The organism is Serratia sp. CY74737, from assembly GCF_052166775.1.
Taxonomy (GTDB): Bacteria; Pseudomonadota; Gammaproteobacteria; order Enterobacterales; family Enterobacteriaceae; genus Serratia; species Serratia ureilytica.
In genome coordinates this window covers 1-228,329 of sequence record NZ_JBJNOF010000006.1, presented here as the reverse complement: position 1 = coordinate 228,329, position 228,329 = coordinate 1, and the positions used below count along the sequence as shown (strand labels likewise).

The following is a 228,329-nucleotide window of genomic DNA, read 5'->3' as shown; positions in this document are numbered from 1 at the left end:
CGGAAAGCCTGCGTTCCGCCACCCACGACGTGCTGGCCGGCCTGACCGCGCGCGAAGCGAAAGTGCTGCGCATGCGTTTCGGCATCGACATGAACACCGACCACACGCTGGAAGAGGTTGGCAAGCAGTTTGACGTTACCCGTGAGCGTATTCGTCAGATCGAAGCCAAGGCGCTGCGCAAGCTGCGTCACCCAAGCCGCTCCGAAGTGCTGCGCAGCTTCCTGGACGACTAAGTCCGGCGGTTGCACTCAAAACAAAAACCCCGGCCTGCCGGGGTTTTTTTATGCCTCAGAACATGCTGTTGCCGCTGGCGGTCTTCTCCGGCACCGGCTGCGTCACGTCCCAGTGCTCGACGATTTTTCCGGCGCTGTCGAGACGGAAGATATCGACGATCGCCGCCGTCTTGCCGGCTTCGCGCCCGCTGACTTCCACATGCAGAATCACGTAGTCGCCGTCGACGAACGCCTGTTTTACCTCACTGTGCGAGTTGGGGTAACGCGTTTTCAGCAGCTCGACAAATCGACGAAAACCCGCCACGCCGTCTTTGGCGTTGGGGTTATGCTGCTTGTACTGTTCCCCCAAAAACGGCCGCGCCGCCGCAAAATCCTTGTTGTTCAGCCCCTGCTGATAAAACTCCAGCACGTTCTGCTTGTTGCGCGCTTCCTGTGGCGAATGCCCCGCCTGTGCAGCGCCGGTCACCAATAACAGCGCCATCACACAGCCTTTCATTATCGATGTCATCGCATACTCCCTTGTGTCATTGCAGCGCCAGGAACAGCTCGCGATAGCTGGCGGTAAGCTGCTCCAACGTGGCGCGGTTCAATCCGCTGGGGTTGGGCAATACCCACACCTCGGTTTGCCCCAGCATCATCGCCTGCTTGCCCCAGGGCGCGTTTTTCACCCCGAAGGCGGTGGCGAACGCCTGCTTGCCTAAAATCGCCAGCGCGCGCGGCTGGTAGCGCAGGATCTTCTCTTGCAGCGCCTCACCGCCGCTGCGCAACTCGTCACGCGACAGCTCGCTGGCCGCCACCGTCGGGCGCGCCACCAGCGCGGTAATGCCGCAGCCGTTATCCTTCAGCTGCTGCCACTGCTCCGGTGCCAACTGGCTCTCGGTAAAGCCGGCCTGATGGATCACCTTCCAGAAGCGGTTGCTGCCGTTGGCGAAAGGGTAGCCCTGATGGGCGGAAGAAAGGCCGGGGTTGATGCCGCAAAACACCACCCGCAGGCCAGGCGCCAGAAGTTCCATGAGTATCGTGAGTCCATTGCAGGGATTTACTGCGGTTATCGCAAAATCCGCCAGCAATTACAACAGGCTAGAACTGTGCAGAAAAGCAACATACGGGCGGGTAACAGTAGACCGCCGCTTAAGGATTCCCTATAATCTCGCGGCTTGGCCCCTTAGCTCAGTGGTTAGAGCAGGCGACTCATAATCGCTTGGTCGTTGGTTCAAACCCAACAGGGGCCACCAAATTTTTGCTTTAAAATCATATAAAAAAGCCACTTTTCTCGAAGTGGCTTTTTTATTTCTTGCTCACAGTGGCGGTAAAATGGCGGCAGTATGCCAACACTCTCAGCTATCTTTACCCTCTTAACCAGCCTATAGCCAGACTTACCAGGAAGCCGGCAAAGAAGATCGCGACAGCCGCAGCGATAGATTTCCACCACTCATCAAACCAGAACAAGGCAACAAATGCCGCTATAGAGAACAGGCCAATGACTATGGACTCAGCCAAGTCAGCAGTTTGTCGGCCAACAAATTTAACGAACTTCACAAGAAAGGATTTTAGCCAGTTCATTGATTTTATTACTTAACGATAGGAAGTCATCATCACTTAACCATTAGTTAAAATCCAACCGCTGGCTTTTGATTGATCCATCCGCTATCGGTCACCTCTTACAAGGCTACACAAAGCAATAGTGACAAACACCAGTAACAGGAATATTGCCGCGCTCAGAATTCGTTGCCACCATTCGTCGAACCAGAACAGTGAGCCAAACGCAGCGACAGAAAATATCCCGCCCAAAATCGCTTCCACAAGGTGCGACAATCCTTTACCGAGCTTACTGCCCCAAGACTTTAGATAGCTCATGATTCACACCTTCACAGAACATTTTCGATTTGCTGGTATAGGCAACAAAGGGTTCAAGATACTCCTCCGCCAGAAAGTAGATCATGTCCAAATTTCGTGGCGTGAGCTTATGGTACGTTGAGGGATATTGTTCCCGCAAACGACGCGAAGAAACGGCGGCCTGTTCAATAATTCCTTGTAAAAGAATGATGTTTAGCCCAGCAATGGTGACACCTTTGAATACCCATTTGAAAAGTGTGCTGCCGATAACCTTTTTCAAAATATGGTGTGTGATTTGCTGAACCAGAATGAACTGCGTCCCCATACGTCCTGTAAGATAACCCTCTACATGGTTTAATTTTTGGCTTAGCACGGTTTGTGTTTGCAGATCCATCCGCTGATAGCAGTCACGGATAATCACCGCTATCAGCTCACGTAGCGGGGCTTCGATACCATAGCCGGCACGAACGACCTTGATGAACCGTTCCGTTTCGATTTCATTGCGGCGCTTAAGCTCTCGACCGCCGAGCCCTGCTCCCTGCCATGTCCTACGAGCACTATAGGCAATGCCCCTTGGTAAAGACTCTATTCCCTCAAGAATTCCTTGAGCTACGGCTTTCGCATCCATAACAATCCCTTATCAGCGCCCTGGCCGTACCCTATACTAACTTCGCTTAAAATATCAACACCCCTTTCATCCTAATGAAGGGCGCCCCTCGGCATAATGGCTTTTTTGTTTCCCGCTGCCGTGCCACACTTCCCTCTCGGCATTCCTGATTTATTCCGACTCATAAGGCCCCTGCATGATCGTCAACTGCGACCACGACAACCTTGATGCCTGGCTGGCGCTGCGCTCGGCGCTGTGGCCCACCTGCCCGCGGGAAGAACACCGCGCAGAAATGCGCGAAATATTGGCTTCGCCGCACCACACCGCGTTTATGGCGCGGGGGCTGGACGGCGCTTTCGTTGGCTTTGCCGAGGTCGCGCTGCGCTACGATTATGTCAACGGCTGCGAATCGTCGCCGGTGGCGTTTTTGGAAGGGATCTATACCATCGAACGCGCCCGCCGCCAGGGCTGGGCGGCGCGTTTGATCGCGCAGGTGCAGGAGTGGGCCAAGCAGCAGGGGTGCAGCGAGCTGGCGTCGGATACCGATATCGCCAATCTGGACTCCCAGCGCCTGCATGCGGCGCTGGGCTTTGCAGAAACGGAACGGGTGGTGTTTTACCGAAAAACGCTTGGCTGATCAGGCGGCCTTGCTTTGCCGCTGATGCGCCAGCTGCTCGGCGCGCAGCAGGATCTCCTGCAGATCGTCCTCGTCGATATCGAACAGATCTCCCTCCATCAGCGCCTCGTGCAGATCGGCGCGGGTGATGGCAACGGCATCGATCGGCAGATTGGCCGGCTTGGCCTCCGCCGGCGCCAGCGCGTGCGGGTAGCGTCGCCCGGCCAGGTTATTGAACAGAATGGCCAGCACCGCCAGCAGCACCGAGTTCAGCAGCACCGGGTACAGCACAAAGTGATAGCCCATCTGGTGAATACCGGGGCCGCCGAGGATGGCGGTCAGCGCCACCGCCGCCGCCACGCCGCAGGCCAGGCCCGGATCGGATCGGGGATCAGCAGACCGACGCTGACGCCCACCGTCGCCGCCAGCGCATTGCCGCCGACGATCGACCAGGGCTGCGCCAGCGGGCTGTTGGGCACGCCGAACAGCAGCACCGCCGAAGCGCCCATCGGCGCGATAAACCACAGGTTCACCTCACCCAAAATAAAGTGGCTGATCCAGCCGGCGAGCATCAGCCCCAAACCGGCACCGACGCTGGAAATCAGCATCTCTCGCTTGCCCACCGCCAGCGGGTGCGGCCACAGGCGCGCAACTCCCACTCTTACCCGTTCTATCCACTGCGTCTTCATGTTACCCGATACGGCTCAATTCACGTGTTGGCAACAAATATATCACGTCGCGCCAGCGCCGCCGTCCGCCGCGTCATAAAAGAACTTTTAGGCTAACAGATTGATTTTTAGCCTCCCCTCAACAATGATGAATGTTCCCCCCTTAACCCCGAGGAACCGCCGATGTCTCAACCGATCATCGAACTTTACACCGACAGTGAATTTTTCAGCCCGTACGCCATGTCCGCCTTTGTCGTGCTGACGGAAAAAGGCATTCCGTTCACCGTGAAGCCGGTGGACCTGGCGAAAGAAGAGAACAAAGAGGCGGCCTACGCGGCGCTGTCGCTCACCCGCCGGGTGCCGACGCTGGCGATCGGCGAGTTCCAGCTCTCGGAGTCTTCGGCGATCGCCGAATACCTGGAAGACATCCACCCGGCCCACGCCGTATACCCGCGCGACGTGAAGCTGCGCGCCAAGGCGCGCGAGATCCAGGCCTGGCTGCGCAGCGATCTGCTGCCGATCCGCGCCGAGCGCTCGACCGAGGTGGTGTTCAACAACGGCAAGTTCCCGTCGCTGTCCGAAGCCGCGCAGGAGGCCGCGCGCAAGCTGATCGCCGCCGTAGAAAAACTGCTGAGCCACGGGCAGGACAATCTGTTCAGGGAGTGGTGCATCGCCGACACCGATCTGGCGCTGATGCTCAACCGGCTGGTGATGCACGGCGACCCGGTGCCGGAGCGCGTGCGCCACTATGCGCACAAGCAGTGGCAGCGCCCGTCGGTGCAGGCCTGGCTGGCGTTGTCGGAAAAACGGCGCGCCTGAGAAAAAAATCGGCGGCCACGACGCCGCCGTTCTCAATGCCGAGAAACAACATCACTGCTTGAGGGAAGGCAAATCACCATCCAGAGGGCAGATAGCCTAACAATGAAGCGATGGCGTACACCGCGCTGGCCAGATACAGCAACACAATGCTGATCTGCAGCAGCGGATGTGTGATCCAGTTACACTGCCAGCGTGGGGTTTGGTCGCCGTGTTTGCGCGCGCCGCGCAGGATCAGCATCGGCATGATCGACAGGATCACCCCGCTGAACACCCCGGCGAAGTAGAGCGCGTTGACGAACGACACCAGCCCGCTGTAGGCCAGCGCGAACGGCGGCACCACCACCAGCAGCAGCACGCCGAAGCGGCGCAGCGGCAGCTCGTCGTTGCCCAGCCGGAACTTGTCGAAAATATTGGTCAGGAAGCTGCCGCCCAATCCCCAGTACGAGGTCAGCATCGCGCACAGCGCAAAGATGTTGGCGGAGAAGAACGCCCACTGCCCCAGCGCCTGGCCCCAGGAAATAGTGGCCACGTCGGAGATGTCATTCAGCCCGCTGAGCGCAATCACCGACATCGGTACCGCCGCCAGCAAAATGAACGTCACCACCATGCCGACAATGATCGCCTTCGGCAGTTGCTCCGGTTTGTCGGCAAAGCCGCGCGCCATTTCCGGCACGATGTATTGCGCCGAGAAGCAGAACACCACCACGTTGAACACCGGCACCATATAGCGCCAGTCGCCGTCCAACAGGTTGCGCATCTGGGTGGTGTCTTTCAGCAGCGTCGCCGCCACCAGTGCGGTCAACATCACCACCATGCCGATGCTGATGAACTTCTCGCCGCGGCCAATCGCTTTCAAACCGAGGTACAGCACGCCGGCGGCGGGCACGAAGAACAGCAGGCTGCCCAGCGCCGGCGAGATGCCGAACAGCGATTGCAGCAGCTTGCCGCTGCCGGTCATATAGGCGGTGAGCGCCCCAACGCTGTTGACGCACACCGAAGCGAACATCAGCCAGGCGCCCAGGCCGCCGACGTAGCGCTTCGCCAGCCCGCTCAGCTGCAGATGCGCGCGGGTGCGCAGCGTGGATTCGGCAACGTACAGCATGGTGATGGTGGTCAGGCTTCCCACCAGCACCAGCCAGAACAGCAGCGGCAGAAAGCCGGCCTTGCTGGAGGCGTAGGCGATGGAGAGCACCCCGGCGCCGATGTTAGTGCCGACGATCATCGCCACCCCTTCGAGGAAACTTAACGATTTGGCGGGTGCAGGTGCTCGCACCCCGGCGGCAAGCGCCGGAGAAACAGAGATATTATCAGACATGCATCATCCTTTATCGCCCGGCGACGCTGGCCGCCGGGATGGGTTAACGTCCTGACGCTCAACAGCTCACATCGATACACAGGTATTTCAGCTCCAGATATTCTTCTATCCCGTAGCGCGATCCTTCACGCCCGAGCCCTGACTGTTTCACGCCGCCGAACGGCGCCACTTCGTTGGAAATCAGCCCGGTGTTGATGCCGACCATGCCGTACTCCAGCGCCTCCGGCACGCGCCACTGGCGCGCGGCGTTCTGCGTGAACAGGTAGGCGGCCAGGCCGAATTCGGTGTCGTTGGCCATGGCGATGGCTTCTGCCTCGTCATGGAAGCGGAACAGCGGCGCCACCGGCCCGAAGGTCTCTTCTTTGGCGAAGCGCATCTTCTGCGTTACGCCGGTCACCACCGTTGGCTGGAAGAAGGTGCCGCCCAGCGCGTGCGGCTGGCCACCGGTGGCGATCTGCGCCCCTTTGATCAGCGCGTCGTCGATATGGCTCTGCACCTTCGCCACCGCATCGCTGTCGATCAGCGGCCCCTGGGTGGTGCCTTCCTGGCTGCCGTCTCCCACTTTCAACTGCTCGACCGCCGCCACCAGTTTCTCCGCCAGCCGCTCGTAGATGCCGTCCTGCACGTAGATACGGTTGGCGCACACGCAGGTCTGGCCGCTGTTGCGGAATTTGGAGGCCATGATGCCCGCTACCGCCGCGTCCAGATTGGCGTCGTCAAACACGATGACCGGCGCGTTACCGCCCAGCTCCAGCGACAGTTTCTTGATGCTCGGCGCGCACTGCGCCATCAGGATGCGGCCGACCTCGGTCGAACCGGTAAAGCTCAGCTTGCGCACCACCGGGCTGTCGCACAGCACCTTGCCCACCTGCGCCGCTTCGCCGGTCACCACCTGCAACACGCCGGCGGGAATGCCGGCGTCCTGCGCCAGCTTCGCCAACGCCAGCGCGGTCAGCGGCGTTTGCTCGGCCGGTTTGACGATGATGGCGCAACCGGCCGCCAGCGCCGGCGCCACCTTGCGGGTGATCATCGCCGCCGGGAAATTCCACGGGGTGATGGCCGCGCACACGCCGATCGGCTGCTTCACCACCACCAGACGCTGCGAAGCCTGCGGCGCCTGCAATACCGCGCCGTCCACCCGCTTGGCCTCTTCGGCGAACCAGGTGATGAACGACGCGGCGTACGCCACTTCGCCGCGCGCTTCCGCCAGCGATTTGCCCTGCTCGGCAGTCATCAGCTGCGCCAGATCTTCCTGTGCGGCCAGCACCTTGTCGGCCCAGGCCAACAGCAGCGCGGAACGCTGCTTGGCGGTCAGCTGTTTCCACTCGTTTTGCGCCCGCTGCGCCGCCGCGATCGCCTGCTGGGTTTCCTCTTCGCTGACCAGCGGAATGCTGGCCAGTTCGACGCCGGTGGCCGGGTTGATCACCGCTTCACGTTTGCCGCTCAGGGCATCGCACCACTCGCCGTTAATCAGACACTGGCTGCGCAACAGCTCGGGATTATTCAATTTCATGCCGATCGCTCCTTAGTGGGCCAGCGCGCGGGACAGAATGCCCATCGCCTTGGTGAACTGATCGTCCGGGATGGTCAGCGGATAGAGGAAGCGGATCACGTTGCCGTTCACGCCGCAGCTCAGCAGCAGCAGCCCTTCCTCCATCGCCTTCTGCTGCACCTGACGGGTGATCTCCGCCGAAGGCTTGCCGGTAGCCGGATCGTTGAACTCCACCGCCACCATCGATCCCTGCGCGCGCACATCGGCGATCGCCGGGCTGGTTTTGCGCGCCTGCTGGAGCACTTCCACCAGGTGCTGCCCCAAGCGCTGAGCGCGCTGGCACAGCTGCTCTTCTTCGATCACGTCCAGCACCGCGTGCGCGGCGGCCACCGCCAGCGGGTTACCGGCATAGGTGCCGCCCAGCCCGCCCGGCGCCGGCGCGTCCATCACCTCGGCGCGGCCCGCCACCGCCGACAGCGGCATGCCGCCCGCCAGGCTTTTCGCCATAGTGATCAAATCGGGCTTAACGCTGTAGTGCTCCATGGCGAACAGCTTGCCGGTACGGGCGAAGCCGGTCTGCACTTCGTCGGCGATCAGCAGGATGCCGTGCTGGTCGCACAGCGCGCGCAGCGCCTGCATGAAATCGGCCGGCGCTACGTTGAAACCGCCCTCGCCCTGCACCGGCTCCAGCACAATAGCCGCCACCTGCTTGGGATCGATATCCGCTTTAAACAGGCGATCCAGGCTGTTCATCGCGTCTTCGGTGGTCACGCCGTAGAGCGCGTTCGGGTACTGGCCGTGGAACACCGAGCCGGGGAATGGGCCAAAGCCCAGTTTGTAAGGCGCCACTTTGCCGGTCAGCGCCATGGTCATATAGGTGCGGCCGTGGAAGCCGCCGCCGAAGGTGATCAAGCCCGGACGGCCGGTGTAAGCGCGGGCGATCTTCACCGCGTTTTCCACCGCTTCCGCGCCGGTGGTGAAGAAAGCGGTTTTACACGGGCCGGCGATCGGCGCGCGCTGGTTGATGCGCTCCGCCAAAGAAACATAGCTTTCGTAAGGAACGATCTGATAGGCGGTGTGGGTGAAGGCCTGCAGCTGCTTTTCAATTGCGGCGATCACCTTCGGGTGACGGTGCCCGGTGTTCAGCACGGCGATCCCCGAAGCAAAGTCGATCACTTCTTTGCCTTCCACATCCCACAGCGTGGCGTTCTCTGCGCGCTCGGCGTAAAAACCACACATCACGCCCACTCCGCGCGGGGTGGCGTCCTGACGGCGTTGGTTCAATTCTGCGTTTTTCATGCTGTTCTCTCCGGTCGGTGCCAGTTACACGTTTCGTTCACATTCGTGAAACAATGCCGTTTATTTACACAGGATGTGGCCCTATAATCGAGTGCCAGTTACGAATAATTGAGGGATCCAATTGCGTTCATTGAGTGGTGATCTGTTGCTGCAGCGCCTCGGCGAACAGCCCGAAGACAAGCTGCACAAGCGGCTTTACAACGCGATCCGCACCAGCATTCTCGACGGCAGCCTGCCGCCCTCCAGCCGCCTGCCCGCCTCACGCGATCTGGCGCAGGAGCTCAGCCTGTCCCGCAACACCGTGTTAACCGTTTATGAACAACTGCTGGCGGAAGGCTACGTGTCGGCGCGCGCCGGCAGCGGCACCTTCGTCGCCGACACGGTGCCGGACAGCTGCCTCTCCACCGGCGGCGCCCCGGCGGACGGCAGCGGGCAACCGCGACGCGTCGAACTGTCGGCGCGCGGCGCCACGCTGCTGCACCACGCCAGCGCCAGCCCCAAACAGTGGGGGGCATTCATTCCCGGCGTGCCTGACGTCAACGCCTTTCCCCATCAGCTGTTCAGCAAGATCCAGGCGCGCCTCAGCCGCCGCCCAACGCCGCAGCGGCTGACCTACAGCAATCAGGGCGGCAGCCCGGAGCTGCAGCATGCGTTGGTGGAGTATTTACGGGTAGCGCGCTCGGTGCGCTGTTCGCCGGAACAGATCCTGATCACCGAGGGCATCCATCAGGCGATCGATCTGGTGACGCGCATGTTGTGCAATCCGGGGGATGACGCCTGGATCGAAGAGCCGGGCTATTGGGGGATCCGCAATATTCTGCGCATCAATGCGCTGAACATCTGCCCGCTGGCGGTGGACGAAGCCGGGCTGGTGCCGCCGGAGCAGCCGACCAACCCGCCGCGGCTGATCTTCGTCACCCCGTCGCACCAGTATCCGCTCGGCTCGGTGATGAGCCTGGCGCGCCGCCAACGGCTGCTGGCGCTGGCGCGCAACGCCGGCGGTTGGATCGTCGAGGACGACTACGACAGCGAATTCCGCTTTTCCGGCCAACCGATCCCGGCGCTGCAAGGGCTGGAAGCCGACGCGCCGGTGATTTACATCGGCACCTTCAGCAAAACACTCTACCCGGCGCTGCGCCTCGGCTATGTGGTGTTGCCGCCGCCACTGGTGCAGGCGCTGAAAACCGCCCACGCCGAGCTGTACCGCGGCGGGCACCTGCTGATCCAGAGCGCGCTGGCGGAGTTCATCCAGGCGGGGCACTACACCGCGCACATCCGCCGCATGCGGCTGCTGTACGCCCGGCGGCGCGCCTTCCTGACCGGCTTGATCGAACGGCACCTCGGCAAACAGGCGCTCAGCGAGTTCAACAGCAACGCCGGATTGCACCTGATCCTCAACCTGCCGGACGAGGCCGACGACATGGCGATCGCCGCCGCCGCCGGCGCGCAAGGGGTGCTGGTGCGGCCGCTGTCGCGCTACTACATGCTGCCCAATCGGCGGCGCGGCCTGCTGATGGGTTTTGCCTGCGTGCCGGAAGAGCAGATGGCCGCCGCCTTCACCCAACTGCTGGCGTGCATCAACGCCCCGCACTAAGTCAGAGCGCCGCCCACCTGCCTCACCAGGCCTGAAGCCACCAGCCGTCTGCCTGTCGGTGCAGGCGGTGCGTCGGCCGCAGCGCCTGCAGGAAGTCTTCGTCGTGCGACACCACCATCATCGCGCCGGGGAAATCCGCCAGCGCGGTTTCAATCGCCAACGACGACGCCAGATCCAGGTGGTTGGTCGGCTCGTCGAGCAACAGCAGCTGCGCCGGTTGTCGCCGCCACAGCGCGCAGGCCAACGCCGCCTTGAGCCTTTCACCGCCGCTCAGCGAGCCCAGCGGCAACGCGATGCGATCCGCGCCAAGCTGCAACTGCGCCAGCCGGGTGCGCAACGCGCCTTCCGCCAACGGCGAATCCTGTAGCCCCAGATGCTCCATCACCGACAGGCCCGGGTCGAGCTGCGACAGGGTTTGATCGAGGTAGGCGGTCGACAGCGGACAATGACAATGGCCGGAAAGCGCCGCCAGCCGGCCGAGAATGGTCTTCAGCAAAGTGGATTTGCCGCAGCCGTTGGGGCCGGTCAACGCCACGCGCATCGGGCCGTCGATACGCAGATCGAGCGGCGGCGCGCTGACGAACGGCAGCTGCAGCCGCTCGAGCACCAGCACCTGCTTGTTCGCGTTCACTTCACTGCCCGGCAGCGCCAGCAACACCGGCTGTTCCTCTTCCACCCGCTGGTAGGCTTCGCGCACCGCCGCATCGAGGCTGTCGCGCCGATCCTGATGCTGTTTGCGCAGCGTGCCGAGGCTCTCTTTCGCCGCCGACTTGTAGGCCACCCGCTCGAAAGAGGCGATATTCAGCGTATCGACGACGCGCAGCGTTTGCGCCGAGCGCCGCTGGCTCATGTCGTGCTCTTTCTGTTGGCGGGCGCGGGTGCGGCGGCGCTCCTCGCGCGCATGCTCCAGATCGGCGCGCGCCGCCTGCTGCTCCGTATCGCGCTGGCGCCGGTAGTCATCATAGTTGCCGCCGTAGCTGCGCAGCGCGCCGGGCGTCAGTTCGACGATGCGCTCCATGCGCGCCAGCAACTGCCGGTCATGGCTGGCGATCAGCAACCCGCCCCGCCACTGATCCAGCTGCTGATACAGCCAGGCGCGCCCGACGCTGTCGAGGTGGTTGGTCGGTTCGTCCAGCAGCAGAAAATCCGCCTCGCCGAGCAAGGCGCCGCACAGCGCCGCGCGCATCCGCTCGCCGCCGCTCAGCGAACCGGCGGATCGCAACGGATCGAAGGCCGGCAGCCCGGCAGCGGCGAAGGCGTTTTGCAGGCGATCGTGGAGATCCCATCGCCCTTCCAGACGATCGATATCGTCCGCCAGCGGCCGTCCCTGCTCGAGACGCGCCAGCGCGGCGAACGCCTCGCCATAGCCCAACAGCTGGGCCAGCGTGGTGTCCGCGGCGATCTCCGGTTGCTGTGCAACGTAAGCTACTGCGGCATGAGATTCGACGTGCCCGTTGCCCGGTTGATCCAGCCCGGCGATCAGGCGCAGCAGCTGGGTTTTGCCGACGCCGTTGCGCCCTACCAGGCCGCAGCGCTGCCGGTCGAAAGCGAGATCCAGCGGGCCGAACAGCGTTTCGCCGTCAGCAAATTGGCAGATCAGTTGATGTAAAACGAAATAAGGGGACTGCGCTGAATGAGCCATAAGCACTCCTGAATGAGATCAAAACATCCCCACAGGGCGCGAGAGCGCACAGCGTGGGACACGATATCAACAGGTGTGGGTGTTCATTTTCGGTAATGACTCCGCAGAGAGAAGGAATTTACAACGCGTAAAGGCTAACCGATCTTTTGTTCGTTATGCAAACAGAGTCTGAGATTCATGACATCTATCACATTCGGCGCAACGCAGATTCCCAAGCGGCGCGACAACGGCTAGATTTATCTCATCCGACCACTTGTGTTCACATAATAATAACAGATGCTCATCCCCAATCGCTTTCAACCTGCAGCTAGGCGGCAAGTTCGGGCGTTCCCAGGAGCTTACTCAAGTAAGTGACTGGGGCGAGCGAACGCAGGCAACAACGCTGCAGGTTGAAAGAGGCGGGGGATGAACGATGGAGAGTGCAATGAGCAATTACCCTCACCTGCTGGCGCCGCTGGATCTCGGCTTCACCACCCTGAAAAACCGGGTGCTGATGGGATCGATGCATACCGGCCTGGAAGAGCTGCCCGACGGCCCGCAGCGCCTGGCCGCGTTCTATGCCGAGCGCGCCGCCGCCGGCGTGGCGCTGATCGTCACCGGCGGCATTGCCCCGAACGAACAGGGCGTGGTGTTTCGCGGCGGTTCGATCCTCAACAGCGAGGAGCAATTGCCTCACCACCGCCCGGTGACTGAAGCCGTCCACCGGGCGGGCGGCAAAATTGCGCTGCAGATCCTGCACACCGGCCGCTACAGCTATCAACCCAAGCTGGTGGCCCCTTCCGCGCTGCAGGCGCCGATCAACCCGTTTACGCCGAGCGCGCTCAGCGCAGCGGAGATCGAGCAGACTATCGCCGACTTCGCCCGCTGCGCGGCGCTGGCGCAGCAGGCCGGCTATGACGGCGTTGAGGTGATGGGATCCGAGGGCTATCTGATCAACCAATTCTTGACGACACGCACCAATCAGCGCGACGACCAATGGGGCGGCAGCTTCACCAACCGCATGCGCTTCGCCGTCGAAACCGTCAGGGCGGTACGCCAGGCCGTGGGCCCGGAATTCATTCTGATCTACCGGCTGTCGATGCTCGATCTGGTGGAAGACGGCTCCAGCTGGCAGGAGATCGAGCAGCTGGCGCTGGCGATCGAACAGGCGGGCGCCACGATCATCAATACCGGCATCGGCTGGCACGAAGCGCGCATCCCGACCATCGCCACCATGGTGCCGCGCGCCGGATTCAGCTGGGTGACCCGCAAGCTGATGGGCAAGGTCAGCATCCCGCTGATCACCACCAACCGTATCAACGATCCGGCGGTGGCCGAGCAGGTGCTGGCGGACGGCTGCGCCGACATGGTGTCGATGGCGCGTCCGTTCCTCGCCGACGCCGCCTTTGTGCAAAAAGCCGCCGAGGGGCGCGCCGACGAGATCAATACCTGCATCGGTTGCAACCAGGCCTGCCTCGACCAGATCTTTGAAGGCAAGCTGACTTCCTGTCTGGTCAACCCGCGCGCCTGCCGTGAAACCGAAATGCCGCTGACGATGGCGGAAAAGCCGAAAAAACTGGCGGTGGTCGGCGCCGGCCCCGCCGGGCTGGCGTTTGCCACCACCGCCGCCAGCCGTGGTCATCAGGTAACGCTGTTCGACGCCGCCGAGCAGATCGGCGGCCAGTTCAACATCGCCAAGCAAATCCCCGGCAAGGAAGAATTCCATGAAACCCTGCGTTACTTCCGCCGTCAGCTGGCGCTGCGTGAAGTGACGGTCAAACTGGGCGCCAAAGTCGAGGCAGCGGATTTAAGCGAATTCGATGAGGTGATCCTCGCCTGCGGCATCGTGCCGCGCACCCCGGATATTCCCGGCATCGGGCACGCCAAGGTGCTGAGCTATCTGGATGTGCTGCGCGATAAAAAACCGGTCGGCCAGCGGGTGGCGATCATCGGCGCCGGCGGCATCGGCTTCGACACCGCCGAGTACCTTAGCCAGCACGGCGTCTCCAGCAGCCTGGATCAGGCGGAATTCAACCGCGAATGGGGCATCGACGGCCGCCTTGAACAGCGCGGCGGGCTGGCGGCGCAAGGCCCGCAGGCACCACGCGCCGCCCGGCAGATCTACCTGTTGCAGCGCAAAACCAGCAAGGTGGGCGAAGGCCTGGGGAAAACCACCGGTTGGATCCACCGCGCCAGCCTGGCGATGCGCGGCGTGAAGATGCTCAATAGCGTCAGCTATCGGCTGATCGACGACGAAGGGCTGCACATCACCCGCGCCGAGCAGGACAGCTGCCTGCCGGTAGACACGGTGGTCATTTGCGCCGGGCAGGAACCGCGCCGCGAACTGCAGCAGCCGCTGCTGGCGATGGGGAAAACCGTGCATCTGATCGGCGGCGCCGACGTGGCCGCCGAGCTGGACGCCCGCCGCGCGATCGATCAGGGCACGCGGCTGGCGATGACGCTGTAAAAAAGGGGCGCATCGCGCCCCTGATATTGATGACAAACCTCATCCCCATGCCGGGTTGGCAGAGAGCAGCGAATAGAAAACAAGGAAAATCAATTTATTGATTTTCGGCTGATAACCACAAAGGGGGAAAAACCACGCTTTTTCCCCCTTTGTCTACAGCCTGAGGGGCGTATCGCGCCCCTTGTTATTGATTCTCAGCGACGCGCGCCGGATTTCACCGCTCTCAAGATCACGAACTTCTTGTTCGAGGCCACCAGCGTGCAGTTGCCGAACAGACGTTTGAGCTTCTGATGGTAGTCGAGGTGACGGTTGCCGACGATGCGCAGTTCACCGCCCACTTGCAGGCAGCGCTTGGCGTCGCAGAACATCTGCCAGGCGGTGTGATCGGTAATGGCGTGTTGCTGGTGGAACGGCGGGTTGCACAGCACCGCCTGCACGCTTTCGCGCTCGATGCCCGCCAGCGCGTTGTTCACCTCAAACTGGCAGCGGTCCAGCTCTTGCGGCAGGTTGTGCTCCACGTTCAGCTCGCTGGAGGCCACCGCCATGTAGGATTCATCGACGAAAGTCACCTGCGCGTCCGGATTCTGCGCCAGCGCCGTCAGGCCAATCACGCCGTTGCCGCAGCCCAGATCGACGATATGGCCGTTCAGGCCGCGCGGCAGATGCTCCAGGAACAGGCGCGCGCCAATATCCAGGCTGCCGCGCGAGAAGACGTTGGCGTGGTTGTGGATCAGCCAATCGGTGCCGTCCAGCGTCCAGTTGGTGGTTTCCGCCGCCGCCGGCGGGACGATGTCCGCCGCCTGGCAGAAGATCAGGCGCGCCTTCTTCCACGCCAGGCTGGTGCGCGTTGGGCCCAGCACCTTTTCAAACAGCTGCATCGTCGAGGTGTGCACGTCGCGCGCTTTGGCGCCGGCGACGATCAGCGTGTCTTCGGTCACGACGTGGCGCAGCGCGCGCAGCTGCTGTTCCAGCAGCGCCAGCGCTTTCGGCACGCGAATCAGCACCACCGCCGGCGCCGCCGGCAGCTCGGCCAGACTGTCCAACAGCGTTACCTGCTCAGGATCCAGACCGTTGAGCTTGAGGTTGTGACGCGTCGCCAGCTGGCTCATGTACGAGTCGCTGACGCTGTAAGGACGATGCGCGTGCAGCGCACAGGCCAGGGTGCCGAAGTTATCGTTGAAAATCAGCACCGGGCGGCCGCCGATATCTACGTTTTCAAGCTGTTGCAGCAGATATTCGTCCGCCGCTTCCCACGCCTGCAGCTGGGTGGATTCTTCCTGTTGGGGATAACGCTCCAGCTCAAGTTGCTGTGTTCCCAGATCGAGTTGGCTCATTGCCCCTCCTGACTGATAAAATTTGGGCTGTTTATCCCCTAAAAACGCCCGTCAGTAAAATGTTTTTTCGGATAAATTGCGTATGTCAGGATTTGAGCGAAAAAACAGCATAGAATGACCGGCTGAATGGCCGTTGATACGGAACAAGAATGTCTGAATTGACCTACCTGCAAGGCTACCCGGCGCATCTGCAAAGCCAGGTGCAGCAATTGATCCACCAGAACCGGCTGGGAGACGTGCTGCTGCAGCGCTATCCGCAGGTGCACGACTGCACCACCGACAAGTCGCTGTATCAGTTTACCGTCGATCTGAAAAACCAGTATCTGCGCAACGCCCAGCCGCTGAGCAAGGTAGCCTACGACAGCAAGATCCACGTCATGAAGCACGCGCTGGGCCTGCACACCGCCATCTCTCGCGTGCAGGGCGGCAAGCTGAAGGCCAAGGCGGAAATTCGCGTGGCGACGGTGTTCAAGGTCGCGCCCGAACCGTTCCTGCGCATGATCGTGGTGCATGAGCTGGCTCACCTGAAAGAGAAAGATCACAACAAGGCGTTCTACAGCCTGTGTTGCCATATGGAACCGGATTACCACCAGTTGGAGTTCGATACCCGGCTGTATCTGACGCACCTTTCGCTGTTCGGCGAGCTGTATGCATAGCGAATGAGGGCGTGATAATCTGCGGTTTTAAGCCTGGACCGGAGCTCGCCATGATTCGCTTTGCCGTCGTCGGCACCAACTGGATTACGGAACGTTTTATTGATGCCGCCCATGAAAGCGGCAAACTCAAGCTGAGCGCCGTGTATTCACGCTCGCTGGAACAGGCGCAGGCGTTTGGCGCCAACTATCAGGTCACGCAGTTTTTCGACTCTCTCGAGGCGATGGCCCAGTCCGACGCCATAGACGCGGTGTATATCGCCAGCCCCAATTCCCTGCACTGCCCGCAATCGCTGCTGTTCCTGCGCCATAAAAAGCACGTGATCTGCGAAAAACCGCTGGCCTCCAACCAGCGCGAAGCGGAACAGCTGGCGGCCTGCGCGCGGGAAAATCAGGTGGTGCTGTTCGAAGCGTTCAAAAGCGCCTATCTGCCGAATTTTCTGGCGCTGCAGCAGGCATTGCCGAAAGTCGGCCGGCTGCGCAAAGCCTGCATCAACTATTGCCAATACTCTTCGCGCTACCCGCGCTACCTGGCCGGCGAGAACCCCAACACGTTTAACCCGCAGTTCTCCAACGGCTCCATCATGGATATCGGCTACTACTGCCTGGCCAGCGCGGTGGCGCTGTTCGGCGCGCCGCAGTCGGTGCTCGCCAGCGCCACGCTGCTGGAGACCGGCGTGGACGCCCACGGCACCGTCTGCCTGAACTACGGCGATTTCGACGTCACGCTTTCCCATTCCAAGGTCAGCGACTCGGCGATCCCGAGCGAGCTCCAGGGAGAGGAAGGCACGCTGATTATCGACAAGATTTCCGAGTGCCAGGGCGTGGCCCTGACGCCGCGCGGCGGCAACCGCCAAGATCTGAGCCAGCCGCAGCACATCAACACCATGCTGTATGAAGCGCTGGCCTTCGCCGAGTTGGTTGAGAAACGTCAGGTGGAACATCCGGGACTGGAGAATTCGCTGATCGTCGCCCGCCTGCTGACCGATATCCGCCGCCAGACCGGCGTCGTCTTCCCCGCCGACGGAGAATGAGATGAAACCGCTGCTCGTGATGCAAACCGGCGACGCGCCGCAGGCCATTCGTCAGGAATTGGCCAACTTTGATGGCATGTTCCTGCAACAGGGCAACATCGACGCCGAACGCGCGCACATCGTGCATCTGCCCGCCGGCGAGCGGCCGTTGCCGCCGGCCGCCTATTGCGGCGTGGTCATCACCGGCTCGCCGGCGATGGTGACCGAACGGCTGCCGTGGAGCGAGGCGGCGGCCGAGTGGCTGCGCCAGGCGATGGCGATCAAACTGCCGCTGTTCGGCGTCTGCTACGGCCACCAGCTGTTGGCCTACGCGCTCGGCGGCGAAGTGGGCTACCACCCGCAGGGCATGGAGGTGGGCACGCTGGAGATCGAACTGCTGCCCGCCGCGGCCGAAGACCGGCGGCTCACCCTGCTGCCGCCGCGCTTTAAAGCCAACCTGATCCACTCGCAGAGCGTGCTGACGCCGCCCGCCGGCGCGCAGACGCTGGCGCGTTCGCAGCAGGACGCGCACCAGATCCTGCGCTATGGCGATCATGCCCTGACCACCCAGTTCCACCCGGAATTCAACGGCGCGGTGATGAGCCAGTATCTGCAGTGGCTCGGCGAGCTGCATCCCGAGCAGCAGGCCCGCTATCAGCAGCAACAACAACAGGTTAGCAACACGCCGTTCAGCCGCCTGCTGCTGCAGGGATTCGTCGTCAGCCTGGGCGCGCAAAAAGCGTTGGCCGGCTAACGCGATTCACGTTGACCGCCGACACATTTTGCATTACTTTCTGCTCTGCAAAGGGGAGTAACTTCATTGCCGGTCAATCGTCATTACGATGCGCAAGCATCCGGTTACCGGGCAACCTGATGTCAAAGGTGTAACCACCTTCATCAACGTTGTAAGTGAGACCTTGCCGGAAGGCGAGGTTTGCTTGCAGCGTTCACAGAGCGGCTGGCGTCTTCCGACGTTGGCCGTTTTTGTTTTTGAAGGATACCTCTGATGATGAATTCCGTTGGCACACCGTGGTTGTGGGGCAGCTTCGCCGCCGTCATAGTCGTGATGCTCGCAATCGATCTCCTGTTGCAGGGCCGTAAAGGCGCGCACACCATGTCTATGAAGCAGGCCGCCAGCTGGTCGCTGGTGTGGGTCAGCCTCTCCCTGCTGTTCAATTTCGGTTTCTGGTACTACCTGAATGAAACCGCCGGGCGCGCCGTCGCCGATACCCAGGCGCTGGCCTTCCTCACCGGCTACCTGATCGAAAAAGCGCTGGCGTTGGATAACGTGTTCGTCTGGCTGATGCTGTTCAGCTACTTCGCCGTGCCGGCCAACCTGCAGCGGCGGGTGCTGATCTACGGCGTGCTGGGGGCGATCGTGCTGCGTACCATCATGATCTTCGCCGGCAGTTGGCTGGTCAGCCAGTTCCAGTGGCTGCTGTACCTGTTCGGCGCTTTCCTGCTGTTCACCGGTATCAAGATGGCGCTGGCGAAGGAAGATGACTCGGCGATCGGCGACAAGCCGCTGGTGAAATGGCTGCGCAGCCGCCTGCGCATGACCGACAGCCTGGAAGGCGAGCGTTTCTTCGTGCGCCGCAACGGCATCCTGTTCGCCACCCCGCTGGTGCTGGTGCTGATCCTGGTGGAACTGAGCGACGTGATTTTCGCGGTGGACAGCATTCCGGCGATCTTCGCCGTGACCACCGATCCGTTCATCGTGCTGACCTCTAACCTGTTCGCCATCATGGGCCTGCGCGCCATGTACTTCCTGCTGGCCAACGTGGCGGAACGGTTCTCGATGCTGAAATACGGCCTGTCGGTGATCCTGGTGTTTATCGGTATCAAGATGCTGATAATCGACTTCTTCCACATCCCGATCGGTATCTCGCTCGGCGTGGTGGCGGGCATCCTGACGCTCACCTTGCTGATCAACGCCTGGGTCAATCGCCGCAACGATCGCCTGGCGAAGAAATAACCATAATCTGTTATCCGGGGCGCTAGCCGCCCCGCGATTGTTTGGCAATTCCCCCAAAACGCCAAACGTTATTGCGATCACACAAATGTAACCAGTATGTTATCAAGTGTTGATCCGCGCTCAGAATTTCACCCTCGCCTCTTTCCAACATCATTCGATTGCTGAATACTGATTCGGCAAACACACTTAGTTACAGAATCATATAAAGCTGCCCGGCGTCGTTCCCGCCGCGGCGGCCAGATAACATCAGGAAGAGAAGCACTATGCAAAAACTACTACAAAGGATGACTCAGGGCAGCCTGGTTAAACAAATCATGGTCGGCCTGGTGGCCGGCATTCTGGTGGCGCTGGTTTCGCCGGCGGCCGCGGCGGCCGTCGGCCTGCTCGGCACCCTGTTCGTCGGCGCGCTGAAGGCGGTAGCGCCACTGCTGGTGCTGATACTGGTGATGGCCTCGATCGCCAACCATAAACAGGGGCAGAAAACCAACATTCGCCCCATCCTGTTCCTCTATCTGCTGGGCACCTTCGCTGCGGCGCTGGTGGCGGTCGTCGTCAGCTTTATCTTCCCTTCCACGCTGGCGCTGACCACCGGCGCAACCGACATCACCCCGCCAGGCGGCATCGTGGACGTGATGAAGGGCCTGTTGATGAGCGTGGTGGCCAACCCGTTCCATGCGCTGATTAACGCCAACTACATCGGCATTCTGGCGTGGGCCGTCGGGCTGGGGCTGGCGCTGCGCCACGCTTCCGAAACCACCAAGGGGCTGATCAACGACATGTCCCATGCGGTCACGCTGGTGGTGCGCGCGGTGATCCGCTGTGCGCCGCTCGGCATCTTCGGCCTGGTGGCCTCCACGCTGGCGGAAACCGGCTTCGGCGCGCTGTGGGGCTATGCGCAACTGCTGATGGTGTTAATCGGCTGTATGCTGCTGGTAGCGCTGGTGCTCAACCCGCTGATCGTGTACTGGAAGATCCGCCGCAACCCGTATCCGCTGGTGTTCGCCTGCCTGCGCGAGAGCGGCGTGACCGCCTTCTTCACCCGCAGCTCCGCCGCCAACATCCCGGTGAACATGGAGCTGTGCAAAAAGCTGAATCTGAATGAGGACACCTACTCGGTTTCCATCCCGCTGGGCGCCACCATCAACATGGCCGGCGCGGCGATCACCATCACCGTGCTGACGCTGGCGGCGGTAAACACGCTGGGCATCGCGGTGGACGTCCCGACCGCCCTGCTGCTGAGCGTGGTGGCCGCCCTGTGCGCCTGCGGCGCCTCCGGCGTGGCCGGCGGCTCGCTGCTGCTGATCCCGCTGGCGTGCAACATGTTCGGCATTCCGAACGACGTGGCGATGCAGGTGGTAGCGGTCGGCTTTATCATCGGCGTGCTGCAGGATTCGGCGGAAACCGCCCTCAACTCCTCCACCGACGTGCTGTTCACCGCCGCCGCCTGCCAGGCGGAAGACCAGCGGCTGGCGAACGAAGACCCGCTGAAGGTGCGTTAATCGCGCGTTGCTTCATAAAAAGGCGCTCCCTCGAGCGCCTTTTTTGTCAGCTTTACAGCGTCACCCCGCTTTTAAAGATCGCCAGCTCGCGAAAGTCGTTGGTTTCATTACGCGCCGGACGCCCGTTGGCAATCTCGACAATCAGATCGATGAAACGGCTGAGCAACGTCTCCATCGCCACGCCGTGAACCAGGCTGCCGGCGTCAAAATCGATCCAGTGCGGTTTCTTCGCCGCCAGCTCGCTGTTGGTCGCCAGCTTCACCGTCGGCACAAAGCCGCCGTACGGCGTACCGCGCCCGGTGCTGAACAGCACCATATGACAGCCGGCGCCGGCCAGCGCGCTGGTCGCCACCGCGTCGTTGCCCGGCGCGCTGAGCAGATTCAGCCCCGGCACGCGCAGCCGCTCGCCGTATTTCAGCACGTCCACCACCTGGCTTAGCCCCGCCTTTTGGGTGCAGCCAAGCGACTTCTCCTCCAGCGTGGTGATGCCGCCGGCCTTGTTGCCCGGCGACGGATTCTCATAAATCGGCTGCTGATGGGCGATGAAATAGCGTTTGAAATCGTTGATCATGTCGACGGTTTTATCGAAGGTTTCTCCATCGCGGCAGCGGCTCATCAGAATGCGCTCGGCGCCGAACATCTCCGGCACTTCGGTCAGCACCGTGGTGCCGCCGTTGGCGATCGCATAGTCGGAAAAGCGCCCCAGCAGCGGGTTGGCGGTAATGCCCGACAGCCCGTCCGAACCGCCGCATTCCAGGCCGAACTTCAGCTCGCTCAGGCGGCCCGGCTCGCGGCGATCGTGGCGCATCTCCCGATACAGCTCGTGCAACAGCGCCAGCCCGGCCTCCACTTCGTCGTCCTGCTGTTGGCACACCATAAAGCGCAGCCGCCGCTCGTCCCCTATCCCCAGCGTGGCGCGAAAGGCATCCACCTGATTGTTCTCGCAACCCAGCCCGATCACCAGCACCGCGCCGGCGTTGGGATGGCGCGCCAGGTTTTGCAGCATGATGCGGGTGTTGGCATGATCCTGCCCCAGCTGCGAGCAGCCGAACGGGTGGCTGAACAGATGCACGCCGTCGATCCCGTCCGCCTGTGTTTGCTGCAAAAAGCGCTGCTGGATCTGGCGAGCGATACCGTTGACGCAGCCGACGGTCGGCACGATCCACAGCTCGTTGCGGATCCCCACTTCGCCGTTGGCCCGGCGGTACAGCTGCACCTCGCGATCCGCCGCCTGCGGCGGCAGCGTCGGGAACTGCGGCTGGTAACGGTAGCTGTCCAGATCGCTCAGGTTGGTTTTGACGTTTTGCGAATGAATATGCTCCCCAGGCGCAATGGCCGCGAGCGCATGGCCGATCGGCTGGCCATATTTGATGATGTCTTCACCCTCGGCGATCGTGCCGAGCGCAAATTTATGCCCACGCGCCACCGGCTGCGCCAGTTTGACGACCGCGCCTTCCAGCTCAACGCGCTCTCCGGCAGCCAGATCGCGCAGCGCCACCGCCACGTTATCCTGCTCGTGAATCTTTATCGTACTTTGCATAAACCGGTCCCGGATAACGGCTACGCCAGTTCAATGGCGAAATAGTTTTTGGCGTTGTCGAAGCAGATGTTTTTCACCATCTCGCCCAGCAGCGCGATATCCGCCGGCGCTTCGCCGTCCGCCACCCAGCGGCCGATCATCTGGCAAAGGATGCGGCGGAAGTATTCATGGCGCGTATAAGACAAGAAGCTGCGGCTGTCGGTCAGCATGCCGACGAAGCGGCTCAGCAGCCCGAGCTGGGCCAACTGCGTCATTTGGCGCTGCATGCCGTCCTTCTGATCGTTGAACCACCAACCGGAGCCGAACTGCATCTTGCCCGGCGTGCCTTCCCCCTGAAAATTGCCGATCATGGTGCCGATCACTTCGTTATCGCGCGGATTGAGGCAATAGAGAATGGTTTTCGGCAGACCGCCCTGCCGCGCCTGAGCATCCAGCAGCCGCGACAGCGGTTCCGCCAGCGGCCGGTCGTTGATCGAGTCGAAGCCGATATCCGGCCCGACGGCGGCCAACATGCGGCTGTTGTTATTGCGCAGCGCGCCGATGTGATACTGCTGTACCCAGCCGCGACGCCGGTATTCGCCGGCCAAAAACAGCAGCACCGCGCTTTTGAACTGGGCGCTCTGTTCCGGCGTCGGCAGCTCGCCGTTCAGGCGGCGCAGCAGGATCGCATCCAGCGCCGCTTCATCGGCCTCGCCGAACACCACCACGTCCAGCGCATGATCGGCCACCTTGCAGCCGTGGGCGGCAAAGTGATCCATGCGCTTGTACAGGGCGTCGCACAGCGCGCTAAAGCGGCCGATGGCGGTGTCCGCCGCCGCCTCCAGCTGCTGCAGATAGTCGTTGAAGCCGGGCGCATCGATGGTGAAAGCCTTGTCCGGCCGCCAGCTCGGCAGCACTTTGATAGCGAAACTGCGATCGTCGGCGATCGCCCGATGATGACGCAGATCGTCGATCGGATCGTCGGTGGTGCCGACCATTTTCACGTTCATTTGCTGCATGATGCCGCGCGCGCGAAACGCATCCTGCGCCAGCAGCGCATTGCCGCGCTGCCAGATTTCATCCGCCGTGGCCGGCGACAACAGCATATCCGTGATGCCGAACGGGCGGCGCAGCTCCAGATGCGTCCAGTGATAGAGCGGGTTGCCGATGGTGTGCGGCACCGTGGCGGCCCAGGCGTCGAATTTCTCGCGATCGCCCGCATCGCCGGTGCATAACCGCTCCGCCACGCCGTTGGTGCGCATCGCCCGCCATTTGTAGTGATCGCCCCGCAGCCAGATATCGTACAGGTTGCTGAAGCGGGTATTCTCCGCGATCTGCTGCGGCGGCAAATGGCAGTGGTAATCGAAAATCGGCTGCTGCGCCGCGTAGTCGTGATACAAGCGCCGGGCAAATTCACTGTCCAGCAGGAAATCTTCGCTTAAAAACGTCGCCATCTCGGGCTCCTTACTTGCCGTGCGGCACGGGGTTCGAATCACAAAAGTTATCACACCAATTTTCACTAGCGTCCAGCAAATTTTTCCCGAGGCCTGCCGTTCATCCTCTCTCCACGCCCTTTTTCGCTCAATTTACCAGCAAAAATGCCCTGTTTCACCGGCCACAGTATCACTCAGGCGAATAATTCCTTTTGTGATATCACTCAACTTTTAAACCTGTATGACAGGTTATTGTCTCGCCAGCCGCATCGACGGCCACACCTTCAAACGGGGAGACACTTCGGATGCGTAAAATTAAAGGGTTACGCTGGTACATGATCGGACTGGTGACCATCGGCACCGTGCTGGGTTATCTGACCCGCAACGCCATCGCCGTGGCGGCGCCGACGCTGGAAGATACGCTGCACATCACCACCCAACAGTATTCCTATATCGTCGCCGCCTACTCCGCGTGCTACACCGTGATGCAACCGGTGGCGGGCTACGTGCTGGACGTGCTGGGCACCAAGGTCGGCTACGCCATGTTCGCCATTCTGTGGGCGCTGTTCTGCATGGGCACCGCGTTGGCCAACAGTTGGGGCGGGCTGGCGTTGGCGCGCGGCGCGGTCGGCATGGCGGAAGCGGCGATGATCCCCGCCGGGTTGAAGGCCAGCAGCGAATGGTTTCCGGCCAAAGAACGTTCGATCGCCGTCGGCTATTTCAACGTGGGCTCGTCGATCGGCGGCATGATCGCCCCGCCGCTGGTGGTATGGGCCATCGTCGCGCACAGCTGGGAGATGGCATTCATCATCACCGGCGTGCTGAGCCTGATCTGGGCCATCTGCTGGCTGCTGTTCTACAAACACCCGAAAGATCAGAAGAAACTGAGCCAGGAAGAACGCCGTTACATCCTCGAAGGCCAGGAAGCGCAGCACCAGACCTCTAACGCCAAAAAGATGTCCGCCTGGCAGATCGTGCGCAACCGCCAGTTCTGGGGCATCGCGCTGCCGCGCTTTCTGGCGGAGCCGGCGTGGGGCACCTTCAACGCCTGGATCCCGCTGTTCATGTTCAAGGCCTACGGTTTTAACCTGAAAGAGATCGCCATGTTCGCCTGGATGCCGATGCTGTTCGCCGATCTCGGCTGCATCGTCGGCGGTTATCTGCCGCCGCTGTTCCAGAAGTATTTCAAGGTCAACCTGATCGTCTCGCGCAAGCTGGTGGTGACGATGGGAGCGGTGTTGATGATCGGCCCCGGCATGATCGGCCTGTTCACCAGCCCTTACGCGGCTATCGCGCTGCTGTGCGTCGGCGGCTTCGCCCATCAGGCGCTGTCCGGCGCGTTGATCACCCTCTCTTCCGACGTGTTCGGCCGCAATGAGGTGGCGACCGCCAACGGGCTGACCGGCATGGCGGCCTGGACCGCCAGCACGCTGTTCGCCCTGGTGGTCGGCGCCCTGGCAGACACCCTCGGCTTCAGCCCGCTGTTCGCCGCGCTGTCGGTCTTCGACATTCTCGGCGCCATCGTCATCTGGACGGTGCTGCAAAACCGCCCGGCCGCCGACCCGCAGCCGGCCGCGCTGCAGCCCACCCCGGCGCGCAGCTGATCCCCCGCCCGGCCGCTGCGCCGGGCCCCTTGCTCCTCTGGCAGCGGTGCCGAATAAGTGGTATAACAAATCCGATGGCCACGCGCCCCTTCCCACCGCACCGTATAGAGCATTCACTATGGAATTCACTGAAACCAGACGCCTGTATCAGCAACTGGCCGCCGAGCTGAAGCAACGCATCGAAAGCGGCCGTTACCCGGTAGGCGACAAGCTGCCGGCCGAGCGATACATCGCCGAAGAGATGAATGTCAGCCGCACCGTGGTGCGCGAGGCGATCATCATGCTGGAAGTGGAAGGCTATGTGGACGTGCGCAAGGGATCCGGGATCCACGTGGTGTCCAACCAGCAAAAGCACCTGGTGGTGCCGGGCGACAGCATCGAGTTCGCCACCGCCGGCCCGTTTGAGCTGCTGCAGGCGCGCCAGCTGATAGAAAGCAACATCGCCGAATTCGCCGCCACCCAGGTGACCAAGCAGGATATCGTGCAACTGATGGAGATCCAGGAGCACGCCCGCAAAGAAGACCGTTTCCGCGACTCGCAGTGGGATCTGAAGTTCCACGTGCAGGTGGCGCTGGCCACCCAGAACACCGCCATGGCCACCATCGTGGAAAAAATGTGGGTGCAGCGGGTCAACAACCCTTACTGGAAGAAACTGCACGAGCATATCGACGAACGCTCGATCGCCAGCTGGTGCGACGATCACGATCAGATCCTCAAGGCGCTGATGCGCAAAGATCCTTACGCCGCCAAACTGGCCATGTGGCAGCACCTGGAGAACACCAAGCAGATGCTGTTCAACGCCACCAGCGACGACTTCGAATACAACGCCGACCGCTATCTGTTCGCCGAGAACCCGGTGGTGCACCTGGACGGCTTGAGTCACGAGCCGAAATAGCCACGGCGGTCAAAAACCGTCGGCTTATGTCAGGTAATGTAAAATCCGCTGAATCGATGCCGGAACCGCCGTTTGCCGTGTACTATTTCACCGTCGGCAACGTAGATTTCCCTGTTGCCAATCGTGCTATTTTGGTAGAGTTAGCCCACTTTTTTACCCATTGCTGCGGGGGCGGGACGCGAATAAATGCGCTGGTTGTTTGCCATGCTGATTGCTCTTTTCTGCTGGACCGGTTCGGTCTCCGGCCAACAGCTATGCGTGGCGTCATCCAAGCCCACCCCCAGCGCGCTGAGCAGCCTGCCGCTGCTGGCGGAGCCGGCGCTTTCCCCCTATGATCATGTGTATCGGGCACCGGCCGAAGCGCGCCGCAAAGCGCCCGGCAAGTTGCCGCTGCTCCTGCCCAGAGCGTACTCTTTCCCCGGTTCGCTGCTCGCGTCCTCCCTGCCGGCGCCGGTCTATACCCTGGCCGCAGAGCCGGGCTACCGAATTCGTTTCCCCCGCCAGGACACCCCGGCCCCCAACCGGCTTGCCCAGGTCGACTGGATGCTGGACGCCTCCAGGCAACAAAGTCGGCAGGCCGGCTGGAAAGAAAGCAACATGCAGTACCGTGGCACGCTGACTTACCACCTATGACCGGTGTCGCACCGCTTAGAAACCTTAAAGCAACGCCGTTTCATCGTTATCAGCATTCAGGATCGCCGCGCGCTTTCAGCCCACGCCCGCTCCGCCGCTGAGATAAAAATAAACAATGACGTTTTAGGAACACCGGATGGACATCATTAAAGAACTGATACATGCCTTATGGCAGCAGGATTTTGAGACGCTGGCGAACCCTTCGTTGGTGTGGACCCTCTACATCCTGCTGTTCATGATCCTGTTTTTGGAAAACGGCCTGCTGCCGGCCGCTTTTCTGCCGGGCGACAGCCTGCTGATCCTGGTCGGCGTGCTGATCGCCAAAGGCACCATGGGCTTCCCATTGACCATCGTTATCCTGACCGTCGCCGCCAGCCTGGGGTGCTGGGTCAGTTACATACAGGGCCGATGGCTCGGCAATACGCGAACGGTGCAAGGCTGGCTTTCGCATCTGCCGGCCCACTACCATCAGCGTGCGCATAACCTGTTCCACCGCCACGGCCTTTCCGCCCTGTTGGTCGGCCGCTTCCTGGCCTTCGTGCGCACCCTGCTGCCAACCATCGCCGGCCTGTCCGGCCTGAGCAACGCACGCTTCCAGTTCTTCAACTGGATGAGCGGCCTGCTGTGGGTCTTGATCCTGACGACGCTGGGCTTCGCCCTCGGAAAAACCCCGGTGTTCCGCAAGTATGAAGATCAGCTGATGTTCTGCCTGATGATGTTGCCGCTGGTGTTACTGGTGGTCGGCTTGGTCGGCTCGCTGATCGTGCTGTGGCGCAAGAAACGCGCCAGCGGCCAGAACCCGGGGAAAGGGGCGTGACAGCAAAGCGCCCGCGCTGGCAATACGTCCTGATGATCGCGCTCGCCCTGCTGGCGCTGGCGACGCTGTTGGTGCCCTGCATGGTGCGCACCGAGAGCGAGCTGCGCATTCGCGCCAGCCAGCAAGGGCTGTCGCTGCCCGACGGTTTTTATGTCTACCAGCGCCTGGATGAGCGCGGTATCCGCATCAAAAGCATCACGCCGGAAGGCGATGGCTTGGTTATCCGTCTGGATTCGCCGGAGCAGCAGTTGCTGGCGCGCGAAGCGCTGCAAACCATCCTGCCTCCCGGTTACCACATCGCGCTGAGCGAATCTCCCGTGCCAACGCACTGGGTGCGCGAATTTGCGCGCTCCCCACTCAATCTGGGATAATCCCCTTCAAATGAAGGGGATTCCTTTCATTGCCGTTATCTTCATTTTCACTCGCATCATTTAGCTCAAAAAACAATCAGTCGCACCGAATTTCGGCTGATTCTTTGGGGGCGCGCCGGTTTCATGGCTATGCTGAAGGATAACTTCAGCCGGCGATGAACGCCCTCCTCTCGCGCTGCCGCCTCCGGCAGTCAGGAAAGCGGATGCCTGTTCAGGCATCCCATGAAAAGGAACTGAGAAATGAAATTTCGCCACTCACTGTTACTGCTGCTGCCACTCTGCGCGCTGCCGACGCTGTCCTCGGCCGCTGAGGGCGGCTGCGCCGCCAAAGCGCAAAATATCCAGCAGCAAATCGACTACGCGACTCAGCACGGCAACACCCACCGCGTGGATGGGCTGAAAAAAGCGCTGAGCGAAGTGCAGACCCACTGCACCGAAGCCGGCCTGCAGGCCGAACGCCAGAAAAATATCGCAGAGAAACAGCGCAAGGTGGACGAGCGCCGGGAAGAGCTGAAAGAAGCGCAACAAACCGGCAAGCTGGACAAGGTCGCCAAGAAGCAGCAAAAGCTGGCCGAAGCGCAGGCTGAATTGAAACGCGCTCAGGCGGAATAATTTTTTTACACCAGCGGATTTATCGATGAGAGCCCCATCACACGGGATTTCTTAAGCATATGGAATTGATGTCTGGTGTTATCTGCTGGTCATCACCCCTTTGCTCCGGCGAAAAAATCCGCTATGTTAAAAGTCTGTCGAAATAAACGTTAAGGAATAATCACATGGCACATGATTCAAATGCAGAAAACTTACGCGCTGAACTGAAGTCCTTAGCCGATACGCTGGAGGAAGTGCTGAACTCCTCCACCGACAAGCCGAAAGCCGAGCTGGAGAAGCTGCGCTCGAAGGCGGAGGGCGCGCTGAAAGAGACTCGCGCTCGCCTGAGCGACGCCGGTGACAAGCTGGCTTCGCAAACCAAACAGATCGCCGGCCAGGCCGACGACTATGTGCGCGACAACCCGTGGACCGGCATCGGTATCGGCGCGGCGGTCGGCGTGGTGTTGGGCGTGCTGCTCGCGCGTCGTTAATCATGGCTGAACAACCGCAAGTGCGCGCGCAGGGCCCCGCTAAAGGGGTCCTGGATATCGGTCAGCGCATCATCACGATCCTGGTCGGCATGGTGGAAACCCGTGTCCGGCTGGCGGTAGTCGAGCTGGAAGAGGAGAAAGCCAACCTCATTCAGCTGCTGATCATGGCCGGCATGACGCTGCTGTTCACCGCCTTCGGTTTGATGAGCCTGCTGATCCTGATCTTCTGGGCCATCGATCCGGTCTACCGGCTGGTGGCGCTGGGCGCAACAACCGGCGTGCTGCTGTTCCTGGCCGTGGTCGGCACCATCTGGACGCTGGTCAAGGCCCGTCGCACCACGCTGCTGGGCGCCACGCGCAAGCAACTGGAGCTCGATCGCGCCGAACTGGAGCGAGAGCCATGAGCCGCCGCCGCTATCTGGAATGGAAAAAAGAGAGGCTGATTCGGCAGATCCAGCAACAGCGTCTGGATCTGGCCGAAAACAAGTCCCTGTGGCTGGAAAAGACCGAACGCATCGACCGCGGCTGGCAAACGGTGTTTGGCCTGCGCCGCTATCTGGTGCTCGGTTCCAGCGTCATGGCGCTGTACGGCATCCGCCATCCCAGCAAGATGATCCGCTGGTCGCGTCGCGCTTTCGGCGCCTGGAGCGCTATCCGTCTGTTTAAAAAGACGTTTTCCGCCAAGTAAGCCGCTTGGTCTTTCCTTCAAACCTCCTGTTGCTCTGCCCGCATTTTCTCCCTTGATACAACGCGTCCAACCCCGGGGCCGGGCAACCTGCTGATCGGCGGCATTTTATTAGCACGCTAAAGATTCAGATTTTTTGAAAAATTACGACAGTTTTACTTGCTAACAACCTGAGCACTTCCCGCTTAACATTCACTCCATCAATACGATACGAGCCGGACAGGGCGAACGTCCTGATATACCGCTCGTTGACATGGCTTCCGCCGAACAGGCATACAAAAACACTTTGGAGTAGATGATGAAAAAATTAGAAGATACAGGTTTGTTGGTTGCTCGTATTCTGATGCCAATCCTGTTTATCGTGGCAGGCTACGGCAAAATGGGTGACGCCTACGCCGGTACCCAACAGTACATGCAATCGATGGGCGTGCCTGGCTTCTTGCTGCCGCTGACCATCCTGCTGGAATTTGGCGGCGGTCTGGCGATCCTGTTCGGTTTCCTGACCCGCACCGTGGCGCTGTTCACCGCCGGTTTCACCATCCTGACCGCGCTGCTGTTCCACACTGATTTTGCGAACGAAGTAAACCAGCTGATGTTCATGAAAAACCTGACCATCGCCGGCGGCTTCATCGTGTTGGCGGTCGCAGGCCCGGGCGGCTTCAGCATCGACCGCCTTCTGAACAAGAAATGGTAATCTAAACTGTCATTCAGGGCCCGGCATGCCGGGCCCTGTCGTTTTTCACTCGGACACCAAGGAGATTCCCATGGGACAACTCGTCGATGGCGTTTGGCAAGACATCTGGTATGACACGAAATCTACCGGCGGCCGTTTCAAACGTTCAACCGCTCAGTTTCGCAATTGGGTGACCGCCGACGGTCAGCCGGGCGAACACGGCGCGGGCGGCTTCCAGGCCGAAGCGGGCCGTTATCACCTGTACGTTTCTCTCGCCTGCCCCTGGGCGCATCGCACGCTGCTGATGCGCAAACTGAAAGGGCTGGAGCAGATCATTCCGGTCTCGGTGGTGCACCCGCTGATGCTGGAAAACGGCTGGACCTTCGGCCAGGATTTTCCTGAAACCACCGGCGATCCGCTGTATCACGCCGACTTCCTGTACCAGATCTACCTGCGGGCCGATCCGCACTACAGCGGGCGCGTGACCGTACCGGTGCTGTGGGATAAACAGCGGCAAACCATCGTCAGCAACGAGTCCGCCGACATCATCCGCATGTTCAACAGCGCGTTTGACGGCGTCGGCGCTCGGGCAGGCGACTACTACCCGACCGCGCTGCGCGGCAAGATCGATGAGCTTAACGGTTGGATTTACGATCAAGTGAACAACGGCGTGTACAAGGCCGGTTTTGCCACCAGCCAGGAAGCCTATGACGAAGCGGTCAACGGGGTATTCAACGCGCTGGAACGCCTGGAGCAGATCCTGGGGCAGCATCGTTACCTGACCGGCGATCGGCTGACCGAAGCCGATCTGCGTCTGTGGACCACGCTGGTGCGTTTCGATCCGGTGTACGTCACCCACTTCAAGTGCGACAAACACCGCATCAGCGACTACCTCAATCTGTACGGCTTCCTGCGCGACATCTACCAGATGCCGGGCATCGCCGAGACGGTCAGCCTGCCGCACATTCGCAACCACTACTACCGCAGCCACGCCACCATCAACCCGCACGGCATCATTTCCATCGGGCCGGCGCAGGATCTGGACGAGCCACACGGCCGCGACCAGCGCTTCGGTTAAGGCGAAAAAAATCCCCTTGCCGCCCGGCAAGGGGATCTCATCCAACCGACGTTAACGCTGCGCGAACAGGCGCGGAATTTCGCGCAGGAACCAGGCTTTCGCCTCCCCCATGCTGTCGCGCCGCCAGGCCATGATGATATCGGCTTCGCGGCTGTATTCCGGCCCGACCACGCGCAGCCGCCCGGCTTCGATATCTTTCTCCACCATCGGATACGGCATGGTCGCCACTCCTAACCCGGCCAGCAGCGCCAGACGCTTGTCTTCGATGGTGCTCACCGTCAGACGCTGCTGCTTATCCAGCAGCTGCACGGTCAACACCGGGCGCTCGCGGGCGGTATCCGCCACCGCGATGCCGCGGTATTTCACGCGGGTCACCTCGGACAGCGGCTCCGGCTCCTGGTGGATAGGATGATCCGGCGCGGCGACGTAAACGCTCATCACCTTATACAGTTTGCGGGTGTTGATCTCCGACGACGCGCGAAAATGCATGTCCGGCGCGATCACGATGTCGGCGCGCCCCTGCTCCAGCCGCTCCCAGGCGCCCGCCAGCACCTCGGTGAAAATCGACACCTGGGTGTTGGCCTTCAGCGCCAGCTTGTCCACCAGCGGGAACAGCAGGCTCGGCGGCGACAGCGCTTCGCTGACGATGGTCAGGTGAGTTTCCCAACCGCGCGCCAGCGCCTCGGCGTCGGTGGTCAGCTTGTCGGCCGCTTCCAGCAGCACCCGCCCGCGTTCCAGCAACATGCGCCCCACATTGGTGAACTTGGTGCGGTGGCCCGAACGGTCGAACAGCACCACGTCCAATTCTTCTTCCAATTTTTGCATGGTGTAGCTGAGTGCCGACGGCACCCGGCCCAATTCGTCGGCGGCCGCGGCGAAGCTGCCGCGCCGGTCGATTGCATCCATCACCCTTAGTGCCTCAAGCGTGAGCGCCCGATCTCTGGCCATCGCATCCCTCTGTCAGGAAATTTGAATATGCCGACCAGATTAACTGGCTAACAATCCGACGTCCAGATGCTTACCATTTGGATAATGAATTTAGAGAGCCGATTGCCATGATTACATGCAGAACAGCACAACAATGCGGGCAAGCTGACTTTGGTTGGCTGCAGGCTCGCTACACCTTTTCCTTTGGTCACTACTTCGATCCCAAACTGATGGGCTACGCGTCGCTGCGGGTGTTGAATCAGGAGGTGCTGGCGCCGGGCGCGTCGTTCCAGCCGCGCACCTATCCCAACGTGGATATCCTGAACCTGATCCTGCAGGGCGAGGCGGAATACCGCGACAGCGACGGCAACACCACGCGCGTTAAAGCCGGCGAAGCGTTGCTGTTGGCCACCCACCCGGGCCTGAGCTACAGCGAGCAGAACGTCAGCAGCGATACGCCGCTCACCCGCCTGCAGCTGTGGCTGGACGCCTGCCCGGAACGTAACAACGAGCGGGTGCAGCGCCTGACGCTGCCGGCGGCAGGCAATCTGCTGCTGGCCTCGCCGGACGGCGCGCAGGGCAGCCTGCAGCTGCGCCAGCAGGTTTGGATCCACCATCTCGATCTGCAGCCGGGCGAAGAACAAACGCTGACGATTAACGGGCCACGCGCCTATTTGCAGTCGATTCACGGCACCATCGCCGCCACCGGCGAGCGCCACGAGGAACAACGCCTGACCTGCGGCGACGGCGCCTTCGTGCGCGAGGAGAATCGCCTGACGATCCGCGCCGAGACGCCGCTGCGCGCACTGCTGATTGACCTGCCGGTGTAAACCGGCCGGTAAACGAAAAACCCCGCGCAACTGACGTTGCGCGGGGTTTTCTTTTGTCGAGGGAGTTGACCGGTAAGCCGGGTTCTGTCGTGGACAGTCATTCCTCTAGGCCAGCAATCGCTCACTGGCTCAAGCAGCCTACCCGGGTTCAGTACGGGCCGTACCATGTGAACCCCTATTTGGCCTTGCTCCGGGTGGAGTTTACCGTGCCACGAACTGTTGCCAGCCGCGCGGTGCGCTCTTACCGCACCCTTTCACCCTTACCTGATCCCGCTTGCGCGGGCCATCGGCGGTTTGCTCTCTGTTGCACTAGTCGTAGGCTTGCGCCTCCCAGGCGTTACCTGGCACCCTGCCCTATGGAGCCCGGACTTTCCTCCCCTCCATCTGTCTCCCCGAAGAGGACGGCAATGAAGCGGCGACTGTCTGGTCAACTCCGGCGCGGATAGTAGCGTCGCGGCGGCGGCAGGTCAACCGCTTTACGGCTGTTGTTGCTCCAGCGCGTGCTTATACAGCGCATTTTTCTTCACGCCGTGGATTTCCGCCGCCAGCGCCGCCGCCTTTTTCAACGGCAACTCTTTTTGCAGCAGCGCCAGCGTGCGCAGCGCCTCAAGCGGCAGCGCATCCTCCTGCGCCTTGTGGCCTTCGACGATCAGCACCATTTCGCCGCGGCGGCGCACTTCATCTTCCTGCACCCACGCCAGCAGCTCACCCACCGGCGCGCCGTGGATGGATTCCCAGGTTTTGGTCAGCTCGCGCGCCAGCACGACATAACGCTGCGGGCCCCAAACGGTGACCATGTCCTGCAGACTTTCCAACAGGCGGTGAGTGGATTCGTAGAAAATCAGCGTGCGCGGTTCCTCCGCCAGCGCCATCAGCGTATCCTTGCGCCCCTTGGTTTTCGCCGGCAGAAAACCTTCGTAGCAGAAACGGTCGGAAGCGACGCCCGCGGCGCACAGCGCGGTAGTGGCGGCGCAGGCGCCCGGCAGCGGCACCACGCGAATGCCGGCCTCGCGGCAGCGGCGCACCAGGTGATAACCGGGATCGTTGATCAGCGGCGTGCCGGCGTCGGAAACCAGCGCGATGCTCTGGCCTTCCTGCAGTTTCGCCAGCAGCTGATCGGCCTTTTGCTGTTCGTTGTGGTCGTGCAGCGCGAACAGACGCGCGTTGATCGCGAAGTGTTGCAGCAGCAATCCGGTATGGCGCGTGTCTTCCGCCGCGATCAGATCAACGCTTTTCAGTACCTCTAACGCGCGGTGGGTAATATCGCCCAGATTGCCGATTGGGGTGGGCACCACATACAGCGTTGATGCAGAAATGACTGATTGTTGGTGTTGATTCATTGTTTCATCCGGGTTGCCGATTTAATATTGAGCATCTTGAAAAAAACATCACTGGATACAGTATGCTTTCCTCAACATTCGTTCGTACCAAAGCAGGGCGTTCCAAGCCTGTCCGACTTACCGCAGTCATCGCGGCCGCCCTTTTCCTGGCAGGCTGTCCGAGTCGGGCCCCGCAAACGCCGCCCGCCAATATACAGGACGAAGCGAGCGCCAGCTCCGATTACTACCTGCAGCAGTTGCAGCAAAGCAGCGATGATAACAAGGCTGACTGGCAATTACTTGCTATTCGCGCCTTGCTGCGTGAAGGAAAACTGCCGCAGGCCGGCGACCAGTTGAATCAGCTGCCGAAAAACCTCAGCGGCGCACAGCAGACCGAACGCCAGTTGCTGACCGCCGAACTGCAGATCGCCAACAAGAGCTACGTCAGCGCCCGCAGCACGCTGGGCCACCTGGACAGCGGTGCGCTGTCGCCGAATCAAAAGGTGCGCTACTACCAGGCGCAGATCGCCGCCAATCAGGGCAAAGCATCGCTGCCGCTGATCCGCGCCTATATCGCTCAGGAGCCGTTGCTGACCGGCAAGGCGCACCAGGACAATCTGGATCAAACCTGGCAGGCCCTGCTGCAGCTGACGCCGCAGGAGATGAACAGCCTGGTGATCAACGCCGACGAGAACGTGCTGCAAGGCTGGCTGGATCTGCTGCGCGTCTATCAGGACAACAAGCAGGATCCCGATCTGCTGAAGGCCGGCATCAAAGACTGGCAGAACCGTTATCCGAAGAACCCGGCGGCCAAAACGCTGCCGGCTCGCCTGAACCAGGTGCTGAACTTCACCCAGGCCTCCACCTCGAAAATCGCCCTGTTGCTGCCGTTGAACGGCCAGGCGAAAGTGTTCGCCGACGCCATCCAGCAAGGGTTCGAAGCGGCGAAAAACGGCGGTTCCCTGCCGGCGCCGCAGCCTCAAGCCGCGCAACCGGCCGGCACGCCGGCCCAAACGGCGCCGGCCGATCAGGCCGCTGCCGGTGACATCAACGCCAACGGCGCGGTCAGCCCTTCGGCGCAAGAGAGCCAGCCGGCCGTGACCGCCGCGCAACCCGCTGCGCCGTCCAGCGCGCCGATAACGCCGCTGCAGGCCGCTAATGCGCAGGTCAAAGTGTACGACACCACCAGCCAGCCGCTGGCCGCCTTGCTGAGCCAGGCGCAGCAGGATGGCGCCACTCTGGTGGTCGGGCCGCTGCTGAAAGAGAACGTCGATCAGCTGTCCGCCAGCACCACCACGCTGAACGTGCTGGCGCTCAACCAGCCCGAAACGCCGAAGGACAATCTGAACATCTGTTACTTCGCCCTGTCGCCGGAAGATGAAGCGCGCGACGCCGCCCGCCACATCTGGGAACAACAGAAACGTCAACCGCTGCTGCTGGTGCCGCGCGGCGCCTTCGGCGATCGCGTCGCCAAGGCCTTTAACCAGGAATGGCAGAAGCAAGGCGGGCAAACCGTGCTGCGTCAGGACATCGGCTCCGCCGGTGAACTGCGCCAGATGGTGAACAGCGGCGGCATCCGCATGACCGGCACGCCGATGTCGAGCGCCCCGGCGCCGCAGAGCGTAACCATCGCCGGGCTGACCATTCCGGCGCCGCCGAGCGACGTGCCCGCCGCTACCGGCGGCAGCGTCGACGCGGTGTATATCGTCGCTACCCAGTCCCAACTGACGCTGATCAAACCGATGATCGACATGGCCACCAGCTCGCGCGGCAAACCGGCGATGTACGCCAGCTCGCGCAGCTACCAGGCCGGCGCCGGCCCGGACTTCCGTCTGGAAATGGAAGGTCTGCAGTTCAGCGATATCCCTCTGCTGGCGGGCTCAAACCCTCAGTTGTTGCAGCAGGCCAGCGCGCGTTTCCGCAACGATTACTCGCTGGTGCGCCTGTATGCGATGGGGATGGATGCCTGGACATTGGCCAACCACTTTGCTGAAATGCGCCAGCTGCCGGGCTTCCAGGTTTCCGGCACCACCGGCACGCTGAGCGCGTCGCCGAACTGCGTGATCAACCGCAAGCTGCCTTGGCTGCAATATCGTCAGGGTACGGTCGTGCCGGTCTCTTGAACCCACGCGCCGCCGGGGCGGGCTATGAGTTACTGGCCCGCCGTCATCTGGAACGCGCCGGGCTCACCTTCTGCGCCGCCAACGTTGCGGTGCGCGGCGGCGAGCTCGACCTCATCATGCGCGACGGCGCCACCTGGGTGTTCGTCGAAGTGCGCTACCGCCGCAACGACGCCTTCGGCGGCGCGGCCGCCAGCGTTACCTCTCGCAAACAACAGCGGTTGCTGCACGCCGCCGCCGTCTGGCTGGCGGGGCGCGGCGCCAGTTTTGACACATCATCTTGCCGTTTTGATGTTTTGGCCATTACCGGTAGCCAGTTAGAATGGATACCCAACGCCTTCAATGCGGATTAATTGGGGTTTTGCGGCGCAGACCGGCCCTTTGACTTAGTGGATTAATACAACGTGCTGGATAGAATTAAAGTCTGTTTTACCGAAAGCATCCAAACCCAGATCGCGGCGGCGGAAGCACTGCCGGATGCCATTTCCCGCGCTGCGATGACGCTGGTTCAATCCTTACTCAACGGCAACAAAATCCTGTGCTGCGGCAACGGCACTTCGGCCGCCAACGCACAGCACTTCGCCGCCAGCATGATCAACCGTTTTGAAACCGAGCGCCCCAGCCTGCCGGCCATCGCCCTCAACGCCGACAACGTGGTGCTGACCGCGATCAGCAACGATCGCCTGCACGACGAAGTGTACGCCAAGCAGGTGCGCGCGCTCGGGCACACCGGCGACGTGCTGCTGGCGATTTCCACCCGCGGCAACAGCCGTGATATTGTGAAAGCGGTCGAAGCGGCCGTGACCCGCGATATGACCATCGTCGCGCTCACCGGCTACGACGGCGGTGAGCTGGCCGGGTTGCTCGGCCAACAGGATGTCGAGATCCGCATCCCGTCGCACCGCAGTTCGCGCATTCAGGAAATGCATATGCTGACCGTAAACTGCCTGTGCGACCTGATAGACAATACGTTATTCCCCCACCAGGACGATTAAGGAACTGAGATGAAGCTAAAAGCCACATTTGCAGTGCTGTCCAGCGCCCTGCTGTTGCAAGGCTGTATCGCCGGCGTCGTCGTCGGCAGTGCAGCCGTCGCCACCAAAACCGCCACCGACCCGCGTAGCGTAGGGACCCAGGTGGATGACGGCACGCTGGAAGCCAGGGTAGAAAGCGCCCTGAGCAAAGACCAGCAGTTGAAGAAAGAGGCCCGGGTGGTCGCCACCGCCTATCAGGGCAAGGTGCTGTTGACCGGCCAGTCGCCTAACGCCGATCTCACCGCGCGCGCCAAGCAGATCGCCATGGGCGTGGAAGGCACGACCGAAGTGTATAACGAAATTCGCCAGGGCACGCCGGTCAGCCTGAGCACCGCGTCCTCCGACACCTGGATCACCACCAAAGTGCGTTCGCAGCTGTTGACCAGCGATACGGTGAAATCGTCCAACGTGAAAGTCACCACCGAAAACGGCGAAGTGTTCTTGCTGGGCCTGGTCACTCAGCAGGAAGGGCAGTCGGCGGCGCAGATCGCCAGCCAGGTCAGCGGCGTGAAGCACGTCACCACCGCCTTTACCTATGTGAAATAATCCGCCTGGCGGGAGCGGCGCCGTGCCGTTCCCGCCCGTTTAATCCAGCTTGTTCTCTTTCAGGAAACCTTCCCCACCCAACTGGCGCATCTGGCGCATAATCCACTGTTGACGCTGCACCACATAACCGGACGGCGCATCGGCCCTGAAGCGGTGCGGATTCGGCAATACCGCCGCCAGCAGCGCCGCTTCGGCCGCGGTCAGGCGCTTGGCCGGCTTATGGAAAAAGCGCTGTGAAGCCTCTTCCACGCCGAACACCCCATCGCCGAACTCCACGATGTTCAGATACACCGTCAGAATGCGTCGCTTGGTCCACACCAGCTCGATGCCCGACGTCAGCCCGGCCTCCAGCCCTTTGCGCAGCCAGCTGCGGCCATCCCACAGAAACAGATTCTTGGCGGTTTGCTGCGACAGCGTGGACGCGCCGCGGATGCGCGTCGGGCGCTTCTCGTTGTGGCTGAGCGCCTTTTCAATGGCCGCCACATCGAAGCCCCAATGGTCTGGAAACTTCTGATCTTCCGCCGCCATCACCGCCAGCGCCATCTGCGGCGAAATGTCGTCCATCGACACCCAGTCCGAATGAGCGACGTAGCCGAAGTCGCCGCTCAGCCAGGCGCCGATCTGCCGCTCCACCATCACGGCGGAAAACGGCACCGGCAGGAAGGCGAAGGCCACAATGCCCAACACCCACAGGCCGATAATCGCGATGACGCCGCGTTTCAGCCAATACCACGGACGCAGCCGCCGCCATCCGCCGACCGATTTGCTCATTCAGCCAGTTCCAGCACCCGCGCCACCAGTTTATCGATGCCGACGGCCGCCTGCGCGATCGACGGCGCCAGCATATAGGCTGGCGTGGTCACGATTTTGTGCTCGCTGTCCACCACGATGTCGTCCACCGGGCAAATCACCGGCTCGCCGCCCATGGCGTCAATCACTTCTCCCAGGTCGGGATCGTTGCCAATGGTCAGCCGCGCTTGTTGATCGAGCAGCTTCGGCAACAGCGCCGGTGCGATGCACATCAGGCCAATTGGTTTGTTGGCCTTATGCATCTCGCGCGTCAGACGCGCCAACGCTTCATCGACCCAACATTCCGCGCCGGCCTCGGCGAAATTGCTGAGATTCTTGGCGGCGCCAAAGCCGCCGGGCACAATCAGCGCATCCAGCTGCGCGGCCTCAGCCAGCGCCAACGGCTGCACTGCGCCGCGGGCAATGCGCGCCGATTCAATCAGGACGTTGCGCGATTCCGCCATCTCCTCACCAGATAAGTGATTAATAACATGGCGTTGCGGTTTATCAGGCGCAAAACACACCGCCTGCGCGCCTGCACGGTCCAGCGCCAGCAGCGTCAGCACCGCTTCGTGGATCTCCGTACCGTCATAAACGCCGCTGCCGCTGAGGACTACACCCACCTTTTTCATCACTCTTCCTCCTGTCGCTGCTGTCAACTGGTTCGTGCTCGGAGTTGACAAACACTAATCTACATCACACATTTTAATGAATCTTCTAACAAGAGCGCTTACATTTGCTATGTTGTTGGCTGTATGATGTTTAGGAATTCGCTACAACCTGCTCGACCAGAACACTGAAACCAATACGCAGGTTCACAATTTCCCTGGTGTTGGCGCAATATTCGCGCACCCCGGCTCACGTCGGGGTCATTTTTTTTCAGCGTTCTCTACCCAAGCCCGCAGTACCTGCACGTCGTTGCGCCACTCTTGCTTCAGCTCATCTACCCAGTCCTGCACGTTATCCCACCAGGCCGGCAGCGTCGGCGTTTGAATCTGTTGCGCCAACTGCTGCAGGTGACGCAGGCCGACCGAACCGGCGGCGCCCTTGATCTTGTGCCCTTCCTCGGTGATGCCTTTCTGATCGCGCGCCGTCATGTTGGAATCCAGCACCGCCAGATAACCCGGCATCATCTGTTCGAACATCTCCAGACTTTGATGGATCAACTGCGGGCCAACCAGGTCCATGTACTGCTCCAGCATCGCGGTATCGAGTAACGACTCATTAATCTGCATCGCCTTGTGCTCCGTTTTCTTAGAAGTGTGAGAAGGTTGATGATCCCAATAGTGTTTGATGACCTTGGTCAGCGCCGGCACCGACAGCGGCTTGCTCAGCACATCGTCCATGCCCGCCTCGAGATACTCTTTTTTGTCTTTCAGCACGTTGGCGGTCAGGGCCACCAACGGCGGCAGCGCCTGTCCGGCGTAACGCTCACGCAGCGCCCGGGCGATATCCAGCCCGGTCATGTCCGGCAGTTGGATGTCCAGCAGCACCAGATCGAACTCGTCCGGATCGAACATCGCCAGCGCGTCGTGGCCGTTCATCGCCACCTCGACGCTGTTGCCCAACTTCTCCAGCACCGAGCGCGCCACGATCACGTTCAGTTCGATATCTTCCACCAGCAGAATGTGCAGCGCCGGCAACGGCAGCTCCTCTTCCTCCGGCGCCGCGCTGACGGCTTCCTGCACCGCCGGCGCCTTGATGGTCAAAGTGAAGCAAGAACCGTGCCCTTGTTCGCTGCGCACGGTAATGTCGCCACCCATGCTTTGCGCCAGCCGTTTGGAGACCGCCAGCCCGATGCCGGTGCCGGTGGCCGGACGGCCGCCGCGCTGATCTTTCACCTGATAATACATGGCGAAAATCTTGTCCTGCTCGTCCTGCGGGATGCCCATGCCCGAGTCTTCCACTTCGAACACCAGCTTCTCCTGCGCCTCGCGCCGCACGCGTACCACAATTTGCCCCTGCTGGGTAAATTTCACCGCGTTGCCGATCAGGTTCCACAAGATCTGCCGCAGGCGCGTGCCGTCGGTCACGATCTGCTGCGGCAGCGGCGTCTGCGGCTCCATGATGAACTGCAGCCCTTTAGGCTGCGCCAGCAGGCCCGAGAGATTCTCCAGATCCGCCAGGAAGCCGGTGAAGTCCACCGGCTGGTTGTCGAGCTGCACCTTGCGCCGCTCGAGCTTGTCCATTTCGATAATGTCGTTGAAGATATTGCCGAGGGTGATGGCGCTGACGTGAATGGTCTTCAGGTATTTCAGCTGCTCGTCGTTCAGCTCGGTATCGAGCAAAATGCGGCTCAGGCCGACGATGCCGTTAAGCGGCGTACGCAGCTCGTGGCTGATCGTGGAGATAAAGGTGGTCTTCTCCCTGCTGGCGTTCTCCAGCGCATCCTGGTAGCGCTTACGCTCGGTAATATCGCGGCCGAAGCCCATCAGCCCGTGGCGTTTGCCCACCCGGTCGTAAAACGGGACCTTGCGCAGCTCGAAACAGGCCTTGCGGCCGTCGGGATACACCAGCCATTGTTCGTAGGTCAGCGAAACGTTGTGGCGGAACACCTTCTCATCGGTCTCAATGACCTTTTCGGCGATCTCCTGGCCGTAGACGTCGAACGGCGTCAGGCCGATCAGCTGTTTCTCGCTCTTGCCGGTCAGCAGTTCCATCGCGCGGTTACAGCCGGAAAACTCTTTGTCTTCGTTGCGGTAGTAGACCAAATCCGGCGAGGCATCGAGGAAGGAACGCAGCAGCGCCGATTGCTGGCCCAGCTCAATCTGCGCCTGCTCGCGCTGCTCCATCTCTTCCGTCAGCTTTTCCATCACCTGCAGGCGCTCTTCTTCCGCTTTGATACGGTCGGCGATCTCCTGATTCAGCTGGCTGATATTGTCCTTAAGCTGCTGATTGAGCTCCAGATCGCGGTGGCGCATTTCCTCCAGCTTGTCCACCAGCCGCGCCAGCCGTTGGCGCGACTCTTCCAACTGTTCCACCACCACCGAGAGAAAGTAGACCGCCCACGGGGTGATCAACAGACCGAAGAAGATTGAACGCACCACGTCGATGCTTTCCACTTCGCCGCGCAGCAGCATGGTCACCGCCATCTGCACCACCATCGCCAGCACCACCAGCGCCGAGGCCAGCAGCAGCGAGAAGCGCACCAACCCCAGTTTCACCATTAAATCAACGTAGTACTGGGCCAACACCCGGATTTGCTTCATAGCGGCTCCCATCAGACACAATCTTTTGAATCATACCGTAAAACCGCGATGAGATAAGGCGGCAAACGCCGAAGTGTGGCAAAGATTGCACTTCAGAGCGGCATTCCGGGGCGGTAGCGCCGCTTTTCATCCAGCGCGCTGCCCTGCCCGCCGTATTGCTGCAGATAAGCGCCGACCGCCTGCATGCCGCTCCAGCGGTTTTCGCACCACAGCGGCGCCAGCAGCGTCGGCCGACGGGCGCTGGCGGAAAGACGGTGGTACACCACCCCGCCCGGCGTATGGCGGACCATCTCCCCGGCGCTGGCGGCGTAGTCCTCCAACGCCAGTTCGGGCAACCGCCCGGCATGCCACGCCCGCGCCAGGGTACTGCCGGTGATGACGTGCAGCGGATGCAGTTTGATGCCATCCACGCCGGTCTCCGTCACCCGCTGCAGCGTGAGCAGATGATCGCGCTGAGTTTCTCCCGGCAGCCCGACGATCAGATGGCAGCACACCTTCAGCCCGCGCTGCCGGGCCAGTCGCGCAGTCTGCTGATAACAGCGAAAATCATGGCCGCGGTTGATGCGCTTCAGCGTTTTATCGTGCGCCGTCTGCAGCCCCAGCTCCAGCCACACTTCATAGCCTTGCTCGCGGTATCCCGTCAGCAGATCCAGCGCGGCGGGTGGCACGCAGTCCGGCCGGGTGCCGACGCACAGACCGACCATGGCGCTCTGCGCCAACGCCTGCCGATACATCGTCTCCAGCCGTTCAACCTCCGCATAGGTGCTGGTATAGGCCTGGAAATAGGCCAGATAGCGCCGCGCCCGATCGGCCCGCGCGGCCTGCTGCGCCAGCTGTTCGGCAATGCTTTGGCGTTGCATCGCTTCATCGGCGAACGAGGCGACATTGCAGAACGTACAGCCGCCGCGCCCCAACGTGCCGTCGCGGTTAGGGCAGCTGAATCCGCCGTGCAGCGTGAGTTTATGGATCTTTTCGCCATAGCGGCGCTGGAGATCCGCGCCAAACATATTGACTAATTGCGGCAACTGCATAATCTTGGTGCTTCTCTGTGTTCAAAGCCGCGATGCTAATAAGAAACGGTTTTTCCCGCGATGACAGAGATCAACGCTTTCCCCGCAAGGCGCCATCAGGCATAACTATTCATCATAAACGCAAATCAATTCACTCTAATTCTGATGAATTATTCTAATCGTCACGCAACCGTTAACGGCAATATGACAACACGGTGAAAAATAGTCATAAACATCAGCCAAGCAATATCTTATAGAATAAAATTCTGGCATTACCCTCCGCACTAGCATGGTGCAGAGATTAAGGGGTTGCACTATAGTGAGACAGCTCACACTTCTGCGGGGATCGGTGCTGCCCCACGATAGTGCAAAAATGCATTAAAATACTTATTTTTCAAATAAATAAACATCATCAATTCGATAAGAATCTATCTTAAGCCCACATTTGACCTGCGAATTCTTTCTCGCTAAGTTGGAAGTCCGCTGGAAGCTTTCTGGACGGGCAAACGTCTCGTCATATTTATGCAGTAATTGAAGACTCCCTCTTAAAACAAGTCCTATACCACTTGTGAGACCGTCACGAGAGGCCATTGATGGAGGGCGGAAAAGCAGATTGGCGGGGTTAACTTGCTGATTGGACTTCTGCCTGAAATTGGGAAGCCCCCTCGCAGTAGGTTGTGAGAGTCACGCAGAGCCTGGGGAGGTTCACGATATGTTGTACGATAAATCCCAAGAGAGGGACAACTGTGGTTTCGGCCTGATCGCCCATATAGAAGGCGAACCTAGCCACAAGGTGGTGCGCACCGCCATTCACGCGCTGGCCCGCATGCAGCACCGCGGCGCGATCCTCGCCGACGGCAAGACCGGCGACGGCTGCGGCCTGTTGCTGCAAAAACCCGATCGCTTCTTCCGCATGGTGGCGGAAGAGCGCGGCTGGCGTTTGGCCAAGAACTACGCCGTCGGCATGATGTTCCTCAGCCAGAATGAAGAGGAAGCGCGCCTCAGCCGCCGCATCGTGGAAGAAGAGCTGCAAAACGAAACGCTGTCGATCGTCGGCTGGCGCGAAGTGCCGACCAACCCGGACGTGCTGGGTGAAATCGCCCTCTCCTCCCTGCCGCGCATCGAGCAAATCTTCGTTAACGCCCCGGCCGGCTGGCGCCCGCGTGATATGGAGCGCCGCCTGTTCGTGGCGCGCCGCCGCATCGAGAAACGCGTGCAGGACGACAGTTTCTACGTCTGCAGCTTCTCTAACCTGGTGACGATCTATAAAGGCCTGTGCATGCCTGCGGATCTGCCGCGCTTCTATCTCGATCTGGCGGACCTGCGCCTGGAGTCGGCCATTTGCCTGTTCCACCAGCGCTTCTCCACCAACACCGTGCCGCGCTGGCCGCTGGCGCAGCCGTTCCGCTACCTGGCGCACAACGGCGAAATCAACACCATCACCGGCAACCGCCAGTGGGCGCGCGCCCGTACCTATAAATTCCAAACGCCGCTGATCCCGGATCTGCAGGCCGCCGCGCCGTTCGTCAACGAAACCGGCTCCGACTCCAGTTCGCTGGACAACATGCTGGAGCTGCTGCTGGCGGGCGGGATGGATCTCATCCGCGCCATGCGCCTGCTGGTGCCGCCGGCCTGGCAGAACAACCCGGACATGGACGGCGATCTGCGCGCCTTCTTCGACTTCAACTCGATGCACATGGAGCCGTGGGACGGCCCGGCCGGCATCGTGATGTCCGACGGCCGCTACGCCGCCTGTAACCTCGATCGCAACGGCCTGCGCCCGGCGCGCTACGTGATCACCAAAGACAAGCTGATCACCTGCGCCTCCGAAGTCGGCATCTGGGATTACCAGCCGGATGAAGTGGTGGAAAAAGGCCGCGTCGGCCCCGGCGAGCTGATGGTGATCGACACCCGCAGCGGCCGCATCCTGCACTCGGCGGAAACCGACAACGATCTGAAAAGCCGCCACCCGTATAAAGAGTGGATGGAGAAAAACGTCAAACGCCTGGTGCCGTTCGAAGATCTGCCGGACGATCAGGTCGGCAGCCGCGAGCTCGACGACGCGCAGCTCGAAACCTATCAGAAACAGTTCGGCTACAGCAGTGAAGAGCTGGATCAGGTGATCCGCGTGCTGGGCGAAATTGGCCAGGAAGCCACCGGTTCGATGGGCGACGATACCCCATTCGCCGTGCTCTCCAGCCGGCCGCGCATCGTTTACGACTATTTCCGCCAGCAGTTCGCGCAGGTCACCAATCCGCCGATCGATCCGCTGCGTGAAGCGCACGTCATGTCGCTGGCCACCAGCATCGGCCGCGAAATGAACGTGTTCTGCGAAGCCGAAGGCCAGGCGCACCGCCTGAGCTTCAAATCGCCGATCCTGCTGTACTCCGATTTCAAACAGCTCACCACGCTGGAAGGCGAATACTATCGCGCCGAGACCCTCGATCTGACCTTCGATCCGCAGCAGCAGGATCTGGAGCAGACCATTCGCGCCCTGTGCGACGAAGCGGAACGTAAGGTGCGCGAAGGCGCGGTGCTGTTGGTGCTGTCCGACCGCGCCATCGCGCCCGGCCGCCTGCCGGTGCCTGCTCCGATGGCAGTCGGCGCCGTGCAAACCCGCCTGGTGGAAAAAAGCCTGCGCTGCGACGCCAACCTGATCGTTGAAACCGCCAGCGCCCGCGATCCGCACCACTTCGCCGTACTGCTCGGCTTCGGCGCGACCGCCATCTATCCGTATCTGGCCTATGAAACCCTGGCCAAGCTGGTGGACAGCCAGGCGATCGACAAGAAATACCGCGACGTGATGCTGAACTACCGCAACGGCATCAACAAAGGCCTGTACAAGATCATGTCCAAGATGGGCATTTCGACCATCGCCTCTTACCGCTGCTCCAAGCTGTTCGAAGCGGTCGGCCTGCACCGCGATCTGGCGGATCTGTGCTTCCAGGGCGTGGTCAGCCGCATTGGCGGCGCCAGCTTCAGCGATTTCCAGCAGGATCTGCAGAACCTTTCCAAGCGCGCCTGGCTGAAACGCAAACCGCTGGAGCAAGGCGGCCTGCTGAAATTCGTGCACGGCGGCGAATACCACGCCTACAACCCGGACGTGGTGAACTCGCTGCAAAAAGCGGTACACAGCGGCGAGTACAGCGACTATCAGGCTTACGCCAAGCTGGTGAACGAGCGGCCGGTCGCCATGCTACGCGATCTGCTGGCCATCACGCCGAAAGGCGAACCGATCCCGGTCGATCAGGTCGAACCGGCGGAATCGCTGTTCAAACGCTTCGACACGGCGGCGATGTCGATCGGCGCGCTGAGCCCGGAAGCGCACGAGTCACTGGCGATCGCCATGAACGGCCTCGGCGGCTTCTCCAACTCCGGCGAAGGCGGCGAAGATCCGGCGCGCTACCGCACCAACAAGGTGTCGCGCATCAAACAGGTGGCCTCCGGCCGCTTCGGCGTAACGCCGGCCTACCTGGTGAACGCCGACGTGATCCAGATTAAGGTGGCGCAAGGCGCCAAGCCGGGCGAAGGCGGCCAGCTGCCGGGCGACAAAGTCACCCCGTACATCGCCAGACTGCGTTACTCGGTGCCGGGCGTGACGCTGATCTCCCCACCGCCACACCACGACATCTACTCGATCGAAGATCTGGCGCAGCTGATCTTCGATCTGAAGCAGGTCAACCCGAAGGCGGTGATCTCGGTGAAACTGGTGTCCGAGCCGGGCGTCGGCACCATCGCCACCGGCGTGGCGAAAGCCTATGCCGATCTGATCACCATCGCCGGTTACGACGGCGGCACCGGCGCCAGCCCGCTGTCCTCGGTGAAATATGCCGGCTGCCCATGGGAACTGGGCCTGGTGGAAACCCAGCAGGCGCTGGTGGCCAACGGTCTGCGCCACAAGATCCGCCTGCAGGTGGACGGCGGCCTGAAAACCGGCGTGGACATCGTCAAAGCGGCGATCCTGGGCGCGGAAAGCTTCGGCTTCGGCACCGGGCCGATGGTGGCGCTGGGCTGCAAATACCTGCGCATCTGCCACCTCAACAACTGCGCGACCGGCGTCGCGACTCAGGACGACAAGCTGCGCCGCGATCACTACCACGGCCTGCCGGAACGCGTGACGAATTACTTCCAGTTTATCGCACGTGAAACCCGCGAGATCATGGCGCAACTGGGCGTGAGCCAATTGGTGGATCTGATCGGCCGCACCGAGTTCCTGACCGAGCTGGACGGCATTTCCGCCAAGCAGAACAAGCTGGATCTGTCGCCGCTGCTGAAAACCGCCACGCCGCATCCGGGTAAAGCGGTGTACTGCACCGAAAGCAGCAACCCGGCGTTCGACAAGGGCCTGCTGAACAAAGAGCTGCTGGCGCAGGCGCAGCCGCATATCGAAGCGAAACAGGGTAAAACCTTCTACTTCGACATTCGCAACACTGACCGCTCCGTGGGCGCCATGCTGTCCGGCGCTATCGCCAACGTGCACGGCGATCAGGGCATGGCGGCCGATCCGATCAAGGCGCACTTCTCCGGCACCGCCGGGCAGAGCTTCGGCGTCTGGAACGCCGGCGGCGTCGAGCTGACCTTGACCGGCGACGCCAACGACTATGTCGGCAAGGGCATGGCCGGCGGCAGCATCGCGGTGCGTCCGCCGATCGGCTCCGCCTTCCGCAGCCATGAAGCCAGCATCGTCGGCAACACCTGCCTGTACGGCGCCACCGGCGGCAAACTGTTCGCCGCCGGCCGCGCGGGCGAGCGTTTCGCGGTGCGCAACTCCGGCGCCATCACCGTGGTGGAAGGCATCGGCGACAACGGCTGCGAATACATGACCGGCGGCATCGTCTGCGTGCTGGGTAAAACCGGCATCAACTTCGGCGCCGGCATGACCGGCGGCTTCGCCTACGTGCTGGACGAAGACGGCGAGTTCCGCAAGCGCGTGAACCCGGAGCTGGTGGAAGTGCTGGATGTCGATCAGTTGGCGATCCATGAGGAGCATCTGCGCGGCCTGATCACCGAACACGTGCAGGCGACCGGCTCTTCCCGCGCGGAAGAGATCCTGGCCAACTGGCCGGAGTGGGCGCCGAAGTTCGCCCTGGTCAAACCGAAGTCCAGCGATGTCAAAGCGCTGTTGGGTCACCGTAGCCGTTCCGCAGCCGAGCTGCGGGTGCAGGCGCAGTAAGAGGTAGGTCATTAATGAGCCAGAACGTTTATCAATTTATCGACCTGCAGCGTGTTGATCCGCCTAAGAAACCGCTGAAGATCCGCAAAATCGAGTTCGTCGAGATCTACGAACCGTTTTCGGAAACCCAGGCCAAAGCCCAGGCGGACCGCTGTCTGTCCTGCGGCAACCCGTATTGCGAGTGGAAGTGCCCGGTGCACAACTACATCCCGAACTGGCTGAAGCTGGCCAACGAAGGCCGCATCATGGAAGCGGCGGACCTGGCGCATCAGACCAACAGCCTGCCGGAGGTGTGCGGCCGCGTATGCCCGCAGGATCGCCTGTGCGAAGGGTCTTGCACCCTGAACGACGAGTTCGGCGCGGTCACCATCGGCAATATCGAGCGTTACATCAGCGATAAGGCCATCGAAATGGGCTGGAAGCCGGACATGTCGCACGTGCAGCCGACCGGCAAGCGCGTGGCGATCGTCGGTGCCGGCCCTGCCGGGCTGGCCTGCGCTGACGTGCTGACCCGCAACGGCGTCAAGGCGGTGGTGTATGATCGTCATCCTGAGATCGGCGGCCTGCTGACCTTCGGCATCCCGGCCTTCAAGCTGGAAAAGGAAGTGATGGTCAAACGCCGCGGCATCTTCAGCGAGATGGGCATCGAGTTCCAGCTGAATACCGAAGTGGGCAAAGACGTCAGCATGGAGACTTTGCTGAGCGAGTACGATGCGGTGTTCCTCGGCGTCGGCACCTATCAATCGATGCGTGGCGGGCTGGAGAATGAGGATGCGCAGGGCGTGTACGACGCGCTGCCGTTCCTGATCGCCAACACCAAGCAGCTGATGGGGTATGAAACCGAGCAGCACGAGCCTTATGTCAGCATGGAAGGCAAACGGGTGGTGGTGCTGGGCGGCGGCGATACCGCCATGGACTGCGTGCGCACCTCGGTGCGTCAGGGCGCGACGCAGGTCACCTGTGCCTACCGCCGCGACGAGGCCAACATGCCGGGCTCCAAGCGCGAAGTGAAGAACGCCCGGGAAGAAGGGGTGGACTTCCAGTTCAACCTGCAGCCGCTGAGCATCGAACTGAACAGCGCCGGCCGCGTGGCCGGGGTGAAAATGGTGCGCACTCAGTTGGGTGCGCCGGATGCCAACGGCCGCCAGACGGCGGAGCAGGTGCCGGGTTCCGAGCACGTGATCGACGCCGACGCGGTGGTGATGGCGTTCGGCTTCCGCCCACACCGCATGGACTGGCTGGCGGCGCACGACGTGCAGCTCGATAAACAGGGCCGCATCGTGGCGCCGGAAGGCAGCGACAACGCATTCCAGACCAGCAACCCGAAAATCTTCGCCGGTGGTGACGCGGTCCGCGGCTCCGACCTGGTGGTGACGGCGATCGCCGAAGGCCGCAAAGCGGCAGACGGCATCATGAACTACCTGGAAGTGTAAACCTTCCGTACCGCCAAAGGCCCGGCACATTGCCGGGCCTTTGTTTTAACCGGCCACGCTTTGTAACAACCTCCCCCCTCCTCACAGCCTCAACGCGCTATAGTATTGAGTTAGCACCATTGCAGGGCGCGGCTGCGCCTGACACCGAGATAAGGATAGCGAACATGAAATGCTCCATTTCCCTGTTGGCCGGCGCACTGCTGGCCGTCAGTTTCAGCGCCTCAGCCCTGGCGCTGGATTCGCAGGAGGTCGGTTACAATATCGAAGCGCGTGGCGCACGGCCGGTCGTGGCGCAGTTGGGCAAGGCCGGGCAGTTCAGCGCCGTGGAAAACAGTATCCGGTTGGGGGACGACAACTGGATTGCCCTGGCGCCCAAGCTGGCCGGCGGCGGCAATGCCGGATTTACCGCCGGCATTAAATCTGCCCTCTCCGCCGCCCTGATCTACAACCCGGCGGCGGTATTGCAGGCGCTCAACAAAGGCAACGATCTGCCGCTCAATGACATCTGCACCGCGCCGCCGGAAGTGCAAGGCGACACCGCCATCACCAGCTTCCGTGAGCGCGCGGCCCGCGCGCTGTCCACCGTGCGCGTAGGCGATCTCAGCGCGCCGCGCGATGCCTGCATTGCCGCCTTGAAAGGCTGATCCGCTTCGTCCGGGCAAAAAAAAAGCACCCCACGGGGTGCTTTTTCGTTTGTTCACGCGGGCTTATTTCACCACGCGCAGCGCCGGGCGGCCACCGCGCGGCGGCTGCGGCGGTTCGTCGTCCGGGCCGTCATCTTCCGCGGTATCCGGGCGATCGCCGTCGATCACCGACATCAACGTTTCCGAAGGGATCGTCTCATTGTCCAAACCTTCGAACACGCCTTCGCTTTCGTCGTAGGCGGCTTCCGGTTCAAACATCGTGCCGGCGCCGTTCTCACGCGCATAAATCGCCAGCACGGCGGCCATCGGCACCGAGACCTGGCGCGGCACGCCGCCGAAGCGCGCGTTGAACTGCACGTCTTCGTTGCCCAACGCCAGGTTGCCTACCGCGCGCGGCGCGATATTCAACACGATCTGGCCATCGCGCGCGAACTCCATCGGCACCTGAACATCAGGGCGAGTCACGTCGACCACCAGGTGCGGCGTCAGCTGGTTATCCAGCAGCCAGTCATAGAACGCCCGCAGCAGATACGGGCGACGCGGCGTCATCTGAGACATGTCCATCGCGCTTAGCCCCGGGTTTGCAGGCGCATTTCACGCTCGGCTTCGGTCAGGGAAGCCAGGAAAGCGTCGCGTTCGAAGACGCGGGTCATGTAGCCTTTCAGCTCTTTGGAGCCGGCGCCGCTCAACTCGATGCCCAGCTGCGGCAGACGCCACAACAGCGGTGCCAGGTAGCAATCCACCAGGCTGAACTCTTCGCTCATGAAATACGGCGCCTGGCCGAAAATAGGTGCGATCGCCAGCAGCTCTTCACGCAGTTGGCGGCGGGCGGATTCTGCTTCCTGACCGCTGCTCTTCTCGATCTTGTCCATCAGCGAGTACCAGTTCTTCTCGATGCGCAGCATCATCAGACGGCTCTCACCACGGGCAACCGGGTAAACCGGCATCAGCGGCGGGTGCGGGAAGCGCTCATCCAGATATTCCATGATGATGCGGGATTCATACAGGGTCAGTTCGCGATCGACCAGCGTAGGCACCGTCTGGTAAGGGTTGAGGTCAATCAGATCTTGCGGCAGGTTATCCATTTCGACCTGCTCGATCTCGACGCTGACACCTTTCTCCGCCAGTACGATGCGTACTTGATGGCTAAAAATGTCGGTCGGGCCAGAGAACAGCGTCATTACCGAACGTTTGTTGGCAGCGACAGCCATGAAAACCTCCAAGTTATCTAGAAAATACTGCGAATAGCCAACTGACAGGCTGCTATCCTGAATAATCTTGCCGCAGGCCGGCAGCACGCAGCGCGACCCGAACCCATAAAAAACCGGCCCAGGAGGTCAACTGCACGGCGAACAGGCGCAAAAGTGGGTGATAGTTTACCAGATTTTGCTTGTTTTGTGGGGGCGCTGCGGCGAATTCATGTTGAATTGTCTGATATGCCACAGATTTTAGTCGGGGACAGCGGATTTCAGGCATAAAAAAACCCGGTGAAGCACCGGGTTTTTTGCGTAAATCGCACTGCCGAAGCAGCGGAAATTAACGCTTGGAGAACTGCGGACGACGACGTGCTTTACGCAGACCGACTTTCTTACGTTCAACCTGACGAGCGTCACGGGTGACGAAGCCAGCTTTACGCAGTTCAGAACGCAGAGTCTCATCGTACTCCATCAGTGCACGGGTGATACCGTGACGGATGGCGCCAGCTTGACCGGAGATACCACCACCTTTAACGGTGATGTACAGATCCAGTTTGCCAACCATGTCGACCAGTTCCAGCGGCTGACGAACTACCATGCGGGCAGTTTCGCGACCGAAGTACTGTTCCAGGCTGCGCTGGTTGATAACGATGTTACCGTTGCCCGGCTTGATGAAGACGCGAGCGGCGGAGCTTTTGCGGCGACCAGTGCCGTAGTATTGATTTTCAGCCATTGCCATTAATCCCGATTAAATGTCCAGAACTTGCGGTTGCTGTGCCGCGTGATTGTGCTCGGTGCCCGCGTAAACTTTCAGTTTACGGAACATAGCACGACCCAGCGGGCCCTTTGGCAGCATGCCTTTAACCGCGATTTCAATCACGCGCTCAGGACGGCGGGCAATCATCTCTTCAAAGGTCGCTTGCTTGATACCACCGATGTGGCCGGTGTGGTGGTAGTACACTTTGTCTGTACGCTTGTTGCCGGTTACAGCAACTTTGTCAGCGTTCAGAACGATGATGTAATCACCGGTATCCACGTGCGGGGTGTATTCCGCTTTATGCTTGCCGCGCAGGCGACGAGCCAGTTCAGTAGCGAGACGGCCTAAAGTTTTACCATCTGCATCAACAACGTACCAGTCGCGTTTTACGGTTTCTGGTTTAGCTGTAAAAGTTTTCATTAGAAAGCTTACCCAATAATTAGTTACACGTTGGTGAACACCCAAACGCTCGAAAACAGTTGAGGCTCACACGACCATACAAGTCCAGCAAACCTACCCCTTCGAATAGCCATTGCCGGCACTATAAAGTTTTTGGGAAAAAAACTTTGTTGTAACGTGGGGTCGCAAGATTATAGAGAAGTCGCTCACAAAGATCGAACGGTTTTTGAATGGAAAATAAATTTATCGCCGGCGGCGGACAACCGGCGATAGGCCCGGCGGGCTCAGGGCAGATGCGGCAGCTTGAGGTACTCTTCGCTCTGCATTTCCTGCAGGCGCGACAGGCAGCGCTGGAATTCAAATTTCAGCTGCACCCCCTGATAGATCTCGAACATCGACGCTTCGGCGCCGATCACCAGCTTGATATGACGCTCGTAAAATTCATCCACCAGCGCCAGGAAACGGCGCGCGGTATTCTCTTTCAGCGGCCCCATCACCCGCACATTATACAGGATCACGCTGTGATACAGCCGCGACAGCGCGATGTAGTCCAGTTGGCTGCGCGCCTCTTCGCACAGCGTGTGGAAATCCACCGCCAGCACGCCGTCCACCGAACGGATAGCCTGCAGCGGCCGATGGTTGATCTGCAGCACCGGCGTGTCCTCCCCCGCCTTGCCCGCCAGCTTGACGAACATCCGATCCAGCGTCTCGCGCGTCTGGTCGCTCAGCGGCGTCAGGTAGAGGTGCGCCTGGGTCAGGGTACGCAGACGATAGTCGATGCCGGCGTCGACGTTCATCACGTCGCAGTACTCGTTGATCAGATCGATGGCCGGCAGGAAACGCGCCCGCTGCAGACCGTTGCGGTACAGATCGTCCGGCGGGATGTTCGACGTGGCCACCAGCGTGATGCCGCGCGCGAACAGCGCCTGCAGCAGCGTGGCCAGCAGCATGGCGTCGGTGATGTCGGACACGAAGAATTCGTCGAAACACAGCACGTCGGTCTCGGCCTTAAAGCCGTCGGCGACGATTTCCAGCGGGTTTTCCCGCCCCTGCAACTCGGTCAGCTCTTCATGCACCCGCAGCATGAAGCGGTGAAAGTGCAGACGCATTTTGCGATCGCCCGGCAAACTGTGGAAGAACATATCCATCAACCAGGTTTTGCCGCGCCCGACGCCGCCCCACATATACAGCCCCTGCACCGGGCGCTGCGGCGCCGTGTCGCCGCCCTTGCCCAGCAAGCGGCTGAGCTTGCCACGCAGCCCGCCGGCAGGCGCGCTCGCCGCCGGCTTTTGCAACAGAGCCTGATAAATGCGATCCAGTTGAGTGACGGCCCGGCGTTGAACCTCATCGGCCTGATATTCCCCCGCATCCAGCGCCTGCTGGTAGCGAGATAACGGTGATAGTGCCTGCATCTGTTCGATGTTCCCTAAGAACGCTTAGAAATTATTTAGCCAACGTTGGCGGCAAGTTGATGCCGATTCGCACCGTTATCGCCACAAATGCCCGCTGCGGGCGCCGCTGAAAACCCTGTAAAAATTAGGTGGAAGCGCATCAGGATTCCACTCGGACAAGGTTAACGGTTATAGTGGATATTATTAAGTGAAAAATCCCTGCGGAACAACGAAGTCAAAATAGGAGTCATCATGACCTGGGAGTATGCGCTGATTGGTTTGGTCGTCGGTATCGTGATTGGTGCGGTGGCGATGCGTTTTGGCAACCGTAAATTACGTCAACAACAAGTCCTGCAGAACGAGCTGGACAAGAGCAAAACCGAGCTGGAAGAGTACCGTCAGGAGCTGGTCGGCCACTTTGCCCGCAGCGCCGAGCTGCTGGACAACATGGCGCGCGATTATCGTCAACTGTATCAGCACATGGCGAAAAGCTCGAACAACCTGCTGCCGGATCTGCCGATGCAGGAAAATCCGTTCCGCTATCGCCTGACCGAAGCGGAAGCAGACAACGATCAAGCGCCGGTGGAAATGCCGCGCGACTATTCGGAAGGCGCCTCCGGCCTGCTGCGCGGACAAAGCGCGCGCCGCGACTGACCCCCTTCGCCCGCGGGGCCACCCGCGGGCTTCCTCCGTTTACCGTCTTGACCTTCCCTCGCATTACCTTTACTGAACTTTGCACGCAAATTCACGGTCTTACCCTTCACTATGACAAGGTGATTGCCTTATCATCAAATTTTCATCGGCAGGTATTGAGAGAGTTATAATCAATGAAGAAAAAGTCGTTAATTCTTAGTGCATTGGCAATGAGCCTCGGCCTGACGCTCAGCTCCGTACCGGTGGCCAACGCGGCCCTGCCCGTCGCCGTTCAGGGGCAGCCGCTGCCGAGCCTGGCGCCGATGCTGGAAAAAGTCTTGCCCGCCGTAGTGAGCGTGCATGTCGCCGGCACTCAGGTGCAGCGTCAACAACTGCCGGAAGAGTTCAGACGCTTCTTCGGCCCTAACTTCCCCGGCCAGCAGCAAAGCTCCCGTCCGTTTGAAGGGCTGGGCTCCGGCGTGATCATCGACGCCGCCAAAGGCTATGTGCTGACCAATAACCACGTCATCAACAACGCCGATAAAATCCGCGTGCAGTTGAACGACGGTCGCGAGCTGGACGCCAAGCTGGTCGGCCGCGATGAGCAATCCGACATCGCCCTGCTGCAGCTCAGCGACACCAAAAACCTGACCGCCATCAAGATGGCCGACTCCGATCAGCTGCGCGTCGGCGACTTTGCCGTCGCCGTCGGCAACCCGTTTGGCCTGGGCCAAACCGCCACTTCCGGCATTATCTCGGCGCTGGGCCGCTCCGGCCTGAATCTGGAAGGGCTGGAAAACTTCATTCAGACCGACGCCTCCATCAACCGCGGCAACTCCGGCGGCGCGCTGGTTAACCTGAACGGCGAGCTGATCGGCATCAATACCGCCATTCTGGCGCCGAGCGGCGGCAACGTCGGCATCGGTTTCGCCATTCCAAGTAATATGGCGCAGAACCTGAGCCAGCAACTGATTGAATTCGGCGAAGTGAAACGCGGCCTGCTGGGCATCAAGGGCAGCGAAATGACCCCGGATATGGCCAAAGCCTTCAACACCGACGCGCAGCGCGGCGCCTTCGTCAGCGAAGTGCTGCCGAAATCCGCCGCCGCCAAGGCGGGCATCAAGGCCGGGGATATCCTGGTCTCCGTCGACGGTAAACCGGTGAGCAGCTTCGCCGAACTGCGCGCCAAAGTCGGCACCACCGCGCCGGGCAAAACCCTCAAGGTGGGCCTGCTGCGCGATGGCAAACCGCAGGAGGTCTCGGTCACGCTGGACAACAGCGAGAGCGCCTCGACCAACGCCGAAACGCTGTCGCCGGCGCTGCAGGGGGTTTCCCTCAGCAATGGCGCGTTGCCAAGCGGCGACAAGGGCGTGAAGGTGGAGAACGTGGATAAAGGGTCAACGGCGGCGCAGATCGGCCTGCAGAAAGGCGACGTGATCATCGGCGTCAACCGTCAGCGCGTGGACAACATCACCACGCTGCGTAAAGTGCTGGAGGCCAAGCCACCGGTGATGGCGCTCAATATCGTGCGCGGCAACGAAACCATTTATCTGCTGCTGCGTTAATTTGTGCAAAAACCGGGCTCGGTGACATACTGCGCCCGGTTAACTCATGCTATCCTCCGAACATCGTTCACCACACCACGAAAACTCCATGTTTGCTAAGCTCTTGCGTTCTGTCGTTATCGGTCTCATCGTTGCTGGCCTGCTGCTGGCCGCACTGCCCATGCTGCGTTCTTCCAACGGCCTGTTTGCAGACAAACCTGAGAGTACCAGCGACGAAACGCCAGTGAGCTACAACAAAGCGGTGCGCCGCGCCGCGCCCGCCGTGGTGAATATTTACAACCGCAACCTGAACGGGGCCGCCAACGTACTGTCGCTCGGTTCCGGCGTGATCATGAATGAACGCGGCTATATCATCACCAACCGCCACGTGATCAAAGACGCTCAGCAGATCACCGTGGTGTTGCAGGATGGCCGCCGCTACGAAGCGCTGTTGGTCGGCTCGGACGGCCTGACCGATTTGGCGGTGCTGAAGATCGATCCCGGCAATTTGCCGGTGATCCCGACCAATAAAAATCGCGTTGCCCACGTCGGCGACGTCGTGCTGGCGATCGGCAACCCCTACAACCTGGGGCAGACCGTCACACAGGGCATCCTCAGCGCCACCGGCCGCATCAGTATGAGCACCACCGGCCGACAGACGTTCCTGCAGACCGACGCCTCCATCAACCGCGGCAACTCCGGCGGCGCGCTGGTCAACTCGCTGGGCGAGCTGATCGGCATCAACACCCTGACCTATGACAAAATTACCGACGGCGAAACGCCGGAGGGCCTCGGCTTCGCCATTCCGATCGAACTGGCCACCAAAATCATGGACAAGCTGATCCGCGACGGCCGCGTCATCCGCGGCTATTTCGGCATTCAGGGCAAAGAGATCATTCCGCTGCGCTCGTCCAATTCCGGCATCGATCGCCTTCAAGGCATCATCGTGACCGAGATTACGCCAAACGGCCCGGCGAGCAACGCCGGCTTCCAGATCAACGACATCATCATCAACGTGGATAACAAACCGGCGGTGTCCGTGCTGGAGACCATGGATCAGGTGGCGGAGATCAGACCGGGCACCGAGATACCGGTTATCGTGCTGCGTGACGGCAAGCGCATTACGTTGAAAATGACGGTGGGTGAATTCCCGGAAGACAGCAATTAAAAAAGGGCCGGCATTGATAGCCGGCCCTTTGATTTTCATCCTGCCGACGCAGCCGCGCCGGCGTTAATGCCTTACTCGCCTTTCACACGCTCGATGTTCGCACCCAGCGCGCGTAGCTTGTCTTCAATACGCTCATAGCCGCGATCAATATGGTAGATGCGATCGACGACGGTCACGCCGTCGGCGATGCAGCCGGCGATCACCAGGCTGGCGGAAGCGCGCAGATCGGTCGCCATCACCTGAGCACCGGACAGCTGTTCAACGCCATGGCAGATCACGGTGTTGCTCTCGATTTCCGCGTGCGCCCCCATGCGGATCAATTCCGGCACGTGCATGAAGCGGTTTTCGAAGATGGTCTCGGTGATAACGCCGGTGCCTTCCGCCACCAGGTTCAACAGGCTGAACTGGGCCTGCATGTCGGTCGGGAAGCCCGGGTGCGGCGCGGTGCGCACGGTGACCGCTTTCGGGCGCTTGCCGTGCATGTCCAGGCTGATCCAGTCTTCGCCCACTTCGATATCGGCACCGGCTTCACGTAGTTTGGCCAGCACCGCATCCAGCGTATCCGGACGGGTGTTACGGCACATCACTTTGCCGCCGGAAACCGCGGCGGCGATCAGGAAGGTACCGGTCTCGATACGGTCAGGCAGCACGCGATACACGCCGCCGCCCAGACGCTCGACGCCCTCGATGGTGATCTTGTCGCTGCCTGCGCCGCTGATCTTCGCGCCCAGCGTATTGAGGAAGTTGGCGGTATCGACAATTTCCGGCTCACGCGCGGCGTTCTCGATAACGGTCGTGCCGGTCGCCAGGGTCGCGGCGCTCATGATGGTCACGGTCGCGCCCACGCTCACCTTGTCCATCACGATGTGCGCGCCTTTCAGACGGCCATCGACGGACGCCTTGACGTAACCTTCTTCCAGCTTGATCTCGGCCCCCAACTGCTCCAGGCCGGTGATGTGCAGATCGACTGGACGCGCGCCGATCGCGCAGCCGCCCGGCAGGGAAACCTGGCCGCGGCCGAAACGTGCCACCAGCGGCCCCAGCGCCCAGATGGAAGCGCGCATGGTTTTCACCAGATCGTAAGGCGCGCAAAACTCGTTCACGCCGCTGGCGTCCACGAAGACCGAACCGTTGCGCTCAATCTTGGTGCCCAACTGGCTGAGCAGTTTAATGGTGGTGTCGATGTCCTTCAGCTTAGGGACATTCTGCAGCTCGACCGGCTCTTCCGCCAACAGGGCGGCGAACAGGATCGGCAGGGCGGCGTTTTTGGCCCCGGAAATAGACACTTCACCGCTCAGGCGGGTCCGACCCTGCACACGAAATTTATCCATCTGACTACTCTCTGTTATCTAATCTGAAGCTGCCCGCCCGGCAGGGCAAACAGCCTTAAAATCCGTTGAGTTTGCGGTCTCGCTGCCACTCTTCAGGGGTGTACGCCTTGATAGACAAGGCATGAATGCGGTTGTCCGCAATGTATTCCATCAGCGGTGCGTAAACCGTCTGCTGTTTTTTGACGCGGCTCATGCCGGCGAACAGTTCGCCGACCACGATCGCTTGAAAATGGCTGCCGTCGCCCGTCACGTGCGCTTCATCCAGTGCCAATGCCTGCATCAGCACGTCTTTAATCTCGTTGGTTTCCATAGTATCCAGTTCTGCCGCTAAAGGATCATAAACAGCCTAGTATCTTAGTGGAATACGATGTTTTCTTAAACTAAAGAAAAAGCCCCTGCATAACAGGGGCTTTGTATCGTTTAACCACGTAAAGGCGGTGTAAAACGCCGCTAACCGGCGGTATCGACAGGCATTATCGCCTGCAGGTTGTAGAGCGCGATCAGCGTTTTCAGACGCTCGGTGACGCCGAAAATTTTTAGCGCGACGCCACGTTGGCGCTGCTCTTCCTGCAGATGCAGCAACAGCGCCAGCCCGGAGGAGTCCACGCGCTGCAGTTGCGCCACGTCCATCGCGGTTTTATCCGCCATCAGCGCGTCGCGCTGCCGCCACAACGGCAGCAGCGTTTCACGGTCCAGTTCACCGCGCAGGATCAGCGTCTGCTGCTCTGATTCGAAGCTGAGCGCTGCCGACATCAGTTTTTCTTGTCCAGCGAGATGGGCTGCGCGGCAGCGGCCTGCAGCTGTTTGGTCAGGCCGTCGATGCCCTGAGTACGCAGCGTAGACGCCCACTCGTTTTGCTTGGTGGTGATCATGCTGACGCCTTCGGCGATCATGTCATACGCCTGCCAGTAGCCGGTTTTGCTGTTCTTGCGCCATTGGAAATCCAGACGCACCGGCGGGCGGCCGCCGTTGTCGATGATGGTGACACGAATGGCCACGATGTCGGCGTTGCCCAGCGGCTGTTCAGGCGCGATCTGGTAAGTCTGGCCGTGGTACATCGCCAGCGCCTGGCCGTAAGCCTGCTCCAGGTAAGCCTGGAAAGCGGTGAAGTAAGCTTCGCGCTGCGCAGGCGTCGCATCTTTGTAGTAACGGCCCAGCACCAGCGCGCCGGCGTATTTCACCTGCACGAACGGCATCAGTTCCTGATGCACGATGGAGCGCAGGTAGTTCGGGTCCTGCTTGATCTTCGGCTGTTCGTTCTTCAAACGGCTGAAGGTCTTCTGCGCCGCGTCTTGCATCATGCTGTAAGGGTTGGTTTGGTCGGCTGCGCTCGCCAGCGGCGCAACCACCAGCAGAGCCACCATCAGTAAACGTTTAAACATGCAGGTATCCTCTCTTAATGATTTGGAACAGCGGGTTGCGGTGCAGCGCCGGCAGCCGGCTCAGCGGCCGCGTCTCCCGGTTTGGCGCTGTCCTGACCGCCGCTTTTATACAGGAACTGGCCGATCAGATCTTCCAGAACCATGGCTGATTTAGTGTCCTGGATGGTGCCGCCGTCTTTCAGAATGGTGGTGCCCATATCAGGATCTTCGAAGCCCACGTTAAGCGCCAGATATTGCTCGCCCAGCAGGCCGGAGGTGCGGATCGCCAGCGAGCTGGTATCCGGGATTTCGTCGTACTTTTTCTGGATATCGAGCGCCACGCGCGGCGTGTAGGTTTTCGGATCGAGTTCGATGTCCGCCACGCGGCCGATCACCACGCCGCCGATCTTCACCGGCGAACGCGGTTTCAGGCCGCCGATATTGTCGAACGTCGCGTAAACGCGGTAGGTCGGCTCGCTGCCGATCGATTTAAGGTTCGCCACCTGCAGGCAGATAAACACGATGGCGCACAGCGCGATCAGCATGAATGCCCCAACCCAGATTTCACTCTTCTTCGTTTGCATCGAATCAATTCCCAAACATCAGTGCGGTCAGCACGAAATCCAATCCCAACACCGCCAGTGACGAATGCACCACGGTACGCGTCGTCGCCCGGCTAATCCCTTCAGAGGTAGGCACGGCGTCATACCCGTTGAAAATGGCAATCCAGGTTACGGTAATGGCGAACACCACGCTCTTGATCAGGCAGTTGAGCAGATCTTTTTTCCACTCTACGGCGCCTTGCATCGCCGACCAGAAGAAGCCGCTGTCGATGCCCTTCCAATCCACGCCGACCACCGAGCCGCCCCAAATGCCGATCGCCACGAAGATGATGGTCAGCAGCGGCATGCTGATCATCCCCGCCCAGAAACGCGGCGCCACGATGCGCCGCAGCGGATCGACCGCCATCATTTCCAGGCTGGAGATCTGTTCCGTCGCCTTCATCAGGCCGATTTCCGCCGTGAGCGCGGAACCGGCGCGGCCGGCGAACAGCAGCGCCGTCACCACCGGCCCCAGCTCGCGCAGCAGCGACAGCGCCACCATCATGCCGAGGCTGGCTTCAGCGCTGTAGGTGGTAAGCACGATATACCCCTGCAGGCCCAGCACCATGCCGATAAACAGCCCGGAAACCATGATGATCAGCAGCGACTGCACGCCGACGCTGTAAAGCTGTTTCAACAACAGCGGCCACTGCTTGCCGGGTTCCGGCCGGCCAATCAATGCGTTGAACAGCATCAACCCGGCGCGGCCGAAGCTGGCGCTGGTGTTGATGCCACTGCGCCCCAGAGACGCTAACGCTCTTAATAACATGAGCTTATTTACTCCCTAAGCCTAGCAGTTCAGTCTGATAATCCCCGGCCGGATAGCGGAACGGCACCGGTCCATCCGCTATACCATCCAGGAACTGGCGCACGCGCGCATCAGGATTGTTCTGCAATTGCTGCGTGGTGCCTTCGGCAATCACCCGGTGATCGGCCACGATATAGGCGTAGTCGGCGATGCTCAGCACCTCCGGCACGTCGTGCGACACCACGATGCAGGTAATGCCCAGCGCATGGTTCAACTCGTCGATCAGCTTGACCAGCACCCCCATGGTGATCGGATCCTGGCCGACGAAAGGTTCGTCGAACATGATCATCTCCGGGTCCAGCGCGATCGCGCGCGCCAACGCCGCCCGGCGCGCCATGCCGCCGGAGAGTTCATTGGGCATCAGCTGCGCCGCACCGCGCAGCCCGACCGCTTCCAGCTTCATCAGCACCGTGCTGCGCAGCAGGGGCTCAGGCAGGTTGCTGTGCTCACGCAACGGGTAGGCCACGTTTTCGAATACGGTCAAATCGGTGAACAGCGCGCCCGACTGGAACAGCATGCTCATCTTTTTGCGCGCGTCGTACAACTGACGGCGGGACAATGCGGGAATGTTGTCGCCGTCAAACCAAATCTCCCCGCGGTCCGGCGTCAGCTGACCGCCGATCAGACGCAGCAGCGTGGTTTTGCCGATGCCCGACGGCCCCATGATCGCCGTGATCTTACCGCGAGGCACCGTCAGGTTGATGTCTTCAAATATCCGCCGGTCGCCGCGCGAAAAGCTCATGTCGCGCACTTCGACCAAATTATCTGCCTTTTGGAGCATGTTAATGGACCCTTTACGACTCATCTTTTGCTGAATCTACCCGTGATGTTAAAGCAATGGGCGCAATCCGTCTCATCTTTACAAAAACTTACTGCCATTTCGCAACCAATGATGCCATTGGTTTTACTTTTCCGCGCCACCCGGTCAAAATTGGCGCCATAACGAAAAAAAACGAAAGTGTTCAACAATTAGCCGGGAAAAACCGTTGCTGCGCTCAAGCGCACGCACCGGAGGGCAAGCAATACCGCCGCATTGACGGCTTTAACCAACGAACCGGGATAATACCCGACAAAGGACCCTGCATGTTTCTCGCAATAGCATTATTAATCGTTGGTTTATTTCTACTGGTGTATGGTGCAGACCGCTTAGTTTATGGTGCTGCCGTGATTTCCCGTTCGCTTGGCGTGCCGCCGTTGATCATCGGCATGACCATCGTCGGCATCGGCACTTCACTGCCGGAGCTGATCGTGTCCACCACCGCCGCGCTGAACGGGCAGATAGATATGGCCGTTGGCAACGTGTTAGGTTCCAACATCACCAACATTTTATTGATCCTGGGCGTCGCAGCGCTGATTCACCCGCTGGCTGCACGATCGGAAATACTGCGGCGCGAACTGCCGCTGATGTTAGCGGTCACAGTATTGTGCGGTTTCGTGTTGATGGACGGCACCCTGAGCAGGCTGGACGGCGTGCTGCTGCTGACCGCCGCCGCCGGTTTCATCCTGCTGATGCTGAAAATCGCCCGGCTGGCGCAGCGCGAGGGCAGCGACAGCCTGACCATGGAGCAGATCGCCGAATTGCCGCAGGACAGCAGCAATACCGTGGCGGTGCTGTGGCTGGTGCTGGCGTTTATCATTCTGCCGCTCTCTTCCAGAATGGTGGTCGATAACGCGACGGTGATCGCGCACTATTTCGGCCTGAGCGAACTGGTGGTCGGCTTGACCATTATCGCCATCGGCACCAGCCTGCCCGAGCTGGCCACGTCCATCGCCGGAGCATTAAAGGGCGAAGATGATATGGCGATTGGCAACATCATCGGCTCCAATATTTTCAACACGGTGATCGTGCTGGGCGTCCCCGCCCTGCTGTCGCCGGGCAGCGTGGACGCCGCCGCCTTCCAGCGCGATTACTGGGTGATGCTGGCGGCCAGCGTGCTGCTGAGCGTGCTGTGCATCGGCCGCAAACACCGCATCGGCCACCTAGCCGGCGCGCTGTTATTATGCGGCTTTATTGCGTATCTTGCGGTGCTGTTCTTTAACCCTTTCAGTACTTTCGGCTAAACCGACGGGAATGAGTATGTCGAACATTGAGTTGCAACCGGGCTTCGATTTTCAACAGGCCGGCAAAGAAGTGCTTCAGATAGAGCGTGACGGGCTGGCTCAGCTCGACAGCTACATCAACGCAGACTTCACCCGCGCCTGCGAAACGATCGCCGCCTGCGGCGGCAAAGTGGTGGTGATGGGCATGGGTAAATCCGGCCATATCGGCTGCAAGATCGCCGCGACCTTCGCCAGCACCGGCACCCCCTCATTCTTCGTGCACCCGGCGGAAGCCAGCCATGGCGATTTGGGCATGGTCACTCCGCAGGATATCGTGCTCGCCATCTCCAACTCCGGTGAGTCCAGCGAGATCCTGGCGCTGATCCCGGTGTTGAAACGGCAGCGGATCACCCTCATCTGCATGACCAACAATCCGGAAAGTTCGATGGGCAAGGCGGCGGACATCCACCTGTGCATCAAGGTGCCGCAGGAGGCCTGCCCGCTGGGGCTGGCGCCGACCACCAGCACCACCGCCACGCTGGTGATGGGCGATGCGCTGGCCGTCGCGCTGCTGAAGGCGCGCGGTTTCACGCCGGAAGATTTCGCGCTGTCGCATCCGGGCGGCGCACTTGGCCGCAAGCTGCTGCTGCGGGTTAGCGATATCATGCACAGCGGCGACGAAATGCCCCACGTTAGCGCCGACGCCTCATTGCGCGACGCGCTGCTGGAAATCACCCGCAAAAATCTGGGTCTGACGGTGATCTGCGACGATCTGATGAAAATCGCCGGCATCTTCACCGACGGCGACCTGCGCCGGGTATTCGACATGGGCATCAACCTGCACGAGGCGAAGATCGCCGATGTCATGACGCCGGGCGGCGTGCGGGTGCGCCCCAATATTCTGGCGGTCGATGCATTGAACCTGATGCAACAACGCCACATCACCGCGCTGCTGGTTGCCGATGGCGACCAACTGCTGGGTGTGGTACATATGCATGACATGCTGCGCGCCGGCGTCGTTTAATTAAGGAATAGAACGGAATGGGTATGGTAGAAACCTGCTACGGGCCGGTAGAACAAGAGGTTATGGCGCGTGCCGGGAACATCCGCCTGTTGATTTGCGACGTTGACGGCGTGCTGTCGGACGGCCTGATCTTCATGGGCAACAACGGTGAAGAATTGAAGGCGTTCAACGTGCGCGACGGTTACGGCATCCGCTGTCTGAAAACCTCGGACATCGAGGTGGCGATCATCACCGGTCGCTCCGCCAAGCTGCTGGAAGACCGCGCGCAGACGCTCGGTATCACCCATCTGTATCAGGGGCAGTCCGATAAGCTTTTGGCCTTCCGCGAACTGTTGGATAAACTGTCGTTAACGGCGGATCAGGTCGCCTATATCGGCGATGACCTGATCGACTGGCCGGTGATGGCGCAGGTCGGCCTGGCGGTCGCGGTGGCGGACGCCCATCCGCTGTTGACGCCGCGCGCCCACTACGTCACCCGCATTGCCGGCGGCCGCGGCGCAGTACGCGAACTGTGCGACATCATTCTTTTGGCTCAAAATAAGCTGGAGGACGCCAAAGGGCTGTCGATATGAGTAAAACCAAACTGTGGATCACCATCCTGTTGACGGTGATCGTTCTGGCGCTGATCGGCTGGAACATGACGGACTTCAGCGACGACACGGCTCCTGGCCCGGCTAACGATCAGGATCCGACCTACCAGAGCCAGCACACGGTCACCGTGGTGTACAACCCGGCCGGCAAGCTGAATTACAAACTGGTGGCGGAAGACGCGAAGTATTACACCGCCGGCGAGCTGAGCTGGTTCACCCAGCCGGTGATGACGCTGTTCGATGAGAATGCGGTGGCCACCTGGTCAGTTCGCGCCGATCGCGCCAAACTGACTAAAGACCGGATGCTGTATCTGTATGGTCACGTCGAGGTAAACAGCCTGACCACCACCTCGCAGCTGGAAAAAATTAAGACGGACAACGCTCAGGTAAACCTGGTCACCCAGGACGTCACCTCCGATGACGAAGTCACGCTTTACGGGACCAATTTTACCTCTAACGGCATGAAAATGCGTGGGAACCTGCGGACCAAAACCGCTGAGCTGATTGATAAGGTTAAGACCAACTATGAAATTCAGAACCAAAAACCAACTCCGTAACCTGTTGCTCGGCAGCTTAGTTTTGGCCGCCAGCGCCCCCGCTCTGGCGCTGAAATCCGACTCCAGCCAGCCGGTCAGCATCGACTCGCTCAAGCAGTCGTTGGACATGCAAAGCAACGTCAGCACCTTCACCGACAACGTGGTGATCAAACAGGGCACCATCGATATTCGCGCCGACAAGGTGGTCGTCACCCGCCCGGGCGGAGATCAGAATAAGACCTATATTGAAGCGTTCGGCAACCCGGTAACCTTCTACCAGATGCAGGACAGCGGCAAGCCGGTCAAAGGCCACGCGCAGAAAGTGCGTTACGACGTGGCGACCCAGCTGGTGACCCTGACGGGCAACGCCTATCTGGAGCAGCTCGACAGCAACGTGAAAGGCGATCGCATCACCTATCTGGTGCAACAGCAGCAAATGCAGGCGTTTAGCGACAAAGGCAAACGCGTGACAACGGTTCTGGTACCGTCGCAGTTGCAAGACAAAAACGGGCAAAAAAAGAGTAACTAATCACTTATGGCAACACTCATCGCAGAAAACCTGGCGAAAGCCTACAAGGGCCGTAAAGTTGTCGAAGACGTCAGCCTGAAAGTGAAATCCGGCGAGATCGTCGGCCTGCTCGGCCCGAACGGCGCCGGTAAAACCACCACCTTCTACATGGTGGTCGGCATCGTGCCGCGCGACGCCGGGCGCATCGTGATCGACGAAGAAGACATCAGCCTGTTGCCGCTGCACGCCCGTGCGCGCCGCGGCATCGGTTACCTGCCGCAGGAAGCGTCGATCTTCCGCCGCCTGAGCGTGTACGACAACCTGATGGCGGTGTTGGAGATCCGTCCCGATCTCACCAGCGAACAGCGCGAAGACCGCGCCAAAGAGCTGATGGAAGAGTTCCATATCTCCCATCTGCGCGACAGCCTCGGCCAGGCGCTGTCCGGCGGTGAACGCCGCCGCGTCGAAATCGCCCGCGCGCTGGCGGCCAACCCGAAATTCATTCTGCTGGACGAACCCTTCGCCGGGGTGGATCCGATTTCCGTTATCGATATCAAGAAAATCATCGAGCACCTGCGTGACAGCGGCCTGGGCGTGCTGATCACCGACCACAACGTGCGCGAGACGCTGGACGTATGTGAACGCGCCTACATCGTCAGCCAGGGCAAACTGATTGCCCACGGCACGCCGGATGCTATTCTGGCCGACGAGCAGGTTAAACGCGTTTATCTGGGCGAAGAGTTCCGCCTCTAAGCGCCGGCGCGTCCTGCGGGACGACACCGTTAACGGAAGTAGACAGAAAACTATGAAGCAAGGTTTGCAACTCAGGCTCAGCCAACAGCTGGCCATGACACCTCAGCTCCAGCAGGCGATCCGCCTGCTGCAGTTGTCCACGCTTGAGCTTCAGCAAGAGATCCAGCTGGCGCTGGAGAGCAATCCGCTGCTTGAACAGACCGATCTGCACGACGAAATCGACGCCAAAGAAACCCAGGAGACCGAGGGGCTCGATACCCGCGAGGCCTTGGAGCAGAAAGACATGCCGGAAGAGCTGCCTCTGGACGCCACCTGGGATGAAATCTATACCGCGGGCACGCCGTCCGGCACCGGCACCGACTACAGCGACGACGAGCTGCCGGTCTATCAGGGCGAGACCACCCAAACGCTGCAGGATTATCTGATGTGGCAGGTGGATCTGACGCCGTTTTCCGATACCGACGCCGCCATCGCCACTTCCATCGTCGACGCGGTGGATGACACCGGCTATCTCACCGTCCCGCTGGAAGACATTCTGGAAAGCCTGGGCGACGAGAACGTGACCCTCGAGGAAGTCGAGGCGGTGCTGAAGCGCGTGCAGCGTTTTGATCCGATCGGCGTCGCCGCGCGCGATCTGCGCGATTGCCTGCTGGTGCAGCTCTCCCAATACGCCAAAGATACGCCTTATCTGGCCGAAGCGCGGCTGATCATCAGCGAGCATCTGGATCTGTTGGCCAACCACGACTTTCGCAGCCTGATGCGATCAACCCGGCTAAAAGAAGATACACTGAAAGAAGCGATGCTGCTGATTCAGTCGCTCGATCCGCGCCCGGGGCAGTCGATCAATACCGGCGAATCGGAATACGTCATTCCGGACGTGCTGGTGCGCAAAACGCAGAACAAATGGACGGTCGAGCTCAACGGCGACAGCGTGCCGCGTTTGAAGATCAATCAGCAGTACGCCGCGCTGGGCAACAGCGCCCGCAGCGAAGCCGACGGCCAGTTCATCCGCAGCAACCTGCAGGAAGCCAAGTGGCTGATTAAAAGCCTGGAGAGCCGCAACGAGACGTTGCTGAAGGTCACCCGCTGCATCGTCGATCAGCAGCAGGCGTTCTTCGAGCAAGGCGAAGAGTTTATGAAACCCATGGTGCTGGCGGATATCGCCCAGGCCGTGGAGATGCATGAATCGACGATCTCGCGCGTCACCACGCAGAAGTTTCTGCACAGCCCGCGCGGCATTTTCGAATTGAAATATTTCTTCTCCAGCCACGTGAATACCGACAGCGGCGGCGAAGCCTCCTCGACGGCGATCCGCGCGTTGGTGAAGAAATTGATTGCGGCGGAAAACCCCGCCAAACCACTCAGCGACAGCAAGCTGGCCACCCTGCTCGCCAATCAGGGGATCATCGTGGCCCGGCGCACCGTCGCCAAGTACCGAGAGTCTTTGTCCATCCCGCCGTCGAACCAGCGCAAACAGTTGGTTTGACCTCTATTGAGAAGGAAGACACTATGCAGCTCAACATTACCGGACACCACATCGAAATCACCGATCCGTTGCGCGAGTTCGTGAACAACAAGTTCGCCAAACTCGAACAGTATTTTGATCGCATCAATCAGGTGTATGTTGTATTAAGTGTGGAAAAAGTGCAGCAAATTGCGGAAGCAACGGTGCACGTGAATGGAGGCGAGTTGCACGCCACCTCGGAAGACGAGAATATGTATGCCGCAATTGATACGCTGATCGACAAATTGGCACGTCAATTGAACAAACATAAAGACAAATTGAAGCAACACTGACACCCTGACCCATTCCGTGAGGCGGCATCCGTCGCCGCCTCTCCCTTCGGCGCGTGACCCGCATGGGTGACGCGCCGAACGGTAATCAGGGTCAAAACCGACGAAAAACCGCCTTGCCGGCTTCGCCCGGCGGCGCGGTTTTAAGTGAAGATGAGATGAACAACGAATATATGCAATTAAGCTCGGTGTTAAACATCGAGTGCACCAAAAGCTCGGTACACTGCACCAGCAAGAAGCGGGCTTTGGAAATTATCAGCGAACTGGCCGCCAAACAGCTCAATCTGCCTTCGCAGGTGGTGTTTGACGCGGTTCTCACCCGGGAGCGCATGGGCAGCACCGGTATCGGCAACGGTATCGCCATTCCCCACGGCAAACTGGAAGAGGACACACTGCGGGCCGTTGGCGTGTTTATCCGTCTCGACCAACCCATCGCTTTCGACGCTATCGACAATCAGCCGGTCGATCTGCTGTTTGCGCTGCTGGTGCCTGCCGATCAGTGCAAAACCCATTTGCATACGCTGTCGCTGGTCGCCAAACGCCTGGCAGACAAAACCGTATGCCGCCGCCTGCGCGCCGCGCAGAGCGACGAAGAACTTTACCAAATCATCACCGAGTGATGCCCGGCCGGCGTGACTTCCAGCCCGGATAACGATACTGTTTTACGATGATGGATCCGGCTGCGGCCGGAATAACAAAGTTTAACGGTGGCGATGAACGCCGCCGCGATGCCAGGGGAGTTGCCACATGGTGCTGATGATTGTCAGCGGCCGTTCCGGTTCCGGAAAATCCGTCGCCTTGCGGGCGCTGGAAGACATGGGTTTTTACTGCGTTGACAACCTGCCGGTGGTTCTGCTGCCGCAGCTCGCCAATACGCTGGCGGAACGCAATATCTCCGCGGCGGTCAGCATCGACGTGCGCAACATGCCGGAATCGCCGGAAGTGTTCGAATACGCGATGACTCAGCTGCCGGACAGCTTCTCGCCGCAGCTGCTGTTCCTCGACGCCGATCGCAACACGCTGATCCGCCGTTACAGCGACACCCGCCGCCTGCACCCGCTCTCCAGCAAAAACCTGTCGCTGGAAAGCGCGATCGACGAAGAGAGCGATCTGCTCGAACCGCTGCGCTCGCGGGCTGACCTGATTATCGACACCTCGGAAATGTCGGTGCACGAACTGGCCGAAATGCTGCGCACCCGCCTGCTCGGCAAACGCGAGCGCGAACTGACCATGGTGTTCGAATCCTTCGGCTTCAAACACGGCATCCCGATCGACGCCGACTACGTGTTCGACGTGCGCTTCCTGCCTAACCCGCACTGGGATCCGAAGCTGCGGCCGATGACCGGTCTGGACAAGCCGGTAGCGTCGTTCCTCGATCGCCATACCGAAGTGCATAACTTTATTTACCAGACCCGCAGCTATCTGGAACAGTGGCTGCCGATGCTGGAAACCAACAACCGCAGCTACCTGACGGTCGCCATCGGCTGTACCGGCGGCAAACACCGTTCGGTGTACGTGGCGGAACAGCTGGCCGATTACTTCCGCTCGCGCGGCAAGAATGTGCAATCGCGCCACCGCACGCTGGAAAAGCGCAAACAATGACGGTCAAACAGACGGTTGAAATCAAAAACAAGCTGGGCATGCACGCGCGCCCGGCGATGAAACTGTTCGAACTGGTGCAAAGCTTCGACGCCGAAGTGATGCTGCGCAACGAAAGCGGCACCGAAGCCGAAGCCAGCAGCGTCATCGCGCTGCTGATGCTGGACTCCGCCCAGGGTCGGCACATCGAAGTCGAAGCGACCGGCCCCGATGAAGTCAACGCGCTGGCGGCGGTGGTCGAGCTGTTCAACTCCGGGTTTGATGAAGATTAGTCGCTGAGACTCTTCCCATGCGTCGCCTCGGCGCATGTGTTGCCTCCGCCCCTCCCATAGTGTAGCCCTCCCGTTTCTCATTTTGCGAATCCGCTTCCAGAATCAGCCGTAACCGCCTGTAAATTCACGTCATGGATTTACCCCCACCACGGTAATCGCAATAGTGTGTAACGCAAAAACAGACAACAGGCGGATGTTTCCCCACGCTTTGCTGGCGGGACAACAGAAAGTTTACAATTTGTGAACTTCACCGGCAGTCGCTATAATGTTCACCGGGTAGGAATCGAAGGAACGATGCATATCATTTCCAGGGAACCGTTCAATAACGCAACGAAGCAATATCCCAATGAAGCCACTACTCTCGAGGCCATTTATAAAGCGTTGCGACGGGGTGAGTTCCGCACGCCGGACGAGTTAAAAGCGCTTTTTCCTTCGCTCGATCGTATGAAGTACAAAGAGAAATGGTGGGTCATTGACGTCGGCGGCAACCACCTGCGGATCTTGTTCTTTGCCAGCTTCGAGACACAGAAAGTCTTCATAAAGCATATCGTTAGCCACGCCGAATACGACAAGCTGATGCAGCACTATCGAAGGAGTTCGTCATGATTACAGATGCCATTAAGGCGGCCGATGCGCTACTGCGCGCCGTACCCTTATTGCAGGGCAGCCACGCTCAGCAAGACTACCGAGAAGCGCTCGAATTGGTGGAATATCTGCTGGAAAACGATGAACGCCATCCGCTGATTGACATGTTGGCAAAAAAAATCGCCGAATATGAAGACAACAGCGCCGAATTTACCGCATTCAACCAGCGTATCGCCCAACTCCCGCAGGGGGTGGCCGCGCTTCGCGTATTGATGGAACAGCACCAACTCAGCCAAAGTGATTTTGAACATGAGATCGGCAAAAAGTCGTTGGTCAACCAAATCCTGAACGGCAAAAGATCGCTGACCATTCCGCACATTATGGCGCTGGCCAAACGCTTCAATCTGCCCCCAGCCCTGTTCCTGCCGGAAGCAGATTAGCCCCTCAACTCCGGCTCAGGCAGTCCAGCGCCACCGCTTTGAAGCTGTCGAAGCTGTCACTGCCCAGCAGGCGGCTCATTGAGCGTTCACGCACGAAGGTGACGAACAGCTCGTAGATCGCCATCGCCTCTTCATAGTCGCTCTTGCTGATCGCCAGCAGGAAAATCACGTGCGCGACCTCGCCCTCGCCCCAGGCGACGCCCTGCGGCGCCAGTAGCGTCACCACCACGGTCTTTTTCGCCAGCAGCCCCAGCGAGTGCGGCAGCGCGATGCCTTCGCCCAGCAGCGTGGAGACGATCGCCTCGCGTTCGACCACCGACGGATAAAAGTCCGCGCCGACGTACCCTTCCCGCTCCAGCTGGCCGCACACCCGGCTGAACAGTTCCGCCTGCGTCAGCGGCTCGTTGAGCACCATGAAATGCTCGGCGTCGAAGAACTTCTCCAGCATGTACGGTCGGGTGCGATCCACCAGCACCAGTTTGCCCAGTTGCTCCAGCTGATAATCGGTCGGGAACGGCGACATCACCACTACCGGCTTGTTCTTTTCGCCGATGCGGGCGTTGGAAATCACGAAGTCTTCGTCGATGTGCGCGAGCATCTCGTAATCGCGCAGCGAGACGATGCGCGTCATCACCAGCTGCGGATACTTGCGCGCAATCTGCGCCTGGATCATCCGCACCGTCGAGTTGCCGGTGTCGCACACCAGCATCACCTGCGGGTGGCGTTCATAACCGATGTTGTAATGTCGCTCCAGCCCCACGCCGATGTGCAGCACCAGATAACCGATTTCGTTCTCGCTCAGCGTATAAGGCGTGTACTTGCCCCAGCTGGAGACCGCCGCCAGCGTCACGTCGTAAGCCATCGGATAGTGCTGCTTGATGTTGGCCAACAGCGGATTGGGGATGTTGATCTGGTATTTCACCCGCGTAATCATGGTCTTGATATGGGTAAGCAGATCGGCCCGCAGCTGCTCGTCGCCCTGCAGGTTGTAGTTATAGTGTGCGTTGATGTAGGACAGGATGTAGTCCACCAGCGCTTCTTCATCGTCGGCGTTGATCTCGGTCGGCTGCACGTCTTGCACGCGGCGCGCGGCGATATTGACCCGCAGATAGGCCTCTTCGGCCATCGAGATCTCTTTGCCGGAGGCCGCACGCAGCTCCGCCGCCAGGCGGGTCGACACCTGGCGCACCGCCTCGTCGCCGTCCTCCACCTCGAAGTCCGACAGCGGATAGCCATCGTTGATGCGCCGCAGCGCCACCGCGCAGTAGAAAATCAGGTACTGCTCGCCCTCGTCGGTCAGGCGAATGGCGTATTGCGACAGCAGCGGGTGCAGCAAGCCGGCGAACGCCGCCACCTGCGGCTGCAGCAGGATCTCGTTGTTGAGCAGCGGGTTCTCGGCGTCGGCCAGCTGCAGCTGGAACAGCAGGTCGGTCAGGCAGGCGCGGATCGCCATCTCCGCGCCGAACAGCTTCATGCCGTAACGCGGCTTGGTTTCGATCGTCAATTGATAGTGCGCCAGACGCTCTCTCACCTCAGCCATGTCGTTTTGCAGCGTGCCGCGGCTGACGAACCACTCGTCAGCCAGATCTTCCAGTTTGAGGGAGAAGGCTGAGGTCAAAAAACGCACCAGCAGATAATGCACCCGCTCCTGCGCACTGCGCGGGGTGGCGTGTTTGCGACGCTCCTGATGCTGCAGGGCGCTGAACAGCGCAGCATTATCGACCTGCAAACGATAGCCGGCCCCGCGGCTATGCACGAAGCGCGCGCCGTATTTGTCCAGGATCTCGTTCAGCGCGGTGATATCGGCCCGCACCGTGCGGGTAGACACGGCGAAACGCTTCGCCAGCTCATCCTGCGGCAAAGTCTCGGTTTGCAAAGCATCGAACAAGTAAGCCAAACGCGGGTAAGGAAATCGCACCATTCTGTGTCCGTCAATCAGGCGGCCCACCCGGCGAACCGGGCGGGCCACGGGTTACTTCGCCGGCGGCAGGAACGCCATTTGCGAGGGGCTGCCGATCGGCAGATAACCGCCCACAAAGCTGAGTTTGCCGTCAGTCGGGTTGACGCTGAAGCGGGTGACGTTATCGCTGCGCTGGTTCAGCGCATACAGATAGCGGCCATCCGGGCTCAGCGCCAGCGAACGCGGATAATCGCCACGCGTCCAGGTTTCCGCCACCGGTTTCAACTCGCCGCCGGCGCCCACGCTGAACTGGGCAATGCTGTTATGCAGCCGGTTGGCGACGTACAGCGTGTCGCCGTTCTTGCTGAGCGCCAGCCCCGAAGCGAAGCTGGTGCCCTGATAGTCGGCGGGCAGCGCGGAAACCGCATGCAGTTGTTTCAGAGTACCTTTTTGGCGATCAAAACGGTAGCTGGTCAACGTCGAGGCCTCTTCGTTCACCAGCAGCACAGTGTCGCCGTCCGGGTGGAACACAAAATGACGCGGGCCGGCGCCGGCGGAAGAGGCGGCGATCCACGGCGGATCGTTCGGCGTCAGGCGGCCGCTCGCGGCGTCAAAGCGCCATTGGTAGATGCGATCCAACCCCAGATCGGTGGAGAACACGAACTTGCCGCTCGGATCGCTGGCGATCATATGGGCATGCGGGCCATTGTGATCGCTGACGGCGAAGCTGCCGTTCACCGCCGCCGCCGGTTTGGCCGCGCCCGCCGGGCCCTGTTGCTGCTGCACCGAGCTGGCGGCGCCCAGGCTGCCGTCCGCTTCAATCGGGAAGACCGCCACGCTGCCGCTGACATAGTTCGCTACCAGCAGATGCCGCCCGTCCGGCGTCGAGGTAAGATACACCGGCCCCGCCCCCTGCGAATTCACCTGGTTGAGCTGCGTCAGTGCGCCATCGGCCGGATTGACCCGGTAGGCGGTGATGCCGCCGTGCTTGCCGCCGTTGAAATCGGCCACTTCGCTGGCGACATACAGCGTTTTGCCGCCGACGCCCAGCGTCAGCTGCGCCGGATTCGGCACGTTGCTGACCAGCGTAACCTGGCTCAACGCGCCGCTGGCCGGATCGACCCGCACTCGGTAAACGCCTTCGCCGTTGGGATTGTAGGTGCCGATATAGGCAAAATGAGATGACGTGGAGTTCATTGCATCCTCAGCATGCAGCGCCGGGCCGGTCACGGCCAGCAGCGCTATAAACAACGCGGTGCGTCGGGTTGGAGCCTGCCAGTTTCGCATAGTAGTCCTCAATATAGGTAACGGCGCGGCATGCCGCGCCACGGGAAAACCTTCGCCTCCCAGCGTTTACCTCATCCCATTGTGCGTTCAGCCCACCAGCTTTTTGGTCATCGCCAGCAGGGCTTTCACGTCCTGCGGACGCGTATCGCCGCTGGTGGCGTCGATGATCGAGCTGTAGATATGCGGGATCACGCGTTTCACGCCGGCCGCCAGCGCGATCTCGACGATCGGCTCAAAGTTCTCCAGATCGATACCGCCGGTCGGCTCCAGCATGAAGTCATGCTCGGCGCAGGCCTTGGCTACGTACTGGTACTCGTCCTTGCACTTCAGGCCGCCCATCGGGAAATACTTGATGGAGCTGCCGCCCATGTCTTTCAGCAGGGCGATGGCGGTTTCCACCGGCACGATGCCGTCCGGCGCCGCGGCGCTTAATGGGCCGGTAGAGATCTTCACCCAACCGACGCGGCCGGTCGGCGACACCAGGCCGTTGACCACGCTGTCGTTCTGGCCCAGCAGCGCGCGGCTGGCGCCGACGCCGGTGAACACCTGGTTAACGTGCTGCGGCTGCACCTGCTGAGCGATCAGGCTGACCATCGCCGACTGCTTAGGATCGCCGGCGCCCAGGCCGACCGAGAGCGCGTTTTCAATCAGGCGCGCATAGCGCAGCATGTCGGTCACCGCGCTGTCGACGTCCGAGTAGTTCTTGGAGAGCACGCCCACCAGCACATGGCCTTCCGCCGCAGCGTAGATGTCCTGCGCGTTGGCTTTGGAGCCGGCCAGCACGTTCAGGCAGACGCGGTCGCGATAGTAGTTAGGCTGCAGCTTCATGCTTGTTTCTCCGTAAACAGATTTTTGATACAGGTAAAGACGGTCATCAGTTGCCGCTCGTCGACGCTGCGCACGTCGACCTCAATCTTGCCTTCGTTGGCCTTGTAGCCGCGGAAGTAGATGGCGATATCGCCGGTTTTCAACGCCTGGACGATGTCATAGGTCGACCGCCCCAGCACCGCCTCATCAAAGGCGATCTCGGCGCGAGCGATATCGCGGCCGGCGCTGTCCCAGACGATCCTGGCGCTGACGCCGGTCAGGGTGTTGAGGCTGTCGAGGAACGGCGTCATCCGCTCCACCATCTGTTGCCCGGTGGTTTTCTCAAGCGTCAGATAGCTTTCAATCGCTTGGGTCAGGCCGAGGATGCCCTCTTTGCCGACCTTCATCGCCCGGCCGATGCCGCCGGATTGCAACTTCACCCACTCGACGTACTGTTTCTTGCCGATCACGAGACCGCTGGTCGGCCCCTCGATGGCTTTGGCGCCGCTGTAGATCACCAGATCGGCCCCCATCTGGTAGTAACACATCAGATCTTCTTCCGCCGCGGCGTCGACGATCAGCGGCAGGTTATGCTTGCGTGCCACTACCGCCGCCTGTTCGACGGACAAAATGCTTTTCTGCACGCAGTGGTGCGATTTGACGTACAGGATCGCCGCCGTCTGCGGCGTGATGCAGGCTTCAATCTGCTCCGGCGAACATTCGTTGGCGTAGCCCGCCTCCACCACCTTGCCGCCGCCCAGCGCCACCATGGTGTCCACCGGCGCGCCGAAGTTGACGTTGTGACCACGCGGCAACACGATCTCGCGCGGCACGGCGATCGGCGCCGAATGCAGGTTCACCAGCAGATTGGCGTTATCTTTAACGATCACCGCCGCTACCGACTGGGCGATGCCCGCCGAGGCGCAGGAGACGATCACCGCATCCTCCACGTTGAGCAGATCGGCGATGTAGGCGCCGGTCTTGTTGACCAGATCCTTGATTTCGAAATAGTGGTTCAGGCCGTAATCAACGGCGTCGATCACGTCCTGGCGCGGCGTGGAAACGCCGAGAATGGTCATGCGGCCGGAGGTGTTGATCACCTGCTTCAAACCGTATTTTTCATAAATCGAAGACATGGCTTGCCTCCCCTTGTTCGGTTAATAGGATTTCCCCGGCCACCACCGCGGCCAGCGGCACCAGCAGCCGTTCGCCCTCGGCGGTTTGCCCTTCGGCGTCGGCGAATACCTGCGGTTCGCGGCGCAGCTCAAACAGCGTGAAATCGGCGTCATAGCCCGGCTCCAGCCGCCCTTTGCCGCTCAGCTGCAGCGCCGACGCGGCGTTCTCCGTCACGCAGGCGATCACCTGCGGCAGCGTCAGGCCGACGCTGAAGAATTTGGACATCACCGTCGCCAGGCTGTGCACCGGCCCGTTCATGCGGTTGCGGCAGTAAATATCGGAGCTGATGGTGTGTGGCAAAATGCCCAGTTTGATCGCCTGGCGCGCCACCTCGAAGCTGAAGCTGGCGGTGCCGTGCCCTACGTCGAGCAATACGCCGCGCCGCAGCGCGCGCTGGATAGACTCGCGCAGCGTGCCCGCCGGCGTCAGAATGCGGTTCGGTTTGCCGTTGTAGCAGTGGGTGATGATGTCGCCACGGGTCAGCAGATCGGCGATGTCGTCCAGATCCGGCGGGTTGTTGCCGATATGCACCATCAGCGGCAGCCGACGGTTTTCCTGCTGGATCTCTTTGGCCAACACCAGCGGCCGGGTGCCGTTCTTGCCCACCACGCTGCTGCTCATGCGCGCCTTGATGCCGATGATGAAACCGGGATGGTTGGCGATGGCCTGGCCGGCCTCGCGCTTGTCGATGTCCGTCAACTCCGCCAGCTCGTTCTGCCGCAGCAGGCCAATGCGCGAGATATTGAGGAAGGCGAAAACGTTGGTTTTGGCGCTGCGCGTCAGCTGATAAAAGGCGTCGATATCGTCGGCACCGGCGCTGCCGGCATCGACCACGCTGGTGACGCCGCTGGCGACGCCGACCCGATCCGGCTCGTCATGGTAGATCGGCGATTCGGGATAGCAGTGCACGTGCGCATCGATCCAACCGGCGCTCAGGCGGCAGTTGCCCGCCAGATCCAGCTGGCGAACGGCACTGACGTCCGCCGCCAACCGCCCCACCGAGGCTATTTTGCCGTCTTTCACCGCCAGATCGATCAGCGTATCGTCCGCCAGTCTGGCGCCTCTGATTACTAAGTCATACATACCGCATTGCTCCTGTTAGCCCGGGCGCCGCCGCAGCCTCGGGCGGCGCCTGGCGCAGGCCTCTTAAGAAATGGCTACCGGGAAGATCGCCCCCAGGATCATCGCGCCGAGGATCGCTCCGCCGGTGATCGGTTTACCCCAGATATAGAACAGCAGCGCGCCGAGCAGTGAACCGATGCCGATCGGGATCGAGGCGGTCATCGCCGACAGGATGATCAACGGCCCGAGGAAGCGGCCCGACGAGTTGCCCGCGCCCATCATCACGTCCGCCCCGTAGGTGGAGTTGCTCTGATTGATGGTGAATTTGCGCGCCAGAATGATCACGTAACCGATCGCCAGGCCGATGACGAGGCCGGTGGCCAGCGAAGCGGCGAAGTTGGCGACCGGGAACACGATGCCGGCCCCCAAAAGCAGCGCCGGTACGCCCAGCCCGACGCCGGTCTGGATCGCGCCACCGATGTCCAGGATGCCCACCAGCGAACCTTCGATGATGCGCGCGAACAGGAAGCTGGCGCCGAACGCCGCCACCGCGCCGTACACGCCGGTATCCATCCCCGCCCGCAGCATGGAGACGAAGGCCACTTCGTTAAAGGCGCCGATGCCGTACAGGTAGTACATGTGCGTCCCGGCGAACACGCCGGAGGACAGCAGGCCAACAAAAATCGGGAATGACCAGTCGGCGTACCAGAAGCCTTTTTGGGTTTGCTCTTCCATCATCCCGCTCCTTATTTACCGCTCAGGGTGTTGTGAATGGCGTCCAGCCAGCCCGGCACGCCGAGGCTGAAGGACTCGAGAACTTTCATGTCGAAGCCGCGGAAGAAGCCGCTCAGCACGAACAGCAGCACGATCACCGCCATCATGATCTTGGTGATCTTGTTCCAGCCACTCTCTTCCACGCCTTTGCCGATCAGAATGCCCAGCACCAGGCCCGGTACGGCGTTGCCCATGATCAGCTGCGCCAGGCCGCCGAAGATGGTGCCCCAGAAGCCGGAACGGCGCCCGGCGTCGATCGCCGCCAGCCAGAAGATCACCGGCATCACGGTGTTCACCAGCAGGTTGGCCGCCGGCACCAGCACCTTGATCGCGGTGACCTGCAGCGCGGCAGGCACGGCGGAAGCGGTGGTATTGAGGAATGCCACTACCAGCATGCCGATGATGCCGCAGGCGATGGCCATTTTTTTCGGATCGTGCAGCGTTTGCGCCAGATTGCGGTTCTTGACCATCAGGGCCGCCGCGCCCCAGTGCGGGATGATGCGGTGGTCGACGTCCTGCGTGAAGGAGCCCGCCGCCACGGAAGACGCCCAGGCGTTGAAGAAGAAGCCCAGACCGAATGAAAAGTGGGAAGCCGGATCGCCCTCACAGGAGTTCAGCTCGCCCAGGGTGCGAAACGCCCCCATGCCCTGTGTTGTCGGTGCGTGGAACATGCGTGCGGCGCCGGCCCCTACGCCAACCCCCACCAGCCCACCGATAATAATCGATTTAAATAAGATGATTAAAAACATCAGTATACCCTTTCATTTATGCTAACGTTTTTATTTCGTGACGAAGACAACCTTCTCGGTATTGATAATGGTTACGTTCACGGTTATTTCCAGAGAAACGGCATAGTTCTTTCTTTCACGCGGCAAAAAGAAGAAAAGAAATTTCTCTTTTGTTATTTTCTCTTCCGCTTTCACCACGCTGACGTCCTGCGGCTCGATGCGCAGCAGAATATTGTTGGTGGACTTTAATACCGCGCCCTGCACATTAGCCAAGGCGGAAGCAAAAGCTTTCGCTTTGCTGTCGCCTTTACCCTCCACCTTTACCGATGTGGTATATTGCTCTTTCATTATGGGTTGCCATGTTTTTTGACGTAGGCTTCCACCAGTTTCTGGCCCAGCTCTTCTTTATCCATAAAGCCGAACCCCAGTACGTTGCAGCCTTCGTTAATTGCCGTCACGCCCTCTTCCACCGAACGCATGCCGTATTTGGCTTTGTAGCCGTATTTGGTTTGCGCGGTAATCGCGCCGGCACCGCCGCTGCCGCAAAAAGAGATGCCCAGCTGCGCGTTTTCCGCTTTCATGACGTCGCCCAGCTTCATATCCGCCGCCACGCCGGGGATAACCACCGCTTTTCCGCCTGCGTTTTCAACGCCCTGGCCGACTTTTTGCCCTTTTCCCAAACGATCGCCGATCACTACGGTAATTTGACCCATGGTATATTCTCCTGATTGAAATCGATGCGTTAACCGCTATGCGTTATTATCTTTCGCCACTTCGAAGTGCACTGAAAGCAAATAGGCTTCTTCGATAGGCAATGTGCCAAACTGATCCACCACGCGCTCCGCCATTTGCATGGACTCGGCGGAAATTTCGTCGAACAGTGATTTATCCACCTCCGGCAACGGCTCACCGGTTATTGAGCGCAGCACCATGGCGCGAATATGCGATTCCAGCATCTGTTGCTGCACCGCATTGGTATAAATATTCTCAGCATTCAGCATCGCGGTAATATCCGCCAGCACCCGAGCGGTGATCTCACCGGCTTCGCTGATATCGGATTGTTCAATTTCTTTTATCGAAGCAGATCCATCATTCACTTTTCAGTACCCCTAGATCCCACATTAATCAGTAAGCCGTAAAGCGCATCACCTGAATAACCCGCTTTCTGTGATGTCTTTACCCTACCCCCGGTAAGATTTTCTGTGGAGACCGGTTTTTTCCAGTTCGAAGTGGAAATCGAATGACGCGCGGAGATCCATTTCGCAAAACGGCGTTAAGGCGAAAAAGTAAATGAGATAACAATTACATAACCCGGCTAACGGTTTTTTTTGCCTCGATTGACGATAAAAGCCTTCGTGATCGGGATCTCTTTCTTTTCTCGCCCCAACCGCCTACTATCAATGGGACAAATCGACATTACCCACACCCCCGCTCCTCTGGCGCGGGGGTGTTGCTTTGTGTTGTTTTTCCGAATTTATGGGTGCACAGACTGGCGCCCTTTGATTTGACTGGAGAGTGGAATGACCAAACCCATCATTACTATTAATGAGCTGGATGCGGAACGCCTGGATGCGCTATTGGAACAACCGGCCTTTGCCAACACCGACGTCGCCGCCGCGCTGAACGACGAGTTGGATCGCGCGGAAATCCTGCCGCCGGAGAAAATGCCGGCCAACGTGGTGACCATGAACAGCCGCGTGCGTTTTCGCGATCTGCACACCGATGAAGAGCACGTGCGCACGCTGGTTTACCCGGCCTCGCTGAAAGACAGCCACGATCAGCTGTCGGTGATGGCGCCGCTGGGCGCAGCGCTGCTCGGCATGCACGTCGGCAAGCAGATCTCCTGGCAATTGCCGAACGGTGAAGAAGCGCGGATTGAAGTGCTGGAATTACTGTACCAGCCGGAAGCGGCGGGCGAATACCACCGTTAAGCGGTTCTCAGGGCGGCATCCAGCCGCCCTTTCTGTTTCAGAGGCAGATAGCGATCAGCACGGCGATCAGCAGCAGCACGTAGATTTTGGCATGCAGCGCATCGCTCACCTTCGGCAAACAGCGCCTGGCAAACACGATCCCCGCAATCCCCGCCACCACCAGCAGCCCCAGAATGTTCAGATTGACGTAGCCCAGATACTGCGGCCCGCTCATCTCGCGCCACCCCAACACGATATACATCAGCGCCCCGATCACCGCCACCGGGATCGACAGCGGGTTGGCGGCGCTGACGCAATACTTCATGTCATAGCCATGGCGGCGCAGCAGCGGCACGGTCATCACGCTGCCGCCCACCCCCAGCAGCGTGGCGATGCCGCCGATCAGCGGCCCGCCGCCCCACAGCGTGGTAGGGGAAAGTTCAGCGCGCGCCGGTTTGGTCAGGAACCCCCGGCGGAACAGACAGTCGGCGATGGTCACCGCCATATAGGCCACGAACAGCACGCGGATCACGCCGTCCGCCAGCAGCGAGGAGGCAAACGCGCCCAGCGCCGCGCCAATGCCGATGAAAAAGATCAGCGGCACGATGGTTTCCCGCAGCAGGTTGCCGCTGCGCCAGTTGGTCAGGGTGGCGTACCCTGCGTTGAGGATCATCACCGCCGTCGAGGTCGCCACCGCAATATGCATCGCCTGGCCGGGCTGCTCGCCTGAGGCGGAGATCAAATGGTAAACGAAAGGCACCACCACAAAGCCGCCGCCGAAGCCGAACAGAATGGTGGTGATGCCGGTCAGAAAACCGGCACCCAGAACGATTAACATTTCAATCATGGCCGTGCGCCCGCACGAAGTCGTCGAACCCGGCGCAGAACTGCCCCGCCAGCGGGTGGAAACGATCGCCGACGAACAGCCCCAGATACTGCTCGCGCACGGCGTCGTGATCCACCAGCTCAATGCCCGCCTGTTCCGCCTGCGCCAGCGTCTGCGCATCCGGGAAGCCCCAATAGCGCGAATCACCCTGCTTTTCCGCCGCTATCGCTTCGCTCCGTTCCGCCCGCATCAGCTGGCGCGCCAGGAAGGTGCCGCTCTGCACGCCCAGCAACATCATGTTTTCCAGGAACGACAGGTCGTGGCGCAGCTCGGCGGGCAGGCGGGCGAGCACCGGGCCGGCATCCCAATGTTCGTCCATTTCATGCAGCGTCACCGCACAGTCCTTGTCACCGTTCATCATCGCGCGGAACAGCGTCATTACCCCGCGATAGCGCGGCAAGTCGCCCGGATGCAGGTTCCACAGCAGCTTGCCGCGCCGGCTGAAGGCGCGCACATAGTCGGCGGAAAATTTCTGATAACAGCGCAAAGAAATCACCCCGTCCATATGACCCAGGCTGCTGATAAACGCGGCGTCATTGATGTCGAGAACGCGATGCGCTTTGACCCCGGCGGCGGCCAGGAACAGAGCCGGCGGCTGATAGGCGCCCTCACAGGCGGCGGCGTTGCGGCCAACGAACGGGAACACGAAATCGTTCAGCACCTCGCGCTCATACAGCCCCAGGCGGCGAACCGCCGGCTCCTGGGCGCGGCCGCTGCTTTTCGCCAGGGGGAAATACACCGTAAAAGCACACTCGCCTTTCAGGGCGGCGATCAGATCCTGACATACCAGCCAGGAGAAAATGTCGTTGCCGACAAAGAGCGCTACGTTTTTCATGCTTCAGCCTTCTTTGCGTTGAAAATAGGGTTGTTAAATACGAATTTGCTGATGTCTCGGGTGATGGATTCCATCGCCGAGGTGTAAAAAAGGTCGCCCTTGGCGGGCGCGCCGAGCGAGTAGAGATGCTGCTCGCGGCCGCGGCGATCGGCGATTTTCAGCGTGTGCGGGTTGCACTTCACGCCGCCGAACAGGTTCTCCTGCACCACCCCGTCTTGCAGCAGTTGATGGCTCAGGCGGTTGGGCGGCAGTTGATAAGAAGGCGTGGTGCAGTTGAACAGATACTGCGCATGCACCCGCGTCTCATGGCAACGAAGGATAAATCCGCCCGTCCCCTTGCTGATATCCGCCAGGCCACCGCAGGCGCGCAGGCGTTGGCTCTCCAACGCCGCCACGATCTTGTAGGCGTTCTTGATCGGCATGGCGTGCCGATTGCGCATCCAGGAGGAGTTGTAAAAGCGCATGAAGACCTGCCGGTTGTTGGCATCCATTTTGACCCAGGCGGCGCACACCGTCGGATGGATCGCCGCCAGGTAGCTGCAGATGTGCTCCCGGGCAAAGCGCGCCCGGTCGAGGCTGTCCGCCAGATCGCGGTAGCAATCGCGCCTTTCCCCCAGCGCCGAGAGCACCGTCAACCGTTCCGGCCCCGGATAGTGACGCGCCAGCGCGGCGTTGATCGCATGCACCAGCTGATGCGCATCAATAAAATCGTTACCGGCGACAAAGCGCCGCAGCCCCTCAACAAACGCCTCCGGCGGCGGACGCATCAACGCCGGTTGCACGCTGGGGAACAGGCCCGAACGCGACAGGGCGCAGATATCGGTAGCCCCCAGGCGCTCCATCAGTTCAACGATGGCGTCGATCGGCGGCAGATCCCGGTGGGCCTGATAAGCGATCACCCCGTCCACCGGATAGAGACATTCCGGCGGGTTATGCCCAGAACACAGCACCAGCGCGTTCATCTGTTCGGCGGCGCCGCAGGCAGTGGTCAGCCGATAGCCTGCCTCGTGCGGCGCAATGGCATTCACTTCGGCGGTCACGAAATTCAGCGCCACGTTGCTGTCCGCCGCCATATACATCGTCATGTCGCGAATAAAATCGAGATATTCCCGATACAGCCAACGCGGCGGATAACGATCCTGGCAAAACTGCGGGAAATGCATGGCGATCCAATCAACGAAGTGCGCGTCGTCGAAAATATCCGCCGACATATTTTCTGGCGTCATATTTAATATATGGCTGTCAAAATCGCTGCTGTATGCCATACCGCCCTTGAAGCCCTGCTTGTCGAACACCGTCAGGGAAAGCGGCCTTTTGCAATGATTAACCGACTTATTTTTTATAAAGTTATACGCAAAAGAGATGCCGGCGGCTCCGCCGCCAATCACACCGAACTTATACATGAAATATCACATTATAGTCATTGAACTGCGCTAAGAACTATTGCTTCAGGTGTTGGAATAAAATGACGATTTATTCCTTATTAACTTCTTGTATTGCGAGAACGAAAACCTTCTTCTCACCCCGGTGTGAAAACTTGCGCGGGCTTTATGGCCGATAAAATAACGGCGCCCCGGACAAGCGTTATTTTTCTGCCCCGATAGTAGGGCGACCGCCGCTGGCTTGCTTTATATGAAAGGCCAACTATCATTGCGTTTCGGCCAACCTGCCGCCAAAGGGGACACATGCGCAACGTCCGCATTGATGACATCGACCACGTAGCACGCGCGGTGATCGCCATCGGCACCGATTATCCGCCGGGGCATTTGCTGCCGATGCACAGCCACCGGCGCGCGCAGTTGCTGTACGGCGCCACCGGCGTCATGCACGTTTTCACACAGCAAGGCAATTGGATCGTCCCGCCGCAGCACGCGGTGTGGCTGCCGCCGCAGATGCCGCACGCGGTGAGGATGGTCGGCGTCACTACCCGCAGTCTGTACCTCGAACCGGGCGCGTTGCCCGCCGAACAGCCTCAGGTTTGCCAGGTGGTTAGCGTCACCCCGCTGATGCGCCAACTGTTGATGGCGGCGGTGGACATGCCGCTGGAGTATGAGCGGGAGGGACGCGACGGGGCGCTGGCGACGTTGCTGCTGCACGAGCTGGCCCGGCTGCAACCCTTGCCGTTGCACATCCCGCTGCCCGCCGACCCTCGGCTGGGCGAGCTGTGCCGCGCCTTTTTGCAGCACCCCGACGCCCACGACTCCACGCAGCAATGGGCCCCTCGTCTGTACATGAGTATTCGCACCTTCAGCCGCTTCTTTCGCGCGCAGACCGGCCTGCCTTTTTCGCAATGGCGTCAGCGCGCCTGCGTGGTGCTGGCGTTGGCGCTGCTGGCCGAAGGGCGCAGCGTGACGCAGGTGGCCATGGAGATGGGATATGACAGCAGCGCGGCGTTTTCAACCATGTTTCGCCGCGTGCTGGGGCAGACGCCCTCCTCCTATCTGACGGAAGACGGGCGCGACGGTTGACGGGTTAGCGGAATTTCTTGTGGTTGGCGTCGCGGGTCTGCTTGAAGCCCTGCGCCAGCTGCTTGGCTTCGGCGACTTTGCCCTGATTGGCCAGCGCCAGCGCCTGATCGATCTGGCCGATCAGGGTATCCAACCCGCTGCGGAAATCTTTCATCTCCGGGCTGTCGGCGGCTTTGCTCTCCAGTTTCGGCGGAGTACCCTGCTTGGCATCCTGCGCGGCGGCGCGCATGTTCTGCAGGCTCTGTTTGAGGGTGGCGGCGGAGTCGGTATTCAGCACCGTTTTGTAGTTTTCCGCCAGGGTGTCCATATCGTCGCCCAGATCGGCGGCGGCCGCCAGCGAACTGGCCGCCAGCAGCGTCAACGCCGCCAGCGCTTTCAGGGTATTCTGCATGTTTGCTCACCTTCCAGTTATTGTTTTAGTTAACCCACCGCTACCATAGGCAAGGCCGGGCAAAATCGAAACCGGAGATTTGTAAGCAAGGTTGAGACGGGATAACGCGCGGCCGGCGGGCGCCGACCGCACAGAGGATCACTGGCCGGCGATCTTCATTTCCGGCAGCAGCACCGAACCGCACTGGATATTGCTGCGGGTTTCGATATCGCTGCCGACGCTGACGATGTTGCGCAGCATGTCTTTCAGGTTGCCGGCGATGGTGATCTCGCTGACCGGATACTGGATCTCGCCATTTTCCACCCAAAAACCGGCGGCGCCGCGAGAATAATCGCCGGTGACGCCGCTGACGCCCTGGCCCATCAATTCGGTGACCACCAGGCCGGTACCAAGCTGTTTCAGCATGCCGGCGAAGTCTGCGCCCTGCCCGGCAATGCGCCAGTTATGGATGCCGCCGGCATGGCCGGTGCTGTGCAGGCCCAGCTTGCGCGCCGAGTAGCTGGTCATCAGCCAGGTTTGCAGCACGCCATCCTTGACGATATCGCGCCGCTGGGTGCGCACGCCCTCGCTGTCGAACGGCGTTGACGCCAGCCCTTTCAGCAGATGGGGATGTTCCTCGACGGTCAGCCACGACGGCAGGATCTGCTTGCCGAGCGCGTCCAGCAGGAAAGTGGATTTGCGGTAGACGCTGCTGCCGCTGATGGCCCCCACCAGATGGCCGAACAGCCCGGTGGCCACTTCGGAGGCGAACAGCACCGGCGCCTTCATGGTCGACAGTTTACGCGGCGCGAGACGCGCCAGCGTGCGGCGGGCGCACTCCTGCCCCACCCACTCGGGGCTGTACAGATCGCCCATCGCACGGCCGATGGTGTAAGCGTAATCCCGCTCCATGTCGCCGTCCTGCTCCGCAATGACGCAGCTGGACAGCGAATGACGGCTGGAACAGTAGCTTTGCAGCATGCCGTGGCTGTTGCCGAACACCTTGATGCCGTAGTGGCTGTTGAAGCTGCCGCCTTCGGTGTTGGTAATGCGTTTGTCCGCCGCCAGCGAAGCCTGCTCGGCGCGCGCCGCCAGCTCGATGCCGCGCTCGGCGTCCAGCTCGGTCGGGTGGAACAGATCGAGATCCGGCGCCTCAAACGCCAACAAATCTTTCTCCGCCGGGCCGGCGCAAGGATCTTCAGAGGTGTAACGCGCGATGTCCAGCGCCGCCTGTACGGTGCGGGCGATGGCATCCGGGCTGAGATCGGTGGAAGAGGCGCTGCCTTTGCGCTGACGGTGATACACGGTGATGCCCAGCGCGCCATCGCTGTTAAACTCGACGTTTTCCACCTCGCCGAAGCGGGTGCTGACGCTGATGCCGGTCGATTTGGTGACCGCGACTTCCGCCGCGTCGGAACCGGCGCGTGCCAGCTCCAGAGCCTGAGAAACGGCCTGTTCCAGCGCCTTGCGCTGTTCTGCAACTTGAGTGACTACTTTCATCAATCTGCCATAATTAATCAGAAAATCGTTGAGAAAAGTGCCGGAGCGGCGTAGTTGTGCACGCGGGGCGGCGCGCAAAAATCCTGAGATCTCTGCCGTTGAGTCTAACAGGAACCGCGTTGAATTTCGCATAAAGCCGAACGGTAAGACCGGGATAAAATACAAAACTCGCGCGTCACTCGACGATAAGTTTTACCGACTTGCCGATATTCGCCATCATGTTGACCAACGCATCCAACGTAAATTTCTCGGTTTTCTGGTTCACCACGTCGGACACGCGCGGCCGGGAAGTGTGCAGATAACGCGCCGCCTCTTCCTGGCGATAGCCTTCTTCCTCAATCCACGCGCTGATCTCTCCCATCAGCTGTTTTTTTAGTGCGATAAGCTGCGCAATCTCCGCATTGGACTGTGCTTGCAATTGCCGAGCCTCATCGGCGGAAAACCCCAAATCCGCAAACACATTGCCGCCTGCTGGCGTAATGTGGCGCGAACCGGTATCAATCGGCTTGGTCATGACCTTTACTCCGCTCATTAATGACCGCGTCATAACGCGCTTTGATTATCTGAATATCGTGGCGGCTGGTTTTCTCCGCCTTCTTTTGAAAGCTGTGCAGAACGTAGATCGCTTCGCTAAACTTTGCCACATAGACCACCCTGAACGCTCCGCCGATGGCATATAAACGGATTTCGATAACGCCACTTCCACAACTGGTCATCGTTTTCCAATTACCGGGCTCCAAACCTCTTTGCACTTTACTCAGTTCAAATCCTGCCGCTTTTCGCGCATCTATTGGAAAGGCCAACAAATCCTCTAACGATGAACCGCGCCAATCAATGGCTTTCTCGATGCCATCATCCATGAATACCACCTCCTTTTGTATAAAATTTTATACAAACATGATGATAAAAACAACAGCATGAATTCAGAGGACAGGAACCTAGACATGATAATGCCCCAGCGCGGCAGCTATACTCAGTTTGCTCAGGGCACTCAATTGGCGGGTTGCCGGACAACCTGTTAGGATTAGCCTCTTTTTAACGGAGCCTACCATGAACAAACAGCCTGAAGACTGGCTCGACGATGTCCCGGAGAATGAAAACGAGGACGATGACGAGATTATCTGGGTCAGTAAAAGTGAAATTAAACGTGATGCCGAAGCGCTGAAAGACCTGGGGGCCGAAATGGTCGATCTGGGCAAAAACGCGCTGGATCGCATTCCGTTGGACGAAGATTTGCGCGCCGCCATCGAGCTGGCGCAGAAGATCAAGAAAGAAGGCCGTCGCCGTCAGCTGCAGCTGATCGGCAAGATGCTGCGCGCCCGCGATATCGAGCCGATCCAGACCGCGCTCGATAAGCTGAAAAACCGCCACAACCAGCAGGTTTCGCTGTTCCATAAGCTGGAAGCGCTGCGCGACCGCCTGGTGGAAGAAGGCGATGACGTCATTCCGTCGATCCTGGATCTGTATCCGGCCGCCGATCGTCAACAGCTGCGTTCACTGGTGCGCAATGCGCAGAAAGAGAAGGCCGCCAACAAGCCGCCTAAGGCTTACCGCCAGATCTTCCAATACCTGCGCGAGCTGGCCGAAGCGGCTGACTAAGCGCCGCCGCCATCCCGGGATGAACCCGTTTCATCCCCGGTGATGCGCCGGTTCGCCGCTGCTTTCGCGGATATTGAAACGCAGGCTGCCTTCCAGCTCTTCTTCCGCTTCTTCAAACAGCAGAATGATCGCGCCAAAACGACGCTTGCTGCGGGCATTGAGGTGGGTGAACTCGATTTCCACCGGCAGACCGATATCGCCGGTCACCACGTCCCACAGCGCGTCGAGGTTGGCGCCAAACCCCTCGTCCAGCGCAAACTTATGCGCGAAATCGCGGTAGAAGGCCGGCACATCCTGGATCTGCTCAAAATCAAACTCTACTTTTGCCATCAAACTCACTCCACACGAATGAAGTTTTTGTAATGGTCACGCGAGACGAAGATCAGACCGTCGCTCGAATACAGCAGGCGATCGGCGCCACGCCGGCCACACTGGTAATTGATGTCCGCTTCACGCCAGACCCGGCCGCCGGCGCTCGGCAGTTGCCCTTCACGGTTAGAAAATCGATCGCCGCCAATCGCCTTGCCCGGCAATACCGAACAGAGGTTGCCTGAACGCGGGTCCCAGCCCCGCTCGCGCGCCTGCTTCTTGGTGATGTAATAATCCGGCAGCCGCTGATGCTGCTGCAGGTAACTCACCACCGTTTGCTGCTGCGTGAGCCGATCGATGCTCTGTTGCTGCCCCGCCGGCGCTTGCACCACCGCCGCATTGCCGCCAATCGCACGGTGCTCGTTGCCGCGCAACGCGCTGAAGACGGCGATGACCACGGCGATGACAATCGCCAACAGAATCCGCTTGTTCATGACATTCCCTGAAATTATGCCGCCGGAGGCGCCGCAGCTCCCCCAGGCTAGTTAGGTATATAGTCGACCTGGATGAAACTAAGATGACCGACACGTTGCGTTTTCGCGGCGGTGTGGGTTTCATCCATTCATGTCAATGATGCCACTTTCCAGCCGTTCTGGCACTCGGAGTCTCTCTGAAAACGAGCCGCCTGCTCTGAGACGGCCCGCCGAACAACGACTGCTTACAGTATAGTCAGGGAAGGCGCCGCACAGCGCGGCGCAACAGGAGGGAACGCATCAATCGATCAAGGCGTGGCGATAGCGGTGCAACATGTCGGCCAGACGTTTCACCGGCCCGGTGACGCTGAGCGGCGCCTGATTGTCGACCAGCTTCTGTTGGTACTCGTTCATTTCGCCCAGCAAGCGATCGTAGTAATAGGCGCGCTTGACGTCGTTCTTGGCGGAGACCACCCGATCGGCGGTGCTGCGGATCTGGCGGTGGAAGGCCGACAGCTCTTCGCTGGCCGGAATTTCCGCTCGCTGCATGCGCTGGTGGGCGATGATCAGGTTCAGCGCCAGACGATACTTGGCAATGTCGTTCGGGAACATCATCAGCAGCTGATTAAGCTGCTGATACAGCGCGGGCAGGTGATTTTGCCGACGGCGTGCCGCCTTGGTGGTCAGCGCCGACACCGCGCTGCTGACGAACTGGTTGAGCAACGTGCGGCCGGTGCGTTCGCGCGAATTATCGCGGATCAGCAGCAGCACCATCAGCCCGACGCAGCTGCCGAGGAACTGGCCCAGCGCCCCGTCGAGAAACTGGGTCACGTTGAACTCCATCGGATTGCTCAGCACCAGAATGTTGATGGTCCCCGCCAACAGCCCCAGCGAACCGAGCCGCCGCTTCTGCACCTCGATGCCGATGAAAAACGCCAGCAGGCCGAGGCTGAGACACAGCAGCAAAATGCTCTGCTGGGTCGCCGGCAGGATCACCATGAAGAACAGAGAACCGACCGGGATTGCCGCCAGCATGCCCAGCACGAAATCCATCGCCACCATGCGCGGCGCCGGGGTGCGCATCGCCAGCGAGGTGATCACCGCAATGATCACCATAAAACCGCTGCCGGACGTCCAGCCGGTCCACAGCCACAGCAGGCAGCCGAAGGCCGTCGCCACAAAGGTGCGCAGACCGTTGATCATCGCGTGATGCCCTTCCGCCGAGGTCGGCTTGACCACGGTTTCATTGCTCAATACGCCCTCTTCCACCGCGCTGATGCTGCAGTTGGTGTGCACGCCTTTCGACAGCAGCAGGTAGCGCGTCGCCGCGCCGACCCAGCCGGTGATGGTCGGCAGCGTTTCCTCGGAGCGATGCGTGGTCAGCACCTGGCGCAACAGCTTCATGCGTTTGTGGATCTCCTGCGGGGTCTCCGCCGGAACCATCAGCTGTTCCCGCAAACTTTCTTTCAGCGCCTGTGGGTGATTCAACAAGATCAGATAGGTTTCACAGGCCTGGGTGATCAGCGTCAGCGACAGGGTATGCAGCGCCTTCACCCGACGGTTGACCTTCTGCCAGCGCGAGGACTCCATCATCAGGTTGTTGCGCATGCCGTCCAGCGCCGTGGTGCTCTTCACCAGATTGCTCCAGGCACGGTCAATGTCTTCTTTGTCGGCGTTGCTGATGCACATCTGCATCAGGCGATATTGATCCACCAGCAGTTGATCCACCGCCCGATCGATGTCCTGCTTGATCGAACGCGGTGAAAACAGCAGATCGGCCAACACGGCGCTGACGATGCCCAGCACGATCTCGCTGCAACGCTCGATGGCGAACTGCGGCGCTTCCAGCAGGTGGGCCTCGCTGGTGGCGACCGTCACGATGATGATCAGCGCGGTATAGCCGGCCAGCCCCCAGGCGTAGGAGTTCTCCACCTTGATAAGCGAAGAGAGCCAGGTGCAGAAACCGGCCCACATGCAGCACAGCATCAGCATCACTACCGGCGCTCGGGCGGTGGTGATGATGATGAGCAGGCCGACGAAGCAGCCGATAAAGGTGCCGATGATGCGCAGCCAGCCGCGATGGCGAATGGCGCCGGAGAAGGGTTCACCGCCGGCGGCAAAGGCCGGGCCGGCGGCAACGATGGCGGCGGTCATCGCCGACCAGCGCGGGGTTTCCAGATTGAGATGGAAGCCGACGAACAGCGCAAACACAATCGCGAAGCTGAGTTTGAAGGCAAATCTCAGCCGGATAAAGGTTGGGCTGCTCATTAGCCGAACTCACGCAGCCGGTGCATCAGGCGCACAAAAGGCGAGCCGCTGTCGGCATTGCGATCGTTCTTGCCGACGATCACCACGGTGGCGGTGGTGCCGGCCGGGTACGGATGCTGTTGATCCTTGGCGTCCAGCAGGATCTTCACCGGCACGCGCTGCGCCAGGCGCACCCACTCCAGGTTGCTGTCGATCGAGGCCAACCCTTTGTTGTTCACCGTGCTGCTGCTGTTGTTCACCGCCGCCGCCACGCTGTCGACGGTGCCATGCATGATGCGGTTGCTGCCGAGCGGGGTAATCTCCGCGCGATCGCCCTTATTCAGGCCGTTCAGCTTGGTCTCTTCCAGGTACGCCAGGATGTAGAAGGAATCTTTCTTCACCAGTGCCACCGCAACCGACCCGCGGGTGATGTATTCACCGGCGTGTACGTTGAGGTTGGTGATCCAGCCATCGGCCGGGGCGCGCACCGTGGTGCGCTCCAGATCCAACTGCGCCAGCTCGCGAGCCGCAATGGCCTTCGCCAGCTGGTGCTGCACGGTCTGCAGCGAGTTGTTCGACTGGTCAATCTCTTCCTGCGACATCGCCTGCACGCCCAACTTCACGCGGCGGCCGGCCTCACGCCGTTTTTCCGCCGCCAGCGTCTGATAGTAGGCGACGTCGGCGCCGGCTTCCGCCAAGGCCTGCTCATAACGCGGCCGATCGACCACGAACAGCACCTGGCCTTTCTTGACCAGTTGGTTGTCCACTACCGGCACGTCGGTCAGCAGGCCGCTGACGTCCGGCGCGATCGCCACCACGTCGGCGGTGAACTTGGCGTCACGCGTCCACGGCGACTCGGTGTAGAACACCCAGGCCTTGAATACCGCGGCAATGCCCAGCAGCACAAGAATCAAAGTGATCGCGATTCGGGTTATTTTTATCGAAAAATTTTTCACAGCGACCTCAAACAAAAAGACACGAAATCAGATAAAACAAGCAGCAATACAGCGCGGTATTAAACAGCGCCGGATGCCAGACAAAATCGTAAATCCCCGTCGGCTGCAGCAGGCGGCGCAAGAGAAAAAACAGCGCCAGCGACACCAGCAGCTCGAAAAACACCGGCGGAAACGACAGTCCGAAGATGACCATAACCGGAAGCAAACTCATCACTTTTTCCTTATTGTTCACTGCGCCGGGGGAAGACAGGTCTCGCCATTCACATTCTCTTTACATTTTAGCGTGCGCGCGCCACAAATCTTGACCAGGCAGCTTGTCCAGGTCACGAACCCGAAAAAAGGTTAAACTTTGGGGCAGACATCCACGACAGGGATTGCGAGGGTGCCGGAGGAGCAGCAGGATGACGTCGCCGCTCGCTCTCGCACGTTGGTGAGGTCTATTCACCCGACCACGTTATATTAGCCTGCTTACTATCAAGGCATCAACAATCTGTGATCTAAATCACTTTTAAGCCAGAGTGAATAATGGAAAGATTAAAACGCATGTCGGTATTCGCCAAAGTGGTTGAGTTCGGGTCGTTTACCGCGGCCGCGCGCCAACTCGACATGAGCGTTTCATCGATCAGCCAAACCGTCTCGAAACTGGAAAATGAGCTGCAGGTCAAGCTGTTGAACCGCAGCACGCGCAGCATTGGCCTGACCGAGGCCGGCAAGATTTACTATCAGGGCTGCCGACGCATGCTGCAGGAAGTCAGCGAAGTGCATGAGCAGCTGTACGCGTTTAACAATACGCCCGCCGGCACGCTGCGCATCGGCAGCTCGTCCACCATGGCGCAAAACGTGCTGGCGAACATGACCGCCGAGATGATGAAAGAGTACCCGGGTCTGACGGTCAACCTGGTGACCGGCATACCGGCGCCGGATCTGATCACCGACGGGCTGGATCTGGTGATCCGCACCGGCGCGCTGCAAGACTCGAGTCTGTTCTCGCGCCGCCTGGGGCAGATGCCGATGGTGGTGTGCGCCGCCAAAAGCTACCTGAGCCAGCACGGCACGCCGCAGAAGCCGAGCGACATGGTCAACTTTTCCTGGCTGGAGTACAGCGTGCGGCCCGACAGCGAATTCGAACTGATGTCGCCGGAAGGCATCACCACGCGCATTTCCCCGCAGGGGCGCTTCGTCACCAACGACTCCTCCACCATGATCCGTTGGCTGAAAAACGGCGCCGGCATCGCCTACGCCCCGCTGATGTGGGTGATCGAAGAGATCAAGCGCGGCGAGATCGAGATCCTGTTCAAAAGCTACCATTCGGATCCGCGGCCGATCTACGCGCTCTATACCGAGAAGGACAAACTGCCGCTGAAGGTACAGGTGTGCATCAACTATTTAACCGACTATTTCGAACGCGTAGCGGCGGTCTATCAGGGTTATCGCTGAGCAGCACTTAAATAGCGGCGCGCCAGCGCGGCCAGCAGCATCAGCGCCAACATGCCGATGCCCCACAGCAGCCAGACGGCGTAGCTCGCCCAGGCCAGCAGCAGAGGAAAATAGCTCGCCAGCCCGTTGCCCAGCTGTTTCAGCCACGGCAGCCAGGCGTCCGACACCGTCTGCGGCACCAGGCTCAGCGCACCGTTCACCGGCAACGTTGCGTTTCCGGCCGCCTCCGCCAACGCCGGCAGCCAGGTCAGCAGGCCGGATACGCCCCAGGCCAGCAACGTCCACAGCGCCATGGCGCCCAGCAGCAGCGCGACCGTCCAGCCGCCCCGATTCACGGCACACCGCCGCCGCACTGCGGACAAAAGCGGCTGCCCGGCGGCAACGACGCGGCGCACTGTCCGCAGGTGGCGCTCGCCGCGGCAAACGGCTGGCCGCAGCGGTGACAATAACGCGCGCCCGGCTTATTCACGGCCCGGCATTCCGGGCACTGCAGCCCCTGCTCGCCATGCTGGTTATAGCGGTTGCCATGGTGGCCACCGCCGTGGCCCGCGCGCCGATGACCGCCGTTAATACCGCCTTGCCCCAACAACCTTTTCAGTAAGCTCATCCCGCCTCTCCTCTGTGCATTCACGCTGAAGCTCACTGTAAACCCTGGAGTAAACTCCAGGGTAAAGCCCAGCGATGAGGATTTACGTTTCATTACATCGTAATAATGGCAAGGCTTTGATGCCGTTAACAAAAGCACCATCGGCATTATCCCACGCCGCCACGCTGCGTTATGCTGCGGAAACCTCTCCCTGCATCAGGAATAACCATGAAAAAAATCATACTGGACTGTGACCCGGGACATGACGACGCCATCGCCCTGCTGCTGGCCTGGGGCAATCCGCAGATCGACCTGCTGGCGGTCACCACCGTGGTGGGTAACCAAACGCTGGACAAAGTGACGCGCAACGCCCTGGCGGTGGCGCGCATCGCCAACATCACCGACGTGCCCTTCGCCGCCGGCTGCCCGCGCCCGCTGGTGCGCAATATCGAAGTGGCACCCGACATTCACGGCGACTCCGGCCTCGATGGCCCGGTGCTGCCGGAGCCTCACCTGCAGCTGGACTCGCGCCACGCGGTGGATCTGATCATCGATACCGTGATGGCCCACCCGCCCGGCAGCGTGACGCTGGTGCCGACCGGCGGCCTGACCAATATCGCCATGGCGGTGCGTAAAGAGCCGCGCATTGCCGAGCGGGTCAAGGAAGTGGTGCTGATGGGCGGCGGCTATCATGTAGGCAACTGGAGCGCGGTGGCGGAGTTCAATATCAAAATCGATCCCGAGGCGGCGCACATCGTGTTCAATGAAAAATGGCCGCTGACCATGGTCGGGCTGGATCTCACCCACCAGGCGCTGGCCACGCCGGCAGTCTGCGAACGTATCGCCGCCCTCGGCACCCGGCCGGCCACCTTCGTCGGCGAACTGCTGGCATTCTTTGGCCGTATGTACCAACAGGCGCAGGGCTTCAGCGCCCCGCCGGTACACGATCCTTGCGCAGTGGCCTACGTAATCGATCCGAGCGTTATGTCGGTGCGCAAAGCGCCGGTGGATATCGAGCTGACCGGCACCCTGACGTTGGGCATGACGGTCGCGGACTTCCGCGCGCCTCCGCCGCCGGACTGCCACACCCAGGTCGCGGTCAAACTGGATCAGGATAAATTCTGGGATCTGGTGGTGGATGCGCTGGAACGGATCGGTGACGTGGAGTAAGCGCACAAGAGACGAGATTAACGCGCTTGGGCAGGCGCGTTAGTCCGTATTCTGCCGCGGCAACAGGAGGCTCAAGCCATAACCGCTTTTATTTCCAATGCAGCAGAACAATCCTAATAATAAATTATTTCATGAAAATTTAAAAAAACAGATAAAGACAGGAAGAATCTTAATAAAATTAAAACCATGAAAATCACATTGAATTTAAAAACCAGCAATGGGAAACGATGAAGCAAATCTCCGCCCTCACGCCGCCACTGACGGCATCAATTAAACAAGCAGATACCTCTTTTATTCTTCACACTGCCTGCCAATATAGACCATTGCCGGGATACCCCACGATATCCACACACGCAAGAACCACAGGCAACACATTGATTTTAATTAATAAAAACAATATTAAGATTAAAAATTGACTGAATAACAATAGATTTGAGAAAATGGCGCGTCTGATTTTGCAAACAACAAAATGCCTTTTGCGAGTGAAAAATACGGCTTAACCTTTCTTTGGGCAAACAGCCTCGTGCATTCTCAGGGTAAACATTATTTATCGTTTTACCATAAAGACGGTTTAAATTTCCCGTGAGACATTGTCAATTTCAACATGACACGCACTTCAATACCAGGATAAAGGATAGGGAATAATCAAAACATGCATTTAATAAACGCTATCAGGCCTTGGCAGGTTAACCATGGCCGATAAATCTCCCGCTAACGCAGCGACCATCGCCGTGCTGCCCCTGCTGCTGATCTGGATGGCGGCGATCCTGCCGGTCTATCATCCCAACATGGGCGGCGACGGTCTGGCGCTGCCGCAAAACATTCTGGCCTGGGGCGTCATGGCGCTCACTACGCTGATCGTGACGTTTACCGTTTGCCTGGGTCGCATCCGCCTTTCGCTCACGCCCACCGCACGCCTGTTGCTGCTCGGCATCGCCGTGCTGGCGCTGCCGTTGCTGTATACCCGCCCCGAATGGCGCGAAGACGCCCTGTGGCGCTGCGCCGGTTTGCTCGGCGGTTGGTTGTTCTATGTCGCCTGCCTGCAGCTGCGCGTCACCGCACGGCAGCGCGAGCTGCTGCTGTTCGGCCTGTTGTTTGCCGTCGGCATTCAGGCGTTGTTGGCGGCTTTACAGCTGTTCGCCCCCGCGCTGGCCTGGGTATCCCCTAACGGCGGCCGGGTCTACGGCGTCTTTCAGCAGCCGAACGTGCTGGGCAGCTTTATCGCCACCGGGCTGGCTTTGGCGCTCTGGCTGCTGCTGGCTCCCTTCTCTGCGCCGACACGGCGGCAAATCCCGCTGCTCGCGCTGCTGGCCGCTTTCTCCGCCCTGCTGGTGCTGATCCAGTCGCGCGCCGCCTGGTTGGGGGCCGCATTGGCGGCGGCGCTGCTGCTGTGGCGCTTTGCCCGCCAACGCCCGGCCGCAAGCCGCTGGGCCGGCGGCGCGCTGCTGCTGGGCGCCGCGATCGGTCTGACGGTGCTGTTCACCGGTTTTGGTCTGGATGGCCGCGCTGGCCTGATCGGACGGGAGCTTTCCAACAGCGCGCGCCTGACCATGCTGCACGACGTCGGCGCCATGATCCTGGCCAAGCCGCTGCTGGGCTGGGGCTACGGCGGCTTTGAATACAGCTTCGCGCACTTCCGCCTGCAGACAATGCCCTGGAGAGAAGTGCTGGAAGTCGCCGGGCATCCGCACAATGAAATCCTGCTGTGGTGGGTCGAGGGCGGCCTGACGGCGCTGGCAGGTATCGCTATCGTCCTTGCCGCCGGCGTACGGCTGCTGAAAAGCGCCTGGCAACGGGATCGAGAACAGCCGAACGGTGCGCGCGTCGGCCTGTTCCTGGTGCTGCTGCCGATGCTGATACACACTCAGCTGGAATACCCTTTCTATCTGTCTGCGCCGCACTGGCTGGCGTTTCTGCTGCTGCTGGCGCTGCTGGACGGCCAAACCGGCGAGCCCCGCCAGCTGCCGTTCGCCAAAGCCCTGAGCCTGCCGGTGGCGCTTGCGGCGCTCGGCGTGCTGGTGATGGCGGCCTTCGCCTGGCAAGGGCGCATGGCGCTCACTCAGTCGGAGCGCACTATGCTGGCCAACATCGACAGCATCGAGCAGATGCCGCCGCCGGCCGCCTGGATCTATCGGGAGCGCAAAACCTTCGATGAGCAATCTCACGCGCTGCTGGTCTATAACCAAACGCGCGATGATGCCCTGTTGACCGGCTATCGGCAGTGGGCCAATGCCTATCTGCAGCGCCGCATCGACGCCAACGTCTACGCCACGCTGATCATGATCTTGCGATATCAGGGGGATCAGGCACAAGCCGATGCTCGCCAGCGGGAAGCCGCTTTTCTGTTTGCGCGGGATGCGCGGTTCAGGTAGGGACAACGAGGTGAGAGCGATGCCTCGCCGCTCTCACCTGCGTCATTTTATGTCGCAAAATTAACGCGGCAATATCGCGCACTCTTTATCCAGCAGCGACTCTACCGAAGCGCGGTTGCCGACGTCCCAGCCGCGCTTCGAGGCCAGCAAAATAAACCCCCGTTGGCCGCCAAACGTAGTGGGCACTAACGCCACGCCATATTCCGCCATCTGCGGCGGCGATAGATGGAAATAATCCGCCAGATCCTTAATCGGGTAAACGCCCATCGCGGTTGGCTGCATCACGCGGCGCGCGTAGTAGGTGTGGCGCAACAGCTTATCCGGCAAGGGCCGCCATTGTTCCTGTATGTAGGGACGTTCCGCCTGCAATTGACGCCGCACGTCCTCACGCAGACAGGTCAGGTGAATATGCAATTGGTTTTGGCTGCGGCCATATGCGGAGTTGATCGCCATGCCCAACATATCATCCGGCACCGGCCCGCCATATTCGGCGGCCAGCCGATAACGCATCAGCCAGGCATAGCCAAAATAGTCCGTCCGTTCCCCGGCCAGCAGCTGCGGGCTTTCAATGCCGGAGAGCGGCGCCGTCGGAACCAGAATAAAATGGTAGGGATAACGCGGGTTTTGCAGCACGCTGAAGCCCTGAGCCTTTCCCTGCGGCATATAAATCTGCTCACAGGGCGCCGGATCGCGCTTTTGCTGATAATTGGCCATGCAAAGCTTATCGACTACGCCCCACAGCGCATCGGAGCGGGCGCAGCCCGTCAGGGACAGGACGCCCAGCGCCAGCAGCCAACGCCGGGCGGGTATAGCCAGACGCGTCATCATCGTATTGCTCTGTTTTTTCGCCACGTCAATTTTATTCCATTATATCGTGCAGGCTACGGCGTCCTGCCGCGCTTAGCGTTACGAATGCGAGAAAGGCCGCAAAATGGAGCATGATTGAGGGGCCAACGCGTGGCCCCTGGAGGAAAAATTACGCCGTGCCGCCGACGGTGAGCGTGTCCAGTTTCAGCGTCGGTTGGCCGACGCCCACCGGCACGCTCTGGCCTTCTTTGCCGCACACGCCCACGCCTTTATCGAGCGCCAGATCGTTGCCGACCATCGAGATCTGCTGCATAGCCTCGATGCCGGAGCCGATCAGCGTCGCCCCCTTCACCGGTTTAGTGATGCGGCCCTTCTCGATCAGATAGGCTTCGGTGGTGGAGAACACGAACTTGCCGGAGGTGATATCCACCTGGCCGCCGCCAAAGTTCGGCGCGTACAGGCCGTACTCAACGCTGGCGATGATCTCTTCCGGCGTCGATTTACCCGCCAGCATGTAGGTATTGGTCATGCGCGGCATCGGCAGATGCGCGTAGGATTCGCGGCGGCCGTTGCCGGTCGGCGCGACGCCCATCAGGCGCGCGTTGAGCTTGTCCTGCATGTAGCCTTTCAGCACGCCGTTTTCGATCAGCACGTTGTACTGGCCCGGCACGCCTTCGTCGTCGATCGCCAGCGAGCCGCGGCGCCCTTGCAGGGTGCCGTCGTCCACCACGGTACACAGTTCGGACGCCACCCGCTCGCCCATATGGCCGCTGAACACCGAGGTGCCGCGTCGGTTGAAGTCGCCTTCCAGGCCATGGCCCACCGCTTCGTGCAGCAGCACGCCCGGCCAGCCGGCGCCCAACACTACCGGCATATTGCCGGCCGGCGCCGCCACCGCGCCGAGGTTGACCAGCGCCATGCGCACCGCTTCTTTGGCGTAGGCATCGGCGCGCACGTCGCCGTCGACGGTTTCCAGGAAGTAGTCATAGCCGAAACGGCCGCCGCCGCCGCTGGAGCCGCGCTCACGCTTGCCGTCCTGCTCCACCAGCACGCTGACGGAAAGACGCACCAGCGGGCGAACGTCCGCCGCCAGCGTGCCGTCGGTGGCGGCCACCAACACCTGCTCGTAAACGCCGGTGATGCTGGCGTTCACTTCCTGCACCCGCGCATCGGCGGCGCGCGCCACCTTGTCGACGCGGTGCAACAGGGCGATTTTCTCTTCGCGCGGCAGGCTTTGCAGCGGATCGAGCAGCGGGTACAGCGCTCGATAACCGATTTCGCCCAGGGTATGCGCCCGCCCGTCGCCCTGCTCGCGCACGATGCTGCGCGCCGCCTGGGCGCTCTGCTGCAGCGCATTCAGGGTGATCTGATCGGCATAGGCGAACCCGGTCTTCTCACCGCTGACGGCGCGCACGCCGACGCCCTGGTCGATATTGTAAGAGCCATCCTTGATGATGCCGTCCTCGATCACCCAGGCTTCGTGATAGCTGGACTGAAAATAGAGATCGGCGTAGTCGATACGGCGTTCTGCCAGTTGACCCAGTACCGAGTACAGGTCTTGATGACTCAGCTTGTTGGTAGCGAGTAACTGCTCACTGACAAACGTCAGACTCATAATGGTTTCACTCTTGATTGGAGGATAACTTGTCAGACGGCGCCGTCAGCGACGTCTGGAATCGGTTGTGCTGCAGCACCGGCATCTGCGCACGAATATTTTTCAGGCTTGCGGCGTCCACGCGCACCTTCAGTGCCGCCACGGCGTCCGGGTTCTCGGCCAGTACCTTGCCCCAGCCGTCGACGGCCAGCGTGTGGCCCCAGGTGCGACGGGTCGGCCCGTGGCGCCCCACCTGCGCCGGCGCCAGGATCATGCACTGGTTCTCGATCGCTCGGGCGCGCAGCAGGATTTCCCAATGCGCCTCGCCGGTTACCCGCGTAAAGGCCGCCGGCACCGAAATCAGTTCGGCGCCCTGCGCCCGCAGCGCCTGGAACAGCGCGGGGAAGCGCAGATCGTAGCATATGGTCATGCCCAAACGCCCGACCGGCGTATCCACCACCGTCAGGTGCTGCCCATGCTGGTAGGTATCCGACTCGCGGTAATGGCCGTGCGCGTCGTTGATGTCCACATCGAACATGTGCAGCTTGTCGTAGCGGGCGCGGATCTCGCCCTGCTCGTCGAACAACAGGCTGCTGGTGGTGATAAGCTCCGGGTTCTCACGGCTGACGAGCGGCATCGAGCCCACCAGCAACCACACGCCATAGCGGCGCGCCAGTTCGCGCACCGCATTCTGCAGCGGGCCATCACCCTGTTTTTCCGCCTGTTGGCGGTAGGCTGCGGAGTTGGCGAACAGCAGCGCGTTCTCCGGCGTCATGACCAGTTTTACCCCGGCATTGAGCTGCTTAATCTGCTGTTCAATCTGGGCCAGGTTATCGCGCACCTGATCGCCACTGCACAACTGCAACAACGCAACGTTAGCATTCCTCATGACGCCTTATCCTCCTTTGACTTACGCTGTACCTCATTGATCTTCGGCTGGTCGAGATCGCCGCCGATATGGTAGCGAATCAGCGAAATCTTGCTCCACAGCGGCCCCAGCACCTGCGAGGCGGCGAACACCGCCGCGCCGACGATCGGGTTAACGACAAACGCCGTGGCCACGCCGACGGTCGCTGAAATCGCCGGCGCCACCACCGCTTCCATATCGATGCGGCGGCGCGCCAAATCGATCTGGCCGCTCATAGCAATATCCGCCGCCAAGCCATCGATCAATAGATTATCAGTATGCATTATGCCATCTTTCAGCCAGGCGGTACTGCGGATGGAATCAAAGTAGAAGCCTTTGCCGAAGGTATCGCTGAAGTCGAACTGCAGCTTGCGCAGCAAAGCGTCGAAGCTGACCAGCCGCAGCAGCTGACCGGCGCGGCCGCCGCCCATGCTGTCGATCTCGCCCTTGCCCATTTTGACCTGCAACGCGCCGCTCAGCGTATCGACCCGCGGCTGCCACGGCGTGCCATGCCAGTACAGATCGAAATCCACGTCGTAAGGCGCTCCCTTGAGCGGAATGGTGATGCCGAAGAAGGCGGCGGTTTCATCAATCTTACCGCCGAGCAGCTTGCCTTTCAGCGAGCTGCGCTCTTCCTGCGCGTTTTGTTTCCACAGGCCGGTGGCGGTCATGCGCCCTTGGCCGGTATCGACCAGGCCGTGATCCAGCGTCAGAGTATCACCCCGATTAGTCAAATCCGCCTCGACCTTGCCGAGGTTCTGCCCCAGCACCCAGCACGACTTGCAGCGCAACATCAGCGAAGGCCAGTCGCGGAAGCTGATTTTCTCCGGCGGCGGCGGCGTGCCCGCCGCGCTTTTCGTCTCTGCGAACTGCGGGTTGTAATACAGATAATTGATATCGGCGCGCCACGGCCCGCGATCGGCCACCCGCAGGCTGCCGTCCACTTCGTCGCTCTTGGCGCTCACGAGGGTAGCGCCAAGCTGTTTCTCGGCCGACAGCGTCAGCTTATGCCAGGCCTGGCCGCCCAACAGCAGCTGCGGCGTGGTCAGCGCCACGGTGGTGGGGAAGCTGAAACCTCCCACCTGGCCGCTGCCGCCGCCCTGTTTCAGCGCCGGCGCGAGCAGCGCCAGCCACTGCTCACCGTCCAACGCCGGCAGATTCAGTGTCATCGACTTGCCGGCCGGCAGCGGCGGCGTGCCGCCCCCGTTGGTTTGCCAGGCGGCGCGCGCCAGATTCACCTGTTTTTTATCGAAGTTCCATTCACTGTTGAAACGGTTCTGTTTGCCCGCGCTACCGGTCAACATGAAGCCGTTCAAACCGCCTTTGACCTTGACGTTCACCGGCAGCGCCTCTCCTGGCGCCTTGTCCAGCGGCGAAGGTAAGTGACTGCTCACTTTCTTCAAATCCGCGTCGAGACCGATATCGTAGCTGGCCGAACCTTGGTGCGGCAGCGTGATGGCCACCTGGCTCTGCCAGGGCGCGCTGCCGCTGAGCGCATCGGCGGCCTCTTTCGGCAGGCCGGGGAACTTGCCCGGCTGCCAGTCTCCTTTCAGACCAACGTTGACCTTGTAGTCACGCTCGCCTTCCTGCGTAGTGAAGTTGACCGCCACCGGTTGCCCGAACCAGTTGGCCGACAGGGTGTCGCTCTCCAGATTGCCGTTGTTGAAACGGAATTTGCCGCTGAGCTTCTGCAGCTCGCTTTCCAGCGGTTTTATCAGCAACGAATTATTGTTCAGCGCCACTTCACCGGTGGCTTTGACCTGCTCGCCGTCCAGCGGGATATCCAGATGTAAGCGCCCACTGACATCGCCGCCAATTTGCAGCTGCTCCAGCGCCGCCCCCAGCGAATCGTGCAACGGCGTCTGCATAAAGTAGTCATGCACATCGCTGCCCGCGCCGGCCACGTCGGCGTCAATCAGCAGCCGCTCTTTCAGGTAATCCGGGATCACCGCGCTGATATTTTTACCCGCCACCTTGCCCAACCGGGTTTGCGGCGCATGCATCCACAGCCCCTCGTTGGCGAAATCGAGATCGATCGCCAAATCGGTCAGCGCCGGCCAGCCCGGTTGGAACTGGAAGGTGGCATGGCGCAGCGGTACGAAGACTTCGAACTGTCCTTCGTTTTTGCGATACGGGAAGTGCTGCGGATCGCCGGAATAAATCAGCGTGGCGTTATCCACCTGGCCGCCCTGAATGGCGCCGCTCAGGTAGTCCACCAGATGCTTGCCCATCAACGGTTCCGGGAAATAGCGCCAGGCGTCGGCGCCGTCATACAGGCGGATGCCCGCCAGGATGTTCAGCCACGGATCGCCCTTGGCCGGCTGCTGATAACGGAAATCGCCATTGACCCACAGCGACTTCGCCTTGACGTCCAGCCCCTGACTCGCCAGCTCCCAGCCCTGATCGTTGTAACGCCAGGTCAGCGCGCCACGCGCGCGGCTGACTTCAAGCGGCGCGCGGAACATGTCGCCGTAAGGCAGGGTGCTGTTGGTGAGCCCCAGCGTCAGGCGGCCGTTCTCCACCCCGCCGCTCAACGCCCCGGAGAAGTGGTTAACGCCCGGCAGCAGTTCCCAACGCTGCCAGCTGACATCGCGCCACAGCGCCTGGAAACGGCTCTTTTCCGGCTGCTTGAGCGGAATGTCCAGCGCCAGCGCTTCCAATTGCCCCTGCGGCTGCAGATCGTTCCAGCGGTCGAGCACGTCCGGGCTGAGGAAGGAGAAGGTCGGCAACAGCGCCGACAGACGCTCCAGCTGAATATCAGTCGCGCGCACACGCAGTTCTTCATTCTGCGCCGGCCCCATGAATTCGGTGTTTTCCGGCAGCCACAGCGCGGAAAGCCCGCCCTGCGGCCAGGCCTGGCCGTCGGTGCTCAACCGCAGTTGCGGCACGTCGAGCTGCCAACCGGTGCCCTGGCGGCGCAGCGACAGCGCCAGATTATCCACGTCCAGCCGGTGCTGCGCGGCGCCGGTGTCCCAGTTGGCCGCCCCCTGCTTGAGCAACGCATTGCCGCCGGCGATCTGGCCGTTCTGCACCTGCAGCCAGGCCGCCAGGCTGAAGTCGGCGCTTTCCAGCCCGGTGTTGGCGCGCAGCCAGCGGGTAAACCAGGGTTTCATATCGATGTTATCGGCCTGCAGGTAGACCGTGCCTGTATCCAGCAGGCCCTGATTATCACGCAGGTCCATGCGCAGCTGCACCACGCCGTGTTGGCCGTTCAGCGTCGACAGGCTGATCTGCCCCTCGGCGCGGTGGCGATCGCGGCCGTTGAGCCAGGTCAGCTGAGGAATGTCGAATTCGGCGCGCGCGCCGGCGGGCGTCAGGAACGAGATACGGCTGTCGCGCAGATCGAAATGATCGAGCTGGCGCAGCATCAGATCGCTGATTTTGCCCGGCTCAAGGCCTTCGCCCTGCTGGTCGCCGCCCAGCGTGGCGTTCAAGTCGAGGCGGAATTGGTAGAAGGTCAGATCGCGGAACTGCCAGCGCCAGTGCAGCAGCGACTGCCACACGTCCAACGCCAGCGTCACGCGCTCGATATGCACATCGCTTTTGGGCAGCGTAGCGCTCAGGTTGCGCATTTCAAGCTGCGGGCCGAACGTTTCCCAGCTGCCCTGCACGAAATCCATCCGCACGGGCACGCCGGACAGCTTCTCCACCTGCGCCAGCAGTTGGGGGCGGTAGTCGTTCAGCTTCGGCAGCATCAGGCGCAGCCCGCTGATCAGCAGCGCCACAATCACAATTAGGGTGGCGCCTGTTGCTAACAGAATCCCAGGCAGTCGCCTCACGCAGTTCTCCTTGCTCCGCTGCCTGGCAACGGGAATATCTATGCACTGACGGGCCCGGCGTGCCGGGCCCCTACCGATGTCGGGCGGGCTACATCATGACGACGTCGAACTGCTCCTGGCTGTACAACGGTTCGATCTGCACCTTCACCTGTTTGCCGACGAAAATCTCCACTTCGGCCAGCGCGTGCGACTCTTCGCTCTTCAGCGCTTCGCCGACCGCCGCGGAGGCGTACACCAGGAAGCGATCGGAATCGTAGGCGTGATGCACGCGCACAATTTCGCGCAGGATCTCGTAGCACACGGTTTCCACCGTTTTCACGGTGCCGCGCCCATTGCAAGTAGGACAATCGTGACAGAGCACATGTTCAATGCTTTCACGCGTTCGTTTACGCGTCATTTCAACTAAGCCTAGCTGAGAGAAGCCGTTGATCGTGGTTTTTACCCGATCTTTACTCAACGCCTGCTCCAGCGAGTGCAGCACCCGGCGGCGATGCTCTTCGTTGTTCATATCGATGAAGTCGATAATGATGATGCCGCCCAGGTTGCGCAGCCGCAGCTGGCGGGCAATGGCCTGCGTCGCCTCGATGTTGGTATTGAAGATGGTTTCATCGAGGTTGCGGTGGCCGACGAAGGCGCCGGTGTTGATGTCAACGGTGGTCATCGCCTCGGTCTGATCGATGATCAGATAGCCGCCGGACTTCAGCTCCACCTTGCGCTCCAGCGCGCGCTGGATCTCGTTTTCCACATCGTACAGATCGAAAATCGGTTGGCTGCCGGTGTACAGCTCCAGCTTGCGGGTGATGTCCGGGATATACTCGCCGGTAAACTCCACCAGCAGATCGTGCGTCAACCGCGAATCGACGCGAATGCGATCCAGGGCCGCGCCGGCGAAGTCGCGCAGGATGCGCTGCGCCAGCGCCAGCTCGCCGTACAGCTTGTATTTGGTCTGGTTGCGCTTCTTGCGCTCCATCACCTTGGTCCACAGGCGTTTGAGGAACGCCGCGTCCTGCGCCAGCTCCTCCTCGCCGATGCCCTCCGCCGCGGTGCGGATGATAAAACCGCCCAGCTCGTCGCAGTGCGGCGCAACGATGGACTTCAGGCGTTCACGCTCGGCTTCGCTTTCAATGCGCTGCGACACGCCGACGTGCGCCGCGCCCGGCATGAAGACCAGATAGCGCGAAGGCAGCGTAATGTCGGTAGTCAGACGCGCGCCCTTGGTGCCGAGCGGATCTTTCACCACCTGCACCATCAGGTCTTGCCCCTGGCGCACCAGCTCGGCGATGTCGCGCACGTGGAAGTTTTTCCGCTCGTCGCCGGCGACGCATTCGGTATGCGGCATGATGTCGGAGGCGTGCAGGAAGGCGGCCTTGTCCAGGCCGATGTCGACGAACGCCGCCTGCATCCCCGGCAGGACGCGGCTGACGCGCCCTTTATAGATATTGCCGACGATGCCGCGTTTGGATTCGCGTTCGATATGAATCTCTTGCAGAATGCCGCCATCGATATAGGCGACCCGCGTTTCAGACGGTGTGATATTAACCAGTAGCTCAGCTGTCATGCCTTCTCCTCAGAGCCGGTCGATAATGGCAGCGCCCATCAACCGGTTCTTACATCACGTAATGCGACAAAATTACTGAGCAGCTCATGTGTTTCGACCAGTGGCAGACCGACCACCGCGTGATAACTCCCGGTTATCGTTCTGACGAAACAACCACCCTTTCCTTGAATGCCGTAGGCGCCCGCTTTATCCATCGGTTCGCCCGTAGCAATATAGTCGCGGATATCCTGTTGCGACAGGCTGCGGAACGTCACGTCGGTCACCACCAGCTGGCAACGCACGTCTTGGCGATCGGCGATCGCCACCGCCGTCATGACCTGATGCTGTTTGCCCGACAGGGCCGCCAGCATCTGTGCCGCATGGGCTTCGTCGCGCGGCTTCTCCAGCACCCGGCCGTTGAGCACCACGATGGTGTCGGCGCCCAGCACCGGCCGATCTTCCTGCGCCAGCGCCACGCCCGCTTTGGCCTTGTCCTGCGCCAGGCGGCGCACATAGGCTTCTGCGGCTTCGCCTTCCCGGCGCTGCTCTTCGGTATGCGTCAACAGGATGTCGAACGATACGCCCAGCAGGGTCAGCAGTTCACGTCGACGTGGGGAGCCGGAGGCCAGATAAAGCGAAGTCATTGAGATACCCTTACTGTACGGCGAACTGACGGCGGATTTTGCGCATCAACAGGAATAACCACGGCCACAAAATGCCGTTTACCACACTACTCCAGAACACCTCTGGGCGGAAAGAGACGTTGATCACTAAAAACTCAGCCCAGAACACCACCACGTCCATCGACAGCGACAGCAGCACGACGATCAGCGCCTGTTGCCACAGCGCCATATTGCGGAACAGTTGGAATTTGAACGCCACCAGGTAGGCGATGATGCCCAGCGCCAGCGCGCGCACGCCCAGCGTGGAGCCGAGGATCAGATCCATGATCAACCCCAGCACGAAACCGGTGCCGACGTTGACGCGGTGCGGCAAGGCCATCACCCAGTAGATGAGGATCAGCACCAGCCACGAAGGCCGGAACATGTAGATCTGTTCCGGCCACGGCATGATTTGCAGCACCAACGCCACCAGGAACGACAGCCAGATGATCCAGCGCCCGTGGCTGCGGTAACTGTTCATTGCACCACTCCCGCCGCAGCAGGCTGGGCTGGAGGCTGGGCAGACGCCGGAGCGACGGTTTGCGGCGCCACGCCGGTGGCCGGCGCAGGCAGCTGCGGCCCGACCGAACCGGCAGGCGGCAGCACCTGCGGCATCATCTGCATCAGGCGCTCATTGGCCACGCGGTGAACTTCGTCCGGCGGCAACGGCATGTCACCGTTGCGATCGGCGCCCCACAGCAGCAGCAGGTAGCGCAAGCGCTGCAGACCGGCGGTCGGCCGCGCCTGAATCACGGTGTAAGCGCGTTGATTGTCGACCTTGACCGAAGAGACTACCGCCACCGGATACCCTTCCGGGAAACGGCCGCCGAGGCCGGAGGTCACCAGCACGTCGCCAACGCGGATATCGGTATTGTTCGGCAGGTGTTCCAGCTGCAGATCGTCGGCGCAGCCGCTGCCTGCGGCGATCACCCGAATATCGTTGCGCAGCACCTGAATCGGCAACGCGTGCGAGGCATCGCAGATCAGCAGCACGCGGCTGGTCACCTTCGCCACCGCCACGACCTGGCCAACTACGCCCTTGTCACTGATCACCGGCTGGCCTTCATAGACGCCGTTGTCCGACCCTTTGTCGATAACGACCTGGTCGCTGTACGGATCGGAACCGGTGGAGATCACCTGGGTGACCATCTTGTGTTCGTCCTGGCGCAGCGGGGAACCCAGCAGCTCGCGCAAGCGGGCGTTTTCCTGCTTGAATTGGCCAAGAAGAAGAATATCGCTGTTTTTCAGCAGCAGTTCCTGCCGCAGAGCTCGGTTTTCCAGCTCCAGCTGTTGGCGGGTGGCCAGCGTTTCCGACACGCTGTCCAAAACTTTACGCGGCCCGTTGGCCAGAAAATAGAAAGGGCTGACTGCGGTGTCCATGTAGTTACGTATCTTCACGAACGTGCCGAGCCGGCTGTCGGCAACGATCAGGCCAATGGCCGCGATCACCGCCAAAAAAAGTCGCAGTTGCAGGGAAGGCCCCCTGCTAAAAATCGGCTTCATAAATTATGCGAGTTCCTCGACAACAGAAAGAGGAACCGTACCCGATTTTCGCTGTGCGCATTCATCCGATACGATTCCTCCTTCCAGGGGCTGACTATTCTTCGCTGAACAAATCGCCGCCGTGCATGTCGATCATTTCCAACGCCTTGCCGCCGCCGCGCGCCACGCAGGTCAGCGGATCTTCCGCCACCACGACCGGGATGCCGGTTTCTTCCATCAGCAGGCGATCGAGGTTGCGCAGCAACGCGCCGCCGCCGGTCAAGACCATACCGCGTTCGGAAATGTCGGAGGCCAATTCTGGCGGACACTGCTCCAGCGCAACCATCACCGCGCTGACGATGCCGGTCAGCGGCTCTTGCAGGGCTTCGAGGATTTCATTGGAGTTCAGGGTAAAGCCGCGCGGTACGCCTTCAGCCAGGTTACGGCCGCGCACTTCGATTTCGCGCACTTCGTCGCCCGGATAGGCAGAACCGATTTCGTGCTTGATGCGCTCTGCGGTGGCTTCGCCGATCAGCGAGCCATAGTTGCGGCGCACATAATTGATGATGGCTTCATCGAAACGGTCACCGCCGATGCGCACGGAAGAGGAGTACACCACGCCGTTCAGCGAGATCACCGCCACTTCAGTGGTACCGCCACCGATATCCACCACCATGGAGCCGGTCGCTTCGGAAACCGGCAAGCCTGCGCCGATCGCCGCCGCCATCGGCTCTTCAATCAGGAACACTTCACGCGCGCCGGCCCCTTGGGCGGACTCGCGGATAGCGCGGCGTTCAACCTGGGTTGCGCCGACCGGCACACAGACCAGCACGCGCGGGCTTGGACGCATAAAGCTGTTGCTGTGAACCTGTTTGATAAAGTGCTGCAGCATTTTTTCGGTCACGAAGAAGTCGGCGATCACGCCGTCTTTCATCGGGCGAATAGCCGCGATGTTGCCGGGGGTGCGGCCCAGCATCTGTTTTGCGTCATGACCGACGGCCGCTACGCTCTTTGGGGAGCCGGCACGATCCTGGCGAATGGCAACCACCGAAGGTTCATTCAGTACGATGCCTTGCCCTTTAACATAAATCAGGGTATTGGCGGTACCCAAGTCGATGGACAAGTCGTTGGAAAACATGCCACGAAATTTCTTAAACATAACGAAAGGATAATCCTGCAAGCTGGGGGCGGAAAATAAAATCCGCCTACTTTACCAACCACACGAAGCAGCGACAAGGCGCAAAAACGTTCTACTTCGGTGAAAAATAGTCTGTATTGTTTCTGCTCGAATGCACGGAAATTGGATGAGGCCTGAATTCCCTGAACAAAGGCTCAGTTTACCACCCTGTCAACGCACGAAACGGCGTAACACAGCTCATAAAATCTAACATATTCCCTGATTGCCGCCGGTGGTAAGCACCTACCAACGTCAACCAGATAAAGGCAGACAAGAGCCTATCTCAAATAGGCGTTGTTGTCGCAGGCAGTTTGGAAAAAACTCCAAAAAGACGGTAACGAGGCCCAGATGGGGCCGGTCCTCATTCTACGTCAATTTTTGTCCGTCAATCAGCTTAAACACGATAACGACGTGAATATTTTTTACGCCCTACGTCGATCGGTTCCGGCGACGCGAAAAAGTCGCCCTGCCCGCCATGGATCCCACGCTCTTTCAGCGTCTGCCATTCGTTGCGCGTACGTACGCTGGCAGCGAACACCTGAGCGCGCGTGCCCGCGCAGGCGCCGGTCAGGCTCTGCACGAACAGTTGGTTTTCGTCCCGCTTATCGATACTCCGCACCAACCCCGGGTGGAGCTTGACGATCTCCACCTGCAACGACTTGATATAGGACGTACTGACCACGGTTAACCCCGCTTTGGACACCGCCAGGCGGCAACCCAGCCCTGACAGCAACCTCAGCACCGGACGCAAACGGTCGATATGTTGACACACATCTGCCTCCGCAAGTTCAATCAGAATTCGTCGACGCTGACTTTTTTCGCACTGCAACAGCGTATCCCGCAGCCAGCGCTGGAAAGAACGCTGCAAAATCGAGTCCACGCACAGCGGGAACGCCAGCGTTTCTTCAGGCCACTGCGCCAGCAACGGGATGATGCGGCTCACCTGTTGGCGATCGTAACTCTCCGCCAACCCCAATTGCTCCACCAGCGGCATATATTCCGCCGGCAGCAATTCCTGGGCGCCGTCATAAATTCGGCTCATGATCTCGCGGTGGTGCACCTCGCCTTCCACGGTCACCGCCGGTTTCTGATACAGCCGCGGGCCGCCGCGCGCCAGCACCTGTTCCAGCAGCGTGCGCCACTTGACGCTGCCGCGCCCCTTTTCCGGCACCTGGCTGTCGTACACGTACCAACCGTTTTCGCCCTGCAGCGTGGCGTGCCGCGTCGCCTGCTCCGCGTAATCGATCACCTGCTCCGTGGTCTGGCCGCTGCGGTACGCCACGATGCCGATGTGCAGGAAGGCCTCACGGTCGATCATCGCCGTGGAAGGCAAGGCATCGATGGCGTTGACCAGCTGTGAGGCGATGCCGTCGGCCTCCTTCAGCGTGCGATGCGGCAGCAAGACGGTAAAATCGCTGTGAAAATAGCGCGCCAGCAGCGCCGACGGATAGCGCATCACGAAGGTAGACAGCAGATTGACCAGCGAATACATCAGCTCCTGCACCGCTACGCTGCCGTGCGTGTCGCGCAGGGTCTCGAAATCGGGCAGCCGCACCATCATCACGATGCCGTGCGAGCCTTCCTCTTCCAGCTGAGTGGTCAATTGGTTATCGAAGAACAGGCGATTGTTCAACCCGGTTTTGGCGTCCTGCGCCGCGAAGGCGCGGATCAGCGTATCGACCCGGCTGCGCTCCTCCCGGGCTTCCGCCAGATCGGCCAGCAGGCGGTCGAGCGCCCCGCTGACGTTGGCCGGCCATTCGCGCACGTCGCCCTGCATGACGTTTTCGCGCTCGCCATTCAGAATGCGCCGCGCGCGGCGCTCCAGACGATCCTCGCCGTCGGCCTGTTCACGCAGCCAGCGCAGGCTGAACAGCAAAATCACCACCATAACGACGATCGACAGCGTGACGGCGGCCGTGGATTGCAACGTGCGCACATCGCTGGCGAAGGGATCGAGGTAGGTGATTTGCAGCATACTGCCCGGGTGCTGCAACAGCGGGCGCGAGACCTGACGATAGCCGTTCAGCGCATCCCAGGGCTCTTTTTTCGCCGTCGGCAATTTATAGTCGAGGAGCTTGCTGGCGCCGGCCTCTACGCGGACTGACACGATGCCGAGTGTGCGCATGACAATCGGCAACCATTTCTCCTGCTCCTGCGGTGGCTCGCGCAACATGGCTTGATCGAGAGTGGTGACCAGCGAATCCAAGCGGCGCTCCACGCGATCTTGCGTGACGTAAAAGAAGCTGTATGAGCATCCCATCAGCATCAAAAACATCGCCAGCGCGACCAACAGAGTGATCAATGCAGAGAGTTTGGTGGTAAATCGCATCCCTGTGCCTTGTCCGCTATGGTTAAGTGAGTGTTCACCCTTTAGCTAAAAGGGACCGTCCAACCCTAACAAGCCTTGCTGAGGAATTAAACCTGCAAGCGCCGTTTTTGTCCTTTATCAGGACTTGGGCCGCTTATTATGCATATAGTCAAATAAATGTGATTCAGCCATTGATAGAAAAGTGTAAACGAGAGGAAGAGTGACATGCGTGCACTGTTATTGGAACAACAAGACGACCAAACTCTGGCTCATATCAAAGATATCGGCAGCGATCGGTTGCCGGAAGGCGATGTTACCGTCGACATCAACTGGTCCAGCCTGAACTACAAGGATGCGCTGGCGATCACCGGGAAAGGCAAGATCGTGCGTCATTTCCCGATGGTGCCTGGCATCGACTTCGCCGGCACCGTGCGCCACAGCGGTGACGCTCGCTTTAAAGAGGGGCAAAGCGTGGTGCTCACCGGCTGGGGCGTGGGTGAACACCACTGGGGCGGCCTGGCCGAGCAGGCTCGCGTCTCCGGCGAGTGGCTGGTGCCGCTGCCGAACGGCCTGGATGAGCGCAAGGCGATGATCATCGGCACCGCCGGCTTTACCGCCATGCTGTGCGTGATGGCGCTGGAGGAAGGCGGTGTACACCCGGACGACGGCGATATCCTGGTTACCGGCGCCAGCGGCGGCGTGGGCAGCACCGCCATCGCCCTGCTGGCGGCGCTGGGGTACCGGGTGACCGCCATCAGCGGCCGCGACAGCAATACCGACTACCTGAAAGCGCTCGGCGCCAAAGAGGTGATGTCGCGCGATGGCTATATCGACACGCCGCGTCCGCTGGAGAAACAGCTGTGGGCCGGCGCGGTGGACACCGTCGGCGACAAACTGCTGGCCCGGGTGCTGGCGCAGATGAACTATAACGGCACCGTCGCCGCCTGCGGCCTGGCCGGCGGCTATCAGTTGCCGACCACCGTGATGCCGTTCATTCTGCGCAATGTGCGCCTGCAAGGGGTGGACTCGGTGCATACGCCGCTGCATCGCCGCCAAACCGCCTGGGAACGGCTGGCCGGCATTCTGCCGGACAGTTTCTATCAGCAGGCCACGCACGAAATCACCCTCGAACAGGCGCCGGCCACCGCCGCCGCGCTGCTGAACAACCAAATCACCGGCCGCACTCTGGTGAAAATCCGCTGACGGACTCCCCCCGGCGACGGGGGGCTCACCGGCGTCTGCGAAATTTCATATTTTCCCGTGTCCCCTCGCTTCCGGCCGGCTTTAGCGCCATGCTTATTTCATGGAGCCCCGTTAACCGCTCGCGGGCGGCGGGCATCAGTCGCGGAGAACATCAGCATGAACAAACACCCCAAATTGACCGAGGCCGACGTCACGCCGGAGAGCGTATTCCACCAGCGGCGCAAAGTACTGCAGGCGCTCGGCATCACCGCCGCCACGCTGGCGCTGCCTACCGGCGCACAGGCGGACCTGCTGTCGTGGTTCAAAGGCAACGATCGTCCCAAAGCGCCGCCGGGCAAAGCGCTGGAATTCAGCAAACCGGCCGCCTGGCAGGCGCAGCTGGCGATGACGCCGGAAGACAAGGTCACCGGCTACAACAACTTCTATGAGTTCGGCCTCGACAAGGCCGATCCGGCCGCCAACGCCGGCGGGCTGAAAACCGAAGGCTGGAAAGTGCGCATCGACGGCGAAGTGGCGAAGCCGATAACGCTGGATATCGACGATCTGATGAAGCGTTTCCCGCTGGAGCAGCGCATTTATCGCATGCGCTGCGTCGAGGCCTGGTCGATGGTGGTACCGTGGATCGGTTTCGAACTGGGCAAACTGATCAAGCTGGCCGAGCCGAACGGCAACGCGCGCTACGTGGCCTTCCAGACGCTGTACGATCCGGAACAGATGCCCGGCCAGAAAGATCGCTTTATCGGCGGCGGCCTGAAATATCCCTACGTCGAAGGGCTGCGGCTGGACGAGGCGATGCATCCGCTGGCGCTGCTGACCGTCGGCGTGTACGGCAAAACCCTGCCGCCGCAAAACGGCGCGCCGCTGCGGTTGATTACGCCGTGGAAATACGGCTTCAAAGGCATCAAGTCGATCGTGCATATCCGTTTGGTGCGCGATCAGCCGCCGACCACCTGGAACCAATCTGCGCCGAACGAGTACGGTTTTTACGCCAACGTGAATCCGCACGTCGATCATCCGCGTTGGTCGCAGGCCACCGAGCGTTTCATCGGCGCCGGCGGCATACTCGACGTCAAACGCCAACCGACTCTGCTGTTTAACGGCTATGCCGATCAGGTGGCGTCGCTGTATCGCGGCATGGACCTGCGGGAGAATTTCTAAGTGCGCCTGACGCCTGTTCATATCAAATGGCTGAAAGCCGCCCTGCATCTGGCGGCGTTTTTGCCCTTTCTCTGGCTGGTGTTGGCGGTGGATCAGGGCTGGTTCAGCGCCGATCCGTCCAAGGACATTCAGCATTTTACCGGCAGAATGACGCTGAAACTGCTGCTGGCCACGCTGGCTATCGCCCCGCTGGCGCGCTACGCCCGGCAACCGCTGCTGATCCGCTGCCGCCGCCTGGTCGGGCTGTGGTGCTTTGCCTGGGGCACGTTGCACCTGATAAGCTACTCCACGCTGGAACTGGGGCTGAGCAATCTCGGCCTGCTGGGCAGCGAGCTGGTGAACCGCCCGTATCTGACGCTCGGCATCCTCACCTGGTTGATCCTGCTGGCGCTGGCGGCCACCTCGACGCTGTGGGCGATGCGCAAACTGGGCGCCAAATGGCAAACGTTGCACAACTTCGTCTATCTGGCGGCGATCCTCGCGCCCATCCACTATCTGTGGTCGGTCAAAACGTTTTCCCCCCAGCCGTTCATTTACGCGCTGTTGGCGGTGGCGCTGTTGGGCCTGCGTTACAAGAAGTTCCGCGCCTGGTGGCGCTGAATCGCGCGGCGGCGCGCGGGATTGCCGCTGAAAAACGCGCGTCGCCGGCGGGAACTTTTTTTGTGTTCCAGCGCTCATATTCCTGTCACGGCTCCCCGAGTTCGTCGATTTGGGGTTGAATATCTTCGCTGATAAGACCAGTATTTAGCTGCGAATTGCTACGATATCGTTATAATGCCCGACCTTGTTTCTGTTCTCAGGGTGAATTTGCCCCTTAACAGGTGACAAATCGGTAACATCGGGTTATTTTCTACGATGATGGTTTTATTGCCGGAGATACCAGCACAATGGCGGATAAGTTTCACATTTTGCTTCTGAACGGCCCCAATCTCAATCTGCTGGGGACGCGTGAGCCGGAGAAGTACGGCAGCACGACGCTGACAGAGATTGTTAACGGATTGGAAAACCAGGCATCCGCATTGGATATTACCCTGAGCCATCTGCAGTCCAACGCCGAGCATCAGCTGATCGATCGCATCCATCAGGCGCGCGGCAATACCGATTTCATTCTGATAAATCCGGCGGCGTTCACGCATACCAGCGTGGCGCTGCGCGATGCGTTGCTGGCGGTGCAGATCCCGTTCATCGAGATCCACCTGTCCAACGTGCACGCCCGCGAACCTTTCCGCCATCACTCTTATCTCTCAGACGTAGCGGTAGGCGTGATTTGCGGCCTCGGCGCGGATGGCTACGCTTTCGCTTTACAGGCAGCGGTTAACCGTCTGTCGAAAACCCACTAATTACTCCACAAAAAGAGTACGGAATCACACTCATGGATATTCGTAAAATCAAGAAACTGATCGAACTGGTTGAAGAATCAGGCATTTCTGAACTGGAAATCTCTGAAGGCGAAGAATCGGTTCGCATCAGCCGTGCCGCACCGGCGCAGGCTTATCCCGTCATGCAGCAGGCCTACGCGATGCCGGCACAGCAGCAGCCAGCCCTGGCTAACGCCGTTGCCACCGCGCCTGCGGCAGAAACCCCTGCAGCACCGGCGGCCGTGAGTGGCCACGTCGTTCGTTCCCCAATGGTAGGCACCTTCTACCGCACCCCAAGCCCGGACGCGAAAGCCTTCGTGGAAGTGGGCCAGAAAGTGAACGCCGGCGATACCCTGTGCATCGTTGAAGCCATGAAAATGATGAACCAGATCGAAGCGGACAAGTCCGGCGTCGTGAAAGCCATCCTGGTGGAAAACGGCCAGCCGGTCGAATATGACGAGCCGCTGGTCGTCATCGAATAACGAGGCGCCCCCATGCTTGATAAAATTGTTATCGCCAACCGCGGCGAGATCGCGCTTCGCATCCTGCGTGCCTGTAAAGAACTGGGTATCAAGACCGTTGCGGTTCACTCCGCGGCCGACCGCGATCTGAAACACGTTCTGCTGGCCGACGAGACCGTCTGCATCGGTCCTGCGCCATCGGTAAAAAGCTATCTGAACATCCCGGCCATCATCTCGGCGGCGGAAATCACCGGCGCGGTGGCGATCCACCCGGGCTACGGCTTCCTGTCCGAGAACGCCGACTTCGCCGAGCAGGTTGAACGCTCCGGTTTCATCTTCATCGGCCCGAAAGCCGAAACCATCCGCCTGATGGGCGACAAGGTTTCCGCGATCAACGCCATGAAAAAAGCCGGCGTGCCATGCGTGCCGGGCTCCGACGGCCCGCTGACCGATGACATGGATAAAAACCGTGCCTTCGCCAAGCGCATCGGTTATCCGGTGATCATCAAGGCCTCCGGCGGCGGCGGCGGCCGCGGCATGCGCGTCGTGCGCAGTGACAAAGACCTTGAGCAGTCCATCAACATGACGAAAGCGGAAGCCAAAGCGGCTTTCAACAACGACATGGTGTACATGGAAAAATACCTGGAGAATCCGCGTCACATCGAGATTCAGGTATTGGCCGACGGCCAGGGCAACGCCATCTATCTGGCCGAGCGCGACTGCTCCATGCAGCGTCGCCACCAGAAAGTGGTCGAAGAAGCGCCGGCGCCGGGCATCACCAGCGAAATGCGCCGCTACATCGGCGAGCGCTGCTCGAAAGCCTGTGTGGAAATCGGCTATCGCGGTGCGGGCACCTTCGAGTTCCTGTATGAAAACGGCGAGTTCTATTTCATCGAAATGAACACCCGTATTCAGGTAGAGCACCCGGTTACCGAAATGATCACCGGCGTGGATCTGATCAAAGAGCAGCTGCGCATCGCTGCCGGTCAGCCGCTGTCGATCAAACAGGAAGAAGTGAAGATCCACGGCCATGCGGTAGAATGCCGCATCAACGCCGAAGATCCGAACACCTTCCTGCCGAGCCCGGGCAAGATCACCCGCTTCCACGCGCCAGGTGGTTTCGGCGTGCGTTGGGAGTCTCATATCTACGCCGGTTATACCGTACCGCCGTACTATGACTCCATGATCGGCAAACTGATCACCTACGGCGAAAACCGTGACGTGGCGATTGCCCGCATGAAAAACGCCCTGGCTGAACTGATCATCGACGGCATCAAAACCAACGTTGAGCTGCAGCAGAAGATCATGAACGACGAAAACTTCCAGCACGGTGGCACCAACATCCACTATCTGGAGAAGAAGCTGGGTCTGCAGGAAACCTAAGCAGGCACGCAGCATCGTCTGACGAAAGGCCGGTTAATCACCGGCCTTTTTCTTTGGCGCTGACGCCAGTAACGGCTTGGCAAAACGCCGTCATGCCGTAAAATTCCCTACCTTTGATGAATCCATCACCGTAAACCTATGGGAGACACGGATGGACAAACGCTTTATTCAGGCGCACCGCGAAGCGCGCTGGGCGCTGGGGCTGACGCTGCTCTACCTGCTGGCCTGGGGGCTGGCGGCCTACCTGCCGGACAGCGCCATCGGCGTCACCGGCCTGCCGCACTGGTTCGAAATGGCCTGCCTGCTGGTGCCGCTGCTGTTCATCGGCCTGTGCTGGCTGATGGTGCGCACGGTGTTCCGCGACATTTCGCTGGAGGACAGCGATGCAAACTGAAGTGATCCTGCCGCTGGTCGCCTACCTGTTGCTGGTGTTCGGCCTGTCGGTGTATGCCTATCGCCGCCGTCAGAACGGAAATTTCCTCAGCGAATACTTCCTCGGCAACCGCTCGATGGGCGGCTTTGTGCTGGCGATGACCCTGACCGCCACCTACATCAGCGCCAGTTCGTTTATCGGCGGGCCCGGCGCCGCCTATAAATACGGCCTGGGCTGGGTACTGCTGGCGATGATCCAACTGCCGGCGGTGTGGCTGTCGCTCGGCGTGCTGGGCAAGAAATTCGCCATCCTGGCGCGACGCTACAACGCCATTACCCTCAATGACATGCTGTATGGCCGCTACCAAAGCCGCCTGTTGGTGTGGCTGGCCAGCCTCAGCCTGCTGGTGGCGTTCCTCGGCGCCATGACGGTGCAGTTCATCGGCGGCGCCCGCCTGTTGGAGACCGCCGCCGGCATACCTTATGACACCGGCCTGCTGATCTTCGGCATCAGCATCGCGCTGTACACCGCCTTCGGCGGCTTCCGCGCCAGCGTGTTGAACGACGCCATGCAGGGGCTGGTGATGCTGCTTGGCACCGTGCTGCTGCTAGTGGCGGTGATCCATGCCGCCGGCGGACTGGACAGCGCAGTAAGCAAACTGCAGCAGATCGATCCGGCGCTGGTGTCGCCGCAGGGCGGCGATCAGATCCTCAGCCTGCCGTTTATGACGTCATTCTGGATCCTGGTGTGCTTCGGGGTGATCGGCCTGCCCCACACCGCCGTGCGTTGCATCTCCTACAAGGACAGCAAGGCGGTGCATCGCGGCATTCTGCTCGGCACCGTGGTGGTGGCGGTGCTGATGTTCGGCATGCACCTGGCCGGCGCGCTCGGCCGCGCGGTATTGCCCGATCTCAAGATCCCCGATCAGGTGATCCCAACGCTGATGATCACCGTGCTGCCGCCGTACGCCGCCGGGATCTTTTTGGCGGCGCCGATGGCGGCGATCATGTCGACCATCAACGCCCAACTGCTGCAATCCTCCGCCACTATCATCAAGGATCTCTATCTGGGCGTGCGGCCGCAGCAGATCCACAACGAGCGATTGATCAAGCGCTTCTCCAGCCTGACCACGCTGATCCTCGGTCTGCTGGTGCTGCTGGCGGCCTGGCGGCCGCCTGAGATGATCATCTGGCTCAACCTGCTGGCTTTCGGCGGGCTGGAGGCGGTCTTCCTGTGGCCGCTGGTGCTGGGCCTGTATTGGGAACGCGCCAATGCACAGGGAGCGCTTAGCTCAATGGTGTCGGGTGCGGTATGCTATACGCTATTGGCCAGCTTCAACCTGCAACCGGCGGGGCTGCACCCTATCGTGCCTTCGCTGTTGCTCAGCCTGTTGGCGTTTTATCTCGGTAACGTCGTCGGCGAAAAGCGCCGGGCGGCGTCATCATTACCCTCTTGAAGAGAATTGCTATGCCTTGGATCCAACTCAAACTGAACACCACCGGCAGCCAGGCGGAAGACCTGAGCGACGCGCTGGTGGAAAGCGGCGCCGTGTCGGTGACCTTCCAGGACACCCACGACAATCCGGTGTTCGAACCCTTGCCGGGTGAAACCCTGCTGTGGGGCGATACCGATGTGATCGGCCTGTACGACGCCGAAACCGATATGGCCGAGGTGGTGGCGATGCTGGAACAGCACCCGCTGCTGGGCGCCGGTTTCCGCCACAAGATAGAACAGCTGGAAGACAAGGACTGGGAGCGCGAGTGGATGGACAACTTCCACCCGATGCGCTTCGGCGAGCGCTTGTGGATCTGCCCGAGCTGGCGTGACGTGCCCGATCCCGACGCGGTCAACGTGATGCTCGATCCGGGCCTGGCGTTCGGCACCGGCACCCACCCGACCACCGCGCTGTGCCTGCAGTGGCTGGACGGCCTCGATCTGGCCGGCAAAACCGTTATCGACTTCGGTTGCGGCTCCGGCATCCTGGCGATCGCCGCGCTGAAGCTGGGTGCGGCGCGCGCTATCGGCATCGACATCGATCCCCAGGCCATTCAGGCCAGCCGCGACAACGCGCAGCGTAACGGCGTTTCAGAGCGCCTGGAGCTGTATCTGCCGAAAGACCAGCCTGCCGACCTGCTGGCGGACGTGGTGGTCGCCAACATCCTCGCCGGCCCGCTGCGCGAGCTGGCGCCGCTGATCGGCTGTCTGCCGAAGGCCGGTGGCCATCTGGGGCTGTCCGGCGTGCTGGCCAGCCAGGCGAGCAGCGTAGCGGAAGCCTACGCAGAGAAGTTCACGCTCGACCCGGTCGCCGAGCGCGAAGAGTGGTGCCGCATTACCGGCCGCCGCAAGTAAGCGTCACGGTATAGTGTCCCTCTCGTTCACCGGCCCTGCGCCGGTGGATTTTTTTTGTCCGGCGATCGGCCCTCGGGCGGCACAAAATTTTATGCACTTTTTCGCCGCTCAACGACTGATCGCCCTGAGAATGCGCCTTCCAGGCAGGCTATCCCGGCAAAAATAGCGGGCGAATGCAGATAATATCCTGCGCAAAGGCGAATATTTTGCCGCACACAAAATAAGCACTTTTCGTCAACTTATTGTAAAATATATATAATATTTTTATGAATCGCCGCGTAGCGTATTTTTCGTCCTAATATCGGGCCAATTGGTTAAAGTTTGGCCTTTCATCTCGACGCAAAAATGCGTAATATACGCGCCCTTGCGGACACAGTATGGTCACTCTTTGTCTATGCGCATTGGACACCACCAGCTTACTAATTGCCTGATTGCGGCCCCGATGGCCGGTATTACAGATCGCCCGTTCAGAACCCTCTGTCATGCAATGGGTGCTGGGATGGCTGTATCCGAAATGCTCTCCTCCAACCCGGAGGTGTGGCGGACGGATAAGTCGCGTCTGCGTATGGTGCATAGCGATGAACCTGGGATCCGCTCCGTGCAAATTGCCGGATGCGATCCTGATGATATGGCCGCCGCCGCGCGTATCAACGTGGCCAGCGGCGCGCAGATCATCGACATCAACATGGGATGCCCGGCCAAAAAAGTGAACCGGAAGCTTGCCGGGTCCGCTTTGTTGCAGTACCCGGATCTGGTTAAACGGATCCTCCACGCGGTGGTCGACGCGGTGGATGTGCCGGTAACGCTGAAGATTCGCACCGGCTGGGCGCCAGAGCACCGTAACTGTGTAGAGATTGCCCAACTGGCCGAAGACTGTGGTATTCAGGCCCTGACGATTCACGGCCGAACCCGCGCCTGTCTGTTTAACGGCAACGCGGAATACGACAGCATTCGGGCAGTTAAGCAGAGTGTTTCCATTCCGATTATCGCGAATGGGGATATTACTGACCCGCATAAAGCCAGAGCAGTGCTCGACTACACCGGGGCCGATGCCCTGATGATAGGCCGCGCTGCTCAGGGGAGACCCTGGATCTTCCGGGAAATCCAGCATTATCTGGACACTGGGGAGTTGCTGCCGCCGATGCCGCTTGGCGAGGTGAAGCGCTTGTTGATTGGGCACATTCGGGAATTGCACGGCTTCTATGGCCAAGGCAAGGGATTCCGGATTGCTCGTAAGCACGTGTCCTGGTATCTCCAGGAACACGCTCCGAATGACCAGTTTCGGCGCACATTCAACGCCATAGAGGATGCCAGCGAACAGCTGGAGGCGTTGGAGGCATATTTCGAAAATCTTAGCGTAAAAAAAGAGCTGACAGAACTATGTTCGAACAACGCGTAAATTCTGACGTACTGACCGTTTCTACCGTTAACTCACAAGATCAGGTGACTCAAAAGCCTCTGCGTGACTCGGTTAAACAAGCACTGAAGAACTATTTTGCTCAACTGAACGGTCAAGACGTAAATGACCTGTATGAGCTGGTACTGGCTGAAGTTGAACAGCCCCTGTTGGACATGGTGATGCAATACACCCGTGGCAACCAGACCCGCGCAGCCCTGATGATGGGCATCAACCGCGGCACGCTGCGTAAGAAGCTGAAAAAATACGGCATGAACTGATACTAGTCAGTTAACGTGTTGAAAAGGCGCTTTATCTCATTTGATAAGCGCCTTTTTCTTTTTCTGGCCTGTGCCTACATTGGCGGAGCTTTGCGCGGAATGCGCTTATCAATATATCCGGCAATGAAATAGCAAATACCCGCCACGCCCGCGATCATCACGTAGCGCTTCCACCCGTCCAACTCCACACCCAAGCTATCCAGCCCGCTCAACACCACAAACACCAGCAGACCCAAGATAACCGATGCTCTGCCTGTCCAGGTTGGCGAGGGTGTAAATAAACGCCTTACCCAATAGGGTTTCATAGGGCTTCCTTCTTAGTTGCGACGGAGTCACCAATCGATGAAGAATACTCTCACGTTTTACTCGGGGCGACAAAGCGGGGGCATAGGCTCTGGTTTGCAGGCAATAAAAAAGGCCGCAACGCGGCCCTTGGGGTAAAAAGCGGAGACCTTACTCGGTCGCTTTGTTTTTGAGGCTTTCCGCCCCTTGCTTGGTCTTGTCCCAAGCCTTCTCCGTACCCTGTTTGGTGGAGTGCCAGGCTTTTTGCGAGCCTTCGCTCACTTTACTGCCAACGCTATCGCTCTTGCCTTCGGCGGCGTGCTTGGCTTTCAGCTTCAGCTCTTCACCCTTGTCCTGAGACTGGTGCAGCTTTTCTTTGGCGGTATCCGCCCCTTTATGCGCCTCAGCGACAACCTCGTTGCTGGCGTGAGCGGCGGTGTCGGTCGCGGTTTCAGCAGCGAACACCGGGGAAGCGAGCAGCAGTGCAGACAAGGCAATGATTGATTTCTTCATAAGTCCCTCTTTTCTCAGATACGTGCCATTCGTCATGAAACAAGATGGCATGAAACGCCCCTTGAACGATTTAAGAATAGGACTAAAACCAAAAAAATCGATATAAAATTTTATTACAAACGGTTTTATTGATTTTTTATGCCACTAAGCGGCATGAACGGGGAAAGCGCACGAAAAAGTTAAATTTTTCCTGTCACAAAACTATAATTTGTACGAATTTTTAACAAACACTAACAGGGATGGATTCTATGGTTGCCGCGATCATTATCGGCATTTTTATCATCAGCTTCCTCTATGCACACTCCCGCGGCAAAGAGAAACAAAAGCTTACCCGTCAGCTGTTCGATCACTCCACGTTTATGGGGCCGATCAACATGTTTATGACCGGCTTCTCCCGTTTGCCCGCCAAACAGCCCTATTTCGACGAAAAAGGCTTCCCGGAGCTGCAGACGCTGACCGACAACTGGCAGACGATCCGCGAAGAAGCGGTGCGCCTGCAGGATCACATCAAAAAGGCGCAGTCGCATAACGATGCCGGCTTCAACACCTTCTTCAAACGCGGCTGGAAACGTTTCTATCTGAAATGGTATAGCGACAGTCACCCTTCAGCGCAGACGCTGTGTCCAAAAACCGTCGAGCTGCTCAACCGCATCCCGTCGGTCAAGGCGGCGATGTTCGCCGAGCTGCCGCCCGGCAGCCACCTGGGTAAACACCGCGACCCTTACGCCGGCTCGGTGCGCTATCACCTGGGGCTGATGACGCCCAACGACGATCGCTGCTTCATCGAAGTAGACGGCGAGCAGCACAGCTGGCGCGACGGCGAGGCGGTGATCTTCGACGAGACCTACGTGCACTGGGCGCAGAACGCCACCGATCAGACGCGCATCATTCTGTTTTGCGACGTCGAGCGGCCAATGAAATGGCGCTGGGCGCAGGCGGTCAACCACTGGGTCGGCGCTACGCTGATGTCGGCGGCCAGTTCGCCGAACGACGATCAGGACCGCACCGGCGGCATCAACCGCATCTTCAAATACGTCAACGCGGTGCGCGATGCCGGCCAACGCCTGAAAGCGCGCAACCGCCGCGGTTACTACCTGCTGAAATGGCTGGTGATCGCCGCGATCTTCGCCGCGATTATCATTCCCAGCCTGTAAAACGCGCCAATCCTCAACTCAGGGGCAACGTGAATGAGAATATTCGCATGCCCCTCTTCCGCCACACCCCGTACCCTGTGTTAGCATAAGCATTCCTAGAGCCGCCTCCGCTGGCCAACAGCTATCCCTCCGAAGCCTGATAGCAGCGCAAACCGCCCTTCGAATGTAAATGTTTAGTCAATTATGGAATTCCGACTAAACCCTGGCCGTACCCGGGTGTCTGAGTAGTCGTATCGCTATCGAGTGGAACCTTTATGCGTTACAGCTTGCTGCCCCTTTTAACGTATAAAACGAGTTTCTATGAAATCAGCCAAAGCATTTCAACTGGCCTTGCTGCACCCGCGCTACTGGCTAACCTGGTTCGGCCTCGCTCTGCTGTTCCTGCTGGTACAGCTCCCCTATCCGCTGCTCTACCGTCTGGGGGTGTGGATGGGACGCACCTCGATGCGTTTTCTCAAGCGCCGCGTCACCATCACCCGTCGCAACCTCGAGCTGTGCTTCCCCGAGATGGACGAAGCGCAGCGCGAGCGCAAAGTGGTGGGCAATTTCGAATCCCTCGGCATGGGCCTGCTGGAAACCGGCATGGCCTGGTTCTGGTCAGATAAACGCGTCAAGCGCTGGTTCAACGTCTCCGGCATCAACCACCTCAAAATGGCGCAGCGCGACGATCGCGGCGTGCTGGTGATCGGCGTGCATTTTATGTCGCTGGAGCTGGGCGGCCGAGCGATGGGCCTGTGTCAGCCGATGATGGCGATGTACCGTCCGCATAACAACAAGGCGATGGAATGGGCGCAGACCAAAGGCCGCATGCGTTCCAACAAGGCGATGATCGATCGCAAGGATTTGCGCGGCATGGTGCATGCGCTCAAGCGCGGCGAGGCGGTGTGGTTCGCACCGGATCAGGACTACGGCCCGCGCGGCAGCGTATTCGCGCCGCTGTTCGCCGTCGATAAGGCCGCCACCACCAGCGGCACCTTCATGCTGGCACGCATGGCCAACCCGGCGCTGGTGCCGGTGGTGCTGATCCGCCGCGAAGGCGGCCGCGGCTACGACCTGCTGATCCAACCGGCTCTGGAAGACTATCCGCTCAGCGACGAACAGGCGGCGGCGGCTTACATGAACAAAGTGATCGAGAAAGAGATCATGCGGGCGCCGGAGCAATACATGTGGCTGCACCGCCGTTTCAAAACCCGACCGGCTGGCGCGCCCTCGCTGTACTGACCCTCTTTTTTCAGCCCGGCCAACGCCGGGCTTTTTTGTGCGCCGCGTTTAAAAAATCTGCGGCTCGGGCTCCCGCTTTCCTGTAATCTCCTTTTTTACCCGCACAGGAAAGGAAATGATGAAAGCTCAAGTCCGCATTGCTCTGGTCGGTGATTACAACCCGCAAGCCGTGGCCCACCAGGCCATCCCCGTGGCACTCCAGCTCACCGCCGCCCACCTCGACATCGACGTTCAGCCCCAGTGGCTCCCGACCGAAACCCTGACCTCCCCCGACGCGCTGCAAGATTTCGACGCCATCTGGGTGGTGCCGGGCAGCCCGTATCGTCACGACGACGGCGCGTTTATGGCGATCCGTCATGCGCGGGAAAACGACGTGCCGTTCCTCGGCTCCTGCGGCGGTTTTCAATACGCCATCGTCGAATACGCCCGCAATGTGATGGGCTGGCACGACGCCGGTCATGCGGAAACCGACAGCGGTGGCCGGCTGGTGATCGCCCCATTGAGCTGCTCGCTGGTGGAAAAAACCGGCGACATCGTTTTTCAGCCTGACACCCGCGTCGCGCAGGCCTACGGCAGCCTGAACGCCCATGAAGGCTACCACTGCAACTTCGGCGTGAATCCGGACTTCGTCGCCGATCTGCAGCGTTTCCCGCTGATCATCAGCGGCCACGACACCGAAGGCGACGTACGCGCCATCGAACTGCCGGGCCGGCGTTTTTACGCCGCCACGCTGTTCCAGTCGGAACGCGCCGCGCTGCGCGGCGAGCTTTCACCGCTGGTGGTGGAACTCGTCAAAGCCGCCGCCAACGGGTAAACAAAGGTTCATCGGCGCCATCGGGGCGTTGTCACCGGATAAAAAAAAAGCCCTCTTGCGAGGGCTTTCAGATCGGCTATCCCGCCGACTTACGCCTGTCCGAGATCGCGCAACGCCAGATTGAAGTGCTGGCCCAGCTCACGCCGGTGAACCGGATGCTCCATCATCGACACATGGTCGCCGTTGACCTGGCTGACGCGGACGGTCGCCGGCGGCAACAGCCTATCCCATCCCAGCGCGGAAGCGTCTTCGCGGCAATATCCCGCCTGCTTGATCTTCTGCCAGTACGCCTGGAACTGCTCGTTCTGCGAATTGGCGGAAACCTGCTCCTGCTTCGCCTTGAACAGATGGATCTTGAGCGATGCAGGCTGCACCTGAGTCGCTTCCACCAGCTTGGCGTAATGGTGTCGCTGTTGCCAGAGGGCCGCCTCGTCGGCCACTTCCGCACGCTGAGTCTTGATCCCGGCGCGTTGCACGGCCGCTATCGCCTCCGGTAGCGGCAGCTCGGCCAACTGCTGACAGAACTGCGGATCCGGCCTCTCCTGCGTGGATTCCACCCAGTTCAGCAACAGCTGGACCGGGCTGTGCATCGCCTCCACCGGCCGCAACGTGTCAATCAGCCCCAGGAAAGCGACCGCTTCCCCGCTCGATTGCAGTTGCTCGGCGATGGCATAGGCCAACACCCCGCCGGAAGAGTACCCCGCCAGATGGTAGGGCCCCTGCGGCTGCACTTCGCGAATCAACGCCACGGCGCTGGCGGCCATGTCGCTCATGGTCGCCGGCTTCTCCTCCACCGCCGGCCACGGCACAGCGTAGACCGGGAAGCTTTCATCGATCTCCTTGGCCAATTCAAATACATAAGAGTGATCGCCAAAGCCGGTCGGGACGAAGAACAGCGGCGGTCGGCTGCCGCTGCTGCGAGCCGGCACCGCTTTGCACAGCGGAGCCTCGGCGGTGCGACGGTCGATCCGTTCGGCCAATTCGGCCAAGATCGGATGGTTGAAGATCGCCTGTACCGGCAAGGTGATGCCTTGCTGACGCAGTTGGCTGGAGAGACGCACCGCCAGCAATGAATGGCCGCCGAGCTCGAAGAAATTGTCGTGGCGTCCTATCTGGCCAATCTCGAGCAGCTCGCACCATGCCCGCGCCAGCGTCGTTTCGGTCTCACCCTGAGGCGCCGCATACTCCCGAGCGCCGACTGCCGCACACTCCGGCTCCGGCAAGGCGCGCCGATCCAGCTTACCGTTGGCGGTCAACGGCAGCGCATCCAGCCAGACATAAGCCGACGGCACCATGTACTCCGGCAACCGTTCGCTCAAATAGGCCCGTAGCTGCCCTTGCAGCGTGCTGCGTTCCACCTCGGCCGCCGGTACGATCCAGGCGACCAGGCGCGGATGATGTTCCGTCGAACAAACCTGCACCACCGCTTCCCGCACCCACGGGCTCGCCGCCAGCTGCACCTCGATCTCGCCCGGTTCGATGCGGAACCCGCGCAGCTTGATCTGCTGATCGCATCGCCCCTGGTATTCAAGACTGCCGTCCGGCAAATAACGCGCCAGATCGCCGGTGCGATACATGCGGCCGCCACCGACCGGATTGAACGGATCGCTCAGGAAGCGCTGTGCCGTCAGTTCCGGTCGGTTCAGATAGCCCAACGCCACCCCCACGCCGCCGATGTGCAATTCCCCCACCGCCCCCATCGGCACCGGGCGCCCGCGGGCGTCCAGCAAGTACGCGCGGGTATTGCCGATCGGTTTACCAATCGGCAAACGCGCCTCCCCTTCGGCCCGCTCGATACGCGCCGTGGTCGCAAAGGTCGTGGTCTCCGTCGGCCCATAGGCATGGATCAGTTGCACCGGCCCTTGTTCTTGCAGCAACCGCGCATAAGCGCCCGGATCCTCTTTCTCCCCCCCGCTGATCAGATATTTCAGCTGCGCCAGCGCGCCGCTGATGCTGTGCACATACTGATTGAACAACGCGGTGGTCAAGAACAGTGTGGTGATGCGATGACGCTGCAGTTCGGCCGCCAGACGTTCGGCTTCCATCATTACCTCCGGCGCTATCACCACCAGCGCACCGCCGTTCAGCAGGGCCGCCCACACCTCCATCGTGCTGGCGTCAAACGCCGGGTTGGCGGCAAAGGCAACGCGGTCTTCAGCGTCAAAGGCGGCGTAGCGATTGTTGCGCACCAAACGAGTAATGCCCTGGTGCGGCGTCATGACCCCTTTCGGCGTACCGGTCGAACCGGAGGTATACATGATGTAGGCCGTCGCGCCGCTCGACAATCGCAACGCCGGATTACCGTCATTGCCTTCGCAATCCTCGATCGGCAGCTGCGGAATGTCCTCATTGCCGGCGGTCTCAGCCAGCATCAGACACGCGCCGCTGTCATTGACGATCCACGCCTGACGCGCGGCCGGCAGTTGCGGATCGAGGGGCACATACGCCGCACCGGCCTTGACGATCGCCAGTTGGGCGCAAACCAGTTCGATGCTGCGCGTCAGCCGCACCGCGACCCGATCGCCCGGTTGTACGCCGCACTCAATCAGCCGGTGCGCCAACCGGTTGGCGCGCGCATTCAACTGCGCGTAACTGAGCTGCCGCTCCCCCTGGATCACGGCGACGGCCTGTGGCGTCAACTGCGCCTGTTGTTCAAACAGTTCGTGCACGCAGGTATCCGCCGGGTAAGGTTCCGCCGTATGATTCCAGCGGCACAGCTGCAGCGCATACTCCTCATCCGGCATCACGTCCAGTTCGCAGATCGGTGTCTGCGGCGCCTCTTCCAGCGCCTGCGCCAAGGCGCTCAACGCCTGTGCCATGTAACCGCACACGCGCTGCGCTTCAATCGGCTGTCTGACCTGCGCCGTCAGGCCCAACGAATCGCCGCCGTCCTCGACCGACAGCACGAACGGATAGTTGGTGCGTTCCTGGCTATCCAACAGCGTCACGCCGGCCGGCAAGGCGGTCTCCTCGCCGCTGTTATGCCGATAGTTCAGCAGGGCGCTGAACAGCGGCGTGCCCGCGGCGACGCCGCTGCAGCGCTGCGCCAAGGCCAGCGGCGCATGCTCATGGGCCAGCAGTCCGCTCAGCCGGATATGCGCCTGCAACGCCGCCGATTCTGCGCCAACCTCATTGACATCCAGCCGCAGCGGCAAGGTGTTGATAAACAGTCCGAGCGCCCGTTCCGCCCCGTCTCCGGCCTGCATGCGGCCCAGCAACACGGTGCCGAACACCACCTCATCGCGGCCGGTGGCGCGCGCCAGCACCTGCGCCCAGGCCAGGTGGCACAGACTGGCCAGGCTGACGCCCATCCGTCGCGCCTGCCGCCGCAGCTGCTGATTGAGCGTATGCGGCAATGCCAGGTGCGCCGTCGAGATATCTCGCCCTTCGCCATGCACATCGCTCAGGCCGAACGGCAGCGACGGTTCATCGATATCCGCCAGCAGAGTGCGGAAGAACTGCTCGTGTTCAGCGTTGCTGACGCCGAGCCGCGCCTGCGCCACCGCGTTGCGGAACGGCGGCGCCTTGGCCAATTCGTCTCCGCGTCCGGCCAGGATCAGATTGATTTCCTCCTGCATCACCGCCAGGGTCGAGTGGTCGCCGATCAGGTGATGCCACTGCTGGAGCACACACCAACTGCCCTCCTCTTCCCGTGCAGCGACAAAGCTCAGTAACGGCGCGCGCGTCAGGTCTGGCCGTACGCGGCGCGGATCAAACAACGCCGTCAGCCGCGCACCGATATCGCCCTGCGCCGGATCGAGCCGCAGTTCTTGCAGCGACAACTCGGCCTTGCGCCACACCACCTGCACCGGCGAAGACACGCCCTGGGTGATGAACGCGGTACGCAGAATGTCATGGCGGTCGATCACCTGCTGCATCGCCGCCAGCCAGGCATCCAGGCGCGCGCGGCTGTCGAAACGCAGCACCGCGGACAGCTGGTACGGATCGCCCTGCTCCGCCAGCAGATGGTGGAACAAAATCCCCTCCTGCAGCGGCGACAAAGCGTAGATGTCCTGTACGTTGGCCACGCCGCCCGGCACCTGCGCCACCACCGCGTCGATCTCCGGCTGGCTCAGCACCGCCAGCGGCAACATCTCCGGCGTAATGGAAGCGCAGCCCGGTTGGATACCGTTGGCCGGCACGCTCACCTCTTGCTGCGTGACCAATGTCTGCGCCAACGTCGACAGCGTCGGCGCGGTGAACAGCGTTTGCACCCCGGCGCTCAACCCCACACGGCGCAGCTGCGCCATCAGTTTGACCGCCAGCAGCGAATGGCCACCCAGTTCGAAGAAGTTATCGTGACGTCCTACACGCTCAATGCCCAGCAACTCGCGCCAGACCCCCGCCAGCAGCGTTTCCAGCTCGCCTTCCGGTTCGGCGTAAACCTCACGCACGTAGGCGTCCTCTTGCGGCTCAGGCAGCGCGCGCCGATCCAACTTGCCGTTCGGCGTCAGCGGCAGCGTATCCAGCGCAACCCAGGCCGTCGGCAGCATAAACTCCGGCAACATGCCCGCCAGATACTGCCGCAGCGTCACCGCCAACGTCTGGCGGTCCGCTTCAGCCGCCGGCACCACCCACGCCACCAGCCGTTTATTGTTCGCTTCGCCGAGGACATCCACCACCGCTTCGCGCACCGCCGGATGACCAGCCACTCGCGCCTCGATTTCACCGCATTCGATGCGGAAGCCGCGAATTTTCACCTGCCGATCGTTACGGCCTTGGTAGTCGATATTGCCGTCCGGCAGGTAGCGCGCCAGGTCGCCGGTACGATAGATCCGGTCTCCGGGATTGAAGGGATCCGCCAGGAACCGTTCTGCCGTCAGTTCGGCGCGATTGAGATAACCCAATGCCACGCCGGCACCGCCGATATAGAGCTCACCGGTGGCCCCGAGCGGCACCGGCTGCAAATGCTCATCCAGCAGATAGATGTGCGTATTGCCGATCGGCCGACCGATCGGCAGGCGTTGCCATGGCCCCACTTGTTCAACTATCGCCGCAGTGGCGATAACGGTGCCTTCCGTCGGCCCATAGGCATTGACCAGACGCACCGGCCCCGCCTCTTTCAGCATACGAGCAAAGGCGTGCGGATCCGCGGCTTCACCGCCGCTGATCAGATATTTCAGCTGCGCCAACGTCGCGGCGATGCTATGGACATATTGGTTAAACAACGACGTGGTCAGGAACAAGACGTTAATCTCTTGCCGCACCAGCGCTACCGCCAACGCATCGGCATCCGTCAATACCTCCGGCGCAATGATCGCCAGACTGGCGCCATTGAGCAACGCGCCCCACATTTCCAACGTGCTGGCGTCGAATGCCGGGTTAGCGGCGAAAGCAAAGCGATCGCCGCGTTCGAACGCCGCAAACCGATTGTTAATCGCCAGCCGGAGGATGCCTTGATGCGTCACCATCACGCCTTTAGGCGTGCCGGTCGAGCCCGAGGTATACATGATGTAAGCCGGTGCGTCGCCGGCGCGAGCCACCGCCGGATCGTGGGTCGGCTCCTGCCGCAGACGATCGATACGCAGGCATTCGATCTCGCCGGCTATCTCGCGATCGAGATCGCGATCGCACAGGATCAACGTCGTTCCGCTGTCGCCGATGATCCACGCCTGCCGCGCAACAGGCAGGTGCGGATCGAGCGGCACATAAGCGGCGCCCGCCTTGAGGATCGCCAACTGGGCGATGACCAGAGAGAAACTGCGTTCGAGCGACGTGGCCACGCGGTCGCCGGGGCGTACACCCTGTCCGATAAGTTGGTGCGCCAGTTGGTTAGCGCGGGTGTTCAATTGCGCGTAGCTAAGGCTGTCCGCCTCGTTTACCAACGCGATGGCATCCGGCGTGCGCCGCGCCCACTGTTCAAACTGGAGGTGAACAGGGTTCTGCGCCGGATAAGCTTCCGCGGTTCGGTTCCAGCCATACAACAGCAGTTCGCGCTCAGCGGCCGGCAGCAGATCGATATGCGAAGCAGACTGCGAAGCGTTTGTCGCCATCGCCCGCAGCACCTGCACCAGATAGGCGCCGTAACGCTCGGCGGTGGCGCGATCGAACAACGCCGTGGCGAAGTTCAGCGTGCCGCTGATGCCTTCGCCGTTATCGGCCAGATCGAGCGTCAAATCATACTTGGCGATCCGGTAGCCCAACTCGGCGCTCTCGGCCTGCAGTCCAGACAGCGGAATATTGCGCACCGAGCCGTCCTGCCAGGCCAGCATCACCTGGAACAGGGGGGTATAGCCCAGATGGCGCGGCGGGTTGACCAGCTCCACCACCTGCTCGAACGGCAGATCGCGGTTTTCCTGCGCCGCCAGCACCGTGTGGCGGATCCGTTCGAGCAGCGTCGGCAGATCCGGATCGTCGCGAAGATCGATGCGCAGCGCCAGCGTGCTGACGAAGAAACCGACCAGCGATTCGGTTTCCAGCCGGCCGCGGTTGGCCTCCGGCGTACCGATCACCAGCTCCTGCTGTCCGGCCATGCGCGCCAGCACCAGGCTCCAGGCCGCCAGCACCGTCATAAACAGCGTACCGCCATGCTGTCGGCTGAATTGACGCAGCGCCTGCGTCAGCTCGGCGTCGATCGCGATCGGCACTTCTGCGCCGCTGAAAGACTGTACCGTCGGACGCGGTCGGTCGGTCGGCAACGTCAGCAGCGCCGGCGCATCGCTCAGCGTTTCACGCCAGTATTGCGCCTGCGCCGCCAGCCGTTCCGGCGTCAGGTTGCGACGCTGCCAGGCGGCGTAATCCGGGTATTGCAAGGTCGGCGGCGGCAGCGGATCGGCCTCGCCGCGACGGAAAGCGCCGTACAGCACGCCCAATTCGCGCAGCAGTATGCCGGTCGACCAGCCGTCGGAGACGATGTGATGGCAGGTGAGCAGGAACAGATGCTCCTCATCCGCCAGGCGGAGCAGCGCGGCGCGCACCAGCGGACCGGAACTCAGCTCGAAAGGCGCCTCCGCCAGGTGCTGCGCCAGTTGCCGCGCTCGGCTTTGGGTATCCTGCTGCCCACGCAGATCGTGAACTGTCAACGGCAGCGCGTCTGCCGGCAGAATGTGCGTCTGCGGCTGCCCCTCGATGGTGATAAACCGGCTGCGCAACGCTTCATGACGGGCATAGAGCGCATCCAGACTCTGCCGCCAGGCAGGCAGATCCAGCTCGCCGCGCAGGCTCAGCGCCAGCGGGATATGGTAAGTTTCACTCATTCCCTCCAACTGGGTCAGGAACCACAAGCGCTGCTGAGCAAACGACAGCGGCAATGCGGCGTCGCGCGGCAGAGCTTCGATCGGCGGTAGCGCTTCACTCGTCCTTTGCAGTTGCTGCGCCACTACGTGCAGCGTCGAATTGGCGAACAGGGTCTGCAACGGCAGCTGCCATTCCATCTGTTGCAGACGGTTGGTCAGACGTACCGCCAACAGCGAGTGGCCGCCCAGTTCGAAGAAGTTGTCGTGGCGGCCAACCCGCTCCACGTTCAGCAACTCGCGCCAGATCTCCGCCAGCAGCGTTTCGCGCTCACCCTGCGGCGCTTCGTACGCCGCCTGGCTCTGTATCCCCTGCGGCTCCGGCAGCGCCCGCCGGTCCAACTTGCCGTTCGGCGACAGCGGCAACGCCGCCACCACCACCCAGGCCGACGGCACCATGTAGTCCGGCAGCGCCGCGCTCACATGCTGCCGCAGCGCGCCCGCCAGCGTCTCTTCCGCCACGTCCGCCGCCGGCACCACCCACGCCACCAGCCGTTTGTCGTCGCCCACCGCCCGCGCATCCACCACCGCTTCGCGCACCGCCGGGTGCGTCGCCAGCGTCGCTTCTATCTCGCCGCATTCGATGCGGAAGCCGCGGATTTTCACCTGCTGGTCATTACGCCCCAGGTACTCGATGTCGCCGTTCGCCAGATAACGCGCCACATCGCCGGTGCGGTACATCCGCCCGCCCGGCGCGAACGGATCGCTCAAGAAGCGCTCCGCCGTCAGTTCAGGCCGGTTCAGATAGCCCCGCGCCACCTGCACCCCGCCGATATACAGCTCGCCCACCGCCCCCAGCGGCACCGGCTGCCCGTGCTCGTCCAGCAGGTAGATCCGCGTGTTGGCGATCGGCCGCCCGATCGGCACCGACACCCGGTCCGCCTCCCGCGAACAGTGCCAGGCGGTGACGTCCACCGCCGCCTCCGTCGGCCCATACAGGTTATGCAACTCCGCCTGCGGCAGCCGGCGGTAAAACTCTGCCACCAGCGCCGCCGGCAGCGCTTCCCCACTGCACATCACCCGCACCACCTGGCCGCAGCGCGTCGCCGCCTGCTCATCTGCCAGGAAGCTTTGCAGCATCGACGGCACGAAGTGCAGCGTGGTGACGCCGTACTGTTCGATCGCGCGGCTCAGGTAGTCCGGATCCTTGTGCCCTTCCGGCTTCGCCATCACCAGGCGCGCGCCGACCATCAGCGGCCAGAAGAACTCCCACACCGAGACGTCGAAGCCGAACGGCGTTTTTTGCAGCACCGTGTCCGCCGCCGTCAGGCCGTAGGCCTCCTGCATCCACACCAGCCGGTTGACCACCCCGCGGTGTTCGTTCATCGCGCCCTTCGGTTTACCGGTCGAGCCCGAGGTGTAAATCACGTACGCCAGGTGCGACGCCTGCGCGCGCGGCGCCGGGTTCTCGGCACTCAGCGTCTCCGGCAACGCGGCCTCCAGCGCCAGCTGCGGCGTCGCAGGCTCGCCCAGCGCCGCCCGGCCGGCGGCGTCCGCCAGCAGCAGCACCGGGTCGGCATCCTGCAGGATGTACTGCAGGCGCTCGCCCGGATAGGCCGGATCGAGCGGCACATAGGCGCCGCCGGCCTTGAGGATACCGAACAGCGCCGTCACCATGTTCAGGCCGCGTTCGGCGCACACCGCCACCCGGCTGTCCGGGCCCACGCCACGCGCTATCAGCGCGTGCGCCAGCCGGTTGGCGCGGGCGTTCAACCGGGCGTAACTCAGGCTTTCCGCGCCGCTCACCAGCGCGGTGGCATCCGGCGTTCGACGCACCTGCCGCTCGAACAGCGCCGCCAGCGTCTGATCCAGCGGGTAGTCACGCTCGGTGCGGTTCCAGCCATGCAGCAGATGCTCCCGTTCGGCGAGCGGCAGCAAATCGATATGGGATACCGATCGCGGGTTATTCAGCGTCATCGCTCGCAGCGCCTGTACCAGGTAAACGCCGTAGCGTTCGGCGGTGGCGCGATCGAACAACGCCGTGGCGAAATTCAGCGTGCCGCTGATGCCTTCGCCGGTATCGGCCAGATCGAGCGTCAGATCGAACTTCGCCGCGCTGTATTCCAGCCCGGCCAATTCGGCCTGCAGCCCAGGCAGCGGAATATCGCGTACCGAGCCGTCCTGCCAGGCCAGCATCACCTGGAACAGCGGGGTATAGCCCAGATGGCGCGGCGGGTTAACCAGCTCCACCACCTGCTCGAACGGCAGATCGCGGTTTTCCTGCGCCGCCAGCACCGTGTGACGGACCCGTTCGAGCAGCGTCGGCAGATCCGGATCGTCGCGAAGATCGATGCGCAGCGCCAGCGTGCTGACGAAGAAACCGACCAGCGATTCGGTTTCCAGTCGGCCGCGGTTGGCCTCCGGCGTGCCGATCACCAGCTCCTGCTGTCCAGCCATGCGCGCCAGCACCAGGCTCCAGGCCGCCAGCACCGTCATAAACAGCGTGCCGCCATGCTGTCGGCTGAATTGACGCAGCGCCTGCGTCAGTTCAGCGTCGATCGCGATCGGCACTTCTGCGCCGCAGAAAGACTGCACCGTCGGACGCGGTCGGTCGGTCGGCAACGTCAGCAGCGCCGGCGCATCGCTCAGCGTTTCACGCCAGTATTGCGCCTGCGCCGCCAGCCGTTCCGGCGTCAGGTAGCGACGCTGCCAGGCGGCGTAATCCGGGTATTGCAAGGTCGGCAGCGGCAGTGGATCGGCCTCGCCGCGACGGAAAGCGCCGTACAGCGCGCCCAATTCGCGCAGCAGTATGCCGGTCGACCAGCCGTCGGAGACGATGTGATGGCAGGTGAGCAGGAACAGATGCTCCTCATCCGCCAGGCGGAGCAGCGCGGCGCGCACCAGCGGCCCCTGCGTCAAATCGAACGATTGAGTGGCCGCCTGACGGCACAGCGTTTCAGCCTGCGCGGGGTGACGTCGCAGATCGTGAAACGCAAGCGGTAACCCGTTTGCCGGCAAAATCTGTACCTGTGGCCGATCTTCCCGGGTGATGAACCGGCTGCGCAGCGATTCGTGGCGCGCATAGAGCGCGTCCAGCCCCTGTTGCAACGCCTGCCGGTCCAACCGACCGCGCAGCCGCAATGCCAGCGGGATATGGTAGGTTTCGCTCATCCCCTCCAACTGGGTCAGGAACCACAGACGCTGCTGAGCAAACGACAGCGGCAATTCCCCATCGCGCGCCACCGGCAGTATCGGCAGCGGTTCCTGAGCCGGCGCAACCTGCAGCGCCTGGGCCAGCACGTGCAGTACCGGGCTGGCGAACAGCGCCTGCAACGGCAGCTGCCATCCGGCCTGTTGCACGCGGTTCGCCAGGCGCACCGCCATCAGCGAATGCCCGCCCAGTTCGAAGAAGTGGTCGTAACGGCCAATCCGTTCTACGCCCAACAGCTCATGCCAGATAGCCGCCAGCAGATTTTCTGCCTCGCCCTGCGGCGGCGCATAGGCCTCGCGCGCGCAGGCGTCGACCTGCGGCACCGGCAGGGCGCGCTTGTCCAATTTGCCGTTGCCGGTCAGCGGCAACGCCTCCAGCCAAACGTAAGCCGCCGGCACCATATAGTCCGGCAACCTCGCCTGCAGATGCCGGCGCAATTCGGTCGCCAGCGTAGCGCGTTCCGTCTCCGGCGCCGGAACCACCCACGCCACCAGTCGCTTATTCCCGTCGCCATCGTCGATAGCGTCCACGGCTACGCTGCGCACGCGCGGATCGGCACTCAACTGCGCTTCCACCTCACCGCACTCGATGCGGAAGCCGCGGATTTTCACCTGCTGGTCGTTGCGCCCCAGGTATTCGATATCCCCCCCCGGCAGATAGCGCGCCAGATCGCCGGTGCGATACATGCGCGCACCCGGCGCCCGGTTGAAAGGGTCTTCGAGAAAACGTTCCGCCGTCAATTCGGGCCGGTTCAGGTACCCTCGCGCCACCCCTTCACCGCCGACGTACAGTTCGCCGATCGCCCCCATCGGCACCGGTTCGCCATCGGCGCCCAGCAGATACAGCCGCAAATCCGGAATACGGCAGCCGATCGGGCTGGCGACGATCGCCGTATCCTGCGCCGACAGCGGCCGGTACGTCACGTGCACCGTGGTTTCGGTGATGCCGTACATGTTGACCAATCGCGTCTGCCGGTTCTCTGGACGAGCAAACCACGGCGCGAGATCGGAAGGCTTCAGCATTTCACCACCGAACACGATCTCGCGCAGCTGATGGCGCGCTTCGCTGTGCGCCTGAGCCTGGATAAAGGCTTTGAAGGCGCTCGGCGTCTGATTCAATACCGTGATGCCGCTGCGGCAGACGAAATGATAAAAGTCCGGCGCCGAACGGGCGATCTCCTGCGGTACGATGAACAGCTGGCCGCCATACAGCCAGGCGCCCCAGATCTCCCAAACCGAAAAGTCGAAGGCGAATGAGTGGAACAGGCACCACTTGTCGGCGGCGCTGAAGTTAAACCAGGCGTTGGTGGCGCTGAACAAGCGCGCGACCTGGCGATGTTCCACCATGACCCCTTTCGGTTTGCCGGTCGAACCGGAGGTGTAAATCACATACGCCAGGTGTGATGGCCGCACCTCGACGTCCTGCAGATCGTCGCTTTCCCCCGTCAACGGCTGTTCCAGCGCCAATACCGGCACCTCGCAGCCGCCCAGCGCTTGCCTGCCGAGTTCATCCGCCAACAGCAGCACCGGCGCGGAGTCCGCCAGGATGTACTGTAGCCGCTCTCCGCTATAGGCGGGATCCAACGGCACATAGGCGCCGCCGGCTTTGAGGATCCCCAGCAACCCGGCCAGCATCGGCAGACCGCGTCCGGCGCACAGCGCCACCAGGCTGTCCGGCTGCACGCCAAGCTGTACCAGCCGATGGGCCCAACGGTTCGCCTGGGTATTCAATTCCGCGTAGGTCAGGCTGTCGTCGCCGTATGTCACCGCGATCGCATCTGGCGTGCGTTTGGCCTGCGCTTCGAACAGCCGATGCAGACACGCCGCCGGCGAGTGCGAAGCAACGGTGTGATTGAGGCCCTGCAGCAACTGCGTGCGTTCTTCCTCGGAAACCAGATTGAGTTCGCCGACGGTGCGACGATGAGAACCCGCCCTCACCGCGTCGTTGAGCAGCATCAGCAGATGTTGCGTCGCACGCAACATCTGCTCGTCAGCCACGGAGGCGGCGTCGTAGACCCAACGGAAAGCGCCGTCAGCCTTGCAGATTTGCAATACCGCGCGCGAACCGGAAGCCATGATGGCGGCAACCCCCTCGTCTTCAGGCTGCAACCCCTGCGCCGAGCGCCGGCTGACGATCGATACCGCCGTCGGCCAAGTCTGAGGCGCTCGCAGGTCCGCATCGCGCGTCAGCAACGCGGGATGATAATCGGCATGAGCGCGCAGCTGGCTATATTCCTGTTCCAGCGCGGCCAACGCCTGCTGGAAATTGCTGGTGTGATCAACAGAGACCTGCAGCGGCAGCACGCGCGCGCTCAGGTGGGCCCAACGACCCCAATTCCGATCGTCCGGGGTGATCCACCCCAGCTGAAAATCGGTTTCATTGCACATGCGCGCCAGATAGAGGGTTGCTGCCGCCAGCACCTGCTCGCCGGCAATCTTTTCCAGGCGCTGCCAGGCCGTGGCCTGCCAGCGTGCGGGAAGGTCCGCCCGGCGGTCAGGCCCTGGCGGGAACGGCGCCGGATAAAAGCGTGTCAGACGCGGTTGCCAGAAAGCGGCGCTGTCGGCGCTGGCGCCATACGCCGCGCCTAACAGCGAAGCTTCGGCATCGCTAAACGTCGGCAAGACCGAGCCGACAGACAGGCCGCAGGCCTGCGCCAGCGCATCACCCGGCTGAATCGAGCCGTCGGCGCGCAAGAACGGCCCGACGCGCACCACGCCGGGATGCGCGGCGATCTCCCAGCCGTCGGTCTCGATGCGCAGCAGGGTGCCGGGTTCGGCCTGGCGTTCATCGCTCACCGCCAGCAGCGTCGTCACGCCCAGCACGCGCTCCGCCAACAGTATCTTCGCCGCGCATCCCGCGCCATGGCTCAGCGAGCTCACCAGGCGCTGCAGCGCCTGAGCCGGGCGATCCCAACGGATGATGCCGCCGGCAGGCGGTTGCCGCCGGTTGGCGTAAAAGCTGCCGCCGGCCCCGGCATCCGCCAACGTCGCCACTTGCCGATCCAACGCCTCGATCGTTCCCGTCGTTGAAGCGTTCAGCGCGCGTAAAATGAACTGGAAACGACGCTGCAAAACATCCAGATCGTCTAATGAATTTGCATAGGCGGCGTCAGAAAAAGTGACGTCCAGTTCATTCGCCTGCTGGTCTTCATACAGCATAATCTGTAGATCGCCGGACGGAATATTGCCACCGTAATACCAACGGGTGCGGCATCCCCAGAAAGGATCGCCGTGGTCGAAAGAAACGATGTTAATTGAAGGGCCAAACCAGGCGGAATCCGTCGCGCCATTATCACGCCGAATATCCTCCCCGCGATATAATTGATGGCGAACCACTTTCGCTATTTCAGCCGCCACTTTCTGGATAAATTCAGCCAGACTTAGTTGAGGTTCAACCTTAATAATCAAAGGGACAACGTTAGAGGTCATACCAATACTGTTTCGTTCCCTTGTCCCGGTCACCGGCATGCTGAAATTAAGATATTCGCTGCCGGTTAGGCTGTAGAAACATAATGCTACGGCGGCGGCCAATATATGCGCACGGTGTACGCCGATATTGTCGGCCTGCCGCTGCAGCCGATCCAAGGCGTCTTTTTCCAGCAGCTGCGTGTTGTGGTGCATCGCAGCGTCCGGCGTCAATACGGCCCTGCGTGACAAGCTCTGCGGCGCGGCGGCGGTATATTCCCGCCAAAACGCCTGATCGGAAGAAAAGCGCGAAGAGTCGCGGTACTTGATGTCGTTTTCATACAGCAGAGAGAAATTGCAGTTGGCGAATTCAGGGATGACGCCGCCGGACGCCAGCGCGTTATAGTAAGCCGCGATGCGCCGCATCACTTCCTCGGCGCTGCGGCCGTCGGTGATCATATGGTGGAAACGGCGATAGAGGATGTAGCGCTGCGGTGCGAGCGTAATGACATAAAAACTAAAAGGTTCTTCTCCCGTAGCGCGGCGCGGCAGCGCCGAATCCGCCACCATCCAACGTCTGGCCGCCTGCAGAGGATCGGGCTCCTTGCTGAGATCGAGCGTGAACAGCGGCTCATGGGTGCGTGGCGCGCGGTATTGATAAAGCTCACCGTCTTTTTCCACAAAATGCGCTTGCAGAGCCGGCGTTTCTTCGACGATGGCGTCGATGGCTTGCCGCAGCAGTTTAACGTTGAGCGGCCCGTCGACCTGTCCGTAGCCCCAGATATTGAACGACAAATCTTTGGCGATGTTTTCCCCCAGCCAGAGTTCACGCTGGGCGGTTGTTATTTCATGCAGCTCAACTTTCTCCGTTGCGGCCTGAGACCCTGCACGGAATTCCCCACTCTTCACATCAGTTTGTTTGTTCATAATATTCTCTAGCACGTTTTCATTACGTTAATGAAATAGACCGTCAGGATTTAGGCAAAGACTGGCCGCCCGACAGTTCAAGTCAGAATAAAAAAACCGTAGAAAAGCTGGGTCTCCCCCAACTAAGAAAGGATAGAATGGCTAATCCAGAGGTCCCCCCTGTGCCTCAATTTGCTGAGCTGTGAAGTATAGGAGAGGATATTTTTTTTGGCGAAACGTGCGAAAGGGAATAAATGACCATTTTATTTCCCCGATATTACTCAGGGATGACGAGGATATTGAACTTGTATTAACCTGATATGATTGGAGAATAATTAATATTTTTTTGTATTATTCATCGAGGTTAATATGCAGCAATTCTTACGATAAGAGCCTCTCCATATCAATAAGTTATACTTTATTGTTTGAAAGACAATAATTAATAATTTAATTAATTCATTGTCATCGAAATTTATGCTCGGTTTTATCGGCGGCAGCTCTATCGCTTTTTGTTATAACAATGGGAAAAATTATGCTGAAAAAATTTTGCGTTTTTTCGTGCGTAAATCAACGACACCGTTCCCAACCGCAGACAATGTCAATGGGGCGGCAGAGCCCGCCCCAAGAGGTCTTACCACATCAGCCGGCCGATCAATGGCGCGGCCACCACCGTGATGATGCCGGCCAGCATCATCACCAAACTCGACACCACGCCCTCCTGCGGCCCCAGCTCATAGGCGCGGGCAGTGCCGGCGCCGTGCGACGAGGCGCCAAATCCGGCGCCCTTCGCCAGACGGCTGCGCACCGCCAGCCGCAAAAACAAAATATCCCCCACCGCCATGCCGAACACCCCGGTGATCACCACGAACAGCGCCACCAGATCCGGCTGCCCGCCCATCTGTTTGGCGGCCTCCAGCGCGAACGGCGTGGTGATCGACCGCACCGCCAGGCTGCGCTGCACCTCTTCCGGCAGCGTCAACAGGCGCGCCAGCCACACCGAGCTGTACACCGCCACCAGCACCGCGGTCGTTACCCCGGCGGTCAGCGACAGCCAGTGGCGACGGATGATATGCAGATTCTCGTACACCGGTACCGCGAAGGCGATGGTCGCCGGCCCCAGCAGCCACAGCAGCCAGTGGGTTTCACCGATGTAGTCCTGATAGGAGATATGGGTGACCACCAGCAGCAGCACCAGAATCATCGGCGTCAGCACCAGCGGCATCAGCAGCAACGTGCGGCGGCGGCGATAGAGTTTCTTGTTGGCGAAATACAGCGCCAGCGTCGCCAGAAAACAGGCCAGGCTAAGGATAAAATCATTCATGGCGCTGCTTCCGCCGCTGCAGCCAAATCTCCAGCCGATACACCCTGTCCACCACCAGCCCGGTGGCGCCCAGCGTCAGCATGGTGCTGACTGCGATCACCAGAAAGATCTTCCAGCCCTCGACCATCAGCAGCTGGGCATAGTTGACCACCGCCACCACCGCCGGCACGAAAAACAGCAGCATTTCCGCCAGCAGCCAGCGGGAGCCGGCCTTGACCCAGCTGAGCGGCAGAATGCGCAGCAGGATCAGGGCCAGCAGCATCAGCATGCCGACGATATTGGCGGGGAGCGGCAGGTGGAATTGTTGCACCAGGCGATCGGCGATCAGGAACAGCGCCGCATACAATGCCACCTGAATCGGCACCTGCAAACGGGTCAGCAGGGAGGGGGCAACGCGGCGTAACGCCAGAGACATGAAAGATGACCTCAAACAATAATTGACGGCCTACAGTATACGCAGCCGGGAAACCACGCCTGAAATGAATTAAAATTATCGACATCATGCCGTCCGGGAATAGTTTCCCGCCGGTAGCGTCCCCAAGGAGAACCCTAACGTGGATGTCCGCACCCTGCGCTACTTCGTTGAAGTGGTGCGCCAGCAAAGCTTCACCCGCGCGGCGGAAAAACTGTTCGTCACCCAGCCCACCATCAGCAAAATGCTGCGGCATCTGGAGGAGGAGCTGGAATGCACGCTGCTGATCCGCGAAGGCCGCAAGCTGCGCCTGACCGACAGCGGCCAGGCGGTGTATCAGCGCGGCCTGACGATCCTCGACGAATTCCGCCAGTTGGAGGCGGAGCTGGAAGACATCAGCTCGGTGAAAAAGGGCGTGTTGCGGCTGGGCATTCCGCCGATGGTCGGCAGGCAGATCGCCGATCTGATCCGCCGCTTTCGCCAGACCTACCCCGGCATCGAATTGAAGATTTCCGAGCTGGGCGGGCTGTCGGTCGAACAGGCGGTGATGTCCGGCGAACTGGATCTGGCGATGACGGTGTTGCCCTTCGACTCGGAGCAGCCGCTGACCTTTCTGCCGCTGCTGGGCCACCCGATGTGCGTGGTGGCGCCGCGCACGCCGCAGTGGCTCAACCGCACCAGCATCAATATCGCCGAATTGGCCGACAGCCCTATCCTGATTTATAACGAAGACTTTGCGCTGTACAAGATGCTGATGAAGGCGTTTCGCCTGGCCGGTTTTGAACCGCAAATCGCGGTGCGCAGCGGCCAATGGGACTTCCTCGCCTCGATGGTGCAAGCCGGCGTGGGCATCGCCATGCTGCCGGAGCCGGTTTGCCGCTGGCTGGATAAGGAAAACCTGGTCTGGCTGCCGCTGGAACCGCGCATGGAATGGAAAATCGGCCTGATCTGGCGCCAGGGCAGCTATTTGTCGCACAGCGCGCAGGCCTGGATCGCCTGCTGCCGCGACTACTGGCCGCCGGTCAAGTAGCCAAAAAACAAGGGCCGCACAGGCGGCCCTTCAGGATGGGGATAACGAGGAAAAACGTTTATTCCTGCTTCTGCGTTTACCCCTCGCGCTCGATCAACAGCGCTTCGAGCAAATCGAGATCGTGCAGCAGTTTTTGCAGCGTCTCGTTGCTGATTTTCTGCGTGGCACGCAGGTGGTACAGCTCGCCGCGCTCGGCGCGCAGCGCCGTCAGGCGGAAACGCCGCTCGAGGTTTTCCATCGCCAGCGCATTCTCGATATCGTCTTTCGACGCGATACGCCGCCGCAGCATGCCCGTCACCCGCGAGCTGACCTCTTTCAACACCTGCGGATCGAGGTTCTCTTCGGTATCGGCGACCAGGCGCTCTTCCATTTTATTCACGCTCTCGATCGCCACCTCGGCCGCCATGGCGATCGCCATGCGCTCTTCCTGCTTGCTGGCGCTCTTGTCGGTCACCTGCACGCCGCGCAACAGCAGCGGCAACGCCAGCACGCCGACAATCAACGACAGCAGGATCACCCCGGCGGCGATAAACACCAGCTGATAGCGCGCCGGGAAGGCGGTGCCGTCGCTCAGCAACAGCGGTATCGACAGCACGCCGGCCAGGGTAATCGCCCCGCGCACCCCGGCGAACGACGCCACCCACAGCTCACGCGTGCTGTAGTCGCCAAACTGCAGCGGGCGCTTTTTCATAAAGCGGTTGCTGGCCTTCTTCATCACCCACAGCCAGGTGAAACGCAGCACCAGCAGCGCGGCGTAGATGGTGGCCACGTCGGCGAACAGATACCAGGTCTGGATGGTCGGATCCAGCTCCGCCTGCAGGATGGAGGTTTCAAGAATGCCCGGCAGCTGCAGGCCCAACATGATGAACACCATGCCGTTGAACACGAACTCCAACATCGCCCATACGCTGTTGGCGCGCAGGCGCATCGCCAGCGGTGCGTTGCGGATCACGCCGGATTGGCTGATGGTCATCCCCGCCGCCACCGCCGCCAGGATGCCGGAAACGCCGATATGTTCGGCGATCAGGTAGGACGCGAACGGCAGCAGCAGCAGGAACACGATCTGGGTCGCCGGATCGTCGCCGCTCCAGCGGCTCATCACCCGCAGCGATTTACTGTAGGTCCAGGTGACCGCCACGCCGGCCAGCAGGCCGCCGATCGCCACTTTGAGGAATTCGAGGGTCGCGCCGCCCACGGTGAACACCATGGTGCCCATCGCCACCGCGATGGCGAACTTGAGCGATACCAGGCCGGACGCGTCATTCATCAGCGCCTCGCCCTCGAGCACGCCCATGATCGGCTTGGGAATCCGCCCTTTGCCGACGATGCCGGACAGCGCCACGGCATCGGTCGGCGACAGCACCGCCGCCAGCGCGAAGGCCGCCACCAGCGGAATGCCCGGCACCATGGCGTAGATCAGATAACCGACGCCGACCACGGTGATCAGCACCAGCACCAGCGCCAGGCCGAGAATTTCACGCCCGTGGTGCAGGAACTCGCGCGTCGGCGTTTTCCAGCCGTCGGCGAACAGCAACGGCGGAATGAACAGCACCAGGAACAGTTCGGGATCAAAATCGACGTGCAGCCCGAAATGCGGCCAGGCCAACAGGGCCCCGATGGCGATTTGCATCAGCGGCAGCGGCACCTGGAACGGCAACATGCGCGTCACCACCCCGGACAGGGAGACCACCAGGATCAAAATGAGGATTGTAAAAAAGATTTCCATGCTTTCCTTAGACTCTACGATTCAGACGACATCGGCTCAGGGCCTGCGTTGGTCCCGATAGTAGATCACTTTTTTTACAGCCGTTAAAGCTTGTTGTGCCTTTCAAAACGCGGTGCAGAGCAGAAGAAGACTTATCTTAAGAAGGGAATTGCCGTCACAGGCTCCCCCGCCCGATGGGCGAGGGAAACCCAAGAGGCTTAAATCGCCCAGCCGCCGGCGTAGAACGCCACCAGCGCCACGGCGATCAGCACGGTGCCGATGTTCAGCTTGCGCCATTCGCCGGAGAAGATGCGGCCGATGACCAGCGAGCTGAAGCCCAGCATGATGCCGGTGACGATGTTGCAGGTCAGCACGATGAACACGGCGCACAGCAGGCCGGCCATCGCGTCGACGAAGTCGTTGAAGTCCAGCTTGGTGACGTTGCTCAGCATCAACAGGCCGACGTACATCAGCGCCGGCGCGGTGGCGTAGACCGGCACCAGATAGGCCAGCGGCGACAGGAACAGGATCAGCAGGAACAGAACGCCGACCACGGTGGCGGTCAGGCCGGTCTTGCCGCCCGCGGCGGTGCCGGCGGCGGACTCGATGTAGACCGCGGCGGGCGCGGCGCCCACCAGCCCGGAGAAGATGCTGCTCAGGGAGTCTGAGGTCAGCGCCTTGCCGCCGTTGATGATCTGGCCGTCTTTGTCCAGCAGGTTGGCCTGCCCGGCTACCGCGCGGATGGTGCCGGTGGCGTCGAACACCGCGGTCATCACCAGCGCCAGCACGCTCGGCAACACCACCGGCTGCAATGCGCCCATGATATCCAGGCTGAAGATCAACGATTTGCCGTCAGCGTCCGCCAGGCTCGGCATGGCGAACAGCCCCTGATATTTCACCGCCGGGTCGAAGATCAGGCCGATGATGGAAATGGCGATGATCACCAGCAGAATGCCGCCGGGCACGCGCAGTTTCTCCAGGCCGAAGATCACCGCCAGGCCGACCAGCGTCATGACGACCGGGAAAGAGGTGAACGCGCCGAGCGCCACCGGCAAGCCATCCAGCGGGTTCTTCACCACCAGGCCGACGCCGTTGGCGGCGATCAGCAGCAGGAACAGCCCGATGCCGATGCCGGTGCCGTGCGCCACGCCCATCGGCAGGTTGCGCAGGATCCAGGCGCGGATGCCGGTGACCGAGATGACGGTGAACAGCACGCCCATCAGGAACACCGCGCCCAGCGCCACCGGAATGCTGATATGTTGGCCGAGCACCAGGCTGAAAGCGGTAAAGGCGGTCAACGAGATCGCACAGCCGATGGCCATCGGCAGGTTAGCCCACAGCCCCATCAGCAGCGAGCCCAGACCGGCCACCAGACAGGTGGAAACGAACACCGCCGCCGGCGGGAAGCCCGCTTTGCCCAGCATGCTCGGCACCACGATCACCGAGTACACCATCGCCAGGAAGGTGGTCAGCCCCGCCACCACCTCCTGACGCACGCTGCTGCCGCGCGCGGAAATTTTAAAATAGCCATCAAGCCCGCCGGTTGGTTTTGCGGCGTGGTTCGCTTGAGAGTTCGACATAGGTTACTTCCCCTGTGTTTCATGAATCGGCCCGTCGCAGCAGGCCTGTAATCTCGCCCGCGCCTGATCGTCACGTAATCGTTTACGTCACGTTCCGCTTCCTTGCCCTTCCGTCGCACCGCCAACGGCGATGCGCACCAAGGCAAACGTTTAACTCGCAGCGCGCGGTACGGGTGATTTATGGTGGTTTATTCAAGGCAAACGATTATCCTGCCTTCCCTAGCGTCTAATCAACTAAAGATCGCGGCAATTTATGCAGAAAGCGGCGGGAAGGGCTTCTGCGCGAAAAGACGGGGCGATCCTGCGCCCCTGCCAGCCTGTTTCACGGCGATCTTATTGCGCCTGCACCGCTGCGGGATCCATATACATCAACTCCCAGATATGGCCGTCCAGGTCCTGAAATCCGTGGCCGTACATCACGCCATAGTCCCGCGGCGGATGATAGGTATTGCCGCCGCCGGCGATCGCCTTGCGCACCAGTTCGTCCACCGCCGCCCGGCTGGGTTGCGACAGGCACACCAACACTTCGGTGGCCTGTTTGGCGTCGCCGATCGGGTTCGGGGTAAACATCCTGAATTTGTCGTGGGTCAGCAGCATCACGTAAATCGTGTCGCTGACCACCATGCAGGCGGCGGTATCGTCGGTAAATTGCGGATTGAAACTGAAGCCGAGCTGGGTGAAAAACGCCATTGAGGCGGGCAGATCGCGTACGGGCAGATTTACGAAGATTTGCGTAGCCATGGGCTACCTCCGATGAAGAATGACCCCATCGAGTATAGCCCATCCGCTTAACTCAGCAGGTCGTAAGGGCCGCCCTGTTCCAGCGCCCGCTGGTAAGCGGGCCGGGCGTGGATGCGCTGCAGGAAGCCGCGCAGTTTCGGGCAATTGTCCAACGCGCCGCGCGCCGCCATCGCCTCGAGCGGGAAGCTCATCTGTATGTCCGCCGCGCTGAAATCGTTGCCGACGAACCAGCTGCCCTTGTTCAGGTGCTGTTCGAGATACTCGCAGTGCGGCGCGATCTGTTTGTCGAGGTATTCGCGCTGTACGCCCTTGCCGATCGCGCCCGCCACCGGCCGCAGCAGCCAGGGGATCGGCGGCTGGCCGAGACGGCTGAACACCAGCTTCATCACCAACAGCGGCATCAGCGATCCCTCAGCGTAGTGCAACCAGTAGCGGTATTGCTGGCGCGCGTGGAAGTCCGTCGGCATAAACATGCCCTGTGCGTCGTAGGCTTCCTGCAAGTATTCGATAATGGCGCCGGATTCCGCCAGCGTCAGATCGCCATCGACGATCACCGGCGATTTGCCCAGCGGGTGGATCTTTTTCAGCGCCGGCGGCGCCAGCAGAGTGTGCGGATCGCGCTCGTAGCGTTGCACCTGATAGGGCACGCCCAGCTCTTCCAAAAACCACAGAATGCGCTGCGACCGCGAGTGATTGAGATGATGAACAATGATCATGATGACACTCCTGTCCGCTGCCACACCAGTTCGCCGATCTGCACGCCGTTGCCGAGCTGCAGCGGCACCGTGCGCAACGTCAGCCGATCGGCGTTAAAGGCGTAAAAGCGCACCTGACGGCTGCCTATCCAATTGGGGAACGAGCAGCCTTCAACCTGATGCACCACCCGTTGCTCGCTTTCTTCCACCTGATAACGGCCGAAATAGCAAATCATATTGATGAAGGCGGCATGGATCTCCCGCTCGGATCCCTGCGCCAAATCGTCGGCGACGAAACGCGGCCGCACGGCGCTGTATAGCTGCGCCGCCATCGTGCCGTTGGCCTCATAGTGGATGCGCCCCAACACCTGCTCGCCCAGCGGGTAATTCAGCTCGCCGTTCTGGTTTTTGAACGCCGACGACACCAACGCCCAGCTGCCGATAAACGCGTTTACCGTCATGACGCTTCTCCAGTTAAGGATCGTCTGTAAAGGGTAGTGGCAATTTTTGCCGCACGCCAACGGCTGAAAAACCGTCAATTTATTTGACAGAGATACTCAAAACTCTCCGATTTTTTATTCACACCTGGTGCACTAGTATTTAACACATCGAGAGACAACGCGCTCTCACCTAATAAATACTCTGAGGAATACATCATGAAAAACGTCAAAATTTTTGCTACCGCTGCACTGCTGGCTACCGCTTCTTTCGCTACCTTCGCCGCTGACCTGCCAACCAGCCAGCCAGCCGCAGACGCGCAGAAAATCGGCGTAGTCACCGTGAGCGGCGCCGCCAACCTGAGCGCGCTGGAAAGCGAACTGGCCAGCAAAGCCGCCGCGTCGGGCGCCAGTTCCTACCGCATCGTCGCCGCCGGCGGCCAAAACAAACTGTACGGCACCGCAGAAATCTTCAACTGATCGTCGGACAGCCAATCGACGGAAGAAAGAAGCCCCGCAAGGGGCTTTTCTCGTTTCAGGCGGTCAGAGCTCTTTGTGGACAGTGATCGCCATTCATTTCACCCATACTGAATGACAGCGCAAAACCCTCACCCACTTTGGAGAAATAGCATGACGACAGCACAACCTCTGCAAGGCAAAGTCGCATTCGTTCAGGGCGGCTCCCGCGGCATCGGCGCCGCCATCGTGAAACGGTTAGCGAACGAAGGCGCCGCCGTCGCCTTTACCTACGCCGCCTCGGCCGATCGCGCAGAAGCGGTGGCGAGCGCCGTGACCGCCGCCGGTGGCAAAGCCCTCGCCATCAAGGCCGACAGCGCCGATGCTGCGGCGCTGCAGCAGGCGGTTCGCCAGGCGGTGAGCCACTTCGGCAACCTGGATATTCTGGTGAACAACGCCGGGGTATTTACGCTGGGCGGCACCGAGGAACTGGCGCTGGACGACCTGGATCGCATGCTGGCGGTCAACGTGCGCAGCGTATTCGTCGCCAGCCAGGAGGCAGCGCGCCACATGAACGACGGCGGCCGTATCATCCACATCGGCAGCACCAACGCCGAGCGCGTGCCGTTCGGCGGCGCGGCGGTGTATGCGATGAGCAAATCGGCGCTGGTCGGGTTGACCAAGGGCATGGCGCGCGATCTCGGCCCACGCGGCATCACCGTCAATAACGTGCAGCCCGGCCCGGTGGACACCGAAATGAACCCGGACGCCGGCGAGTTCGCCGATCAGCTCAAGCAGCTGATGGCGATCGGCCGCTACGGCAAAGATGAAGAGATCGCCGGTTTTGTCGCTTACCTGGCCGGCCCGCAGGCGGGTTATATCACCGGCGCCAGCCTGAGCATCGACGGCGGCTTCTCGGCGTAACCGTCCCTAAAATGCAAAAAGCCCCGTGAAGGGGCTTTTTTATTGGCTGCAAACGGCCGGAGATCAGAACGGAATATCGTCGTCGAAATCCATTGGCGGTTCGTTGCTGGTCGCCGGAGCGCTGTTCTGCGCCGGACGAGACTGCTGCTGGCCGCCGCTGAACTGGTTGCCGCCCTGTGGCTGCTGAGGCTGGCCCCAACCGCCCTGGCCACCGGCAGATTGACCGGCCGGTGCGCCGCCGCCCTGACGGCCGCCCAGCATCTGCATGGTGCCGCCGACGTTAACCACGATCTCGGTGGTGTAGCGATCCTGGCCGCTCTGATCCTGCCATTTACGGGTCTGCAGGGAGCCTTCGATATAGACCTGAGAGCCTTTGCGCAGGTATTCGCCCGCCACTTCAGCCAGTTTGCCGAACAGCACGACGCGGTGCCACTCGGTCTTCTCTTTCTGTTCGCCGGTCGCTTTGTCACGCCAGCTTTCGGAGGTCGCCAGGGTAATGTTGGCCACTGCGCCGCCGTTCGGCATGTAACGGACTTCTGGATCCTGACCCAGATTCCCGACCAGAATTACTTTGTTTACGCCTCTGCTGGCCATGAGCACTTCTCCCGATGATTGATTTCTACACAGTATAAACGCGTCAGTTTACCACGCTGAGTACGAAACCACACCCGTGTTGATAAGTGCGAATTGCATTCCAGAATTGTCTTTCCAATCGACCTTATTGCATTCGCATACTGGATATCCATTCAGGTTTTTTTGTGTCATAATTATGCGTTTCGACCTGGCTGTGCCGGTTTTTTGCGAGATCCATCACAAAATCCCCCGCAAAAATCGCGACAGGCGCGGTGTATCATCAAGACGGGAAGTGTAAATGGACAATATCGAAGTTCGTGGTGCTCGAACCCATAATCTGAAAAACATCAACCTGATCATCCCGCGTGACAAACTGATCGTCGTCACCGGCCTGTCCGGTTCCGGCAAGTCTTCGCTGGCTTTCGATACGCTGTATGCCGAAGGGCAGCGGCGCTATGTCGAATCACTCTCCGCCTATGCGCGCCAGTTCCTGTCGCTGATGGAAAAACCGGACGTCGACCATATTGAAGGTCTGTCGCCGGCGATTTCCATCGAGCAGAAATCCACCTCGCACAACCCGCGATCCACGGTCGGCACCATCACCGAGATCCACGACTACCTGCGCCTGCTGTTCGCCCGCGTCGGCGAGCCGCGTTGCCCGGATCACCATGTGCCGCTGGCGGCGCAAACCGTCAGCCAGATGGTCGACAACGTGCTGAGCCAGCCGGAAGGCAAGCGCCTGATGCTGCTGGCGCCGGTGGTGAAAGATCGCAAGGGCGAACACACCAAAACGCTGGAAAACCTGGCCGCTCAGGGCTATATCCGCGCGCGCATCGACGGTGAAGTGTGCGATCTGTCCGATCCGCCGAAGCTGGAGCTGCAGAAAAAACACACCATCGAGGTGGTGGTCGACCGTTTCAAGGTGCGCGACGACATGGCGCAGCGCCTGGCCGAATCGTTCGAAACCGCGCTGGAGCTCTCGGGCGGCACCGCGGTGGTGGCGGACATGGACGACGAAAAAGCGGACGAGCTGCTGTTCTCCGCCAACTTCGCCTGCCCGATCTGCGGCTACAGCATGCGCGAACTGGAACCGCGCCTGTTTTCCTTCAACAACCCGGCCGGCGCCTGCCCGACCTGCGACGGCCTGGGCGTGCAACAGTTCTTCGATCCGGATCGCGTGGTGCAAAACCCCGAGCTGTCGCTGGCCGGCGGCGCGATCCGCGGCTGGGATCGCCGCAACTTCTATTACTTCCAGATGCTGCGCTCGCTGGCGGAGCACTATGAGTTCGACGTCGAAGCCCCGTTCAACACCCTGAGCGCCAACGTGCAGAAGGCGGTGCTGAGCGGCTCCGGCAAAGAGTCGATAGAATTCAAATACATCAACGATCGCGGTGACACCACCGTGCGCCGCCATCCGTTCGAAGGCGTGCTGCACAACATGGAGCGCCGCTATAAAGAGACCGAGTCCAGCGCGGTGCGCGAAGAGCTGGCGAAGTTCATCAGCAACCGCCCTTGCGCCTCGTGCCACGGCACCCGCCTGCGTGAAGAGGCGCGCAACGTGTTCGTCGAAGACACCACGCTGCCGGAGATCTCCGATCTGAGCATCGGCCATGCGATGACGTTCTTCCAGAACATGAAGCTCAGCGGCCAGCGCGCCAAGATCGCCGAGAAAGTGCTGAAAGAGATCGGCGATCGCCTGAAGTTCCTGGTGAACGTCGGCCTGAACTACCTGTCGCTGTCCCGGTCGGCGGAAACGCTCTCCGGCGGCGAAGCGCAGCGTATCCGCTTGGCCAGCCAGATCGGCGCCGGTTTGGTGGGCGTGATGTACGTGCTGGATGAGCCGTCGATCGGCCTGCACCAGCGCGACAACGAGCGCCTGCTGGAAACGCTGATCCACCTGCGCAACCTCGGCAACACGGTGATCGTGGTGGAGCATGACGAAGACGCCATCCGCGCCGCCGACCACGTGATCGACATCGGCCCCGGCGCCGGCGTGCACGGCGGCCAGGTGGTGGCGGAAGGCACCGTCGATGACATCATGGCGCAGCCGGAATCGCTGACCGGCCAGTTCCTCAGCGGCAAACGCGAGATCGCCATCCCGGCGCAGCGCGTGCAGGCCGATCCGACCAAGGTGCTGAAGCTGAGCGGCGCGCGCGGCAACAACCTGAAGGACGTGACGCTGACGCTGCCGGTCGGTCTGTTTACCTGCATCACCGGCGTGTCCGGCTCCGGCAAGTCGACGCTGATCAACGATACGCTGTTCCCGATCGCCCAGCGCCAGCTTAACGGCGCCACCATCGCCGAGCCCGCGCCGTTCCGCGAAGTGACCGGCCTGGAACATTTCGACAAGGTGATCGATATCGATCAGAGCCCGATCGGCCGCACGCCGCGCTCCAACCCGGCCACTTACACCGGCATCTTCACCCCGGTGCGCGAGCTGTTCGCCGGCGTGCCGGAGTCGCGCAGCCGCGGCTATACGCCGGGCCGCTTCAGCTTCAACGTCAAGGGCGGGCGCTGTGAAGCCTGCCAGGGCGACGGGGTGATCAAGGTCGAGATGCACTTCCTACCGGACATCTACGTCCCGTGCGACCAGTGCAAAGGCAAACGCTATAACCGCGAAACGCTGGAAGTGAAGTACAAAGGCAAGAGCATCCACGAAGTGCTGGAGATGACCATCGAAGAAGCGCGCGATTTCTTCGACGCGGTGCCGGCGCTGGCGCGCAAGCTGCAAACCCTGATGGATGTCGGCCTGTCCTACATCCGCCTCGGCCAGTCGGCCACCACGCTCTCCGGCGGTGAGGCGCAGCGCGTCAAGCTGGCGCGCGAGCTGTCGAAACGCGGCACCGGCCAGACGCTGTATATTCTCGACGAGCCGACCACCGGTCTGCACTTCGCCGATATCCAACAGCTGTTGGCGGTACTGCATCAGCTGCGCGATCAGGGCAATACCATCGTGGTCATCGAGCATAACCTGGACGTGATCAAAACCGCCGACTGGATCGTCGATCTGGGGCCGGAAGGCGGCAGCGGCGGCGGCGAGATCCTAGTCGCCGGCACGCCGGAAACGGTCGCCGAGTGTGAAAAATCGCACACCGCGCGCTTCCTGAAACCGCTGTTGGAAAAATAACGGCGGGTTATCCCTCTCAACGAGGCGGAATAGGCCGCCTCGTTGAGAAATCAACCTATCCCTTTCTGAAAAACATTAAATACTCTTCTCTGCATCATGCCTTTAAAAACAGGCGCTTTGAGCCCTGCCAATAATAAACTCGCCCAATCATGCCACTCGTTTGGCTGTTGTTTATTCCCCATGCGTTTCACTGTTGCGGTGAAATAACGCCAATGGCGCACCGTCGTCTGCCAATTAATCAATATAAACATGGCGTTTATCAATAAGCCGTCATTTAAACGCGTGCCTGCGGGCCGTTTATTCAATGGGATGATATAAAGGTGTTTAACGTGGATAATAAACTGGGTACCTCTGCCGCCGCCCTGCTCTTTCTTTTTCCCCTCGCCAGTCAGGCGCAGGACGGCGAAGCGTCTTTAACGCTCGCCGGCGGCCTCGCCGTCGCTCCCACCTATGAAGGCTCGTCTTTTTACAGCATTGAACCGCTGTATCAGGTGAATGCCGGCTATCAAAACGCCAGCTGGGGAGAATTCAGCGCGGGCAGCGAAGGGGCGCGCTGGCAATTCCCCATCGCCGGGCCCGTCGGCATCGCGTTATTGCTCAACTATGACGCCGGCCGTGACGAGGAAATCAAAACCTTGCGCGGGCGCAACACCCGACTCAAGGGCATGGGCAAGCTGGGTGGCGCACTGGAGGCCGGCGCTGAGCTGAGCTACCAACTCGACCCCTTCCGCGCCTATGTCAAAGGGATGCAGGCGACGCGCAAACGCAGCTACGGCGGGGAAGAACTGGGCCACACCGCCTATGTGGAAAGCGGACTGACCGGGCAATATCCGCTCAGCGAACAGCTGACGCTTATCGGCAATCTCTCCACCACCTGGGCCAACAGCGGCTATCAGCGCGGCTATTTCGGCGTGACGTCGCAGCAGGCGCAGCACAGCGCCTTCAGCGCGTATCGGCCGGGCAGCGGCTTCAAGGACGCGACGCTCACCGCCGCGCTCAACTACCAATGGCGACAGAACGTGGCCTTCCAGGCCGGGGTCGGCGTAACGCGCCTGCTGGGCGACGCGGCCGACAGCCCCATCGTTGAGAAAACCACCTCGGGCATGGCCTTCACCAGCGCCAGCTACAGTTTTTGACGTTTTTGCCTAAGTCTGTGCAGGAAGGGATAAACGCCATGATTAAAAAACGAACTACAGTTTAGCTGAGTGTTAGGTAAACGGATGGATAATTAAACATTCATTATTTACCTGACAATGTCAGGCGTGGCTTTCCCTTATTAAGGATATTTTATGTGTCAACATCATGCGACGGAATGTCGTAATTTCACCGCATTTCGCCACCGCTGGGAAATGCCCATGATCTGGCTATCGGCGATAATTACCTTGTTCGGTTTTTTATTTGGTATCGCCGCCGTCGTGGTAAATACGGATGGAACTGCACTTGGGTTGGGAGACGACGCCAAGGAAACATTGGATACCCTCAGCCTGCTCGCGTTATTACCGCTGATCCCGATCGCTTTCTATATTTACCGTTTCTATCTCGCCGCACAGGCGAAATCCAACGCCTTGCGCATCGGGCCGGCGCAATTTCCGGAACTGTTCGCGCTGTATCAGGATATCGGCCGTCGGCTGGAACTCAAGACGCTGCCCAAGCTTTATCTGACCAACGGCAACGGCGTGGTCAACGCCTTCGCGCTGGAATGCAACCGCCGCCAGCGCTACGTGGTGATCCATGCTGAAATCGCCATGCTGATGCCCACCGCGCCGGAGATCGTGGAGTTCGTGCTGGCCCATGAATTGGCCCATCACAAGCTGCGGCACGTGTCGCTGTGGCGTCTGGCGATCGGCGTCGTGCCGCAGTCGCTGGTGCTGCCCGGCCTGGCGACCACTCGCGCGCAGGAGTATTCCGCCGATCGCGTGGCGCTCGCGGTGTGCCCGAACTACGCCAACACGGTGCGGCTGCTGGCCGTTGGCCCCTGGATGCAGCACGGCGTGAATCCGCAGGCCTGGCTGGAGCAGTGCGAAGAAGAGAACAAGGAGTTGTTTGTTCGCATCAGCAATCTGCTGTCAGACCATGCGGTGATGGTCAAACGCTTCAAGGCGCTCAAAGACATCGAGATGCACGGCTTCGAGCGCCATGGCAGCATGTTTTAATCCGCCCGAGGGCTTACAGCGTTTTCAGCACGCGCGCCGGGTTGCCGCCCACCACGCAGTTGGCCGGCACGTCTTTGGTCACCACCGCGCCGGAGGCCACGACCGCATTATCGCCGATGGTCACGCCCGGATTGATCACCGCGCGCCCGCCGATCCACACGTTGTCGCCAATCTTGACCGGCTTGCCGAACTCCGCGCCGCCGGCGCGGGTCTCGGCGTCCAGCGGATGGGTGGCGGTGTAGATATGCACGCCCGGCGCCAGCAGGCAGTTGTCGCCGATATGCACCTCGCACACGTCGAGGATCACGCAGTCGAAATTGGCGTAGAAGTTCTTGCCGAGATAGATGTTATAGCCGTAGTCGCAGCGGAACGTCGGCTCGATGGCGCCGCCTTGATAGCCGCCCAGCAGCTCGTCCAGCCACTGTTTGCGCAGCTCGCCCTCTTCCGGCGATGAGTGGTTGTAGCGATGCGTTATCTGGCGCGCGCGCCGGCGCTCGTTGCGCAGCAGTTCATCGCCGGCGTCGTACAGTTCTCCGGCGATCATCTTGCGCTTTTCTTCGCTCATGGCCATGTCGGCCTCCTTCATCCACGTTTCTTGAATGCCCAAGCGTAGCCGCTTTAGCCCGGCAATAAAAAGGGAACGTTCCCAATTTAAAGCCCCGATCACGGTTTAACGCGAGCAAGCTGGAGAAAACGGGCGCCGCCGCCGCCCGGCAATCAGGCGCGCAGTTCCTGGCGCACGTGTTCGGGCAGGCCTTCCACCACCAGCTGATAGGAGCTGTCGATCAACGTATAAAACTGCGAGTTCGGCAGGTTGCCGTCGAGAAATACCGTATTCCAGTGCGCCTTGTTCAGGCCGTCGCAGGCGACGATCTCAGGGTGGTGTTCGCGCAGGCTTTCCGCCAGCTCCGGGCTGGACTTGACCGCCAGCGCCGGCCTCCCTTCCACTTCGCACACCATGGCGAACATCACGTCGCCCACCTTGATCTGACTGGCCTGCCACTGGTTCTGGTCGCTTTGCTCCGCGCCCGGCTTCGCCATGCAGTACTCCAGCAATGCGCTGTTATTCATTGGGTTATTCCCCCTGTAATGTGGCCACAATACGGCGTGCTCCGCCGTGGATGCGGTGCTCCCCCAGCCAGATGCCCTGCCATGTGCCCAACATCAGCCGCCCGTGCCTGACGGGCAGCGTCAAGGAAGCGCCCAGCAGCGAGGATTTGATGTGCGCCGGCATGTCGTCCGGCCCTTCGTAGTCATGTTGATAGGGGGCGTTTTCCGGCACCTGACGCAGGAAATGCTGCTCCATATCGGCTCGCACCGTGGGATCGCAGTTCTCGTTGAGCGTCAGCGAGGCCGAGGTATGCTGCAGCAACAGATGCAGCAGGCCGGTTTGCAGGCGGTGTAAGTGGGTTAACTGGTTGGTGATCTCGTCGGTAACCAGATGAAAGCCACGCGCTTTTGCGCTGAGGATTAGCGTTTGCTGATGCCACATGAGTGAGCGCCTCTCAATCAGTATATTCTCTCTCCGGTTTGCGGCAACTTCGGCGGCGCGCCGGCAATAAAAAAGGAGCGATATCGCTATCGCTCCCGATGAACGTCCGTTCAGACTAACAGGCGTTACTGCACCGCAGCAAACGCCTCGGCTACCTGACGCACGTTGTCGTGGTTCAGGCCGGCCACGCACATGCGGCCGCTATGGATCAGGTAGACGCCGAACTCTTCGCGCAGGCGATCGACCTGCGCCGCGCTGAAGCCGGTGTAGCTGAACATGCCGCGCTGCGCCAGCAGGTAATCGAAGTTGCGCTGCGGCAGCGCGCTCTTCAGGGTGTCCACCAACGCGTGGCGCATTTCGAGAATGCGGGTGCGCATGCTTTCCACTTCATTGAGCCACTGGGTTTTCAGCTCTGCGTCGTTCAGCACTTTAGCCACCAGCTGCGCGCCGAAGTTCGGCGGGCTCGAGTAGTTGCGGCGCACGGTCGCCTTCAGCTGGCCCAGCACGCGCCCGGCCGCTTCTTCGCTTTCACACACCACCGACAGGCCGCCGACGCGCTCGCCGTACAGCGAGAAGATCTTCGAGAACGAGTTGCTCACCAGGCACGGCAAGCCGGCCGCCGCAATGGCGCGAATAGCGTAGACGTCCTGCTCCATACCGCCGCCGAAGCCCTGATAGGCGATGTCGAGGAACGGAATGATCTCACGATCGGCGATCACCTTGATCACTTCGTCCCACTGGGCGGGGGTCAGATCTGAGCCGGTCGGGTTGTGACAGCACGGATGCAGCAGCGCGATGCTGTGCTTCGGCAGCTGTTTCAGCGCAGCCAGCATGGCGTCGAACTTCACGCCCAGGCTTTCGCCGTCAAAATACGGATAGGTATTCACCTTGAAACCGGCGCCGCTGAAGATGGCGACGTGGTTTTCCCAGGTGGGATCGCTGACCCACACCTGCGAATTCGGGAAGTAGCTTTTCAGGAAGTCGGCACCCACTTTCAGCGCGCCGGAACCGCCGACGGTCTGAATGGTGGCGATGCGCCCCTGCTGCAGCATCGGGTGCTGATCGCCGAACAGCAAATGCTGGATGGCGGTGCGGTAGGATTGCAGCCCTTCCATCGGCAGGTATACCGAGGCGCCGTGCTCGACGCTGTTCAACTGCGCTTGCGCCGCGGCGACCGCACGCATCTGCGGAATAGCGCCCTGCGCATCGTAGTACAGGCCAATGCTCAGGTTCACCTTGTGCGCGCGCGGGTCTTGTTTGAATTTTTCCATCAGCGACAGAATGGGATCGCCGGCATAGGCGTCAACGTTCTGGAACACGTTTTTTTCTCCTGGTTTATTTATTGTGGTTTGGGCACAGCGTTACGTTCCTAATATAGACGGAAAAGCGTATTCGGTTTCAGCTTTCTCGCGTCACCGGCAACAAACCGTTTTCCTTGATGCGATTGAGCACCACCGCCGTTTTGATATGCGCCACGCTTTTGTGCGGCGACAGCGTCTGGCTGATGAACTCGCTCAGCGCCGGCAGGTCCGCCACCGCCACTTTCAGCAGGTAATCGGCGTCGCCGGTGGTCTTGTAAGCGTCTAGGATCGCGTCCACGTCCTCCAGCATCTGATGAAAGCTATCGATCTGCTCCTGAGCGTGCGTGATCAGGCTGACTTCAATCAGCCCCACCAGCCCCAGGCCGACCGCCTCCGGCGCCAGCCGCGCGTGGTAGCCGCGGATCAGCTGCGCCTGCTCCAGGCTGATGCGCCGCCGTGAACACTGGGAAGCGGAAAGCCCCACCAGTTCGCTCAGCTCCTGATTGGTCAAACGGCCGTTGGCCTGTAACAGCGTCAGGATTTTCATATCAAAATCGTCAATGTTGTACATAGCCACCTGTAAACTGTGTTAATAAATGTTGACGTTACAGCCTACCAGTTTTTTTACCGTTGCCGACGTCACACCCTGGCGCTTAAATCGCGTACAGCAGCAACGCCCGGCGTTTTCGCCGGTAAGCGGCATAAAAAACGGCTAACTCATGCAGGCAAACGACAATTAACGGCGAAGTAACGCATAAAACCACGAATGTATAAAAAGGACGCCAGATGAAAAAGTTACTCCCTCTCGCGCTGCTGCTCGCCGCCGGCAGCGCCGGCGCGCAATCCCACCTGGATAAGGTGCTGCAGCAAAAGACCCTGGAGGTCTGCACCACCGGCGACTACAAGCCCTACACCTTCCTCAAGGAAGACGGCAGCTATGAAGGCATCGATATCGACATGGCGGAATCGCTGGCGAAGAGCCTGGGCGCCAAGGTGAAGTGGGTGAAAACCAGTTGGAAAACCCTGACGCCAGACTTTACCTCCGGCAAGTGCGACATCGCCATGGGCGGTATCTCCGTCACGCTGGAGCGACAAAAACAGGTGTTCTTCGCCGACAAGCTGGATACCGACGGCAAAATTCCGCTGGTGCGCTGCACCGACGTGAAGAAATACCGCACGATAGAACAGATCAACAAACCGTCGGTGCGTCTGCTGGAACCGGCGGGCGGCACCAACGAAGCCTTTGTGCACGCCTATCTGCCAAAAGCCAAGCTGACGCTGACGCACGACAACATGAGCATTTTCCAGCAGTTGGTGGATCGCAAGGCGGACGTGATGATCACCGACGCCTCCGAGGCGCTGTACCAGCAGAAGCGCTATCCGAAGCTGTGCGCGGTGAATCCGACCAAACCGATGCAGTACGGCGAAAAGGCTTACATGCTGCCGCGCGACGATCTGAGCTGGAAACTGTATGTGGATCAGTGGCTGCACCTGGCCAAGGCGACCGGCGAGTATCAGAAGGTTATCGACAAGTGGTTGGCGGTAAAGAAGTAACCCGCTGAGAAACGGGGCCGACGCGCGTCGGCCCCTGCGGCGTATCAGTCGCCGATGTATTCCATCGCCACGCGCTGTGTGAGCTTGGTGATCAGTTCATAAGCGCTGATACCGGTACAGGCGGCGATGCGCTCGACCGGCAACGCCGGCCCCCACAGCACCGCTTCATCCCCCACCTTATCGGCGGCGTCCGGCCCGAGATCGACCGAAATCATGTCCATCGACACCCGGCCGACGATCGGCACTTCGCGGCCGTTGATCAGGATCGGCGTGCCGGTCGGCGCGCTGCGCGGGTAGCCGTCGCCGTACCCCATCGCCACCACGCCAAGGCGAGTATCGCGCGGGCTGATCCAGGTGCCGCCATAGCCCACCGCTTCACCAGCCTTGTGCTCGCGCACCGCGATCAGGCTGGATTTCAGCGTCATCGCCGGCTGCAGACCATGCTCGGCGCCGCTGCCGCTATCCAACGGCGACACACCGTACAGAATGATGCCGGGGCGCACCCACTCATTGTGAGCGTCCGGCCACAGCAGCGTGCCGCCGGACGCGGCGACCGAGCGCTGGCCCGGTTTACCGCGCGCGAACTGCTCAAAGCAGGCGATCTGTTTCAGCGTGGCGTCGGATCCCGGCTCGTCGGCGCGGCTGAAGTGACTCATGATATTGACCGGCTGCGCCACGTTGCGGCAGGCGCACAGGCGCTGATAAAACGCCTCCGCGTATTCGGGACGCACCCCCAGCCGATGCATGCCGGTATCGAGCTTCATCCACACCGGCACCGGGCGTGCCAGCTCGGCCTGCTCCAGCGCCTCGAGCTGTTCGATGCTGTGCACCGCGGTTTCGATGTTGTTCGCCACCAGCACCGGCAGGTCTTCGGCGCTGAAGAAGCCTTCCAGCAACAGGATCGGCTTGACGATGCCGCCGGAGCGCAGCATCAGCGCCTCGCCGATGCGCGCTACGCCGTAGCAGTCGGCGTCTTGCAGGGTGTGTGCTGTTTCCAGCAGGCCATGTCCATAAGCGTTTGCTTTCACAACGGCAATCAGGCGGCTTTGCGGCGCCTGGCGGCGCACCTGTTGCAGATTATGTCGCAGAGCGCGGCGGTCGATTACAGCGGTTGCCGCTTTCATTTCAGTTCCTTAGCTGATTATTCGTCATCGTATTGTGGCCCCGCGTAGTTGTCGAAACGCGACCACTGGCCGTTAAAGGTAAGGCGCACGGTGCCGATTGGGCCGTTACGCTGCTTACCGATAATAATTTCCGCGATCCCTTTCAGATCGCTGTTCTCGTGATACACCTCATCACGATAGATGAACATAATCAGGTCGGCGTCCTGCTCGATGGAGCCGGATTCACGCAGGTCGGAGTTGACCGGGCGTTTGTCGGCGCGCTGCTCCAGGCTTCGGTTCAGCTGCGACAGCGCCACCACCGGCACCTGCAGCTCTTTCGCCAGCGCCTTCAGCGAGCGCGAAATCTCGGCGATCTCCAGCGTACGGTTGTCGGACAAGGCCGGCACGCGCATCAGCTGCAGGTAGTCGATCATGATCAGGCTAAGCCCGTCGTGTTCACGGAAAATGCGCCGCGCGCGCGAGCGCACCTCGGTCGGCGTCAGGCCGGAGGAGTCGTCGATGTACATGTTGCGCTTCTCCAGCAGGATGCCCATGGTGCTGGAAATGCGCGCCCAGTCCTCGTCGTCGAGCTGGCCGGTACGGATGCGCGTCTGATCCACGCGCGACAGTGACGCCAGCATACGCATCATGATCTGCTCGCCGGGCATCTCCAGGCTGAAGATCAGCACCGGTTTCTCCTGGGTCATCGCGGCGTTTTCGCACAGGTTCATGGCGAAGGTGGTTTTCCCCATCGATGGACGGGCGGCGACGATGATCAGATCGGACTTTTGCATGCCCGCGGTTTTCTTGTTGAGGTCCTGATAGCCGGTATCTACCCCAGTCACGCCGTCATGCGGCTGCTGATACAGCTGTTCGATGCGCGAGACGGTGTCTTCCAGGATGCGTTCGATGCCCTTCGGGCCCTCGTCTTTGCTGGCGCGGTTCTCGGCGATTTGGAATACGCGGGATTCCGCCAGATCGAGCAGGTCTTCGCTGCTGCGCCCCTGCGGATCGTAGCCGGCGTCGGCGATTTCGTTAGCCACCGAGATCATTTCGCGCACCACCGCGCGCTCGCGTACGATGTCGGCGTAGGCGCCGATGTTGGCGGCGCTCGGGGTGTTTTTCGACAGCTCGGCCAGGTAGGCGAAGCCCCCCACCGAGTCCAGTTCGCCCTTCTGTTCGAGCGATTCGGACAGGGTGATGAGGTCGATAGGCTTGCTCATCTCCAGCAGACGCTGCATCTCGGTAAAGATCAGGCGATGCGGGCGGCTGAAGAAGTCGTTGGCGACCACGCGTTCCGCCACGTTGTCCCAACGCTCGTTATCCAGCATCAAACCGCCCAACACCGACTGTTCTGCCTCCAGCGAGTGCGGCGGCATCTTCAGCCCTTCCATCTGACGATCTCTGGAACGCTCTCTGGTTTCGTCCGCGTTTGTTTTGTTGGTTGGTTTTTTTCCTGCCATGAAACGTAGTCTTTATCCGGTTGCGAATGAAGGATCCTGACGCGAGAGTATACGTGATTTTTGCGTCATAACCGATGCAAAAAAGGTATTGAACCCCGCACGGGCGAACTGGATCTCCGATAATAAAAAGAATAGGGTGAAATCAGACACTCCAACGAGGTAACCCTATGGCCAAGCGCATTCAATTCTCCGCCGTCGGCGGACCGGAAGTCTTGCAATACGTTGATTTTACACCGCTCGATCCGGCTGCCGGTGAAGTGCAGATCGAGAACAAGGCGATCGGCATCAACTACATCGACACCTATGTGCGCAGCGGGCTGTACGCGCCGGCCAGCCTGCCGAGCGGCCTCGGCACCGAAGCGGCCGGCGTGGTGGTCAAGGTCGGCGCCGGGGTCAGCGCGATCAAACCGGGCGACCGGGTGGTGTATGCGCAGTCGTCGCTCGGCGCCTACAGCGAGATCCACAACGTGCCGGAAGAGAAAGTGGCGCTGCTGCCGCACAACCTGAGCTTTGAGCAAGGCGCCGCTTCTTTCCTGAAAGGGCTGACGGTGCACTATCTGCTGCGCCAGACCCACGAAGTGCAGCCGGGTGAAGTATTTTTGTTCCATGCCGCCGCCGGCGGCGTCGGGCTGATCGCCTGTCAGTGGGCCAAAGCGCTGGGCGCGCGCCTGATCGGCAGCGTCGGTTCCGACGAGAAGGCGGCGCTGGCGAAGCAGGCCGGCGCCTGGGCCACCATCAACTACCATAAAGAGGATATCGCCCAGCGGGTGGCCGAGCTGACGCACGGCGAGAAGGTCGGCGTGGTGTACGATTCGGTGGGGCAAAGCACCTGGCAGGCCTCTCTCAACAGCCTGAAGCGGCGCGGCCTGATGGTCAGCTTCGGCAACGCGTCCGGCCCGGTGACCGGCGTCGATCTGGCGCTGCTGAATCAGAAGGGCTCGCTGTACGTCACCCGCCCTTCCCTCAACGGCTACATCACCAACCGCGCCGAGCTGCAGTACGCCAGCAACGAGCTGTTCTCGCTGATCGGCAGCGGCGCCATTCGGGTGGAGGTGAGAGACGAGCAGAAATTCGCGCTGGCCGACGCCCAGCGTGCGCACCAGGTGCTGGAAAGCCGCAGCACCAGCGGTTCCAGCCTGCTGATCCCCTGATCCCGGCCAAAGAAAAGGGCTCCTTGCGGAGCCCTTTCTATTACTGCGTTTTGTAGGGGTAGAGCAGAGTCCGCCAGAGACAGGGGTTGCTTTAGCAACACGAATTTTAGGTGTCTCTCACGGTGATGAAATCGGTCGCATCACTGCATCAACCAACATCCTAACAGCCCCGTCCGGCAAAAAACACGCTTTATGTGCCACATCGCCGGGGAAAACTGCCAAGCTGTGATCGCTGCCGCATTCGCGGTGCGGGAAATTGTGCAAGTTTCAGTGTGACTGTCTGATTATTCAGCAAAAAATCAGTAACGCCGGATCTGGGGTTTCTGCATTGAACGGTAAATCCATACCCCAACCACCGCCAAAATCAGCCATGGCAACAGCTTAATGACCACCGCGAACAGCCCGCCCAACAGCATGAATGCCGCCGCCACCAACAGCGCAGCGAAAATCCCCAGCAGCGAGATGCCGGTCACCATCAGCATCACCACAAAACCAATGAGAAAGAAGATTTCCAACATGATTGCTCCTTTGCAATACAACGTATCTGCAGAGAGGATTACAAGAAGCGTGCCAGAACGGCGGAGGGCTAACTCATTGAAAACAGAGGACAGGCATCCGGTAGCGCACCGAACGCCTGGCGAAAAACACTAACTATTGGTCAAATTTTTTGTGGATTACGCCATTTCGACGCGCGGCTGACGCACCAGCGCCAGCGCCTGCTCGACCACCCGCGCATCGGCGCCCGGCTTGTGGGCGTTCTCGCTCAGATGGCGACGCCACTGGCGCGCGCCCGGCACGCCCTGGAACAGACCGAGAATATGGCGAGTAATGTGGCCAAGATAGGTGCCGTTAGACAGCTCGCGCTCGATATACGGATACAGCGCTTCGACGATCGCCACGCTGTCCAGCACCGCGGTCTGCGCGCCGAACAGTTCGCTGTCGACCCGCGCCAGGATACCCGGATTCTGATACGCCTCGCGCCCCATCATCACGCCGTCCAAGTGCTGCAGGTGCTGCCGCGCCTCTTCCAGCGTTTTCACCCCGCCGTTAATGGCGATGGTCAACGCCGGGAAATCCCGCTTCAGCTGATAGACGCGCGGATAGTCCAGCGGCGGCACTTCGCGGTTTTCTTTCGGGCTGAGGCCGGAGAGCCAGGCCTTGCGCGCGTGGATGGTGAACATGTCGCACTCGCCGCGCCCGGCGACGGTCTGGATAAAGTCACACAGGAAGGCGTAGCTGTCCTGATCGTCGATGCCGATGCGGGTCTTCACCGTCACCGGGATCGACACCACGTCGCGCATCGCCTTGATGCAATCGGCGACCAGCGCCGCCTGGCCCATCAGACAGGCGCCGAACATGCCGTTTTGCACCCGATCGGACGGGCAGCCGACGTTGAGGTTAATCTCATCGTAACCGCGCTGCTCCGCCAGCTTGGCGCAATGCGCCAGCGCGGCCGGATCGCTGCCGCCCAGCTGCAGCGCCACCGGATGCTCTTCTTCGCTGTAGGCCAGATAGTCGCCCTTGCCGTGGATGATCGCGCCGGTGGTCACCATCTCGGTGTACAGCAGCGTTTCCTTGGTCAGCAGGCGGTGGAAGTAACGGCAATGACGATCGGTCCAGTCGAGCATCGGCGCGATGGAGAAACGATTGGCGGCGTAGGTTGGGGCGTGGTTGTCTTTCGTCATGCTGAGTTACTGGCTACCTGAGTCTGTCTGGGTTCAACGAACGGCGCGCGGCCGCAAACGGCTATTATAACGACAATCGGCGCCGTTGGGAAAACCCGCTTGCCGCCGGCAAAAATAAGCGGAGACAAGGCGAATAAACCCGCTCGTTCAGGTGTTATCTCATTACGGGCGCGCACGGCGCCTCTGCCTTGAGGACATAACCATGAACAGCTTCATTAAACGCCTGCTGGCATCGGCCATTGCCGGCTGCCTGCTGTTGTCCGGCGCGGCGCTGGCGATGGGCGGCGACGGCAGCGGCCAAACCCCGCCAACCTGTCCGAAAGGCCAGGTCTACGACAGCAAAACTCAGACTTGCATGGTAGATAAAAGCGGCAAGGTCGACGACGCCGACCGCACTCACTACGCCTATGCACTGGCGAAAAGCGGCCGTTATCAGGAAGCGCTCGATATGCTCAATACGTTGAAAAATCCCAACACCGCCGTTGCGCTGAACTATCGTGGCTACGCCACGCGCAAGCTTGGCCGCACCGATGAAGGGATCGGCTATTATTTAAAATCAGTAGCCCTCGATCCGAAATACCCCAAAGTGCGCGAGTACCTGGGGGAAGCCTATATGCTGAAAGGCCGGCCCGATCTGGCTCGCCAACAGCTGCAGGTGATCCAGTCGCTGTGCGGCACCGGGTGCGAGGAGTACCGCGATTTGGCGGCGGCCATCGACCGCCACCCGGAATCTTGATCCGACGCGCCTGCGGAGGTGACTATCAGCGGCGATGCGATACGCGATGAACTCGGCCACTATCTCTCCCGCCTGTGGCGCTATGCGCTGGTGCTCTCGCACCGGCGGGATGTCGCCGACGATCTGGTGCAGGCCACCTGCCTGCGTGCGCTGGAGCGCGCCGCGCAATTCACCCCCGGTTCACACCTGGATCGCTGGCTGTTTTCCATCTTGCACTCCATTTGGCTCAATGAAGTTCGCGCCCAACATCTTCGCCAGGGGCAAGGCTGCATGTCGGCGGAAGAGCTGGGCGATGCGGACAACGGCGAACAGCCGGTCTGGCTCCATGAAGTGATGCGGCGCGTCAGCCGGCTGCCGACGGCCCAACGCAACGCGCTGTTTCTGGTGTATGTCGAAGGGCTGTCTTACCGGGAGGCCGCGAAAGTGCTGGCGGTGCCGATCGGCACCGTCATGAGCCGTTTGGCGGCCGCACGTCTGGCATTGGCCGATGACCGCCCGTTGGCAAACAACGGCCTGCACCGCAAAGAGAGCCATCCCGCCCCCTTGCCTCCTGCTCGTCGATAACGCCCTATTCCAACGAGCGGATAACCCGGCATGGCTGCCCCAGCGCCAGCACGTTGGCCGGGATGTCGCCGGTGACGATGCTGCCCGCGCCGATGGTGGTGCCGTCGCCGATAGTCACTCCCGGCAGGATCACTACGTTGCCGCCGATCCAGACGTTGTTGCCGATGGACACCGGCTGCGCCGAGGTGCGGAAAGGGAAATCCGGATCGCCGGTGAAGCGCTCTGCGGCCTTCAGCGGGTGGCTCGGCGTATAGATTTGCACGTTGGGGCCGATCAGCGTGTTGTCGCCGATGGTGATGGTATTGCAGTCGAGGAACACCGCGTTGACGTTGATAAAACAGTTTTTACCGATGCGGACATGCTGCCCGTAGTCGCACCAGAATGGCGTTTCAATCCAGCTCGCCTCCCCCCAGGCGCCGAACAGCTCACCGAGCAGGCGGTTTTTCTCGTCCGCCTGATGCGAGTCCAGCGCCCCCAAGCTTTTGATCAACGCCCTCGCCCGATGGTACATCCCGATCAGTTCTTCATCGCGGCTATTGTACTCCAGGCCGCTTAACAGCTTCTCTCTTTCCGTCATCACACAGGGCTCCTGCTCATCACGCGGGTGAAACGCGTTATACCGCGCTCGTCCCCCGCTCTCCAGCGCTAAAACCGGCAACGTTGATTTGCCACCCGACGGTGGGGAAAAGTTGTGACGCATCTCTCTTTTAGCACGATCGGCGCGCCTTTCCCTGCGCTATCATCAGGGGAAAAGGGGGCAACTCTCGGCGATTCGCCGTAATCATGGTAAAATCGGCTTTTTTACGTACCGGGATATTTGCGATGAACTCAACCACCCAGGAAAAGCTGTTGGCACAGGCGGAACGCCTCTGCCAGCAACGCAATGTGCGATTGACGCCGCAACGGCTGGAAGTGCTGCGTCTGATGACTCAGCAACCCGGTGCAATCAGCGCATATGACCTGCTCGATCTGCTACGCGTCGCCGAACCGCAGGCCAAGCCGCCGACGGTATACCGAGCGCTGGATTTTCTGCTGGAGCAAGGGTTTATCCATAGAGTGGAGTCGGCCAACAGCTACGTGCTGTGCCACCATTTCGAACAGCCGATGCATACGTCCGCGCTGTTTATCTGCGACCGCTGCGGCCAGGTGACCGAACGCACCACCGAAGGCGTGGAGGAAACGCTGCAGAAGCTGGCGCAGGAAGCCGGATTTGCACTGCGGCACAGCGTGGTGGAAGCGCACGGTCTGTGCGCCGGTTGCGTTGAAGTTGAAGCTTGTGACAGCAAGCATGACTGCGCCGAACACGATCACAGCATCGCCATCAAGAAGAAGTAAGACGAGGTCAGGTACTTCCCTGTACCTGCGGCCGGGGCGCCAGAGGATGGAGCGACGCCGGCCTGCGCTGTTGCCAGCCGCCGTAAGTGGCGGCCCTGCGTGTTACCAGCGGTGTTTGGTGTGATCTTCCCAGGCCTTCACCTCTTTTTCGGCCGCCTCTTTCTGGTAACCGTAGCGCTCCTGAATTTTGCCGACCAGCTGTTCGCGTTTCCCTTCGATGACCGTCAGATCGTCATCGGTCAGCTTGCCCCATTTCTCTTTCACTTTGCCTTTCAGCTGCTTCCAGTTACCGTCGGCTTGATCTTTATTCATAGTCTCTCCGTTAACCTGTGGTGAATCAGTGATCCCTGTTGCCGGCCGGGGTTAACCAGAAATTTTTCTGGCCGATGCTTCCTTCACCTTAAGAAGCACCGCTCCCCTTCATTTACCAGCCACATGATTCATTCTAGTTAAACATGGAAATAAAAAAGCCAAAAAACAGAATAAAAAACCATTAACAAACAAAATAAAAACAAAAAACGCTAACAAACAACGAGCTAACGCGAACAGACCAAGGCTGAAAACATGTAAGCAAACATGACCAAAATCATAAGAAAAACTAACCATTAACCCAACAAAACGTCCGGTTTAATGTGCAGTAAACCAGCTGCCGCGCACCTGGTGACGGTGCCAAATCCAGCCCAATGCCACGCCACGCAACGTCAGAAACACCGCCAGCGCCAGCCAGAGCCCGTGGTTGCCAAGCAGCGGCACGCTGAACAGCGTCAGACCGTACCCTGCCGCGGCCACCGCCATGCTGTTACGCATCTCAGCGCCGCGCGTGGCGCCGATAAACATGCCATCCAGCAAATAGCACCACACCCCGACCAGCGGCAAAATGACCTGCCACGGTAAATAGTGGGCGGCCAACGCGCGCAGCTCCGGTAGAGAGGTCAACGCCGCCACGATCTGCTGGCCGGTAACGGCATACGCCAGGCCGAAGGCCAACGCGACCAGCCCCGCCTGCCTGCAGGCCGCGTGCCACACCTTACGCAGTTGGCTGCCGTCCCGGGCGCCGTAGGCGTGGCCGGAATGGGCCTCCACCGCATAAGCGAAGCCGTCGAGCGCATAGGCGGTAAACGTCAGCAGGTTCATCAACACCGCGTTAACCGCCACCACATCGCTCCCCAGGCGAGCGCCGAAAATGGTCAGCGACGCAAAGCACAGCTGCAGCAGCAATGAACGCAACATGATGTCGCGATTGAGCGCCAGCAGGCGACGCAGATCGCCACGCCAGGCCTGACGCAACATCGCCAGGGTAATACCGCGCAGACGCATCACCCGCCACGCCAGCCACAGGCCGAGCAATAGCGTGGCATATTCGGCGATGGCGGTGGCCGCCGCCGCCCCTCGCACGTTCCAACCCAGGCCCATCACCAGCCAAATATCCAGCACGATGTTCAGCAGGTTGCCGACGATCAGCAGGATCACCGGCGCACGCACGTACTGCACGCCGAGCAGCCAGCCCAGCAGCACCAGGTTGGCCAGCGCCGCTGGCGCGCTCAACCAGCGGATCTCAAGAAAACGCCGCGCCTGCTCCAGCACCTCGCCATCGCCGCCGACGATCCGCAGCGCCAGTTCAATAAGCGGGTAGCGCAACAGGACGATCGCCCCCCCGGCCAACAGCGCCAGCAGCAGCGGTTGCATAAAGGCGCGCGCCAGCGCCTGCGGGTTCTTCGCTCCCAGCGCCTGCGCCGCGAGGCCGGTGGTGCTCATGCGCAGGAACAGCAGCAGCATGAACAGGAAGCTGGTCGCCACCGCGCCGATTGCCACGCCGCCCAAATAGATCGGGCTGTCGAGGTGGCCGATCACCGCGGTGTCCACCAGCCCGAGCAGCGGCACGGTGATATTGGAGAAAATCATCGGCAGGGCGAGGCGCCACAGGGCTTTATCGGTGTCGCTGGTGAAGGCGGAAATCAGGCGCATGATGGGTTGTTCCTGTGACAGAGTGACGAAGGGCGAAGTCAGAAACAAAAACGCCCCAAAACAGGGGCGATTGATACAGGGAGCGGCGGTAATGGCGCGGCGATTAAATCCAGTCGCCGTTGCGGATCACGCCGACCGCCAGCCCTTCGATCGTGAAATTCTGCTGGCGCAGATCGACCACGATCGGTTGGAATTCGTTGTTCTCCGGCAGCAGTTCAACCACGTTGCCGTGCTTTTTCAAGCGTTTGACCGTCACTTCGTCTTCGATGCGCGCGACCACGACCTGGCCGTTGCGCACGTCTTGCGTTTTGTGCACCGCCAGCAGATCGCCGTCCAGAATGCCGATGTCGCGCATCGACATGCCGTTCACCCGCAACAGGAAATCGGCGCTCGGTTTGAACAGGGATGGATCCACCTGGTAGTGCCCTTCGATGTGCTGCTGCGCCAGCAGCGGCTCGCCGGCGGCGACGCGGCCGATCAGCGGCAGCCCTTCTTCTTCTTCCATCAGCAGGCGGATACCGCGCGACGCGCCGGAGACGATTTCGATCACGCCTTTGCGTGCCAGCGCCTTCAGGTGCTCTTCGGCGGCGTTAGGCGAACGGAACCCCAGACGCATCGCGATCTCGGCACGCGTCGGCGGCATGCCCGTTTGCGAAATATGATCGCGAATCAGATCGTAGACCTCTTGCTGTCTGGTAGTTAGTGCTTTCATTCCGCCCCCTGTTTGTTTATACAGTCTTGCTGTGAGTATATACAGGTAAGCGCGGATTGGGAACCGAAGAATAAATAAAAATCAGTCAGTAGGCGCTTTGCGTCAGCCAAAATGCTGCCACAAGACCGTGCCCCAAACGAACAGCGCGAGTACGATCGCCAGCGATACCGCCGCCGATCCCATGTCCTTGGCCCGCCCGGACAGCTCATGGTGTTCGCTGCCGATGCGATCCACCACCGCCTCGATCGCGCTGTTCAGGATCTCGACGATCATCACCAGCGTCACCGATCCGATCAATAAAATGCGCGCTATCGCACCCACGTCCAGCCAGACAGCCAGTATGATAGCCAGGAGGGTCACCACCAGTTCCTGGCGGAACGCCGCCTCGTGTTGCCAGGCGGCGGAAAGCCCTTTATAAGAATAGCCGGCGGCCTTGATGATGCGGGTCAATCCGGTTGCTTGGTTTGCCATGTTTTCGTGCCTTTCTCAGAGGTCGGTCATAATAAAAAGAGTCTAGAACAGTCCACGCTGACGGCTCTCGGTTTTCGAACACCACAGATCTGCTACCCGGTTTCTGGTATGCTTGCGGCGCATTGCTAACAAGAGGCTTCACGTTGTTATGTCAGGTTGGCGTAAAATTTATTATAAAATATTGAATTTACCACTTAAATTGTTGGTAAGAAGTAAGGTCATCCCTTCAGATCCGGTTACCGAGCTAGGGTTGGATCCCTCACGGCCGATTTTGTATGTTTTACCTTACAATTCCAAGGCGGATTTGCTGACGCTGCGCACCCAGTGCCTGGCGCAGGATCTGCCCGATCCGCTCAACGCGCTGGAGATCGACGGCACCGTGCTGCCGAGCTACGTGTTCATTCACGACGGCCCGCGCGTGTTCCGCTACTACACCCCGAAAGAAGAGTCGGTAAAGCTGTTCCACGACTACCTGGATCTGCATCGCAGCAATCCGGATCTCGACATTCAGATGCTGCCGGTTTCGGTCATGTTCGGCCGCTCGCCGGGCCGCGAAGGCCACGGCACGCCGCACCTGCGTCTGTTGAACGGCGTGCAAAAATTCTTCGCCGTGCTGTGGCTCGGCCGCGACAGCTTCGTGCGCTTCTCCAACACCGTTTCGCTGCGCCGCATGGCTACCGAACACGGCACGGATAAAACCATCGCGCAGAAACTGGCGCGCGTGGCGCGCATGCACTTCTCGCGTCAGCGCCTGGCCGCAGTAGGCCCAAGCCTGCCGGCCCGTCAGGATCTGTTCAACAAGCTGTTGGCGTCCAAAGCGATCGAAAAAGCGGTCGAGGACGAAGCGCGCAGCAAGAAGATCTCGCACGAGAAGGCCCAGCAGAACGCCATCGCGTTGATGGAAGAGATCGCCGCCGACTTCTCCTACGAAACCGTGCGTCTGTCCGATCGCGTGCTGAGCTGGACCTGGAACCGGCTGTATCAGGGCATCAACGTCACCAACGCCGAGCGCGTGCGCCAGCTGGCGCAGGACGGCCACGAGATCGTCTACGTGCCCTGCCACCGCAGCCATATGGACTATCTGCTGCTGTCCTACGTGCTATATCACCAGGGCCTGGTGCCGCCGCACATCGCCGCGGGCATCAACCTCAACTTCTGGCCGGCCGGCCCGATCTTCCGTCGCCTGGGCGCGTTCTTCATCCGCCGCACCTTCAAGGGCAACAAGCTTTACTCGACGGTGTTCCGCGAATACCTCGGCGAGCTGTTCACCCGCGGTTACTCGGTGGAATACTTCGTGGAAGGCGGCCGTTCCCGCACCGGGCGTCTGCTGGAACCGAAAACCGGCACCCTGTCGATGACCATCCAGGCGATGCTGCGCGGCGGCGCCCGTCCGATCACGCTGGTGCCGATCTACATCGGCTACGAGCATGTGATGGAAGTGGGCACCTACGCCAAAGAGCTGCGCGGCGCCACCAAGGAAAAAGAGAGCCTGCTGCAGATGCTGCGCGGCCTGCGCAAACTGCGCAATCTGGGCCAAGGTTACGTCAACTTCGGCGAACCACTGCCGTTGACCGCTTACCTCAACCAGCACGTGCCGCAGTGGCGCGAGTCGATCGATCCGATCGAAGCTCAGCGCCCAAGCTGGCTGACGCCGACGGTCAACGATCTCGCCGGCCAGATCATGGTGCGCATCAACAATGCCGCCGCGGCCAACGCCATGAACCTGTGTTCCACCGCGCTGCTGGCCTCGCGCCAACGTTCGCTGACCCGCGAACAATTGCTCGAGCAGCTCGAGTGCTACCTGCAGCTGATGCGCAACGCGCCTTACGCGCATGACGTCACCGTACCGACGCAGACGCCGGACGAGCTGCTGGATCACGCGCTGAACATGAACAAGTTCGAGGTGGAAAAGGACAACATCGGCGACATCATCATTCTGCCGCGCGAGCAGGCGGTGCTGATGACCTATTACCGCAACAACATCCACCACCTGCTGGTGTTGCCGTCGCTGATCGCCAGCATCGTCATGCATCATCGCCGGGTATCGCGCGCCGAACTGCTGCGCCAGATTGGCATGATTTACCCGATGCTGAAAGCCGAGCTGTTCCTGCATAACGACAAGGAGCAGCTGCCGGACGTGCTGCGGCCGATGATCGACGAGCTGATCCGCCAACAGCTTATCTGCGACAAAGGCGACGAGCTGGTGCTGAACCCGGCGCGCATTCGCCCGCTGCAGCTGCTGGCCGCCGGGGTGCGCGAAACCCTGCAACGCTACGCCATCACCATGTCGATCCTCAGCGCCAACCCGAGCATCAACCGCGGCGCGCTGGAGAAAGAGAGCCGCATCATGGCGCAGCGTCTGTCGGTGCTGCACGGCATCAACGCGCCGGAGTTCTTCGACAAGGCGGTATTCTCCACCCTGGTGGCGACGCTGCGCGAAGAAGGCTACATCAACGACAGCGGCGATGCGATCCGCGAGCACACCCTCGAGGTGTACAACATGCTGAGCGATCTGATCACGCCGGAAATCAAGCTGACCATCGAAAGCGTCAACATGCCGGAAGAGACCAACGCTCTGCCGCAAACCGATGCGCAAGAAGAGAAAGACGAGTGATTTCGCCCGGCGCGGAAACACAAAAGGCACCCCGAGGGGTGCCTTTTTTCTTGCTGCAGGAAACCGTTACGCCGGCAGATAGCTGAGCGCGATGCCGATAAACACCACCAGCCCGACATAATTGTTCTGCAGGAAGGCCTTGAAGCAGGCCTCGCGCTCGCGCCCGGCGATCTGCTTCTGCTGGTGAATGAACAGCGCGCCCGCCAGCAACAGCGACCAGTAAAACGCGCCGCCGAGCTGTGCCAGATAACCGACCCACACCAGCAGCAGCAGCGTCGCGAACTGCAACAGCCCGACGATCAGCTTGTCATAACGCCCGAACAGGATGGCGGTGGACTTGATGCCTATTTTCAGATCATCGTCGCGATCGACCATCGCATACAGCGTGTCATAGGCCACCGTCCAGCAGATGTTCGCCAGCAGCAGCAGCCAGCAGCTGAGCGGCAGCGATTCGCTGACCGCCGCATAGCCCATCGGAATGCCCCAGCCGAACGCGGCGCCCAGCACGAACTGCGGCAGGTTGGTCACCCGCTTCATAAAAGGATACACCCAGGCCAGCGCCAGCGCCGCCAGCGACAGCCAGATGGTCATCGCATTCAGCGTCAACACCAGGCAGAACGAGATCAGCACCAGCACCACGAACAGCACCTTGGCCTCTTTCGCGCTCACCCGGCCGCTCGGCATCGGCCGCCCGGCGGTGCGCTTTACGTAGCCGTCCACCGCGCGATCGGCGTAGTCATTCACCACGCAGCCGGCGGCGCGCATCAGGAACACGCCGAGCACGAACACCACCAGAATCGACAGCGGTGGCACGCCTTTCCCGGCCAGCCACAGCGCCCACAGCGTCGGCCACAACAGCAACAGCGTGCCGATCGGTTTATCAATGCGCATCAAATGGCTGTAAGCCCGCCATTTACTTTGAGTCACGCTTCCCTCCAACGTCTTGCTCTCCTCTCTTATGCGGGAACCGCTGAATACAGCGGCGAAGCCGGTAAAAACAGTTCGGTCAGCAGCAGCGGCTTACCCGCCAGCCGCAGCCTTGAACGACGCGCCCACAGCGCGTCCTGCCGGCCGATATGGATATAGTCGCGGGTCAGATCGCCGCTGCTGAACAGATAGCGTCCGAGCGGCAGCGTCCCCAGATCCACTAACGCCTGATCGGGGCCGGTCAGCGTATGTTCCGGGATCACCGTGCGCCCCAGCAGCCAGGGCTGGTTGTCGCCCAGCAGCACCACTTCGCGCAGCCAGTAGCGCGGGCTGTCGGGCAGGTGGTTCGCCTCGTCGCCCAGCGCCTCGCGCGTGACGAAGCATTCGCGCTGCGGCTCGACGCGCACCTGGGCGCAATGGCGTTCAAATCGGCGGGTCATGGAGCCTAACTCCATCAGCCAGTCGCTGACGGCGGCGGGCGCCGGAGGATCCTGTTCGGACAACCACTCCAGCGGCGGCAGGATGGAATCCCTGATGCCAGACATTGCTTTACTCCTCGCCTGAATCGCGGCCGGTACGGCGCGCCAGACGATACAAACTGTTAACAGGCCCCCATTGTAGCGCAGAAATACGAAAGCGGCAGGCTGATTCGTGGCGAAAACGGCGGTGGTTTCCCCCGGAAAAACCGGGCTCCTGTCATCTTTTTGCCATCCGCGTTCTCTATCTTCGTTCCCCGGCACGATGACGATTCTGTGATCGCCTGCAAAGTTTCATCTTTGTCGCGTTGTTTTATCTACGCGCGTAGATACTCTGACACCGCAGCGTTGAATCGCCATGCGTCCGACATCATTTGTCGGCACACCTTTGTTGCCGGCACCAGGGAAACCATCTTTAACCGCGCCCCTCCAGGCGCAGAACAAAAGAGGATAGCACTGCCATGAGCGAAACAACGCTTGCCCCTTCACAGACCGCCGACGCCGCGTTGGCAGCCGATGAACGCCTGGCAACCAAAGAGGGGCGCAGCCAATTTTGGCGCGCCACCTTCTCCTGCTGGCTCGGCACCGCCATGGAATACGTCGATTTCGCGCTGTACGGCCTGGCGGCCGGCATGGTGTTCGGCGACGTGTTCTTCCCCGAGGCCACGCCGCTGGTCGCCCTGCTGGCCAGCTTCGCCACCTACTCCGTCGGCTTCGTCGCGCGGCCGATCGGCGCGCTGGTGTTCGGCTGGATCGGCGATCGCAAAGGCCGCCGCGTGGTGCTGATCACCACCGTGGCGTTGATGGGCGTTTCCACCACGCTGATCGGCCTGATCCCGTCCTATGCGCAAATCGGCGTTTGGGCGCCCACCTGCCTGGTGATCCTGCGCTTCGCGCAGGGGTTCGGCGCCGGCGCGGAGCTGTCCGGCGGCGCGGTGATGCTGGCGGAATACGCGCCGGCCAAACGGCGCGGGCTGGTGGCGTCGATCATCGCCATCGGCTCCAACAGCGGCACTCTGCTGGCGTCGCTGGTATGGCTGCTGGTGCTGCAGCTCGACAAGGAAGACCTGATGAGCTGGGGCTGGCGCATTCCGTTCCTCGCCAGCATTCTGATCGCCGGCGTAGCGCTCTATCTGCGCCGCCACGTGCGGGAAACGCCGGTGTTCGAACGCGAGCTGCAGCAAAACAACCAGCGCATGCTGGACGCCGCCCAGGCCGCGCCGGATACGCGCAGCTACCTGCAGCGCACCAAGGCGTTCTGGGTGATGCTCGGCCTGCGCATCGGCGAAAACGGCCCTTCCTACCTGTGCCAGGGCTTTATCGTCGGCTACGTCGCCAAGGTGCTGATGGTCGATAAATCGGTGCCGGCGCTGGCGGTGCTGATCGCCTCGCTGTGCGGTTTTCTGGTGATCCCGCTGGCCGGTTGGCTGTCCGATCGCTTCGGCCGCCGCGTCACCTACCGCGGGTTCTGCCTGCTGCTGGTGCTGTACGCCTTCCCGGCGTTCTGGCTGCTCGACAGCCGTGAACCGGCGATCGTCATCTCGGTGATCGTGGTCGGCATGTGCATCGCATCGCTGGGGATCTTCGGCGTGCAGGCGGCCTACGGCGTCGAACTGTTCGGCGTGAAGAACCGCTACTCCAAAATGGCGTTCGCCAAGGAACTCGGTTCGATTCTCTCCGGCGGCACCGCGCCGCTGATCGCCACCGCGCTGCTGTCCGGTTTCGGTCACTGGTGGCCTGTCGCCTGCTATTTTGTTGTAATGGCGGCCATCGGCTTAATCACCACCTTCTTTGCTCCCGAAACCCGCGGCCGCGATCTCAACCTGCCGCAGGATGCCGCGTAGCGAGAAGGCGAACAGGACCTCAATTTGGATAATCACTCCGCGCGACGCGTTACCCGCGCCGACGTGGCCCGCGTAGCGGGCACCTCCGTCGCCGTGGTCAGCTATGTGATCAACAACGGCCCGCGCGCGGTGGCGGAAGCCACCCGGCTGCGCGTGCTGGCGGCGATCGAGCAGACCGGCTACCGGCCGAACGACATCGCGCGGGCATTGGCCTCCGGCAGCACGCAAACCTACGGGCTGGTGGTGCCGGATATTTCCAATCCGTTCTTCGCCACGCTGGCGCGGGCGCTGCAGCAGGAGGCCTTCAGCCGCGGCCGCGTGCTGCTGCTGGGCGACGCCGGCGATGACCGGCAGCGCGAGTATGAGCTGATCAATAACCTGCTGCGTCGCCAGGTCGACGGCCTGCTGTACACCAGCGTCGATCGCCATCCGTGGTTCGAGCTGATCCGCGCCTCCGGCACGCCCTGCGTGATGATAGACACTATCGACAGCCAGGCCGGCGTCTGCGCCATCCGCGTCGACGAGCGCGACGCCGCCTGCCAGGCGACCCGCCATCTGCTGCAACACGGCTATCGCGACATCGGCATTTTCATCGGTCCGCTAACCATGCTCAACGCGCAGGATCGCCTGAACGGTTGGCGCGATGCGCTGCTGGAGGCGGGCATTGCGCCGCGCGACGAGTGGATTGTCGAGGCGCCTTACACCCGCCAGGGCGGCTACCAGGCCACCCAGCGCATGGTGCAAGGCCCGCGCCCGCGCGCCGTTTTCACCTCCAACGAGCAGCAGGCGCTCGGCTGCCTGTCGGCGCTGGCGGAGCATGGGTTGCGCGCGCCGGACGATCTGGCGCTGATCTGTTTTAACGGCACGCAGCAATCCGAATTCAGCGTGCCGCCGCTCAGCGCGGTCGAGCAGCCTATCGACGCCATGGCCAAGCGGGCCATCGCCATGCTGGCCGCCGGCGCCGCGCCCGCCGAGCTGCATGAATTCGCTTTTCAACTGCGCATCCGCCGCTCGTGCGGCTGTTAGCGGTTTTTCAGGACACCTTCTATGCGTTTAATCATTGATTGCGATCCCGGCAACGGCGTTCCCGGCGCCAACGTCGACGACGGCCTGGCGCTGGCCCTGGCGCTGGCGGCCAAACCGCAGCTGCAGCTGGAACTGATCAGCATCGTGGCCGGCAACACCCCGCGCGAAGTGGGCTTCGCCGTCGCCAGCGAGCTGCTGGCGCAAAGCGGCTACCAGGTGCCGGTCGCCCTCGGCGCGGCGCGCGCCCTGAGCGAGCCGCCGGAGCCATGGCGCGCGCATCTGGACAGGCCGATCGCCGATCCCAAACTGGCGGCGCTGTGGCGCGACTTGCCCGCCCCCTCACTCGCCAACGCGCCCGCACCGGACGCCGCCATCGCCATCGGCGAGCTGATCTGCCGCCATCCCGGCGAGGTAACGCTGGCAGCGATCGGCCCGCTGACCAACGTTGCGCACGCCATGCAGCTGTATCCGCAGATGGTGCAGGCGGTGAAAGAGATCGTGATCATGGGCGGCGTGTTCAACGTCGAGGGATACATCAAGGACACCAATTTCGGCCTGGATCCGGAAGCCGCACGGCTGGTGCTGAACAGCGGCGCCGCTATCACGCTGGCACCGCTGGACGTCACCACCCAGACCATGCTGACCCAGGCGGATCTGGCCGCACTGACGCAGCCGGACACGCCGCTGTGCCGCTATTTGCGCGCCACCACGCGGCCGTGGATCGACTATTCGCGCCATACGCGGCGCCTGCCGGGCTGCTGGATCCATGATGCGCTGGTGATCGCCTGGCTGCTGGCACCGCAGCTGGTCACGACCGAAATGTTCCATGTGGATGTGGCGCTGGAAGGGGCGTTGACGCGCGGCAGCTCACGCCGTTGGCGGCCGGACAGCCTGCGCCTGACGGTCGGCATGCCGCCGCCGCAGGGCAAGCCGGTGCGCATCATGCAGCAGGTCGATAACGCCCGTCTGCTGGCGTTGATCGGCGCAACGCTGGCCCGCGGATGAAAAAAGGTGCGCCAAGGCGCACCAATCATCGAGCCAGCATCGGCAGCGTCGGGTGTTACCCCTTGCCTTTTACGCTGCTGATAAACGTTTTACGCGCAGTGGTCGAGCCCAGTTTCTCGGCCTCATTCATCAGTTTCAGCGCCTTGTCGATATCGCCCTCCTTCACCGCCTGCTTGATGCCGTTATTGAAGTAGCTTTCGGTATCGTTGAGCATCGGCTCCGCCGGTTTCTCCGGCGTCGGTGCAGGCGCCGCCACGGCGGCCGGTGCGGTTGATCCCACCACCACCGGCGCCACGGTCGGCGCAGGCTGCAGCATGCCAATCATCACGTTGCCGGTGCCCTGTTCCGCGGTCACCTTGAGCTTCAGCGTGCCGGTCGTCGCGTGGCCGGCGATCGGATCCGGGATATCCGGCACCGCGTTACCCACGCCCTGCGCGTAGGCCTTGGCCGGGTTAGTCAGCTGCGTGGTTTTCGCCAAATCCTGACGGGTGGTGTACACCAGCAGGTAAATCTGTTTTTGACCGAGCGCCGGCGTCAGTTTCAGCGTGCCTTCGAGGCGATCGGAGGACATCGCTCCCGGCGGCTGGTAAGGGAAATAGCTGCTCGGGTAATACGCCGCCGGGCGCAGATGCTCGTCCAGCACCAGCACGCTCGGCGCGTACAGCGAATTGTTCTTGGCGAGGCTGCTCAGCGTCACTTCCAGCGAACCGCGATCGGCCGGCAGCGTATAGGCGGCGATCGCCCCCTGAATGTCGCCCTGATTGAGCTGCGGGCTAACGGCGTCGAGCTTCACTTCTTGCGACACCGGCGGTTGCAGCGGCTGCCACGGCAGGCTTTGCAGCGTGGCGGCGCTGATGGCCGGGGCGACGGAAACGTTGGCCGGCGTATCGGCGTTGGCCGCCAAAGGCGCGCCGACGGTCAGCGCCAGCGACAGGCAGAGTGACAGCAGATTCTTTTTCATCGTTATATCCTCTTTCAGCACCGCGGCGGATCAGGCAAGAGATCCGGCCGCGGCGAATGCGGTTGGGGGAGAGCCGGCGGCCCTCCCCGTCCTGTCGTTACCACCAAATTTCCATCTGGGCGCCGAAGGTGACTTCGTCATCCTTGCCGCGGCTGAAGGTATGCATGCTGGTGTCGTTGTAAGCGGTGCCGGCGTTATACCCGGTGTCATCGCCGGTGGCGTAGCCCCACTTCTCGTCCCACTTGGCGTAGGTGGCGAACAGGCGGATGGCCGGACGCGACCAAATGCTGTTGCCCGCCTGCCATTGCTGCGCCAGGGTCACTTTATACTGGCCGTTGCGATCGCCGGTGCGCTGGGATTTGACGTTGTCGTAGCCCGCTTCCAGCAGGGTGCTCATGATCGGCGTCCATTTGTACATCGGGCGCACGCCCACGGTGTACCAGGTGGTGCCGTTGTTGTTGTCGCGGTCAATGTCCTGGAACATGGCGACGTACATCAGCGCCCACTGATCGTTGAAGTCGATGGCGCCGTGATCCAACACGCGGATCATCTTGCCGTTGTTATCGATGGTGGCGCCTTCGTTGCGGCCGTTGTTCTGCGAGGTCATCGAGTCGGTGGCGTACTGCACCACGAACTTGTTGTAACCGTTCAGGATGCTTTGGGTGTGTTCCGCGGTGAACATCCAACCGTCTTTGCTGGCGCCGTCGGCAAGGTGGTAGTGGTCCTGCGCATTGGCGCGGCCGTAGTCCACGCCCAGCTCCAGGGTGCCGCCCGGGTTCAGCTCCAGCCCGGCCAAGCGCACGTCGAAGGTATCGTTGACGGTCGGGCGCTGTTTCCATTCGTTATCCAGATAGCCGTAAGAGCCGCCGGATTCCGAGTTGCGGGTCACGGCAGCGGACAGCTTGCCGAAGCCCAGATCGATGTTTTCCAGACCGGCGCCCGGGCCGGAGATATCCCAGTAGTAGAAGTCGATCATGTGAACGTCATGACGCTGATAGAAACGCTTACCGGCCCACAGCGTGGAGCCCGGCAGCCAGTCGATCAGGTTTTTACCCTGCACGTTGACTTCACGGAAGCCCGGGGTCACGTCTTCCCAGTCGGAACGTTGCGAGACCGAATAGGCCAGGTTGGTGTCGAAGTAGAAGCTCTTGTCGCCTTCTTTCCACACTTCCTGCCCCAGTTTCAGCTCGGCGTAGGTTTCGCATTCGTTGCCGAGACGGTATTTGCTCGCGGCGCCGGTGGCCTTGAAGCACTGTTGCTCACCGCCGCTGCCGGTCCAGCCGATGCCGGAACGGGCGTAACCGTGGAAATCCACGGCCAGCGCCTGGGTAGAGAGAACACCGGCGGCGACAGCCAGTGCCAGAGGAAGTTTGCGCAGAGTAGTCATCATTATTCTCCTGTTATACCGACTTTGATGCTTTAAACGCCCGGCTCCTGGTGCAGCCGTTTACATGCCGTACCGTCTTCACGGAACAGGTGGCAGCGGTGAGGCGGCAGGCCGATGGCGAATGTGGCACCTTCTTCTACCAGCACCACGTCATTCTGGCGGTACACCAGGTTTTGACGGATGGCCGGGATTTGGATATGGATTTGCGTCTCGTTGCCGAGCTGCTCCACCACCTGCACGTCGCCGGTAAGCCGCACTTCAGAGGCTTCGCCGGGCAGCAGATGTTCAGGGCGAATGCCCAATGACAGGTTGGCGCCGGGTTGGACGCCCGCGCCTTCCACCGGCAGCCAGACCAGCTGGCGGTTGGGCAGTTCGACCTGCACCTGTCGCGGCTCCGCCGCGGTCACCTTGACCGGCAGGAAGTTCATCTTCGGTGAGCCGATAAACCCGGCGACGAAGCGGTTGGCCGGGTAGTGGTACAGTTCCAGTGGCTTGCCGACCTGCGCCACGCGACCGGCGTCGAGCACCACGATCTTGTCGGCCAGCGTCATCGCTTCGACCTGATCGTGGGTGACGTAAATCATGGTGCGCTGCAGGCGCTTGTGCAGACGGGAGATCTCGATGCGCATCTGCACCCGCAGCGCGGCGTCGAGGTTGGACAGCGGCTCGTCGAGCAGGAACACGTCCGGCTCGGCCACCAGCGTGCGGCCGATCGCCACGCGCTGGCGCTGCCCGCCGGACAGCGCCTTCGGCCGCCGATCGAGCAGGTGCGCCAACTGCAGCACCTCGGAGACCTGGTTCACCCGTTGATTGATTTCCGCTTTCTTGGCGCCGGCCAGCTTCAGGCCGAACGACATGTTGTCCGCCACCGACAGGTGCGGATACAGCGCGTAAGACTGGAACACCATGCCGATGCCGCGCTCGGAAGGCGGCACTTCATTCATGCGTTTCTCGCCGATCAGCAGGTCGCCGGAGGTGATGTCCTCCAGCCCGGCGATCATGCGCAGCAGCGTCGATTTGCCGCAGCCCGACGGCCCGACAAACACCACAAACTCGCCGTCTTCGATGGTCAGATTGACGTCTTTGGAAATCACGGCCTCACCGAAGGCCTTATAAACGCTGCGCAGTGTCACGCTAGCCATGCGTTACTCCCCTGCTTTCGCAGTTAACATGTCGTGTGAAAATGGCGGAGGCAAAGCCCGCCAAAACCCATTGATGACCCTCTTGCTGCGCGCCGTGCTGCCATGCCAACGGCAAGGTCGCCTCAGACGGCGCGGCCGCCTGAGTATAAGGCTGCAGGTTTATCAGCGCTTCAAGGCATTGATCCTGATGGGTAATAAGTAAGCGCACCACGCCATCGCGCTGGCTGACCGCACTCAGCTCGCCGCGCTGGAAAAGCGGCGAACGGCGCAGGGCCAGCAGCGTCTGGCAGTAACGCAAGGTGGAGTGGCTGTCGTGCTGTTGGCGACTGATGGCCAACGCGCGGTGTTCGATCGCCACCTGCTGATACCAGCTGACTTCGCCGGCGGTGACCTGTTCGGGCGCTTCATGCCACGGCATCGGCGTTTGCGCGCCGCGCGGATCCTGCAGGCCGGCGGCGTGCGGCAGCCCCAGCTCCTCGCCCTGGTACAGGCAGATCGGCGCCGGCAACATCGCCAGCAGCGTCAAAAAGGCGGCGCCGGAACGCAGGTCGCCCTGCCCCCAGCGGCTGACCACCCGAGGCTGATCGGCGTCGCCGGTGCTCCACAGGCTGTCCGCCAACGTGGCGCGGCGGGCGTGCAGCACCGCCACCAGCTTTTCCGCGCTGAACGGCATCACGTCGAGCGCCAGCGCGCCGTGGGCGAACCGCTGCACGTCGGCGGCATGACGAACGCGATGGGCTTCGTCGGCGTACCACAGCGTCAGCCCTTCGCCCGTCACCGCCGTTTCGGCCTCCAGCGCCAGCGTCTGCGGCAGCAACAGACCGTCGATCGACAGCGCTTTCAAGTACGGCAGCGCCGCCAGCATGCCGTGCGCGTCGCCCACGCCGTCCCCGTTTCCGTCACGGAAACTAGCCGGATGGATCCGGTACAGGGTGGGCTGAGTGGCGATAGGCATTGACGACATAAATCCGGTATCCCTGCTGCGCGTGGCGTTGAAAATCGATGGGCCGATAGTGCGGGAGTCGCCGGAAAGGGTAATCATCCGTAACAGGATTTTTCATGGGGGAGGAGACGGGAGGATGAGAGAACGACCGCGGCGATGAGAAGTTCCGCGCTTAAGGCAAATCTGTGATCAAGCCGGCAAAAATCGCCCCCCTATTTTGTGCCTGACGCCACAGAATAGAGCGCAACGTTAACTGGATCACACTCCTCATCTCAGGGGCGTAGAGGGGGGGAGGATGAGAATATGTCGCGTTGTGACCCACTATGATCGCGAAACGTCTCTCCTTGATTTATGTGCCCACAAAAAGAAGGACTGGATTATGACTCGCAGCATTACCCTCGCCCGTACGCTGGCGCTCTCGGCACTGGCTACTCTGGTGCTCTCTTCTTCCGCCTTCGCCAAGATAGAGGAAGGCAAACTGGTTATCTGGATCAACGGCGACAAGGGCTATAACGGCCTGGCCGAAGTCGGCAAGAAATTCGAAAAAGACACCGGCATCAAAGTCACCGTCGAGCATCCCGACAAGCTGGAAGAGAAATATCCGCAGGTGGCCGCCACCGGCGACGGCCCGGACATCATCCTCTGGGCCCACGATCGCTTCGGCGGCTATGCGCAGTCCGGCCTGCTGGCCGAAGTCCACCCGTCCAAAGCCTTCCAGGACAAGCTGTTCCCGTTCACCTGGGACGCCGTGCGCTATGACGGCAAGCTGATCGGCTACCCGATCGCCGTCGAAGCGCTGTCGCTGATTTACAATAAAGACCTGGTCAAACAGCCGCCGAAGACCTGGGAAGAGATCCCGGCGCTGGACAAACAGCTGCGCGCCAGCGGCAAAAGCGCCATCATGTGGAACCTGCAGGAACCCTACTTCACCTGGCCTATCATCGCCGCCGACGGCGGTTATGCCTTCAAGTATGAGAACGGCAAATACAACATCAAGGATGTCGGCGTCGCCAACGCCGGTTCGCAGGCCGGCCTGCAGTTCATCGTCGATCTGGTGAAAAACAAACACATCAACGCCGATACCGATTACTCGATCGCCGAAGCCGCGTTCAACAAAGGCCAGACCGCGATGACCATCAACGGCCCGTGGGCCTGGAACAACATCGAGCAGAGCAAAATCAACTACGGCGTGACGCTGCTGCCGACCTTCAAAGGCAAACCGTCCAAACCGTTCGTCGGCGTGCTGACCGCCGGCATCAACGCCGCCAGCCCGAATAAAGAACTGGCGACCGAGTTCCTCGAGAACTATCTGCTGACCAACGAAGGGCTGGCGGACGTCAACAAAGACAAACCGCTGGGCGCGGTGGCGCTGAAGTCCTACCAGGAAACGCTGGCCAAAGATCCGAAGATCGCCGCCACCATGCAGAACTCGCAAAACGGGGAGATCATGCCGAACATTCCGCAGATGAGCGCTTTCTGGTACGCCGAACGCAGCGCGGTGCTCAACGCCGTCAGCGGCCGCCAAACGGTGAAAGCCGCGTTGGACGATGTGCAGACCCGTATCACCAAGTAATGTCGTCGTGCGGGGCGCCGTGGCCCCCCGCCGTTGCTTCACAGAAAGGAACGCCCTATGCAATTCGCTCACGCCGGGACGCCCGCGCGTAAAAAATCGAAGTGGTGGCAAAGCGACGCGCTGAAATGGCTGGTGGTCGGCCTGTTCAGCCTGGTGACCTGCTACCTGATTGTGTTGATGTATGCACAGGGTGAATACCTGTTCGCCATCCTGACGCTGATCCTGGTCAGCGCCGGGCTTTACGTCTTCGCCAACCGCCGCGCCTACGCCTGGCGCTATGTGTATCCCGGCGTCGCCGGCATGGGATTGTTCGTCCTGTTCCCGCTGATCTGCACCATCGCCATCGCCTTTACCAACTACAGCAGCACCAACCAGCTGACGTTTGAGCGCGCGCAATCGGTATTGATGCAGCGTCAGTTCCAAAGCGGCAAAACGTTCACCTTCGGCCTCTACCCGGCGGAAAACCAGCAGTGGCGCCTGCAGCTGACCTCGCCGGACAGTGAACAACCGCTGATTTCCGAGCCTTTCCGCCTCGACGCGACGCCGCCGCTCCCCCTGAAATTGACGGCCCAGAGCGCCGCGCCGCAGGGCGAACCCGCCACGCTGCGGGTGATCACCCAGAACCGGCAGGCGCTGAGCCAACTGGTGGCGCAGCTGCCGGACGGCGATGAATTGCGCATGAGCTCCCTGCGCCAGTTCTCCGGCACCCGTCCGCTGTATGCGCTGGACAAAGACGGCAGCACGCTGACCAATAACCAGACTCAGGTGCGCTACCGGCCGAACGGCGACATCGGCTTCTATCAGGCGATCAACGCCGACGGCGGCTGGGCGCAGGAAACCCTGAGCCCAGGCTATACCGTCACCACCGGCTGGAAAAACTTCCTGCGGGTGCTGCAGGACGAGGGCATCAAAAAACCGTTCGTGTCGATCTTCATCTGGACCCTCGTGTTCTCGGTGATGACGGTGATCCTTACCGTGGCGGTCGGCATGGTGCTTGCCTGCGTGGTGCAGTGGGAGGCGCTGAAAGGCAAGGCTATCTACCGCGTGCTGCTGATCCTGCCCTATGCGGTACCGTCGTTCATCTCGATCCTGATCTTCAAAGGCTTGTTCAACCAGAGCTTCGGCGAGATCAACATGATGCTCAGCCACCTGTTCGGCATCAAACCGGCCTGGTTCAGCGATCCGCTCACCGCCAAGAGCATGATCCTGATCGTCAACACCTGGCTCGGCTACCCGTACATGATGATCCTGTGCATGGGGCTGCTGAAGGCAATCCCGGACGATCTGTACGAGGCCTCGGCGATGGACGGCGCCAACCCGTGGCAAAACTTCTTCCGCATCACCTTCCCGCTACTGATCAAGCCGCTGACGCCGCTGATGATCGCCAGCTTCGCCTTCAACTTTAACAACTTCGTGCTGATCCAGCTGCTGACCAACGGCGGCCCGGACATGATCGGCACCACCACGCCGGCCGGCTATACCGATCTGCTGGTCAGCTACACCTACCGCATCGCCTTCGAAGGCGGCGGCGGGCAAGACTTCGGGCTGGCGGCCGCCATCGCTACGCTGATCTTCCTGTTGGTGGGCGCGTTGGCGATCCTGAATTTGAAAGCCAGCAAGATGAACTTCGATTAGGGAGAATAACGATGGCCATGGTTCAACCCAAATCCCAGCGCCTGCGCCTGTGGATCACCCACATTTTGATGCTGTGCTTTATCGCCCTGATCATGTTCCCGCTGCTGATGGTGGTGGCCATCTCGCTGCGCGCCGGCAACTTCGCCACCGGCAGCCTGATACCGGAAACCCTCTCCTGGGATCACTGGCGGCTGGCGCTCGGCTTCAGCGTCACCCACGCCGACGGCAGCGTGACGCCGCCGCCGTTCCCGGTGCTGCTGTGGCTGTGGAACTCCATCAAGATCGCGGCGATCACCGCCATCGGCATCGTGACGCTGTCCACCACCTGCGCCTACGCCTTCGCCCGCATGCGTTTTCGCGGCAAGAGCACGCTGCTGAAAAGCATGCTGATCTTCCAGATGTTTCCAGCGGTGCTGTCGCTGGTGGCGCTGTACGCCTTGTTCGATCGCCTGGGCCAGTACATTCCGTTTATCGGCCTCAACACCCACGGCGGCGTAATCTTCGCCTATATGGGCGGCATCGCGCTGCATGTCTGGACCATCAAGGGCTATTTCGAAACCATCGACAATTCGCTGGAAGAGGCGGCGGCGCTGGACGGCGCCACGCCGTGGCAGGCGTTCCGTCTGGTGCTGTTGCCGCTGTCGGTGCCGATTCTGGCGGTGGTGTTCATTCTGTCGTTTATCGCCGCCATCACCGAGGTGCCGGTGGCGTCGCTGCTGCTGCGCGATGTAAACAGCTACACGCTGGCGGTGGGCATGCAGCAATATCTCAATCCGCAGAACTACCTGTGGGGCGATTTCGCCGCCGCCGCGGTGCTGTCGGCGATACCGATTACCGCCGTGTTCCTGCTGGCGCAGCGCTGGTTGGTGGGCGGCCTGACGGCCGGCGGCGTGAAGGGGTAATTTGTGCCACTGCAGTGCGTTTGATGTTTTTCCGCGATAGCGGCAATCCTGTGTCTTTGGCGGCCTTTGGCCGCCATTTTTATCGCTACTCCCGTTTCAGCCGATCGGTGTTGACCAGATAGAGCGTCACCACCAGCACCAATATCGCCGCCGCGTAGATCAGGGTGTCGATGGGATTTTTGTGATCCACGATAATCAAACGAATAATCGCGGTAATGCCGATATAAATAAAATAGCGCAGCGGGAAATGATAACCCGACTCAAAATACTTGACGATCAAGGCGATAAATTCAAAGTACAGAAAATAAATCACGATGCCTTCAATCAACAGGTAAGAGGACGACTCTTCACTGTTGATAAATAACACCTTCGCCAGATGGATGGTTTCCTTGACCAGAAACACCACCAGAATTGCCGCCAGCAGCAACAGGCCCACGTTCAGCACTCGCTGCAGCCCTTTCGCTATCATTATCGAACGCGACGTTTTTGCCATAAAACCTCTCTCTGAATACCGCTTATATGATTCAAGCTTGCCAATATAGGCATTGTCCTAAAAATTACGCCCTTCGCGAAAGCACTTTAAACCCCATTTAATTCATAAAGTTATAATAAGATGTTTCTGGCTTATAGATTTGTAGCAAATCGAAATGTCAACTATCATGGGTCACAGAGATCTTTACATAAAACCAATAACCTCGAATTAACAAGGGAATTCTTTATGCGCGCTAAACTTAACGGACTGGTCGCTGCGGGCCTGTTTACCTGTGCATTGTCCGGCCACGCCGCCGGCCTGGTAGCCCCTGACAACGATCTGCGTAACGATCTCGCCTGGTTGTCTGACCGCGGCGTCATCAACGTCAGCCTGTCCACCTGGCCGCTGAGTCAGGAAGAGATCAGTTCCGTTATCGCGCAGGCCAAACCGGTCACCAATACCGAGAAAAACGTCATCGACCGCGTGCAACGCCGCGTTGACGCCCTGAAAGCCAACATCCGCGTCAGCGGTTACGCCTCGACCGATAAACCCGGCACCCCGCAGGGCTTCGGCCAAAACGAGTACGCCGACGATCGCCTGACCATCGGCGCCGGCGCCAACGGCGAGTTCTGGGACGTGCGTCTGCAGGGCTCGGTGGAAGGCGACCAGCGCGTCAGCGACGGCTCCAAATTCAATATGAACGGCTCCTACGGCGCGGTGAAAATCTGGAACCAATGGCTCTCCTTCGGCGAGGTCTCCCAGTGGTGGGGCCCGGGTTACGACGGCAGCCTGATCCGCTCCGACGCCGCGCGCCCGGTCGCCGGCTTTATGCTGCAGCGCGCCGACCAATCGCCGTTTGAAACGCCGTGGCTGTCGTGGATCGGCCGCTGGCAATACCAGTTGTCCGCCGGCCAGCTGTCGCAGTACAGTTCTGTACCGCACACCAAACTGATCGGTGGCCGTTTCACCATGATGCCGACCGACTTCCTGGAATTAGGGGCATCGCGCATCATGATGTGGGGTGGTGAAGGCCGTCCGCAGTCGTGGCGTTCCTTCTGGGATGGCGTAACTGGCAACGACAATACCGGCGATCCGAAAAACGATCCGGGCAACCAGTTGGGCGGCTTTGATTTCAAACTCAAGCTGCAGCCGCTACTCGGCATACCGGTCAGCTTATACGGTCAAGCCATCGGTGAAGATGAAGCCGGTATGCTGCCGTCGCATAATGCCTACTTACTGGGGCTGGAAGGCCATCCGGAATGGGGCCCGACCACCATCAACTGGTATATTGAAGGGGCGGATACACGTTCTGAATTCAGCACCAAGAATGTGATCTATCAACACTATGTTTATCGCGGCGGTTACTATCAGCAAGGCTACCCGCTGGGCCACGCCATGGGCGGCGACGGACAGATGCTGTCCGGCCGCGTCGAGCTGGTACTGGACGATAGCCAACGCTGGAGCACCCGACTGGTGTACGCCAAGGTGAACCCAAGCAATCAGAATTATAATAAGGCATTCCCGAAATCCGATACGCTGAAAGGCATTCAGCTCGGCTGGGGTTACACCTTCCCGTCACAGGTTAAGTTCGACACCAGCCTGTGGTACACCGACAACGATCACAGCACCGCCGATGACGTGGGCGCCGGCGTCAGCTTCGAAGTGCCGATCAACCTGTAACTTTTTGCAGACGTAAAAAAACCCGCCGCGGCGGGTTTTTTTATTGGCTCAGATCAGGCGATTAGCGCCATTCCTTGAAGCGGTTGATCAGCGCATTGGTCGAGCTGTCGTGGCTGCTGATTTTCTCGCTGCCCGCCAGTTCCGGCAGGATGCGGTTGGCCAGCTGTTTGCCCAACTCCACGCCCCACTGATCGAAGGTGAAGATGTTCAGGATTGCGCCCTGGGTGAAGATCTTGTGCTCGTACAACGCAATCAGACTGCCCAGGCTGAACGGGGTGATTTCACGCAGCAGGATCGAGTTGGTCGGACGGTTGCCTTCAAACACTTTGAACGGCGCCACGTGTTTGACCTGCTCAGGGGTTTTACCCTGCGCCGCGAACTCGGCTTCCACCACTTCCAGCGACTTGCCGAACGCCAACGCTTCGGTCTGGGCAAAGAAGTTGGACAGCAGTTTGGCGTGGTGATCGCCCAGCGGGTTATGGCTGATGGCCGGCGCGATGAAATCGCACGGCACCAGCTTGGTGCCCTGGTGGATCAGTTGGTAGAACGCGTGCTGACCGTTAGTGCCCGGCTCGCCCCAGATGATCGGGCCGGTCTGGTAATCCACCGGATTGCCGTTGCGATCGACGTACTTGCCGTTGGATTCCATGTTGCCCTGCTGGAAGTAAGCGGCAAAACGGTGCATGTACTGATCGTACGGCAGAATGGCTTCGGTTTCGGCGCCGAAGAAGTTGTTGTACCAAATACCGATCAGCGCCAGCAGCACCGGCAGGTTTTTCTCCGCCGGCGTTTCGGCGAAGTGCTTATCCATGGCGTGCGCGCCGCTCAGCAGCTGCTCGAAGTTGTCGTAACCGATGGACAACGCGATCGACAGACCGATCGCCGACCACAGCGAGTAACGGCCGCCGACCCAGTCCCAGAATTCGAACATGTTGTCGGTATCGATGCCGAACTCGGCCACCGCTTTGCCGTTGGTGGACAACGCAGCGAAGTGCTTGGCCACGTGTTGTTGATCGACGGCGCTGCTCAGGAACCAGTCGCGCGCGCTGTGGGCGTTGGTCATGGTTTCCTGAGTGGTGAAGGTTTTGGACGCCACCAGGAACAGCGTGGTTTCCGGGTTCAGCGGCTGCAGCGTTTCGGCGATGTGGGTGCCGTCAACGTTGGAGACGAAGTGCATGTTCAGGTGGTTTTTATAAGGGCGCAGCGCTTCGGTCACCATGTAAGGGCCGAGATCCGAACCGCCGATGCCGATGTTCACCACGTCGGTGATCGGCTTGCCGGTGTAGCCTTTCCACTCGCCGCCGATGACGCGCGCGCAGAACTGTTTGATCTTGGCCAGCACCGCGTTCACTTCCGGCATCACGTCTTTGCCGTCGACCAGGATCGGGCTGTTGCTGCGGTTGCGCAGGGCAATGTGCAGCACCGCGCGATCTTCGGTGCGGTTGATCTTCTCACCGGCGAACATCGATTTGATGGCGCCTTGCAGATCGGTTTCTTTCGCCAACGCCTGCAGCTTCTCCAGGGTTTCCTGCGTGATGCGGTTCTTGGAATAGTCCACCAACATTTGATCGTTGAAGGTCGCGGAGAACCTGGAGAAACGATCGCTGTCCTCGGCGAACAGGTCGGCGATCCGTACGTCTTTCATCTGTGCATAATGTTGCTGCAGGGCTTGCCAAGCAGCGGTTTGACTAGGATTGATATTTTTCATAGCAACACTCTTAGGCTTGAGAATAAAAATGACGCGTTTGTCCGATTGTAGCCTGTTCGACTGTGATTATGATCGCTTTTCTTGCGATAGGCGCTAACTGTCAACGCATTGCCGCCTCGTTTCAGCTTTCACTCTATACTTTTGGCTAACGGCCTGTTATCGGGGTTGCCGAATTGTCATCAGGCTGTGTCATCGTCGCTTATTTCGTCATTTGAAAGGGATCTCGCTTATGGAATTATCCGCCCCACTCATGTTGGTGCTTATCGGCCTGGCGTCGCTGCTGGCGCAGTGGCTGGCCTGGCTGCTGCGCCTGCCGGCCATCTTGCCGCTGCTGCTGTTCGGCATCGTGCTCGGCCCGACGGTGCATCTGGTGCAGCCGGATCTGCTGTTTGGCGATCTGCTGTTTCCGCTGGTGTCGCTGTCGGTGGCGATCATCCTGTTCGAAGGGGCGCTGACGCTGCGTTTCGAGGAAATTCGCGGCCTTGGCGGCGTGGTGCGCAATCTGGTCACCGTCGGCATGCTGGTCACCTTTCTGGTCATCAGCCTCGCCAGCTGGTGGCTGCTGGATTTCCCGCCGGAGCTGGCGGCGTTGATCGGCGCGGTGACGGTGGTGACCGGGCCGACGGTGATCGCCCCGCTGATGCGCGTCGTGCGGCCGAACGCCAATATCAACCAGGTGCTGCGCTGGGAAGGGATCGTCATCGATCCGGTCGGCGCCATCTTCACCCTGCTGGTGTTCGAGTTCATCGTGCTAAAGCAGAATGCGGAATCCTATACCCACCTGTTTTGGACGCTGGGCGTGACCGCCGCCGTCGGCCTGATCGCCGGCGCGCTGTTCGGCTATCTACTCGGCCTGGCGCTGCGCCGCGTCTGGCTGCCGCGCTACCTGCAGAACCTGGCGGTGCTGGCGATCATGCTGACCGCTTTCGGCGTTTCCAACGCCATCGCCGACGAATCCGGTTTGCTGACCGTCACGGTCATGGGCATCTGGCTGGCCAACATGCGCGACGTGGACACCAGCGATATTCTGGCGTTCAAAGAAGAGCTGTCGGCGATCCTGATCTCGGCGCTGTTCATCATTCTGGCGGCGCGGCTCGACATCCAGGCGCTGTGGAACATGGGCTGGCCGCTGCTCCTGTTGCTGCTGGCGGTGCAGTTCATCGCCCGGCCGCTGTGCATCGCGGTGTCGACCTGGCGCTCTTCCCTGCACTGGCGCGATCGGTTGCTGTTGTGCTGGATCGCCCCGCGCGGCATCGTCGCCGCGGCGGTCAGCTCGCTGTTCGCGCTGACGCTGCAGCGCAGCGGCTATCAGGGCGCCGACCGGCTGGTGACCGTGGTGTTCGCCATCATCATCGGCACCGTGGTGTTGCAAAGCCTGACCAGCGGCATGATGGCGCGCTGGCTGCGGGTGCAGCAGCAGAAACCGCGCGGCGTGCTGATCGTCGGCGCCAACAGCGTGGCGCGCATGCTGGCGCAGGCGCTGATCAAGCTGAACGTGCCGGTGATCGTCACCGACAGCAGCTGGGAATACTACCGTCAGGCGCGCATGGACGGCATTCCGGCCTACTATGGCCACGCCTACTCCGAACACGCCGAGAACTATCTCGATCTGAGCAATATCGCCCAGGTGCTGGCGCTGTCGCCCAATCGTCACCAAAACGCGCTGGCCGTCTATCACTTCGGCCACCTCTTCGGCGAGGATCACGTGTTCGCCATTCGCTCGGGGGCGCCGTTGAAAGGGCGCGGCGCCAGCGCGGAAAGTTCGCGTTTCCGCCGGCACGAAATTTTATTTAATCAGGAAGCCACCTACGGCCGCCTGAGCAGCCTGCTCGCCAGGGGGGCCACCATCAAAGCGACCAAATTGAACGAAAATTTCGGTTGGTTGGAGTATTTGGAAAAACATCAGGGCGTTATCCCGTTATTCAGCCAAAAGGAAGACGGTTCTCTGCAACCGATTGGCGCCGGTTCCACGCCTGCGATGCCCTGTACGCTTATCGCGCTGGTGCAAGATGAAAATCCCTCACCGTCTGTACGTTGACAGAATGACGATAACCGGCTATTCCTAACAGCCTACTTGCGCACCCGGTGCGCAAGCCAGAAGAGGCGCGTCGCCCAGGTAGAGTGTCAGAGGAGCCGTTTCTCCGTTGACGGCACCCGAGGGGGAGCGACGCCGAGGTAGGGTAATGGCCGGCCATTATCGTATCGACTACAGGGGCTGAATCCCCTGGGTTGTCACCAGGGGATCGCCCGCAGGGCGATCGACAAGGTGGGGCGCTTCTGGGTGTATCGTAGCCTGACCTCTACGCCTGCCCCCTGTTTACCGCTCTCCCCTTGTGCCAAGGCTATGGAATTACAGTGCCCCCAAACGGGCATCCCTGACACGAGGTTTCTACATGAACCAAGCAGTACCCCAGAATTCCACCGTGGTAGCCAAGTTCGGCGGCACCAGCGTCGCCGACTTTGAAGCCATGAACCGCAGCGCCGACGTCGTGCTGGCCAACCCGCAGGTCCGCCTGGTGGTGTTGTCCGCCTCGGCGGGCGTCACCAACCTGTTGGTCGCCCTGGCCGAAGGTTGCGAGGCCGAGAAGCGCAACTACCAGCTTGATGAAATTCGTCGCATCCAGTACGCCATCCTCGATCGCCTCGCCGCACCTGCGGTGATCCGCGACGAGATAGACCGCCTGCTGGAAAACATCGCCATGCTGTCGGAGGCCGCGTCGCTGGCCACCTCGACGGCGTTGACCGACGAGCTGGTCAGCCATGGGGAGCTGATGTCCACCCTGCTGTTCGTTGAAATCCTGCGCGCCCGCAACGTGCAGGCCGAATGGTTCGACGTGCGTAAAGTGATGCGCACCGACGATCACTTCGGCCGCGCCGTGCCGGACAGCGCCGCGCTCAGCGAACTGGCGCAGGCGCAGTTGCGGCCGCGTCTGCAGGAGGCGCTGGTGGTCACCCAGGGCTTTATCGGCAGCGAACCGAAAGGCCGCACCACCACGCTCGGCCGCGGCGGCAGCGACTATACCGCCGCGCTGCTCGGCGAGGCGCTCGGCGTCGGCCGGGTGGATATCTGGACCGACGTGCCGGGCATCTACACCACCGATCCGCGCGTGGTGCCGGCAGCCAAGCGCATCGATAAAATCGGTTTCGAAGAGGCGGCGGAAATGGCCACCTTCGGCGCCAAAGTGCTGCATCCGGCCACCCTGCTGCCGGCAGTGCGCAGCGATATTCCGGTGTTCGTCGGCTCCAGCAAGGATCCGGCGGCCGGCGGCACGCTGGTGTGCAACACCACCGAAAACCCGCCGCTGTTCCGCGCGCTGGCGCTGCGCCGCAAGCAAACGCTGCTGACGCTGCACAGCCTGAACATGCTGCACGCGCGCGGCTTCCTGGCCGAGGTGTTCAACATTCTGGCGCGCCACAATATCTCCGTCGATCTGATCACCACCTCGGAAGTCAGCATCGCGCTGACCATGGACACCACCGGCGCCACCTCCGTCGGCGGCAGCCTGCTGACCACCTCGCTGTTGACCGAGCTGTCGTCGCTGTGCCGGGTGGAAGTGGAAGAAAACCTGGCGCTGGTGGCGATCATCGGCAACCAGCTGTCACGGGCCTGCGGCGTGGGCAAAGAGGTGTTCGGCGTGCTCGATCCGTTCAACATCCGCCTGATCTGCTACGGCGCCAGCAGCTATAACCTGTGCTTCCTGGTGCCGGGCGAAGAAGCCGAGCAGGTGGTGCGCACCCTGCACCACAACCTGTTCGAATAAGTCATTATCCCTGATTGCGGGCGCAGCATGCTGCGCCCCTGCGTCTAAAAAATCCGTTCAAAACCGGCAGGGGTTCAGCTTGTTGAACCCGCAAAAAAACACAACCACACCCACCGTTCTCAATCTGGCTAAGGAAAACCTGCATGCTGGCAATTCTCACGCGCTTATTCCCCCTCTGGGCGATACTGCTGTCCGTCGCCGCCTATTACACGCCGAGCACCTTTACCGGCATCGGCCCCTACGTCAGCCCGCTGCTGATGCTGATCATGTTCGCCATGGGCGTCACGCTGCGGCTCGACGACTTCAAACGCGTGCTGGCGCGCCCCGGCCCGGTGGCGGCAGGCATCTTCCTGCATTATCTGATCATGCCGCTGGCGGCCTGGATCCTGGCGATGCTGTTCCGCATGCCGCCGGATCTGTCCGCCGGCATGGTGCTGGTGGGCAGCGTGGCCAGCGGCACCGCGTCCAACGTGATGATCTACCTGGCCAAGGGGGACGTGGCGCTGTCGGTGACCATCTCGGCGGTCTCGACGCTGGTGGGGGTGTTCGCCACGCCGCTGTTGACCCGCCTGTACGTCGATGCCGAAATCAGCGTCGATATCATGGGCATGCTGCTCAGCATCCTGCAGATCGTGGTGATCCCGATCGGCCTGGGCCTGATCGTCCACCATACCTTGACCCAAACGGTGAAGCGCATTGAGCCGCTGCTGCCGGCGCTGTCGATGGTGTGCATCCTGGCGATCATCAGCGCGGTGGTGGCGGGCAGCCAAAGCCACATCGCCTCGGTCGGCCTGGTGGTGATCGTCGCGGTGATCCTGCACAACGGCATCGGTCTGTTGAGCGGCTACTGGGGCGGCAAGCTGTTCGGCTTCGACGAATCCACCTGCCGCACGCTGGCGATTGAAGTCGGCATGCAGAACTCCGGGCTGGCGGCCACGCTGGGCAAAATCTACTTCTCGCCGCTGGCCGCGCTGCCGGGCGCGCTGTTCTCGGTCTGGCACAATCTCTCCGGCTCGCTGCTGGCGGGTTATTGGTCCGGACGCCCCATCAAGAAAAAATAAGCCGCCTGCGGGGACGCAAACATTTGCGCCCCCGTTCTTCTCTGCGAAATTTCGTATTTCCCACTGGTCGGATTGTCATAATTCCTCTCATCCTCTATCATCCGTGAAAAATAAAAATTCAGATTCTTCCTATCCATGCCGATAATGTTGGCAAGGGGGAGAGATGCTCCACTTTTTTTAATTAATTAAGTCACCAGGGTTGCCCGCCAAAAAAGAAGCAGCCTAATTATTATTTAGATCTATACCCACCGTCTTATTTGCTGCGGCAAATCGAGATACCTCGCAATGTGCATGTCGCTCATTATTTCGGGCCGGCCGTCGGTCGCCCGTGGTTAACCTCATGGATTGGGCTGGCTGCCCCGGCAGCCTCTCATAATGGATTACAATGATAAAAAAAATCACCGCCTTGATGCTGCTGGTCAGCACGGCCCTTTCCGCTGAAACCCTGCCGGATTCCCACATGATGCGGGATATGTCGATGGGGGAATCACGCCGCGCGCTGCAAGACAGCACGCGTGAAGTCAACCAGCTGATTGAACAGCGCCGCTATCAGCAACTGAAGCAACAGCGCCTGCTGGCGGAACCGGAACCGGCCGCGCCCGCCCTGCCGCAATCCGCGCAGTGCCTGCCGATCGCCGGCGTTTACCTGCAAGGCATTACCCTGCTCTCGCCGGCCGATTTGTCGGCCCTGAGCGCGCTGCCGGAAAACTGCATCAGCAGCAACGATATCAATCGCCTGACCCGCGAATTAACGCGCCTTTATGTGCAAAAAGGCTATATCACCGCGCGCGTGCAAATTGTTCGCCCTAATTCGCAGGGGGAATTGGGGCTGAGCGTGACCGAAGGATTTATCGAGAAAATAGAAGGCGGCGATCGCTGGGTCAACAGCCGATTATTATTTCCAGGGCTGGAAGGCAAGCCGCTGAAATTAACCGAACTCGATCAAGGATTGGATCAGGCCAATCGTTTGCAATCGAATACCACCAAGCTGGATATATTACCCGGCCGCCAGGTTGGCGGTTCGGTCATTCGTTTGCGCAATCAGCACGCCAAGCCCTGGCTGATTACCGCCGGCACGGATAATTACGGCCAGAAAAGCACCGGCCAGTGGCTGGCGCGCGCCACCGCCACGCTGGACAGCCCGTTCGGCCTGTCGGACTTCGTCAGCCTGAACGCCAACAGCACGTTGGAAAACCCGGCTCACCGCTACAATCGCGCCTACACCCTGCTCTATTCGCTGCCGTACGGCGCGTTCACCTTCAGCGGGTTCGCCAGCTTCTCGTCCTATGAGAACCACCAGCAGCTGCCGCACAACGTGGTCAAACTGCACGGTCAGACTCAACAGTACGGGCTGCGCAGCGACTACGTGTTTTATCGCGACCACGATCAGATAGACAGCCTGAGCGGCCAGTTGACCTACAAGCGCATCGACAACTACTTCGAAAGCGTGCGTCTTGAGGTCAGCAGCCCAACGCTGACCCTGGCCGAGCTGAGCGCCAGCCACCTGCAAATTCTGCCCCATGGGGTATTCAGCGCCAACCTCAGCGTCGAGCAGGGCCTGCCCTGGCTGGGCGCCGATCGCCACCCGAGTTCGGTGCACCTCGACAGTCAATTCACCAAGGGCAAGCTGTTCGCCAACCTGAGCCAGCGCCTCAAGCTGGGTGACGCCACCTATCAGCTCAACAACCTGTTCTACGGCCAATACAGCCGCGACCCGCTGCCCGGCGTGGAGTGGCTTAGCCTTACCGATCGCAGCGCCGTGCGCGGCTTCAGCCGCAGCACCCAGTCCGGCGACAACGGCTGGTATCTGCAGAACACGCTGTCGCGCAGCTTCAATTTAGGCGCCGCCACGCTGACGCCGCGCCTTGGCGCCGACGTCGGCCGCATTCTGCCGCGTCAGGACAACTCGGGCTGGCGCAGCAGCGCCGGGGTGAGCAGCGGCGCCACGTTACGCTACCGGCAGGCGCTGGTCGATCTGGAGGTCAGCCGCGGCTGGATTTTGTCGAACCACGCCACGCCTGAAGATCCCGTTCAGGTGCTGGCGCGCTTTTCTTACACCTTTTAATCAGCAGTTTTGCAGGACCCCACGGCAATATACGGAGATACATGGATGAAAAATAATAACTTCAGACTTTCGGCGGCAGGCAAACTGGCCGCCGCGCTGGCGATAATTCTCGCCGCTTCCGCCGGCGCCTACGCCGGAGAGATCGTCGCGGCCAACGGCGCCAACGGCCCCGGCGTTTCCACCGCCGCCACCGGCGCCCAGGTGGTCGACATCGTCGCGCCGAACGGCAACGGGCTGTCGCATAACCAATATCAGGACTTCAACGTCAACCAGCCCGGCGCGGTGCTGAACAACTCCCGCGAGGCGGGGCTGTCGCAGTTGGCCGGCCAACTGGGCGCCAACCCCAATCTGGGCGGGCGCGAAGCCAGCGTGATCCTCAATGAAGTGATCGGCCGTAATCCGTCGCTGCTGCACGGCCAGCAAGAGATCTTCGGCATGGCGGCCGACTACGTGCTGGCCAACCCGAACGGCATCAGTTGCCAGGGCTGCGGGTTCATCAACACCAGCCGCTCCTCGCTGGTGGTCGGCAACCCGCTGGTGGAAAACGGCCTGCTGCAGGGCTACAGCACCCTGGGCAACCGCAATACCCTGAGCCTCAACGGCACCCTGAACGCCGGCGGCGTGCTGGATCTGATCGCACCGAAGATAGACAGCCGCGGCGACGTCATCGTACAAGACTTCACCCACCGCAACGGCAGCGTAACCCCGGCGGCGATCAACGCCATCAGCGGCCATAACCGCGTGGCGCGCGACGGCAAGGTGCTGGCCAGCGAGCAACCGACGACCGCGCTGGACAGCTACTACCTCGGCAGCATGCAGGCCGGGCGCATCAACATCATCAACACCGCGCAAGGCAGCGGCGTGAAGCTGGCCGGCAAGCTGACCGCCGGCGACGAGCTCAAGGTGAAGGTCTACGACATTCGCAGCGAAAGCCGCGTTGAAGATGCCGGCAGCAACCGCAACGGCGGCGACAACTACCAGAACTACCGCGGCGGCATCTACGTCAACGATCGCAGCAGCAGCCAGAAGCTGATCCGCACCGAGCTGAAAGGCAAGAACATCAGCCTGGTGGCGGATAACCACGCACACCTCACCGCCACCGATATTCGCGGCGAAGACATTACCCTGCAGGGCGGCAAGCTGACGCTCGACGGCCAACAGCTGAAACAGACCCAGGGCCACACCGACAACCGCTGGTTCTACTCCTGGCAATACGACGTCACCCGCGAGCGCGAGCAGCAGCAGCAGGCGGGCAGCACCGTCGCCGCCAGCGGCAACGCCAAACTCGTCAGCACACGGGAGGACGTGACGCTGCTCGGCGCCAACGTCAGCGCCGATCGGGCGCTGAGCGTCAAAGCGGCGCGCGACGTGCACCTCGCCGGGCTGGTGGAGAAGGATAAGTCCAGCGAACGCGGCTACCAGCGCAACCACACCTCCAGCCTGCGCACCGGCAGTTGGAGCAGCAGCGACGAAAGCGAAAGCCTGAAGGCCAGCGAACTGCGCAGCCAGGGCGAACTGACGTTGAAAGCCGGCCGCAATGTCGCAACCCAGGGCGCCAGGGTCCACGCCCAGCGCGATCTGACGATCGACGCAGACAACCAGATCCAGATCGGGGTGCAAAAAACCGCCAACGCCAAAGCGGTGCGCGATGACAAAACCTCCTGGGGCGGCATCGGCGGCGGCGACAACAAGAACAACAGCAACCGCCGCGAAGTCAGCCACGCTTCCGAACTGACCAGCGGCGGCACGCTGCGCCTGAACGGCCAGCAGGGCGTTACCATCACCGGCAGCAAGGCGCGCGGCCAGAAAGGTGGCGAAGTCACCGCCACCCACGGCGGCCTGCGCATCGACAACGCGCTGAGCACCACCGTGGACAAAATCGACGCGCGCACCGGCACCGTGTTCAACATCACCAGCAGCTCGCACAAGGCCGACAACAGCTACCAGAGCAGTACCGCCAGCGAATTGAAGTCCGACACCAACCTGAAACTGGTCAGCCGTAAGGATACCAACGTGATCGGCAGCCAGGTCGCCAGCGGCGGCGAACTGAACGTCACCTCACAGACCGGCAACATCAACGTCAAGGCCGCCGAGCAGCAGCAGAACATCGACGAGCAGAAGACCGCGCTTACCGTCAACGGCTACGCCAAAGAAGCCGGCGACAAGCAATACCGCGCCGGTGTACGCATCGAACACACCCGCGACAGCGAGAAAACTACCCGCACCGAGAACCGCGGCGCCACCCTCAGCGGCGGCAGCGTGAAGCTCGAAGCGGATAAGGACGTGACCTTCAGCGGCTCCAAATTGGTCGCCGACAAAGGCGACGCCAGCGTCAGCGGCAATAAGGTTTCGTTCCTGGCGGCCGACGACAAAACCACCTCGAACACCGAGCAGACCAAGGTCGGCGGCGGTTTCTACTACACCGGCGGCATCGACAAGCTCGGCAGCGGCGTAGAGGCCGGTTACGAGAACAGCAAAACGCAGGCGCAGAGCAGCAAGGCCGTCACCTCCGGCAGCGACGTCAAAGGCAACCTGACTGTCAACGCCCGTGACAAACTGACCCAGCAAGGCGCGCAACACAGCGTCGGCGGCGCCTATCAAGAAAACGCCGCAGGCGTCGATCATCTGGCCGCCGCCGACACTACCAGCAGCACCACCACTAAAACCGACGTCGGCGTGAACATCGGCGCCAACGTCGATTACAGCGCCGTCACTCGTCCGGTCGAGCGTGCAGTCGGCAAGGCGGCCAAGCTGGACGCCACCGGCGTCATCAACGACATCGGCGGCATCGGCGCGCCTAACGTCGGCCTGGATATCGGCGCACAGGGCGGCAGCAGCGAAAAACGCAGCAGCAGCTCGCAGGCGGTGGTCAGCTCGGTGAAAGCCGGCAGCATCGACATCAACGTCAAAGGCGAAGTGCGCGATCAGGGCACGAAATATCAGGCGAGCAAAGGCGCGGTCACGCTGACGGCGGACAGCCACCGCAGCGAAGCCGCGGCGAACCGTCAGGACGAGCAGAGCCGCGACACCCGCGGCAGCGCCGGCGTGCGCGTCTACACCACCACCGGCAGCGATCTGACCGTGGACGCCAAGGGCGAAGGCGGCACTCAGCGCAGCAACAGCAGCGCGAGTCAGGCGGTGACCGGCTCGATCGACGCGGCCAACGGCATCAACGTCAACGTGAAAAAAGACGCGGTCTATCAGGGCACCGCGCTGAACGGGGGCAGCGGTAAAACCGCCGTCAACGCCGGCGGCGATATCCGTCTTGATCAGGCCAGCGACAAACAGAGCGAAAGCCACAGCGGCTTTAACGTCAAAGCCTCCGCCAAGGGCGGTTTCACTGCCGACAGTAAAAACTTCGGCGCCGGGTTCGGCGGCGGCACCCACAACAGCGAAAGCAGCAGCAGCACCGCGCAGGTCGGCAACGTCAGCGGCCAACAGGGTGTGGAGCTGAAGGCGGGCCGCGATCTGACGCTTAAAGGCACCGACGTCAAGAGCCGGGGCGACGTCACTCTGAGCGCGGGCAACCAGGTCGCGCTGCGGGCGGCGGAATCAACCCAAACGCGTAAGGAGAGCAAGCTGTCCGGCAATATCGATCTGGGCGCCGGCAGCAGCGACAGCAAGGAAAAAACCGGCGGCAGCCTCTCCGCCGGCGGCGCGTTCGACATCGCCAAGGTGAATGAGTCCGCGACAGAACGCCAGGGCGCCACTATCGCCTCAGACGGCAAGGTCACCCTGTCCGCCAACGGCAAAGGCGATGACGCGCTGCATCTGCAGGGCGCCAAAGTCAGCGGCGGCAGCGCCGCGCTCGAGGCGAAAAACGGCGGCATCCTGCTGGAGTCCGCCAAAAACGAGCAGCATAAGGACAACTGGAATCTGGGCATCAAAGCCAACGCCAGAGGCGGCCAAACGTTCAACAAGGACGCCGGCGGCAAGATCGATCCGAACACCGGCAAAGACACCCATACGCTGGGGGCCGGTCTGAAGGTCGGCGTGGAACAGCAGGATAAAACCACCCACGCCAACACCGGCATCACCGCGGGTGACGTGGCGATCAACAGCGGCAAGGACACCCGTCTCGCCGGGGCGCGCGTCGATGCCGACAGCGTCCAGGGCAAGGTGGGCGGCGATCTGCGCATTGAAAGCCGCAAAGACGTTGAGAAAGGCGTGAAGGTGGATGTGGATGCCGGCCTGAGCCACAGCAACGATCCGGGCAGCAGTATCACCTCCAAGCTGTCGAAGGTGGGCACGCCGCGCTACGCCGGTAAGGTGAAAGAGAAACTGGAGGCCGGGGTAAACAAAGTGGCCGACGCCACCACCGACAAGTACAACAGCGTGGCGCGTCGCCTCGATCCGCAGCAGGACACCACCGGCGCGGTCAGCTTCAGCAAGGCCGACGGCAAAGTCACGCTGCCGGCAACGCCGGCCGGTGAAAAACCGCAAGGCCCGCTGTGGGATCGCGGCGCACGTACCGTCGGCGGCGCGGTGAAAGACAGCATCACCGGTCCGGCCGGTCGCCAGGGGCACCTCAAGGTCAATGCCGACGTGGTGAACAACAACGCGGTTGGCGAGCAGTCGGCGATTACCGGCAAGAACGGCGTGGCGCTGCAGGTCGGCGGCCAAACCCAACTGACCGGCGGCGAGATCCGCAGCCAGCAGGGCAAGGTGGAACTGGGCGGCGGCAAGGTCAGCCAGCAGGACGTCAGCGGCCAGCGCTATCAGGGCGGCGGCCGCGTCGATGCGGCCGCCACGATCGGCGGGCTGTTAGGCGGCGCGGCGAAGCAAAGCGTCGACGGCAACGTGCCGTTCGCCAGCGGCCATGCTTCAACTCAGCAAGCGGACGCCAAAGCCGGGGTGTTCAGCGGCAAATAACGCGCCCCAACGCAACGCCCCCGGTTAAAGCCGGGGGCGTTTTTTTTACAGCGTGCTCGGGGTGTCTTCCCAGTCGCGATCGTCGTCCTTGGCATCCTGATCCAACACGTTGTAAGCCACGGCGCAGAACAGCGAGTTCAGGCGCTTCATGTCCCCCAACAATCCCAAATGCAACGAACTGGTCTCGATGCTCTGCACGTTTTGCTGGTGCAAACGATCGACGTGCGCGTGCGCGTAGCGGCGATCCAAAATGCGGAAGCGGTGCTTGGAACGGCGCAGGCGCTTGGCGCTGGTGACGTCGCCGGACAGGAACACCGACAGCCCCAGGCGCAGATTGCCGATCAGCCGTTCATGCAGCCCGTCCAGCTCCGCCAACCCTTCCGCCGAGAAGGCACGGCGCGCGGCGTGCGACTTGGCGCCCACGTCGCCGGCCATGCGCTCGATGATGTCGCCCGCCTGTTCCAGGTTGAGCGCCATTTCGATGATCTCCGCCCAGCGGCGCGAATCTTCCTCGCCCAGATCTTCCTTCTGGATCTGCGCCAGATACAGCTTGATGGCGGTGTACAGCACATCGACGTCATCGTCGAGGCGCCGCACCTCTTTATCGACCCCCTGCTTACCGTGCAGCACCTCACGTTGCAGGATCATCATGTGTTCCACCACGTCGCCCATGCGCAGCGTTTCGCGCGCCGCGTTGGCCAACGCCAGCGTCGGCGTGTCCAGCGCGCTGGCGTCCAGATGGCGCGGCCGCATGCGCGGATCGTCGGCCGCTTCGTCGACGATCAGCCGTTCGCACAGCGTCGCCATCGGCCCGGCCAGCGGGATCATCACCAGGCAGCGGATCAGGTTGTAGAACACGTGGAAATAGATCACCAGCTCTTCGCTGCCGCCCGGCAGTTGAGCCATCAAATCCGCCAGATAGGAGACGAACGGCAGCACCAGTATGCAGCCCACCAGCTTGAACAGCAGGCTGCCGAGCGCCACGCGCCGCCCCGCGGCGTTCTGGCCGCTGGCGTTGATCATCGCCAGCAGGCCGCTGCCGAGGTTGGCGCCGATCACCAGACAGAGCGCCACCTTCAGCGAAATCACGCCGGATGCGGTCAGGGTGGCGGTCAGCAGCACCGCCGCCAGGCTGGAATAGCTGACGATGGCGAACAGCGCGCCGGTCAGGGCATCCAGCATCACGTCGCCGGTCAGCGACGAGAACAGCACTTTCACCCCGGCCGCCTGGGTGATCGGCGTGGCGGCGGCGACGATCAGCTCCAGCGCCAGCACGATCAGCCCAAGGCCGATCAGGACGCGTCCGATCTGGCCGATCCGCATCTGTTTGCGGCTGAGGAACAGGAAGACGCCGACCAGGATCAGCAGCGGCGACAGCCAGGAAAGATCGAAGGTCAGCACGCGCGCCATCAGCGCGGTGCCGACGTCGGCGCCCAGCATGATCACCAGCGCAGGCGCCAGCCCCACCAGCCCCTGCGCGACGAAAGAGGTCACCAGCAGCGCGGTGGCGTTGCTGCTTTGCACCAGCGCGGTCACGCCGATGCCGGAAACGAACGCCAGCGGTTTTTTCTCAACGCTGTCGCTCAACACGCGCCGCAGATTGGCGCCGTAAACCCGCATGATCCCGGTGCGCACGATGTGGGTGCCCCACACCAACAGCGCCACGGACGAAAGCAGGTGAAGAAGGGTCAGCACGGAAGATACGCTCCATTAACGCCCGGCCAAAGGAGGCTGATACCCGATGCTTGTCACGCGACGCAGAGAGGCGAGCCAAAGGATGACGGATACAGCGCGCGGTCCCGCCTGCCGGGCGTGGGTCTGGCAGGACAGCGGGCGGGCGGCAGACCGCAGAAGAGAAGGGTTAATGCGGCGGCGGGAAGGCCCCGGCGCCGCGCTGCGAAGTCATGCAACTTCCCGCAATACAACAGGTTCCAAGTGTAGCCCAATTTCCGCGCCGTCGGGCCGCAGGTCGGCCACCGAACGATTGAGCACGTCAACCAGCAATTCTACCTCGCAAACCTGAATCCGATACCGTACCACATTCCCGAGCAAACTGTGACCCAGGATCACCCCGCCGATCCCCTGTCCGGCCGGCAACAGGCCGATCGATTCGGGGCGGATCGCCACCTTGCCGACATAGCTGCGCCCGGTCAAGCGGCCGGCCTGTTCGGCGCTCAGCAGGTTGTAGTTGCCGATAAACCCGGCGGCGAAGGCATCCGCCGGCTGGGTATACAGGGTTTCCGCATCGCCGCTCTGCACGATCTGCCCCTTGTTCATCAGCACGATGCGATCCGACAGGGTCAGCGCCTCTTCCTGATCGTGGGTGACGAAGATCGCCGTCAGGTTCAGCTCGCGCTGAATGCGCCGGATCTGCTCGCGCAGGTGTTTGCGAATACGCGCATCCAGCGCCGACAGCGGTTCGTCGAGCAGCAGCAGACGCGGGCGAGTGACCAGCGATCGCGCCAACGCCACGCGCTGACACTGGCCGCCCGACAGCTGATGCGGATAGCGCTTCGCCAAATCGCTCAGCTCCACCAGCGCCAGCGCCTCCTGCACCCGCTGGCCGATCTGCCCGGCCGCCAGCTTCTGCATTTTCAGGCCGAAGGCCACGTTGCCTTCCACCGTCATATTGGGAAACAGCGCATAACTTTGAAACACCATGCCGATGCCGCGCTTTTGCGGCGCCAGCGGCACCAGATCCTGGCCCTGCAGCAAAATGTGCCCGCTGTCGACCGGGGTCAGGCCGGCCAGACAACGCAGCAACGTCGATTTGCCGCAGCCGCTAGGCCCCAGCAGGGTGACGAACTCCCCCTCTTCGGCGGTGAAATCGATATCCTGAAACACTTGGGTCTGGCCATAGTGTTTGTTCAGGCGGGTGACGTTGAGATAAGCCATCGGGTTAGCCCTTGTTTTTATTCAGCAGGTTCGCCAGCCAGGTGACGAGCAGCACCACGGCGAAATAGGAGATGACCAGCGCGCTGGTAAAGTGCCCGCTGCCGTTGCGCATATTGAACAGATAGACCTGCAGCGTTTCATACTGGCTGCCCACCAGCAGATTGGCGAACACGAACTCGCCGATCAGGAACGAAAACGACAGCAGCACGGCGATCGTTCCGCCCTTGCGCAGGTTCGGCAGCACCACCCACAGCGCCGCCTGCCAGGTGCTGGCGCCGAGCAGGTGCGCGGCGTCCATCAGATCGCGCAGGTTGATCGCCTGCATGTTGTTGCTGATGGCGCGGTAGATAAACGGCAGCGCGATGGTGAAATAGCAGCCCACCAAAATCCAGGGGGTGCCGAGCAGCGGCAGCGGATCGGCGGCGAACAGCTGCATCAGCCCCACCGCCGACACCACCGGCGGCACGGCGAACGGCAGCAGGATCAGCACGTTCATCACCGCGTCAAGCCTAGGGAAGTAGTAAGCGATCACAAACATCGCCGGCAGGATCACCACCACCGACAGCAGCAACGTGCCAAAGCAGATCAGCAGCGAGTGCCACAGCGCCAGCAAAAAGCGCGAATCGCTCCACAGCGCCGTCAGCCACTTCAGGGTAAAACCGTCCGGCAAAATGGTGGCGCCCCACTGGGTGGCCAGCGCGTAAACCAGCGTCGCCGCCAGCGGCAGCAGCAGAATCAACAGCAGCAGGCCGGTCACCGTGCGGTGGTACAGGCGTTCAACACGCGACATGAGCATTCTCCATCCGATTATGAGCGCGCATTGAGGTAGCTCCTGCGCAGCATCCATTGGTGGATCACCGTGATAAACGCCATCATCGCCACCAGCAGCATCGCCAACGCGCTGGCCAGGTTCGGATCGAGGGAGATGTCCCCCGCCACCAGCGCCGAGATGCGGATCGGGATCACGTTGAAGTTGCCGGTGGTCAGCGCGTACACCGTGGCGTAGGCGCCCAGCGCGTTGGCCAGCAGGATGACGAAGGTGCCCATCAGCGCCGGCGCCAACACCGGCAGGCCGATATGCCGCCAGTAGCGCCAGGGGCCGGCGCCGAGCAGCGCCGCCGACTCACGCCAATCGGCGCGCAGCGCATCGAACGCCGGATACAGCAACAGCACGCCCAACGGGATCTGGAAGTAGGTATACAGCACGATCAGGCCGCTCTTCGAATAGAGGTTGAAGCTCTCCATCAAACCGTATTTGCGCAGCAGCAGCGTCAGGCAGCCGTTCAACCCCAACAGAATGACGAAGGCGAACGCCAGCGGCACCCCGGCGAAGTTGCTGGTCATGTTGGTGAACGACATCACGAAGTCATGAAAGCGGGTCTGGCCGAGCTGGCGAAGTGAGTAACTGCCCACTAATGCGATCAGCAAGCCGTAGACGCTCGACCACAGCGAGATCTCCAGCGAGAACTGAAAGGCCTGCAGGTAGAACGGCGACGTGAGGATATCGACATAGTTGCCCCATCCCCAGCCGCTGCTCTCGCTGAAAAAGCTGTGAACCGCGATCCACACCAGCGGGGCGATCTGAAACGCGCCGAACAGCACGATAAACGGCAGCAGGCACAGTGCGGCGATCCATTTGGTTTTGCTGTTCATCGCGCATCCTGCGCCAGCAGCGCCCGGCAGCGCGGCTTGTCGTGCGGCGCCTGCAACAGATCGCAGATCGTGCCGCACAGCTCGGTTTGCTGCGGATCGGCGTCGTCCAGGCTGAAGCCCGCGCCGAACACGAACAGCGGCACCTGGCGCTCTTCTGGCAACACACCGCCGTGGCTGCGATCGTCGTTCATGCCGTGGTCGGCGGTAACCAGCACCTGATAACCGGCCGCCAGCCACTCGGGCAGATAGCGCGACAGCGAGCCGTCGGCGCGGCGCGCCGCGTTGCGGTACTGCGGCGAAGAGAGGCCGAAGCGGTGCCCGGCGTCGTCGATGTTCATCGGGTGGATCAGCAGGAAATCCGGCTGATGACGCTGGCGCAGGCTTTCGGCGTCGTCGAACAGATGGCTGTCGGGATAGCCGTCGTCATAATAGAAATGGCCGTGCTGAATCGGCAGCTCGGGAGCGTCGGTGTGGCGGTCGCGCGCGGCGTCGAACGGCGTGCGGTTATACAATTCGCTGAACCAATGATACGCGGCGGCGGCGGTGGTCAGCCCGGCGGCGCGCGCGTAATGAAACACGCTTTGTTGATGAGAAAGGCGCGAGACGTGGTTGTGCACCACACCGCTCTCCACCGGCGTGACGCCGGTGAGGATGCATTCATACAGCGGCCGGGAGAGCGAGGGCAACTCGCTCTCCAGCAGGTACAACCGCCCGCGTCCCGCCGCGCATTCGGCCTGCAGATACCCCATGGCGTCGTGCGCCACCCGGTAGTTGAGGCCGTCCAGCAGCACGAGGATCGTTTTCATGGTGCGTTAACTCACTGCTGCATAAACATAATGACGTTTTCCTGCCACAGGCGCGGCAGCGCTTTGGCGCTCTGTTCCCAGGCCGCCGGATCGGCGATCGGGTGCGCATTCTTGTACTGCTCGGCCGGCAGCAGCTTGGCCTTGACGTCGTCCGGCAGCGTCAGATGTTCGGCGCGGATCGGGCGGGCATAGCCGCGCGCCAGGTTGATCTGGCCGGCGTCGGAGAAGATGTATTCGCGCGCCAGTTTGGCGGCGTTCGGGTGCTTGGCGTATTTGTTGATGATGGTGGTGTAGCCGGAGGTGATCGAGCCGTCCGACGGGATCAGCACTTCAAAGCGAGTTTTGTCGATCTGATCGCGGTAGTTCAGGCCGTTGAAGTCCCACACCACGCCAACCTGCACTTCCCCTTTCTCCAGCGATGCGATCACCGGGTTACTCAGGCTCAGGCGGCCGGCCTTGGCCAGCTTGCCGAAGAATTCCAGGCCCGGCTTGAGGTTTTTCTCGTTGCCGCCCATGGCGTAGGTGGCCGCCAGCACGCCGCTGGCCGCCTGCGACGCGGTACCGACGTCGCCGATGGTGACCTGATAGCTGCCCTTGAGCAGATCGGCCCAGCTGTGCGGGATGTCTTTTACCTGCTGCTTGTTGATGATGAAGGCGATGGTGCCGGTGTAAGCCAGCGCCCAGTGGCCGTCTTTGTCTTTCGCCCACTCCGGCACCTGATCCCAGGTAGACGGTTTGTACGGCTGCGTTACCCCCTTCTGCACCGCCACCGGGCCGAAGGCCGCGCCGACGTCACCGATGTCCGCCGTGGCGTTGTTCTTTTCCGCATCAAATTTGGCGATCTCCTGCGCGGAGCTCATGTCGGTATCGACATGCTTCAGGCCGTACTTGCTCAACAGATCTTGCCAGGTGCCTTTCCAGTTGGCCCAGCTGTCCGGCATGCCGACGCTGTTGACTTCGCCTTCTTTCTTCGCGGCCTGCTCCAGCGCCGCCAGATCGGTATCCGCGGCCCAGCTCATCTGGCTGGATAACACGATGGCACTGGTTAACACAGAAGCGCACAAACGTTTCATAACTGATGCTCCAGGTGGTAGTGTGGGGATGGCTGGACTAGTCCAGCAAGGACCAAACCAATCTAACGGACGAATGTGATAATTATATGTCAGCTTAAAAAAGCGACAGTTTTATCACCCATTGCAACGGCGAAAACGCGACGCTGGTCTACCTTAAGGAAGGCCAAACGCACTGAAACGGGACACCCGCTGTATGAGTGAAGCACCGACGACCGTCGCCACCATCTGCCAAACGCTGAGCGCCCGCATCACCGCCGGCGAGTTCGCCGTGGACGGCAAGCTGCCCTCCGAACGCGCCCTGAGCGAGCAATTCGCCACCACCCGCATTACCTTGCAGGAGGCGCTCGGCCAGTTGGAGGCGCAGGGCGTCATCTACCGCCAGGTGCGGCGCGGCTGGTTCATCTCGCCGCCACGTTTGATCTACAACCCGCTGCAGCGCAGCCATTTTCACGCCATGGCGCAGCAGCAGGGGCGCGCCGCGCATACCGAAGCGATCGACAGCGCGGTCGTCACGCTCGACGCGCCGCTGGCCGGCCGCCTGGCGCTGCCTCCCGGCGCGCAGGCCTATCGCATTCGCCGGCTGCGCTACATCGACGGACGCGCGGTGCTGTACTGCGAGCACTATCTCAATCCGGCCTATTTCCCCGGCATTCTGGACGAAGATCTGACCCAGTCGCTGACCGCGCTGTACGCCGCGCGCTACGGCATTCACTACGGCCGGGTGCGTTTCGACATGCTGCCCACCCTGCTGCCGCAGCAGGCCGCCGCCATGCTGAAGGTGACCTACGGCAGCCCGGCGCTGTTCATTACGCGGGTGAATCGCGATCAGCACGACAGGGTGATCGATTGCGACCTGGAGTATTGGCGGTACGACGCGCTACACATCGATGTGGAAGCGCTGTAAATGACAAGGGCGCATCGCTGCGCCCTTAAAGAGGAAAGTCAGTCGGCGTCGTAGCCGAGGTTTGGCGCCAGCCAGCGCTCGACCTCGCTCACGCTCATCCCTTTACGCGCCGCGTAGTCTTCCACCTGATCGCGCTGGATCTGCGCCACCGCGAAGTACTTGCTCTCGGGGTGACTGAAGTACCAGCCGGATACCGCCGCCCCCGGCCACATGGCGAAGGACTCCGTCAGTTCCATACCGGTGTGGCGGTTGACGTCCAACAGCTGCCAGATGGTCGCTTTTTCGGTGTGCTCCGGGCAGGCCGGGTAGCCCGGCGCCGGCCGGATGCCCTGATAGTTTTCCCGGATCAGCTCCTCGTTGCTCAGGCTCTCGTCGGCGGCATAGCCCCAGTGCAGCTTGCGCACCTGTTCGTGCAGGTATTCGGCGAAGGCCTCCGCCAAACGATCCGCCAGCGCCTTGACCATGATTTTGTTGTAATCGTCGTGCTGCGCGTCGTACGCCGCCGCCAGCGCGTCTTCCTCCAGCCCGCCGGTCACCGCGAAGGCGCCGAAGTAGTCGGCTTTGCCGCTGCTTTTCGGCGCCACAAAGTCCGCCAGGCAGTAGTTCGGGAAGTCGGTTTTTTCCGTCTGTTGCCGCAGATGGCGGCTCACCGCCAGCACCTCGTCACGCCGTTCGTCGCGGTATACCTCCACGTCGTCGCCGACGCGGTTGGCCGGGAACAGGCCGTAAACGCCGCGCGGGTTGAGGCTGCGCTCGGCGGCCAACCGATCCAGCATCTGATTGGCGTCATGGAACAGGCGCTTGGCCTCTTCCCCCACCACTTCATCCTCGAGGATGCGCGGGTATTTGCCCGCCAGCGACCAGGTCATGAAAAAAGGCGTCCAGTCGATATAGTGGCGCAGCGTCTCGATGCCGGCCGACACCGGAAACACGCCAAGCTGCCGCGGCGCCGGCGGCTGATAGTCGGCCCAGTTCAGCGCCATGGCGTTGGCGCGCGCCTTGTGCAAATCGACCGGCGGCGTGCGCGGCTTTTTGCGCGCGTGTTGAATGCGCACCGTTTCATACTCTTTGCGGGTGCGCGCCACGAACTCGTCGCGCTGGGTGGCGGACAGCAGCGCCGACACCACGCCCACGGTGCGCGAGGCGTTTTGCACGTAGGTGGTCGGGCCGCTGTAGTTCTGCTCGATTTTCACCGCGGTGTGCGCTTTGGAGGTGGTGGCGCCGCCGATCAGCAGCGGCAGCGTAAAGCCCTGGCGCTCCATCTCTTTGGCCACGTTGACCATCTCGTCCAGCGACGGCGTGATCAGCCCCGACAGGCCGATGATGTCGACGTTCTCCTCGCGCGCGGTGCGCAGGATTTTCTCCGTCGGCACCATCACGCCAAGATCGACGATTTCATAGTTGTTGCACTGCAGCACCACGCCGACGATGTTCTTGCCGATGTCGTGCACGTCGCCTTTCACCGTCGCCAACAGGATTTTGCCCGCGGAGGTGCCCTGCTGCTTGCTGGCCTCGATGTACGGTTCCAGGTAGGCCACCGCCTGCTTCATCACGCGGGCGGATTTCACCACCTGCGGCAGGAACATCTTGCCCTCGCCGAACAGATCGCCGACCACGTTCATCCCCGCCATCAGCGGCCCTTCGATCACTTCGATCGGGCGTTCGGCCTGCTGCCGCGCTTCTTCGGTGTCCAGTTCGATAAACTCGGTGATGCCCTTCACCAGCGAATACTCCAGCCGCTTTTCCACCGGCCAACCGCGCCACTCCGCCTGCTGCACCGCCGCTTCACCGTCTTTGCTGCCGCGGTACTTTTCCGCCAGCTCCAGCAGGCGTTCGGTGCCGTCCTCGCGACGGTTGAGGATCACGTCCTCTACCGCCTCGCGCAGCTCGCCAGGCAGATCGTCGTAAATCGCCAGCTGCCCGGCGTTGACGATGCCCATGTCCATGCCGTTGCGAATGGCGTGATACAGGAACACCGCGTGGATCGCCTCACGCACCGGATCGTTGCCGCGGAACGAGAACGACACGTTGGACACGCCGCCGGAGATCATCGCGTGCGGCAGGTGAGTTTTGATGTCGGCGCAGGCTTCGATAAAGTCGACGGCGTAGTTGTTGTGCTCTTCGATGCCGGTGGCGACGGCGAAGATGTTCGGGTCGAAAATGATGTCTTCCGGCGGGAAACCGACGCGTTCGGTCAAAATTTTATAGGCGCGGCGACAGATCTCGAACTTGCGCTCGCGGGTGTCCGCCTGGCCCACTTCGTCGAACGCCATCACCACCACCGCGGCGCCATAGCGGCGCACCAGCCGGGCGTGGTGGATAAAGGCCTCTTCGCCCTCCTTCATCGAGATCGAGTTGACGATGCCCTTGCCCTGAATGCACTTCAGGCCTTTCTCGATAACGGACCACTTGGAGGAGTCGATCATGATCGGCACCCGGGCGATATCCGGCTCGCCGGCGATCAGGTTGAGGAAACGCACCATCGCCGCTTCGGCGTCGAGCATCCCCTCGTCCATGTTGATATCGATGATCTGCGCGCCGCTCTCCACCTGCTGGCGCGCCACGTCGAGCGCCTCGTTGTATTTCTCTTCTTTGATCAGGCGTTTGAAACGTGCCGAACCGGTGACGTTGGTGCGCTCGCCGACGTTAACGAACAGGGTGCTGGCGTCGATGGTCAACGGTTCCAGACCGGCCAGGCGGCAGGCGACCGGGATATCCGGCAGCCGGCGCGGCGGCACGCCCTCGACCGCCTTGGCCATCGCGGCGATATGTTCCGGCGTGGTGCCGCAGCAGCCGCCGATAATATTGAGGAAGCCGGCCTGCGCCCACTCCCCGACCTGGCGCGCCATCTCGGCCGCATCCAGATCGTACTCGCCGAAGGCGTTCGGCAAACCGGCGTTCGGGTGCGCGGTGACGTAGGTCTCCGAGATGCGCGCCAGCTCGGCGACGTACTGACGCAGCTCATCCGGCCCCAGGGCGCAGTTCAGGCCGAAGGTCAGCGGCTTGACGTGGCGCAGCGAATTGTAAAACGCTTCGGTGGTCTGGCCGGACAGGGTGCGGCCGGAGGCGTCGGTGATGGTGCCGGAAATCATGATCGGCAGTTCCACCCCCAGCGCTTCGAATTCGGTTTCCACCGCAAAAGCGGCGGCCTTGGCGTTGAGGGTGTCGAAGATGGTCTCGATCATGATCAGATCGACGCCGCCTTCCACCAGCGCGCGGGTCGATTCGCGGTAAGCCGCCACCAGTTCATCGAACGAGATGTTGCGGAACGCCGGATCGTTGACGTTCGGCGAGATGGACGCGGTGCGGTTGGTCGGCCCCAACACCCCGGCGACATAGCGCGGTTTTTCCGGCGTGCGCGCCGTCCATTCGTCGGCGCAGGCGCGCGCCAGGCAGGCGGCCTGATAGTTAATCTCGGCGGACAGCGACTCCATATGGTAGTCGGCCATGGCGATGGAGGTGGAGTTGAAGGTATTGGTCTCAAGGATATCGGCGCCCGCCTCGAGATAGGCGTAATGAATGGCGGTGATCACTTCCGGCTTGGTCAGCACCAGCAGATCGTTATTGCCTTTCAGATCGCTGCGCCAGTCGGCGAAACGCTCACCGCGGAAATCGCGCTCATCCAGACGGTAGCTCTGGATCATGGTGCCCATGCCGCCGTCCAACACCAAAATGCGCTGCGCTAACTGGCGGCGCAGTTGTTCTACTCGATTCGTCACTGTAACCCCTTCCATTGCCATCCAGCCCATTGCTCAACTGCCGCAAAAACCAACGAGTCATCCTAGCACAGCTTGTAAGGACAAAGGGCCAGGCGACAATTGAGAGTTTTTCAGGTTGTGCGCCAACACCTCCGATGAGCTGACGGCGACTTGCAATTCATCGACAAAAAACGAAAATGAATTCCATCATACGGAAAAAGGAATCTCATCCATGGCCACTCCTGCTCCCGCCAAGCGCGGCAAGAAGCCCCGCGCAGCAGCCCCCGCCGCCAGTGCGGCGACCGGTCAGGTACAATCGTTGACCCGTGGCCTGAAACTGTTGGAATACATTTCGGAAGCCCAGGGCAACGTGGCGCTGACCGATCTGGCCCAGCAGGCCGGCCTGCCGAACTCCACCACTCACCGCCTGCTCACCACCATGCAGCAGCAGGGATTCGTGCGCCAGGTCGGCGATCTCGGCCTGTGGACCATCGGCTCGCACGCCTTTGTGGTCGGCAGCAGCTTCCTGCAAAGCCGCAACCTGCTGGCGATGGTGCATCCGACGCTGCGCCGCCTGATGGAGGAGTCCGGCGAAACCGTCAACCTGGCGGTGCTGGATACCAGCGAGTACCAGGCGATCATCATCGATCAGGTGCAGTGCACGGCGCTGATGCGCATGTCGGCGCCGATCGGCGGCAAACTGCCGATGCACGCCTCCGGTGCCGGCAAAGCGTTCCTCGCCACCCTGCCGGACGATCAGGTGACCAAACTGCTGCACAAGAAAGGCATGCACACCTACACGCCGCATACCCTGACGCCGCACAACCTGAAAGAGGGGCTGGCGCAGATCCGCAAACAGGGCTTCTCCTTTGACGACGAAGAGCACGCGCTCGGCCTGCGCTGCGTGGCGGCCTGCATCTTCGACGAGCACCGCGAAGCCTTCGCCGCCATTTCCATCTCCGGCCCGGTGTCGCGCATCACCGACGATCGCGTGATCGAGCTGGGCGCGCTGGTGATCCACGCGGCGAAAGAGATCAGCCTGGCCTACGGCGGCGTGCGCTAATCCTGCCCATCCGAGGGGCGCCCCAGTGCGCCCCTGCTCCCCTGCCATGCTCTGTTGTCAGCATGTAACAGGCTGTCGGCATCCTGTTTAGCGCACAGGAAAAAAGCTTGAAGCCGATCACAGTTAGCGATCCTCACGGCGAAAGCCCATTGCAACCGCTCAAACTTCCTTCGACAATGTTACCGATAACATGTTACCGGTAACAATCAAACTGAACGAAGGTAACGTCACCCGGTGTTTTGGAGCCAAGCCATGACCAACAATCAAAATCGCATTTACGTCGTTATGGGCGTTTCCGGCAGCGGCAAGTCCGCCGTCGCCGCCGCCGCGGCCCGCCAACTCTCTGCCGGCTTCCTCGACGGCGACTTCCTGCACCCGCGCAGCAACATCCTGAAGATGGCCGCCGGGGAAGCGTTGAACGATGACGATCGCGCCCCGTGGCTGGCCGCGCTCAACGACGCCGCCTTCGCCATGCAGCGCACCAACAACGTGTCGATCATCGTCTGTTCGGCGTTGAAAAAGCAGTATCGCGACCGCCTGCGCGCCGGCAACGGCAACCTGTCATTCATCTATCTGCACGGCGAGTTCCCGGTGATCGAATCGCGCCTGGCGGCGCGCAACGGCCACTTCTTCAAGCCGCAGATGCTGGTCACCCAGTTCGCCGCGCTGGAGCAACCGGGCGCCGACGAAAGCGACGTGATGGCGATCGACATCAACCAGCCGCTGGACGCGGTGATCGCCGATACCGTGCGCCATATCCAGAGCTTCCTGCCGCAGGACGTGTGCGCGTGAGTACCGTAACGCTGGTCGGTACCGCAGTCGGCTCGGTTTTACTGCTGTTATTCCTGGTGATGAAAGCGCGCATGCACGCCTTCGTCGCGCTGATGCTGGTGTCCATCGCCGCCGGCATTTTCTCCGGCATGCCGCTGGAACACATCGCCGACACCATGCAAAAAGGCATGGGCGACACGCTGGGCTTCCTGGCGATCGTGGTGGCGCTCGGGGCGATGTTCGGCAAGATCCTGCATGAGGTCGGCGCGCTCGATCAAATTGCGGCGCAATTGCTGAAACGATTCGGACAAAGCAAGGCGCACTACGCGCTCGGCATCGCCGGGCTGATCTGCGCGCTGCCGCTGTTCTTCGACGTGGCGGTGGTGCTGCTGATCGGCATCGTGTTCGCCGTGGCGCGCCGCACCGACGGCAATATCGTCAAGCTGGCGATCCCGCTGTTCGCCGGTGTGGCCGCCGCCGCCTCCTTCCTGCTGCCGGGGCCGGTGCCGATGCTACTGGCGTCGCAGATGAAGGCCGATTTCGGCTGGATGATCGCCATCGGCCTGGTGGCGGCGGTGATCGGCATGCTGATCGCCGGCCCGCTGTACGGCAGCTTTATCAGCCGTTTCGTCAACTGGCCGATGCCGCCGGAAGAGAATGAACCGACGCTGACCAAGGGCAATCTGCCGTCGTTCGGCTTCAGCCTGGCGCTGGTGCTGTGCCCACTGGTGCTGGTCGGCATGAAAACCATCGGCGCGCGGCTGGTCACCCCCGGCTCGCAGCTGCAGCAGTGGCTGGAGTTTATCGGCCACCCGTTCACCGCCATCCTGCTGGCCTGCCTGATCGTGATTTACGGTCTGGCGAAGCCGCGCGGCATGAGCAACGAACAGACGCTGGCCATCTGCTCCGCTGCGGTGCAACCGGCCGGGATCATCCTGCTGATGACCGGCGCCGGCGGGGTGTTCAAGCAGATCCTGGTGGATTCCGGCGTAGGGCCGGCGCTAGGTGACGCCATGATCGGCGCCGGCCTGCCGATCGCCGTGGCCGCCTTTGCGCTCTCCGCCATGGTGCGAGTGATTCAGGGCTCGGCCACCGTCGCCTGCCTGACCACCGTCGGCCTGGTGCTGCCGGTCACCAGCCAGCTCGGATTGAACGGCGGGCAACTGGCCGCGCTGGCCATCTGCATCGCCGGCGGCTCCATCGTGCTGAGCCACGTCAACGACGCCGGCTTCTGGCTGTTCGGCAAATTCACCGGCGCCAACGAACTGCAAACGCTGAAAACCTGGACGGTGATGGAAACCATTCTGGGCAGCGTCGGCGGCACCATCGGCATGATTGCATTCACGATGTTTTAAATCCTAAATCGCCCCCGGCCTTGCACACCAGGGCTGCAAATCACCCCCGGGGGCACCGCCACAGGCAGCGACTATAACAACAGCAATGTGAGGAAGGCATGATTAATCCAACCTTGTCCCGTGTCACACAGCGCATCATCGACCGTTCCCAGGCCAGCCGCGCCGCCTATCTGGCGCGTATCGAGGCGGCCCGCTCCCAAACCGTCCACCGCGCGCAGCTCGCCTGCGGCAACCTGGCCCACGGCTTCGCCGCCTGTCAGCCCGATGACAAGGCGTCGCTGAAAAACATGGTGCGCAGCGATATCGCCATCATCACCGCTTACAATGACATGCTGTCGGCCCACCAGCCGTACGAACACTACCCGCAGCGGCTGAAGCAGGCGCTGAAGGCGGTGGGCGCCGTGGGCCAGGTGGCCGGCGGCGTGCCGGCGATGTGCGACGGGGTGACGCAGGGGCAGGACGGCATGGAACTGTCGCTGATGAGCCGCGACGTGATCGCCATGTCGGCCGCCGTCGGCCTGTCGCACAATATGTTCGACGGCGCGCTGTTCCTCGGCATCTGCGACAAGATCGTGCCGGGGCTGGTGATGGCCGCCCTCTCCTTCGGCCACCTGCCCGCGCTGTTCGTGCCGGCCGGCCCGATGAGCAGCGGCCTGCCGAACAAGGAAAAAGTGCGCGTGCGCCAGCTGTACGCCGAGGGCAAGGCCGACCGCTTGGCGCTGCTGGAGGCCGAGGCGGCCTCTTATCACGGCATCGGCACCTGCACCTTCTACGGCACCGCCAACACCAACCAGATGGTGATGGAGGTGATGGGTCTGCATCTGCCGGGCGCCTCCTTCGTCCATCCGGACACGCCGCTGCGCGACGCGCTGAACGATGCCGCCGCGCGCCAGGTGACCCGACTGACCGATACCGCCGGCAACTACCTGCCGATCGGCCGCCTGGTGGACGAGAAAGTGGTGGTGAACGGCATCGTCTCGCTGCTGGCCACCGGCGGCTCCACCAACCTGACCATGCATCTGGTGGCGATGGCGCGGGCGGCGGGCATCATCATCACCTGGGACGATTTCTCGGAGCTGTCGGAGGCGGTGCCGCTGCTGTGCCGCATCTACCCGAACGGCCCGGCCGACATCAACCAATTCCAGGCCGCCGGCGGCGTGCCGCTGGTGGTGCGCGAACTGCTGCAACACGGCCTGCTGCACGAAGACGTGCACACCGTGGCCGGTTTCGGCCTGCGCCGCTACACCCAGGAACCGTGGCTGGACAACGGCCAATTGATATGGCGCGAAGGCGTGGCCGGCTCGCTCGACGCCAGCGTGATCGCCAGCGTGGCCCAGCCGTTCGAACATCATGGCGGCACCAAAGTGATGGCCGGCAATCTGGGCCGCGCAGTGATGAAAACCTCGGCGGTGCCCGCCGATAACCAGATCATCGAAGCGCCTGCGGTGGTGTTCGACAGCCAGCACGATATTGTGCCGGCGTTCGAAGCCGGCAAGCTGGATCGCGATTGCGTGGTGGTGGTGCGCTTCCAGGGGCCGCAGGCCAACGGCATGCCGGAGCTGCACAAGCTGATGCCGCCGCTGGGCGTGTTGATGGATCGCGGCTTCAAAGTGGCGCTGGTTACCGACGGCCGCCTGTCCGGCGCCTCCGGCAAGGTGCCTTCCGCCATTCACGTCACCCCGGAAGCCTATACCGGCGGCCTGCTGGCGAAAGTGCGCGACGGCGATCCGATCCGCGTCAACGGCCGCAGCGGCGAGCTGCAGGTGCTGGTCGACGCCGACGAGTTGGCGCGGCGCACGCCTTGCCAACCCGATCTGAGCGCCGAACACATCGGCTGCGGCCGCGAGCTGTTCGGCGCGCTGCGCAGCCAGCTGTCAGGCGCCGAGCAGGGCGCCTGCTGCATCAAATTTTAATCGATAGCCTGGCCGCATCGCCGCCTGGCGGCGGCCACAGAGGAGAACGTCAGCATGAACAAGTGGACAACAAGCGCCGAGCAGATCCTGACGGCGGGGCCGGTAGTGCCGGTCATCGTGATCAACAAGCTGGAACATGCGGTGCCGCTGGCGAAAGCGCTGGTCGCCGGCGGCGTGCGGGTGCTGGAGGTGACGCTGCGCACCGCCTGCGCCATGGACGCCATTCGCGCCATCGCCCAAGAGGTGCCGGAAGCGATCATCGGCGCCGGTACGGTGATCAATCCGCAGCAGCTGCGGGAAGTGACCGAGGCCGGCGCTCAATTCGCCATCAGCCCGGGGTTGACCGACGAGCTGCTCAAAGCCGCCACCGCCGGTTCCATTCCCCTTATACCGGGCATCAGCACCGTTTCCGAGCTGATGCAGGGCATGGATTACGGCCTGCGCGAGTTTAAATTCTTCCCGGCGGAAGCCAACGGCGGCGTAAAAGCGCTGCAGGCGATCGGCGGCCCGTTCCCGCAGGTGCGCTTCTGCCCGACCGGCGGCATCTCACCGGACAATTACCGCAGCTATCTGGCGCTGAAAAGCGTGCTGTGCATCGGCGGCTCCTGGCTGGTGCCGGCGGACGCGCTCGAAAGCGGCGACTACGCGCGCATTACCGAACTGGCGCGCGCCGCCGTCGCGGGCGCTCAGGCCTGATTTACATCGCAGCGGTGGCGGCCGGCAGCGCCGCCCCGCAGCGCTGGCTGAACCGCTGCTTCTTGCGATAAGCGAACACGTCTTCCACATGCCCCTCGCGGATGCGCTGCTGCAACCCGCGCCAATACTCCGCGGTAAACAGATCGCTGTGCAACTCTTCAAACACCTGCCGAATGCGCCGATCGCCGCACAGGAAGTGGCGGAACTCTTCCGGGAACACATCGTTGGGCGCGATGCTGTACCACGGCTCGCTGGCCAGCTCGTCCTCCGGATAACGCGGCGGCGGAATGTCGCGGAAGTTGACCTCGGTCATGTAGCAAATCTCGTCGTAGTCGTAGAACACCACACGCCCGTGGCGCGTCACGCCGAAGTTCTTGAACAGCATATCGCCGGGGAAAATATTGGCGGCGGCCAACTGCTTGATCGCATTGCCGTACTCTTCAATCGCATCGCGCATTTGCTGGTCGTTGGCCTGCTCCAGATACAGGTTCAGCGGCGTCATGCGCCGTTCCATATACAGATGTTTGATCACGATGCGATCGCCGAGATCTTCCAGCTTGCCCGGCACTTCACGCCGCAGCTCCGCCAACAGCTCAGGGCTGAGACGCGCCTTGTCGACGACGAAATTTTCGTACTCCTGGGTATCCGCCATGCGCCCGACGCGATCGTGCTCTTTCACCAGCTGATAGCAAGCCATCACCTGCGCCTGCGTCACCTCTTTCTGCGGGGCGAACTCATCCTTGATCACTTTAAACACCCGATCGAAGGACGGCAGGGTGAACACCAGCATCACCATGCCTTTCACGCCCGGCGCGATGATGAACTGTTCCTGTGAGTGCGCCATAAAGGTCAGGTATTCGCGATAGCATTCGGTTTTGCCGTGTTTTTGGCAGCCGATCGCCATGTACAGCTCGGCGGTGGTCTTGCCCGGCAGGATCTCGCGCAGCCACTCCACCATCGCCGCCGGCAGCGGTGCGTAGACCATGAAATAAGAGCGGGCAAAACCGAAGACGATGCTGGCCTCGGCCCTGCCGGTTAGGCAGGCGTCGATAAACAGCGCGCCCGATTCGCTGTGGTGGATCGGCAACAGGAACGGGTAAACGCCGTCGGCCAGGCGCAACTTGCCGACCAGCCAGGCGGCCTTGTTGCGATAGAACAGCTCGTTGGCGATCTGGAAGGTCGCCCCCGTCAGTTGCTGTGGGCTGAAGGCGCGTTGCAGCGCCTGAGTGATGTAGCGAATATCGCGTGTCAGATCCTCCCACGGCAACCGCAGCGGCAGATCGCTCAAGATGCTGCGCAGCATCGCCGGCAGATCGCCATTGGGGGTAAAATCGCGCGCCAGCGGACGCGGAATGTCGCGAAAGCGCCTTTCTGGCTGCGAACTGAAGACGAACAGCTTGTCCGGCGTCAGATCGCGATGCTTGAACAACCGGCAATAGACCGAGTTGAAGAAGCTTTCGGCGATCTCAAAACGCGGGTAGTCCGGCAGCAGGTCGATATAGACCGCTTTGACCCGGCTGGGGAAGTCAGCGTCGAAATATTTCTGCCCGGTGATGCATTTAAGCTGCTCCACCACCAGGCCGACGTGATGGTCGTACAGATGGATGCGCTTTTTCATCGCCTGCTGCACCGCCGGCCAATCCGCCTGCTCAAAGCGCTGCTGCGCGCCGGCGGTCACTTCCAGAAAGCGGCCGTACTGCGCATCGAAGCCCTGCAGGATCGTCTGTGCGATCAACAACTCCAGTTTTGCCGCCATCCTTACCCCCGCCAGAAAAAGAAGCCTGCGCATGCAGGCTCCGGGTGAAACGTCTTCAAGCTTGCCGCATCAGAACTGCTGTTCTTCCGTCGAACCGGTCAGCGCAGTGACCGAAGAGGCGCCGCCCTGAATGATGGTGGTGACCTTGTCGAAGTAACCGGTGCCCACCTCTTGCTGGTGCGACGCGAAGGTGTAACCGCGCTCCACCGCGGCGAACTCCGCCTGCTGCACCTTCTCGACGTAGTGTTTCATCCCTTCGCCCTGCGCATAGGCGTGCGCCAGGTCGAACATGTTGAACCACATGCTGTGGATGCCCGCCAGCGTGATGAACTGATACTTGTAGCCCATGTCCGACAGCGCCTGCTGGAAACGGGCGATGGTCTGGTCGTCGAGGTTCTTCTTCCAGTTGAACGACGGCGAGCAGTTGTAGGCCAGCAGCTTGCCAGGGTATTTGGCGTGGATGGCGTCGGCGAAGCGCTGGGCGGCATCCAGATCCGGCGTTGAGGTTTCGCACCACACCATATCGGCGTAAGGGGCATAAGCCAGACCGCGGCTGATCGCCTGCTCGACGCCGGCATGGGTACGGAAGAAGCCTTCCGCCGTACGCTCGCCGGTGACGAAGGCGCTGTCATACGGATCGCAGTCAGAGGTCAGCAGGTCGGCCGCATCGGCGTCGGTACGGGCGATCACCAGCGTCGGCACGCCGAGCACGTCGGCCGCCAGGCGCGCGGCGACCAGTTTCTGGATCGCTTCTTGCGTCGGCACCAGCACTTTGCCGCCCATATGGCCGCATTTCTTCACCGCCGCCAGCTGATCTTCGAAGTGCACCCCGGCGGCCCCGGCGGTAATCATCGCTTTCATCAGCTCAAAGGCGTTCAATACGCCGCCGAAGCCGGCTTCCGCATCGGCGACAATCGGCAGGAAATAATCGGTGTACCCTTTGCTGCCCGGCTCAATCTGGTTCGCCCATTGGATCTGATCGGCACGGCGGAAGGTGTTGTTGATTCGCTCGACCACCTTCGGCACCGAGTCCACCGGATACAGCGATTGGTCAGGGTACATGGCCGCTGCGCTGTTGGCGTCGGCCGCCACCTGCCAACCGGACAAGTAGATGGCCTCGACGCCGGCTTTGGCCTGCTGCAGCGCCTGGCCGCCGGTCAGCGCGCCCAGGCAGTTCACGTAGCCTTTGCGCGCCTTGCCATTCAGCAACGCCCACAGTTTGGCGGCGCCGTTTTGCGCCAGGGTGCATTCCGGGTTGACCGAACCGCGCAGATTGATCACGTCTTCGGCGCTGTAAGGGCGAGTGATGCCTTCCCAACGGGCCGATTTCCATTCCTGTTCCAGCTGCTGGATCTGTTGAGAGCGAGAGGTAGACATAATTTTTATCCTTTCAGTCATGTAGGGTTGATTGGGAAAGTTCAGGCCAGCAGCTCATAGCCGGGCAACGTCAGGAAATCGATTAATTCATCTTGCGTGGTGATGCGCTCCATCAGGCGCGCCGCCTCTTCGAACCGGCCGGCGTTAAAGCGCGCTTCCCCTACTTCTTCACGCACCACCAACATCTCTTCTTGCAACATCTGGCGGAACAGCGTCTTGGTGACCGGGCGCCCGTCGTTCAGGCTCTTCTCGTGGTGGATCCACTGCCAGATAGACGTACGGGAGATCTCCGCCGTCGCCGCATCTTCCATCAAACCGTAAATCGGCACGCAGCCGTTGCCGGAGATCCAGGCTTCGATGTACTGCACCGCCACGCGGATATTGGCGCGCATCCCCGCTTCGGTGCGTTCGCCGTCGCACGGCTCCAGCAGTTGCGCGGCGCTGATCGGCGCATCCTGCTCACGCAGCACGTCCAGCTGGTTCTGGCGATCGCCCAATGCGTTGCCGAACACCTCCATCACCGTGTCCGCCAAGCCCGGGTGCGCCACCCAGGTGCCGTCGTGGCCATTGTTGGCTTCCAGCTCTTTGTCCGCCCGCACCTTGTTCAGCACCCAGGCATTTTTCTCGGCGTCTTTGCTCGGGATAAACGCCGCCATGCCGCCCATGGCGAACGCGCCGCGCTTATGACAGGTTTTGATCAACAGGCGCGAATAGGCGCTGAGGAAAGGTTTTTCCATGGTCACCGACTGACGATCCGGCAGCACGCGATCGCCGTGGTTCTTCAGCGTTTTGATGTAGCTGAAGATGTAATCCCAGCGGCCGCAGTTCAGACCGACGATGTGATCGCGCAGGTGATACAGGATCTCGTCCATCTGGAACACCGCCGGCAGAGTTTCGATCAGCACGGTCGCCTTGATGGTGCCGCGCGGCAGATCGAAACGATCCTCGGTAAAGCTGAAGACATCGCTCCACCAGGCCGCTTCCTCCCAGGACTGGGTTTTCGGCAGGTAGAAATACGGGCCGCTGCCCTTGGCCAACAGCTGGCGATAGTTGTGGTAGAAGTACAGCGCGAAATCGAACAGGCCGCCGGGGATGGCTTCATCACGCCACAGTACGTGCTTCTCCGGCAGGTGCAAGCCGCGCACGCGAGCGATCAACACCGCCGGATTCGGTTTCAGCTGGTAGATCTTGCCAGCTTCATTGGTGTAGGAGATGGTGCCGTTAACCGCATCGTGCAGGTTGATTTGACCGTCGATGACTTTGTCCCAGCTTGGCGCCAGCGAGTCTTCGAAGTCCGCCATAAACACTTTTACGTTGGCGTTTAGCGCATTGATCACCATCTTGCGCTCGACCGGCCCGGTGATCTCTACCCGGCGATCGCGCAGGTCTTGCGGAATGCCGCGGATCTGCCAATTGCCTTCACGAATGGAATTGGTTTCCGAAATAAACCCAGGCAATTCGCCGCGATCGATATTTTGTTGCCAGCGGGCACGCGCCGCCAACAGCTCATTGCGACGCGGCGTGAATTTCCCCACCAGTTCCGCCAGAAATTCAACCGCTTCATCCGTTAACACCTGGCGCTCCGCAGCGGCGAAACCCTGTGTAAACCTTAACTCCGTGCCTGCTATCTGTTGCGTCATGACCTTGCTCCTTCCCATCGTTGCGCCCGCGCGACCGGCGCATTTTCATCAGAAATCACTGTGGATCAGGGCGGATGAAACGATCCTAAACTGGTCAGATCTCATCCCGATAGCGTTAAGAATACCCAACAAAAAATAAAAATCAAAAACCATTTCCATTTTATTATTAAATATTTTATTAACACTTTATTATCAATTAGTTAGGATAAATAACACGGTCAACAGGTAAGGAAATCGGTTCCAATAGAATTGCAAAGACGGACTAACGCGTTGTTAGGCAATGGTTTTTTGGGAGAATTGACGGGTAAAAAGAGGAGCGTGCAGAGGATGAGCAGTGCGGCGGCCTCGATTCAGCCGCCGGCAGGCAGAAAAGATCAGTCGAGAGTCGGATTCATATGGCGCAGATCGTAAGGCGTGATCTGGTAGACGTAATAGTTGAGCCAATTGGAAAACAGCAAGTGGCCATGGCTGCGCCAGGTGGCTTTCGGTGTCAGTGCGGGGTTGTCATCGGGGAAGTAGTTGAGCGGTACGGCAGGATCGAGGCCAGCTTCGTTGTCGCGACAATACTCTCCCGCCAGCGTCATTGTATCGTATTCCGGATGGCCGGTGACGAACGCCAGACGCTTATCCCTGCTGGCGAACAGGTAGGCGCCGGCCTGCTCGGATTCGGCCAGGATGTCCAGGTCGGTATATTGGCGAATCACCTCGGTCGGGAAATCGGCATAGCGTGAATGCGGCGCCAGAAAGCTTTCGTCGAAGCCGCGCGTCAGCAACGCATGCTGCTGCAGCGTTTGGTGCGGATAAACCCCGGAGAGCTTCACTTCGCGCGTCATCTTGGGAATGCCGTACAGAATATTCAACGCCGCCTGTACCGCCCAGCACACGAACAGCGTGGAGGTAACGTGATGCTTGGCCCAGTCGATCACCCGTTCGATCTGCGGCCAGTAGGCAACGTCGCAGAAATCAACCAGCCCCAGCGGCGCGCCGGTGACGATCAGGCCATCGAAGTTCTCGTTCTGAATATCCTCGAAGTCGCAGTAGAAGTTGTTCAGATGCTCCGCCGGCGTATTCTTCGACTCGCGGCTGTCGATGCGCAGCAACTGGATATCAATCTGCAGCGGCGAGTTGGAAAGCAGGCGCAGAAACTGGTTTTCCGTTTCGATCTTCTTTGGCATCAGGTTGAGGATCAGCACTTTCAGCGGCCTGATTTCCTGTGTTTTTGCCCGCGAGGATGTCATCACGAAGACATTCTCACCGCGCAAGAAATTGACCGCAGGTAACTCATCAGGAACACGAATCGGCATTGCTTAACCCTCACACATCCATTTATACGTTTAGACTTCTAGATGCCCGAAGATAGCGTTTTTTTCCGTCGATGTCGAGCGTTCAGCGGAAAGGTGAAAATGTTTCATTGAGCGAACTGCGTCAGGATCTTGGCAGGGAGGATGAGAGGCACGGAAAGCAAAAAGGCCATCCTTTCGGATGGCCTCTTGGCTTATTTGATGCTTGGCAGTGTCCTACAGTATTCGTCTCATCCTGAGACTCTCCCCTGCGGGGCCGCCGCAAGCGGCGTTAAGGCCCGTTCCCGACGGGCCTTTCGCATGCCCATGCTCGAGCAGAACGCCAGATAACAGACAAAACAAAAAGCCCCATGCTTTCGCATGAGGCTTGTTGTTTTATTTGATGCTTGGCAGTGTCCTACTCTCGCATGGGGAGACCCCACACTACCATCGGCGCTACGGCGTTTCACTTCTGAGTTCGGCATGGGGTCAGGTGGGACCACCGCGCTATTGCCGCCAAGCAAATTCTTTTTTCTGCCGAACTTCTAAACCCACTTTAAATAAAGTGGTGCTGATACCCAGAGTCGAACTGGGGACCTCACCCTTACCAAGGGTGCGCTCTACCAACTGAGCCATATCAGCACGCTTAATTTGATGCCTGGCAGTGTCCTACTCTCGCATGGGGAGACCCCACACTACCATCGGCGCTACGGCGTTTCACTTCTGAGTTCGGCATGGGGTCAGGTGGGACCACCGCGCTATTGCCGCC

General features: G+C 61.0%; 203 protein-coding genes, 2 tRNA genes, 2 rRNA genes, 1 other RNA gene, 1 pseudogene and 1 riboswitch (1 of these 210 running past the window's edge). Of the genes and pseudogenes, 96 read left to right on the top strand and 113 right to left on the bottom strand.

Annotated features, from left to right (window positions below; translation table 11 throughout):
• A protein-coding gene (gene rpoD / locus ACJ8PE_RS10535) for an RNA polymerase sigma factor RpoD (RefSeq protein WP_025304326.1) crosses the window boundary here: on the top strand, positions 1-233 show its final stretch. It extends 1,609 nt beyond the left edge of the window; only the last 233 of its 1,842 coding nucleotides appear in the window; the start codon falls outside the window, past its left edge; it ends in the stop codon at positions 231-233.
• A 55-nt stretch (positions 234-288) separates the two neighbouring features.
• Here the strand turns inward: rpoD and ACJ8PE_RS10530 are convergent, their stop codons facing one another.
• Complete coding sequence (locus tag ACJ8PE_RS10530) at positions 289-741, bottom strand: nuclear transport factor 2 family protein (RefSeq protein ID WP_197759917.1); 453 nt, start codon at positions 739-741, stop codon at positions 289-291.
• 16 nt (positions 742-757) lie between these two features.
• Entirely contained in the window at positions 758-1,246 is a 489-nt protein-coding gene (gene mug, locus ACJ8PE_RS10525) for a G/U mismatch-specific DNA glycosylase (protein ID WP_129993429.1), read from the bottom strand.
• Between the two features lie 146 nt (positions 1,247-1,392).
• On the opposite strand from mug, the gene ACJ8PE_RS10520 reads away from it, so the two are divergent.
• Positions 1,393-1,468: transfer RNA gene (locus ACJ8PE_RS10520), tRNA-Ile, on the top strand.
• Positions 1,469-1,580: 112 nt separating this feature from the next.
• Here the strand turns inward: ACJ8PE_RS10520 and ACJ8PE_RS10515 are convergent.
• Positions 1,581-1,796 carry a hypothetical protein gene (locus ACJ8PE_RS10515; protein ID WP_033644548.1) on the bottom strand — a complete coding sequence of 72 codons (216 nt, stop codon included), beginning with the start codon at positions 1,794-1,796 and terminating at the stop codon, positions 1,581-1,583.
• Positions 1,797-2,061: 265 nt separating this feature from the next.
• On the bottom strand, positions 2,062-2,697 hold the full coding sequence (locus ACJ8PE_RS10510) for a hypothetical protein (RefSeq protein ID WP_060660224.1): 636 nt from the start codon (positions 2,695-2,697) through the stop codon (positions 2,062-2,064).
• 175 nt (positions 2,698-2,872) lie between these two features.
• Between ACJ8PE_RS10510 and aac(6') the strand changes: the two genes are divergently transcribed.
• Positions 2,873-3,313, top strand: a complete 441-nt coding sequence (gene aac(6'), locus ACJ8PE_RS10505) for an aminoglycoside 6'-N-acetyltransferase (RefSeq protein WP_033651281.1) — start codon at positions 2,873-2,875, stop codon at positions 3,311-3,313.
• Here the strand turns inward: aac(6') and ACJ8PE_RS10500 are convergent.
• Positions 3,314-3,981: pseudogene (locus tag ACJ8PE_RS10500) on the bottom strand (HPP family protein). It lies immediately after the preceding gene.
• A 162-nt stretch (positions 3,982-4,143) separates the two neighbouring features.
• On the opposite strand from ACJ8PE_RS10500, the gene yfcF reads away from it, so the two are divergent.
• Positions 4,144-4,779, top strand: coding sequence for a glutathione transferase (gene yfcF, locus ACJ8PE_RS10495; protein WP_197759914.1), 636 nt, complete (start codon positions 4,144-4,146; stop codon positions 4,777-4,779).
• Positions 4,780-4,852: 73 nt separating this feature from the next.
• Here the strand turns inward: yfcF and ACJ8PE_RS10490 are convergent, their stop codons facing one another.
• Genes ACJ8PE_RS10490 through ACJ8PE_RS10480 form a run of 3 tightly spaced genes read right to left on the bottom strand, consistent with a single transcriptional unit; the run spans position 4,853 to position 8,885 of the window.
• Positions 4,853-6,094, bottom strand: coding sequence for an aromatic amino acid transport family protein (locus tag ACJ8PE_RS10490; RefSeq protein WP_103101387.1), 1,242 nt, complete (start codon positions 6,092-6,094; stop codon positions 4,853-4,855).
• A 58-nt stretch (positions 6,095-6,152) separates the two neighbouring features.
• Positions 6,153-7,607 carry an NAD-dependent succinate-semialdehyde dehydrogenase gene (locus tag ACJ8PE_RS10485; protein WP_342192843.1) on the bottom strand — a complete coding sequence of 485 codons (1,455 nt, stop codon included), beginning with the start codon at positions 7,605-7,607 and terminating at the stop codon, positions 6,153-6,155.
• 12 nt (positions 7,608-7,619) lie between these two features.
• A complete protein-coding gene (locus tag ACJ8PE_RS10480; protein WP_016930169.1) occupies positions 7,620-8,885 on the bottom strand; it encodes a 4-aminobutyrate--2-oxoglutarate transaminase in 1,266 nt (421 codons plus the stop codon).
• A gap of 121 nt (positions 8,886-9,006) precedes the next feature.
• On the opposite strand from ACJ8PE_RS10480, the gene pdxR reads away from it, so the two are divergent.
• Positions 9,007-10,479, top strand: a complete 1,473-nt coding sequence (gene pdxR / locus ACJ8PE_RS10475) for a MocR-like pyridoxine biosynthesis transcription factor PdxR (RefSeq protein WP_197759912.1) — start codon at positions 9,007-9,009, stop codon at positions 10,477-10,479.
• A 22-nt stretch (positions 10,480-10,501) separates the two neighbouring features.
• Here the strand turns inward: pdxR and ACJ8PE_RS10470 are convergent, their stop codons facing one another.
• Positions 10,502-12,121: an ABC-F family ATP-binding cassette domain-containing protein gene (locus ACJ8PE_RS10470; protein ID WP_197759911.1), complete on the bottom strand. Its 1,620-nt coding sequence runs from the start codon at positions 12,119-12,121 to the stop codon at positions 10,502-10,504.
• A gap of 424 nt (positions 12,122-12,545) precedes the next feature.
• Between ACJ8PE_RS10470 and ACJ8PE_RS10465 the strand changes: the two genes are divergently transcribed.
• On the top strand, positions 12,546-14,567 hold the full coding sequence (locus ACJ8PE_RS10465) for an oxidoreductase (protein WP_197756120.1): 2,022 nt from the start codon (positions 12,546-12,548) through the stop codon (positions 14,565-14,567).
• Between the two features lie 194 nt (positions 14,568-14,761).
• On the opposite strand, the gene rlmG is transcribed toward ACJ8PE_RS10465, so the two are convergent.
• Positions 14,762-15,901 (bottom strand): 23S rRNA (guanine(1835)-N(2))-methyltransferase RlmG, encoded by a 1,140-nt coding sequence (rlmG, locus tag ACJ8PE_RS10460; protein ID WP_033651272.1) that lies wholly within the window; start codon positions 15,899-15,901, stop codon positions 14,762-14,764.
• Between the two features lie 149 nt (positions 15,902-16,050).
• On the opposite strand from rlmG, the gene ACJ8PE_RS10455 reads away from it, so the two are divergent.
• From ACJ8PE_RS10455 to sstT, 5 genes are all read left to right on the top strand, one after another.
• Positions 16,051-16,557, top strand: coding sequence for a M48 metallopeptidase family protein (locus ACJ8PE_RS10455; RefSeq protein ID WP_033632026.1), 507 nt, complete (start codon positions 16,051-16,053; stop codon positions 16,555-16,557).
• 50 nt (positions 16,558-16,607) lie between these two features.
• Positions 16,608-17,588 (top strand): Gfo/Idh/MocA family protein, encoded by a 981-nt coding sequence (locus ACJ8PE_RS10450; protein WP_442536758.1) that lies wholly within the window; start codon positions 16,608-16,610, stop codon positions 17,586-17,588.
• Between the two features lies 1 nt (position 17,589).
• Entirely contained in the window at positions 17,590-18,321 is a 732-nt protein-coding gene (locus tag ACJ8PE_RS10445) for a glutamine amidotransferase (RefSeq protein WP_197792718.1), read from the top strand.
• A gap of 252 nt (positions 18,322-18,573) precedes the next feature.
• Positions 18,574-19,542 carry a TerC family protein gene (locus ACJ8PE_RS10440; RefSeq protein ID WP_442536757.1) on the top strand — a complete coding sequence of 323 codons (969 nt, stop codon included), beginning with the start codon at positions 18,574-18,576 and terminating at the stop codon, positions 19,540-19,542.
• A gap of 263 nt (positions 19,543-19,805) precedes the next feature.
• Positions 19,806-21,041: a serine/threonine transporter SstT gene (sstT, locus tag ACJ8PE_RS10435; RefSeq protein ID WP_028128305.1), complete on the top strand. Its 1,236-nt coding sequence runs from the start codon at positions 19,806-19,808 to the stop codon at positions 21,039-21,041.
• A gap of 52 nt (positions 21,042-21,093) precedes the next feature.
• Here sstT and ACJ8PE_RS10430 read toward each other — a convergent pair whose 3' ends face one another.
• Positions 21,094-22,581, bottom strand: a complete 1,488-nt coding sequence (locus ACJ8PE_RS10430) for a UxaA family hydrolase (RefSeq protein WP_197759909.1) — start codon at positions 22,579-22,581, stop codon at positions 21,094-21,096.
• Positions 22,582-22,601: 20 nt separating this feature from the next.
• Entirely contained in the window at positions 22,602-24,014 is a 1,413-nt protein-coding gene (gene uxaC, locus ACJ8PE_RS10425) for a glucuronate isomerase (RefSeq protein WP_047026549.1), read from the bottom strand.
• A 284-nt stretch (positions 24,015-24,298) separates the two neighbouring features.
• Here uxaC and ACJ8PE_RS10420 point away from each other — a divergent pair, with 284 nt between their 5' ends.
• The 11 genes from ACJ8PE_RS10420 to ACJ8PE_RS10370 all read left to right on the top strand — a co-directional run bounded on the left by ACJ8PE_RS10420 (position 24,299) and on the right by ACJ8PE_RS10370 (position 31,831).
• Positions 24,299-25,597 (top strand): MFS transporter, encoded by a 1,299-nt coding sequence (locus tag ACJ8PE_RS10420; protein WP_072626935.1) that lies wholly within the window; start codon positions 24,299-24,301, stop codon positions 25,595-25,597.
• 118 nt (positions 25,598-25,715) lie between these two features.
• A complete protein-coding gene (exuR, locus tag ACJ8PE_RS10415; RefSeq protein ID WP_197759908.1) occupies positions 25,716-26,492 on the top strand; it encodes a transcriptional regulator ExuR in 777 nt (258 codons plus the stop codon).
• Between the two features lie 186 nt (positions 26,493-26,678).
• Positions 26,679-27,125: a hypothetical protein gene (locus ACJ8PE_RS10410; protein ID WP_033644524.1), complete on the top strand. Its 447-nt coding sequence runs from the start codon at positions 26,679-26,681 to the stop codon at positions 27,123-27,125.
• Positions 27,126-27,261: 136 nt separating this feature from the next.
• Complete coding sequence (locus ACJ8PE_RS10405) at positions 27,262-27,942, top strand: DedA family protein (protein WP_033644523.1); 681 nt, start codon at positions 27,262-27,264, stop codon at positions 27,940-27,942.
• Positions 27,939-28,313, top strand: coding sequence for an EnvZ/OmpR regulon moderator MzrA (gene mzrA, locus ACJ8PE_RS10400; RefSeq protein ID WP_071845111.1), 375 nt, complete (start codon positions 27,939-27,941; stop codon positions 28,311-28,313). Before ACJ8PE_RS10405 ends, mzrA begins: the two co-directional genes overlap by 4 nt.
• 240 nt (positions 28,314-28,553) lie before the next feature.
• Positions 28,554-28,925 carry a DUF1090 domain-containing protein gene (locus ACJ8PE_RS10395; RefSeq protein WP_033644521.1) on the top strand — a complete coding sequence of 124 codons (372 nt, stop codon included), beginning with the start codon at positions 28,554-28,556 and terminating at the stop codon, positions 28,923-28,925.
• Positions 28,926-29,089: 164 nt separating this feature from the next.
• Positions 29,090-29,395 (top strand): DUF883 family protein, encoded by a 306-nt coding sequence (locus tag ACJ8PE_RS10390; protein ID WP_004937125.1) that lies wholly within the window; start codon positions 29,090-29,092, stop codon positions 29,393-29,395.
• A gap of 2 nt (positions 29,396-29,397) precedes the next feature.
• The gene (locus ACJ8PE_RS10385) at positions 29,398-29,799 is read left to right on the top strand and encodes a phage holin family protein (RefSeq protein ID WP_015379160.1); all 402 of its coding nucleotides are present in this window, start codon (positions 29,398-29,400) and stop codon (positions 29,797-29,799) included.
• The gene (locus ACJ8PE_RS10380; RefSeq protein WP_033644520.1) at positions 29,796-30,083 is read left to right on the top strand and encodes a YqjK-like family protein; all 288 of its coding nucleotides are present in this window, start codon (positions 29,796-29,798) and stop codon (positions 30,081-30,083) included. The genes ACJ8PE_RS10385 and ACJ8PE_RS10380 overlap by 4 nt, the downstream gene beginning before the upstream one ends.
• 295 nt (positions 30,084-30,378) lie before the next feature.
• On the top strand, positions 30,379-30,774 hold the full coding sequence (locus ACJ8PE_RS10375; protein ID WP_033644519.1) for a DoxX family protein: 396 nt from the start codon (positions 30,379-30,381) through the stop codon (positions 30,772-30,774).
• Between the two features lie 70 nt (positions 30,775-30,844).
• On the top strand, positions 30,845-31,831 hold the full coding sequence (locus tag ACJ8PE_RS10370) for a glutathione S-transferase family protein (RefSeq protein WP_141972430.1): 987 nt from the start codon (positions 30,845-30,847) through the stop codon (positions 31,829-31,831).
• Between the two features lie 51 nt (positions 31,832-31,882).
• Here the strand turns inward: ACJ8PE_RS10370 and ACJ8PE_RS10365 are convergent, their stop codons facing one another.
• Positions 31,883-32,779: a LysR family transcriptional regulator gene (locus ACJ8PE_RS10365; RefSeq protein WP_004937113.1), complete on the bottom strand. Its 897-nt coding sequence runs from the start codon at positions 32,777-32,779 to the stop codon at positions 31,883-31,885.
• Positions 32,780-32,886: 107 nt separating this feature from the next.
• Here ACJ8PE_RS10365 and ACJ8PE_RS10360 point away from each other — a divergent pair, with 107 nt between their 5' ends.
• Complete coding sequence (locus ACJ8PE_RS10360; RefSeq protein WP_197759906.1) at positions 32,887-33,588, top strand: pirin family protein; 702 nt, start codon at positions 32,887-32,889, stop codon at positions 33,586-33,588.
• Between the two features lie 57 nt (positions 33,589-33,645).
• On the opposite strand, the gene rnpB is transcribed toward ACJ8PE_RS10360, so the two are convergent.
• Positions 33,646-34,023: RNase P RNA component class A (gene rnpB, locus ACJ8PE_RS10355), an RNA gene on the bottom strand.
• A 41-nt stretch (positions 34,024-34,064) separates the two neighbouring features.
• Positions 34,065-34,928: a 16S rRNA (cytidine(1402)-2'-O)-methyltransferase gene (gene rsmI, locus ACJ8PE_RS10350; RefSeq protein ID WP_004937108.1), complete on the bottom strand. Its 864-nt coding sequence runs from the start codon at positions 34,926-34,928 to the stop codon at positions 34,065-34,067.
• 62 nt (positions 34,929-34,990) lie between these two features.
• On the opposite strand from rsmI, the gene ACJ8PE_RS10345 reads away from it, so the two are divergent.
• From ACJ8PE_RS10345 to dolP, 4 genes are read left to right on the top strand one after another with little or no spacing between them, the layout of a single operon-like run.
• A complete protein-coding gene (locus ACJ8PE_RS10345; protein ID WP_197759905.1) occupies positions 34,991-37,030 on the top strand; it encodes a penicillin-binding protein activator in 2,040 nt (679 codons plus the stop codon).
• Positions 37,027-37,380 carry a YraN family protein gene (locus tag ACJ8PE_RS10340; RefSeq protein WP_089192279.1) on the top strand — a complete coding sequence of 118 codons (354 nt, stop codon included), beginning with the start codon at positions 37,027-37,029 and terminating at the stop codon, positions 37,378-37,380. Before ACJ8PE_RS10345 ends, ACJ8PE_RS10340 begins: the two co-directional genes overlap by 4 nt.
• Before the next feature lie 51 nt (positions 37,381-37,431).
• Positions 37,432-38,022, top strand: a complete 591-nt coding sequence (gene diaA / locus ACJ8PE_RS10335) for a DnaA initiator-associating protein DiaA (protein ID WP_004937103.1) — start codon at positions 37,432-37,434, stop codon at positions 38,020-38,022.
• Between the two features lie 9 nt (positions 38,023-38,031).
• The gene (gene dolP / locus ACJ8PE_RS10330; RefSeq protein WP_021505102.1) at positions 38,032-38,607 is read left to right on the top strand and encodes a division/outer membrane stress-associated lipid-binding lipoprotein; all 576 of its coding nucleotides are present in this window, start codon (positions 38,032-38,034) and stop codon (positions 38,605-38,607) included.
• Between the two features lie 39 nt (positions 38,608-38,646).
• On the opposite strand, the gene mtgA is transcribed toward dolP, so the two are convergent.
• The 4 genes from mtgA to ACJ8PE_RS10310 all read right to left on the bottom strand — a co-directional run bounded on the left by mtgA (position 38,647) and on the right by ACJ8PE_RS10310 (position 43,636).
• Positions 38,647-39,378: a monofunctional biosynthetic peptidoglycan transglycosylase gene (mtgA, locus tag ACJ8PE_RS10325; protein WP_197759904.1), complete on the bottom strand. Its 732-nt coding sequence runs from the start codon at positions 39,376-39,378 to the stop codon at positions 38,647-38,649.
• Complete coding sequence (gene elbB / locus ACJ8PE_RS10320) at positions 39,375-40,028, bottom strand: isoprenoid biosynthesis glyoxalase ElbB (RefSeq protein WP_033644510.1); 654 nt, start codon at positions 40,026-40,028, stop codon at positions 39,375-39,377. Before elbB ends, mtgA begins: the two co-directional genes overlap by 4 nt.
• Positions 40,029-40,265: 237 nt before the next feature.
• A complete protein-coding gene (arcB, locus tag ACJ8PE_RS10315; RefSeq protein ID WP_033644509.1) occupies positions 40,266-42,605 on the bottom strand; it encodes an aerobic respiration two-component sensor histidine kinase ArcB in 2,340 nt (779 codons plus the stop codon).
• A gap of 92 nt (positions 42,606-42,697) precedes the next feature.
• Complete coding sequence (locus ACJ8PE_RS10310; RefSeq protein WP_197792721.1) at positions 42,698-43,636, bottom strand: TIGR01212 family radical SAM protein; 939 nt, start codon at positions 43,634-43,636, stop codon at positions 42,698-42,700.
• 691 nt (positions 43,637-44,327) lie between these two features.
• On the opposite strand from ACJ8PE_RS10310, the gene gltB reads away from it, so the two are divergent.
• The 3 genes from gltB to ACJ8PE_RS10295 all read left to right on the top strand — a co-directional run bounded on the left by gltB (position 44,328) and on the right by ACJ8PE_RS10295 (position 50,865).
• Complete coding sequence (gltB, locus tag ACJ8PE_RS10305; protein ID WP_060660210.1) at positions 44,328-48,788, top strand: glutamate synthase large subunit; 4,461 nt, start codon at positions 44,328-44,330, stop codon at positions 48,786-48,788.
• Between the two features lie 14 nt (positions 48,789-48,802).
• Entirely contained in the window at positions 48,803-50,221 is a 1,419-nt protein-coding gene (locus tag ACJ8PE_RS10300; protein WP_042785428.1) for a glutamate synthase small subunit, read from the top strand.
• A gap of 164 nt (positions 50,222-50,385) precedes the next feature.
• Entirely contained in the window at positions 50,386-50,865 is a 480-nt protein-coding gene (locus tag ACJ8PE_RS10295; protein WP_033644504.1) for a hypothetical protein, read from the top strand.
• A gap of 63 nt (positions 50,866-50,928) precedes the next feature.
• On the opposite strand, the gene sspB is transcribed toward ACJ8PE_RS10295, so the two are convergent.
• The 5 genes from sspB to zapE form a co-directional block, all read right to left on the bottom strand.
• Entirely contained in the window at positions 50,929-51,429 is a 501-nt protein-coding gene (gene sspB / locus ACJ8PE_RS10290; protein ID WP_025304365.1) for a ClpXP protease specificity-enhancing factor, read from the bottom strand.
• Between the two features lie 5 nt (positions 51,430-51,434).
• Positions 51,435-52,076: a stringent starvation protein SspA gene (gene sspA / locus ACJ8PE_RS10285; protein ID WP_004937082.1), complete on the bottom strand. Its 642-nt coding sequence runs from the start codon at positions 52,074-52,076 to the stop codon at positions 51,435-51,437.
• Between the two features lie 325 nt (positions 52,077-52,401).
• On the bottom strand, positions 52,402-52,794 hold the full coding sequence (gene rpsI / locus ACJ8PE_RS10280; protein ID WP_004937080.1) for a 30S ribosomal protein S9: 393 nt from the start codon (positions 52,792-52,794) through the stop codon (positions 52,402-52,404).
• Between the two features lie 15 nt (positions 52,795-52,809).
• Entirely contained in the window at positions 52,810-53,238 is a 429-nt protein-coding gene (gene rplM, locus ACJ8PE_RS10275; protein WP_004937079.1) for a 50S ribosomal protein L13, read from the bottom strand.
• A gap of 263 nt (positions 53,239-53,501) precedes the next feature.
• Positions 53,502-54,629, bottom strand: coding sequence for a cell division protein ZapE (gene zapE / locus ACJ8PE_RS10270; RefSeq protein WP_197759901.1), 1,128 nt, complete (start codon positions 54,627-54,629; stop codon positions 53,502-53,504).
• Positions 54,630-54,860: 231 nt separating this feature from the next.
• Between zapE and zapG the strand changes: the two genes are divergently transcribed.
• The 3 genes from zapG to degS all read left to right on the top strand — a co-directional run bounded on the left by zapG (position 54,861) and on the right by degS (position 57,953).
• Entirely contained in the window at positions 54,861-55,262 is a 402-nt protein-coding gene (gene zapG, locus ACJ8PE_RS10265; protein ID WP_004937074.1) for a Z-ring associated protein ZapG, read from the top strand.
• Positions 55,263-55,435: 173 nt separating this feature from the next.
• A complete protein-coding gene (gene degQ, locus ACJ8PE_RS10260) occupies positions 55,436-56,806 on the top strand; it encodes a serine endoprotease DegQ (protein WP_025304368.1) in 1,371 nt (456 codons plus the stop codon).
• Between the two features lie 88 nt (positions 56,807-56,894).
• Positions 56,895-57,953, top strand: a complete 1,059-nt coding sequence (gene degS / locus ACJ8PE_RS10255) for an outer membrane-stress sensor serine endopeptidase DegS (protein ID WP_042785432.1) — start codon at positions 56,895-56,897, stop codon at positions 57,951-57,953.
• Positions 57,954-58,024: 71 nt separating this feature from the next.
• On the opposite strand, the gene murA is transcribed toward degS, so the two are convergent.
• From murA to mlaF, 7 genes are all read right to left on the bottom strand, one after another.
• Positions 58,025-59,284, bottom strand: a complete 1,260-nt coding sequence (murA, locus tag ACJ8PE_RS10250; RefSeq protein ID WP_019453131.1) for a UDP-N-acetylglucosamine 1-carboxyvinyltransferase — start codon at positions 59,282-59,284, stop codon at positions 58,025-58,027.
• Between the two features lie 55 nt (positions 59,285-59,339).
• Positions 59,340-59,594 (bottom strand): BolA family iron metabolism protein IbaG, encoded by a 255-nt coding sequence (gene ibaG / locus ACJ8PE_RS10245; RefSeq protein WP_025304370.1) that lies wholly within the window; start codon positions 59,592-59,594, stop codon positions 59,340-59,342.
• Between the two features lie 140 nt (positions 59,595-59,734).
• Positions 59,735-60,037 carry a lipid asymmetry maintenance protein MlaB gene (mlaB, locus tag ACJ8PE_RS10240; protein WP_442536756.1) on the bottom strand — a complete coding sequence of 101 codons (303 nt, stop codon included), beginning with the start codon at positions 60,035-60,037 and terminating at the stop codon, positions 59,735-59,737.
• The gene (gene mlaC, locus ACJ8PE_RS10235; RefSeq protein ID WP_033644498.1) at positions 60,037-60,666 is read right to left on the bottom strand and encodes a phospholipid-binding protein MlaC; all 630 of its coding nucleotides are present in this window, start codon (positions 60,664-60,666) and stop codon (positions 60,037-60,039) included. The genes mlaB and mlaC overlap by 1 nt, the downstream gene beginning before the upstream one ends.
• A 14-nt stretch (positions 60,667-60,680) precedes the next feature.
• Positions 60,681-61,229 carry an outer membrane lipid asymmetry maintenance protein MlaD gene (mlaD, locus tag ACJ8PE_RS10230; RefSeq protein ID WP_033644497.1) on the bottom strand — a complete coding sequence of 183 codons (549 nt, stop codon included), beginning with the start codon at positions 61,227-61,229 and terminating at the stop codon, positions 60,681-60,683.
• 4 nt (positions 61,230-61,233) lie between these two features.
• A complete protein-coding gene (gene mlaE / locus ACJ8PE_RS10225) occupies positions 61,234-62,016 on the bottom strand; it encodes a lipid asymmetry maintenance ABC transporter permease subunit MlaE (RefSeq protein WP_033644495.1) in 783 nt (260 codons plus the stop codon).
• A 4-nt stretch (positions 62,017-62,020) separates the two neighbouring features.
• Positions 62,021-62,836: a phospholipid ABC transporter ATP-binding protein MlaF gene (gene mlaF / locus ACJ8PE_RS10220; protein WP_033644494.1), complete on the bottom strand. Its 816-nt coding sequence runs from the start codon at positions 62,834-62,836 to the stop codon at positions 62,021-62,023.
• A 302-nt stretch (positions 62,837-63,138) separates the two neighbouring features.
• Between mlaF and ACJ8PE_RS10215 the strand changes: the two genes are divergently transcribed.
• The 13 genes from ACJ8PE_RS10215 to ACJ8PE_RS10155 all read left to right on the top strand — a co-directional run bounded on the left by ACJ8PE_RS10215 (position 63,139) and on the right by ACJ8PE_RS10155 (position 72,196).
• Positions 63,139-64,116 carry a calcium/sodium antiporter gene (locus ACJ8PE_RS10215; protein ID WP_033644493.1) on the top strand — a complete coding sequence of 326 codons (978 nt, stop codon included), beginning with the start codon at positions 63,139-63,141 and terminating at the stop codon, positions 64,114-64,116.
• Positions 64,117-64,132: 16 nt separating this feature from the next.
• A complete protein-coding gene (gene kdsD / locus ACJ8PE_RS10210) occupies positions 64,133-65,119 on the top strand; it encodes an arabinose-5-phosphate isomerase KdsD (RefSeq protein ID WP_089197493.1) in 987 nt (328 codons plus the stop codon).
• A gap of 17 nt (positions 65,120-65,136) precedes the next feature.
• Positions 65,137-65,691 carry a 3-deoxy-manno-octulosonate-8-phosphatase KdsC gene (gene kdsC / locus ACJ8PE_RS10205; RefSeq protein ID WP_021505108.1) on the top strand — a complete coding sequence of 185 codons (555 nt, stop codon included), beginning with the start codon at positions 65,137-65,139 and terminating at the stop codon, positions 65,689-65,691.
• A complete protein-coding gene (gene lptC, locus ACJ8PE_RS10200; protein ID WP_033644491.1) occupies positions 65,688-66,266 on the top strand; it encodes an LPS export ABC transporter periplasmic protein LptC in 579 nt (192 codons plus the stop codon). The genes kdsC and lptC overlap by 4 nt, the downstream gene beginning before the upstream one ends.
• Positions 66,235-66,774, top strand: coding sequence for a lipopolysaccharide ABC transporter substrate-binding protein LptA (lptA, locus tag ACJ8PE_RS10195; RefSeq protein ID WP_025304377.1), 540 nt, complete (start codon positions 66,235-66,237; stop codon positions 66,772-66,774). The genes lptC and lptA overlap by 32 nt, the downstream gene beginning before the upstream one ends.
• Positions 66,775-66,780: 6 nt before the next feature.
• A complete protein-coding gene (gene lptB, locus ACJ8PE_RS10190; protein WP_004937040.1) occupies positions 66,781-67,506 on the top strand; it encodes an LPS export ABC transporter ATP-binding protein in 726 nt (241 codons plus the stop codon).
• Positions 67,507-67,558: 52 nt separating this feature from the next.
• The gene (gene rpoN, locus ACJ8PE_RS10185) at positions 67,559-68,992 is read left to right on the top strand and encodes an RNA polymerase factor sigma-54 (RefSeq protein ID WP_197759899.1); all 1,434 of its coding nucleotides are present in this window, start codon (positions 67,559-67,561) and stop codon (positions 68,990-68,992) included.
• 23 nt (positions 68,993-69,015) lie between these two features.
• Positions 69,016-69,303 carry a ribosome hibernation promoting factor gene (gene hpf / locus ACJ8PE_RS10180; protein WP_004937038.1) on the top strand — a complete coding sequence of 96 codons (288 nt, stop codon included), beginning with the start codon at positions 69,016-69,018 and terminating at the stop codon, positions 69,301-69,303.
• Between the two features lie 155 nt (positions 69,304-69,458).
• Positions 69,459-69,920, top strand: a complete 462-nt coding sequence (gene ptsN / locus ACJ8PE_RS10175) for a PTS IIA-like nitrogen regulatory protein PtsN (protein WP_016930212.1) — start codon at positions 69,459-69,461, stop codon at positions 69,918-69,920.
• 127 nt (positions 69,921-70,047) lie between these two features.
• Positions 70,048-70,902 carry an RNase adapter RapZ gene (gene rapZ / locus ACJ8PE_RS10170; protein ID WP_015379177.1) on the top strand — a complete coding sequence of 285 codons (855 nt, stop codon included), beginning with the start codon at positions 70,048-70,050 and terminating at the stop codon, positions 70,900-70,902.
• Positions 70,899-71,171, top strand: a complete 273-nt coding sequence (npr, locus tag ACJ8PE_RS10165) for a PTS phosphocarrier protein NPr (protein WP_004937034.1) — start codon at positions 70,899-70,901, stop codon at positions 71,169-71,171. Before rapZ ends, npr begins: the two co-directional genes overlap by 4 nt.
• Positions 71,172-71,465: 294 nt before the next feature.
• Positions 71,466-71,777 carry a type II toxin-antitoxin system HigB family toxin gene (locus tag ACJ8PE_RS10160; RefSeq protein ID WP_197792722.1) on the top strand — a complete coding sequence of 104 codons (312 nt, stop codon included), beginning with the start codon at positions 71,466-71,468 and terminating at the stop codon, positions 71,775-71,777.
• Positions 71,774-72,196 (top strand): helix-turn-helix domain-containing protein, encoded by a 423-nt coding sequence (locus tag ACJ8PE_RS10155; protein ID WP_033644489.1) that lies wholly within the window; start codon positions 71,774-71,776, stop codon positions 72,194-72,196. Before ACJ8PE_RS10160 ends, ACJ8PE_RS10155 begins: the two co-directional genes overlap by 4 nt.
• A gap of 4 nt (positions 72,197-72,200) precedes the next feature.
• Here the strand turns inward: ACJ8PE_RS10155 and ACJ8PE_RS10150 are convergent, their stop codons facing one another.
• From ACJ8PE_RS10150 to ACJ8PE_RS10105, 10 genes are all read right to left on the bottom strand, one after another.
• Positions 72,201-74,117, bottom strand: coding sequence for a BglG family transcription antiterminator (locus ACJ8PE_RS10150; protein ID WP_033644486.1), 1,917 nt, complete (start codon positions 74,115-74,117; stop codon positions 72,201-72,203).
• Between the two features lie 51 nt (positions 74,118-74,168).
• Positions 74,169-75,383: a lactonase family protein gene (locus ACJ8PE_RS10145; RefSeq protein ID WP_197794880.1), complete on the bottom strand. Its 1,215-nt coding sequence runs from the start codon at positions 75,381-75,383 to the stop codon at positions 74,169-74,171.
• Positions 75,384-75,470: 87 nt separating this feature from the next.
• A complete protein-coding gene (gene dagF, locus ACJ8PE_RS10140; RefSeq protein WP_197792724.1) occupies positions 75,471-76,211 on the bottom strand; it encodes a 2-dehydro-3-deoxy-phosphogluconate aldolase in 741 nt (246 codons plus the stop codon).
• Entirely contained in the window at positions 76,208-77,326 is a 1,119-nt protein-coding gene (locus ACJ8PE_RS10135; RefSeq protein ID WP_197792725.1) for a DgaE family pyridoxal phosphate-dependent ammonia lyase, read from the bottom strand. Before ACJ8PE_RS10135 ends, dagF begins: the two co-directional genes overlap by 4 nt.
• On the bottom strand, positions 77,310-78,449 hold the full coding sequence (locus ACJ8PE_RS10130) for an amidohydrolase/deacetylase family metallohydrolase (RefSeq protein WP_033644479.1): 1,140 nt from the start codon (positions 78,447-78,449) through the stop codon (positions 77,310-77,312). The genes ACJ8PE_RS10135 and ACJ8PE_RS10130 overlap by 17 nt, the downstream gene beginning before the upstream one ends.
• 63 nt (positions 78,450-78,512) lie before the next feature.
• Positions 78,513-79,163: a DUF4310 family protein gene (locus tag ACJ8PE_RS10125; protein ID WP_048234891.1), complete on the bottom strand. Its 651-nt coding sequence runs from the start codon at positions 79,161-79,163 to the stop codon at positions 78,513-78,515.
• 11 nt (positions 79,164-79,174) lie between these two features.
• On the bottom strand, positions 79,175-79,951 hold the full coding sequence (locus ACJ8PE_RS10120) for a DUF4311 domain-containing protein (RefSeq protein WP_004937006.1): 777 nt from the start codon (positions 79,949-79,951) through the stop codon (positions 79,175-79,177).
• Between the two features lie 30 nt (positions 79,952-79,981).
• Positions 79,982-80,278 (bottom strand): DUF4312 family protein, encoded by a 297-nt coding sequence (locus tag ACJ8PE_RS10115; RefSeq protein WP_197792727.1) that lies wholly within the window; start codon positions 80,276-80,278, stop codon positions 79,982-79,984.
• On the bottom strand, positions 80,278-80,643 hold the full coding sequence (locus ACJ8PE_RS10110) for a glycine-rich SFCGS family protein (RefSeq protein WP_004937000.1): 366 nt from the start codon (positions 80,641-80,643) through the stop codon (positions 80,278-80,280). Before ACJ8PE_RS10110 ends, ACJ8PE_RS10115 begins: the two co-directional genes overlap by 1 nt.
• Positions 80,644-80,679: 36 nt before the next feature.
• On the bottom strand, positions 80,680-81,006 hold the full coding sequence (locus tag ACJ8PE_RS10105) for a glycine dehydrogenase (protein WP_089192640.1): 327 nt from the start codon (positions 81,004-81,006) through the stop codon (positions 80,680-80,682).
• A 444-nt stretch (positions 81,007-81,450) separates the two neighbouring features.
• On the opposite strand from ACJ8PE_RS10105, the gene rnk reads away from it, so the two are divergent.
• On the top strand, positions 81,451-81,861 hold the full coding sequence (rnk, locus tag ACJ8PE_RS10100; RefSeq protein ID WP_004936993.1) for a nucleoside diphosphate kinase regulator: 411 nt from the start codon (positions 81,451-81,453) through the stop codon (positions 81,859-81,861).
• 37 nt (positions 81,862-81,898) lie between these two features.
• Here the strand turns inward: rnk and ACJ8PE_RS10095 are convergent, their stop codons facing one another.
• Genes ACJ8PE_RS10095 through ACJ8PE_RS10085 form a run of 3 tightly spaced genes read right to left on the bottom strand, consistent with a single transcriptional unit; the run spans position 81,899 to position 84,964 of the window.
• Positions 81,899-82,687 carry a sulfite exporter TauE/SafE family protein gene (locus ACJ8PE_RS10095; protein WP_197759897.1) on the bottom strand — a complete coding sequence of 263 codons (789 nt, stop codon included), beginning with the start codon at positions 82,685-82,687 and terminating at the stop codon, positions 81,899-81,901.
• A complete protein-coding gene (locus ACJ8PE_RS10090) occupies positions 82,680-83,561 on the bottom strand; it encodes a formyltransferase family protein (RefSeq protein WP_197792728.1) in 882 nt (293 codons plus the stop codon). Before ACJ8PE_RS10090 ends, ACJ8PE_RS10095 begins: the two co-directional genes overlap by 8 nt.
• A complete protein-coding gene (locus ACJ8PE_RS10085) occupies positions 83,558-84,964 on the bottom strand; it encodes an FAD/NAD(P)-binding protein (RefSeq protein ID WP_197792729.1) in 1,407 nt (468 codons plus the stop codon). The genes ACJ8PE_RS10090 and ACJ8PE_RS10085 overlap by 4 nt, the downstream gene beginning before the upstream one ends.
• A gap of 282 nt (positions 84,965-85,246) precedes the next feature.
• Between ACJ8PE_RS10085 and ACJ8PE_RS10080 the strand changes: the two genes are divergently transcribed.
• Complete coding sequence (locus ACJ8PE_RS10080; RefSeq protein WP_197792730.1) at positions 85,247-86,029, top strand: AraC family transcriptional regulator; 783 nt, start codon at positions 85,247-85,249, stop codon at positions 86,027-86,029.
• Between the two features lie 4 nt (positions 86,030-86,033).
• Here ACJ8PE_RS10080 and cybC read toward each other — a convergent pair whose 3' ends face one another.
• From cybC to ACJ8PE_RS10060, 4 genes are all read right to left on the bottom strand, one after another.
• On the bottom strand, positions 86,034-86,420 hold the full coding sequence (gene cybC / locus ACJ8PE_RS10075; protein WP_033644470.1) for a cytochrome b562: 387 nt from the start codon (positions 86,418-86,420) through the stop codon (positions 86,034-86,036).
• A gap of 138 nt (positions 86,421-86,558) precedes the next feature.
• On the bottom strand, positions 86,559-87,899 hold the full coding sequence (pmbA, locus tag ACJ8PE_RS10070) for a metalloprotease PmbA (protein WP_442536755.1): 1,341 nt from the start codon (positions 87,897-87,899) through the stop codon (positions 86,559-86,561).
• Positions 87,900-88,074: 175 nt separating this feature from the next.
• On the bottom strand, positions 88,075-88,413 hold the full coding sequence (locus ACJ8PE_RS10065; protein ID WP_033651243.1) for a helix-turn-helix domain-containing protein: 339 nt from the start codon (positions 88,411-88,413) through the stop codon (positions 88,075-88,077).
• Positions 88,397-88,759, bottom strand: a complete 363-nt coding sequence (locus tag ACJ8PE_RS10060) for a type II toxin-antitoxin system RelE/ParE family toxin (RefSeq protein ID WP_033651242.1) — start codon at positions 88,757-88,759, stop codon at positions 88,397-88,399. The genes ACJ8PE_RS10065 and ACJ8PE_RS10060 overlap by 17 nt, the downstream gene beginning before the upstream one ends.
• Positions 88,760-88,949: 190 nt before the next feature.
• Between ACJ8PE_RS10060 and yjgA the strand changes: the two genes are divergently transcribed.
• Positions 88,950-89,498 carry a ribosome biogenesis factor YjgA gene (gene yjgA, locus ACJ8PE_RS10055; RefSeq protein ID WP_004936968.1) on the top strand — a complete coding sequence of 183 codons (549 nt, stop codon included), beginning with the start codon at positions 88,950-88,952 and terminating at the stop codon, positions 89,496-89,498.
• A 30-nt stretch (positions 89,499-89,528) separates the two neighbouring features.
• Here yjgA and ACJ8PE_RS10050 read toward each other — a convergent pair whose 3' ends face one another.
• The 5 genes from ACJ8PE_RS10050 to aaeX form a co-directional block, all read right to left on the bottom strand.
• A complete protein-coding gene (locus ACJ8PE_RS10050; protein ID WP_033644909.1) occupies positions 89,529-89,828 on the bottom strand; it encodes a barstar family protein in 300 nt (99 codons plus the stop codon).
• Positions 89,829-89,833: 5 nt separating this feature from the next.
• Positions 89,834-90,301, bottom strand: coding sequence for a ribonuclease (locus tag ACJ8PE_RS10045; RefSeq protein WP_182074433.1), 468 nt, complete (start codon positions 90,299-90,301; stop codon positions 89,834-89,836).
• 279 nt (positions 90,302-90,580) lie between these two features.
• Entirely contained in the window at positions 90,581-92,548 is a 1,968-nt protein-coding gene (gene aaeB / locus ACJ8PE_RS10040; protein WP_197792731.1) for a p-hydroxybenzoic acid efflux pump subunit AaeB, read from the bottom strand.
• Positions 92,548-93,483: a p-hydroxybenzoic acid efflux pump subunit AaeA gene (gene aaeA / locus ACJ8PE_RS10035; protein WP_033644462.1), complete on the bottom strand. Its 936-nt coding sequence runs from the start codon at positions 93,481-93,483 to the stop codon at positions 92,548-92,550. Before aaeA ends, aaeB begins: the two co-directional genes overlap by 1 nt.
• Before the next feature lie 7 nt (positions 93,484-93,490).
• A complete protein-coding gene (gene aaeX / locus ACJ8PE_RS10030) occupies positions 93,491-93,694 on the bottom strand; it encodes a p-hydroxybenzoic acid efflux pump operon protein AaeX (RefSeq protein WP_004936952.1) in 204 nt (67 codons plus the stop codon).
• A gap of 314 nt (positions 93,695-94,008) precedes the next feature.
• Here aaeX and aaeR point away from each other — a divergent pair, with 314 nt between their 5' ends.
• Positions 94,009-94,920, top strand: a complete 912-nt coding sequence (gene aaeR, locus ACJ8PE_RS10025; RefSeq protein ID WP_004936950.1) for an HTH-type transcriptional activator AaeR — start codon at positions 94,009-94,011, stop codon at positions 94,918-94,920.
• Here aaeR and ACJ8PE_RS10020 read toward each other — a convergent pair.
• The gene (locus ACJ8PE_RS10020) at positions 94,911-95,255 is read right to left on the bottom strand and encodes a hypothetical protein (protein WP_197759892.1); all 345 of its coding nucleotides are present in this window, start codon (positions 95,253-95,255) and stop codon (positions 94,911-94,913) included. The genes aaeR and ACJ8PE_RS10020 overlap by 10 nt on opposite strands.
• Positions 95,252-95,527, bottom strand: a complete 276-nt coding sequence (locus ACJ8PE_RS10015) for a zinc ribbon domain-containing protein (protein ID WP_197759891.1) — start codon at positions 95,525-95,527, stop codon at positions 95,252-95,254. Before ACJ8PE_RS10015 ends, ACJ8PE_RS10020 begins: the two co-directional genes overlap by 4 nt.
• A 207-nt stretch (positions 95,528-95,734) precedes the next feature.
• Here ACJ8PE_RS10015 and uriH point away from each other — a divergent pair, with 207 nt between their 5' ends.
• Positions 95,735-96,676: a uridine-preferring nucleoside hydrolase UriH gene (uriH, locus tag ACJ8PE_RS10010; protein ID WP_273873238.1), complete on the top strand. Its 942-nt coding sequence runs from the start codon at positions 95,735-95,737 to the stop codon at positions 96,674-96,676.
• Between the two features lie 692 nt (positions 96,677-97,368).
• A complete protein-coding gene (locus tag ACJ8PE_RS10005; protein WP_197792733.1) occupies positions 97,369-99,048 on the top strand; it encodes a PglL family O-oligosaccharyltransferase in 1,680 nt (559 codons plus the stop codon).
• A gap of 60 nt (positions 99,049-99,108) precedes the next feature.
• Here ACJ8PE_RS10005 and ACJ8PE_RS10000 read toward each other — a convergent pair whose 3' ends face one another.
• The 10 genes from ACJ8PE_RS10000 to csrD form a co-directional block, all read right to left on the bottom strand.
• A complete protein-coding gene (locus ACJ8PE_RS10000) occupies positions 99,109-99,873 on the bottom strand; it encodes a CDP-diacylglycerol diphosphatase (RefSeq protein ID WP_033644908.1) in 765 nt (254 codons plus the stop codon).
• Between the two features lie 151 nt (positions 99,874-100,024).
• Positions 100,025-101,470 (bottom strand): metalloprotease TldD, encoded by a 1,446-nt coding sequence (tldD, locus tag ACJ8PE_RS09995; RefSeq protein WP_033651236.1) that lies wholly within the window; start codon positions 101,468-101,470, stop codon positions 100,025-100,027.
• A 7-nt stretch (positions 101,471-101,477) separates the two neighbouring features.
• Positions 101,478-102,338 (bottom strand): deaminated glutathione amidase, encoded by an 861-nt coding sequence (gene nit1, locus ACJ8PE_RS09990; RefSeq protein ID WP_033644455.1) that lies wholly within the window; start codon positions 102,336-102,338, stop codon positions 101,478-101,480.
• Positions 102,335-106,135: an AsmA2 domain-containing protein YhdP gene (gene yhdP / locus ACJ8PE_RS09985; RefSeq protein ID WP_197759886.1), complete on the bottom strand. Its 3,801-nt coding sequence runs from the start codon at positions 106,133-106,135 to the stop codon at positions 102,335-102,337. The genes nit1 and yhdP overlap by 4 nt, the downstream gene beginning before the upstream one ends.
• An 88-nt stretch (positions 106,136-106,223) precedes the next feature.
• Positions 106,224-107,693 (bottom strand): ribonuclease G, encoded by a 1,470-nt coding sequence (gene rng / locus ACJ8PE_RS09980; protein ID WP_019453170.1) that lies wholly within the window; start codon positions 107,691-107,693, stop codon positions 106,224-106,226.
• A gap of 38 nt (positions 107,694-107,731) precedes the next feature.
• Complete coding sequence (locus ACJ8PE_RS09975) at positions 107,732-108,316, bottom strand: Maf family protein (protein ID WP_033644452.1); 585 nt, start codon at positions 108,314-108,316, stop codon at positions 107,732-107,734.
• Positions 108,317-108,326: 10 nt separating this feature from the next.
• Positions 108,327-108,815, bottom strand: a complete 489-nt coding sequence (mreD, locus tag ACJ8PE_RS09970; protein WP_004936918.1) for a rod shape-determining protein MreD — start codon at positions 108,813-108,815, stop codon at positions 108,327-108,329.
• Complete coding sequence (gene mreC, locus ACJ8PE_RS09965) at positions 108,812-109,837, bottom strand: rod shape-determining protein MreC (RefSeq protein WP_033644451.1); 1,026 nt, start codon at positions 109,835-109,837, stop codon at positions 108,812-108,814. Before mreC ends, mreD begins: the two co-directional genes overlap by 4 nt.
• A gap of 94 nt (positions 109,838-109,931) precedes the next feature.
• Positions 109,932-110,975 carry a rod shape-determining protein MreB gene (gene mreB, locus ACJ8PE_RS09960; RefSeq protein ID WP_003855260.1) on the bottom strand — a complete coding sequence of 348 codons (1,044 nt, stop codon included), beginning with the start codon at positions 110,973-110,975 and terminating at the stop codon, positions 109,932-109,934.
• A 412-nt stretch (positions 110,976-111,387) separates the two neighbouring features.
• The gene (csrD, locus tag ACJ8PE_RS09955; RefSeq protein ID WP_197792735.1) at positions 111,388-113,322 is read right to left on the bottom strand and encodes an RNase E specificity factor CsrD; all 1,935 of its coding nucleotides are present in this window, start codon (positions 113,320-113,322) and stop codon (positions 111,388-111,390) included.
• Between the two features lie 204 nt (positions 113,323-113,526).
• Here csrD and acuI point away from each other — a divergent pair, with 204 nt between their 5' ends.
• The 11 genes from acuI to fis all read left to right on the top strand — a co-directional run bounded on the left by acuI (position 113,527) and on the right by fis (position 123,263).
• On the top strand, positions 113,527-114,504 hold the full coding sequence (gene acuI, locus ACJ8PE_RS09950; RefSeq protein WP_033644448.1) for an acrylyl-CoA reductase (NADPH): 978 nt from the start codon (positions 113,527-113,529) through the stop codon (positions 114,502-114,504).
• A gap of 156 nt (positions 114,505-114,660) precedes the next feature.
• The gene (gene msrP / locus ACJ8PE_RS09945; RefSeq protein WP_046897218.1) at positions 114,661-115,662 is read left to right on the top strand and encodes a protein-methionine-sulfoxide reductase catalytic subunit MsrP; all 1,002 of its coding nucleotides are present in this window, start codon (positions 114,661-114,663) and stop codon (positions 115,660-115,662) included.
• Positions 115,663-116,262 (top strand): protein-methionine-sulfoxide reductase heme-binding subunit MsrQ, encoded by a 600-nt coding sequence (msrQ, locus tag ACJ8PE_RS09940; protein ID WP_016930241.1) that lies wholly within the window; start codon positions 115,663-115,665, stop codon positions 116,260-116,262.
• Positions 116,263-116,549: 287 nt separating this feature from the next.
• Positions 116,550-117,002 (top strand): type II 3-dehydroquinate dehydratase, encoded by a 453-nt coding sequence (gene aroQ / locus ACJ8PE_RS09935; protein ID WP_004936891.1) that lies wholly within the window; start codon positions 116,550-116,552, stop codon positions 117,000-117,002.
• A 32-nt stretch (positions 117,003-117,034) separates the two neighbouring features.
• Positions 117,035-117,502 (top strand): acetyl-CoA carboxylase biotin carboxyl carrier protein, encoded by a 468-nt coding sequence (gene accB, locus ACJ8PE_RS09930; protein WP_033636178.1) that lies wholly within the window; start codon positions 117,035-117,037, stop codon positions 117,500-117,502.
• Between the two features lie 12 nt (positions 117,503-117,514).
• Complete coding sequence (gene accC, locus ACJ8PE_RS09925; protein ID WP_033651233.1) at positions 117,515-118,864, top strand: acetyl-CoA carboxylase biotin carboxylase subunit; 1,350 nt, start codon at positions 117,515-117,517, stop codon at positions 118,862-118,864.
• A gap of 151 nt (positions 118,865-119,015) precedes the next feature.
• Complete coding sequence (locus ACJ8PE_RS09920) at positions 119,016-119,258, top strand: YhdT family protein (protein ID WP_033644445.1); 243 nt, start codon at positions 119,016-119,018, stop codon at positions 119,256-119,258.
• Positions 119,248-120,693: a sodium/pantothenate symporter gene (panF, locus tag ACJ8PE_RS09915; RefSeq protein ID WP_273873234.1), complete on the top strand. Its 1,446-nt coding sequence runs from the start codon at positions 119,248-119,250 to the stop codon at positions 120,691-120,693. The genes ACJ8PE_RS09920 and panF overlap by 11 nt, the downstream gene beginning before the upstream one ends.
• 11 nt (positions 120,694-120,704) lie before the next feature.
• Positions 120,705-121,586, top strand: a complete 882-nt coding sequence (gene prmA / locus ACJ8PE_RS09910) for a 50S ribosomal protein L11 methyltransferase (protein WP_033644444.1) — start codon at positions 120,705-120,707, stop codon at positions 121,584-121,586.
• Between the two features lie 394 nt (positions 121,587-121,980).
• A complete protein-coding gene (dusB, locus tag ACJ8PE_RS09905) occupies positions 121,981-122,985 on the top strand; it encodes a tRNA dihydrouridine synthase DusB (RefSeq protein ID WP_033644443.1) in 1,005 nt (334 codons plus the stop codon).
• Positions 122,967-123,263, top strand: coding sequence for a DNA-binding transcriptional regulator Fis (gene fis, locus ACJ8PE_RS09900; RefSeq protein WP_000462905.1), 297 nt, complete (start codon positions 122,967-122,969; stop codon positions 123,261-123,263). Before dusB ends, fis begins: the two co-directional genes overlap by 19 nt.
• A gap of 74 nt (positions 123,264-123,337) precedes the next feature.
• Here the strand turns inward: fis and ACJ8PE_RS09895 are convergent, their stop codons facing one another.
• Both ACJ8PE_RS09895 and ACJ8PE_RS09890 read right to left on the bottom strand, forming a co-directional pair.
• The gene (locus ACJ8PE_RS09895; RefSeq protein WP_142110581.1) at positions 123,338-123,568 is read right to left on the bottom strand and encodes a hypothetical protein; all 231 of its coding nucleotides are present in this window, start codon (positions 123,566-123,568) and stop codon (positions 123,338-123,340) included.
• Positions 123,569-123,716: 148 nt separating this feature from the next.
• A complete protein-coding gene (locus ACJ8PE_RS09890) occupies positions 123,717-124,058 on the bottom strand; it encodes a hypothetical protein (RefSeq protein WP_016930249.1) in 342 nt (113 codons plus the stop codon).
• 248 nt (positions 124,059-124,306) lie between these two features.
• Between ACJ8PE_RS09890 and lpxO the strand changes: the two genes are divergently transcribed.
• From lpxO to ACJ8PE_RS09875, 3 genes are all read left to right on the top strand, one after another.
• Entirely contained in the window at positions 124,307-125,212 is a 906-nt protein-coding gene (lpxO, locus tag ACJ8PE_RS09885) for a lipid A hydroxylase LpxO (RefSeq protein ID WP_033651231.1), read from the top strand.
• Between the two features lie 300 nt (positions 125,213-125,512).
• Entirely contained in the window at positions 125,513-126,433 is a 921-nt protein-coding gene (lpxP, locus tag ACJ8PE_RS09880) for a kdo(2)-lipid IV(A) palmitoleoyltransferase (protein ID WP_033651230.1), read from the top strand.
• Positions 126,434-126,548: 115 nt separating this feature from the next.
• Positions 126,549-127,247: a CTP synthase C-terminal region-related (seleno)protein gene (locus ACJ8PE_RS09875; protein ID WP_422125193.1), complete on the top strand. Its 699-nt coding sequence runs from the start codon at positions 126,549-126,551 to the stop codon at positions 127,245-127,247.
• Between the two features lie 89 nt (positions 127,248-127,336).
• Here the strand turns inward: ACJ8PE_RS09875 and ACJ8PE_RS09870 are convergent, their stop codons facing one another.
• The 3 genes from ACJ8PE_RS09870 to ACJ8PE_RS09860 all read right to left on the bottom strand — a co-directional run bounded on the left by ACJ8PE_RS09870 (position 127,337) and on the right by ACJ8PE_RS09860 (position 143,676).
• The gene (locus ACJ8PE_RS09870; protein ID WP_442536754.1) at positions 127,337-141,961 is read right to left on the bottom strand and encodes an amino acid adenylation domain-containing protein; all 14,625 of its coding nucleotides are present in this window, start codon (positions 141,959-141,961) and stop codon (positions 127,337-127,339) included.
• Positions 141,962-142,571: 610 nt separating this feature from the next.
• A complete protein-coding gene (locus ACJ8PE_RS09865; RefSeq protein ID WP_004936833.1) occupies positions 142,572-143,261 on the bottom strand; it encodes an LrgB family protein in 690 nt (229 codons plus the stop codon).
• Positions 143,254-143,676: a CidA/LrgA family protein gene (locus ACJ8PE_RS09860; RefSeq protein WP_004936830.1), complete on the bottom strand. Its 423-nt coding sequence runs from the start codon at positions 143,674-143,676 to the stop codon at positions 143,254-143,256. The genes ACJ8PE_RS09865 and ACJ8PE_RS09860 overlap by 8 nt, the downstream gene beginning before the upstream one ends.
• Before the next feature lie 139 nt (positions 143,677-143,815).
• Here ACJ8PE_RS09860 and ACJ8PE_RS09855 point away from each other — a divergent pair, with 139 nt between their 5' ends.
• On the top strand, positions 143,816-144,703 hold the full coding sequence (locus tag ACJ8PE_RS09855; protein WP_033651228.1) for a LysR family transcriptional regulator: 888 nt from the start codon (positions 143,816-143,818) through the stop codon (positions 144,701-144,703).
• Positions 144,704-144,779: 76 nt separating this feature from the next.
• Here ACJ8PE_RS09855 and ACJ8PE_RS09850 read toward each other — a convergent pair whose 3' ends face one another.
• From ACJ8PE_RS09850 to ACJ8PE_RS09830, 5 genes are all read right to left on the bottom strand, one after another.
• A complete protein-coding gene (locus ACJ8PE_RS09850; RefSeq protein WP_004936822.1) occupies positions 144,780-146,429 on the bottom strand; it encodes a Na+/H+ antiporter in 1,650 nt (549 codons plus the stop codon).
• 197 nt (positions 146,430-146,626) lie between these two features.
• Positions 146,627-147,988: an NCS2 family permease gene (locus ACJ8PE_RS09845; RefSeq protein ID WP_033644434.1), complete on the bottom strand. Its 1,362-nt coding sequence runs from the start codon at positions 147,986-147,988 to the stop codon at positions 146,627-146,629.
• 333 nt (positions 147,989-148,321) lie between these two features.
• Positions 148,322-148,729: a VOC family protein gene (locus tag ACJ8PE_RS09840; protein WP_015379207.1), complete on the bottom strand. Its 408-nt coding sequence runs from the start codon at positions 148,727-148,729 to the stop codon at positions 148,322-148,324.
• A 47-nt stretch (positions 148,730-148,776) separates the two neighbouring features.
• Positions 148,777-149,445, bottom strand: coding sequence for a glutathione S-transferase family protein (locus ACJ8PE_RS09835; protein ID WP_033644433.1), 669 nt, complete (start codon positions 149,443-149,445; stop codon positions 148,777-148,779).
• Positions 149,442-149,885: a lipocalin-like domain-containing protein gene (locus ACJ8PE_RS09830; RefSeq protein ID WP_197793785.1), complete on the bottom strand. Its 444-nt coding sequence runs from the start codon at positions 149,883-149,885 to the stop codon at positions 149,442-149,444. The genes ACJ8PE_RS09835 and ACJ8PE_RS09830 overlap by 4 nt, the downstream gene beginning before the upstream one ends.
• A gap of 195 nt (positions 149,886-150,080) precedes the next feature.
• Here ACJ8PE_RS09830 and bhsA point away from each other — a divergent pair, with 195 nt between their 5' ends.
• Complete coding sequence (bhsA, locus tag ACJ8PE_RS09825) at positions 150,081-150,341, top strand: multiple stress resistance protein BhsA (RefSeq protein ID WP_042785456.1); 261 nt, start codon at positions 150,081-150,083, stop codon at positions 150,339-150,341.
• Between the two features lie 150 nt (positions 150,342-150,491).
• On the top strand, positions 150,492-151,241 hold the full coding sequence (locus tag ACJ8PE_RS09820) for a 3-oxoacyl-ACP reductase family protein (protein ID WP_046687892.1): 750 nt from the start codon (positions 150,492-150,494) through the stop codon (positions 151,239-151,241).
• A gap of 63 nt (positions 151,242-151,304) precedes the next feature.
• Here ACJ8PE_RS09820 and ssb1 read toward each other — a convergent pair whose 3' ends face one another.
• The gene (gene ssb1 / locus ACJ8PE_RS09815; protein WP_004936793.1) at positions 151,305-151,835 is read right to left on the bottom strand and encodes a single-stranded DNA-binding protein SSB1; all 531 of its coding nucleotides are present in this window, start codon (positions 151,833-151,835) and stop codon (positions 151,305-151,307) included.
• Between the two features lie 277 nt (positions 151,836-152,112).
• Here ssb1 and uvrA point away from each other — a divergent pair, with 277 nt between their 5' ends.
• A complete protein-coding gene (gene uvrA, locus ACJ8PE_RS09810) occupies positions 152,113-154,941 on the top strand; it encodes an excinuclease ABC subunit UvrA (protein WP_033644422.1) in 2,829 nt (942 codons plus the stop codon).
• A gap of 50 nt (positions 154,942-154,991) precedes the next feature.
• Here the strand turns inward: uvrA and ACJ8PE_RS09805 are convergent, their stop codons facing one another.
• The gene (locus ACJ8PE_RS09805; RefSeq protein ID WP_197793787.1) at positions 154,992-155,192 is read right to left on the bottom strand and encodes a hypothetical protein; all 201 of its coding nucleotides are present in this window, start codon (positions 155,190-155,192) and stop codon (positions 154,992-154,994) included.
• 78 nt (positions 155,193-155,270) lie between these two features.
• On the opposite strand from ACJ8PE_RS09805, the gene ACJ8PE_RS09800 reads away from it, so the two are divergent.
• Complete coding sequence (locus ACJ8PE_RS09800; RefSeq protein WP_197793788.1) at positions 155,271-156,077, top strand: MipA/OmpV family protein; 807 nt, start codon at positions 155,271-155,273, stop codon at positions 156,075-156,077.
• Between the two features lie 219 nt (positions 156,078-156,296).
• The gene (locus tag ACJ8PE_RS09795) at positions 156,297-157,094 is read left to right on the top strand and encodes a M48 family metallopeptidase (RefSeq protein ID WP_158524121.1); all 798 of its coding nucleotides are present in this window, start codon (positions 156,297-156,299) and stop codon (positions 157,092-157,094) included.
• A gap of 13 nt (positions 157,095-157,107) precedes the next feature.
• On the opposite strand, the gene maa is transcribed toward ACJ8PE_RS09795, so the two are convergent.
• From maa to ACJ8PE_RS09770, 5 genes are all read right to left on the bottom strand, one after another.
• Positions 157,108-157,665, bottom strand: coding sequence for a maltose O-acetyltransferase (gene maa / locus ACJ8PE_RS09790; protein ID WP_269474278.1), 558 nt, complete (start codon positions 157,663-157,665; stop codon positions 157,108-157,110).
• Between the two features lie 146 nt (positions 157,666-157,811).
• Positions 157,812-158,165 (bottom strand): MmcQ/YjbR family DNA-binding protein, encoded by a 354-nt coding sequence (locus ACJ8PE_RS09785; RefSeq protein ID WP_019453210.1) that lies wholly within the window; start codon positions 158,163-158,165, stop codon positions 157,812-157,814.
• A 4-nt stretch (positions 158,166-158,169) separates the two neighbouring features.
• Complete coding sequence (locus ACJ8PE_RS09780) at positions 158,170-158,586, bottom strand: secondary thiamine-phosphate synthase enzyme YjbQ (protein ID WP_016930264.1); 417 nt, start codon at positions 158,584-158,586, stop codon at positions 158,170-158,172.
• Positions 158,587-158,711: 125 nt separating this feature from the next.
• On the bottom strand, positions 158,712-159,905 hold the full coding sequence (locus ACJ8PE_RS09775) for an amino acid aminotransferase (protein ID WP_197793789.1): 1,194 nt from the start codon (positions 159,903-159,905) through the stop codon (positions 158,712-158,714).
• A 79-nt stretch (positions 159,906-159,984) separates the two neighbouring features.
• Positions 159,985-160,458, bottom strand: a complete 474-nt coding sequence (locus ACJ8PE_RS09770; protein ID WP_025304444.1) for an Lrp/AsnC family transcriptional regulator — start codon at positions 160,456-160,458, stop codon at positions 159,985-159,987.
• A 215-nt stretch (positions 160,459-160,673) separates the two neighbouring features.
• Here ACJ8PE_RS09770 and ACJ8PE_RS09765 point away from each other — a divergent pair, with 215 nt between their 5' ends.
• Entirely contained in the window at positions 160,674-161,441 is a 768-nt protein-coding gene (locus ACJ8PE_RS09765; RefSeq protein ID WP_197759877.1) for a transporter substrate-binding domain-containing protein, read from the top strand.
• A 44-nt stretch (positions 161,442-161,485) separates the two neighbouring features.
• Here ACJ8PE_RS09765 and alr read toward each other — a convergent pair whose 3' ends face one another.
• Positions 161,486-162,565 carry an alanine racemase gene (alr, locus tag ACJ8PE_RS09760; RefSeq protein ID WP_197759876.1) on the bottom strand — a complete coding sequence of 360 codons (1,080 nt, stop codon included), beginning with the start codon at positions 162,563-162,565 and terminating at the stop codon, positions 161,486-161,488.
• A 17-nt stretch (positions 162,566-162,582) separates the two neighbouring features.
• Complete coding sequence (dnaB, locus tag ACJ8PE_RS09755) at positions 162,583-164,007, bottom strand: replicative DNA helicase (protein WP_025160134.1); 1,425 nt, start codon at positions 164,005-164,007, stop codon at positions 162,583-162,585.
• Positions 164,008-164,174: 167 nt separating this feature from the next.
• On the opposite strand from dnaB, the gene ACJ8PE_RS09750 reads away from it, so the two are divergent.
• Entirely contained in the window at positions 164,175-165,158 is a 984-nt protein-coding gene (locus tag ACJ8PE_RS09750) for a quinone oxidoreductase (protein ID WP_033644412.1), read from the top strand.
• Between the two features lie 299 nt (positions 165,159-165,457).
• On the opposite strand, the gene pspG is transcribed toward ACJ8PE_RS09750, so the two are convergent.
• Both pspG and dusA read right to left on the bottom strand, forming a co-directional pair.
• Positions 165,458-165,676, bottom strand: a complete 219-nt coding sequence (pspG, locus tag ACJ8PE_RS09745) for an envelope stress response protein PspG (protein ID WP_033644411.1) — start codon at positions 165,674-165,676, stop codon at positions 165,458-165,460.
• A gap of 156 nt (positions 165,677-165,832) precedes the next feature.
• Positions 165,833-166,843 (bottom strand): tRNA dihydrouridine(20/20a) synthase DusA, encoded by a 1,011-nt coding sequence (gene dusA, locus ACJ8PE_RS09740; protein WP_197793790.1) that lies wholly within the window; start codon positions 166,841-166,843, stop codon positions 165,833-165,835.
• Between the two features lie 202 nt (positions 166,844-167,045).
• Between dusA and ACJ8PE_RS09735 the strand changes: the two genes are divergently transcribed.
• Both ACJ8PE_RS09735 and ACJ8PE_RS09730 read left to right on the top strand, forming a co-directional pair.
• Entirely contained in the window at positions 167,046-167,579 is a 534-nt protein-coding gene (locus ACJ8PE_RS09735) for a tetratricopeptide repeat protein (protein WP_197749954.1), read from the top strand.
• A gap of 18 nt (positions 167,580-167,597) precedes the next feature.
• Positions 167,598-168,143 carry an RNA polymerase sigma factor gene (locus ACJ8PE_RS09730; protein ID WP_197793791.1) on the top strand — a complete coding sequence of 182 codons (546 nt, stop codon included), beginning with the start codon at positions 167,598-167,600 and terminating at the stop codon, positions 168,141-168,143.
• A 4-nt stretch (positions 168,144-168,147) separates the two neighbouring features.
• Here the strand turns inward: ACJ8PE_RS09730 and ACJ8PE_RS09725 are convergent, their stop codons facing one another.
• Positions 168,148-168,720 carry a sugar O-acetyltransferase gene (locus tag ACJ8PE_RS09725; RefSeq protein WP_042785466.1) on the bottom strand — a complete coding sequence of 191 codons (573 nt, stop codon included), beginning with the start codon at positions 168,718-168,720 and terminating at the stop codon, positions 168,148-168,150.
• A gap of 245 nt (positions 168,721-168,965) precedes the next feature.
• On the opposite strand from ACJ8PE_RS09725, the gene zur reads away from it, so the two are divergent.
• On the top strand, positions 168,966-169,478 hold the full coding sequence (gene zur / locus ACJ8PE_RS09720; RefSeq protein WP_015379223.1) for a zinc uptake transcriptional repressor Zur: 513 nt from the start codon (positions 168,966-168,968) through the stop codon (positions 169,476-169,478).
• A gap of 102 nt (positions 169,479-169,580) precedes the next feature.
• Here the strand turns inward: zur and ACJ8PE_RS09715 are convergent, their stop codons facing one another.
• The 4 genes from ACJ8PE_RS09715 to ACJ8PE_RS09700 form a co-directional block, all read right to left on the bottom strand.
• Positions 169,581-169,790 (bottom strand): CsbD family protein, encoded by a 210-nt coding sequence (locus ACJ8PE_RS09715; RefSeq protein WP_004936743.1) that lies wholly within the window; start codon positions 169,788-169,790, stop codon positions 169,581-169,583.
• A gap of 315 nt (positions 169,791-170,105) precedes the next feature.
• A complete protein-coding gene (gene dinF / locus ACJ8PE_RS09710; protein ID WP_033644406.1) occupies positions 170,106-171,443 on the bottom strand; it encodes an MATE family efflux transporter DinF in 1,338 nt (445 codons plus the stop codon).
• A gap of 103 nt (positions 171,444-171,546) precedes the next feature.
• The gene (lexA, locus tag ACJ8PE_RS09705) at positions 171,547-172,155 is read right to left on the bottom strand and encodes a transcriptional repressor LexA (protein ID WP_025160136.1); all 609 of its coding nucleotides are present in this window, start codon (positions 172,153-172,155) and stop codon (positions 171,547-171,549) included.
• A gap of 102 nt (positions 172,156-172,257) precedes the next feature.
• Positions 172,258-172,626: a diacylglycerol kinase gene (locus tag ACJ8PE_RS09700; RefSeq protein WP_033651215.1), complete on the bottom strand. Its 369-nt coding sequence runs from the start codon at positions 172,624-172,626 to the stop codon at positions 172,258-172,260.
• A 148-nt stretch (positions 172,627-172,774) separates the two neighbouring features.
• On the opposite strand from ACJ8PE_RS09700, the gene plsB reads away from it, so the two are divergent.
• Entirely contained in the window at positions 172,775-175,240 is a 2,466-nt protein-coding gene (plsB, locus tag ACJ8PE_RS09695; RefSeq protein WP_033644405.1) for a glycerol-3-phosphate 1-O-acyltransferase PlsB, read from the top strand.
• Between the two features lie 66 nt (positions 175,241-175,306).
• Here the strand turns inward: plsB and ubiA are convergent, their stop codons facing one another.
• Both ubiA and ubiC read right to left on the bottom strand, forming a co-directional pair.
• Positions 175,307-176,179, bottom strand: coding sequence for a 4-hydroxybenzoate octaprenyltransferase (gene ubiA, locus ACJ8PE_RS09690; protein ID WP_025304455.1), 873 nt, complete (start codon positions 176,177-176,179; stop codon positions 175,307-175,309).
• Between the two features lie 17 nt (positions 176,180-176,196).
• On the bottom strand, positions 176,197-176,712 hold the full coding sequence (gene ubiC / locus ACJ8PE_RS09685; RefSeq protein ID WP_197759869.1) for a chorismate lyase: 516 nt from the start codon (positions 176,710-176,712) through the stop codon (positions 176,197-176,199).
• Between the two features lie 392 nt (positions 176,713-177,104).
• Here ubiC and ACJ8PE_RS09680 point away from each other — a divergent pair, with 392 nt between their 5' ends.
• The 3 genes from ACJ8PE_RS09680 to ACJ8PE_RS09670 are packed head-to-tail and all read left to right on the top strand — an operon-like array spanning position 177,105 to position 180,518.
• Positions 177,105-178,487: an MFS transporter gene (locus ACJ8PE_RS09680; protein WP_404769153.1), complete on the top strand. Its 1,383-nt coding sequence runs from the start codon at positions 177,105-177,107 to the stop codon at positions 178,485-178,487.
• A 24-nt stretch (positions 178,488-178,511) separates the two neighbouring features.
• Positions 178,512-179,513, top strand: a complete 1,002-nt coding sequence (locus tag ACJ8PE_RS09675) for a LacI family DNA-binding transcriptional regulator (RefSeq protein ID WP_197793793.1) — start codon at positions 178,512-178,514, stop codon at positions 179,511-179,513.
• Between the two features lie 21 nt (positions 179,514-179,534).
• Positions 179,535-180,518: a nucleoside hydrolase gene (locus ACJ8PE_RS09670; RefSeq protein WP_197759866.1), complete on the top strand. Its 984-nt coding sequence runs from the start codon at positions 179,535-179,537 to the stop codon at positions 180,516-180,518.
• A 55-nt stretch (positions 180,519-180,573) separates the two neighbouring features.
• Here the strand turns inward: ACJ8PE_RS09670 and malM are convergent, their stop codons facing one another.
• The 4 genes from malM to ACJ8PE_RS09650 all read right to left on the bottom strand — a co-directional run bounded on the left by malM (position 180,574) and on the right by ACJ8PE_RS09650 (position 184,972).
• On the bottom strand, positions 180,574-181,479 hold the full coding sequence (malM, locus tag ACJ8PE_RS09665; protein ID WP_404769151.1) for a maltose operon protein MalM: 906 nt from the start codon (positions 181,477-181,479) through the stop codon (positions 180,574-180,576).
• A gap of 97 nt (positions 181,480-181,576) precedes the next feature.
• Positions 181,577-182,869: a maltoporin gene (locus ACJ8PE_RS09660; RefSeq protein ID WP_049288181.1), complete on the bottom strand. Its 1,293-nt coding sequence runs from the start codon at positions 182,867-182,869 to the stop codon at positions 181,577-181,579.
• Positions 182,870-182,898: 29 nt separating this feature from the next.
• Positions 182,899-184,008 (bottom strand): maltose/maltodextrin ABC transporter ATP-binding protein MalK, encoded by a 1,110-nt coding sequence (malK, locus tag ACJ8PE_RS09655; protein ID WP_016930284.1) that lies wholly within the window; start codon positions 184,006-184,008, stop codon positions 182,899-182,901.
• Positions 184,001-184,972 (bottom strand): alpha-amylase family glycosyl hydrolase, encoded by a 972-nt coding sequence (locus ACJ8PE_RS09650; RefSeq protein ID WP_197759863.1) that lies wholly within the window; start codon positions 184,970-184,972, stop codon positions 184,001-184,003. The genes malK and ACJ8PE_RS09650 overlap by 8 nt, the downstream gene beginning before the upstream one ends.
• A 358-nt stretch (positions 184,973-185,330) precedes the next feature.
• On the opposite strand from ACJ8PE_RS09650, the gene malE reads away from it, so the two are divergent.
• From malE to malG, 3 genes are read left to right on the top strand one after another with little or no spacing between them, the layout of a single operon-like run.
• Complete coding sequence (gene malE / locus ACJ8PE_RS09645) at positions 185,331-186,524, top strand: maltose/maltodextrin ABC transporter substrate-binding protein MalE (protein ID WP_033651209.1); 1,194 nt, start codon at positions 185,331-185,333, stop codon at positions 186,522-186,524.
• 57 nt (positions 186,525-186,581) lie between these two features.
• The gene (malF, locus tag ACJ8PE_RS09640; RefSeq protein WP_047573502.1) at positions 186,582-188,159 is read left to right on the top strand and encodes a maltose ABC transporter permease MalF; all 1,578 of its coding nucleotides are present in this window, start codon (positions 186,582-186,584) and stop codon (positions 188,157-188,159) included.
• An 11-nt stretch (positions 188,160-188,170) separates the two neighbouring features.
• Positions 188,171-189,061 carry a maltose ABC transporter permease MalG gene (gene malG / locus ACJ8PE_RS09635; RefSeq protein WP_025304466.1) on the top strand — a complete coding sequence of 297 codons (891 nt, stop codon included), beginning with the start codon at positions 188,171-188,173 and terminating at the stop codon, positions 189,059-189,061.
• Positions 189,062-189,146: 85 nt separating this feature from the next.
• On the opposite strand, the gene psiE is transcribed toward malG, so the two are convergent.
• Positions 189,147-189,554 carry a phosphate-starvation-inducible protein PsiE gene (psiE, locus tag ACJ8PE_RS09630; protein WP_442536753.1) on the bottom strand — a complete coding sequence of 136 codons (408 nt, stop codon included), beginning with the start codon at positions 189,552-189,554 and terminating at the stop codon, positions 189,147-189,149.
• A 225-nt stretch (positions 189,555-189,779) separates the two neighbouring features.
• Between psiE and ACJ8PE_RS09625 the strand changes: the two genes are divergently transcribed.
• The gene (locus tag ACJ8PE_RS09625) at positions 189,780-191,213 is read left to right on the top strand and encodes a capsule assembly Wzi family protein (protein WP_089197507.1); all 1,434 of its coding nucleotides are present in this window, start codon (positions 189,780-189,782) and stop codon (positions 191,211-191,213) included.
• A gap of 61 nt (positions 191,214-191,274) precedes the next feature.
• On the opposite strand, the gene pgi is transcribed toward ACJ8PE_RS09625, so the two are convergent.
• Positions 191,275-192,921: a glucose-6-phosphate isomerase gene (pgi, locus tag ACJ8PE_RS09620; RefSeq protein ID WP_033651205.1), complete on the bottom strand. Its 1,647-nt coding sequence runs from the start codon at positions 192,919-192,921 to the stop codon at positions 191,275-191,277.
• 229 nt (positions 192,922-193,150) lie between these two features.
• Between pgi and ACJ8PE_RS09615 the strand changes: the two genes are divergently transcribed.
• From ACJ8PE_RS09615 to ACJ8PE_RS09595, 5 genes are all read left to right on the top strand, one after another.
• Positions 193,151-194,959: a cation:proton antiporter gene (locus ACJ8PE_RS09615; protein ID WP_004936687.1), complete on the top strand. Its 1,809-nt coding sequence runs from the start codon at positions 193,151-193,153 to the stop codon at positions 194,957-194,959.
• Between the two features lie 52 nt (positions 194,960-195,011).
• Positions 195,012-195,206: riboswitch (Lysine riboswitch) on the top strand.
• Between the two features lie 108 nt (positions 195,207-195,314).
• A complete protein-coding gene (gene lysC, locus ACJ8PE_RS09610; RefSeq protein WP_042785471.1) occupies positions 195,315-196,682 on the top strand; it encodes a lysine-sensitive aspartokinase 3 in 1,368 nt (455 codons plus the stop codon).
• 143 nt (positions 196,683-196,825) lie between these two features.
• Positions 196,826-197,743, top strand: coding sequence for a ketopantoate/pantoate/pantothenate transporter PanS (gene panS / locus ACJ8PE_RS09605; RefSeq protein ID WP_033644388.1), 918 nt, complete (start codon positions 196,826-196,828; stop codon positions 197,741-197,743).
• 385 nt (positions 197,744-198,128) lie between these two features.
• Positions 198,129-199,808, top strand: a complete 1,680-nt coding sequence (locus ACJ8PE_RS09600) for a ShlB/FhaC/HecB family hemolysin secretion/activation protein (RefSeq protein ID WP_033651202.1) — start codon at positions 198,129-198,131, stop codon at positions 199,806-199,808.
• 45 nt (positions 199,809-199,853) lie between these two features.
• On the top strand, positions 199,854-204,680 hold the full coding sequence (locus ACJ8PE_RS09595) for a hemagglutinin repeat-containing protein (protein WP_442536752.1): 4,827 nt from the start codon (positions 199,854-199,856) through the stop codon (positions 204,678-204,680).
• A gap of 45 nt (positions 204,681-204,725) precedes the next feature.
• Here ACJ8PE_RS09595 and ACJ8PE_RS09590 read toward each other — a convergent pair whose 3' ends face one another.
• From ACJ8PE_RS09590 to ACJ8PE_RS09565, 6 genes are all read right to left on the bottom strand, one after another.
• A complete protein-coding gene (locus tag ACJ8PE_RS09590) occupies positions 204,726-206,375 on the bottom strand; it encodes a Na/Pi cotransporter family protein (protein WP_033644385.1) in 1,650 nt (549 codons plus the stop codon).
• A 207-nt stretch (positions 206,376-206,582) separates the two neighbouring features.
• The gene (locus ACJ8PE_RS09585) at positions 206,583-207,575 is read right to left on the bottom strand and encodes an ABC transporter ATP-binding protein (protein WP_197784026.1); all 993 of its coding nucleotides are present in this window, start codon (positions 207,573-207,575) and stop codon (positions 206,583-206,585) included.
• A 4-nt stretch (positions 207,576-207,579) separates the two neighbouring features.
• Positions 207,580-208,365 carry an ABC transporter permease gene (locus ACJ8PE_RS09580; protein ID WP_046897177.1) on the bottom strand — a complete coding sequence of 262 codons (786 nt, stop codon included), beginning with the start codon at positions 208,363-208,365 and terminating at the stop codon, positions 207,580-207,582.
• Between the two features lie 17 nt (positions 208,366-208,382).
• Positions 208,383-209,228 carry an ABC transporter permease gene (locus tag ACJ8PE_RS09575; RefSeq protein ID WP_033651199.1) on the bottom strand — a complete coding sequence of 282 codons (846 nt, stop codon included), beginning with the start codon at positions 209,226-209,228 and terminating at the stop codon, positions 208,383-208,385.
• Positions 209,225-210,034, bottom strand: a complete 810-nt coding sequence (locus ACJ8PE_RS09570; RefSeq protein WP_016930299.1) for an alkaline phosphatase family protein — start codon at positions 210,032-210,034, stop codon at positions 209,225-209,227. The genes ACJ8PE_RS09575 and ACJ8PE_RS09570 overlap by 4 nt, the downstream gene beginning before the upstream one ends.
• Before the next feature lie 11 nt (positions 210,035-210,045).
• Positions 210,046-211,107 (bottom strand): ABC transporter substrate-binding protein, encoded by a 1,062-nt coding sequence (locus ACJ8PE_RS09565; protein WP_033631954.1) that lies wholly within the window; start codon positions 211,105-211,107, stop codon positions 210,046-210,048.
• Positions 211,108-211,300: 193 nt separating this feature from the next.
• Here ACJ8PE_RS09565 and ACJ8PE_RS09560 point away from each other — a divergent pair, with 193 nt between their 5' ends.
• A complete protein-coding gene (locus ACJ8PE_RS09560; RefSeq protein ID WP_042785476.1) occupies positions 211,301-212,011 on the top strand; it encodes a UTRA domain-containing protein in 711 nt (236 codons plus the stop codon).
• 38 nt (positions 212,012-212,049) lie between these two features.
• On the opposite strand, the gene metH is transcribed toward ACJ8PE_RS09560, so the two are convergent.
• Positions 212,050-215,745 carry a methionine synthase gene (metH, locus tag ACJ8PE_RS09555; RefSeq protein ID WP_197793826.1) on the bottom strand — a complete coding sequence of 1,232 codons (3,696 nt, stop codon included), beginning with the start codon at positions 215,743-215,745 and terminating at the stop codon, positions 212,050-212,052.
• A 196-nt stretch (positions 215,746-215,941) separates the two neighbouring features.
• Here metH and iclR point away from each other — a divergent pair, with 196 nt between their 5' ends.
• The 5 genes from iclR (at position 215,942) to ACJ8PE_RS09530 (ending at position 221,507) form a co-directional block, all read left to right on the top strand.
• Complete coding sequence (gene iclR, locus ACJ8PE_RS09550) at positions 215,942-216,772, top strand: glyoxylate bypass operon transcriptional repressor IclR (protein WP_004936648.1); 831 nt, start codon at positions 215,942-215,944, stop codon at positions 216,770-216,772.
• Positions 216,773-217,024: 252 nt separating this feature from the next.
• Entirely contained in the window at positions 217,025-217,564 is a 540-nt protein-coding gene (gene gntK / locus ACJ8PE_RS09545; protein WP_033636235.1) for a gluconokinase, read from the top strand.
• Positions 217,561-218,898: a gluconate transporter gene (gntU, locus tag ACJ8PE_RS09540; RefSeq protein WP_122016779.1), complete on the top strand. Its 1,338-nt coding sequence runs from the start codon at positions 217,561-217,563 to the stop codon at positions 218,896-218,898. Before gntK ends, gntU begins: the two co-directional genes overlap by 4 nt.
• Before the next feature lie 98 nt (positions 218,899-218,996).
• Positions 218,997-220,811, top strand: coding sequence for a phosphogluconate dehydratase (edd, locus tag ACJ8PE_RS09535; protein WP_033644379.1), 1,815 nt, complete (start codon positions 218,997-218,999; stop codon positions 220,809-220,811).
• A gap of 54 nt (positions 220,812-220,865) precedes the next feature.
• Positions 220,866-221,507: a bifunctional 4-hydroxy-2-oxoglutarate aldolase/2-dehydro-3-deoxy-phosphogluconate aldolase gene (locus ACJ8PE_RS09530; protein ID WP_025304481.1), complete on the top strand. Its 642-nt coding sequence runs from the start codon at positions 220,866-220,868 to the stop codon at positions 221,505-221,507.
• Between the two features lies 1 nt (position 221,508).
• Here the strand turns inward: ACJ8PE_RS09530 and aceK are convergent, their stop codons facing one another.
• From aceK to rrf (ACJ8PE_RS09495), 7 genes are all read right to left on the bottom strand, one after another.
• A complete protein-coding gene (gene aceK, locus ACJ8PE_RS09525; protein WP_197793828.1) occupies positions 221,509-223,263 on the bottom strand; it encodes a bifunctional isocitrate dehydrogenase kinase/phosphatase in 1,755 nt (584 codons plus the stop codon).
• 69 nt (positions 223,264-223,332) lie between these two features.
• Positions 223,333-224,640, bottom strand: coding sequence for an isocitrate lyase (aceA, locus tag ACJ8PE_RS09520; RefSeq protein ID WP_033639246.1), 1,308 nt, complete (start codon positions 224,638-224,640; stop codon positions 223,333-223,335).
• 41 nt (positions 224,641-224,681) lie between these two features.
• Positions 224,682-226,280: a malate synthase A gene (gene aceB, locus ACJ8PE_RS09515; protein WP_197793829.1), complete on the bottom strand. Its 1,599-nt coding sequence runs from the start codon at positions 226,278-226,280 to the stop codon at positions 224,682-224,684.
• Positions 226,281-226,654: 374 nt separating this feature from the next.
• Positions 226,655-227,584, bottom strand: a complete 930-nt coding sequence (metA, locus tag ACJ8PE_RS09510; protein WP_033651194.1) for a homoserine O-acetyltransferase MetA — start codon at positions 227,582-227,584, stop codon at positions 226,655-226,657.
• A 381-nt stretch (positions 227,585-227,965) separates the two neighbouring features.
• A 5S ribosomal RNA gene (rrf, locus tag ACJ8PE_RS09505) occupies positions 227,966-228,081 on the bottom strand.
• 45 nt (positions 228,082-228,126) lie between these two features.
• Positions 228,127-228,202 (bottom strand) — tRNA-Thr (locus ACJ8PE_RS09500).
• Positions 228,203-228,216: 14 nt separating this feature from the next.
• A 5S ribosomal RNA gene (rrf, locus tag ACJ8PE_RS09495) occupies positions 228,217-228,329 on the bottom strand; the annotation flags it as partial.

What these genes read in the sequence shown, in the direction of transcription:
- ACJ8PE_RS10530 (WP_197759917.1), bottom strand. Translation starts at nt 741, where the DNA reads ATGACATCGATAATGAAAGGCTGTGTGATGGCGCTGTTATTGGTGACC.
- mug (WP_129993429.1), bottom strand. Translation starts at nt 1,246, where the DNA reads ATGGAACTTCTGGCGCCTGGCCTGCGGGTGGTGTTTTGCGGCATCAAC.
- ACJ8PE_RS10515 (WP_033644548.1), bottom strand. Translation starts at nt 1,796, where the DNA reads ATGAACTGGCTAAAATCCTTTCTTGTGAAGTTCGTTAAATTTGTTGGC.
- ACJ8PE_RS10510 (WP_060660224.1), bottom strand. Translation starts at nt 2,697, where the DNA reads ATGGATGCGAAAGCCGTAGCTCAAGGAATTCTTGAGGGAATAGAGTCT.
- yfcF (WP_197759914.1), top strand. Translation starts at nt 4,144, where the DNA reads ATGTCTCAACCGATCATCGAACTTTACACCGACAGTGAATTTTTCAGC.
- ACJ8PE_RS10490 (WP_103101387.1), bottom strand. Translation starts at nt 6,094, where the DNA reads ATGTCTGATAATATCTCTGTTTCTCCGGCGCTTGCCGCCGGGGTGCGA.
- ACJ8PE_RS10485 (WP_342192843.1), bottom strand. Translation starts at nt 7,607, where the DNA reads ATGAAATTGAATAATCCCGAGCTGTTGCGCAGCCAGTGTCTGATTAAC.
- ACJ8PE_RS10480 (WP_016930169.1), bottom strand. Translation starts at nt 8,885, where the DNA reads ATGAAAAACGCAGAATTGAACCAACGCCGTCAGGACGCCACCCCGCGC.
- ACJ8PE_RS10470 (WP_197759911.1), bottom strand. Translation starts at nt 12,121, where the DNA reads ATGGCTCATTCAGCGCAGTCCCCTTATTTCGTTTTACATCAACTGATC.
- ACJ8PE_RS10465 (WP_197756120.1), top strand. Translation starts at nt 12,546, where the DNA reads ATGAGCAATTACCCTCACCTGCTGGCGCCGCTGGATCTCGGCTTCACC.
- rlmG (WP_033651272.1), bottom strand. Translation starts at nt 15,901, where the DNA reads ATGAGCCAACTCGATCTGGGAACACAGCAACTTGAGCTGGAGCGTTAT.
- ACJ8PE_RS10455 (WP_033632026.1), top strand. Translation starts at nt 16,051, where the DNA reads ATGTCTGAATTGACCTACCTGCAAGGCTACCCGGCGCATCTGCAAAGC.
- ACJ8PE_RS10450 (WP_442536758.1), top strand. Translation starts at nt 16,608, where the DNA reads ATGATTCGCTTTGCCGTCGTCGGCACCAACTGGATTACGGAACGTTTT.
- ACJ8PE_RS10445 (WP_197792718.1), top strand. Translation starts at nt 17,590, where the DNA reads ATGAAACCGCTGCTCGTGATGCAAACCGGCGACGCGCCGCAGGCCATT.
- ACJ8PE_RS10440 (WP_442536757.1), top strand. Translation starts at nt 18,574, where the DNA reads ATGATGAATTCCGTTGGCACACCGTGGTTGTGGGGCAGCTTCGCCGCC.
- sstT (WP_028128305.1), top strand. Translation starts at nt 19,806, where the DNA reads ATGCAAAAACTACTACAAAGGATGACTCAGGGCAGCCTGGTTAAACAA.
- ACJ8PE_RS10430 (WP_197759909.1), bottom strand. Translation starts at nt 22,581, where the DNA reads ATGCAAAGTACGATAAAGATTCACGAGCAGGATAACGTGGCGGTGGCG.
- uxaC (WP_047026549.1), bottom strand. Translation starts at nt 24,014, where the DNA reads ATGGCGACGTTTTTAAGCGAAGATTTCCTGCTGGACAGTGAATTTGCC.
- ACJ8PE_RS10420 (WP_072626935.1), top strand. Translation starts at nt 24,299, where the DNA reads ATGCGTAAAATTAAAGGGTTACGCTGGTACATGATCGGACTGGTGACC.
- exuR (WP_197759908.1), top strand. Translation starts at nt 25,716, where the DNA reads ATGGAATTCACTGAAACCAGACGCCTGTATCAGCAACTGGCCGCCGAG.
- ACJ8PE_RS10410 (WP_033644524.1), top strand. Translation starts at nt 26,679, where the DNA reads ATGCGCTGGTTGTTTGCCATGCTGATTGCTCTTTTCTGCTGGACCGGT.
- ACJ8PE_RS10405 (WP_033644523.1), top strand. Translation starts at nt 27,262, where the DNA reads ATGGACATCATTAAAGAACTGATACATGCCTTATGGCAGCAGGATTTT.
- ACJ8PE_RS10395 (WP_033644521.1), top strand. Translation starts at nt 28,554, where the DNA reads ATGAAATTTCGCCACTCACTGTTACTGCTGCTGCCACTCTGCGCGCTG.
- ACJ8PE_RS10390 (WP_004937125.1), top strand. Translation starts at nt 29,090, where the DNA reads ATGGCACATGATTCAAATGCAGAAAACTTACGCGCTGAACTGAAGTCC.
- ACJ8PE_RS10385 (WP_015379160.1), top strand. Translation starts at nt 29,398, where the DNA reads ATGGCTGAACAACCGCAAGTGCGCGCGCAGGGCCCCGCTAAAGGGGTC.
- ACJ8PE_RS10380 (WP_033644520.1), top strand. Translation starts at nt 29,796, where the DNA reads ATGAGCCGCCGCCGCTATCTGGAATGGAAAAAAGAGAGGCTGATTCGG.
- ACJ8PE_RS10375 (WP_033644519.1), top strand. Translation starts at nt 30,379, where the DNA reads ATGAAAAAATTAGAAGATACAGGTTTGTTGGTTGCTCGTATTCTGATG.
- ACJ8PE_RS10370 (WP_141972430.1), top strand. Translation starts at nt 30,845, where the DNA reads ATGGGACAACTCGTCGATGGCGTTTGGCAAGACATCTGGTATGACACG.
- ACJ8PE_RS10365 (WP_004937113.1), bottom strand. Translation starts at nt 32,779, where the DNA reads ATGGCCAGAGATCGGGCGCTCACGCTTGAGGCACTAAGGGTGATGGAT.
- ACJ8PE_RS10360 (WP_197759906.1), top strand. Translation starts at nt 32,887, where the DNA reads ATGATTACATGCAGAACAGCACAACAATGCGGGCAAGCTGACTTTGGT.
- rsmI (WP_004937108.1), bottom strand. Translation starts at nt 34,928, where the DNA reads ATGAATCAACACCAACAATCAGTCATTTCTGCATCAACGCTGTATGTG.
- ACJ8PE_RS10345 (WP_197759905.1), top strand. Translation starts at nt 34,991, where the DNA reads ATGCTTTCCTCAACATTCGTTCGTACCAAAGCAGGGCGTTCCAAGCCT.
- dolP (WP_021505102.1), top strand. Translation starts at nt 38,032, where the DNA reads ATGAAGCTAAAAGCCACATTTGCAGTGCTGTCCAGCGCCCTGCTGTTG.
- mtgA (WP_197759904.1), bottom strand. Translation starts at nt 39,378, where the DNA reads ATGAGCAAATCGGTCGGCGGATGGCGGCGGCTGCGTCCGTGGTATTGG.
- elbB (WP_033644510.1), bottom strand. Translation starts at nt 40,028, where the DNA reads ATGAAAAAGGTGGGTGTAGTCCTCAGCGGCAGCGGCGTTTATGACGGT.
- arcB (WP_033644509.1), bottom strand. Translation starts at nt 42,605, where the DNA reads ATGAAGCAAATCCGGGTGTTGGCCCAGTACTACGTTGATTTAATGGTG.
- ACJ8PE_RS10310 (WP_197792721.1), bottom strand. Translation starts at nt 43,636, where the DNA reads ATGCAGTTGCCGCAATTAGTCAATATGTTTGGCGCGGATCTCCAGCGC.
- gltB (WP_060660210.1), top strand. Translation starts at nt 44,328, where the DNA reads ATGTTGTACGATAAATCCCAAGAGAGGGACAACTGTGGTTTCGGCCTG.
- ACJ8PE_RS10300 (WP_042785428.1), top strand. Translation starts at nt 48,803, where the DNA reads ATGAGCCAGAACGTTTATCAATTTATCGACCTGCAGCGTGTTGATCCG.
- ACJ8PE_RS10295 (WP_033644504.1), top strand. Translation starts at nt 50,386, where the DNA reads ATGAAATGCTCCATTTCCCTGTTGGCCGGCGCACTGCTGGCCGTCAGT.
- sspB (WP_025304365.1), bottom strand. Translation starts at nt 51,429, where the DNA reads ATGGACATGTCTCAGATGACGCCGCGTCGCCCGTATCTGCTGCGGGCG.
- sspA (WP_004937082.1), bottom strand. Translation starts at nt 52,076, where the DNA reads ATGGCTGTCGCTGCCAACAAACGTTCGGTAATGACGCTGTTCTCTGGC.
- rpsI (WP_004937080.1), bottom strand. Translation starts at nt 52,794, where the DNA reads ATGGCTGAAAATCAATACTACGGCACTGGTCGCCGCAAAAGCTCCGCC.
- rplM (WP_004937079.1), bottom strand. Translation starts at nt 53,238, where the DNA reads ATGAAAACTTTTACAGCTAAACCAGAAACCGTAAAACGCGACTGGTAC.
- zapE (WP_197759901.1), bottom strand. Translation starts at nt 54,629, where the DNA reads ATGCAGGCACTATCACCGTTATCTCGCTACCAGCAGGCGCTGGATGCG.
- zapG (WP_004937074.1), top strand. Translation starts at nt 54,861, where the DNA reads ATGACCTGGGAGTATGCGCTGATTGGTTTGGTCGTCGGTATCGTGATT.
- degQ (WP_025304368.1), top strand. Translation starts at nt 55,436, where the DNA reads ATGAAGAAAAAGTCGTTAATTCTTAGTGCATTGGCAATGAGCCTCGGC.
- degS (WP_042785432.1), top strand. Translation starts at nt 56,895, where the DNA reads ATGTTTGCTAAGCTCTTGCGTTCTGTCGTTATCGGTCTCATCGTTGCT.
- murA (WP_019453131.1), bottom strand. Translation starts at nt 59,284, where the DNA reads ATGGATAAATTTCGTGTGCAGGGTCGGACCCGCCTGAGCGGTGAAGTG.
- ibaG (WP_025304370.1), bottom strand. Translation starts at nt 59,594, where the DNA reads ATGGAAACCAACGAGATTAAAGACGTGCTGATGCAGGCATTGGCACTG.
- mlaB (WP_442536756.1), bottom strand. Translation starts at nt 60,037, where the DNA reads ATGTCGGCAGCGCTCAGCTTCGAATCAGAGCAGCAGACGCTGATCCTG.
- mlaC (WP_033644498.1), bottom strand. Translation starts at nt 60,666, where the DNA reads ATGTTTAAACGTTTACTGATGGTGGCTCTGCTGGTGGTTGCGCCGCTG.
- mlaD (WP_033644497.1), bottom strand. Translation starts at nt 61,229, where the DNA reads ATGCAAACGAAGAAGAGTGAAATCTGGGTTGGGGCATTCATGCTGATC.
- mlaE (WP_033644495.1), bottom strand. Translation starts at nt 62,016, where the DNA reads ATGTTATTAAGAGCGTTAGCGTCTCTGGGGCGCAGTGGCATCAACACC.
- mlaF (WP_033644494.1), bottom strand. Translation starts at nt 62,836, where the DNA reads ATGCTCCAAAAGGCAGATAATTTGGTCGAAGTGCGCGACATGAGCTTT.
- ACJ8PE_RS10215 (WP_033644493.1), top strand. Translation starts at nt 63,139, where the DNA reads ATGTTTCTCGCAATAGCATTATTAATCGTTGGTTTATTTCTACTGGTG.
- kdsD (WP_089197493.1), top strand. Translation starts at nt 64,133, where the DNA reads ATGTCGAACATTGAGTTGCAACCGGGCTTCGATTTTCAACAGGCCGGC.
- kdsC (WP_021505108.1), top strand. Translation starts at nt 65,137, where the DNA reads ATGGGTATGGTAGAAACCTGCTACGGGCCGGTAGAACAAGAGGTTATG.
- lptC (WP_033644491.1), top strand. Translation starts at nt 65,688, where the DNA reads ATGAGTAAAACCAAACTGTGGATCACCATCCTGTTGACGGTGATCGTT.
- lptA (WP_025304377.1), top strand. Translation starts at nt 66,235, where the DNA reads ATGAAATTCAGAACCAAAAACCAACTCCGTAACCTGTTGCTCGGCAGC.
- lptB (WP_004937040.1), top strand. Translation starts at nt 66,781, where the DNA reads ATGGCAACACTCATCGCAGAAAACCTGGCGAAAGCCTACAAGGGCCGT.
- rpoN (WP_197759899.1), top strand. Translation starts at nt 67,559, where the DNA reads ATGAAGCAAGGTTTGCAACTCAGGCTCAGCCAACAGCTGGCCATGACA.
- hpf (WP_004937038.1), top strand. Translation starts at nt 69,016, where the DNA reads ATGCAGCTCAACATTACCGGACACCACATCGAAATCACCGATCCGTTG.
- ptsN (WP_016930212.1), top strand. Translation starts at nt 69,459, where the DNA reads ATGAACAACGAATATATGCAATTAAGCTCGGTGTTAAACATCGAGTGC.
- rapZ (WP_015379177.1), top strand. Translation starts at nt 70,048, where the DNA reads ATGGTGCTGATGATTGTCAGCGGCCGTTCCGGTTCCGGAAAATCCGTC.
- npr (WP_004937034.1), top strand. Translation starts at nt 70,899, where the DNA reads ATGACGGTCAAACAGACGGTTGAAATCAAAAACAAGCTGGGCATGCAC.
- ACJ8PE_RS10160 (WP_197792722.1), top strand. Translation starts at nt 71,466, where the DNA reads ATGCATATCATTTCCAGGGAACCGTTCAATAACGCAACGAAGCAATAT.
- ACJ8PE_RS10155 (WP_033644489.1), top strand. Translation starts at nt 71,774, where the DNA reads ATGATTACAGATGCCATTAAGGCGGCCGATGCGCTACTGCGCGCCGTA.
- ACJ8PE_RS10150 (WP_033644486.1), bottom strand. Translation starts at nt 74,117, where the DNA reads ATGGTGCGATTTCCTTACCCGCGTTTGGCTTACTTGTTCGATGCTTTG.
- ACJ8PE_RS10145 (WP_197794880.1), bottom strand. Translation starts at nt 75,383, where the DNA reads ATGCGAAACTGGCAGGCTCCAACCCGACGCACCGCGTTGTTTATAGCG.
- dagF (WP_197792724.1), bottom strand. Translation starts at nt 76,211, where the DNA reads ATGAAGCTGCAGCCTAACTACTATCGCGACCGCGTCTGCCTGAACGTG.
- ACJ8PE_RS10135 (WP_197792725.1), bottom strand. Translation starts at nt 77,326, where the DNA reads ATGTCTTCGATTTATGAAAAATACGGTTTGAAGCAGGTGATCAACACC.
- ACJ8PE_RS10130 (WP_033644479.1), bottom strand. Translation starts at nt 78,449, where the DNA reads ATGTATGACTTAGTAATCAGAGGCGCCAGACTGGCGGACGATACGCTG.
- ACJ8PE_RS10125 (WP_048234891.1), bottom strand. Translation starts at nt 79,163, where the DNA reads ATGGAAGAGCAAACCCAAAAAGGCTTCTGGTACGCCGACTGGTCATTC.
- ACJ8PE_RS10120 (WP_004937006.1), bottom strand. Translation starts at nt 79,951, where the DNA reads ATGTTTTTAATCATCTTATTTAAATCGATTATTATCGGTGGGCTGGTG.
- ACJ8PE_RS10115 (WP_197792727.1), bottom strand. Translation starts at nt 80,278, where the DNA reads ATGAAAGAGCAATATACCACATCGGTAAAGGTGGAGGGTAAAGGCGAC.
- ACJ8PE_RS10110 (WP_004937000.1), bottom strand. Translation starts at nt 80,643, where the DNA reads ATGGGTCAAATTACCGTAGTGATCGGCGATCGTTTGGGAAAAGGGCAA.
- rnk (WP_004936993.1), top strand. Translation starts at nt 81,451, where the DNA reads ATGACCAAACCCATCATTACTATTAATGAGCTGGATGCGGAACGCCTG.
- ACJ8PE_RS10095 (WP_197759897.1), bottom strand. Translation starts at nt 82,687, where the DNA reads ATGATTGAAATGTTAATCGTTCTGGGTGCCGGTTTTCTGACCGGCATC.
- ACJ8PE_RS10090 (WP_197792728.1), bottom strand. Translation starts at nt 83,561, where the DNA reads ATGAAAAACGTAGCGCTCTTTGTCGGCAACGACATTTTCTCCTGGCTG.
- ACJ8PE_RS10085 (WP_197792729.1), bottom strand. Translation starts at nt 84,964, where the DNA reads ATGTATAAGTTCGGTGTGATTGGCGGCGGAGCCGCCGGCATCTCTTTT.
- ACJ8PE_RS10080 (WP_197792730.1), top strand. Translation starts at nt 85,247, where the DNA reads ATGCGCAACGTCCGCATTGATGACATCGACCACGTAGCACGCGCGGTG.
- cybC (WP_033644470.1), bottom strand. Translation starts at nt 86,420, where the DNA reads ATGCAGAATACCCTGAAAGCGCTGGCGGCGTTGACGCTGCTGGCGGCC.
- pmbA (WP_442536755.1), bottom strand. Translation starts at nt 87,899, where the DNA reads ATGAAAGTAGTCACTCAAGTTGCAGAACAGCGCAAGGCGCTGGAACAG.
- ACJ8PE_RS10065 (WP_033651243.1), bottom strand. Translation starts at nt 88,413, where the DNA reads ATGACCAAGCCGATTGATACCGGTTCGCGCCACATTACGCCAGCAGGC.
- ACJ8PE_RS10060 (WP_033651242.1), bottom strand. Translation starts at nt 88,759, where the DNA reads ATGGATGATGGCATCGAGAAAGCCATTGATTGGCGCGGTTCATCGTTA.
- yjgA (WP_004936968.1), top strand. Translation starts at nt 88,950, where the DNA reads ATGAACAAACAGCCTGAAGACTGGCTCGACGATGTCCCGGAGAATGAA.
- ACJ8PE_RS10050 (WP_033644909.1), bottom strand. Translation starts at nt 89,828, where the DNA reads ATGGCAAAAGTAGAGTTTGATTTTGAGCAGATCCAGGATGTGCCGGCC.
- ACJ8PE_RS10045 (WP_182074433.1), bottom strand. Translation starts at nt 90,301, where the DNA reads ATGAACAAGCGGATTCTGTTGGCGATTGTCATCGCCGTGGTCATCGCC.
- aaeB (WP_197792731.1), bottom strand. Translation starts at nt 92,548, where the DNA reads ATGAGCAGCCCAACCTTTATCCGGCTGAGATTTGCCTTCAAACTCAGC.
- aaeX (WP_004936952.1), bottom strand. Translation starts at nt 93,694, where the DNA reads ATGAGTTTGCTTCCGGTTATGGTCATCTTCGGACTGTCGTTTCCGCCG.
- aaeR (WP_004936950.1), top strand. Translation starts at nt 94,009, where the DNA reads ATGGAAAGATTAAAACGCATGTCGGTATTCGCCAAAGTGGTTGAGTTC.
- ACJ8PE_RS10015 (WP_197759891.1), bottom strand. Translation starts at nt 95,527, where the DNA reads ATGAGCTTACTGAAAAGGTTGTTGGGGCAAGGCGGTATTAACGGCGGT.
- uriH (WP_273873238.1), top strand. Translation starts at nt 95,735, where the DNA reads ATGAAAAAAATCATACTGGACTGTGACCCGGGACATGACGACGCCATC.
- ACJ8PE_RS10005 (WP_197792733.1), top strand. Translation starts at nt 97,369, where the DNA reads ATGGCCGATAAATCTCCCGCTAACGCAGCGACCATCGCCGTGCTGCCC.
- ACJ8PE_RS10000 (WP_033644908.1), bottom strand. Translation starts at nt 99,873, where the DNA reads ATGACGCGTCTGGCTATACCCGCCCGGCGTTGGCTGCTGGCGCTGGGC.
- tldD (WP_033651236.1), bottom strand. Translation starts at nt 101,470, where the DNA reads ATGAGTCTGACGTTTGTCAGTGAGCAGTTACTCGCTACCAACAAGCTG.
- nit1 (WP_033644455.1), bottom strand. Translation starts at nt 102,338, where the DNA reads ATGAGGAATGCTAACGTTGCGTTGTTGCAGTTGTGCAGTGGCGATCAG.
- rng (WP_019453170.1), bottom strand. Translation starts at nt 107,693, where the DNA reads ATGACAGCTGAGCTACTGGTTAATATCACACCGTCTGAAACGCGGGTC.
- ACJ8PE_RS09975 (WP_033644452.1), bottom strand. Translation starts at nt 108,316, where the DNA reads ATGACTTCGCTTTATCTGGCCTCCGGCTCCCCACGTCGACGTGAACTG.
- mreD (WP_004936918.1), bottom strand. Translation starts at nt 108,815, where the DNA reads ATGAACAGTTACCGCAGCCACGGGCGCTGGATCATCTGGCTGTCGTTC.
- mreC (WP_033644451.1), bottom strand. Translation starts at nt 109,837, where the DNA reads ATGAAGCCGATTTTTAGCAGGGGGCCTTCCCTGCAACTGCGACTTTTT.
- mreB (WP_003855260.1), bottom strand. Translation starts at nt 110,975, where the DNA reads ATGTTTAAGAAATTTCGTGGCATGTTTTCCAACGACTTGTCCATCGAC.
- csrD (WP_197792735.1), bottom strand. Translation starts at nt 113,322, where the DNA reads ATGCGATTTACCACCAAACTCTCTGCATTGATCACTCTGTTGGTCGCG.
- acuI (WP_033644448.1), top strand. Translation starts at nt 113,527, where the DNA reads ATGCGTGCACTGTTATTGGAACAACAAGACGACCAAACTCTGGCTCAT.
- msrP (WP_046897218.1), top strand. Translation starts at nt 114,661, where the DNA reads ATGAACAAACACCCCAAATTGACCGAGGCCGACGTCACGCCGGAGAGC.
- aroQ (WP_004936891.1), top strand. Translation starts at nt 116,550, where the DNA reads ATGGCGGATAAGTTTCACATTTTGCTTCTGAACGGCCCCAATCTCAAT.
- accB (WP_033636178.1), top strand. Translation starts at nt 117,035, where the DNA reads ATGGATATTCGTAAAATCAAGAAACTGATCGAACTGGTTGAAGAATCA.
- accC (WP_033651233.1), top strand. Translation starts at nt 117,515, where the DNA reads ATGCTTGATAAAATTGTTATCGCCAACCGCGGCGAGATCGCGCTTCGC.
- ACJ8PE_RS09920 (WP_033644445.1), top strand. Translation starts at nt 119,016, where the DNA reads ATGGACAAACGCTTTATTCAGGCGCACCGCGAAGCGCGCTGGGCGCTG.
- panF (WP_273873234.1), top strand. Translation starts at nt 119,248, where the DNA reads ATGCAAACTGAAGTGATCCTGCCGCTGGTCGCCTACCTGTTGCTGGTG.
- prmA (WP_033644444.1), top strand. Translation starts at nt 120,705, where the DNA reads ATGCCTTGGATCCAACTCAAACTGAACACCACCGGCAGCCAGGCGGAA.
- dusB (WP_033644443.1), top strand. Translation starts at nt 121,981, where the DNA reads ATGCGCATTGGACACCACCAGCTTACTAATTGCCTGATTGCGGCCCCG.
- fis (WP_000462905.1), top strand. Translation starts at nt 122,967, where the DNA reads ATGTTCGAACAACGCGTAAATTCTGACGTACTGACCGTTTCTACCGTT.
- ACJ8PE_RS09895 (WP_142110581.1), bottom strand. Translation starts at nt 123,568, where the DNA reads ATGAAACCCTATTGGGTAAGGCGTTTATTTACACCCTCGCCAACCTGG.
- ACJ8PE_RS09890 (WP_016930249.1), bottom strand. Translation starts at nt 124,058, where the DNA reads ATGAAGAAATCAATCATTGCCTTGTCTGCACTGCTGCTCGCTTCCCCG.
- lpxO (WP_033651231.1), top strand. Translation starts at nt 124,307, where the DNA reads ATGGTTGCCGCGATCATTATCGGCATTTTTATCATCAGCTTCCTCTAT.
- lpxP (WP_033651230.1), top strand. Translation starts at nt 125,513, where the DNA reads ATGAAATCAGCCAAAGCATTTCAACTGGCCTTGCTGCACCCGCGCTAC.
- ACJ8PE_RS09875 (WP_422125193.1), top strand. Translation starts at nt 126,549, where the DNA reads ATGATGAAAGCTCAAGTCCGCATTGCTCTGGTCGGTGATTACAACCCG.
- ACJ8PE_RS09870 (WP_442536754.1), bottom strand. Translation starts at nt 141,961, where the DNA reads ATGAACAAACAAACTGATGTGAAGAGTGGGGAATTCCGTGCAGGGTCT.
- ACJ8PE_RS09865 (WP_004936833.1), bottom strand. Translation starts at nt 143,261, where the DNA reads ATGAATGATTTTATCCTTAGCCTGGCCTGTTTTCTGGCGACGCTGGCG.
- ACJ8PE_RS09860 (WP_004936830.1), bottom strand. Translation starts at nt 143,676, where the DNA reads ATGTCTCTGGCGTTACGCCGCGTTGCCCCCTCCCTGCTGACCCGTTTG.
- ACJ8PE_RS09850 (WP_004936822.1), bottom strand. Translation starts at nt 146,429, where the DNA reads ATGGAAATCTTTTTTACAATCCTCATTTTGATCCTGGTGGTCTCCCTG.
- ACJ8PE_RS09845 (WP_033644434.1), bottom strand. Translation starts at nt 147,988, where the DNA reads ATGTCGAACTCTCAAGCGAACCACGCCGCAAAACCAACCGGCGGGCTT.
- ACJ8PE_RS09840 (WP_015379207.1), bottom strand. Translation starts at nt 148,729, where the DNA reads ATGGCTACGCAAATCTTCGTAAATCTGCCCGTACGCGATCTGCCCGCC.
- ACJ8PE_RS09835 (WP_033644433.1), bottom strand. Translation starts at nt 149,445, where the DNA reads ATGATCATTGTTCATCATCTCAATCACTCGCGGTCGCAGCGCATTCTG.
- ACJ8PE_RS09830 (WP_197793785.1), bottom strand. Translation starts at nt 149,885, where the DNA reads ATGACGGTAAACGCGTTTATCGGCAGCTGGGCGTTGGTGTCGTCGGCG.
- bhsA (WP_042785456.1), top strand. Translation starts at nt 150,081, where the DNA reads ATGAAAAACGTCAAAATTTTTGCTACCGCTGCACTGCTGGCTACCGCT.
- ACJ8PE_RS09820 (WP_046687892.1), top strand. Translation starts at nt 150,492, where the DNA reads ATGACGACAGCACAACCTCTGCAAGGCAAAGTCGCATTCGTTCAGGGC.
- ssb1 (WP_004936793.1), bottom strand. Translation starts at nt 151,835, where the DNA reads ATGGCCAGCAGAGGCGTAAACAAAGTAATTCTGGTCGGGAATCTGGGT.
- uvrA (WP_033644422.1), top strand. Translation starts at nt 152,113, where the DNA reads ATGGACAATATCGAAGTTCGTGGTGCTCGAACCCATAATCTGAAAAAC.
- ACJ8PE_RS09805 (WP_197793787.1), bottom strand. Translation starts at nt 155,192, where the DNA reads ATGTTTATATTGATTAATTGGCAGACGACGGTGCGCCATTGGCGTTAT.
- ACJ8PE_RS09795 (WP_158524121.1), top strand. Translation starts at nt 156,297, where the DNA reads ATGATCTGGCTATCGGCGATAATTACCTTGTTCGGTTTTTTATTTGGT.
- maa (WP_269474278.1), bottom strand. Translation starts at nt 157,665, where the DNA reads ATGGCCATGAGCGAAGAAAAGCGCAAGATGATCGCCGGAGAACTGTAC.
- ACJ8PE_RS09785 (WP_019453210.1), bottom strand. Translation starts at nt 158,165, where the DNA reads ATGAATAACAGCGCATTGCTGGAGTACTGCATGGCGAAGCCGGGCGCG.
- ACJ8PE_RS09780 (WP_016930264.1), bottom strand. Translation starts at nt 158,586, where the DNA reads ATGTGGCATCAGCAAACGCTAATCCTCAGCGCAAAAGCGCGTGGCTTT.
- ACJ8PE_RS09770 (WP_025304444.1), bottom strand. Translation starts at nt 160,458, where the DNA reads ATGTACAACATTGACGATTTTGATATGAAAATCCTGACGCTGTTACAG.
- ACJ8PE_RS09765 (WP_197759877.1), top strand. Translation starts at nt 160,674, where the DNA reads ATGAAAAAGTTACTCCCTCTCGCGCTGCTGCTCGCCGCCGGCAGCGCC.
- alr (WP_197759876.1), bottom strand. Translation starts at nt 162,565, where the DNA reads ATGAAAGCGGCAACCGCTGTAATCGACCGCCGCGCTCTGCGACATAAT.
- dnaB (WP_025160134.1), bottom strand. Translation starts at nt 164,007, where the DNA reads ATGGCAGGAAAAAAACCAACCAACAAAACAAACGCGGACGAAACCAGA.
- ACJ8PE_RS09750 (WP_033644412.1), top strand. Translation starts at nt 164,175, where the DNA reads ATGGCCAAGCGCATTCAATTCTCCGCCGTCGGCGGACCGGAAGTCTTG.
- pspG (WP_033644411.1), bottom strand. Translation starts at nt 165,676, where the DNA reads ATGTTGGAAATCTTCTTTCTCATTGGTTTTGTGGTGATGCTGATGGTG.
- dusA (WP_197793790.1), bottom strand. Translation starts at nt 166,843, where the DNA reads ATGACGAAAGACAACCACGCCCCAACCTACGCCGCCAATCGTTTCTCC.
- ACJ8PE_RS09735 (WP_197749954.1), top strand. Translation starts at nt 167,046, where the DNA reads ATGAACAGCTTCATTAAACGCCTGCTGGCATCGGCCATTGCCGGCTGC.
- ACJ8PE_RS09725 (WP_042785466.1), bottom strand. Translation starts at nt 168,720, where the DNA reads ATGACGGAAAGAGAGAAGCTGTTAAGCGGCCTGGAGTACAATAGCCGC.
- zur (WP_015379223.1), top strand. Translation starts at nt 168,966, where the DNA reads ATGAACTCAACCACCCAGGAAAAGCTGTTGGCACAGGCGGAACGCCTC.
- ACJ8PE_RS09715 (WP_004936743.1), bottom strand. Translation starts at nt 169,790, where the DNA reads ATGAATAAAGATCAAGCCGACGGTAACTGGAAGCAGCTGAAAGGCAAA.
- dinF (WP_033644406.1), bottom strand. Translation starts at nt 171,443, where the DNA reads ATGCGCCTGATTTCCGCCTTCACCAGCGACACCGATAAAGCCCTGTGG.
- lexA (WP_025160136.1), bottom strand. Translation starts at nt 172,155, where the DNA reads ATGAAAGCACTAACTACCAGACAGCAAGAGGTCTACGATCTGATTCGC.
- ACJ8PE_RS09700 (WP_033651215.1), bottom strand. Translation starts at nt 172,626, where the DNA reads ATGGCAAACCAAGCAACCGGATTGACCCGCATCATCAAGGCCGCCGGC.
- plsB (WP_033644405.1), top strand. Translation starts at nt 172,775, where the DNA reads ATGTCAGGTTGGCGTAAAATTTATTATAAAATATTGAATTTACCACTT.
- ubiC (WP_197759869.1), bottom strand. Translation starts at nt 176,712, where the DNA reads ATGTCTGGCATCAGGGATTCCATCCTGCCGCCGCTGGAGTGGTTGTCC.
- ACJ8PE_RS09680 (WP_404769153.1), top strand. Translation starts at nt 177,105, where the DNA reads ATGAGCGAAACAACGCTTGCCCCTTCACAGACCGCCGACGCCGCGTTG.
- ACJ8PE_RS09670 (WP_197759866.1), top strand. Translation starts at nt 179,535, where the DNA reads ATGCGTTTAATCATTGATTGCGATCCCGGCAACGGCGTTCCCGGCGCC.
- malM (WP_404769151.1), bottom strand. Translation starts at nt 181,479, where the DNA reads ATGAAAAAGAATCTGCTGTCACTCTGCCTGTCGCTGGCGCTGACCGTC.
- ACJ8PE_RS09660 (WP_049288181.1), bottom strand. Translation starts at nt 182,869, where the DNA reads ATGATGACTACTCTGCGCAAACTTCCTCTGGCACTGGCTGTCGCCGCC.
- malK (WP_016930284.1), bottom strand. Translation starts at nt 184,008, where the DNA reads ATGGCTAGCGTGACACTGCGCAGCGTTTATAAGGCCTTCGGTGAGGCC.
- ACJ8PE_RS09650 (WP_197759863.1), bottom strand. Translation starts at nt 184,972, where the DNA reads ATGTCGTCAATGCCTATCGCCACTCAGCCCACCCTGTACCGGATCCAT.
- malE (WP_033651209.1), top strand. Translation starts at nt 185,331, where the DNA reads ATGACTCGCAGCATTACCCTCGCCCGTACGCTGGCGCTCTCGGCACTG.
- malF (WP_047573502.1), top strand. Translation starts at nt 186,582, where the DNA reads ATGCAATTCGCTCACGCCGGGACGCCCGCGCGTAAAAAATCGAAGTGG.
- malG (WP_025304466.1), top strand. Translation starts at nt 188,171, where the DNA reads ATGGCCATGGTTCAACCCAAATCCCAGCGCCTGCGCCTGTGGATCACC.
- psiE (WP_442536753.1), bottom strand. Translation starts at nt 189,554, where the DNA reads ATGGCAAAAACGTCGCGTTCGATAATGATAGCGAAAGGGCTGCAGCGA.
- ACJ8PE_RS09625 (WP_089197507.1), top strand. Translation starts at nt 189,780, where the DNA reads ATGCGCGCTAAACTTAACGGACTGGTCGCTGCGGGCCTGTTTACCTGT.
- pgi (WP_033651205.1), bottom strand. Translation starts at nt 192,921, where the DNA reads ATGAAAAATATCAATCCTAGTCAAACCGCTGCTTGGCAAGCCCTGCAG.
- ACJ8PE_RS09615 (WP_004936687.1), top strand. Translation starts at nt 193,151, where the DNA reads ATGGAATTATCCGCCCCACTCATGTTGGTGCTTATCGGCCTGGCGTCG.
- lysC (WP_042785471.1), top strand. Translation starts at nt 195,315, where the DNA reads ATGAACCAAGCAGTACCCCAGAATTCCACCGTGGTAGCCAAGTTCGGC.
- panS (WP_033644388.1), top strand. Translation starts at nt 196,826, where the DNA reads ATGCTGGCAATTCTCACGCGCTTATTCCCCCTCTGGGCGATACTGCTG.
- ACJ8PE_RS09600 (WP_033651202.1), top strand. Translation starts at nt 198,129, where the DNA reads ATGATAAAAAAAATCACCGCCTTGATGCTGCTGGTCAGCACGGCCCTT.
- ACJ8PE_RS09595 (WP_442536752.1), top strand. Translation starts at nt 199,854, where the DNA reads ATGAAAAATAATAACTTCAGACTTTCGGCGGCAGGCAAACTGGCCGCC.
- ACJ8PE_RS09585 (WP_197784026.1), bottom strand. Translation starts at nt 207,575, where the DNA reads ATGGCTTATCTCAACGTCACCCGCCTGAACAAACACTATGGCCAGACC.
- ACJ8PE_RS09580 (WP_046897177.1), bottom strand. Translation starts at nt 208,365, where the DNA reads ATGTCGCGTGTTGAACGCCTGTACCACCGCACGGTGACCGGCCTGCTG.
- ACJ8PE_RS09575 (WP_033651199.1), bottom strand. Translation starts at nt 209,228, where the DNA reads ATGAACAGCAAAACCAAATGGATCGCCGCACTGTGCCTGCTGCCGTTT.
- ACJ8PE_RS09570 (WP_016930299.1), bottom strand. Translation starts at nt 210,034, where the DNA reads ATGAAAACGATCCTCGTGCTGCTGGACGGCCTCAACTACCGGGTGGCG.
- ACJ8PE_RS09565 (WP_033631954.1), bottom strand. Translation starts at nt 211,107, where the DNA reads ATGAAACGTTTGTGCGCTTCTGTGTTAACCAGTGCCATCGTGTTATCC.
- ACJ8PE_RS09560 (WP_042785476.1), top strand. Translation starts at nt 211,301, where the DNA reads ATGAGTGAAGCACCGACGACCGTCGCCACCATCTGCCAAACGCTGAGC.
- metH (WP_197793826.1), bottom strand. Translation starts at nt 215,745, where the DNA reads ATGGAAGGGGTTACAGTGACGAATCGAGTAGAACAACTGCGCCGCCAG.
- iclR (WP_004936648.1), top strand. Translation starts at nt 215,942, where the DNA reads ATGGCCACTCCTGCTCCCGCCAAGCGCGGCAAGAAGCCCCGCGCAGCA.
- gntK (WP_033636235.1), top strand. Translation starts at nt 217,025, where the DNA reads ATGACCAACAATCAAAATCGCATTTACGTCGTTATGGGCGTTTCCGGC.
- edd (WP_033644379.1), top strand. Translation starts at nt 218,997, where the DNA reads ATGATTAATCCAACCTTGTCCCGTGTCACACAGCGCATCATCGACCGT.
- ACJ8PE_RS09530 (WP_025304481.1), top strand. Translation starts at nt 220,866, where the DNA reads ATGAACAAGTGGACAACAAGCGCCGAGCAGATCCTGACGGCGGGGCCG.
- aceK (WP_197793828.1), bottom strand. Translation starts at nt 223,263, where the DNA reads ATGGCGGCAAAACTGGAGTTGTTGATCGCACAGACGATCCTGCAGGGC.
- aceA (WP_033639246.1), bottom strand. Translation starts at nt 224,640, where the DNA reads ATGTCTACCTCTCGCTCTCAACAGATCCAGCAGCTGGAACAGGAATGG.
- aceB (WP_197793829.1), bottom strand. Translation starts at nt 226,280, where the DNA reads ATGACGCAACAGATAGCAGGCACGGAGTTAAGGTTTACACAGGGTTTC.
- metA (WP_033651194.1), bottom strand. Translation starts at nt 227,584, where the DNA reads ATGCCGATTCGTGTTCCTGATGAGTTACCTGCGGTCAATTTCTTGCGC.